The organism is Aerococcus sanguinicola (genome assembly GCF_008726925.1).
Taxonomy (GTDB): Bacteria; Bacillota; Bacilli; order Lactobacillales; family Aerococcaceae; genus Aerococcus.
Genome location: NZ_VYWO01000002.1, coordinates 57,672 through 258,438, shown reverse-complemented (window position 1 = coordinate 258,438; position 200,767 = coordinate 57,672). Strand labels below are relative to the sequence as shown.

170 protein-coding genes, 1 pseudogene and 1 riboswitch are annotated in these 200,767 nt (G+C 48.0%); of the genes and pseudogenes, 40 read left to right on the top strand and 131 right to left on the bottom strand.

Features of this window, described 5'->3' with window-relative positions:
* The first annotated feature begins 483 nt into the window (after positions 1-483).
* Positions 484-840, top strand: coding sequence for a thioesterase family protein (locus F6I03_RS05445; protein WP_070430475.1), 357 nt, complete (start codon positions 484-486; stop codon positions 838-840).
* Between the two features lie 116 nt (positions 841-956).
* On the opposite strand, the gene F6I03_RS05440 is transcribed toward F6I03_RS05445, so the two are convergent.
* The 3 genes from F6I03_RS05440 to F6I03_RS05430 form a co-directional block, all read right to left on the bottom strand.
* Positions 957-1,661, bottom strand: a complete 705-nt coding sequence (locus tag F6I03_RS05440; protein ID WP_070430474.1) for an O-methyltransferase — start codon at positions 1,659-1,661, stop codon at positions 957-959.
* A gap of 87 nt (positions 1,662-1,748) precedes the next feature.
* On the bottom strand, positions 1,749-3,092 hold the full coding sequence (locus tag F6I03_RS05435; RefSeq protein ID WP_070430473.1) for a hemolysin family protein: 1,344 nt from the start codon (positions 3,090-3,092) through the stop codon (positions 1,749-1,751).
* Between the two features lie 191 nt (positions 3,093-3,283).
* Complete coding sequence (locus F6I03_RS05430) at positions 3,284-5,104, bottom strand: glycoside hydrolase family 3 protein (RefSeq protein WP_070626110.1); 1,821 nt, start codon at positions 5,102-5,104, stop codon at positions 3,284-3,286.
* Between the two features lie 309 nt (positions 5,105-5,413).
* Here F6I03_RS05430 and cbpA point away from each other — a divergent pair, with 309 nt between their 5' ends.
* On the top strand, positions 5,414-6,079 hold the full coding sequence (cbpA, locus tag F6I03_RS05425; RefSeq protein WP_070430472.1) for a cyclic di-AMP binding protein CbpA: 666 nt from the start codon (positions 5,414-5,416) through the stop codon (positions 6,077-6,079).
* 87 nt (positions 6,080-6,166) lie between these two features.
* Here the strand turns inward: cbpA and F6I03_RS05420 are convergent, their stop codons facing one another.
* From F6I03_RS05420 to F6I03_RS05310, 24 genes are all read right to left on the bottom strand, one after another.
* Entirely contained in the window at positions 6,167-7,075 is a 909-nt protein-coding gene (locus F6I03_RS05420; RefSeq protein ID WP_070430471.1) for a cysteine ABC transporter substrate-binding protein, read from the bottom strand.
* A 13-nt stretch (positions 7,076-7,088) separates the two neighbouring features.
* The gene (locus F6I03_RS05415; RefSeq protein WP_070430470.1) at positions 7,089-7,838 is read right to left on the bottom strand and encodes an amino acid ABC transporter ATP-binding protein; all 750 of its coding nucleotides are present in this window, start codon (positions 7,836-7,838) and stop codon (positions 7,089-7,091) included.
* Entirely contained in the window at positions 7,838-8,524 is a 687-nt protein-coding gene (locus tag F6I03_RS05410; protein WP_070430469.1) for an amino acid ABC transporter permease, read from the bottom strand. The genes F6I03_RS05415 and F6I03_RS05410 overlap by 1 nt, the downstream gene beginning before the upstream one ends.
* Positions 8,493-9,164 carry an amino acid ABC transporter permease gene (locus F6I03_RS05405; RefSeq protein WP_070430468.1) on the bottom strand — a complete coding sequence of 224 codons (672 nt, stop codon included), beginning with the start codon at positions 9,162-9,164 and terminating at the stop codon, positions 8,493-8,495. Before F6I03_RS05405 ends, F6I03_RS05410 begins: the two co-directional genes overlap by 32 nt.
* A gap of 467 nt (positions 9,165-9,631) precedes the next feature.
* Positions 9,632-10,678, bottom strand: coding sequence for an ABC transporter ATP-binding protein (locus tag F6I03_RS05400; protein ID WP_070430467.1), 1,047 nt, complete (start codon positions 10,676-10,678; stop codon positions 9,632-9,634).
* Positions 10,671-11,537 carry an acyltransferase domain-containing protein gene (locus F6I03_RS05395; RefSeq protein WP_070430466.1) on the bottom strand — a complete coding sequence of 289 codons (867 nt, stop codon included), beginning with the start codon at positions 11,535-11,537 and terminating at the stop codon, positions 10,671-10,673. Before F6I03_RS05395 ends, F6I03_RS05400 begins: the two co-directional genes overlap by 8 nt.
* A gap of 5 nt (positions 11,538-11,542) precedes the next feature.
* Complete coding sequence (locus F6I03_RS05390; protein ID WP_070430465.1) at positions 11,543-12,388, bottom strand: carbohydrate ABC transporter permease; 846 nt, start codon at positions 12,386-12,388, stop codon at positions 11,543-11,545.
* 10 nt (positions 12,389-12,398) lie between these two features.
* Positions 12,399-13,259 carry a carbohydrate ABC transporter permease gene (locus F6I03_RS05385; RefSeq protein ID WP_070430464.1) on the bottom strand — a complete coding sequence of 287 codons (861 nt, stop codon included), beginning with the start codon at positions 13,257-13,259 and terminating at the stop codon, positions 12,399-12,401.
* 75 nt (positions 13,260-13,334) lie between these two features.
* Complete coding sequence (locus F6I03_RS05380) at positions 13,335-14,654, bottom strand: ABC transporter substrate-binding protein (protein ID WP_070430463.1); 1,320 nt, start codon at positions 14,652-14,654, stop codon at positions 13,335-13,337.
* A 69-nt stretch (positions 14,655-14,723) separates the two neighbouring features.
* Positions 14,724-16,415, bottom strand: coding sequence for a DUF4091 domain-containing protein (locus tag F6I03_RS05375; protein WP_070430462.1), 1,692 nt, complete (start codon positions 16,413-16,415; stop codon positions 14,724-14,726).
* Positions 16,416-16,430: 15 nt separating this feature from the next.
* Positions 16,431-17,084: an HAD family hydrolase gene (locus F6I03_RS05370; protein ID WP_070430461.1), complete on the bottom strand. Its 654-nt coding sequence runs from the start codon at positions 17,082-17,084 to the stop codon at positions 16,431-16,433.
* Positions 17,085-17,097: 13 nt separating this feature from the next.
* Positions 17,098-17,988 carry an ROK family protein gene (locus F6I03_RS05365; protein WP_070430460.1) on the bottom strand — a complete coding sequence of 297 codons (891 nt, stop codon included), beginning with the start codon at positions 17,986-17,988 and terminating at the stop codon, positions 17,098-17,100.
* 21 nt (positions 17,989-18,009) lie between these two features.
* Positions 18,010-19,053 carry a uroporphyrinogen decarboxylase family protein gene (locus tag F6I03_RS05360; RefSeq protein WP_070430459.1) on the bottom strand — a complete coding sequence of 348 codons (1,044 nt, stop codon included), beginning with the start codon at positions 19,051-19,053 and terminating at the stop codon, positions 18,010-18,012.
* A 277-nt stretch (positions 19,054-19,330) separates the two neighbouring features.
* On the bottom strand, positions 19,331-20,209 hold the full coding sequence (locus F6I03_RS05355; RefSeq protein ID WP_070430458.1) for a sulfurtransferase: 879 nt from the start codon (positions 20,207-20,209) through the stop codon (positions 19,331-19,333).
* A gap of 10 nt (positions 20,210-20,219) precedes the next feature.
* Positions 20,220-21,182, bottom strand: coding sequence for an arsenosugar biosynthesis radical SAM (seleno)protein ArsS (arsS, locus tag F6I03_RS05350; RefSeq protein WP_070430457.1), 963 nt, complete (start codon positions 21,180-21,182; stop codon positions 20,220-20,222).
* A gap of 19 nt (positions 21,183-21,201) precedes the next feature.
* Positions 21,202-22,098, bottom strand: coding sequence for a nucleoside hydrolase (locus F6I03_RS05345; protein WP_070430456.1), 897 nt, complete (start codon positions 22,096-22,098; stop codon positions 21,202-21,204).
* Between the two features lie 395 nt (positions 22,099-22,493).
* The gene (locus tag F6I03_RS05340) at positions 22,494-23,540 is read right to left on the bottom strand and encodes a sulfurtransferase (protein WP_070430454.1); all 1,047 of its coding nucleotides are present in this window, start codon (positions 23,538-23,540) and stop codon (positions 22,494-22,496) included.
* Between the two features lie 114 nt (positions 23,541-23,654).
* Positions 23,655-24,332: a TIGR04283 family arsenosugar biosynthesis glycosyltransferase gene (locus F6I03_RS05335; RefSeq protein ID WP_070430453.1), complete on the bottom strand. Its 678-nt coding sequence runs from the start codon at positions 24,330-24,332 to the stop codon at positions 23,655-23,657.
* A gap of 3 nt (positions 24,333-24,335) precedes the next feature.
* On the bottom strand, positions 24,336-25,049 hold the full coding sequence (locus F6I03_RS05330) for a TVP38/TMEM64 family protein (protein ID WP_070430452.1): 714 nt from the start codon (positions 25,047-25,049) through the stop codon (positions 24,336-24,338).
* 78 nt (positions 25,050-25,127) lie between these two features.
* The gene (locus tag F6I03_RS05325) at positions 25,128-25,889 is read right to left on the bottom strand and encodes a rhodanese-like domain-containing protein (protein WP_070430451.1); all 762 of its coding nucleotides are present in this window, start codon (positions 25,887-25,889) and stop codon (positions 25,128-25,130) included.
* A gap of 20 nt (positions 25,890-25,909) precedes the next feature.
* A complete protein-coding gene (locus F6I03_RS09775; RefSeq protein WP_168160461.1) occupies positions 25,910-26,050 on the bottom strand; it encodes a hypothetical protein in 141 nt (46 codons plus the stop codon).
* Positions 26,051-26,164: 114 nt separating this feature from the next.
* The gene (locus F6I03_RS05320; protein WP_070430450.1) at positions 26,165-26,584 is read right to left on the bottom strand and encodes a glycine/sarcosine/betaine reductase selenoprotein B family protein; all 420 of its coding nucleotides are present in this window, start codon (positions 26,582-26,584) and stop codon (positions 26,165-26,167) included.
* Positions 26,585-26,660: 76 nt separating this feature from the next.
* Positions 26,661-28,169 carry a TIGR04282 family arsenosugar biosynthesis glycosyltransferase gene (locus F6I03_RS05315; RefSeq protein WP_070430449.1) on the bottom strand — a complete coding sequence of 503 codons (1,509 nt, stop codon included), beginning with the start codon at positions 28,167-28,169 and terminating at the stop codon, positions 26,661-26,663.
* 614 nt (positions 28,170-28,783) lie between these two features.
* The gene (locus F6I03_RS05310) at positions 28,784-29,101 is read right to left on the bottom strand and encodes a metal-sulfur cluster assembly factor (protein WP_070430476.1); all 318 of its coding nucleotides are present in this window, start codon (positions 29,099-29,101) and stop codon (positions 28,784-28,786) included.
* A 586-nt stretch (positions 29,102-29,687) separates the two neighbouring features.
* Here F6I03_RS05310 and F6I03_RS05305 point away from each other — a divergent pair.
* Positions 29,688-30,470, top strand: coding sequence for an alpha/beta hydrolase (locus F6I03_RS05305; RefSeq protein WP_070430447.1), 783 nt, complete (start codon positions 29,688-29,690; stop codon positions 30,468-30,470).
* Between the two features lie 73 nt (positions 30,471-30,543).
* On the opposite strand, the gene F6I03_RS05300 is transcribed toward F6I03_RS05305, so the two are convergent.
* Positions 30,544-31,308 carry a DeoR/GlpR family DNA-binding transcription regulator gene (locus tag F6I03_RS05300; protein WP_070626106.1) on the bottom strand — a complete coding sequence of 255 codons (765 nt, stop codon included), beginning with the start codon at positions 31,306-31,308 and terminating at the stop codon, positions 30,544-30,546.
* A gap of 107 nt (positions 31,309-31,415) precedes the next feature.
* Between F6I03_RS05300 and manA the strand changes: the two genes are divergently transcribed.
* On the top strand, positions 31,416-32,363 hold the full coding sequence (gene manA, locus F6I03_RS05295; protein WP_070430445.1) for a mannose-6-phosphate isomerase, class I: 948 nt from the start codon (positions 31,416-31,418) through the stop codon (positions 32,361-32,363).
* An 11-nt stretch (positions 32,364-32,374) separates the two neighbouring features.
* Here the strand turns inward: manA and F6I03_RS05290 are convergent, their stop codons facing one another.
* The 14 genes from F6I03_RS05290 to F6I03_RS05225 form a co-directional block, all read right to left on the bottom strand.
* Positions 32,375-32,749, bottom strand: a complete 375-nt coding sequence (locus F6I03_RS05290; protein WP_070430444.1) for a DUF956 family protein — start codon at positions 32,747-32,749, stop codon at positions 32,375-32,377.
* A gap of 233 nt (positions 32,750-32,982) precedes the next feature.
* The gene (locus F6I03_RS05285) at positions 32,983-33,894 is read right to left on the bottom strand and encodes a PTS system mannose/fructose/sorbose family transporter subunit IID (protein ID WP_070430443.1); all 912 of its coding nucleotides are present in this window, start codon (positions 33,892-33,894) and stop codon (positions 32,983-32,985) included.
* Positions 33,895-33,911: 17 nt separating this feature from the next.
* On the bottom strand, positions 33,912-34,724 hold the full coding sequence (locus F6I03_RS05280) for a PTS mannose/fructose/sorbose transporter subunit IIC (protein WP_070430442.1): 813 nt from the start codon (positions 34,722-34,724) through the stop codon (positions 33,912-33,914).
* Positions 34,725-34,752: 28 nt separating this feature from the next.
* Positions 34,753-35,745 (bottom strand): PTS sugar transporter subunit IIB, encoded by a 993-nt coding sequence (locus F6I03_RS05275; RefSeq protein ID WP_070430441.1) that lies wholly within the window; start codon positions 35,743-35,745, stop codon positions 34,753-34,755.
* A gap of 608 nt (positions 35,746-36,353) precedes the next feature.
* A complete protein-coding gene (gene tkt / locus F6I03_RS05270) occupies positions 36,354-38,360 on the bottom strand; it encodes a transketolase (protein ID WP_070431350.1) in 2,007 nt (668 codons plus the stop codon).
* A gap of 205 nt (positions 38,361-38,565) precedes the next feature.
* Entirely contained in the window at positions 38,566-39,267 is a 702-nt protein-coding gene (locus F6I03_RS05265; protein WP_070431349.1) for a hypothetical protein, read from the bottom strand.
* Positions 39,268-39,278: 11 nt separating this feature from the next.
* Positions 39,279-40,004, bottom strand: a complete 726-nt coding sequence (locus F6I03_RS05260; RefSeq protein WP_070431348.1) for a DUF5058 family protein — start codon at positions 40,002-40,004, stop codon at positions 39,279-39,281.
* Positions 40,005-40,078: 74 nt separating this feature from the next.
* On the bottom strand, positions 40,079-41,227 hold the full coding sequence (locus F6I03_RS05255) for an ArgE/DapE family deacylase (protein WP_070431347.1): 1,149 nt from the start codon (positions 41,225-41,227) through the stop codon (positions 40,079-40,081).
* Positions 41,228-41,478: 251 nt separating this feature from the next.
* Complete coding sequence (locus tag F6I03_RS05250; RefSeq protein WP_070431346.1) at positions 41,479-42,438, bottom strand: nucleoside hydrolase; 960 nt, start codon at positions 42,436-42,438, stop codon at positions 41,479-41,481.
* 69 nt (positions 42,439-42,507) lie between these two features.
* Positions 42,508-43,254, bottom strand: coding sequence for a PepSY domain-containing protein (locus tag F6I03_RS05245; RefSeq protein ID WP_070431345.1), 747 nt, complete (start codon positions 43,252-43,254; stop codon positions 42,508-42,510).
* Positions 43,255-43,384: 130 nt separating this feature from the next.
* Entirely contained in the window at positions 43,385-44,125 is a 741-nt protein-coding gene (locus F6I03_RS05240) for an alpha/beta hydrolase (RefSeq protein WP_070431344.1), read from the bottom strand.
* On the bottom strand, positions 44,115-45,791 hold the full coding sequence (locus tag F6I03_RS05235; RefSeq protein ID WP_070431343.1) for a 2-oxo acid dehydrogenase subunit E2: 1,677 nt from the start codon (positions 45,789-45,791) through the stop codon (positions 44,115-44,117). The genes F6I03_RS05240 and F6I03_RS05235 overlap by 11 nt, the downstream gene beginning before the upstream one ends.
* 16 nt (positions 45,792-45,807) lie before the next feature.
* On the bottom strand, positions 45,808-46,809 hold the full coding sequence (locus F6I03_RS05230) for an alpha-ketoacid dehydrogenase subunit beta (RefSeq protein ID WP_070431342.1): 1,002 nt from the start codon (positions 46,807-46,809) through the stop codon (positions 45,808-45,810).
* A 29-nt stretch (positions 46,810-46,838) separates the two neighbouring features.
* Positions 46,839-47,882: a thiamine pyrophosphate-dependent enzyme gene (locus F6I03_RS05225; RefSeq protein ID WP_070698344.1), complete on the bottom strand. Its 1,044-nt coding sequence runs from the start codon at positions 47,880-47,882 to the stop codon at positions 46,839-46,841.
* A gap of 201 nt (positions 47,883-48,083) precedes the next feature.
* Here F6I03_RS05225 and F6I03_RS05220 point away from each other — a divergent pair, with 201 nt between their 5' ends.
* Both F6I03_RS05220 and F6I03_RS05215 read left to right on the top strand, forming a co-directional pair.
* The gene (locus F6I03_RS05220) at positions 48,084-48,590 is read left to right on the top strand and encodes a glycine/sarcosine/betaine reductase selenoprotein B family protein (RefSeq protein WP_083290603.1); all 507 of its coding nucleotides are present in this window, start codon (positions 48,084-48,086) and stop codon (positions 48,588-48,590) included.
* Positions 48,591-48,593: 3 nt separating this feature from the next.
* Positions 48,594-48,926, top strand: coding sequence for a hypothetical protein (locus F6I03_RS05215; RefSeq protein ID WP_141737871.1), 333 nt, complete (start codon positions 48,594-48,596; stop codon positions 48,924-48,926).
* Positions 48,927-49,013: 87 nt separating this feature from the next.
* Here the strand turns inward: F6I03_RS05215 and F6I03_RS05210 are convergent, their stop codons facing one another.
* The 6 genes from F6I03_RS05210 to F6I03_RS05185 form a co-directional block, all read right to left on the bottom strand.
* Entirely contained in the window at positions 49,014-49,925 is a 912-nt protein-coding gene (locus F6I03_RS05210) for a TDT family transporter (RefSeq protein WP_070431339.1), read from the bottom strand.
* Between the two features lie 172 nt (positions 49,926-50,097).
* Positions 50,098-50,295, bottom strand: a complete 198-nt coding sequence (locus F6I03_RS05205) for a heavy-metal-associated domain-containing protein (protein WP_070431338.1) — start codon at positions 50,293-50,295, stop codon at positions 50,098-50,100.
* Positions 50,292-52,757 (bottom strand): heavy metal translocating P-type ATPase, encoded by a 2,466-nt coding sequence (locus tag F6I03_RS05200; RefSeq protein ID WP_070431337.1) that lies wholly within the window; start codon positions 52,755-52,757, stop codon positions 50,292-50,294. Before F6I03_RS05200 ends, F6I03_RS05205 begins: the two co-directional genes overlap by 4 nt.
* Before the next feature lie 108 nt (positions 52,758-52,865).
* Complete coding sequence (locus F6I03_RS05195; RefSeq protein ID WP_070431336.1) at positions 52,866-53,630, bottom strand: 3-oxoacyl-ACP reductase; 765 nt, start codon at positions 53,628-53,630, stop codon at positions 52,866-52,868.
* 1 nt (position 53,631) lies between these two features.
* Positions 53,632-53,853, bottom strand: a complete 222-nt coding sequence (locus F6I03_RS05190) for a DUF2829 domain-containing protein (protein ID WP_070431335.1) — start codon at positions 53,851-53,853, stop codon at positions 53,632-53,634.
* Positions 53,854-53,863: 10 nt separating this feature from the next.
* Positions 53,864-54,562 carry a hypothetical protein gene (locus tag F6I03_RS05185; protein ID WP_070431334.1) on the bottom strand — a complete coding sequence of 233 codons (699 nt, stop codon included), beginning with the start codon at positions 54,560-54,562 and terminating at the stop codon, positions 53,864-53,866.
* Between the two features lie 216 nt (positions 54,563-54,778).
* Here F6I03_RS05185 and F6I03_RS05180 point away from each other — a divergent pair, with 216 nt between their 5' ends.
* Positions 54,779-55,642 carry a Cof-type HAD-IIB family hydrolase gene (locus tag F6I03_RS05180; protein ID WP_070431333.1) on the top strand — a complete coding sequence of 288 codons (864 nt, stop codon included), beginning with the start codon at positions 54,779-54,781 and terminating at the stop codon, positions 55,640-55,642.
* Here the strand turns inward: F6I03_RS05180 and F6I03_RS05175 are convergent.
* The 8 genes from F6I03_RS05175 to F6I03_RS05140 form a co-directional block, all read right to left on the bottom strand.
* Positions 55,639-56,970 (bottom strand): M18 family aminopeptidase, encoded by a 1,332-nt coding sequence (locus tag F6I03_RS05175; RefSeq protein WP_070431332.1) that lies wholly within the window; start codon positions 56,968-56,970, stop codon positions 55,639-55,641. The genes F6I03_RS05180 and F6I03_RS05175 overlap by 4 nt on opposite strands.
* Positions 56,971-57,084: 114 nt before the next feature.
* Positions 57,085-58,125 carry an ABC transporter ATP-binding protein gene (locus tag F6I03_RS05170; protein ID WP_070431331.1) on the bottom strand — a complete coding sequence of 347 codons (1,041 nt, stop codon included), beginning with the start codon at positions 58,123-58,125 and terminating at the stop codon, positions 57,085-57,087.
* A gap of 12 nt (positions 58,126-58,137) precedes the next feature.
* Positions 58,138-58,959: a carbohydrate ABC transporter permease gene (locus F6I03_RS05165; RefSeq protein WP_070431330.1), complete on the bottom strand. Its 822-nt coding sequence runs from the start codon at positions 58,957-58,959 to the stop codon at positions 58,138-58,140.
* Positions 58,952-59,818 (bottom strand): carbohydrate ABC transporter permease, encoded by an 867-nt coding sequence (locus tag F6I03_RS05160; RefSeq protein ID WP_070431329.1) that lies wholly within the window; start codon positions 59,816-59,818, stop codon positions 58,952-58,954. Before F6I03_RS05160 ends, F6I03_RS05165 begins: the two co-directional genes overlap by 8 nt.
* On the bottom strand, positions 59,818-61,074 hold the full coding sequence (locus F6I03_RS05155; RefSeq protein ID WP_070431328.1) for an ABC transporter substrate-binding protein: 1,257 nt from the start codon (positions 61,072-61,074) through the stop codon (positions 59,818-59,820). The genes F6I03_RS05160 and F6I03_RS05155 overlap by 1 nt, the downstream gene beginning before the upstream one ends.
* 378 nt (positions 61,075-61,452) lie before the next feature.
* Entirely contained in the window at positions 61,453-63,354 is a 1,902-nt protein-coding gene (locus F6I03_RS05150) for a purple acid phosphatase family protein (RefSeq protein WP_070431327.1), read from the bottom strand.
* 940 nt (positions 63,355-64,294) lie between these two features.
* On the bottom strand, positions 64,295-65,281 hold the full coding sequence (locus F6I03_RS05145; protein WP_070431326.1) for a LacI family DNA-binding transcriptional regulator: 987 nt from the start codon (positions 65,279-65,281) through the stop codon (positions 64,295-64,297).
* A 34-nt stretch (positions 65,282-65,315) separates the two neighbouring features.
* Positions 65,316-66,815 (bottom strand): sucrose-6-phosphate hydrolase, encoded by a 1,500-nt coding sequence (locus F6I03_RS05140; protein ID WP_224788493.1) that lies wholly within the window; start codon positions 66,813-66,815, stop codon positions 65,316-65,318.
* Between the two features lie 198 nt (positions 66,816-67,013).
* Here F6I03_RS05140 and F6I03_RS05135 point away from each other — a divergent pair, with 198 nt between their 5' ends.
* Complete coding sequence (locus F6I03_RS05135; RefSeq protein WP_070431325.1) at positions 67,014-68,996, top strand: sucrose-specific PTS transporter subunit IIBC; 1,983 nt, start codon at positions 67,014-67,016, stop codon at positions 68,994-68,996.
* 170 nt (positions 68,997-69,166) lie between these two features.
* Entirely contained in the window at positions 69,167-70,033 is an 867-nt protein-coding gene (locus F6I03_RS05130) for an ROK family protein (RefSeq protein WP_070431324.1), read from the top strand.
* 59 nt (positions 70,034-70,092) lie between these two features.
* Here the strand turns inward: F6I03_RS05130 and F6I03_RS05125 are convergent, their stop codons facing one another.
* The 7 genes from F6I03_RS05125 to F6I03_RS05095 all read right to left on the bottom strand — a co-directional run bounded on the left by F6I03_RS05125 (position 70,093) and on the right by F6I03_RS05095 (position 77,438).
* Positions 70,093-70,845: a hypothetical protein gene (locus F6I03_RS05125; RefSeq protein ID WP_070431323.1), complete on the bottom strand. Its 753-nt coding sequence runs from the start codon at positions 70,843-70,845 to the stop codon at positions 70,093-70,095.
* Entirely contained in the window at positions 70,833-71,729 is an 897-nt protein-coding gene (locus F6I03_RS05120) for an ABC transporter ATP-binding protein (RefSeq protein ID WP_070431322.1), read from the bottom strand. The genes F6I03_RS05125 and F6I03_RS05120 overlap by 13 nt, the downstream gene beginning before the upstream one ends.
* Positions 71,730-71,863: 134 nt before the next feature.
* Complete coding sequence (locus tag F6I03_RS05115) at positions 71,864-72,727, bottom strand: MetQ/NlpA family ABC transporter substrate-binding protein (RefSeq protein ID WP_168160479.1); 864 nt, start codon at positions 72,725-72,727, stop codon at positions 71,864-71,866.
* A gap of 132 nt (positions 72,728-72,859) precedes the next feature.
* A complete protein-coding gene (locus F6I03_RS05110; protein ID WP_070431320.1) occupies positions 72,860-74,236 on the bottom strand; it encodes a GntP family permease in 1,377 nt (458 codons plus the stop codon).
* Positions 74,226-75,554 carry a four-carbon acid sugar kinase family protein gene (locus F6I03_RS05105; protein WP_070431319.1) on the bottom strand — a complete coding sequence of 443 codons (1,329 nt, stop codon included), beginning with the start codon at positions 75,552-75,554 and terminating at the stop codon, positions 74,226-74,228. Before F6I03_RS05105 ends, F6I03_RS05110 begins: the two co-directional genes overlap by 11 nt.
* Before the next feature lie 92 nt (positions 75,555-75,646).
* Entirely contained in the window at positions 75,647-76,660 is a 1,014-nt protein-coding gene (gene pdxA, locus F6I03_RS05100; protein ID WP_141737870.1) for a 4-hydroxythreonine-4-phosphate dehydrogenase PdxA, read from the bottom strand.
* A gap of 13 nt (positions 76,661-76,673) precedes the next feature.
* A complete protein-coding gene (locus tag F6I03_RS05095) occupies positions 76,674-77,438 on the bottom strand; it encodes a DeoR/GlpR family DNA-binding transcription regulator (RefSeq protein ID WP_070431317.1) in 765 nt (254 codons plus the stop codon).
* A 266-nt stretch (positions 77,439-77,704) separates the two neighbouring features.
* Between F6I03_RS05095 and F6I03_RS05090 the strand changes: the two genes are divergently transcribed.
* Complete coding sequence (locus tag F6I03_RS05090; protein ID WP_070431316.1) at positions 77,705-78,988, top strand: HlyC/CorC family transporter; 1,284 nt, start codon at positions 77,705-77,707, stop codon at positions 78,986-78,988.
* Positions 78,989-79,082: 94 nt separating this feature from the next.
* Here the strand turns inward: F6I03_RS05090 and F6I03_RS05085 are convergent, their stop codons facing one another.
* On the bottom strand, positions 79,083-79,520 hold the full coding sequence (locus tag F6I03_RS05085) for an HIT family protein (RefSeq protein ID WP_070431315.1): 438 nt from the start codon (positions 79,518-79,520) through the stop codon (positions 79,083-79,085).
* Between the two features lie 350 nt (positions 79,521-79,870).
* On the opposite strand from F6I03_RS05085, the gene F6I03_RS05080 reads away from it, so the two are divergent.
* The 3 genes from F6I03_RS05080 to F6I03_RS05070 are packed head-to-tail and all read left to right on the top strand — an operon-like array spanning position 79,871 to position 83,849.
* The gene (locus tag F6I03_RS05080) at positions 79,871-80,332 is read left to right on the top strand and encodes a MarR family winged helix-turn-helix transcriptional regulator (protein WP_070431314.1); all 462 of its coding nucleotides are present in this window, start codon (positions 79,871-79,873) and stop codon (positions 80,330-80,332) included.
* Positions 80,317-82,044: an ABC transporter ATP-binding protein gene (locus F6I03_RS05075; RefSeq protein ID WP_070626126.1), complete on the top strand. Its 1,728-nt coding sequence runs from the start codon at positions 80,317-80,319 to the stop codon at positions 82,042-82,044. Before F6I03_RS05080 ends, F6I03_RS05075 begins: the two co-directional genes overlap by 16 nt.
* Positions 82,044-83,849 (top strand): ABC transporter ATP-binding protein, encoded by a 1,806-nt coding sequence (locus F6I03_RS05070; RefSeq protein WP_070431312.1) that lies wholly within the window; start codon positions 82,044-82,046, stop codon positions 83,847-83,849. Before F6I03_RS05075 ends, F6I03_RS05070 begins: the two co-directional genes overlap by 1 nt.
* 370 nt (positions 83,850-84,219) lie before the next feature.
* Here F6I03_RS05070 and F6I03_RS05065 read toward each other — a convergent pair whose 3' ends face one another.
* The 4 genes from F6I03_RS05065 to F6I03_RS05050 form a co-directional block, all read right to left on the bottom strand.
* Positions 84,220-85,425 carry a dicarboxylate/amino acid:cation symporter gene (locus F6I03_RS05065; protein WP_070431311.1) on the bottom strand — a complete coding sequence of 402 codons (1,206 nt, stop codon included), beginning with the start codon at positions 85,423-85,425 and terminating at the stop codon, positions 84,220-84,222.
* Between the two features lie 360 nt (positions 85,426-85,785).
* Positions 85,786-86,802 carry a PEP/pyruvate-binding domain-containing protein gene (locus F6I03_RS05060; protein ID WP_070431310.1) on the bottom strand — a complete coding sequence of 339 codons (1,017 nt, stop codon included), beginning with the start codon at positions 86,800-86,802 and terminating at the stop codon, positions 85,786-85,788.
* 78 nt (positions 86,803-86,880) lie between these two features.
* Complete coding sequence (locus F6I03_RS05055; protein ID WP_070431309.1) at positions 86,881-88,092, bottom strand: glycosyltransferase family 4 protein; 1,212 nt, start codon at positions 88,090-88,092, stop codon at positions 86,881-86,883.
* Positions 88,093-88,199: 107 nt separating this feature from the next.
* Positions 88,200-88,937, bottom strand: coding sequence for a pseudouridine synthase (locus F6I03_RS05050; protein ID WP_070431308.1), 738 nt, complete (start codon positions 88,935-88,937; stop codon positions 88,200-88,202).
* A 75-nt stretch (positions 88,938-89,012) separates the two neighbouring features.
* On the opposite strand from F6I03_RS05050, the gene F6I03_RS05045 reads away from it, so the two are divergent.
* Positions 89,013-89,864, top strand: a complete 852-nt coding sequence (locus tag F6I03_RS05045) for an alpha/beta fold hydrolase (RefSeq protein WP_070431307.1) — start codon at positions 89,013-89,015, stop codon at positions 89,862-89,864.
* Positions 89,865-90,857: 993 nt separating this feature from the next.
* Here the strand turns inward: F6I03_RS05045 and gltX are convergent.
* The 4 genes from gltX to F6I03_RS05025 all read right to left on the bottom strand — a co-directional run bounded on the left by gltX (position 90,858) and on the right by F6I03_RS05025 (position 96,375).
* Entirely contained in the window at positions 90,858-92,327 is a 1,470-nt protein-coding gene (gene gltX, locus F6I03_RS05040; protein WP_070430192.1) for a glutamate--tRNA ligase, read from the bottom strand.
* A gap of 794 nt (positions 92,328-93,121) precedes the next feature.
* Positions 93,122-94,279, bottom strand: coding sequence for a PIN/TRAM domain-containing protein (locus tag F6I03_RS05035; protein WP_070430193.1), 1,158 nt, complete (start codon positions 94,277-94,279; stop codon positions 93,122-93,124).
* Between the two features lie 146 nt (positions 94,280-94,425).
* On the bottom strand, positions 94,426-95,808 hold the full coding sequence (gene radA / locus F6I03_RS05030) for a DNA repair protein RadA (protein ID WP_070430194.1): 1,383 nt from the start codon (positions 95,806-95,808) through the stop codon (positions 94,426-94,428).
* A gap of 30 nt (positions 95,809-95,838) precedes the next feature.
* Complete coding sequence (locus F6I03_RS05025) at positions 95,839-96,375, bottom strand: dUTP diphosphatase (protein ID WP_070430195.1); 537 nt, start codon at positions 96,373-96,375, stop codon at positions 95,839-95,841.
* Positions 96,376-96,592: 217 nt separating this feature from the next.
* On the opposite strand from F6I03_RS05025, the gene F6I03_RS05020 reads away from it, so the two are divergent.
* The 4 genes from F6I03_RS05020 (at position 96,593) to nadC (ending at position 103,224) form a co-directional block, all read left to right on the top strand.
* A complete protein-coding gene (locus F6I03_RS05020) occupies positions 96,593-100,558 on the top strand; it encodes a choice-of-anchor I family protein (protein WP_070430196.1) in 3,966 nt (1,321 codons plus the stop codon).
* Positions 100,559-100,770: 212 nt separating this feature from the next.
* Complete coding sequence (locus F6I03_RS05015) at positions 100,771-101,517, top strand: hypothetical protein (protein WP_070430197.1); 747 nt, start codon at positions 100,771-100,773, stop codon at positions 101,515-101,517.
* On the top strand, positions 101,510-101,701 hold the full coding sequence (locus F6I03_RS05010) for a hypothetical protein (protein ID WP_070430198.1): 192 nt from the start codon (positions 101,510-101,512) through the stop codon (positions 101,699-101,701). The genes F6I03_RS05015 and F6I03_RS05010 overlap by 8 nt, the downstream gene beginning before the upstream one ends.
* Before the next feature lie 677 nt (positions 101,702-102,378).
* The gene (nadC, locus tag F6I03_RS05005; protein ID WP_070430199.1) at positions 102,379-103,224 is read left to right on the top strand and encodes a carboxylating nicotinate-nucleotide diphosphorylase; all 846 of its coding nucleotides are present in this window, start codon (positions 102,379-102,381) and stop codon (positions 103,222-103,224) included.
* Between the two features lie 175 nt (positions 103,225-103,399).
* Here nadC and F6I03_RS09925 read toward each other — a convergent pair whose 3' ends face one another.
* The 4 genes from F6I03_RS09925 to F6I03_RS04985 form a co-directional block, all read right to left on the bottom strand.
* The gene (locus F6I03_RS09925) at positions 103,400-110,059 is read right to left on the bottom strand and encodes an LPXTG cell wall anchor domain-containing protein (RefSeq protein ID WP_150983078.1); all 6,660 of its coding nucleotides are present in this window, start codon (positions 110,057-110,059) and stop codon (positions 103,400-103,402) included.
* The gene (locus tag F6I03_RS04995) at positions 110,056-114,645 is read right to left on the bottom strand and encodes a YSIRK-type signal peptide-containing protein (RefSeq protein WP_191622024.1); all 4,590 of its coding nucleotides are present in this window, start codon (positions 114,643-114,645) and stop codon (positions 110,056-110,058) included. The genes F6I03_RS09925 and F6I03_RS04995 overlap by 4 nt, the downstream gene beginning before the upstream one ends.
* Before the next feature lie 488 nt (positions 114,646-115,133).
* Complete coding sequence (locus F6I03_RS04990; protein ID WP_070430227.1) at positions 115,134-118,061, bottom strand: insulinase family protein; 2,928 nt, start codon at positions 118,059-118,061, stop codon at positions 115,134-115,136.
* 21 nt (positions 118,062-118,082) lie between these two features.
* Positions 118,083-118,658 carry an AI-2E family transporter gene (locus F6I03_RS04985; protein WP_083290485.1) on the bottom strand — a complete coding sequence of 192 codons (576 nt, stop codon included), beginning with the start codon at positions 118,656-118,658 and terminating at the stop codon, positions 118,083-118,085.
* A 76-nt stretch (positions 118,659-118,734) separates the two neighbouring features.
* Between F6I03_RS04985 and pgeF the strand changes: the two genes are divergently transcribed.
* Complete coding sequence (pgeF, locus tag F6I03_RS04980; RefSeq protein WP_070430228.1) at positions 118,735-119,496, top strand: peptidoglycan editing factor PgeF; 762 nt, start codon at positions 118,735-118,737, stop codon at positions 119,494-119,496.
* Positions 119,497-120,317: 821 nt separating this feature from the next.
* Here pgeF and F6I03_RS04975 read toward each other — a convergent pair.
* A complete protein-coding gene (locus tag F6I03_RS04975; RefSeq protein WP_070430229.1) occupies positions 120,318-120,692 on the bottom strand; it encodes a MerR family transcriptional regulator in 375 nt (124 codons plus the stop codon).
* Positions 120,693-121,045: 353 nt separating this feature from the next.
* On the opposite strand from F6I03_RS04975, the gene F6I03_RS04970 reads away from it, so the two are divergent.
* From F6I03_RS04970 to F6I03_RS04960, 3 genes are all read left to right on the top strand, one after another.
* Entirely contained in the window at positions 121,046-121,918 is an 873-nt protein-coding gene (locus tag F6I03_RS04970; RefSeq protein ID WP_070430230.1) for a cation diffusion facilitator family transporter, read from the top strand.
* A 90-nt stretch (positions 121,919-122,008) separates the two neighbouring features.
* The gene (locus F6I03_RS04965; RefSeq protein WP_070430231.1) at positions 122,009-123,202 is read left to right on the top strand and encodes a MalY/PatB family protein; all 1,194 of its coding nucleotides are present in this window, start codon (positions 122,009-122,011) and stop codon (positions 123,200-123,202) included.
* 138 nt (positions 123,203-123,340) lie between these two features.
* Positions 123,341-124,786 carry an alpha-amylase gene (locus tag F6I03_RS04960; RefSeq protein WP_070430232.1) on the top strand — a complete coding sequence of 482 codons (1,446 nt, stop codon included), beginning with the start codon at positions 123,341-123,343 and terminating at the stop codon, positions 124,784-124,786.
* 592 nt (positions 124,787-125,378) lie between these two features.
* Here the strand turns inward: F6I03_RS04960 and F6I03_RS04955 are convergent.
* Entirely contained in the window at positions 125,379-126,566 is a 1,188-nt protein-coding gene (locus tag F6I03_RS04955) for a glycosyltransferase (protein ID WP_070430233.1), read from the bottom strand.
* Between the two features lie 282 nt (positions 126,567-126,848).
* Between F6I03_RS04955 and ilvD the strand changes: the two genes are divergently transcribed.
* Together ilvD and F6I03_RS04945 are read left to right on the top strand one after the other, a co-directional pair.
* Positions 126,849-128,552, top strand: a complete 1,704-nt coding sequence (ilvD, locus tag F6I03_RS04950) for a dihydroxy-acid dehydratase (RefSeq protein ID WP_070430234.1) — start codon at positions 126,849-126,851, stop codon at positions 128,550-128,552.
* 481 nt (positions 128,553-129,033) lie between these two features.
* On the top strand, positions 129,034-129,342 hold the full coding sequence (locus F6I03_RS04945) for an antibiotic biosynthesis monooxygenase family protein (RefSeq protein WP_070430235.1): 309 nt from the start codon (positions 129,034-129,036) through the stop codon (positions 129,340-129,342).
* A gap of 514 nt (positions 129,343-129,856) precedes the next feature.
* On the opposite strand, the gene treC is transcribed toward F6I03_RS04945, so the two are convergent.
* The 6 genes from treC to F6I03_RS04915 all read right to left on the bottom strand — a co-directional run bounded on the left by treC (position 129,857) and on the right by F6I03_RS04915 (position 137,709).
* Positions 129,857-131,521, bottom strand: coding sequence for an alpha,alpha-phosphotrehalase (gene treC, locus F6I03_RS04940; RefSeq protein ID WP_191622023.1), 1,665 nt, complete (start codon positions 131,519-131,521; stop codon positions 129,857-129,859).
* Positions 131,522-131,539: 18 nt separating this feature from the next.
* Positions 131,540-133,510, bottom strand: coding sequence for a PTS system trehalose-specific EIIBC component (treP, locus tag F6I03_RS04935; RefSeq protein WP_070430237.1), 1,971 nt, complete (start codon positions 133,508-133,510; stop codon positions 131,540-131,542).
* 503 nt (positions 133,511-134,013) lie between these two features.
* Positions 134,014-135,357, bottom strand: a complete 1,344-nt coding sequence (locus tag F6I03_RS04930) for an MATE family efflux transporter (protein WP_070430238.1) — start codon at positions 135,355-135,357, stop codon at positions 134,014-134,016.
* A 191-nt stretch (positions 135,358-135,548) separates the two neighbouring features.
* A complete protein-coding gene (locus F6I03_RS04925) occupies positions 135,549-135,839 on the bottom strand; it encodes a bacteriocin immunity protein (protein WP_070430239.1) in 291 nt (96 codons plus the stop codon).
* Between the two features lie 280 nt (positions 135,840-136,119).
* Positions 136,120-136,674, bottom strand: coding sequence for a hypothetical protein (locus tag F6I03_RS04920; protein WP_070430240.1), 555 nt, complete (start codon positions 136,672-136,674; stop codon positions 136,120-136,122).
* Positions 136,675-137,289: 615 nt separating this feature from the next.
* Positions 137,290-137,709, bottom strand: a complete 420-nt coding sequence (locus F6I03_RS04915; RefSeq protein WP_070430201.1) for a DUF4430 domain-containing protein — start codon at positions 137,707-137,709, stop codon at positions 137,290-137,292.
* Positions 137,710-137,860: 151 nt separating this feature from the next.
* Between F6I03_RS04915 and F6I03_RS04910 the strand changes: the two genes are divergently transcribed.
* Both F6I03_RS04910 and F6I03_RS04905 read left to right on the top strand, forming a co-directional pair.
* Positions 137,861-138,748, top strand: a complete 888-nt coding sequence (locus tag F6I03_RS04910) for a formylglycine-generating enzyme family protein (RefSeq protein ID WP_210386134.1) — start codon at positions 137,861-137,863, stop codon at positions 138,746-138,748.
* Positions 138,749-138,761: 13 nt separating this feature from the next.
* Positions 138,762-139,544 carry a sulfite exporter TauE/SafE family protein gene (locus F6I03_RS04905; RefSeq protein WP_070430202.1) on the top strand — a complete coding sequence of 261 codons (783 nt, stop codon included), beginning with the start codon at positions 138,762-138,764 and terminating at the stop codon, positions 139,542-139,544.
* A gap of 232 nt (positions 139,545-139,776) precedes the next feature.
* Here F6I03_RS04905 and F6I03_RS04900 read toward each other — a convergent pair whose 3' ends face one another.
* The 13 genes and pseudogenes from F6I03_RS04900 to F6I03_RS04850 all read right to left on the bottom strand — a co-directional run bounded on the left by F6I03_RS04900 (position 139,777) and on the right by F6I03_RS04850 (position 147,099).
* A complete protein-coding gene (locus tag F6I03_RS04900; protein WP_070430203.1) occupies positions 139,777-140,466 on the bottom strand; it encodes a DUF3800 domain-containing protein in 690 nt (229 codons plus the stop codon).
* A 10-nt stretch (positions 140,467-140,476) separates the two neighbouring features.
* On the bottom strand, positions 140,477-141,391 hold the full coding sequence (locus F6I03_RS04895; RefSeq protein WP_070430204.1) for a class I SAM-dependent methyltransferase: 915 nt from the start codon (positions 141,389-141,391) through the stop codon (positions 140,477-140,479).
* Positions 141,392-141,555: 164 nt separating this feature from the next.
* Complete coding sequence (locus F6I03_RS09770) at positions 141,556-141,720, bottom strand: hypothetical protein (protein WP_168160450.1); 165 nt, start codon at positions 141,718-141,720, stop codon at positions 141,556-141,558.
* Positions 141,721-141,743: 23 nt separating this feature from the next.
* Positions 141,744-141,905, bottom strand: a complete 162-nt coding sequence (locus F6I03_RS09765) for a hypothetical protein (RefSeq protein ID WP_168160451.1) — start codon at positions 141,903-141,905, stop codon at positions 141,744-141,746.
* 24 nt (positions 141,906-141,929) lie between these two features.
* Positions 141,930-142,133: a hypothetical protein gene (locus F6I03_RS04890; protein ID WP_070430205.1), complete on the bottom strand. Its 204-nt coding sequence runs from the start codon at positions 142,131-142,133 to the stop codon at positions 141,930-141,932.
* Positions 142,134-142,179: 46 nt separating this feature from the next.
* Positions 142,180-142,464, bottom strand: a complete 285-nt coding sequence (locus F6I03_RS04885) for a hypothetical protein (RefSeq protein WP_070430206.1) — start codon at positions 142,462-142,464, stop codon at positions 142,180-142,182.
* 61 nt (positions 142,465-142,525) lie between these two features.
* A complete protein-coding gene (locus tag F6I03_RS04880; RefSeq protein WP_070430207.1) occupies positions 142,526-143,887 on the bottom strand; it encodes an oligosaccharide flippase family protein in 1,362 nt (453 codons plus the stop codon).
* A 160-nt stretch (positions 143,888-144,047) separates the two neighbouring features.
* Positions 144,048-144,188, bottom strand: coding sequence for a bacteriocin (locus F6I03_RS04875; protein ID WP_141737823.1), 141 nt, complete (start codon positions 144,186-144,188; stop codon positions 144,048-144,050).
* A 53-nt stretch (positions 144,189-144,241) separates the two neighbouring features.
* On the bottom strand, positions 144,242-144,454 hold the full coding sequence (locus F6I03_RS04870) for a hypothetical protein (RefSeq protein WP_070430208.1): 213 nt from the start codon (positions 144,452-144,454) through the stop codon (positions 144,242-144,244).
* A 19-nt stretch (positions 144,455-144,473) separates the two neighbouring features.
* Complete coding sequence (locus tag F6I03_RS04865) at positions 144,474-144,632, bottom strand: bacteriocin (protein WP_141737824.1); 159 nt, start codon at positions 144,630-144,632, stop codon at positions 144,474-144,476.
* 18 nt (positions 144,633-144,650) lie between these two features.
* Complete coding sequence (locus tag F6I03_RS04860; protein ID WP_070430209.1) at positions 144,651-144,842, bottom strand: hypothetical protein; 192 nt, start codon at positions 144,840-144,842, stop codon at positions 144,651-144,653.
* Positions 144,843-145,029: 187 nt separating this feature from the next.
* Positions 145,030-145,569, bottom strand: a pseudogene (locus tag F6I03_RS04855) (ATP-binding cassette domain-containing protein); the annotation flags it as partial.
* Between the two features lie 15 nt (positions 145,570-145,584).
* The gene (locus tag F6I03_RS04850) at positions 145,585-147,099 is read right to left on the bottom strand and encodes an ABC transporter transmembrane domain-containing protein (RefSeq protein ID WP_070430211.1); all 1,515 of its coding nucleotides are present in this window, start codon (positions 147,097-147,099) and stop codon (positions 145,585-145,587) included.
* A 907-nt stretch (positions 147,100-148,006) separates the two neighbouring features.
* Between F6I03_RS04850 and F6I03_RS04845 the strand changes: the two genes are divergently transcribed.
* Together F6I03_RS04845 and F6I03_RS04840 are read left to right on the top strand one after the other, a co-directional pair.
* Positions 148,007-148,750 (top strand): GHKL domain-containing protein, encoded by a 744-nt coding sequence (locus F6I03_RS04845; protein ID WP_070430212.1) that lies wholly within the window; start codon positions 148,007-148,009, stop codon positions 148,748-148,750.
* Between the two features lie 14 nt (positions 148,751-148,764).
* Positions 148,765-149,520: a LytR/AlgR family response regulator transcription factor gene (locus F6I03_RS04840; protein WP_070430213.1), complete on the top strand. Its 756-nt coding sequence runs from the start codon at positions 148,765-148,767 to the stop codon at positions 149,518-149,520.
* A 45-nt stretch (positions 149,521-149,565) separates the two neighbouring features.
* On the opposite strand, the gene F6I03_RS04835 is transcribed toward F6I03_RS04840, so the two are convergent.
* A complete protein-coding gene (locus tag F6I03_RS04835) occupies positions 149,566-150,255 on the bottom strand; it encodes an ABC transporter permease (RefSeq protein ID WP_070430214.1) in 690 nt (229 codons plus the stop codon).
* Positions 150,248-151,075 carry an ABC transporter ATP-binding protein gene (locus F6I03_RS04830; RefSeq protein WP_070430241.1) on the bottom strand — a complete coding sequence of 276 codons (828 nt, stop codon included), beginning with the start codon at positions 151,073-151,075 and terminating at the stop codon, positions 150,248-150,250. The genes F6I03_RS04835 and F6I03_RS04830 overlap by 8 nt, the downstream gene beginning before the upstream one ends.
* Before the next feature lie 358 nt (positions 151,076-151,433).
* On the opposite strand from F6I03_RS04830, the gene F6I03_RS04825 reads away from it, so the two are divergent.
* A complete protein-coding gene (locus F6I03_RS04825) occupies positions 151,434-151,712 on the top strand; it encodes a DUF2089 family protein (protein ID WP_070430215.1) in 279 nt (92 codons plus the stop codon).
* A gap of 137 nt (positions 151,713-151,849) precedes the next feature.
* On the opposite strand, the gene F6I03_RS09920 is transcribed toward F6I03_RS04825, so the two are convergent.
* The 5 genes from F6I03_RS09920 to F6I03_RS04815 all read right to left on the bottom strand — a co-directional run bounded on the left by F6I03_RS09920 (position 151,850) and on the right by F6I03_RS04815 (position 154,741).
* Positions 151,850-151,981 (bottom strand): hypothetical protein, encoded by a 132-nt coding sequence (locus F6I03_RS09920; protein ID WP_256365957.1) that lies wholly within the window; start codon positions 151,979-151,981, stop codon positions 151,850-151,852.
* 196 nt (positions 151,982-152,177) lie between these two features.
* A complete protein-coding gene (locus F6I03_RS09760) occupies positions 152,178-152,354 on the bottom strand; it encodes a hypothetical protein (protein WP_168160452.1) in 177 nt (58 codons plus the stop codon).
* 15 nt (positions 152,355-152,369) lie between these two features.
* Positions 152,370-152,540, bottom strand: a complete 171-nt coding sequence (locus tag F6I03_RS09755) for a hypothetical protein (protein ID WP_168160453.1) — start codon at positions 152,538-152,540, stop codon at positions 152,370-152,372.
* 119 nt (positions 152,541-152,659) lie between these two features.
* A complete protein-coding gene (locus tag F6I03_RS04820; protein ID WP_168160454.1) occupies positions 152,660-153,367 on the bottom strand; it encodes an ABC transporter ATP-binding protein in 708 nt (235 codons plus the stop codon).
* Positions 153,368-153,406: 39 nt separating this feature from the next.
* Positions 153,407-154,741 carry an ABC transporter transmembrane domain-containing protein gene (locus tag F6I03_RS04815; protein ID WP_083290482.1) on the bottom strand — a complete coding sequence of 445 codons (1,335 nt, stop codon included), beginning with the start codon at positions 154,739-154,741 and terminating at the stop codon, positions 153,407-153,409.
* Between the two features lie 817 nt (positions 154,742-155,558).
* Here F6I03_RS04815 and F6I03_RS09750 point away from each other — a divergent pair.
* Positions 155,559-156,410, top strand: coding sequence for a GHKL domain-containing protein (locus F6I03_RS09750; protein ID WP_070430216.1), 852 nt, complete (start codon positions 155,559-155,561; stop codon positions 156,408-156,410).
* Positions 156,411-156,426: 16 nt separating this feature from the next.
* Positions 156,427-157,182 (top strand): LytR/AlgR family response regulator transcription factor, encoded by a 756-nt coding sequence (locus F6I03_RS04805; RefSeq protein ID WP_070430217.1) that lies wholly within the window; start codon positions 156,427-156,429, stop codon positions 157,180-157,182.
* 191 nt (positions 157,183-157,373) lie between these two features.
* Here F6I03_RS04805 and F6I03_RS04800 read toward each other — a convergent pair whose 3' ends face one another.
* Entirely contained in the window at positions 157,374-158,315 is a 942-nt protein-coding gene (locus tag F6I03_RS04800) for a 2-keto-3-deoxygluconate permease (RefSeq protein ID WP_070430218.1), read from the bottom strand.
* A gap of 277 nt (positions 158,316-158,592) precedes the next feature.
* Between F6I03_RS04800 and metE the strand changes: the two genes are divergently transcribed.
* Complete coding sequence (gene metE / locus F6I03_RS04795; RefSeq protein WP_070430219.1) at positions 158,593-160,872, top strand: 5-methyltetrahydropteroyltriglutamate--homocysteine S-methyltransferase; 2,280 nt, start codon at positions 158,593-158,595, stop codon at positions 160,870-160,872.
* Positions 160,850-161,704 (top strand): methylenetetrahydrofolate reductase [NAD(P)H], encoded by an 855-nt coding sequence (gene metF / locus F6I03_RS04790; RefSeq protein ID WP_070430220.1) that lies wholly within the window; start codon positions 160,850-160,852, stop codon positions 161,702-161,704. Before metE ends, metF begins: the two co-directional genes overlap by 23 nt.
* Positions 161,705-162,215: 511 nt before the next feature.
* Here metF and purB (F6I03_RS04785) read toward each other — a convergent pair.
* From purB (F6I03_RS04785) to purE, 12 genes are read right to left on the bottom strand one after another with little or no spacing between them, the layout of a single operon-like run.
* Complete coding sequence (gene purB, locus F6I03_RS04785; RefSeq protein ID WP_150983076.1) at positions 162,216-163,508, bottom strand: adenylosuccinate lyase; 1,293 nt, start codon at positions 163,506-163,508, stop codon at positions 162,216-162,218.
* Positions 163,505-164,791: a phosphoribosylamine--glycine ligase gene (gene purD / locus F6I03_RS04780; protein ID WP_070431524.1), complete on the bottom strand. Its 1,287-nt coding sequence runs from the start codon at positions 164,789-164,791 to the stop codon at positions 163,505-163,507. Before purD ends, purB (F6I03_RS04785) begins: the two co-directional genes overlap by 4 nt.
* A gap of 9 nt (positions 164,792-164,800) precedes the next feature.
* A complete protein-coding gene (purH, locus tag F6I03_RS04775; protein ID WP_070431525.1) occupies positions 164,801-166,354 on the bottom strand; it encodes a bifunctional phosphoribosylaminoimidazolecarboxamide formyltransferase/IMP cyclohydrolase in 1,554 nt (517 codons plus the stop codon).
* Entirely contained in the window at positions 166,335-166,919 is a 585-nt protein-coding gene (purN, locus tag F6I03_RS04770; protein WP_070431526.1) for a phosphoribosylglycinamide formyltransferase, read from the bottom strand. Before purN ends, purH begins: the two co-directional genes overlap by 20 nt.
* A gap of 10 nt (positions 166,920-166,929) precedes the next feature.
* Positions 166,930-167,967, bottom strand: coding sequence for a phosphoribosylformylglycinamidine cyclo-ligase (purM, locus tag F6I03_RS04765; RefSeq protein WP_070431527.1), 1,038 nt, complete (start codon positions 167,965-167,967; stop codon positions 166,930-166,932).
* A complete protein-coding gene (gene purF, locus F6I03_RS04760) occupies positions 167,960-169,423 on the bottom strand; it encodes an amidophosphoribosyltransferase (RefSeq protein WP_224788495.1) in 1,464 nt (487 codons plus the stop codon). The genes purM and purF overlap by 8 nt, the downstream gene beginning before the upstream one ends.
* Positions 169,424-169,440: 17 nt before the next feature.
* On the bottom strand, positions 169,441-171,669 hold the full coding sequence (gene purL, locus F6I03_RS04755; RefSeq protein ID WP_070431528.1) for a phosphoribosylformylglycinamidine synthase subunit PurL: 2,229 nt from the start codon (positions 171,667-171,669) through the stop codon (positions 169,441-169,443).
* Positions 171,669-172,352, bottom strand: coding sequence for a phosphoribosylformylglycinamidine synthase subunit PurQ (purQ, locus tag F6I03_RS04750; protein ID WP_070431529.1), 684 nt, complete (start codon positions 172,350-172,352; stop codon positions 171,669-171,671). The genes purL and purQ overlap by 1 nt, the downstream gene beginning before the upstream one ends.
* A gap of 2 nt (positions 172,353-172,354) precedes the next feature.
* Positions 172,355-172,600 (bottom strand): phosphoribosylformylglycinamidine synthase subunit PurS, encoded by a 246-nt coding sequence (purS, locus tag F6I03_RS04745; protein WP_070431530.1) that lies wholly within the window; start codon positions 172,598-172,600, stop codon positions 172,355-172,357.
* 18 nt (positions 172,601-172,618) lie between these two features.
* Positions 172,619-173,338 (bottom strand): phosphoribosylaminoimidazolesuccinocarboxamide synthase, encoded by a 720-nt coding sequence (gene purC, locus F6I03_RS04740; RefSeq protein ID WP_070431531.1) that lies wholly within the window; start codon positions 173,336-173,338, stop codon positions 172,619-172,621.
* A gap of 3 nt (positions 173,339-173,341) precedes the next feature.
* Entirely contained in the window at positions 173,342-174,478 is a 1,137-nt protein-coding gene (gene purK, locus F6I03_RS04735) for a 5-(carboxyamino)imidazole ribonucleotide synthase (RefSeq protein ID WP_070431532.1), read from the bottom strand.
* On the bottom strand, positions 174,462-174,947 hold the full coding sequence (purE, locus tag F6I03_RS04730) for a 5-(carboxyamino)imidazole ribonucleotide mutase (protein ID WP_070431535.1): 486 nt from the start codon (positions 174,945-174,947) through the stop codon (positions 174,462-174,464). Before purE ends, purK begins: the two co-directional genes overlap by 17 nt.
* A 259-nt stretch (positions 174,948-175,206) precedes the next feature.
* On the opposite strand from purE, the gene F6I03_RS04725 reads away from it, so the two are divergent.
* The gene (locus F6I03_RS04725) at positions 175,207-175,542 is read left to right on the top strand and encodes a hypothetical protein (protein WP_070431533.1); all 336 of its coding nucleotides are present in this window, start codon (positions 175,207-175,209) and stop codon (positions 175,540-175,542) included.
* A 268-nt stretch (positions 175,543-175,810) separates the two neighbouring features.
* On the opposite strand, the gene purB (F6I03_RS04720) is transcribed toward F6I03_RS04725, so the two are convergent.
* Positions 175,811-177,103, bottom strand: a complete 1,293-nt coding sequence (purB, locus tag F6I03_RS04720; protein WP_070698338.1) for an adenylosuccinate lyase — start codon at positions 177,101-177,103, stop codon at positions 175,811-175,813.
* Positions 177,104-177,265: 162 nt separating this feature from the next.
* Positions 177,266-177,430: riboswitch (M-box (ykoK) riboswitch) on the top strand.
* A gap of 123 nt (positions 177,431-177,553) precedes the next feature.
* On the opposite strand from purB (F6I03_RS04720), the gene mgtE reads away from it, so the two are divergent.
* A complete protein-coding gene (gene mgtE, locus F6I03_RS04715; RefSeq protein ID WP_070430222.1) occupies positions 177,554-178,924 on the top strand; it encodes a magnesium transporter in 1,371 nt (456 codons plus the stop codon).
* 217 nt (positions 178,925-179,141) lie between these two features.
* On the opposite strand, the gene F6I03_RS04710 is transcribed toward mgtE, so the two are convergent.
* Complete coding sequence (locus F6I03_RS04710) at positions 179,142-180,170, bottom strand: branched-chain amino acid aminotransferase (RefSeq protein WP_070430223.1); 1,029 nt, start codon at positions 180,168-180,170, stop codon at positions 179,142-179,144.
* Between the two features lie 24 nt (positions 180,171-180,194).
* Positions 180,195-180,572, bottom strand: a complete 378-nt coding sequence (locus F6I03_RS04705; RefSeq protein ID WP_070430224.1) for an arsenic metallochaperone ArsD family protein — start codon at positions 180,570-180,572, stop codon at positions 180,195-180,197.
* Between the two features lie 170 nt (positions 180,573-180,742).
* On the opposite strand from F6I03_RS04705, the gene F6I03_RS04700 reads away from it, so the two are divergent.
* Both F6I03_RS04700 and F6I03_RS04695 read left to right on the top strand, forming a co-directional pair.
* A complete protein-coding gene (locus F6I03_RS04700; protein WP_070430225.1) occupies positions 180,743-182,221 on the top strand; it encodes an amidase in 1,479 nt (492 codons plus the stop codon).
* A 9-nt stretch (positions 182,222-182,230) separates the two neighbouring features.
* Positions 182,231-182,455: a hypothetical protein gene (locus F6I03_RS04695; protein ID WP_070430226.1), complete on the top strand. Its 225-nt coding sequence runs from the start codon at positions 182,231-182,233 to the stop codon at positions 182,453-182,455.
* A 670-nt stretch (positions 182,456-183,125) separates the two neighbouring features.
* Here F6I03_RS04695 and F6I03_RS04690 read toward each other — a convergent pair.
* Positions 183,126-183,977, bottom strand: coding sequence for a DUF2185 domain-containing protein (locus F6I03_RS04690; RefSeq protein ID WP_070430835.1), 852 nt, complete (start codon positions 183,975-183,977; stop codon positions 183,126-183,128).
* A 150-nt stretch (positions 183,978-184,127) separates the two neighbouring features.
* On the opposite strand from F6I03_RS04690, the gene F6I03_RS04685 reads away from it, so the two are divergent.
* Positions 184,128-185,330 (top strand): amidohydrolase, encoded by a 1,203-nt coding sequence (locus F6I03_RS04685; protein ID WP_070430834.1) that lies wholly within the window; start codon positions 184,128-184,130, stop codon positions 185,328-185,330.
* Between the two features lie 331 nt (positions 185,331-185,661).
* On the opposite strand, the gene F6I03_RS04680 is transcribed toward F6I03_RS04685, so the two are convergent.
* Positions 185,662-186,129 (bottom strand): threonine/serine exporter family protein, encoded by a 468-nt coding sequence (locus F6I03_RS04680; RefSeq protein WP_070430833.1) that lies wholly within the window; start codon positions 186,127-186,129, stop codon positions 185,662-185,664.
* On the bottom strand, positions 186,126-186,920 hold the full coding sequence (locus F6I03_RS04675) for a threonine/serine ThrE exporter family protein (RefSeq protein ID WP_070430832.1): 795 nt from the start codon (positions 186,918-186,920) through the stop codon (positions 186,126-186,128). The genes F6I03_RS04680 and F6I03_RS04675 overlap by 4 nt, the downstream gene beginning before the upstream one ends.
* A gap of 246 nt (positions 186,921-187,166) precedes the next feature.
* Between F6I03_RS04675 and glyA the strand changes: the two genes are divergently transcribed.
* Positions 187,167-188,387, top strand: a complete 1,221-nt coding sequence (gene glyA / locus F6I03_RS04670; protein WP_070430831.1) for a serine hydroxymethyltransferase — start codon at positions 187,167-187,169, stop codon at positions 188,385-188,387.
* A 117-nt stretch (positions 188,388-188,504) separates the two neighbouring features.
* On the opposite strand, the gene F6I03_RS04665 is transcribed toward glyA, so the two are convergent.
* From F6I03_RS04665 to F6I03_RS04650, 4 genes are all read right to left on the bottom strand, one after another.
* The gene (locus tag F6I03_RS04665; protein WP_070430830.1) at positions 188,505-189,521 is read right to left on the bottom strand and encodes a PTS sugar transporter subunit IIC; all 1,017 of its coding nucleotides are present in this window, start codon (positions 189,519-189,521) and stop codon (positions 188,505-188,507) included.
* 225 nt (positions 189,522-189,746) lie between these two features.
* Positions 189,747-190,094 (bottom strand): hypothetical protein, encoded by a 348-nt coding sequence (locus tag F6I03_RS04660; RefSeq protein ID WP_070430829.1) that lies wholly within the window; start codon positions 190,092-190,094, stop codon positions 189,747-189,749.
* Positions 190,063-191,376, bottom strand: coding sequence for a DUF1576 domain-containing protein (locus F6I03_RS04655; RefSeq protein ID WP_141737848.1), 1,314 nt, complete (start codon positions 191,374-191,376; stop codon positions 190,063-190,065). Before F6I03_RS04655 ends, F6I03_RS04660 begins: the two co-directional genes overlap by 32 nt.
* Before the next feature lie 24 nt (positions 191,377-191,400).
* On the bottom strand, positions 191,401-191,910 hold the full coding sequence (locus F6I03_RS04650; RefSeq protein ID WP_168160469.1) for an FUSC family protein: 510 nt from the start codon (positions 191,908-191,910) through the stop codon (positions 191,401-191,403).
* 131 nt (positions 191,911-192,041) lie between these two features.
* Between F6I03_RS04650 and F6I03_RS04645 the strand changes: the two genes are divergently transcribed.
* Positions 192,042-192,647, top strand: coding sequence for a GNAT family N-acetyltransferase (locus F6I03_RS04645; RefSeq protein ID WP_070430826.1), 606 nt, complete (start codon positions 192,042-192,044; stop codon positions 192,645-192,647).
* Between the two features lie 114 nt (positions 192,648-192,761).
* Here the strand turns inward: F6I03_RS04645 and F6I03_RS04640 are convergent, their stop codons facing one another.
* The 4 genes from F6I03_RS04640 to F6I03_RS04625 all read right to left on the bottom strand — a co-directional run bounded on the left by F6I03_RS04640 (position 192,762) and on the right by F6I03_RS04625 (position 198,114).
* Positions 192,762-194,054, bottom strand: a complete 1,293-nt coding sequence (locus F6I03_RS04640) for an adenylosuccinate synthase (RefSeq protein ID WP_070431007.1) — start codon at positions 194,052-194,054, stop codon at positions 192,762-192,764.
* A gap of 74 nt (positions 194,055-194,128) precedes the next feature.
* Positions 194,129-195,505: a replicative DNA helicase gene (gene dnaB, locus F6I03_RS04635; RefSeq protein WP_070430825.1), complete on the bottom strand. Its 1,377-nt coding sequence runs from the start codon at positions 195,503-195,505 to the stop codon at positions 194,129-194,131.
* A gap of 132 nt (positions 195,506-195,637) precedes the next feature.
* Positions 195,638-196,090, bottom strand: a complete 453-nt coding sequence (gene rplI / locus F6I03_RS04630) for a 50S ribosomal protein L9 (protein ID WP_070430824.1) — start codon at positions 196,088-196,090, stop codon at positions 195,638-195,640.
* Between the two features lie 2 nt (positions 196,091-196,092).
* A complete protein-coding gene (locus F6I03_RS04625) occupies positions 196,093-198,114 on the bottom strand; it encodes a DHH family phosphoesterase (protein ID WP_070430823.1) in 2,022 nt (673 codons plus the stop codon).
* Positions 198,115-200,767: the final 2,653 nt, after the last annotated feature.

Genomic DNA, 200,767 nt, shown 5'->3' with positions numbered 1-200,767 from the left:
ACTTTTTATAGTTGTTTGCTCAACTATTTATTGTTTGAATTGTTGGTTCATCAACTCGAAGTTGATGCCCTACACAATTGGTTCGTCTTCTTTGTTCAGTTTTCAAAGGTCTATCTCGTCGCCTCATCGAAGCGACTCAATTAGTATATCATCTTTATCGAAAGCTTGTCAAGAACTTTTTTTGAAATTCTTTTTTAGAAATTTTCGATAGATGCTGTGTCTCATCAGCGCTATGTAAGCGCTAACTTAACGACTCATTTAGTATATCGAAGTCTCGAAGACTTGTCAACATCTTTTTTGAAAAAAGTTTTTGAACTTTTTCTCACCGCTCTCTCAAGCGGAATTCTATTATATCTCATTTCAGTTTAATGGTCAAGCCTTTTTCTGAAATAATTTTTATTGCCTTTAGACTGTGAGTCAGCAAGCAACTTTGGTATAATAACAAGAGATACGTTATATTGTCAAGACTATTGGGAGGATTTTATGAAAAAAGATTTTACCGTGCGTCCAGAGGAAACAGCTCAAGCAGTTGGTTCAGGTGAATTAGAAGTCCTTGCCAGCCCTGTCCTCTTAGCTTATATGGAAAGGGTAGCTTCTGAGATTTGTTTGAGCCATTGCCAAAGTAGTGAAACCACTGTTGGCATTGAAGCAGACTTCAAACATTTGGCCCCTTCTGCTGTTGGTAGTCAAATTACTATTGATGCTGAAATTAAAAAAATCAACAAAAGTATTATTAGTTTGGCGATTGAAGCCATTGACCAAGACGGGCAAACTGTAGCTGAAGCCAAACATAAGCGCGCTATTGTGAACGCCCAGAAATTTATGGACAAATTAAAATAACATTGTGTGCTTCTATGAGAAAAGAGTGCCGCTGCTTAGTTAAAAGCTCCGGCACTCTTTTTCTCTACTCGGCTCCATCTTCCGACAGAAGTCTTCTTATCTACTCGAGCTTGTTCTTAGCCTTCCTTCATGTAATCAAAATGTTGCGTATCCTGAAGTTTCTGCACCATAAGCACACCATCGCCCAAAGGCAATAAAGAAGTTTTGAGTTCAGGACGTCCCAAGCAAGCTTCCAGGAGCCGGTTCAGTTTGGCATTCATCCCCCGATTACGGCGGGGCACTTCTTTAGGGGCTTTAAAGATAGTCCCCCCTTGGAAAATATCATCTATCATGAGAACTCCGCCGACTTTAAGGCGGTCTAAGCAATAAGGGAAGAATTGATAATACTTGGATTTAGCGGAATCCATGAAGATAAAGTCATACTGTTTCGTTAATTGGGGCAAAAGCTCTGCCGCCTCCCCCCGCAAAATATGTATTTGATCTTCTAAGTTGAGTTTTTGAATATTCTGTTCTGCTTCTTGGATCATCAAATCATAGCGGTCAATGGTATCTACATGGCGGTCTGGATAGCCGTAAGTCATGAGTGAAGCAGAGAAGGCAATGGCTGTGCCAACTTCGAGGATTTCCTTGGCCTGGCTCACACTGAGAAAGAAATCGAGAAAAACTGCTGTTTCATGGGGAATAATGGGCACCCGGCGTTCATGGGCATCGTCTTCAATTGCCTTGAGGGCTGGTGGAAATTCTGTCTGCCCCTGCCGCATAAAGTTGAGCACTTCTTCTTTAACAATTGCTCGGTCCATCATTTCATTTAACTTGTGCATGCTATCTTCCTTCCTCAAAAAAAGAGAGTGGCCAAGGCATCGGCAATTCACTTGCCTGCTTGTCCACCTTCTTCAATTATTTGTCTCTTAGTTTGACCCCGTCTCATCGGACGGGTCCACTTCTTCTGCTAGGCGGGTGACTTGGATACCACGGATCCTGCCTTCCTCCACACAGGTTGTTAACAATTCATAATTTTCAATCTGTAAGTATTCGGCGGCTCCATCTTCGGGGAAATGGCCTAATTGCTCAATCATGTAGCCAGCAATCGTATCAGACTCATCTGACTGAATATCTGTTTGAAAAATTTGGTTAAACTTGTAGATTGGCAACATGCCATCAATCGCATAGTTATTCTCGTCCAGCTGGCGGTATTCACTATTGGCTTCATCATATTCGTCTTCGATTTCGCCAACGATTTCCTCAAGCAAGTCTTCCAAGGTGACAATTCCTACAACACCGCCATATTCATCCTTCAAGATGGCCATGTGTTGGTGGTCCTTCTTGAATTGCAACATCAGGTCATCGATAAAAATTGTCTCTGGGGCAAAATAGGCTGGCTTGATGACATCTTGGATATGGACCTGGTCGAAGCCTTTTTTATGGGCTTGGCGCAGGATATCTTTGACATGGACAACCCCTAAAATATCATCCTTGTCATCGGCAAAAACGGGGACGCGTGAGTATTGGGAATTCAGGGTTTCCTGCACATTAAAAGCGTCGGGATCATCGATATCCAGCATAAAGGTATCCGTCCTAGGCACCATCACCTCACGCGCAAGCTTACTGTCCAAGGACAGGACCCCTTGCATCATGCGGAATTCGGTCATATCGATTGCTCCGTCTGTTTGACTGCTTTCAATCAAGGCCCGCATCTCTTCCCGGGTTAAATGCTCATCCTTCTTAGTGAAATCAATGGGCACTATGCGCTTCAACAAATTCGTTGACGCCGTAAGTAACCAGACAAATGGCGTGAACAAGCGCTTCAAGAATATAATTATACCAGAAGCCATCATACTGTACTTCTCAGGAAATTGGATGGCTACTTGTTTAGGGAAGAGTTCACCAAAAACAAGGGAAATATAGGAAAGGACCAAGGTCACCAAGGCTGAAGCCAGGATGTCTGCTCCTGGAATCTGTCCCAAATAGGGTCGGACATAGCCAACAAAAGTCGTGGCAGCTTGGGCAGAGGAGAAGAAACCGGCAAAAGTTATCCCCACTTGGATTGTTGATAGAAAAGCATCCGACTGGTCCAGCAAGGCTTGGACTCTCTGAGCCGCCTTGTTTCCTGATTCAGCTAATCGATCAATCTTTTGATGGTTAACTGATACGAAAGCCATTTCAGCACCTGCTAAAAAAGCATTGATCAGCGTCAACACTAAGATAATCAACAGTTGACTAACAATTGCCGTCTCGGCACCGGGATCTTCCATTTATGACATTACTCCTTCGTTCAATCACTCAATAGTTGTTAATGAGAAAGTATTCATTATTACTTTCAAGTATAGCTTTAGCCACCTTAAATTGCAAGCACTAGGGATGAAAATCGGCGGGCTAAAAAACAATAAAAAAAAGAGGAAGCGACTAAGCTTCCCCTCTTCATGCATCGATCGTTGCGCAGAATCTATGCTTTTGTTTTAGCTGGGTTGATACGGTTTTCGTAAACCTCTTTAACATTATAGTAAGTGTCTTCCTTACCACAGAATGAATCCACTGGGTCAACACCCTTGAAGGCTTCAGGGCCTTCTTGTAATTTGTCCATCAAGATTTCAAGGTTGAATGGCTTATCATCATAAGCATTGATGTAAGTTTGAACTTGAGGAACGTCAACTAAGTGGAATGGGTGGTTAACAGATACCATAATAGTTGGAATTTCATTCACATAGAATGGGCTATCTGGTGTCCCCTTAGAAGCTGGCCAAGATACACGTTGAACGGTACCTGCCGCAATCTTAGCTAAGTTGATCACTAAGTCATACTTATCGGTAAGATTGGCGATTGGTTGTTTTTGTGCGTACACGTTAGCAACAGCAGCTGAACGTTCTTCCTTAGGTAACTTCATAATCTTCTCTTCAGTTGATTCCCAAACTTCAACATTGAAGCCACGTTTTTCCATGATATCTTTCATGATATCGGCTGGGGATTCTTTAGAAGCGATCAATTGACCGAAGCCACCCTTAACCCCTTCGTTCATTACAAGAAGAACATTCTTGTAACGTTCAGGTGTTACAGGGAAGACGTCTTCTTGGTTATTTTTGACTAAGGTAATGGCTTTATCTGCTACTTCACGGGCCATTGCTTGGTTCTCTTCGGTATTGATATGAGCCAAGGCTTCTTCCTTAGGTGCTAATAAGCTCTTAGGATCTTTTTCATGAAGACCAATAGAAGCTTTCAAGCCAAGAGTACGACGAAGAGCATCTTCTAAACGTTCATCAGTGATTGTGCCGTTTTCATAGCCTTCCTTCATCCATTGGAAGTCTTCATCTGGATCGTTGAAGAAGAGGAAGAGGTCACAACCAGAAGCGATAGCTGTAGGTAAGATGTCGCGACGTGATAAAGCACCAGTCATGGCTACCATGTGGGAAGCATCAGTAATAACTGCCCCATTGAAGCCCATCTTGTCTTTCAGTAAGCCAAGGAGGATTTCACGAGATAAGGTAGCTGGCAACATAGCTTCTGAATCAGAGATGTCAGGGTTAATGGCTTTAGCATAAGATGGTAAGCCAATGTGTCCTGCCATGATAGCTGGTAGGCCTGCATCAAAGAGTGCAGAATAAATCTTGCCGTATGAATTATCCCATTCTTCGATAGAAGCATGGTTTGTCGCAAATGACAAGTGGTGGTCACGTTCATCGTTCCCGTCACCTGGGAAGTGCTTAGCGGTCGCAATGATGCCTTTTTCAGAGATTCCCTTGAGATAGTTTAGAGAGAAATCAATGACTTTTTGAACATCACTTGACCAAGTCCGAACAGAGATAATTGGGTTACGCCAGTTCGATTGTAAGTCAACGATTGGGGCAAAAGACATGTTACAGCCGATAGCTGCAGCTTCGTCCCCTGCGATACGTCCCATTTCATAACCGTATTTAGGATCGTTAGTAGCGGCTAATTTAACTTCGTGACCAACATAGGTCCCGTCAGTACAAGCACCGTCCCCACCTGCTTCTGTATTCGCTGCGATTAAAACAGGAATCTTAGAATTTTCTTGGAGAATCTTATTTTGGTTGTAGACGGTATCCGCATCAGATTTATTGTAACGAACCCCTGCGATATGATAAGTATCGAGGACGCTCTTTAAGTAATCTTCTTCTGCGCTAGCCCCCATATTAAAGAATAATTGGCCAATCTTTTCATCAATTGACATGTTTTTGATGGTGTCTTCAACCCATTGAACACCTTTTTTATCTAAATTATAGGGTGCTTTGGTTAAATCGACTTTCTGCATTTTTACTTCTGCCATCGATTGCATCTCTCCTTTCATTAAGTCCACGAATATTATAAAGGCCTATGACCTTTATTCTATTATAGCAAAATTCTTAGAAAATGTAAGGGTTTAACGCTCGAAGAAGGGATCTCAACTAAGAAAGCCTTTATTCGCTCAATTTAGGGTACAAATTTGGTTTTTCACTAAGAAAAAGTAGGGGCTAGATTAAATTTCTCTATTTTTATTTCCAATAAAACTTAAATCCTTCTCATTATCCGAGGGGCTATGTTATACTTGTATACGGTCAACAGAAAGGATGGTATCCTCGCAATGAATATCTCATCTTTTACCATTCAAAAGAAAGATGTGGTTTATGTCACCGCATCGACATCGATGCGTGATGCCCTAACGATTTTAGAAGATCATCAATTCCGCTGCATCCCCATCCTGGATGACAATGAGAAGATTTTTAGAGGAAATATCTACCGCTCACATCTCTACCAGAGACTGGCAGAGGGCCAATCACTCGACGAACCGGTCACCCTCCTGCTCAAGAATGCGACCAAATATGTGAGCCTAGACAGTTCCTTCTACCGTGTGCTCTTCAATATTCGTGACCTGCCCTATATCGCGGTTCTCGACCAGGACAACCGCTTCTTCGGCTTGCTCACCCACCATCAATTTGAGCGCATGCTCAGTCATTCTTGGAAGTTAAATGACAGCAGCTATATCTTAACCGTTACGGTTCCCCAAGAATCAAGGGGAACCATGTCCAAGGTGACAAAGATTATTAGCCGGGTGTGTTCGATCAACAGTATGATTACGCTGACTGACCTTGAAGACCCCAGCCTCTGCCACCTGACCTTCTTCCTATCCAATACTTGTTCTTATCCTGACCTTCAAAAAATTGTGGCCCGACTCAAGCGCCGCGGCCTAAGAAATATTGGCCTTGAAGAACCAGATAAACTCTTCGAGTATAAAATGGGAAGCCTATAAATGCTCCGGCCTGCCCTTCTCTTGGGCTAAGCCCAGCTAAAAAAATCCCGCTAGCAAGTAAAGCTGGCGGGATTTTTCATTGGCTCATTATTTTTTCGCATAATTAAAGGCCTCATAGTAAGCCTTCAGGTCATCGCCTTCAAGGACAATCTGCTTGGGATCAACGTCTTTGCCGTAAACAGGCAAGCAAGTTTTGTCGTAGGCTTTGGTAAAGAACTGGTCTTGGCCCAAGCGAACGATAAGATCATCCAGATAGTCTTTTAACTCTTGGTTGCCCTTTTGGACAGCAGGAGCAATGGTATCCTCTTCACCTAGGGATTCAATTCCCACTTTGAAGCCCGGATTTTCGTTGGCCCAGGCCAGAACTTCCGTATTGTCCGTGGAGAAAGCATCTCCCCGCCCATCTCTAAGGGCATCATAGGCCTCCTGATAGGCGTCATACTTATCGATATTTTTAATTTCGGGGTGGTCTTTTTGGAAGTAGTTCTCAGCGGTCGTTCCCTTAACCAAGATCAATTTTTTGTCTTTAAGCTGGTTGAGGTCTGTGATTAGGGCTTTCTCTGGCGACACTAGGCCAATCGCCACCTTCATATAAGGAAGGGCAAAGTCTACCTGTTCACGACGCTCGTCGGTCACTGTAAAGTTAGCTAAGGTAATATCCACCTTGCCTGATTTGAGAAATTCAGCCCGGCTAGCGGCATCCATGGGGACAAATTCAACCTTATCGGCACTGCCTAAGAGGTCCTCACCAATCTTCTTGGCTAATTCGATATCATAACCTTGGGGCTGACCCTTATCATCGACATAGCCAAAGGGCATCTTATCGGCGAAGACCCCAATGCGGATCTTACCGGAATCTTTGATTTCTGCTAGAGTGCGGGCTGGAGCTTGCTTGCCAGCACTTGCCGCAGCCTCTTTATCACTGGACTGGCCAGATTGGCAAGCTGTTAGAAATAGGGCTACAAGGGCTAGCAGGGTAAATAATTTTTTCTTCATAATTTTCTCCTTCTTATCGGTCAAATGTTAAACGGTCTAAAAACTTTTGGGCACGCAGGGTCATGGGAGCTCGGAAGAAGGCTTGGGGGTCCCGGCTGCTCTCGACAATCTGTCCAGCGTCAAAGAAGACGATTTGATCAGCCACAGCTTCTGCAAAGGACATCTCATGGGTCACCATCACCATTGTGAGCCCTTCTTCTGCCAAGTTTAGGACCACATCTAGGACTTCACGAACCAGTTCGGGGTCCAGAGCAGCGGTGATTTCATCTAGCAAGAGGACTTCCGGGTGCATCATCAGGGCTCGGACTATCGCTACCCGCTGCTTCTGCCCTCCAGATAACTGGCTGGGGAAAGCTGCCGCTTTGTCTGCCAGACCAACCTTAGCCAGGAGCTTTCGCGCCTCAGTTTCAGCTTCCTGACGGTCTCTAGCCTGGACCTTGCAAGGGGCCAGGGTGAGATTATCCATCACAGACAGATGGGGGAAGAGTTCATAGGATTGAAAGACCATTCCGACTTGCTCTCTTAAGGCCCGAATCTCCCTGTCACTTTGACCCAAAGCCTGGCCTTTAAAATAAATTTCGCCCCTATCAATAGGCTCCAAAGCATTGAGGCAACGGAGGAAAGTTGACTTGCCACAGCCGGAAGGGCCGATGATCACCGTCAGCTCGCCACGCTCAATACTCAGCGAAATTCCCTGGAGGACCTCCGTCTCTCCGTCGTAACTTTTATGTAAATGATCGACTTCAATCAATAAATTTGCCATTAGCGACCTCCTTCTTGGAACTTATTTTCCAAATACTGGCTAAGCTTTGAGAAAGGATAGCAAGCCATAAAGTATAAAAAGAAAATGCTGCCATAAATCCAGATGGCACCGTCTGGATAGTCGAAGCGGTTCATATCAATAATCTGCTTACCAACTGCGACCACTTCAACCACCCCAATGAGGACGACGATGGCTGTTGTTTTGATCATACGGGTCATCAAACTCGTCATGGCAGGGAGGAGTCGGCGGACCGTCTGCGGGATAATGACATAGCGGTAGAGCTGCCAAGGGGTCAGAGCCAGGGCCAAGCCACTCTCTATTTGTTGCCGAGGCAGGGCCTGGATGGCTGACCGAACAAGTTCCGCTAATTCAGCCGTCCCCCAGAAAGTAAAGGCAAGCACCGCGGCCCCTTCGGCAGAGAAATTTAGGCCAAACTGCTTGGCTGCACCAAAGTAGACCAAGAAGACAAGGACCAATTGCGGCATCACGCGAACAAACTCAACATAAAGGCGCAAAACTAAGTGAATCAAGCGAAAGCGGCTAGTCATCAACACCCCCAGAAAGAAACCTAAGACTATGGAAAAAGCCATTGAAAGTAGAGCGATCCTTAGGGTTACCCAGAGTCCTTCTAATAAGCGTAGAAAATTACTGCCCTCAAAGAGGATGCCGATGCCCGAATTGACCATGGTGGAGCCTCCTTTCTAAGACATGTCCCAGGAGCGAAAGTGGTAAAAGCAAGGCAGTGTAGGCAAGTACCAAGAGGAAGAGCGCCTCATCTGTCTTATAGTAGAGCCCGATATGTTCCTTGGCCACATACATCAGGTCGGCCAAAGCCACAATACTGAACATAGAGGTCTCTTTAATCAAGAAGATCACATTGGTCATCAGTGCCGGAATAGAACTTGCCAAAGCTTGGGGCAAGACCACATAGCGGAAGCATTGCCGGCGCGATAAGGCGAGACTGTAGGCCCCTTCCAACTGACTCTTCGGCACGGCTTCCAGGCCCGAACGAAAGGCTTCAGCCATGTAAGATGAGCCCAAGAAGGTCAAGCCGACAAGGGCGCAGACCGTCGATGGCCAGGTAATACCGAGTTTCGGTAAGGCATAGTACAAAAAGAAGAGCTGGATAAGCAAGGGAGTGTTCCGCGACAGCTCAATATAGATACCAACAACTTGACTGAGAAGCGGTAGCTGCCAATAGCGCACCAAGGCGCAGACAAGGCCACAAATAAGGGACAAGACAACCTCCAGTCCCCCGAGTCCAAAGGTCAGTCCAGCTGCCCTCAGGTATTCCGGTAAGACCGATCCTATGAATTCCCAATCCATTCCCCCACTCCTTTCGGGTTATTTTTTACGAGCTAAATCATAGCCGCTTGGCCCACAGCTGTCAATTTGCCCTTAGCGCCTTTCCTGGCAATGAAAGCCCTGGGAAAAAGGCTAAAGTCTATTCTGACGCCCTTAGTTGAACAGGTGATCGAAGGAGGCGATAAGTTCTGATATGAAAAGTATGAAATTTAAATATAAAATATAAACAAAAAAGAACAATAAGTGATGCAAAAAAAGAAGCTGGGACAAAAGTTCCGGCTTCTATATAGAATACGAACTATTCTTTAAAAACGTGCTCCAAAAATCAGCCCTGACATCCACTTCACGAATTATAGAAGATCCTTTGACAAGGTTCTTCCATAATTCGCGGACAGTTGCTATAGCTGTTCGAAGCGAAGCGAGTTACAGATATAGTATGCGTTAGCAGATTCAGGGCTAACCGACTTTTGTCACACTCTCTAATTAAATTAAAGCAAGGATTCTTTACTTTGGGGATCAAAATAAGATAAGCGGCTTGGGTCTTTGACACGCACAGAATAATTTTTGCCAAGTTCCAACCGGCTCTGGTCAGTGGTCTTAACTCGAACATGGCCTTCTGCTGCTTCCAGGTAGAGATAGTATTCGCTCCCCAAATTCTCAATCAAAGTCAAGCGATGGGTCGTGCCAGGAATAAGTTCCAAGTTCTCGGGGCGGATTCCTAGAAGGCAAGGGCCTTTGCCCAGTTGGGAACTTAGCCTATAGGTCTGCCCCCACAATGTCATCGACTGCTCATCCAGGTCACATGGGATGATATTAATTTGTGGCGAACCTAGAAATTCCGCAACAAAACAATTGGCTGGATGCTGATACAGTTCTTCTGGACTTCCAATCTGTTGGATTTTGCCTTCGCGCATAACCACAATCCGGTCGCCCATCGTCATCGCTTCTGTCTGGTCATGGGTCACATAGAGCATCGTGGCCCCCAATTCCTTTTGAAGATGGGAAATTTCATAGCGCATCTGAACCCTTAATTTGGCATCCAGGTTGGATAAGGGCTCATCCAGTAAGAAGATGTTTGGTTTCCGGACAATGGCACGCCCTAAGGCTACCCGTTGCCTTTGCCCGCCTGACAGTTGGGCTGGTTTTCGATTTAAATAATCGCTTAGGGCTAATTTTTCAGCCACTGCCTCAACCCGCTCTGCGATGATTTCTTTCGGCAGCTTTCTCAAGGTCAAAGAGAAGGCCAAATTATCCCTCACATTGAGGTGGGGATAGAGGGCATAATTCTGGAATACCATGGCGACATTGCGGTCTTTAGGATCCACTTCATTGACCACTTGACCATCAATTCGAATCTCCCCTTCTGTCACTTCTTCCAAACCCGCTAGCATCCGCATTAAGGTGGACTTCCCGCAGCCTGACGGACCGACCAAAACCACAAATTCACCGTCCGCTATCTTCAAATTAAAGTCTGAAACGGCCCGGCTGCCGCCATCATAAAGCTTAGTCAGCCCTCGGAATTCAACATTAGCCATAGTTTTCCTCCTTTGCAGCAAAGGGGCGATAGCCCAAAGCTGCCCCTAAAATACTCTGATTGTCTCGGGCCAAGACTTGAAGTCGTGACCCCTGCTTATGACTGGGTGCTTGGTCCAATAGGCGCGACTTGGCCATATCTGGCCAGGAGGTCGCCCCTAGCAGATCAAAAAATTGAGAAAACTGATAAATCCGGCTTTCGGGGCCTAAGTGCGCTAAAAGCCCTGGGTAAAGGAGCCAGGAAAAACAGGTATAGGCTTGATAAGCCTCTGGCCCATCATAAGTGGCGAAGAAAGTCGCTGCCTGGTCAAAAGAGGCCTGGCAAGCTGCATGGGAGAGGTCAGTGCCAGCCATGATATGAACCGCCAGCAAGGGCGTTCCCGTTGGCCAATGGTTAAGAACTTCTAGCGGCATATGATAATAGCTAGGATCCGGTTGCCATCTAATCCGCTCAAATTGTAGGGCCCCCAATTTGAAAATTTGTAGGTCAAAAAGCCGCAAGAGCCATTGCCCGTCATCTGCAGTCAAGCCCAGGCCCTGGTAGTGGGCATCGTACAAGTTGGCCCTTAAATAGAAGTCTGCAAGACTATCTTGGAGAATTTGTTTAGGAATGCTTTGCCTTTCATAACGCTGAATGGCCTGGGGAAGGAGAAAGAGCAAACTAGCTAAGCGCTCTTCTGCTGTCAATTTTTGGATAAGGCGGGGCGTCTGGTCCCCTGGGCCTGGCCAGCCATCTGCTAAGACTTGCTGGGCAAGGACCAGGTCTCGCTCCGAAAGCCCTTCGACTAGGTCCTGCCACTGAGCAAATAAGAGCTGCTTGGAGTCTAGCAAATTGATAATTTGTTCTTTGATTGCTTGCAAGCTTCTCATCCTTTCACCGCCCCACTCATTAATCCTGAAATTAAATACCGTCTAAAGAGAAGGGCCAAGAGAGCTGGTGGTATCACCGCAAAGAGACCAGCTGTCGCCACCAAGCCATAATTAATGGAATCCCGGGTCATAAATTCCGACATGACCAGGGTAACAACCTTGGTTTCTTGGGAAGTTGTCAAAATCATGGGAATCTGATACTGGCTCCAACTCATCAAAAAGAGCATTAAGGTACAGGCCAGGAGGATGGGATAAGAATTGGGCAAGATGACCTTGCTAAAGACCTGCCATTCTGTACAACCATCCGTACGGGCTGCCTCCCAGAGTTCCACTGGAATGGCTTCTAAGAATGACTTCACCATCCAAGTTGTAATGGGCAGGAAGGCCGACACATAAATCACACACACCCAGAACTGTTGGTCGAGCCAACCGCGTTCAGCGAATAAGGCATAAATAGGAATAATCGTTGTAAACACGGGGATAACAATCGTTAACAAGAGGAGGTAAAGGACTAGCTTGCGTCCTTTAAAGCGATAACGCACAAAACTATAAGCACTCATCACAGCTACTGGTAAGCCAATCAAAACGGTAACTAGAGACATCTTAAATGAATTCCAAAGCCCATTCATTACCGTCTCATGCGCTTGGCTGCCTGGGCTCAGGATTTCCCTATAATTGCTCCAATCCAGATGGCTAGGCAGTAAGTGGGGGTTGGCTGTTAACACTTCCTTCTCTGGTGTGAGGGTTAAGATGAGCGTCCAGATCAAGGGTCCTAGACTAAAGAGCAAGAATATCCCAACCATTAGCCAGTACAGGATGCGAGTGGATCGTCTTTCTTTCATGCTATCCCTCCTATACATCGCGTGCCATTCTACGGATATAGGCAAAGCCCAAGAGCCCTGATAGAATGGTCACCACATAAGTAATTGCCGAACCAAAGCCAAAATTCAAGAAAGAAAACGTATTCATATAATTATAAACTAAGAGCGTTTGGCTCTCAAAACGGTAACCCGATAGGGCCACTATCTCGTCAAAGACATTAATCGCTGCCATAGTCATTTGAATTAATACGATAACGAGAGAGGGCAAAAGCATCGGCAAGGTGATCAGGCGAAAATCCTGCCAAGCACTCGCCCCATCAATTCGCGAAGCCTCATAGAGCTCCCCGGGGATCGTCTGTAAGTTGGCTAGGAGGAGGATAGCGCAGAAAGGGACCACCCGCCAAGCCACCACCAAGGCCGCAATAAACATGAGCATCCAACGGTTAGCCGTCCAAGCAATTGGTGCCTCGATCAACTGCAAGTTAAGCAATAACTTATTCAAAAAGCCATAGCCTGGATAAAATATAAACTTCCAAATAATACCATTGACAATCGGAGGCAGGGCCCAGGGCACAATAGCAATCGCGGTTAAGACTGGCGTTAAGAGATGGCGTCGATTCAGCATCAGAGCAATCGCCAAGCTCATAATAAGGCCCAGCAGAACCGTAAAAACGAGCACCAGGCCAGAATTAACGAGTGCCTGGTAAAAATCCGAAGATGTCAGCACCGCACGGTAATTAGCTAAGCCTATCCAGGCCACATTGTCCGGTTCCGTCAACTTCAAGCGGTAGAAACTATAGAATAGGGTGCGGATAATCGGATAAACAACAAACACTAGCATAATAACTAACATAGGGCTCAACAAGAGCCAAGCCTTCCACCCTTTACGCATCAAATCCCTCCTTTATAAAAGTTAAAAGGACTGGGGCAAGAGCTCCAACCCCTTTTTAATTCACAAGCTTATCTTTTATTTATTGGCTTCAACTATCGCATTGACTTTCTCAGTCATTTGATCTGCAGCCTGTTCAGGACTTAACTTACCATTGGCCATTTCGCTAATGGTGTTGAAGATTTCCGTACTCATTTCAGTATAGTACTTAGGAACCCCATTAGGGAAAGGAGACCCTACCATATCTGCAAGTTGGAGCATCTCTTCTGATTCACGAATCTGTCCGTCTGACACTACCGCTTGGAGGGCTGATTGGCGGGTTGGTAAGATTTCAACTTCTTTGAAAAGTTCTTTTTGCGTTTCTTCAGAAGTGTACCATTCCACAAATTTTTTCGCTGCTTCTGGGTGTTCACTGAAAGGCGATACCCCAACAGCTTCGACAAAGGAAACGGTACGGTCAGAAGGGCCGTCCTTACCCGGAAGAGGAACAACTTCGACTTGACCTTGCACAGCAGAATCCTTCTCAGAGTCTACCCGAATAGCGTAGAAGGATGGGGCCACCGCATAAGAAGCTTCTCCCTTCTTAATCAGGTCATACTTGCCTTCATTAGTTGTCCGATAGGCTGGATCAACTAACTCTTTCTGATTGAGCTCATCCATGACTTCCAAAGTAGCCAGGGCATTGTCACGGTTTAAGGTATTATCCTTGTTAAAAACTTCGCCAGTCAGCGCATAGTTAATGGTCAAGAAAGAGGTGGTCGTATTCTCATCTGCTGCCATCGGCAAAGCCACAGGGTGTTTGACCACTTTTTGGTCCTTGATCCGTTCCGCATTTTGGATCACTTCTTGCCAAGTTCCTGGAGCCTGGCTCAGACCCGCTTCTTCATACTGCTTGCTGTTATAGTAAGCCATCCGGTATTCATTGGAGTAAGGCACCGCATAGTAGTCCTTTCCTACTTTAAACGTCTGTAAGGAAGGTATATCTTTGATCGTGGCTTCATCCAATTCCAGGGGCTCTAACCAGCCTGCACTTTTGAATTCGCCCACCCAGGACCAATCGACTTCAAAGACATCAGCCGCTGCCTTTTTACCTACCGCAGCCGTTGAAATCTTATCTCGAATATCATCCCAGCTGGTTGGCATGACATTCACCTTAATCCCCGTCTCATCTTCAAATTGCTTGAGCATCTCTTCACTCGGTTGCCCATATTCTGGGATCATGAATGAGATTTCTTGTTTTTCTTTCTTGCCATCCTCGGTTGCTGTTTGTTCCGTTTGTTCGGCTGTATCGGTCTCCGATTCGCTAGACTCACTCGTCCCCATTCCCGCATTCGAACAACCCGCCAAAAAGCCGAGAATTAGGGTCGATGACAATAAAGTTTTTACTGATTTTTTCATGGGATATCCTCCATTCTAGTCTGTGCAACAAGTAACAAATGGCTTAGGAAGAAACTTCTGTGAGCCTTTTTATTTCATCTCCAAGAGGGCCAAGCAATCCCGCTTAATCGTCTGTAGGAGGTTGAAATCATCAATATACTGGGCATCAATACGATCGCTCGCCGCATCATAGGTCATCTGACGGATGTCCCCTGTCAGACGTTGGACCTGGGCTTGGACCTTATCCTCACCCACTTCTCTGGCGATCGCCTTAAAGAAACGATAATCCTGTAAACCAAAGACAAGCTGCTTCCAGCGCAAGCTATACTCAGGGCGGCCATTTGCCCCAGGATAGACGAAGAACATGTCTCCTGCCGCCCACTTGTAGGTCTTATAAGTAATATCTTTATCAGGATCTTCCGTCCACAGACAATAATTCCAGCGGAGGAAGCCCTTGGTTCCGAAAGCATAAGTCAAGTAGCCCACTAAGCGCGATTCCATGAGCGGACTGCGTACAAAGACATTGAGGTTTTGTGGGAAGCAGCAAGAATACCAGGTCATCTGATGGCGTCGGGACCAAACTTTAGAATGGCTGTCATCCATCTTATCAATCAAAATAGACGAGATAACCGAATTGCTCTCGAAGTCCCCCTCATAGGCCTCCAAGAATTCACTGTGGAGGCAGGCATGCTTGAAATCAATGGCTTCTTTCGAACAGCTCGATAAGAAGTCCTCAAAGCCCCTGAAGCGTTCCGGATCATTCGGCTCATCAGAAATCACCTTCACCCGGTCCCAGAGACCACGCTCCTGCAAGTGGTCAAAGACCAGGCTTAAGTAAGTCGCTAAGTCTGCCTTCGTTCGCAGATAGCTCGATAGGCCTGTCTCTTCATCATATACCCGGACGCGGATCGGATCCTCATAGTCTTCCAGAGGGCTGCCAAAGGAATAGGCGTCCCAATTGCCAAGAATCCCAAAGAGGTTAATTTCATCAGCCATCCCATAGTCTAAGCAAAGGTCGAGATAACGGTCCATAGCTGTAAAATCAGCCTTCAACTCGCCAGCTTGCCGGCTCAGCCCCACAATATTATATTCAAAGAGGCTGCTCGGATTATCCGGCACTTGATAGCAAGCTTGTCCCGCCCAAGCATAGTCAGAAATCACCAAGTCGCAGACTTTTTGACCTGCTTCAGCCAGGGGCTTCATATAGTTAGCAATTAAATTAAAGTGATCATCTGACCATAAGGGAACTGCATAGTAACGCGCCAAGGCACTCAAATGCTGCCACAAGTCTAGAAAGAAAGCTTCTTCTTTAGGATAGGCAAAGTCAGACACCTCAACCGGAAGCTGGGCCGATAGCAAGACCCGCTCATCCTCAAAACCCTGGCGCAAGGAAAGCGTCACACCCAAGTGGTAAGTCCCTGCAGCCAAACCTTTGAGGTCGACCCAGAAACAATGGGTGCCCCGCTCTAAGAAGCGGCCTTCTTCATGGAGAATCCGATCTTTCTTATACTGGCCATCATCATCCAGCACGGCCTCTTCAAAACTCAGGCGACCTTCCAGTCCTTCCGGCAAGTCTAAGCTGAGGCGGTAGAGCTGGTCGAGCCCCTTCCAGGGCAAGGCCATATTTTGGTTAAGGGTAAGCCAGGTCTTCTGGTCAAGCGTCAGGGCGACTTGCACGGCCCCGGGCTCTTCTTTGAGCAAAAAGAGATCCTCCAAAGGCTCTTCAGCGAGCGCCTGGTTGCCAAACTGACGAATAGTCGGTGCAAAAAATTGTAAGGTCATAACAAGTTCCTTTCTTTAGTTTTTTAGATAAGGGATGAGGTCATCCAGACGGTCCAGACTGAGGACGGCTTGGTCTTGCATGTCTTGGCTGGGTCTCACCAAGTCGGGAACAAGGACCGTATCAAGCCCCGCCCCCACCGCTGAAGTCAAACCGGACGGCGAATCTTCTAAAACAAGGACACGGTCAGCTTCCACTCCGGACCGGCGGAGCGCTTCCAGATAGAGGTCGGGGTAAGGTTTAGAGCGTTCAATATCCTCTCCACACAAATAGGCGGTGAAATAGGAGCGAATCCCGGTTTGCTCTGTCATGGTAAGAACATTATAGCGGGTAGAGGCGGACGTCACATAGCTAGACAAACCAACTGCCTGAGCAAAGTCCAAGACTTGACGCACACCCGGCTTCAGTTGGAGCTTTCCGGCTAAGACAGCTGTCCTAAAACGCTCCAAAGCCTGGTCAAACATAACTTGCCCTTGGTCTGGGCCAGCCCAATCCTGGAGTCTAGCTAAGGTATAGCGCCAACCCCGTCCAGCAAAGGCCATATGGTCAGCTTGCGTATAAGCATAACCAAATTCCGAAAGGGTCTCCCGACGTGTCTCATAGTAGAGGCGTTCTGTATCAATTAATAAGCCATCCATATCAAAGAATAGGTGTGTCTTTTGATTCAGCATATCCAATCCCCTCCTAATCGACCAAGGCAGCTGCCCCTAAAAGGCCATTATCCTTGCCTAAATGGCTAGCCCGGATATGGTCTAAAACATGCTCTTGGTCGCTAAAGAGCATGGCTTTCAAAGCGGTTTTTGTGGCTTGTAGATAATAGGGCTGCTCGATAATAACTGACCCTCCCAAGACAATTTCATCCGGGTCAAAGAAGCAAATGAGCTGGTAAAGCGACCAGGCAAGAACCTGGGCGCCCTCCTCAATCAAACGCTGTGCTTCAGCCTGGCCAGACTTGGCACGGTCAAAGATATCCTGGGTCGTCAGCTGAGGGTTAGCCAATAGGTCTTGTCCCCGCTCCTGGATAGCTGTCCCTGAAGCAAAATGTTGGACCAGCTGATCGGGCTTGCGGTAATCCACTGGAACAAGTGCTAGCTCGCCTGCAAAACCTTGCCCGCGAACTAAGTGCCCCTGAACAAAATTCTGGGAAGAAATGCCCGTTGAAACGGTCACATAGGAGAAGACCGCTTCCTCTCGCACGCTTCGCTCCTGGTATTCCGCCAAGGCAGCAACGGCAACGTCATTATCGATTACAATGGGGCAAGAGAAATAGGCTTGCAAGCGGTCTACAATAGGAAAGTTGGGCCAAGGAATCATCATCTGATAGCGCGCAATGCCCGCTTCCCGGTCCACCTTACCTGGAATGCCTAGCCCAATCCCACGCACACCTAGGGGTTGGGCCACAGCCATCAAGTCTGTAATTAGTTCTTTGACCACATGAAACAAGGCTTCACCATCCTCTTGCGGGGTCGCTGTACTCCGCTTCTCCACAATCTCTAGTTGGTCGGTCACAAGGGCAGCTGAGACCTTGCTGCCACCGACATCAACGCCAATCCGATAACTAGTCTCTTTAGCCACAAAGCATCACTTCCTTTACTTCTAGTTCACAACACTAAAACGTCTAGCAGCGGCCATATAAGCGTCCACATTCTCAAGGGGAGTCTCGAGCGGCAGGTCACAGCCTGGGGCTAGGATGAATTCTTTAGGATCACAGCCCATCAGCTCGTAAGCGGCTTGGACCGCATGACTGATTGATTCTGGACTTCCATGCCAGAATTCATCCACGGGGGCAATATTGCCTTGGAGAAGCAGGCGACCTCCAACACTATCCTTAGCTTGCTGCAGATCAACTACCTGGTCCAAACTGAAGGCATCCACGCCAATTTCGGCGATATCCTCTAGAATTTTTTGTGTCTGCCCGCAAATATGGAGGGCAACATGCAAGTTATGGGCATGAATATCAGCCACCAAGTCCTTGGTCGCTTCTTTAGCGAATTCCCGGTAGATTCTAGGGCTGATTAGGCTGCCAGATGCTACCGGATCCGAGAGGGAAATATAGATATGGTCAAGTTTTGAGAAGTCAGCAACAATCTCTTTGAGCAGGCCTGTCACACGGTCTAAAAGCTCATGGACTGCCGCCTTCTCCTTACGGGTTGCGCGCAAGAGCTGCTCAGGCGCCAGGAGTCCAGCCGCCGCTGTAAAAGGAGCAGGCATATGAATTCGGCAGAAGACCTGCCCCTCTGTCTCTTCTTGGATCATTTGAACTGCCTCATACACCTTCTGCCGACCCTTATCCGTCTCTCGATTGACCGCTTGAAAGTCCAACTGGTCCATATCAGACACTTGCGTCAAGGCATAGCGGCTGACTGAAGCCGGCGCATTCTCTGCCAGCTTAACTTCTGTCCCTAGGAGCCGGGTGAAATTCTTCGTCGAGTAGATCAAAGAAACCGCATCATGACCAAATCGTTGGTAAGAAGCCAGCATCTTTTTGGCTAAAGCTTCTGCCGAAGCCTCTGATTCCTGGTAAGTCATACCGACTAATTTAGCCGCAATGAGATTGTCATAGAGAATGACTGGGGCCCGATCAATTGGCTGACCCGCCTGGATGGCTTTATATCTTTCAACTGCTGTCATTTGGTCCATTTTGAAAACGCCTACCTTCTTGTACTGATACCTTATCATAGCATATTTTCACAAAGGCTAACATCAAAAAAGCTGTCTTTAATCAAGCGATATCGCACTTGGTGAATAAATGCGCAAGGGAAGCCTTGTCCCCTTGATCATTCTTTCACGATAGGAAACAGCTGGTATAAATTACACCTTAAAAAATACTGAATCTCACTAAGCGCACGCTAGCCTCTCCGAAATAAGTTGAAGAATCTAATCAATCCGGAGCAGATAAACTCCAGATTGGTCCAAGTTATACTTCTAATTCATTATCTGTTTGGGTTGCCCATTCCATCAAAGAGCCATCATACATAGCTAGCTGGTCTTGGCCTAAATACTTTAGGACAGCAGCTAGCCAGCAAGCTGCGATCCCAAAGCCGCAATAGGTAATGACGCGCTTATTGGGATCGAGCACGCCCAAGTCTGCAAAGATCTGACGCAAGTCTTTTTCAGGTAGAAGGGCCCCTGTCTCAGGATCAGATAAAGATCCGAAGAAGACATTGATTGCGGATGGAATGTGTCCCACTCTGTCGTCACCGAAGCCCGCAAAGTCCCCATCATATTGGGCCTTGGGCAGGCTATCTAAAAGGACAACACTCGGATCATCAACGGCTGCCTCCACTTCCGCAAGATCAGCGAGCAGCTCTTCTCGACGGCTAAAGTTTAACTGGCCTCGACTAGGCTCAGGAATTTCTGCCGTTAGGGGACGGCCTTCGCTCGCCCATTTATCCAAGCCCCCCTCAAGGATAGCAATTTGATCCTCAGGAAAGCCCTCATAAGCTAACTGCCAGGCTAAGCGCGCCGCCCACATATTCGCCGTAAAATCTGCGCCGACTTGGGCGCCCGAATCATAGATGACGACCTGACTATCCGCATTAATCCCTAAGTCTTCCATATTGCTCAAGAAACGCTCATGGCCAGTGGGCTGAAAGGGGATCGGTTCATGACTCGCTGCCTCTGCCAATTGGTCATAGAAGACCGCGCCTGGCAGGTGTTTGGTCGCATATTGGTCCTTACCCGAACGCAAAAACTCCCCCTCAGGATCATTAAAGAAAACCGTGGCGTCCACCAAAACGAGCTTTGGATCGCCGAGTTGACTGGCTAATTCTTCAGTTGATACGATATTTTTCATCAATAACCTCCTAAGCTTCAGCTAAGGCCACTTGGGCCGGACATTCCGTTGTTAATTCGCCCCCACAAGAGGATCCGAAGCCAGCGGTACAGCCATAACAGTAGTCGCGGAAGAGAATCTCCCGTCCAAGGTCATCCTTATCAATCACATCCGTAATGGTGTCTCCCGTGCTGATAGGCAGGTTGGCCATTTGGTGGAAGTCACAATCATAGAGCTGACCGTCATAACCCACCGACAACTGCGACCGGCACATCAAATTGGGCACCGTCACGGGGTTGAAGGCATTACGAAGGATATCCATATACTCATCATAATAGTCCATATCATTAAGAAAATCTTCGAAGTAGCCCATGGGAAGGTTGGTGATCGTATAGAGATTGGTAAATTCAATGCCATACTGGCCCAGATGGTTGCGGTAGTCGACGGCTAGAGCGTTTTGTCCGGGTGGCAAGGTCGCGCCAAGTGGGTTATGGACTAAGTTCAAAGGGCGGTCCTTGTCAATGCCATAACCATAGGAGTTCAGCTCTTGGAGAACCTTAGTCAACTTCTTGAAGACCCCGCTCCCACGGACGATATCCACATTGTCTTCCGTATAGCAAGGCATCGAAATAAAAATCGTCACAGGGTATTTTTGGTAAAAGGCGCGCATTCTTTTATTTAAAAAGGTGCCATTGGTTCGAACGATGACCTCGTCAACATAGGGGGCCCCTTTTTCTGCCAGATAGGTAAAACCTGGGTGCATGGTAGGCTCCCCACCTGTAATATCCAAGGTCTTTATTTCATCATGGGCCTTGAGGAATTCGATACAAGCGTCCATAATTTCTGGTGACATCATTTCATTCTTCGAATCGCGCATCACGTGACAGTGGCGGCAGCGCAGGTTACACACCTTACCAATATTTACTTGCAAGGTGGTAATCTCTGAGGTCCGCCGGTATTCTGGTTCAATACGGTCAATAAAATCAGTTGTCATGACTTGCTCCTTTCATTCTTTACTTATTATCTAATGATAGCCAGGTCTGATAGAGGTGGTCTTTCAGCTCTTCTGGCCGACTAATTCTCGGTGTTGTGATCAAGCGACGTTGATAGGGCTTAGTTGCCACATACTGGGTGGGATCTTGACTGGGGCAATGGAGACGGCCCCGGGATAAGCCCTCAACACTTAGCCAATATTCCGCTTGGTCTAAGCTAAAGTATTCTGGATGGACCAGGCAGGCGGCAGCCAGGCTATCCCAGTTATAAAAGCCCTTAATGCCATACTCCAAGTCATTATCCCGGAACCAGGGTTCTGAATATTTCTTAATCAGTTGAACAAGCGGGCCCTCAGCTTGGGCAAAAGCCGCTTCATACTGATCCTGGGTGAAAAGCAGGTCCAAGCAATGATTGCCTGTCATGACGCGGACATTCTGCCCTTTAGTTAAGACTTGGTAAGCCGCCTGGGGATCACAAGAGAAATTCAATTCGAGCATCTCCTGCTTAGCAAAGTTCAAAGGTGCAGTCGTTCCGCCCATCAAGGCAATTCCCTTCAACTGGTCAAAGAAATGCGGGTTCACTAGTGAAGCCCCCATGAGATTGGTCAGAGACCCTGTCGCTAGGAGGTACAAGTCACCGGCATGTTGGTCGGCCAAATCAGCTAACAGCTGACTCGCCGGATTCAGATAATCCCCACAAGCCTGGCCGCCCTTAGCATAGGGCAGGTCAAGCTGGAGGGTCTCTAAGAGCCGCTGGGTATCGCGGTCAACCAGTTCAATCCCCTTATTACCGAAAGTCGATGTCACAGCTAAGAGCTCCACTTCCGGGCAAGCTAGCAAGTAGAGCAAGGCCATGCCATCATCTACATCGCGATTAGCCGTAAAAAAAGTATTATCAAAGTCAATGGCTACCTTCATTGGGCAACTCCTTTCCATGCCTAGCTTTTATCCCCGCAATAAGCACTTGAAGGAGGCTGAGAGCAAGGAAAAGTAGATAGTAAAGATAATAGGTGTCCAGGCGGTCAAACCCCCAAAACAAGCTATAGAAGCTAAAGGCTAAAGTCAGTACCAGTGCCCCGTAGGCTGACCGCTCTTTGTAGCGAAGCAAGAGCATAACGACAGCTATAAGGCACAGGCTAGGGAGCACCCAAGTCCAAAAGCCATGGTAAGCTTCGGCTTGCTTTGAGCGGTAGAGTACCGATCGCATGAAATTCAAGTGATTAGCATAGAAGGGACGGACCTGGGTCATCAAAAAGATAGCGAGAACTTGTAGGCAGCGTAAGCTTACGATGATGAGCTGGATAGGCCTTGACTTAATCAAGAATTTCCACATCATTTCCACGTGGATCGCCCAACTGCACAGGATACTTGCTGGCATCTTTTTGGTGGTTCAGGTTCCATTCATACCAGCCCCCATCTTGGACAGAAATGTCATCCCAACCGGCTTGCTTGGCCACAAAGAAAGCCGTAGTATTGCGCCAACCTGTACCGCAATAGAAAGTAACTGGCTTGTCCTTACTGATGCCCCATTCTTCCCAATCCGCAAATACCGCTTGCGGATCGCGGATCGTACCGTCTTCATTGGTCAGATAGTTGACGTCAGCTGCTGTTTCACTAGCCTTGGCCCAGACTGCTCCCTTGATTTCACCTGCCTTGTCAATATAGTCATAACCGGATGTTTCCCCAATAAACTCGGGCCAGGAACGCACGGAAGCAACCACTAAGTCTGGTTGGGACGCCTGAGCTGCTAGCAAGTCATCTGACGTCTTCAGGTAAACTTCTGGCCGGCCCGGATAGTTCCCGCCAAAATCTTCCGCTGCAGCGACTTGGGGTGTCTCCTCAGTCAATTCAAAGCCGGCCTTCTCCCAGGCTGCTTTGCCCCCATCAATAATGTGCACATCCTCCACACCGAGATAATAAGCGGCAAAGGCTACACGGGAAGCCGCGTTAACATCCTCACCATAAACAAAGAGCGGCGTATCCTTGGTCACACCCTTAGCAAGAAAAGCTTTTACCAAGTCATCATCTGCTAGAAGATTCCAATCGCTTTCTTCTGTCTCAATCGCCATCGTGTCCATGAGCTGAGCGCCAGGCAGGTGGCCCTTTTTATAGGCTGCATCCCCATAGCCCGCTTCTAAAACCTTCACGGTCTGGTCCTGATCTATCTGGTCTTTGGCCCAAGCTGCATCCACAAAGATATCATCTGGCTTGGTCTGCCCTGCTTGGACCAGGTGGGTCTCTTCACTTGAAGGTGGAGCTGGTTGGTCTGAGTCCTTTGCCGTCGAATTTTGCCCTTGGCAGGCCCCCAAAAGAAAGCTTGCCAGTCCAGCTACTAGTAGAATCTTTTTCGTCCAATGCATCCGTATCTCCTCTTTCCTCTTCAAATAATAATTAATTCGATTCATCACTATATCCCTAGCTAATGCCTTAATTTAGGCTCTAAAGTCTCGCACCGGCCGAGGCAGGATCATAAGCTATTGTTGCCGATAAAATCTTTGGATGTCTTCAATTGATACTCCCTTCCGGAATAAAGCCTGGGCTCTCTGCATCTTAACTAAAGTCTTCAGATAACCGTTGGCCTCAAAGCGCCGAGCGGAGGTATAAATCTTCTGCCCTGCCACCCGGCAGTGGGCGCCAGCTACCTTAGCCCGAATAGACAAATCATAATCTTCCATTAAAGGATAAGGCCGGAAACCTCCTAGGTCCTGGTAGAAATCGCGGCGCATGTGCATGCCTTGGTCCCCGAAGGCAATATGACGGTAGCGCAACCGCCAATTGGACCCCGCTGCAATCAAACGCATCCGCCAGTCCTTTGTCGTAAAGCTCAAGGGGAAGGCGGCAAAAGGGGCTGCTTGGCAGTTAGTTTGGACCTCCTTTAGAGGACAAGCTTTAAAGAAAGAATCTGCATGTAGGAAGAATAAAATCTCTCCCTGACTAGCCAGAGCTCCGGCATGGAGTTGCTGGCCCCGACCGGGCTTGGACATGAGGACCGGATAACCTGCTGCCCGAATCAGATTGGGCGTTCCATCCTGGCTCCCACCATCGACGAAGAGAAAGTCATGGGGAATGTCCTGGCTAAAAACGCCCAAATGATCAAAAAGCTGAGCAAGTTGGTCACGCTCATTAAAGACAGGGATAATAATACTAATCATGAGCTAATTAAGAGCCTTTTTTTTATTCTTGCGGTCGGTATAAATACGGCGGAAAAGCCCAATTAAAACACTCAAGGCAAAAAGAATAAGAAGGCCCGTAACGAGTTTCTGAGCGCCACCCGTCAGCATGCCGCCGACATAGGAATAAATTAGAGTAGCCGGCAATTGGCCAATCCCTGTTGCAATAAAATATCCCCAAAAGCCCATAGAAGTAAGCCCTGCAGCATAAGAGACAATGTCAAAAGACATAAAGGGCAAGAGTCGAGCGACAAGGATTGTCTGCATCCCATAGCGGTCGAAGAAATTCTCAATACTCTCTAAGCCGCGCTTGGTCGTAAAGCGAATCACAACATCCCGACCCAAGATGCGGGCAATATAGAAGCAAAGGGCTGCCCCTACCATGGCACTAGACCAAGAAAGGATAGCTCCTTGCCACCAGCCGAATAAATTCGCATTGGTTACCGTAATTAAGAAGGCTGGCAGCGGTGCAATCACTGCTGTCAATACCATTAAAAAGAAGGAAATGGCTGCTGCATAGCCTCCATATGAATCAATGAATTTTCTTACTTCCTCAAAATTCCCTGTGCCAAACATCTTAAAGACTTGGTTGATCCAGTCTCGGACACTAGGAACTAAGAGGTAGATGGCCAAACAAACGACAAGAATCCCTAATAGAAGCCAGCGTTTCTTTGAGGCTTCAGATTGTACTTTCGTCATAAGACGCCTCCCTTGACTAAAAACGAGGGAGCCCAAAATATTTTGGGTCTCCCTCCTACCCAACATTAAACTTAGGCTCTATTTCTCTGAGAGGTCGAAGCCATCCCATTCTTTAGTGCCTTCTGTGGCATTAATGGTATTGTAGCCTTCATCTGTCAATGCTTGGGCGATCGTATTGGACTTGTTGCCTGAATAGCAATAAGTCAAGATTGTTTTATCTTTTGGAATATCATCTTTTTTAGCCTCTAAGTCGTCGACTTCAATATTGACTGCCCCTTTGACATGGCCTTTATCATAGTCTTTAGCTTTACGGGCATCAATGACATAATACTCTCCATCATTGTTATCGACCATCTCTTGGAATTTATCGCCTAAGACATAGCCGACTTGGGTCATCGTCGAATAATCATGGTCTTTGACCCCATCTGCGTTATAAACTTCTTGGAAGCCATTCTTAGCCAAAATTTCTGCGCCTTCTTGGCTCTTTTGACCGGTGTTACAGATCGTTACAACATTTTCTTTCTTATAGTTGGCGAGGCGGTCGAGATTATTTTCGAGTTCATCGACTGGAATATTGATGGCCCACTTCACATGGCCTTCCTTATATTCATCTTCTGGGCGGACATCAATGACCAGATAATCTTCCTTCTTCTTGTCATCTGCCAAGGCCTTATCTAGGTCTTCACCTGAAATACTTTGAATTTCTGCCGCTTGGTCAGCGCTGGCTTCTGTTTGCGCATCATTTGACCCGCCAGCAGAAGAATTCGCATTATCGGCACAAGCAGCGAGTGACAGTGAAGTAAGAGCGGTTAAACTTAATAATAATAATTTCTTTGACATCAGTTATTCTCCTTTATTTCTTATATTTTCCATTGTTTTAATTCTTCAGCGCCGCCATTAACGGCAAAATCTAAGAGTTCCTGAACACCCAAGCGCTCTGTCTCGAGGTCAAAAGCTTGACCGGCGAAGCTGTGGCCCAAAGCAAAAGGCGTTTCTAGCATACGCGGTGGACGAGCCTTCTCAGCGACATTGGGCAGGTGCATCATAGAAGCCGTGCGTATGCCCCGGCTTTCAATTTCTCTTTGTATCAGCCCCACGGACTGGTGGCAAATATATCAGCCTGGAGACAGCAGGGCAATGTCCACCTGGTCGGCCACTAATTGGTCGGCAATAGCCGGAGCGGTTTTATTCATTAATTTTTTAACCTGGGGAATATAGCCCATTAGACCAAAATGACGAGGCGCCACTTGGCCAATTCTGCCTTCATTTGCGAATTGCCGCAGAATATCCAAAGGGAAAACCAAGTTAATATCTTCTAAGGCATCCTTGGTATCGTAATGGTCATGGTTGACGGTCAAATCTGCATAATCCACATCTCCCGGGATCAGACGGAAGCTCGGGTCTCCCTTCTTTGTTTCAAAAGCTGGGTCTGACTTCAGGCGAATCCCCGCTGTCGTAATGAAGGCTACCCTGGCCTCGGTCAGGTCCTTATCCATGTGCGCAATTGGAGGAGCCGAATTAATCGTAACCACCATATGCTGGGCCACCCGACTAATGACAACTTCTTTTAGGCTTCGACGATTTTTTTTAACGATAAGAATCCTCCTCTCTTTAGCTTGCTAGCCGCTTTGCAATATAAGCTTCGATCATCTGGATAAAGTCGGGGCTTAGGAAGCGTGAGATCACACGATAAGTATCCTCATCACGGGCCAATTTCCCTGCTTCATTATATTGAACATAGGCCATGGCACACCAAGTCAAGCCCCTCAAGCAAGTAAAGACTAAATATTGGTCCAATTTCGCCCGGTCAACCCCTATATCGGAATGGGCATCATAAGCCTGGATAAAGTCTTCTAGGGCTTGGTCATCGTAGAGATAATCCGTCTTCCATAGCGTTGTCGTAGGAGCCAAGAAATGGCCTAGGTCCTGCTCACGCTCACCGATCAAGGGCTTCTCCCAATCAATCACATAAGATTGTCCTTGAGGATTAATCAAGAAGTTCGATGCATTCAATTCCGTATTAATGATACAAGGATTGGCCAAGGGGGCCGTATGGTCATAGGCTTTCAACTGGTCTAACAGCTTCTGGATCCGACTGACTACATCCTCTGAGCGCCCCGACCAAGCCCGGTAATGAGCGAACATGCTTTCAAATTCTTCAAACATTACCGCAAAAGGCTGGCCAGCATAAATTAAATGGCTGGCCGGCTTGGGATCCTGTTTGTGAATCTGAGCCAATAAGGCGGCCGCTAGGAGACTATCCTGGCTGTAATCTAATTGACGGCCAGGTAGGAACTCTTCAACTAAATAACCCGCTCCAAGTAAGGGATGGTAGTCACAGAGGCTGAGTGCCTTAGGCGTGACACCACTGTTTTCGAGTGCCTTCAATGCCCCGTACTCATATTGAATCTGTTGGTCGAGGTGGAGCTGAGAACCCAAGGCAATCCGCAAGAGTTTGGTCTCCTGGTCGAAAATAAAATTCGCATTATATTCCCCTTGGGCAAGGAATTTCGCCTCCGAATCACCTGTCAGCACCACTGCAATATCTTCCTTGTCATCAATATCTCTGATGGGATCCAACAACTTATAATCTAGGTCCTGTTTTTCTGCTTGGGACAGGGTAGCTGCTAAGACAGATGGCTGGCCATAAGCCGCCAAATCAAACAAATCTGGATAGAAATCAGACATCGCAATCAAGCCATAGCCTCCGTCCTGGCTCGGCGCTAAGACTAAGTCACAAGAGTCTAGGTAAGTAAAAGCCTGGTTAATCGCTTCAGTGGTCAAATCATACAGGTCACTTCCCATAAGCCCGACTTGGTCATAGCCCTGGTCGAAAGCTGCCTGGATAGCCTGAGACATACGCAAGCCCAAATCCCCGCCTTCCTGCCAGAAAACGGGCTCCTGGTCAAGGTCTAAAAAGTCATCGAGTTGATAGCCCGCTTGCTTGGCTGTTACCCAGAAACAAAGGTCTGCTTGACTAGCCTTGGCCCGGCGATAATTCTCTTCTAAAAGAAAGAGACTGAGCCTTTGAATATGTTCAGGATCCAAAAAATCAGCCAAACGACTCTTCGTCTCGCCTTTTAGCGGTAAACGGGTCATAATAATGAGTAGTTTTTTCATAACTTTTGTATATAAAGCAATCCATATAAGCAAAAAAGTTGCTGACAATAAATGCCAACAACTCTTTGAATAATGGATACCCCGCCGGTAATTTGTTGAATGATGCGGCGACGAAGCCTCTTCGCATAGCAAATAAAACACTAAGCCTAGCCGCTATGCCCCACAAGCAAGCTCACAATATCCCCATTAGAAAGAATGCAGCATTTATCGTATACTTTCTCAGTATTCCTATTATGGATTCACCTTAGATACATGATAAATGCCCCCTCTCTAATGTATTCATTCAAACGTTACCATAATCACATGAAAAACTCAACTCATCTGACCCTTTATTTTTAACTTTTTTATTCATCAGCAAGAAATAAGAAAAGCCCTCATATGGATCGGTAATGGGGGGGATCCATCATGAGGGCCCTGGCGCAGTCGCCAACTCTTTCAGTAAAGAACAGACTAGCACGTAGGAAGCGCAAGGAAATCGACTATCAAAGTTGGAGAAAAACTTTTTATCTTCCTAAAACGGTCTATTTATTTGTGATGGTAGTAATCAAATACCTGCTAGGCGAGTTCTTTACTGAATGGAACTGGCGACTAGAGTTCTCAGCTTAAAGCCTTAGTTATCTTAGACCTAAAGCAATCCGGGCATAGCGGGTCAAACGTTCGGGACTCCAAACCGGCTGCCAAACTAATTCAACTTTCACATCTTGAATCACCGGAAGCTCTCTTAGGGCATCCATCAGCGTCTGGAAGATCACGTCAGCTAAGGGACAACCTGGCATGGTGAGGGTCATCCGTACCCACAGATGCCCCTGACCATCATACAAGAGGTCATAAATTAAACCTAAATTATAGATATCGATGCCTAATTCGGGATCAATCACTTCCTGACAGGCTGCAATCACCTCTTCATAAAGTTCTGGATCCCGCAAGCTCAGTTCGGTAAATTGATGAGGATCCGAGAAACTTTGGGAATTTGTGGCGGCCGCATAATTCTCATTCCAGTCCTGGTTCTGGGCCAATTGCTCTTCAATCTCTTCCTTAATTGAGAGGGGGAGGGCCTCTTTATTCCCCATTTCTAGTTTGTCTTTATCGATGGTCAAAGGAATCGCCTCCAATTCTGCTTTCACTAAGTAGATAGTCTACGCGTGTCCGGCGATTTTTTCAAGCTAAAAGAGCAAAAAAGCGCCGCAAACAAATGCGAGCGCTTAATTGATAGGAGTCCTCTCTTCTAGGCAAGCACTGACCAGGTTAAAAATAGGCATAAAAAACCCCGTCCGCTTAAATCCTAGCACTAAAACTCATTAAATAGGCGCATTTACAAATGTTTGCTAAACTAGCGTCATTTAACTGTACTCATAGCTTAACCATGTAAATACCCCCACTCATTTATTTAGTGATACTATTAACAATATACAATAATTTAATTCATTTAGCAAGCTGAAAATGATAGAAAACAGCTGGCCAGACTGGCCTGGCGACTTTTGTTATAATAAACTTAGAACAAAGCAAGGAGGAAATGATATGACTCGATTACACGCAACTTTCTATTCCGATACCCTACGGATGGATATGCATCTCAATATCCTCGTCCCCCAGAACTGTGAGCGTACTCCCGACGCAATCCGTCAGAAACGCCGACCCCCTTACCGTGTCCTCTACCTCTTACATGGCCTGTCCAGTAACGAAGATGGCTGGTTACGCTTCACTTCACTCGAACGCTATGCCCGCGACTTGGACCTGGTTATTGTAATGCCTACCACCCACCGCGGCTTCTATATGAATACGGCCAAGGCCTATGCCTACAGTGATTTTATCAGTTTGGAGCTGCCGGCTTATATCCAAAACTTGCTCCCTGTGTCCAGCAAGCGGGAAGATACCTTTATTGCCGGAGCTTCCATGGGCGGCTATGGAGCGCTCAAGGCAGCCTTCACTTATCCCGAACAATATGGCTATGTAGCTTCCTTATCGGGTGTTACAGATATTTCTGCCCGCTACCAAGACGGTCCTGATCCAAAATCTCCTTTTGAATTTGATCTGCTCTTTGGCGGACAAGACCCTAAAGATACCGACAAAGACATTTACCACTTGGTGGACCAAGCCCTCCAAGCAGACATTGACCTGCCCCAAGTCTTCCTCACTTGCGGCAAGGAAGATGCGCTCATTGAACAGAACCATGACTTTAAGACCCGCTACCAAGACCAGCTCCAGCTCACTTTCCAAGAAGGGGAAGGAGGTCACGGTTGGGACTACTGGGACGAACATATCCAAGACGTCCTCGACTGGCTCCCGGGCTTATCTAAGTAAGCGCTCAGCCTAAAATAAAATCAAGAACCACTAAAAAAGAGCGCCTCCTTCCTTCGAACGAGGCGCTCTTCGCTTAAGCTTCATCTGCTTCAGCAGCTACCTGGACAACTTCCAATCCTGCTTGGTCGAGAGCCTGGGCGATGTTTGCCGGAATCCCGCTGTCCGTATAGACCCGGTCAACTTCAGCCAAGCGAAATTGCAGGATGCCTTGGGGGTTGGTAAATTTAGACGAATCCATCAAGACATTGATTTCTTGGGCCGATTCTGCCAGAGTTCGGGCAGCATCGATCCGAGCCACATCCACCCCCGTAAAGCCCTTCTTGGGGTCAAAGCCATCCATCCCCATAAAGAAGTGGTGGACCTGAAAATAAGAGGCGATTTCACGCAGGAAGGGCCCGACACAAACCTGGGAGTCCTTCTGGTATTCCCCACCTAAGAGAATCAACTTAACGCTGGAGGATTTGTGCACAAAGGAAGCAATAAAGGTTGAATTGGTAATAATGGTGATATCCCGCTTTTCAAAGGCAAGGATTTCCGCTAGAAGAGCACAGGTCCCCCCCGATTCAATCATCACAGTATCCCCATCCTGGATGGTCTCCGCCGCCCTTTTGGCAATCCGGTGCTTCACGTCATAGTTGACAGCCAAGCGGTAATTCATATCCGCACTGCTGCTGACTACCGCATAGCCGTGCTGGCGGCTCAGGATTCCCCGCTCTTCTAAACGATCCAAGTCTTTACGAATGGTGACCTTAGAAACCTGGAAGTGGTCGGCCAGTTCATTAACAGAGACCTTACGCTTCTGACTCACCCACTCCACAATCGCATCTTGTCTCTTCACTCTTCTTCCCCCTTCTTTAATCTTTTTCCAAGCAAGCTAGACTCACTTTCAATCCTTCCTTAAAGCACGTATAATAGGAGACACAAGCCTATGAAAGGAGTCTTCGCATGGACCTCATATTTCTCGAAGCCTACCTCCAGGAAAAAATCTGGGGCGGGCATAAATTAAAAGATATCTACCAGTTTCCGCTCAAGTCTGACCACACGGGAGAAGCCTGGATCATCTCTGGACACCCCCACGGCCCTTCGCGGGTCACTTCTCCTCAAGCCTATGCTGGGATGACCCTAGCTGAACTCTACCAAGACCAACCGGAGCTCTTTGGCCAGCCAGACGACAGTCAATTCCCCCTCTTGGTGAAGATTCTCGACGCCAAAGAGGACCTCTCTGTCCAAGTCCATCCAGACGACAACTACGCTTGGACCCATGAAGGCGAAGCCGGCAAGACGGAATGTTGGTATGTCATTGCGGCTGAGGAGGGCACAGAGATTGTTTATGGCCACCGGGCACAGAGCCGAGAAGAATTCCTGCAGCTGGCTGACCAAGGCCAGTGGGACCACTTGCTCAAGCGTCGTCCCATCCAAGCAGGCGACTTCTTCCCCGTCCCGGCTGGAACCATCCATGCCATTGGAGGCGGGGCGCTCATCCTCGAAACCCAGCAGAGTTCCGACACCACCTACCGGGTCTACGACTACGACCGCAAGGATAAAGACGGCAAGAAGCGGCAACTCCACCTAGACCAAGCCGCCGCTGTGACCCAGTTTCCAAGCCGGGAGACCCAAGCCCAGACCCAGACAGATAAGCAGGCAGGCGGCCAAATTACTGAGCTTTGGGCTAACCCGCATTTTACCGTCTACCTCTGGCAGGTCGATGGCGAGCTCCAGGTAGACACCCAGACCCATCCCTACAGCCTAGTCAGCCTCATCCAGGGCCAAGCCCAAATTGAGGCAGCAGGGAAATCTTATGCCCTCACAGCCGGCCAGTCCTTTATCATCCCCCATGCCATCCAGAGCGTCAAGCTCCAGGGCCAAGCCCAGCTCATCTGTTCCCATCCTTAGCCTTAGGAGAACTAAGGCTTCTTCCGCCAAGACAGCAGGGCCCGCTTGACCACTTCAAAGAAAGAAAGCGAGCGGACAATGCGGTCAGCTGGCACATAGTGACGGACCTGACGCAACAAAGCCTTGGTATCTTTAGCTGCGAAGCTGAAGCTACCGGCTTTTTGTGTTTGGATGGCGAAACGCGGAATCCAACGGCCTGAGAAGAGGATGGAGACCACTACATAGTCAATTTCCTCCCAGGGAATCTGGATAAAGTTAGCCGGATTGCGGTCATCATAGAATTCAAAGGCCGCATTCCCTAAGAGAATTTTACCATAATCCGCCATCCCTAAAAATGATGTTGCCTTGGTCACGTAAACGACCTCTTGGTTTAAAGACTGTACCATAGCGACTCCTTTCCTATCAATCAAACGAAGAAAGCCCTGGGACACTCGAACAAAGCAGGAAGTCTTCAAAAGTCAGCCCTGATAGTCAGTCCACGAATAATAGAAGAGCCTTTAGCAAGCTTCTTCCATTGTTCGCAGACAGTTACTATAACTGATTCAAGGTTAAGTGACTTTTATTATACTCTCCAGTTGCTCAAGTGGATGCCAGGGCTAACTTTCAAACTATTTATTCACTACATAAGACCGATCACATGGAGGATAACCCCCGCTACGAAGAGGCCCAGAATAATCACAATAGGTGAGACCTTCTTGTTCAATAACCACATACAGAAGAGGGTCAATAAGAGACCAGCCAGCCCAGGAATCAGGCTATCCAAGTTATCTTGGAGGGTCGTTACTTTAGTCGGTTCTAAAGATAAGCCCTGGGCCTGTTGTTGGAGGGCGACCTTAATTCCTTCTGCACCGGCAGGGAGTTTATCCCATTCAATATAAGCCCCTTGGTCGAGAGGAACCTCTGATACCACCGGGGTAAAGGAGATTGCCACCCAACGGTTAACTAAGGAGCCAAGGATAAACATCCCCAGAATAGAAGCCCCCTTGGTAATATCTTGGAGCAGACCACCCGACAAGTCTTCGGTAATCCGCGACCCGGCCTTATAGCCAAATTCTTGGGTATACCACATGAAGCCCAAACGGATAACATTCCATGCCACAAAATAAATAATTGGGCCGAGAATATTGCCCCCCATCGCTAGAGAAGCGGCTAGGGCCCCTACAATTGGTTTCACGGTGAACCAAAAAACAGGGTCGCCGATTCCTGCTAGAGGACCCATCATCCCCACTTTAACCCCTTGGATGGCCACATCATCTACGGGTGCCCCATTCGCACGTTCCTCTTCCAGAGCTAGGGTAACACCTAGAATAGGTGAAGCCACATAGGGGTGGGTATTAAAGAATTCCAAATGCCGCTGCAAAGCCTTGGCCTGGTCATCCTTCGTCTTATAGAGTTTGCGAATAGCTGGAATCATTGAGAAGACCCAGCCACCATTCTGCATCCGTTCATAGTTCCAAGAACCTTGGAGATAGGTGGACCGTAGCCAGACGGAGATACGGTCACGTTTCGATAGTTTAACGCCTTCTGCCATTACGAATTCTCCTTTCTTTAATAGTCATCAATCAAGTCGCCAACAGGGTCCCCGGTATGTTTAGGACCAGACTGTCCATTGCCTGACCCGCCCATCTTGGAGAGTTGGAGATAGAGTAAAGCCAAGGCGATACCAATTGCCCCGAGGCCGATCAAGGTGAGCTCTTGGATGGTCGCAAGGACGAAGCCAATGGCAAAGAAAGGCCAAACTTCGCGAGTCGCCATCATGTTGATAACCATAGCATAGCCTACAGCAACCACCATGCCCCCACCGATGGAAAGCCCTTCTGTCAACCAGTCAGGCATGGCTAAGAGGAGTTCGCGTACGGGACCCGCCCCAATCGCTAGGATCAAAGCGGCAGGAATCGCAATCCGAACCCCCTGCATGATAATCGCAATCACATGCCAGAGCTCAACCTTGCGAATATTCCCTTCAGCTGCCGCCCCATCCATAATATGGACGATCCCTGTTGCTAGGGTCCGGCAAATGATGGTAAGGAGCAGACCCGCTACGGCTAGCGGAACAGCCAAGGCAATGGCTGAACCGATTCCCGCCTGGCCTTGCCCCCCTAAAACTAAAATAATAGCTGAAGCAACGGCGGCTAAGGCAGCATCCGGAGCAACGGCCGCCCCAATATTCGCCCAACCTAAAGCAATCATCTGTAAAGATCCGCCCAGCATCAGGCAGGGTCCTAGCTGGCCACTAACGAGTCCAATCAAGGTACAGGCAATCACCGGTTGGTGAAAGTGCCAGGCATCCAAGATCCCCTCGGTTCCAGCTAAGAAGGCAATAAAGATAATCAAAATAATTTGGATAATATTCAAATCCATGAGAATGTTCCCTCCTTAAGCATTTATTTTATGCATTCTGTTTGTCAATTTCCTTCTGTGCTTGTTGCAAGATACTGTCCATGTTATCAGCTTGGTCAGCAGGTACCTTGCGCACATCGAAGCGCAGGCCTTTATCTTTCAAAGCTTTGAAGGTGTCAATATCTTCCTGGCTGAAGGCCAAGACCTTATTAGGTTGGACCTTGCCCTTGGTGTGGGCCATGGAGCCCACATTAACCTCTTCCAGTGGGACACCACCTTCTACAACCCGCAAGACATCTTGAGGATTTTCAAAGAGTAAGAGGGCCCGTTCCTTACCGAAGTGTTCTTGGTCCTTGCCGATCTTGATCATCTGGTCAATCGGAATCACATGGGCCTTAACACCCGACGGCGCCGCTTGCTTAATCAATTGGGTCCGCAAGTCATCTTGGGCCACAGCATCCGATACCACAATAATTCGCGTGGGATGTGTCGCCCGGGTCCAGCCCGTTGCAACCTGGCCGTGCAAGAGGCGGGAGTCGATCCGCGCCAGGACAATATCCATCTGGCCGGGGCTTCCTACTTGACCATTGCTTGCCGGAGCTGCTTCTTCACCTGCTTCCTCTGCCTCTGAGCCTTCCTTAGCCAGGCCCTCGGGTAGGGGCTTAACCCCGTCCTTGGCTGTATCTAGGATATGACCCGCAATCTCTTGGGCAGTCGTCATAGAGAAGCGTGACGCATAGGCCTCAATCACCATGGGCAGGTTCATACCCGACACAATGGCCCAGCTATCTTCATGTCCTTCGAATAAATTACTTGCCTGGTTGAAGGGCGTCCCACCCCACAAGTCAACCAAAAACAATACCTGGTCAGGATCTGAAAAAGATGCAATGGCTTCTTCCATCTTGGCCCGCACATCGTCCGGCCCTTCCGAAGGGAGCAGGGTGACTGCTGCCACATCTTCCTGGTCGCCAAAAATCATAGCCCCCGATTGCAAAATGCCATTCGCAAACTCACCATGACTAGCGAGGATAATTCCAACCATTCCAATACCTCCTTGTTCATTCTGTATAAATTTAATCTATCAATGAAAACGATTACCAATTTATTATAACCTTTTTAAACTTTCCTTTCAAGGTTAAATCGCTTTCGTTTTCTATCGTTTCGTAAATCGATTCCAGGTCAAAAGAAAGAAACTCCACCAGACCGGGGAGAGACAAAACTTCCGTCAAAAAATACCATTTAAAAAGAAGCTGGGACAAAAGTCCCGGCTTCTATATAGAATACGAACTATTCTTTAAAAACGTGTTCCAAAAGTCAGCCCTGACATCCACTTCGTACAGGGTGTGAGCAAAGGCGTCCAAAAAGGGATGACTGGAGGCAAAGAGGATAAGAGCGGCTTTAGCCGATCGTTCCACTTTGCTGAAGTCACTCCCTTTTTGCCTTTGTGAACCCAACTACGAATTATGGAAGATCCTTTGACAAGGTTCTTCCATAATTCGCGGACAGTTGCTATAGCTGTTCGAAGCGAAGCGAGTTACAGATATAGTATGCGTTAGCAGATTCAGGGCTAACCGACTTTTGTCACACTCTCCTAAAAAATTTCAAAGCTTATTCTTATTGTAAGTTCCGCCCTCGAGCAGGCAGAATCATTTATTTTTGATTGTCAATAACCTGGCGCATCTTAGCTGCCACATTGTCAGCAGTGAAGCCTAATTGCTCTTGGATCAGGTCACCAGGTGCAGAGAAACCAAATTGGTCAATGGTTAGGCTATCGCCTTGGCTGCCAACATAGCGTTCCCAACCGAAAGAAGCACTCATTTCGACAGCCAGTCGGGCGGTCACTTGGCTTGGGAGGATACTTTCTTTATAAGCTTCATCTTGGGCTTCAAAGCAATCCCAGCTTGGCATAGAAACTACAGCAACGTCTAAGTCAGCTTCTGCTAGCTTAGCTTGGGCTTCAATCGCCAAGGCCACTTCTGACCCAGTCGCTAGGATCAGGCCATCCGCTTCTGCATGGTCAGCTTGGGCAGGGGAAACGATATAGGCCCCCTTATCGATTGGCGCTTGGACTGTATTTTCCAGGCTTGGGAGGCCTTGGCGGCTGAGGACGAGCACGGTTGGCTTGTCCTGGGTTTCAACAGCTTGCTTCCAAGCAGCGACGGTTTCATTGGCATCAGCTGGGCGGATAACTTGAACATTCGGAATGGACCGGATGCTGGCTAATTGTTCGATTGGCTCATGGGTTGGCCCATCTTCCCCGACCGCTACGGAATCGTGGGTCATCACGAAGACAGGGGCTGTGCCTTGGATGGCTGCCAAGCGGAGAGCTGGGCGCAAGTAGTCAACGAAGGAGAAGAAGGTCCCGCCATAAACCTTGGACCCGCCGTGGAGTTGAATCCCATTCATAGCCGCTGCCATAGCAAATTCACGAACGCCAAACCAGATATTACGTCCGGCGTAGTTATCCGGGGTAAAGTCTTCTTCTGCACTGACCATGGTCTTATTGGAAGAAGCCAGGTCAGCTGCCCCACCCCAGAGATAAGGTAATTTCTCTGAAAGCACCTGGAGGACTTCATGGCTCGATTGACGGGAGGCTAACTTGCTGTCGCTAGCATAGACCGGCAAGTCTTCTGCCCAGTCACTTGGCAAGTCCTGGCTGAAGCCGAGCTTGAAGTCTCGGGCTAAGTCGGGATAGGCTTGGCGGTAAGCTTCGAAGGCTTCTTCCCAAGCAGCTTCAGCCTGGGCACCAGCTTCCACCATTTCGCTTTGGAAACGCGCTTTAACTTCTTCTGGAACGAAGAAATCATCATTCTCCCATTGGTAGATGGCCTTAGCTGCCAAGATGCCTTCCTTACCCAGTGGAGCCCCGTGGACTGCTGAACTACCGGCATTAGGTGCGCCATAACCAATCACGGTCTTCACTTCAATCAGACTTGGTTGGTCGGTGTGGGCCTTGGCCTCTTTAATGGCTTGGTCAATTGCTTCCAGGTCATTGCCATCTTCTACCCGGAGATAATGCCAATTGTTCGCTTTAAAGCGTTGTTGGACATTTTCTGTGAAGGCCTTAGAGGTCGGGCCGTCCAAGGAAATATCGTTCGAATCATAGAGCACCACTAACTTGCCGAGGCCCAGGTGACCAGCTAAGGAAGCAGCTTCTTGGGAGATGCCCTCCATAAGGTCCCCGTCCCCACAAAGGGCATAGGTATAATGGTCCACAACCTGATGGTCTTCCTGGTTATAGCGGGCTGCTAAGTGGGCTTCGGCCATAGCCATACCCACTGCCATCCCAATCCCTTGACCGAGCGGGCCAGTGGTTGCTTCAACCCCATCGGTATGGTTCACTTCAGGGTGACCAGGCGTCCGACTCTCCCATTGGCGGAAAGCCTTAAGGTCATCAACCGTCACATCATAACCTGCCAAGTGCAAGAGCGAATAAAGCATAGCTGACCCGTGACCTGCCGAAAGAATGAAACGGTCGCGGTCAACCCAGTTTGTTGACGTTTTTGGATTCACTTTTAAGTGTTTGGTCCAGAGCACGTAAGCCATTGGCGCTGCCCCCATCGGCAAACCAGGGTGGCCAGAATTAGCCTTCTCAATCATGTCCATGCTGAGGGTACGAATCGTATTCACTCCGAGCTCATCAACTTTATCGAACAATTACTTCACCTCTAAATTATTATTTCTAGGTCCTTGGACCCGGTTGCAATCTGTCACTCCTATTATCCTAGAAGCGCCCGGGATATGCAATGTTTAAATTAAAATTTCATTGACTTCACAGAAATATGCAAAAAAGCTCCTCTCCCAAAAGGAGAAGAGCCTCTAAATTTATCAAGTCTTGATCAAAATAGCCTGTTAACTAGGCCTAGTATTCACTTAAGTGACCCTTCTTGTACATAAAGTAAGCGGTAGCTACCGAAACCAACATACAAGAAATCAAAATATAGGACTGGTATTGGGCAAAGCCCTGGGGCCCTAAGATTAAGAAGAGACCGACTGCAAATAAGATTGGAGCGACCGATAACTTCTTATGGTTGAGGATCTGTGGCACTGTAATCGCACCATAAAGCGCTGGGATGATTTGGTCAAAGCCTGGCTTCAGGAAGGGATGGTTGAGGATGGGAACGAGCCAGGACCCGATTAGGAAGGCCCCTAAGACCAAGATAATAATAGTCACAATGGAAGAAATCCCCACACAGATAATGGCAATCACATTACCCTTATCCGTCCCCGGTTCCACACCGGCAATCTTTTGGCCAGCAACCGTAACTGGAATCTTCAAATTCGTAATGTTCCCAGTAATGGAGCTGAGATACATGGCCCCAGCTCCCAAGATAGGATAGAAGGAGATATTCTCAACCACCGCTGTTGGAAGGAAGATGGCAATCAGACCAGAAGCTGCAGCCAAGGCCTTGCCAAAGTCAAGCCCTACCCCTAGCCAGTAAGCTGTTCCCAGGGGGACCATGAACATCCCCATGAGGGCAATGATACTTGTTATCCGGCCCAAACGATTAATCTCCCGGCTATATTGGGCATCAGATTCTATTTTTCTCTTATTTTCTGCCATATGAGCACCTCCTAGAAGACATTAGCATAGACGATGACAGCTAGCATTCCTACGATCAGAGAAATCGGCATGGAAAAATCACGCAAGAGTCGCTGGTCGTAACGCTTAGATAAAGCATTGAGAACCAGGGTACACAGCCCCGCTGCTGCAAAAGCGATAATCGACGAAATGTTAGCCACGTTAGCGACATAAGGGGTAGACAAGGTAATCAGCATGGCGGTAAAGAGAGCGGCTGAGAAGATCCCCACGAAAGCCTTACTCTTCGGATTCTCCCGCATCTTCTGAGACATCTTATCCAGCTGACCCATGAAGAGGATGTTAAAGAGAATCCCCCAGATAATCCCAATCGTCATAACAAACATGATAATGACATAAATCTTGGGCGTTAAACCAGGATCGGAAATATCCGTCAGGCCCTGGCTCTGAGCTGCAATATTAGCCGCCGACCCCTCATAGACAGCTGACCCAACAATGGATAGGCGGAGCCAAGGGAAGTATTTCCCCAAGGGCACCGAGAGAGCCAGCATCATCACGATGATGGGGAGAGAAGGCACGATCGATAAGAGGGCACTATTGGTCATGGCCCGCTTCAATACCTCTTTCTCCATGTCAAGTTCCAGTCCTCGCTTCCAAGCTTTACGGATAAAGAGCAAAGATTGGATGACAACAATTAGAATAACCAAGGCACAGAGGGCAAAGACCACCGGACTATTGGCTACCTTTAAATAGTCACTCATTATTTTCATCTCCTTTGATAAAAAAGGAGGCTAGGAGCCAGTCCTAGTCCCCTCTAGTTTTTTGATAGCTTGGCTTAGGCCAAGTAAGTTTTGGCTGTTTCGATATAAAGGTCAATAAACTTCAGATAGTCAGCCACTTCAACATACTCATCGAGTTTATGGGCACGAGCGGTTTCACCTGGGCCAAAGACAGCCAGGTCATAATCATCACTAATCCGACCAAAGTTAGAGGCATCTGTTGCCCCAGCTAGGGTTTGGGTGCCCACTTCCCAATCGGCCGAAGCTTGGATGGCCTTAACCAAGTCATTGTCAGGCCGAGATTCGGCAGCAGGATTGTTTTGTAAGAGATTCAATTCCAAGCGGCCGTCACTCTTCTCATTCAATTCATCCATGGTATCTTGCATCATTTTAACCACTAAGTCATTACCGGCTTCTGGCACTACCCGGGTATTGGCCTTCATCTTGGCCTTGCTTGCCACACTATTGATCTGGGTTCCGGCTTCAATCACCGTGTTCACGTTGAGCGACCGGCCCAATTGGTCATTGTAAGCTTCATCTGTATTGAAGGCCTGGTCAAATTTCTCATTCATGATATTAATGTAGTCCACCAAGAGTTGGATGGCGTCGATCCCCTCTTCAGGCATGGAACTATGGGCACTCTCACCATGAGCGATCACTTCATACTGGATGGAGCCTTTATGAGCATTGATAATAGCTTCATTGCCACTAGGTTCAGCAATCAAGAAGGCGTCCGCATCATCGAGGTAACCTTCATCCACTAATTGTTCAGAACCTAACATGCCGATTTCTTCCCCTACTGTTAAGGCTAAGCGCAAGGTTCCCTTGAGGTCAGCTTGGGCTTCCTTCAATTCAATTAAAGCAATAACAATCGCCGCTAAGCCGGACTTCATATCAGTTGTTCCACGGCCATACATCTTGCCGTCGACAATCTCAGCGCCAAAGGGATCATGGCTCCATTCCTCATGGTCGCCTGCAGACACCACATCTAAGTGCCCGCTATAAACGAGGACCTTGCCATCTTCCTGACCCTTAATTTCAGCCACTAAGCTGCTTCGGCCTGGTGCATATTCAACCAATTGGCTATCAATGCCATAGTCATTCAAGAGCTCGGCAATATACTGAGCCACTTCTCCTTCATGGTCATTTTCACTTGGGATCTGAATAATGTCTTGTAAGACTTTAATGCGTTCGTCTTTATTCATAAAATCTACCTCTTTCAGTAAATGTCATATATTGTATCAAAAAAAGATTAAAAGCTACTTATATTTTATCTGATTTTGGTGCTTTTTGCAATTATTAGTTCTTTTTACGTTAACTTATCTGACATTCCATGGAAGAAAAGAAGAGGCTGGGACAAAAGCCCCGGCCTCTTTATAAAATACGAATTATTCTTTAAAAAAGTGCTCCAAAAGTCAGGACTGACTTTTGGAGCACACTCATATAATCTTGTCTTTTAGGCTTGTTCGGCTAACATAGCGGTGATCCGAGTCATAAATTCATCTAAGAAGCGGTCCGTATCTACCTGGATAGCAGCTGACATGGTGGGCTCCGGATCATTCAAACGTTCATTGTCCCCAATGGTACGTCCACGACTAGCTCCTTCCGTCTCAACCTTCATATTGAGGGGCAGGTAGTCCACCAAGTCTTCTTGGACAGCTACGGCGACAGCCAAGGGATCATGGAGGGCACAGCCCTTAAGATGGGGCGAGGTAATTTCATAGGCCTTGATATAGTAATCCACAATATCTGCCAAGGCACGGCCTGCCTCGGTGCCCAAGTTGCGCCACTTAGCCGTATCCTCGTAAGTCAAGAGGGTGCGGAGGGTCACATCTAAACCTACCATGGTCACATGGACCCCGCTTCTAAACAAGCGGTCAGCAGCGGCTGGGTCTTGGTTAATATTAGCCTCTGTATAAGGGGTCACATTACCACAAACCGTCAAAGCTCCCCCCATAATAACAATCTTGCCCGCCTTCTTGAGGGCCGCTTCATCCCGGGACAGCGCAGCATCCAGATTGGTCATAGGGCCTGTCGCCACAATGATTAAGTCTTCCCCATATTTCTCACAGGCTGATAAGATAAAATCAACCGCTGATTCTTGGCTAGGCTGGCGGGACGAATTCGCTAAAGCCACATTACCGATGCCATCCTCTCCATGGATCAAGGCTGAAACCTCTAAGACTTCAAAATCGGTCTTATCGCTCGCGTGACTGAGACCAGGGAAGACGGGGACCTGGTCCTGGCCAAATAGATCCAAGAGCTTTAAGGCATTGCGGAGGCCATCCGCCATCAAGACATTACCGTAAGTTCCTGTAATGCCAATCAGTTCAACTTCTTTGGAGGCTACGGCATAGGCAATAGCCAGGGCGTCATCGATGCCTGTATCCAAATCGAGAATAATTTTTTTCGTCATGATTCTTGCTCCTTGTTTATAGCTTAGGCTAAGAGGCCTGTTCAGCGACTCAATATTAGGAAGCTCGTCCTAGTCGTAGGCGACTACTTCTCCAGATTCTGCATCAATCTTCACTTCACCCTTGTTTTGGCGACCATCGCGCAATTCTACCTTCCAGTAGAGCTTGCCATCGCTATCGCGTTCTAATTCCCACTGCTTAGCTGTCTTAGCATCAGCTTCTTTGAGGGCAATCTCCGTAGCTTCTTCCAGACTAATCACTTGGTCTAATTGGAAGCCGTCTTCAGGATTATTGGCACTCCCTAGTTCTTCTTTTTTCTCAACCATAGCCAGGTCTTCACCCAGGCTTAGGCTATATTCTTTCTCATCATCTTCCCCTTCAATCTCAAAGCGAGTTTGGCCTTCGCTCTCCACTTCAATACTGGTCAACTCAGCCCCAGGGAATTGGTCTTCGAAGTTGGCCACTGCTTCTTCTAAGTCTTTAGAAATGGCAGCCACATCAACCTTGGCCCCGCGGCGGTCAGACCGAGAGCGACTGGAAGAAGATCGGCGACTGCTTGCTGCTTGATCATCTTGGTCGTCTTGATCATCTTGGTTGTCTTGGTCAGCCTTAGCACTTTCCTTATGGCTAGATTGATCCGCGCCCTCCGAATTGGAAGTTGCGTCAGACTTTGTTTCTTGCCCTTGGCTCTCTGCTTGGGATTCTTCCTGACTTAGAGGATCTACCCGCTTCGCTTCTTCACTCGGTTGGGCCTGGCAAGCCACGAGTAAAGTTGAAGCGATCAGAGCTGTTGACGTCAGTTTTATCCATTTTTTCATTCGATATTCCTCCTTAAAAGCATCTCACATGTCATACCCCTAGCTTAGCACATCCGTCCTTAAGAAGCATGTAAAAGGCCTTCATAGCAAGGTCAAGACAAGAGAAACAAGCTAGTCAAGAGAGCAGAGCTTACAAGGCATCTAGAAAAGCAAGAATATCTTCAGACAGGCGCTCTTGTACGAGCTCACCACTTAAATAATGGTCAGCCTGGGGATAGAGATGCAAGTGGGGATTTCCTTCAGCTGCTAATAAGCGGGATAAACGCTCTGCTAGCTGGACAGGCACCACTTCATCCGCTTGGCCATGCCCAATAAAAACGGCTTGCTTGATCGCTGCTAGGGCTTCAAAGTTATCCTCCATCCACTGATTCATCCCACTCAAGACCTCATCAAATTGAGCAAAAAGCTTTTCCGCTTGATTACGGTCAGAGGCTGTTGGCTCACGGTCAAGTGACCGATAATAGCTTTGACGCATAAAATAGGGGATTTTAGTCTGTCTGAGATCCGTCAAAATGGGGCAAGACAGGCTAATGACAGCTGCTACTTGATCGCATTCACAAGCTAAAGCAAGCGCTAGGAAGGCTCCAATAGATAGGCCGCCGACGATAATCTTCTGATGCCCCTTAGCTTGTAAGGTCTTCATTGCAGCACGAGCATCCTCTAAATAGGTCGACAAGGGAGCCGTTAAAATCGCACTTAAATCCCCCTGTTGGTGACTTCGATACGATAGGAGGAAAATAGGATAGCCCTCTGCATGTAAGTTTTCAGCTAGGGGCTCTACTTTCTCAGGGCTATCTCCTAGAGAGTGCATAAGCAAAAGAGCTGGTTTATTAGCTTGACCTGGCCAGTAGGATGACCCCTTATGCGTCATTTGAATGATCTCCCTCTAATAACTCTTCCTCCATCTGGAAAAGAAGACTCGGTTGCTCAATCATATCTTTAATAAAATTAGAAATGCGGACAATCTTATCGCGGGTTACAATCCGAGCATCCACAACCAAGGTCATCGGCTTCATGGGGCGGATAAGCATTTCTCCCTCCTTAACGACAACCTCCTCCTGGCTGGCTCCCAAGCCCAAAATAGCAGCCTCAGGATAGTGAACGATTGGGACAAAACTATCTACTGGCCCATATTCCGAAAGATCCGTTAAAGTAATCGTCGCTTCAGAGTTCGTTTCATAGTTGAAGATCCGTTCTTTTTTGACTTCATCTTCCAATTCAGCTAAGCGCTTTTCGATTTGGTAGAGAGTCATAGCCTGAGCATCCTTCACCACAGGAGTGAACAGGCCCTGGACGGTATTCATTTCAATCCCAACATTAACATAAGACTTAAAGCGGAAGACAGACACAACGTCATCAATACTCGCATTCAGTTCGGGATAGCGGTGGGCCGCAATACATAAAGCTTTAATAAAATAGGGAAGATAGTCTTGCTTGCCTAAGCGTTCACCTTTCTGAATTTTAAGATAACTTCCTAATTCGGTCATATCGACTTTGACTTGAACGGAGAAAGGTGGGACCTTGTGGTGGGTCATCTCAAAGCGCGACGCATTATACTTGCGGATATAGGTTTCTTCACGGCCCTGCTCTTCTTCTGGACGGTGGGTCCAATAACCCGGATCTAATTCATTGATCCAGCGGTAATTCCACTCCCGTTCACCTACCGCATGGCTAAGTGCCATATCTACCATTTCCTTAGTCACAATCCCCTGGTCATTGGCTGGGATCAGCGACAAATCTAAATGGTTATCCACTGCATATTGACGAACAGCAGGAGCCGCCTTAACCTTTTCGGCCCTGCTTTCTAATTCTTCTTTAGGCAATTCATTAGCGATATGGACAGGTATAGGCTGGCTGCCATCTTCCGAATGCATAAAATTACTCTGTAAAGGATCTAAATAGCGGTGTTTGCGTTGACTAGCAGCTTTCGGTTCCCCTTGTTGGGCCTGCCCCTGTTCTGCCATAAAGTTCATATCGGCTTTGGGGGCTTGCACTTTTTCTTGTGGTTGTTGACCGTATAAGCGCTGGAAAATCTCCGCGGCAGAACCGGTTTTTTCCACAATTAAGTAGTCGCCATCATCAGCCGTCTCTACCGGCTTAGGGTCTTCTGAAGGAGCGCTTTCATCCTCCTGCACCACTTGCTTATTATCTTCTTTTCCTGCTTCTGGTTGGACTGGAGCTTCAGCGCTAGCATTGGACGGATCTTGGGCTAACTTCTCATCACTTGGAGCAGCAACGATTTTCCCATCCTCACTTACACGTCCAGCATCTCCACCGGCCCCTGTTCTCAATTCAGCATGCCCATCATCAATTAAGAGAACTTTTTCGTTACGGAAAATATAGTCACCTAATTCGATGTAATACTCTTTAATCACGCCCTCAACCGGAGAAGCCAAAGCACCCGTTGCCTTATCGGTCTCCATTTCAGCAATCACGTCACCTTCTTTGATATGATCGCCCACCTGTTTATGGACGGCAACCATTTGTGCTTCAAAAATACCCTCACCTAGGGGCGGAAGTTTCACTAAAAATGCCATAAATTATTCCTCTCTTTTATCCGTTTAATGTTGTTTTGATTGCTTCTACAATATCGTCACAATCTGGCAGCCAGTCGCTTTCAATTTGCTTATAAGGGAAAGACGTATTGGGAGCGGATAAAAACCCAATTGGGCTTAATAAGTCATAGAAAGCTCGTCGAGCCATCTCTGAAACAATCCGGTTCCCCACACCAGCAATTCCTTGGGCTTCTTGAACGACTAGCAAGTGCTGGGTCTTTTTGACAGACTGGAGTATGGTGTCATAATCAATTGGATGGACACTTCTTAAATCAATAAGTTCGACCCTAATCCCTTCAGCAGCTGCTCGTTCAACAGCTTCCTTAGCCATCCGGACCATAGCACCATAAGTCACCAAGGTTAAATCTTCGCCTTCACATAAGCAATTAGCTTGGTCAAGAGCCAAACTATAACTTTCCTCAGGTACTTTCTCCCGGAAGGACCGGTATAAGAGCATGTGTTCTAAGAAGATAACGGGACCATCATCTCGAATTGCTGCTGTGAGTAAGCCTTTCGCATCGATAGCAGAAGACGGAATGACTACTTTCAACCCTGGAAATTGGGCAAGCAAGCCTTCAAAGTTATCTGGATGGAATTCCGGGGTGCCGACACCTCCGCCAAAGGGGGCGCGAAGGACCACTGGCATTTTGAGGTGGCCAGCTGTTCGATAAGAAGCTCTGGCCATTTGATTGATACTATCCATCGTTTCAAAAATAAAGCCTAAAAATTGAATTTCGATGACTGGACGAAAGCCTTGGTAAGCTAGTCCAATCGCCATACCTGATATCCCAGATTCTGCTAAGGGCGTGTCTAATACCCGTTGCTTACCAAATTTCTCTTGCAGACCTTCCGTTGCTCGGAATACGCCACCATTCTTACCTACATCTTGGCCAAACAGAATAACCCGGTCATCCTGGGCCATCTCAAGTTCCAGGGCCTGGTTGATTGCTTTAACCATGGTTAAATTATTTCCTGCTTCAGGATTCTTTCGATTATACATAAGTCGCTCCTCTCTCTTCAGGTTAACAGCTAATTAGATTGTGGATATTGCCAAGCAAAGCTATCCTCTAAGCGCATCGGCTCTGTTGCTTCACTCTCTGCCATTCCTTGCTTGATCGTTTCCAATGCGTCTTCATAGAATTTTTCTTCTGTTTCTTTGGAATATAGGCCCTTCTGCGATAAATACTGGCCGTAACGAGAGAGAGGGTCTCTCGCTTGCCAATAGTCAAGCGAGGCCTGGTCACGGTAGCGCATTGGGTCATCCCCCATGGTCGAATGCGGCTCCATGCGGTTGGTTACTAATTCTACGACCACTGGCCCATTACCTGATGCCGCATAGTTACGGGCTTCTTTGGCAACACAATAAGTCGCTAAAGCATCATTGCCATCTACACGGACGCCTGGTATCCCAGCAGCTACCGCCTTTTGGGCAAGGGTCTGGGCCTGGGTCTGTTGATCCAGAGGCGTTGAGATGGCGTAGCCATTATTTTGAATAAAGATAATTAAAGGACTTTGGTAAACTCCAGCAAAATTCATCGCTTCATAGCTATCGCCTTGCGACGTGCCACCATCTCCAATATAGGTAAAGGTGACTTGGGGAGAAGCATTTAATTTTTGCCCTAAAGCATTGCCCTGGGCTTGAACCAATTGAGCTCCAATAATGATTTGCGGCAGGGCAGCCTGGATCCCTTTATCATAGATAAAAGTTGACCCGTTGACGTGCCCCTTGGACCAATTATAAATATCTGCAACGGAAGCCCCATGCATTAATAATTGGGGCATATCGCGGTAAGAGCCAAAGAGAAAATCTTCTTTAGCAAAAGCAAAGTGGCTTGCGATCATAGCAGCTTCCTGCCCCTTTGAGGGAGCGTAAAAGCCCATGCGTCCTTGTTGGGAATAAGAATTAGTTTGTTCATCGAAAGCGCGGGCAAAGACCATGCGCCGCATCAATTCAAGCAGCTGGTCATCTGTTAAATCAGATAATAATTCCGCATTAACGACTTCGCCATCTTTATCAATTGCCTGTAAAAGAGGAAATTGCTCAGCGATAACTTGTAACTGATCTAGATTCAAAATCGATTTTTTTCCTATTTCAAGCTGATTCATATTACTGCCACCCTTTTCTATATCAAAGCAACACTTGTGTAAGTCATTCACATTATAGCAAATATTCATTTTTTTGCCTAATAAACAAAAAAGCTTTAATTGACTCTTATCCCCCGTTCGTCTATACTAACCCTAGTATGTGAAATATTGTTTATAGGAGGTGATCGTATGAAACATATTGATTCAACCATGCCTACCAACCATGACCGGCAGACCATTGAGGCACAGACTAAAAAGTCTCATAATTTAGAAGCCATGACTCTTACCTGGAAAGAGCCCCCACAGATTGCACCCGTGATCGACAAACCTCTTTCTGATCTTCGTGTAGCCATTGCAGCTTCAACGGGGGTTCATTTGAGAACGGATAAGCCCTTTATTCTTACAGGTGATTCGTCATACCGTATCATCCCAGGAGATGTGGACTACAGTGATTTAACGATTACCCACGTGCGCTATCCTAACCAAGCAGCCCACCGTGACCTCGATGTGGTCTATCCTCTGAAGACCCTTCGTAAGATGGCTGAGAAAAATATTATCGGTGAGGTTTCTCCAGTCAATATTTCTTGGATGGGACATGTTCCCCGCGTTGATGTGCTGATTGAAGTGACCGCCAAGCAGATTGCAGAAACACTCGAGGAGAACCAAGTAGACCTCGTCCTACTCTCGCCTGGCTGATTTATGTGTCACCAGTCCGTGGGATTGGTCGCTCGAGAAATCGAAAGCCGTGGCATCCGAACAGTTCTAGTTGGGCACTTCCCTCATATTGCTGAACGGATTCGTCCACCACGCATGTACATTGTCGACGCCCCACTCGGAGAAACCTTCTCTAGTGCTTACGACTATCACATGCATGAAGTGATTGCTCATGAAGCTCTTGAATTTGCTAGAACCGGTGGCGGGGAATTGATCTACTATCCACCCTATGTCTGGAAAGACCATACAGGTTTAGTCCTTCCTGACCAGGTTGAGGATCCCCAACCAATTATTATTAAAAATCCGAGAGCCTTATAAAAAAAATCCATAAAGAAAAGGCACTGGCTGCCCTCTCCACCAGAGGGCTTAGCCAGTGCCTTTTTGACTTGATATTTTAATTAGTAACTAGGATTTAAAGATCAGTTTGGCATAACCATAAAGGACATAAGCAACAATCCCTATTGCTAAGACTGTTTCCACAAGAAGCAAAAGATTCGTCCCTGCTAGTTGCCAACCTAAAACTGGGAGCGCCAATTTCAAAGATAGGGCTGAAACGACCAAGGGAAAGGTTAGACCCGCAGAAGTCGGGAAGAAACCCAAGCGCAGTAGCCGAGGGAGTTGGGCCAGAACAGTAAAATAGAGCAATTGGGCAAGAATAAGTAAGAAAGCTAACAAGGCTTGCGAGGGCGTTTTAAAACTATTAACATATCCTGCTACTAGCAGAGAGAATGGGGCACATAGAATAGCCGTTGTCATTTGTGCTGGCTTCGGCAAATCGCGCATGATATAAACCCGGTAAAGCATAAAGGGCATTACAGCAACGCCTCCTAAGAGGCCTAACCAAAATAAAATTTGTCCCAAAAGAAAATTACCATAGACCGGCGCAGTGACACTAGCCACCACAAAGCCCACAAAGATAACCCCCCAAGAGGGGAAAACCACTGTCATCTTGCGCTGGGGAAGGTAGCGAATTATATAAAGTCCTGCTAATAATAAATTAAAAATCAGAGCAAAATACCAAATGCCTTCAGCCAAGCCAAGAGGCAGCTTCAATAACGGGTTTAAATAAGTTGACAGTATCATCAAAGCCATTGGATAAGTAGGAAAGACAGAAGCTGGTAGTGGGGCTTGCATTTCTTCTTTTAAGCTAGAAAAACTAAGAAATAAATTCACCGTATAGAGAATAAATAGAATCCAAGCAAAGGCTCCTAAAACAAGACGTAAGCCCGTTCCATAAGACTGCAGTAAATTACCCAAGGTGGCCAAAGCCAGAATCAACCCCGACATTGCAAAGGGTTGTCTTTTTAAATAGGTCATAATAGCTCCTCCTAAAAATATCTTTGTTTATCGAATTATAGCAATAAACGAAGCGAATCACAAACCGGTATTTTCTATCATTTATATGCACATTGTATCCAATCTTTTGAAAAGTTTCCATAAAAAAAGCCAAGCGAAGAAAACATCTCGCTTGGCTTGTCATTAAATTCACTTATACTTCCAACTGGTAATTCGTTCCAGCTAGGGCCTCTTTCAGATCTGCTAGTTCATAGTCCCCGCTAACGGTGACTTGCTTTTGGTCGAGGTCGACTTCGGCGCTTTCCACACCGAAAACTTGGCTGAGTGCTTGTTCGACATTCTCCTTACAGCCTTGGCACTTGAGGCCGGATACTTGATAAGTCTTGGTCATGCTTTCACCTCCTGACTGGATGGTTTAAAGCCTTTCAAACGAAGGGCATTCAAGAGGACAGAAATCGAGCTAAAGCTCATCGCTGCCCCAGCGATCATAGGGTTGAGGAGGGGCCCACCGAAGATATGGAGGAGGCCCATAGCAACTGGAATCCCTAAGACATTATAGGCAAAGGCCCAGAAGAGGTTCTCCTTAATATTCTTAATGGTTGCCCGACTCAATTCTATACTGGTTGGAACATCCAACAGACTAGACTGCATGAGGACAATATCTGCGGATTCAATTGCGACATCAGTCCCTGAGCCAATAGCAATCCCGACATCCGCTTGGGCTAAGGCAGGGGCATCATTGATCCCATCCCCTACCATGGCGACTTTGTGGTCCTGGTCTTGGAGTTTAGCTACTTGGCGGGCCTTGTCTTCGGGTAGGACCTCACTAATCACTTGGTCAATACCCACCTGGCGGCCAATGGCTTCAGCTGTCCGACGGTTATCCCCCGTTAGCATCACGACTTTCAGCCCCATCTCATGAAGGGCTTGGATGGCCGCTTGACTATCTTCCTTGACAGTATCGGCCACCGCCACTAGGCCCAAGAGCTCGCGGTCCCGTCCCAGCAGCATAGGGGTCTTGCCTTCAGCAGCCAAACGATCCATTTGTTCTTCCGCTACTTTAATATCAATCCCTTGGTCTGCCATCAGTTGGGCATTGCCCAAGTACAGGCTCTGACCTGACAGACGAACGCGGATACCACGGCCGCTCAAGGCCTCGAAGTCATCGCTCTCTTCCAAGTCTAAGTTAGCATCTTGCGCTCCCTCAATAATCGCTTGGGCAAGCGGGTGTTCAGAACCTTGCTCAGCTGAAGCGCTCAAGCGGAGGACTTCCTCTGAGCTCAGTTCACTATAAGTCTCTAAGTCAGTCAAGACCGGCTTACCTTCTGTAATCGTCCCTGTCTTATCGAAGACAATCGTCGTCACTTCTTGGGCTGTTTCAAGGGCATCCCCACTCTTGAAGAGGACACCATTCTCTGCCCCCTTACCGGTACCCACCATGATAGCCGTTGGCGTGGCGAGACCGAGCGCACAGGGACAAGCAATAATTAGGACAGATACGAGGATGGTGATGGCGAAGTTCCAGGACTCCCCACCAATTAACCACCAGGCTAAGGCTGAAACAACAGCTAGGACAATCACAACCGGTACAAAGACACCGGATACCTTGTCTGCTAGCCGCGCAATGGGTGCCTTAGACCCTTGAGCTTCTTCTACTAGGCGGACAATCTGGGCCAAGCTCGTATCTTCGCCCACCTTGCTGGCCTTCATTTGGAAGCTCCCATTGCTATTGATCGAAGCCCCAACGACGGAATCGCCGACCTTTTTATCAACAGGCATGGATTCACCCGTAATCATCGATTCGTCCACAGCAGATTGGCCCTTGATAATCTCACCATCAACTGGGATCTTATCCCCTGGACGAACTTGTAAGATATCGCCAGGCTGAAGCTGGTCAACGCCTACTTCAACCACTTGGCCATCGCGGACCAAGCGAGCGGTTTCCGGCGCTAGATCCATTAATTTCTGGATAGCTTCAGAGGTCTTGCCCTTGGATACATTCTCAAAATACCGGCCCAGGGTAATCAGGGTAAGGATCACCCCAGCAGATTCATAGTAGAGACGCATGGCATAGGACGCATCCCCCTGGCTAATCTTCCAGGTGCTAAAGAGACTGTAGAGTACGGCTGCACTAGTCCCCAAGGCAACCAAGGAATCCATATTCGGGTGGCCCTTAAAGAGAGCCTTGTAGCCCGTTGTAAAGAATTCACGGTTCAAGATAAGAACGGGAAGGACGAGGGCCAGCTGGGTAAAAGCGAAGGCCAAGGGATGGGCCATAGGATCTAAGGCGCTGGGTATAGGTAAGCCAACCATATCCCCCATGGCTAAGTAAAGCAGGGGAACTGCAAAGATCGCTGACCAAACAAAACGCCGCCAGAGCCCTTGGATTTGGGCATCCTTCTGTTCTTTCTTGTCTGCGCGTTTAACCGTTGACTTGGTCTGGGCTTGGTAGCCTGATTCCTCAACGGCCTGAACAATATCTTGAGAAGCAACTTGGTCCCTATCATAGGCCACTTGCATCTCTTCCGTCGCCAAGTTCACATTGGCGGCTTCCACACCATCTAAAGCTGAAACCGCCTTTTCAATGGTTTGGGCACAAGAGGCACAAGACATCCCAGTAATAGCGAAAGTTTCCTTCTCCTCCGCTAATTCTAAGTGGTAGCCTGCCTCCTCAACTTCTTCGGCAATGTCTTGGGGACTCAAGCGACCTTCATCATAGGTCACCGTCAACTTCTCTGTTGCTAAGTTAACATTGGCTTCATCAACGGCATCCATCCCGCTGACTGCGCGTTCAATGGTTTGGGCACAGGAAGCACAGGACATACCTGTGATGGGGTAACTTGCTTTTGTCATCTCATCCTGCTCCTTTCTTTTCCGTCTACATTTGTAAACCTTACACTTAAAGTATAAGGGGTTGAGCTACACTTGTCAACCCCTTGGACTTATTCCTCTAAAACTAGGTTAGCGAATCAGCCAACCGCCATCGACTGGAATCACAGCGCCCTGGATATAATCCGCCCCATCGCTGGCTAGAAAGAGGGTCAAGGCCGCAATTTCTTCCGGATTAGCCCAGCGTTTCGTCGGCGTTTGGTCTGCTACCCAGCGGGCGAGCTCTGCTTCGCCTTGGAAATCCTTAGCATTCATCGGCGTAGCCACCGCTCCCGGAGCGATCGCATTGGCTCGGAGCCCCTGGCTGGCGTAGTCATAGGCCAGCTGCTTGGTAAAGCCGACGATGGCATGCTTGGCTGCGGTATAGGCAATACCCCCACCTCCAGCGGTCAAACCCGCAATGGAGGCCATATTAATCACTCGTGAACTCGGTGCCGCCAGCAGATAAGGCAAGGCCGCCTGGGTCACATAGAAGAGGCTATCCACATTCGTCTGAAAGACCTCCTGCCAGCAGTCCAAGCTCGTTTCAGCTAGGGGCAGGTAGTCGTCCAAGATCCCTGCTGTATTGCAGAGGACATCTAAACCGCCCCCTTCTGCTAGAAGCTGACTGATGCTTTCCTGGGCTTCAGGCTGGCTCAAGTCAACTTGGCAAGTCCTCACCTGGGAGGAAGGAGCCAGCCAATCCATGGGGGCCCGGTCCACCGCTAGTATCTGGTGCCCTGCCTCAAGAAAAGCCTGGGCTTGGGCCTGGCCAATGCCTGATGCCGCTCCCGTTACCAGGACCTTGAGCGGCTGACGAAGTGGCTTGGCTTGGGTAAAGCTCTGAAAAGATACCATCTTAGTCAACCAGGCGCCAATCTTCAGCTAAGAGGTCGCAAACAGTAGGTTGGAAGACACTAAAGCCTTCACCAGCGACAGCAATCAAGAAATAAGGAGTCACGGGACGGCCCTCATATTCCTGGCCTGACACATAGCAGACATACTCTTCGGCGCCAGACCAACCCTCCCGGATAATACGGGCGCCAGCTTTTAATTGGGGTAAAATTTCTTCAAAAGTCATTCAAGTTCTCCTAATTCAAATATTCTTGCATGGTATTAGCTTGGTCGGCTGTGGTATTCCCAGCAAAGTTAGGGGCTGCTAGGGAAATGCCACCTTGTTCATTATAATAGAGGTACCATTCTTTAGGGAAGTCCGCTTGGTCATTATCGACTTCGACAACGGTATTGACCTTAATGTCACGGATTTGACCAGGTAATTGGGCCGAGAAGACTTGGATGGTCTTGGTTGGTACCTGCTTAATCTGCATGGCAAAGTTCCCTTGGCCCGGGATATTCACATAGCCTTCGTTATTATCTAAGTTAATATTTTGTGGCGCATTAGCAACCGTATGAGGAATCACGAAACGGATTGCACCAACATTCTCAGCAGATACACCGTAAGGGTAGTCATCGCCCTGGGCAGAGCCCTGAACTGTGACGCCTTCCCCATCTTTAGCTTCATCAGCGGAAGCATCAGCAGCCTGGTCGCTTGAGGCGTCCTCAGCACCACTTGCATCACTTGCATCCTCTGAAGAGGCTTCGTCTTGGCCATCTTGACTTTGCTTGGAGTCGGCTTGGCTATCCGCTACTGCCTCCCCAGCTTGACTGGTGGTATCGGCCTGGCTAACGGTTCCCGCTTCATTATTCTGTGCAGAATCCTGGCTACAAGCCGCCAAGAGGAAGACACTGGAAGCTAAGAGTAACTTACTAGCAAATTTTGACATTTTCATCCGAATCTCTCCTTTTCTAACAAATGCGATAGCGCTTACTTATATTATCATTATAACAAGTTCAAAGACAAAATTAAAACAAAGCCCCTTATGACTCTCGGTAGAAGCTGGAGCTAGCCCCTGGCAAAGCCTTCTCAAGACGGGCTATGGGGCTGACAAATGAGGGCGAGTATTTTAAGATAGGCATAAGAAACCATTAAAGAAAGGATCCATCACATGATTAAAATTATTGCTTCTGATATCGACGGCACCCTCCTCACACCCCAAGGCATTATTAGCCCGCAGACCTACCGGGCTATCCACCAAGCCATTGAACACGGCATCGAATTTCTCCCGGTCACAGGACGGGGCTATGCCGCTGCCCGAAACATCATCGGCATGCAGGGGCTCCAAGTGCCTATGATCAACCTCAACGGGGCCTTGGTCTCCTCTGCCCAGGGCCAAGCTCTTAAGCAACACCCCCTGCCCCAAGACCAGGTCCGTGCCATGCGTGACTTCCTTGACCAAGCCCAGCTCCCTTATTCGCTAATCAGTCAGGAGGCCTATTACACCTCCGATCCTGCCCGCTACCAGCAAGGCATTGACCGTTTCCTCAAAGAACAAGCCGCCAGCCACCGCCAAGCAGGGATCCAGCTAGCAAGTCCCGACCCTGGCCAAGCCAAAGCTTTCATCCGAGACTTCGGCACGCTCAGGGACCTGCCCCAGCAAGACTTCCTTAAACTGATCTTCTTCACTGACCAGGAAGACTTGCGTCAAGCCTTCTTCGATCAATTCAGAGGCGAGGGCCAACTGACCATCTCCTCTTCGGGGCCCAACAATGTTGAAATCACCCAAGCCAAGGCCAGTAAGGGCCAGGCTCTGACCCAGTACCTCGAAGCAGCAGGCTATGACAAAAACGAAGCCCTAAGCATCGGCGACTCCTACAATGACTTGTCCATGTTTGCGGTGACTGGCCACAGCTATGCCATGGGGAATGCTGACCCTGCCGTCCAAAGGCAGGCGCGCGGCCTTGCCCCTAGCAACCGCGAAGATGGCGTGGCCTGGATGATCCAACAAATCCTTGCTGGAAAAATTGGCTAAACCCTCCCTGCCTGCAGCTGGAAGCGAGCTGGGCCATCAGGACGAAAGCGGTATTGGTAGAAAGTAGCGATTAAGTCGCGCATATAGGCTGGATCTTCAACCCCAGCAGTCTCATAGCTTGAATGCATGGCGAGCTGGGCTAGGCCAATATCTACGGCATTAACCGATACCTGCTGCATCGCGAGATTGCCCAGGGTCGACCCGCCTGCCTGGTCCGAGCGATTAGCAAAGAACTGGAGGGGGACGCCTGCTGTTTTCGCGAGCATCTTAACCACTGCCCGGCTGACCCCATCTGATGTATACTTCTGACCGGCATGGGTCTTGACCACCACTCCGCCATTCAGCTCGGGATAATTGGTGTCATCCATCACTTCCGGGTGGTTGGGATGGATGGCATGGGCATTGTCCGCACTGATTAAGAAACTCGAAGCCAAACGTTGATAGTAGCTAACTTCATCGCCCCCTAGCTCGAAATGGATGCGCCGGAGGACATCGCTCAAGAAAGTAGACAAAGCCCCTTGCTTGGTCCCGCTCCCAACTTCTTCATTATCAAAGCAGGCATAGACAGTCGTTGTTTGAGGATGGCGGGCATCTTCGCCTAAGAAGCCTGCCAGTGTGGTATAGGCACAGGCGAGGTTATCCAATTGCGGAGCAGAGAAGAATTCCCGGTGTGCTCCCCAAATCCGACCCGGCATGCGGTGGTAGAGACTCAATTCCATATCCACAATTGCTGAAGCAGCTAGGCCCAATTCTTCAGCAACTAGGGCTTTCAGATCACCTTTTTGGGCCTTTTTACCAGCGAGTAGGGGGATCATATCGACCTGGGGATTCAAAGCCACACCCTGGTTCATCTTCCGGTTCATATGAATGGCGAGGTTAGGAATGACGACCAGGTCACGGTCAAAGGCCAGAAGCCGGCTAGTCAGTCGATCATCTTCTTGGACCAAGATCCGCCCGGCCAAGGACAAAGGACGGTCCAGCCAGGATTGGGCAATCATGCCCCCATACGGCTCCGTATTCAAGCGCAAGTACTTGTCGTCCTGCAATTCAGCCCGCTCCTTCAAGCGGTAGTGGGGCGAATCAGAATGTGAAGCAACCAGGTTAAAGCTATAATCCGCCAAGTCTTCAGCGACCTTGAAGGCAATCAGACTGGATTGATTGCGCGTGGTAAAATAAGTTCTGCCAGCTTCTAACGACCAAGGCTCAGCTTCTATTAACTCCTGAAAACCCGCTTCCAAGAGTAACTGGCGCATCGCCTCCACTGCATGGAAGGCCGTGGGAGACTGCTCAATAAATTTCATTAAATCTTCTGTTAGGACTAGTGACATGGTTAACGCTCCTTTATAAGAAAATCTTGTTTACTACCAGGATACCCTATCCCTACTGACAAAGAAAGCAAAAAAGGACGCCTCGCGCATTGCGTGCGTCCTTTTCTGCTGGCATTAATTGACTGCCTGTCCCGTTTCCTGGCTAAAAGTTCTGACCTTCTGCCAGTCATCAACGGTCAAATCATAAAGCTTCCCTTCTTGAACCTTTTCCTTGCTAGGAATTTCGATAATCAGGTTCTGTTGGGCGAAATTCTGATGTTCCAAGTAAACATACTGGGTCCCACCCAAGTTCTCAATCAAAACCACTCGGTAGTGGTCGCCTGCTTTGAGACTCAAATTCTCGGGCCGGATACCAAAATCAACCCCTGTCTTAGCGGCTAAGTGAGCCGGTATCGCCGCAAAGCTTTGGGTCAGTTCCTGGGCAGGGACAAAATTCATCTTAGGCGTCCCAAGGAACTCGGCCACAAAGCGATTAGCGGGTTCCTCGTAGATTTCCTTAGGCGAGCCAATTTGTTGGACCTCGCCCCGGTCCATCACTACGATCCGGTCGCCCATGGTCATGGCCTCGGTCTGGTCATGGGTCACATAGACCATAGTGGTTTGCAGGCGACGATGTAATTTAGAAATTTCATAGCGCATCTGCGAGCGGAGCTTGGCATCTAAGTTGGACAAAGGTTCATCCATCAAGAAGGCCTGGGGCTCCCTAACAATGGCACGTCCCAAGGCTACCCGCTGCTTCTGACCGCCCGATAAGGCTTTAGGCCGACGATCCAAATAAGCTTCCAGTCCCAGTAATTGGGCAGCTTTTTGAATTTTTTCATCGATTTCATCCTTAGGAAGCTTCTCCATCTTCAAAGGATAAGCCATATTCTTGTAGACCGTCATATGGGGATAGAGGGCATAATCCTGGAAGACCATGGCTAAATTTCGATCTTTAGGTGCCTTGTCATTGACTTTTTCTCCAGCAATCAGGAGATCGCCTGAAGTGATGGCTTCCAAGCCAGCTATCATCCGTAGAGTTGTCGACTTACCACAACCTGAAGGGCCTACAAGAACCACAAACTCGCCTTCTTGAATCTTTAGATTTAAATCTTTAACGGAATAAGTCTTCCCATCATAGGATTTACTTATATTTCTTAGTTCAATTTCACTCATCTTTGTTCTCCTTTAACTCTTTAGTCCCTGTTGACTCATCCCACGAACCAAGTGTTTCTGGATGACTAGAAAAATCAAGAAAGGTGGCAGGGTGGTCACTACAGAAGCTGCCATCTGCGTCTCCCAGCTCGTCTTATAAAGGTCACGGAAGTCCGTCAAAGCGAGGGGAAGGGTCCGCAGTTCAGGCGCAACAACTAGGGTCTTGGCATAGACTAGGTCTCCCCAAGCGGTAATAAAGGCAAAGAGGGCAGCGGTCACAATGCCCGGCAAGCACATCGGCAAAAGGATATGGCAAATGGCCTGCCAACGACTACTTCCATCCATCCAAGCCGCTTCTTCATAGGTAAGCGGCACCTGAGAAAAGTAGGAAAACAAGAGAAAGACCGTCAGAGGTAAAGCTGTTGCTGTATTGGCAACGACTAGGGCAAAGAGGCTATCTAGAAGCCCTAAACGCCTAAAGATGACATACATGGCGTTCACCAAAATCACCGATGAAAACATCTGCGTTGCGACCACCATCAAGAGGAAGCCCCCCTTGCCAACAAAACGATAGCGCGTCAAGGCATAGGCCGCTAAAACCCCCACCAGAAGGCAGATCAGCATGGTGCAAAAGGCGACGATGAGACTATTGATAAAAGCCGGTATGATTGACTTCTCGCCGCCTAGGACCTGGGCATAATTGCCAAATTGCAAGTTCTCAAACCAGGAAGGCGGCCAGGCAATAATTTGCTCATAAGTCTGTAAAGAGGTATTAAGCAAGTCCAGAACCGGGAAAAGCGACAAGCAAACAAAGATCAAAAGTAAAAAGCTTCGAAAAATCTTTCCTTTAGTCACGTGCTCGCCCTCCCATCAAATACAAGGCCGTTAAAAAGGTTAGGATAATCACGGCAATCACCGTTAAGGCTGAACTGGCTCCCAAGTCAAAACGACTAAAGGCCTCTTGGTAGATGCGGATAATTAATGTTTCGGTCGACCGCATCGGCCCTCCCTGGGTCAAGACATAAATGACATTAAAGGAGTTAAAGGTCCAAATCGTTACTAAGACTAAGGTCGTCAGCAGAACGCCTCGGATACCCGGTAAGGTCACATCAAAAAACTGTCGAACCTTACCTGCTCCGTCCATGGCAGCCGCTTCATAGAGATTACGTGGCACCGCTTCAAGAGCAGCCAAAAAAATCATCGCTAACATCGGGATCCCCATCCAAGTGTCTACCACACTGGCACTGTAGAAGGCCGTTGTCGGACGGGATAGGAAGGGAATCGGCTCTGATAGAATCTGCCACTCCATCAAATAATAGTTGATATAACCATATTGATGGTCAAGCAACCACTGCCAGATTGTTCCGGCTGCTACTTGAGGAATAGCCCACGGAATCAAGACCAAAAAGGTAAATATTTTTTTGAAGTAAATCTCCGAATGTAGGAGATAACCGACACCAAAGCCAAAGACCATCTTCAAAAAGACCGTCACTACCGTGTACTTAAAGGTAATCGCCATCGTATCGCTAAAATTTGAGTCCGTCATGACTTCTTTAAAGTTCCCGAGGCCAACAAATTCCGATACATTGGTGAAAACATTAACCTCATTAAAAGATTGCCATACGGTTAAGGCAATGGGATAACCGTATAGCAATACTAAAAGTAAAGCACAAGGCAGAATCAGCAAGTAAGGCGTCATCCGCGCTTGTCTCATTACTTGCTAGCCTCCTCTTGCGCCTGGTCTAAGGCTTCTTGAGGGGTCTTTTGACCGGTTAAGATTTCTTGGAAAGCAATGGTAAAGGCCTTATTGAAGGTATCCCAGTTAGACACTTGAGGTTCAGGAACCCCTGCGTCTAAGATGCTAAGGAAGGGTTGCATAAAGTCTGTCTTAAAGCGGTCATCATCCAACTCTTGCTTAAGCACAGGTAACCAGTTATAAGCTTCACTAATTGGACGTTGTTGGTCTTCGTGGCCCAAGAATTCAATAAACTTATAAGCTTCATCCTTATGTTCAGAAATTGAAGACATGGCATAAGAATCGGTCACTAAAGTCACTGCCCGTTCGGGTCCTTCTGGAATTTCAGCGACAGCATAAGGGGTCTTGTCTTGTCCCTTATCCATTTCTTCTTTCTCCCAGCCACCAGAAATAAACATCGCCAGGTCACCATTCTTGAACATTTCAACTTGGTCATTCCGAGCAGTAGACACGGCATCTGGAATCACATCCGCAAATTGTTTCAAGTAATCCCCAGTTTTAACATTCTCTTCACTGTTAATCACGAATTGACCTTGATCATCAATGATGCGGCCGCCACCTTGGTAGATGAAGTTTAAGATTTCATCGGTCCCATGGGTCACATCCGTTGGAATCGCGAAACCATACATATCATGTTCATCGTGAACTTGTTTGGCCGTTGCCAGTAATTCTTCCCAGTTTTCAGGTGCCTTGTCAATTAAGTCTGACCGGTAGAAGAGGGCACGTGAGCTCAAGGCCAATGGAATCCCGTATTGCTTGCCGTCAACTTTTGCGGTATCCATCACGTTCTCAATCCGCGTCGCTTTAAAATCGTCTGTCATATAAGGTGTCAGATCTTCTAAGACCCCTTCTTCTACGAATTGACGGATGGAACGTGAGCCCATCATCAAGATATCAGGAGAATCCCCGGCTTGGTAAAGTTGAACAATTTTTGAATTTAATTCATCCCAACCAGCTGGTACAACTTGAATCTTAATTTTAGGATTTTGTTCTTCATACTTGGCAATCGCTGAGTCCAATTCATCCTTCAGATAGCCGGAATCATAGCCTGGTACCAACATCTTCAGGGTTGTTTGACCCTCTGCTTCCTGGCTTGTTTCGGCTTCATTCGTCGAATTGTCTGAATTATCTTGGCCTGATTCTTGGTTTCCACAGCCTGTCAAGACAAGCAGCAGAGCGGCTAAACCCATCAGCCATTTAACTACTTTTTTCATTATTTTCCTCCAATTCCTAATACTTATTGACATATACAAAAGGGCCAGCCTATCTGGGGATCCTCACTCAAGCAACCAGCTAAGTATATCCGGTTATCCCACTGAGTCCCTGGTTTAAGCAGAAGGCCAAAAATCCCTGCTTTAACAGCAAGGAAGAGACGAAAGGTAAATTGTCGTCCCTATACTTAATGCTTACATCCAACGTAGCAATGGCTCATCCTAAATTAAACAAGGGATGATTGCTTCAAATTTCCTTAGCCTCCTTTCGCCCTCATGTGATAATTGTATCATAACAAAAAGCCGCCTTTAAAACAATTTAGAGGGGCTATTAAAAGCATAAAAAAAGGAGTTCACATGGAACCCCTCTTAAGTCATTCATTATTGGTCTTTCTTAATTCCATATGAATCGACTAATTCAACCGTCCGTTCTTCCCCTTCATGGAGGTTACCGTCCATTTGGTAGAATTCAATCAGGAATTCATCTTCAGTTACCGTGTAGACAGCGAAGTTTTGATTTTGAGATTGACGGTAGTTTTCGTGTTTGTGGTCGAATTTAGGCGAATCATCAGGTTGTTCAGCCACATCGAAGAGGCCATTCCAGAGCTCAACATCCTCTTGGGTCATCCAGTCTAATTTAGGACGTACCTTGTGAACGTGGTCAGCCCCCTTCATATAGATGGCATCATAGGCCTTAGTTCCTGAGGTGTTAGGGATAATGTAGGTTACGCCTTCAGGATTAACATGGTATTCCACCCCATCTTTTTCTGTCTTCTCAGTGTCTTCTACTTCCCCGTAAGAGAAGTTGTCACTGGTGTAGACTAAAGACTTGGTCCGGGTTAAGTTGTGGTCATGGCCTTGGAGCACCACATCCACGTCCAACTCGTCCGCTAATTTAGCGAATTCTTCCCGGGTAACTTGCACGTCTTCATCTTGGAGGGCATGGTAGGAAGCAGAGTAGATAGGCTTGTGGTAGGCAAGAATAATCCAGTTGGCCCCCGCATCACGAGCTGCTTGGATGTCTTGTTTAGCCCATTCCATCTGTTCTTTACCGATCGCCCCTTGTTCAGGGTTATCTTCCGATTCCTTGTTGTCGTTGGTGTTCAAGACAACGAAGTGTGCCCCGTTGTAGTCATAAGAATAGTAAGAGCCACCTGTCACTGCATCATTGGTTACTGGGACATTGGTATGTTCATTGAAGGCCGTTAAGTCCTTCTCATCCCCTAAGACAGTATATTCATCGTGGTTTCCTGGGGTATAAGCATGGGGCAGGTGGAGGTTTTGGTCTTGGGACATATCCAAGTTATCCACCCATTCATCTTCCACTTCAGCCACCTCAACGAAGTCACCGGTATGGAGGGCAAAGTCAGCATCTGGTGCCACCTCTAGGGCATGGGCCAAGGTGTCCGCCCCATAAGCCGCCTCATTATTGACATTGGCATTCCAGTAAGCATTCTGTGTATCAGTATAGTGGATGAATTGGAAGGCCTCCCCTTTATCACCTGACGTTCTAAAAGACCCTACCTTGGAATAGCCCCCCTCGTCAGAACCGACTTGGTAGTAGTATTGGGTATCTGGCTCTAAGTCATCAGCTTCAGCCTTATAAGAGTACTCAGTCACATCTTGGAGTTCCAGGTAACCTAAGGAGCTGCCTTCAGAGGTCCATTGGGTATTATCTGGGGTAATCTGTTCATCGGTAAAATACCCCTTCACTTCTTCGGGTTCGCCGTTCTCATCCACGATGAAGTTGCCATCCTCATCTTGGCTGGCCGCTGCATAAATATAGTAGCCATCCTTATCGCGTTCCGCATATTCAGAGGTTACTTCAGTCGCTTCGGCTGCGAATTCGATCGGATTGGACATGTCTTCTGAGGTCGATACCTTGACCTTGGCATCTGGCATTTTCTCTGTTGTATACCAGTTGAAGCCCATAGCATCTGTGGTTTCTTCTAAAAGATTGGTCGCAATCCGGTTGGGTTCGTTATTGACAGGAACAGGCGCCACTTCTGGCTTCTCGTCCTGGAGTTCAATCAGGTCTAAGCCATTCTCTTCCCCATAGACCGGATCAACTTCCTCTTCCCCTTCTTCTTGAGATTCCGCTGATTCTGCCGAGCTCTCAGAAGCTTGGTCTGATGAAGCAGACTCGCTAGAGGCTACACTTTCTTCCACAGCATCCTTAGCAGGCGCTTCTTCCGCAATATTGCCTGAATCCGCACAAGCACCTAATACAAAAACCGATGTCAGCAAGAGGCCAACTTTCTTAATCTTATTATCCCAATTCACCTGGTCTGATTCCTCCTTCAGATTAATCGGCCTTTTATTTATAGAAAAGGCCTAACTAGGACTAACTATAACAGAAACATGTAAATAGTCTGTAAACATTAAGTAAGTTTTAAGTAAATATCTAAGGGTGTGAGGGATGGCGCTTAGCTTTCCTTCACTGGAGCAAGTCACCAAAGCAGTCTAACAGACTGCGGCGGAGACTTGTGAAGTGACAGGAAAGCTGCCAGACCGAACCCGACTATAGGGTGTGAGACTTGGCGCTTAGGCTTGGATGATTGGAGCAAGTCAGGATAAGAGCGAAGCATTCGCTCGTTTCGGACTTGTGAAATCACTCCAAGCCTGCCAAGTCGAACCCGACTAGAAAAGGGTGTGAGGGATGGCGGGAGAAATAGACCTCTGGAGCCAAAATCCAGAGAAGACCGCAAGTCTTCGGCGGATTTTGGTGAAGAGGAGCTATTTCTGCCAGACCTAACCCGACTAAGGGTGTGAGGGCGCGCGTCTAGAAGTGGACCTCTGGAGCAAAGAGCCAGAGAAGACTGAAAGTCTTCGGCGGATCTTTGTGAAGAGGAGCTATTTCTGCCAGACCGAACCCGACTAGAAAGGGTGTGAGCAGTTGCGTTTAGACTTGAATGACTGGAGCCCAAACGGAAAAGGGCGGCTTTAGCCGACCGTTCCGATTGGGTGAAGTCACTTCAAGTCTGCAACTGCGAGCCCGACTACAGGGTGTGAGCAGTTGCGTTTAGACTTGAATGACTGGAGGCAAAGAGGATAAGAACGGCTTTAGCCGAGCCTTCCCCTTCAAACTAACCCTCAATCAGAACTTGTGAGTGTGGATTGACAGCGACCGGCACCCAAGCAAGGCGCTTTGTAAGAAGCATTCCCTTTATAAAAAAAGACTGGAACTTTTGTCCCAGTCGCTTCAATAATTTGAATTTTTTTTCTAAACCGTGGACCCCGTCCAAAGCGAAACGGGATACTTATAATTGGGGGCCGGGGCTTGGGCCCGTTTCCCCTGGCCGATCTGGTCTAAAACCAGGTGGACCAATTGTTCTGCGCAGGCTGCCAGGGGTTGGACAACCGTCGTCAGATAGGGGAAATAGCCCTGCATGAATTGGCTACCATCGTAACCCACCAACTTCAAATCCTTGGGCAGGGTCAAGCCCAGGGCCTGGGCCTCCTGGTAGACCAAGAGCGCGGTCAGGTCATCGGTACAGAAGACCCCCTCCCAGTTTTCTGTGCTGAGCAGGCGCTTGATTTCGGACCGCTTGACCAGGGGGGACTGGTTAGGCAGGAAGGAATAGACGTGTTGGTCTAAACCCGCTTCGACCATGACATCTTCATAGGCTGCCAGACGGTCATTCGTAGGGGAGTCCGAAGCCAGAGAGCCAGTCAGGCAGGCAATCTTTTGGCAACCCTTGTCCACCAGTAAACGGCTAGCGAGCTCGCCCCCCTGGTAGTTGTCGCTCCCAACAATTGGAATGCGGTCGGACAAGAAACGGTCGAAAGAAACCACCGGGGCCTGGATGGTCTGGTATTCCTCAATGCCTAGGTTATGGGCCCCCGCAATGATCCCGTCCACCTGGTTGGCTACGAGCATGCGCAGGTAGGCTTTCTCCTTAGCGGGATCGTCAGCACTGTCGCAGAGGATCATCCGGTAGTTCTGCTCGGACAGGCGCCCCTCAATCTGGTCGACAAGCTCACCGTAGAAGGGGTGGGCCACACTGGGCATGATCACGCCGATCACTTGGGTCCCCTTACCTTGCAGGGACCGGGCCAATTGGTTGGGCTGGTAGTTTAAATCAGCCATGGCTTGGTGGACCTTGTCGATGGTCTTCTGGCTAAGATAGCCGTAGTTATTGATGACCCGGGATACGGTGGTGGCAGACACCCCCGCCCGCTTGGCCACATCTGTTAATTTCACCGCCATCTTGTCACTTCTTTCTATAAATATTCTCTTGGACCTAGGACTTCATTGCGCGTAAGGCCCAGACCTGGCCGGAAGCTCGGCCGCTTCCTTGAACATAGACTTGTTTGGCTTCTTTGTTCCGTGGATAGACGGGACTGGTCAGGGTCTCCGCCCCCTCATTGACAAAGATTTCGACCAAGGAATGGTCCAGATAGATCCTGAGGTCGAGAGCCTGACCCGGCGCGAGATCCAGGGTCCGCTGATAACCATAGTCAGAGGGGGCACGGTAGCCTGCTGCCGTTTGTTCCAAAATCAGCTGCCCGCTCTCAAGATCAAAATTGACCACTAGGGCCCCTTCCGCTTCCGGACTGGCAAAGAGCTCTAAACGTCCCCGACTGCCTGCTTCAAGCTGGACTTGGATCTCTTCTTGGCCAGGCGCTTGGGAAGGGAGGAGCTGACGGTCCGCTTCCAGAGCCATCTCAAAGCTTGTTGAGCCCTGACGGAGATCTGCAAGCTCTGCGACAGGGCGCTGGTAGAGGCGACCATCTTCTAGGGTCAATTCTTTAACTAGGCTCAAGGAATGGGCCCAACCTTCTTCGGCCGTCACCGTTGGCATATCGGGAAGGCCTAGCCAGGATACCGCTAGAGCCCGACCATCTGGCGCTTGGATAGCCTGGCTAGCATAGAGGTCAAAGCCGTGGTCGACCAAGTGCATGGGGCTTGGATCGACAAAGGCTAACTGTTCCCAGTCGAAGGCTTGGCCGATAATATACATATTGGGATAAATATTAGAGTAGGCGGCAGTCTCCTGCTTGAGGCCTTGGGGGCAGAAGAACAAGACAGGCTGGCCTTCAATAAAGACCAGGTTGGGGCACTCTACCATATAGCCCAAGTCATCATGGCCTAGGTCCACTTCCCTAGCCAAGTCCCAGGTCAGGAGGTCCTCGCTGTGATACATTAGGACTCGGCCTTCCTTGTTGACAGTCTGAGCACCAATGCAGATCCAATATTGACCATTATGGCGAAAGATCTGAGGATCGCGGAAGTCAGCGGTATAACCCTGGGGCTGGTGGATAAGGACCTGGTCAATTTTTTCAATCTGGCCATTCGGATCCATCCAAGCACCCATCTGATAGGTCTCACGGCCTCCTCCCTCATCCCGGACATTGCCCGTATACATCAAGAAGAGCTTGTCGCCAACGGGCAGGGCTGATCCCGAGTAGACCCCATGGGAATCATATGGCGTGTCCGGCTGGAGGGCCAGACCCTGGTCTTCCCAATCCACCAAGTTATCAGAAGTCATATGGTACCAGGACTTGAGCCCGTGGACAGGGCCATAGGGATAGTATTGGTAGAAGAGCTGCCATTTGCCATTGAAGTAGGAGAAACCATTGGGGTCATTTAAGAGGCCTCCCGCTGGTTGAATATGGTAGGTGGCTCGCCAATCCGATCCTGCTTGGGACTGGCGCAGAGAGTCTTGGTAACCCTCAGGCCAGTCAGCGTAGGGTGTGTAGCGCAGTTCCCGTGTCCAGTCTGTGATCCATTCCATTCCCATCACTCACTTTCTTTTTTAGATAAGCATAGCCGAAACCGCTTACTCTGTCAATCGTTTAACAGAAACAAAGTGAACATATTCGGAGTTTTTTTGTTCTTATAAAATAATTTATCTTTTTTATGATAAACGTTTGACATTTTATAAATTCCGCGTATCATATAAGGCGAGTAAAACGTTTTCAAGGAAGGAGACATATTGATGGACCATAGAAAAGTTGCTGAAGATGTTGTGAAAGCACTGGGGGCGGATAATATCCAAGCGGCCGCCCACTGTGCGACCCGTCTGCGCTTGGTGCTAAAAGATGAAGACAAGATTGACCAGGAGGCCCTGGATAATAACCCTGGTGTCAAGGGAACCTTCTCGGTGAATGGCCAGTATCAGATTATCATTGGCGCGGGGGATGTCGATAAAGTTTATGCCGAACTCTCCCAATTAACCCATGCCAAGGAAACCTCGACGGAAGAACTCAAGGCAGTAGCCCAAGACAAGGGGAATTCCAATCCCCTGATGGACTTCGTCAAGGTCCTCTCCGATATCTTTGTACCGGTTCTGCCTGCCCTGGTTGGTGGCGCCCTCCTCATGGCTCTCAACAATGTGCTGACGGCAGAAGGGCTCTTCGGGGACCAGTCTGTCATCGGCATGTACCCTGCCCTGGCTGACTTGGTGGATATGGTCAACCTGATTGCCTCAGCCCCCTTCGCCTTCCTTCCTGTCCTCATCGGCTTCTCTGCCACCAAACGCTTCGGTGGTAACGGCTATCTCGGAGCGGCTATGGGGATGGCCATGGTCATGCCGCAATTGGTCAATGGCTATGACGTCGCCAATGTTGCCGCAGCGGGTGAGATGCCCTTCTGGAATATCTTTGGCTTGAATGTGGCCCAGGCTGGCTACCAGGGATCGGTTATCCCCGTCCTCGCGGTATCCTGGATCCTCGCCCAGCTAGAGAAATTCTTCCACAAGAAGATCCCAGCTGCCTTCGACTTCACCTTCACCCCCATGCTTACCCTGATCATTACAGGCTTCCTCACCTTCGTTCTAGTCGGCCCTATCATGCGGACTGTTTCGGACGGCTTAACTAATGGCCTGGTCTGGCTCTATCAGACCACCGGCGCGATTGGCCTAGGGATCTTCGGGACCTTCTATTCCCCTATCGTGATCACCGGTCTCCACCAGAGCTTCCCAGCTATTGAGACAACCTTAATCGCTAATATCGCGCGGACAGGCGGGTCCTTCATCTTCCCTGTCGCTTGTATGGCTAACCTGGCCCAAGGGGGTGCCTGCTTGGCAGTTATGCTCATGACCAAAGACGAGAAAGTGAAGAACCTTGCCTCTGCCTCCAGTGTCTCCGCCATGCTGGGGATCACTGAACCAGCTATCTTCGGGGTTAACCTCAAGCTCCGCTTCCCCTTCGTCTGTGCCATGATTGCTTCCGGGATTGCTAGTGCTTTCATCGGCTACTTCCAAGTCTTGGCCAGTGCCATGGGCTCAGCTGGTTTAATCGGCTTTATCTCCATCCGTTCCGACTCCTGGGGCCCCTTCCTCATCGGCGTCGTGATCAGCTTGGTGCTCTCCTTCGTCTTCACCTATGGCTATGGCCGCAAGAAATTAGCCCAGCCTGAAGCTGAAACAGCTGCCGTTGCCAGCAGCTCTGCCCAAGAAGAAGCAGCCGTTGCGACCGAAGCTGAACGTCAGAGTCAAGAAGAGGCTGAAGAAGAAACCGCCGCTGGCACCATCAGCATTGGCCCAGCAGCTAGTGGTCACTACATTGCCCTAGAGAATGTCAACGACCCCGTCTTCTCCCAAAAAATGATGGGCGACGGCCTAGCTATCGACGCTGACCAAGGCATCGTCTACGCCCCAGCTGACGGTGAAATTACAGTTGCCTATGACAGCCAACATGCTTACGGAATCAAGAGCCAAGAAGGTGTCGAAATCCTCATACATATCGGTATCGATACCGTCAATTTAGAAGGTCAAGGCTTCGAGAGTCTGGTCGAACAAGGCGACCAAGTGACTAAGGGTCAAGAAATCGGCAAGTTCGACATCGAAGCTATCAAGGCCGCTGGCTATGACCCCACCGTAATGGAAATCATCACCAACACCGCCGACTACCAAGACATCCAAGTTGTCAACGAAGGCCAAGTCAGCCTCGACCAAGAGGTATTAAGCATTAAAAAATAAAGAAGCTTAGACCAAGGCCAACTAGAAGAGGCGATAAGACTCGACACTGAGAACCAAGAGAGGTTTTTTAAGACTTAATCATGGTGCATGAAGGGAAATGTTAATTCTGTCTTTCAGAAAATTAAATCATGTTAGAATAAAGTTACTCCAAAAAAGAAAGGTGCGATAAAATGACCTATGCAGCAATCGAAGCCGGCGGCACCAAGTTTGTCTGCTCAGTCGGCGATGACCAAGGGACGATCCTCGACCAAGTGAGCTTCCCCACCACCGAACCTGAAGAAACCCTAGCCCAAGTCTCAGACTTCTTCCGAAAACATGCCCAAGACCTCCAAGCGATCGGCATTGGGTCATTCGGTCCCATCGATATCCATCCGGAATCCCCGACCTACGGCTATATCACCTCAACCCCTAAACTTGCCTGGCAAAACTATAACTTCGTTGGCCGCATTAAGCAAGACTTTGACCTCCCCATCGCATGGACCACGGATGTCAATGCGGCGGCCTACGGGGAGTTCAAAGCCGGCGCTGGCCAGGCTAGCCAAAGCCTGGTCTACTACACCATCGGCACCGGCATCGGCGGGGGTGCCATCCAGGATGGTCAGTTCGTCCAGGGCTTCAGCCACCCCGAAATGGGCCACATGCTGGTCCGGTCCCACGCGGATGACCCCTATTCCGGCAATTGCCCCTTCCACCAATACTGCCTAGAAGGCATGGCAGCTGGCCCCGCCATCGAAGACCGGGTCGGCCTAGCAGGGTCGGAAATTCCTGAAACAGACCCCTACTGGGAAATCGAAGCCTATTACCTGGCCCAATGCGCCTACAATACCAGTCTGATCTTAAGGCCTGAGAAGATCATCCTGGGCGGTGGCGTGATGAAGCAAGCCCACCTCCTCGACCGCATCCAGCGCCAGTTCCAGGAATTAGTCAATGACTACATCGACACCCCAGACCCTAGCCGCTACATCCAAACCCCTGGCCTCGAAGACAACGCTGCTACCATCGGCTGCTTTGAGCTGGCTAAGGATCTGCTTAAATAAAAAGAAATCGCTAAAGCTAATCAAATCAAGACTAGCTTTAGCGATTTTTATCGTAACATTTAATATTCCGCCCGCTTATAAGCACGCTGGGCGAGGAAGTTTAGAATCCCCACCCAAACGAAGAAGCAAAGGAACATTAAGAGTATGATAGTTCCCGCATTTTGCTCGTTATAGAAAGCGACAAAACCTGTTGGAAAGAGATAACGGGTAAAATCGATTCCAGAGGCAACTAAAGAGAATAAGTAGAAGAGTACAGCCAAAGTCGTCGTTAAACCATTGCTAAAATGAATGGAAAGGGCACTGGCGAGATAGATGATGATAATACTCATCAAGATAATCCCCAGAGCAGCCAAAGCATCAGAAGTCCAGGTAAGAGCCCCGATGAATTCTCCCGTGGTAAAATCTTCTTGCCTCAAACTCGTATAGTAAGTAAATAGACTGGCTAAGAAAGTCAAGAGCACATAAAAACCATAAGTACCGATTAAAGTCAGATGCTTGGCTGAAAGGAGCTTAGCTTTAGGAATATCTTTATAAAGATAGAGGATCTTATTTCTAATCTCTTCTCCGACATTAACCGATACCAAGTAAATCAAAGCAATGGTAGGCAAAGCAAAATTATATTGCACATAGATAACCGCTTCAAAAAAAGTCATAAAATCCATGCTTCCTGACTCAGCTGATAGCTGCATGAAATTCGTATTGAATAGGCGAACAATAATCAATAATAATGGAAAAGCCGCAAAAGCAACAAATAAACGACTCTCCTTCTCCTTGGCAATTAAACCTGCCTGTCCTTTAACTAAATGTCCCATCTAGCCTTCCCCCCCCTAAAGTAAGAATCTAAACCTGCACCCTGCTGTATGTCTTGGATCAATTGTTCTTGGGCCAAATGTCCCAAAATCGCATTGCGCTGCTCACCGCTAGCCTGGGAACTGATAGTAAGCGTGCGTTCATCCCCCAAGAGCTCCACAACTGCTAGTAAGTCTGAACTTAAATAATCTTCCAAGTTAATTTTCCGGCTTAAAATAATATTCATGCGGTCACTTTCTTGGCCAAAGCTTTTCGTCAGCTGACCCTCATCAATATAGACATAACGATTGCAGATGGCCTTCAATTCATTGAGCTGGTGGCTAGAGATAATCATACTGGTTTCCTTTTGAATCGCCGCTTTTTGTAGAACTTCGATAAGCTTCTCAACCCCTAGAGGATCTAAGCCCACGAAGGGTTCGTCCAGGATAATAAAGTCTGGCTCATTCACTAGTGCCATAACCAAGGCTAGACGCTGTTTCATTCCGAAAGAAAAACTTGAAGGCTTATCCTTACGGCGTTCCCACAAATCGACTAATTCCAACAGAGGGCGAATATTCTTTCGATAGGCCTCATCATGGTGGAGTTTAATCAAGAAATCTAAATTTTCTTCCACTGTTAATTGAGGATAAAAAACTGTCTCAATCAATAGGCCACAGCGGTCCAGACGTCCAGGACGAGAGAATAGATCTTCCCCATCCAATATAACCTGGCCCTCAGTCGGTCTCAGGGCTTTGGCTATAATCTTAAGAAGGGTTGACTTACCAGACCCATTTTTACCGATAAGGCCTAGAATATCCCCCTCATGTATCGACAGGCTCACGTCCTTGAGGGAATAAAAATTATTCCCTCGGTAGCGCTTACTTAAGTGACTAATTTCGACTTCCATAAGCTCTCCTTTCTATATCATCCAGTCTAAAGCAGGACCAATCCTGCTTTACATAAGTTACATTTCCCTCATCATAACATATATATATATATAGGCCTAGCCAAAGCGGCTAGGCCTTATTAACTCGTTGCTTTTTAAGCCTCCTCTTGGACGAAAGCATCATAGTCCCTGGTCGCATCTTCGCCTGGTCCCCAGCCAGGATAGAAGGTCCCCGAGCCCGTCTCTTGGGCATAACGCACCGTATCTTCACTTTGGTAGTAATCGAGAATTTTTCTTAGGATGGGGTCATCTAGGTCCTCCCGGCGCACGACGAAATTCAAGCGGAAGAGCTTGGACGTATTGGACGTGTCTTCAAAGTAAATCGCCGATTCCTTAGCCAAGCCGGCTTCACTGGCAATGGTTACCCCAGTCAGGATGAGTTCGGTATCGCCCAAGGCACGGGGCACTTGGCCACCATCCATTGCAATAAATTCCAGTCGCTTGGGATTGCTGGCGATATCATCCTGGGTCGGTAACGCTCCCGCTGAGTCCTTCAAGGTCAGGAGCCCTGCCTTCTCCAGCTGGATCAGGGCATTGCCGGTATTAATCGGGTCATTGGTCACCGCAATCCGCGCGCCCTCAGGCACCTGGTCCAGGCTCTCGATACCCGCACTGGCCCAAATTCCCATAGGTTCAACAGACAAGTAACCCAAGGGCACCAAGTCCGTCTGGTGGGACTGGTTAAAATCAGCCAAGAAGGGCGCATACTGGTAGGCATTGGCCGCAATATCCCCCTCAGCCAGGGCGACATTGGGTTGGACAAAGTCGCTGAAGACAATTGGCTCAATCTGAATGCCCTCTTCCTTCTCCAAGCGCTCGCCCACATGGCGGAAAATCTCCGCCGCCCGATCCGTAGCAACGCCAATCTTATAGACTTTGCTTTGGTCTTGCTTGGCCTGGCAGCCCCCGAGGACTAGTAGGCCAAGTATAGCGAAGACCATTAAATATCTCTTTCGCATCTTATCACCTCGGGGACTATTATAATGGAGACAAAGAAAGCTGGAAAGCAAATCATCCTTTCTAGTAAACTCAATGAAAATATAATTAAAAAGAAAAACCACCTGATTTTTCATATTCAGGTGGTTGAATTTTTAACCAAAGAAAGCGTTTAGGACGAGGATCATCACCGCTCCGATAGCCCAGCAAATCGTGGTTGGAATGGACCAGGTCCGGATCTGATCTTTGACCTTCTCGTTACCGATTAGTTCATTGATGGTCCAGAAGTAGGAATCGTTAAAGTAGGAGAAGAACATGGAACCGACACAAGCTGCCAGGGCAGCGAAGACAGGGCTCACTCCTAGGGTTGCCATAATAGGAGCTGTGATGGAAGCAGCGGTCATGGCAGCAACATTCCCCGACCCCTGGATGAAACGCACCAAGGTAGAAATAATTAGTGGCAGGAGAATTGGCGGGATAGCTGTTCCCGCAATATAATTGGCAATCACGTCACCAGCGCCAGAAGCATTGACAATGGTTCCTAAGGCGCCACCAGCACCGACAATTAAGAGGATCTTAGCCCCACCTGCAATGCCTTCGTCCATGAAGGCCAAGGCCTGGTCTCGGGTCATCGACCGACTGAGGAAGATAATGGCTATGAGCAAGCTAATCCCCAGAGCACAGACCGGCTGGCCTAGGAAAGCAATCGTTTGGATGAAGAAGGAGCTAGACTCTGCCTGGCTTGCGAAAGTCCCTGCCAGAATCAGGAGGATTGGCACAATAATCGGGGCAAAGGACACCAAGGTTCCAGGTAATTCTTGCTGGTCAGTCTGTTCTTCGGCAATTTCTTGGCTCGTCAATGCCCGTGCTTGGTCGCCTTCTAACCAGCCTTCTCCACTCTCATCAGGCAGGCGGTAAATCTGCTTGCCCATATAGCGGGCATAGATCACCAGGGCGATAGCCATAGGAATAGTAATGACAATGCCCCAGAACATCATCTGTGCGAGATCCGCCCCAAAGATTCCTGCTGTTCCAATCGGCCCCGTTGCTGGGACAACGATAGAGTGGGTGAGGACCAGGCCACCAGCTGTCGCAATAGCTAGAGAGACAATAGACTTGCGCTTGGCACGTGAAATTACTTTAAGTAGAGGGAAGAGGATGACAAAACCTGGCACACAGAAGATGGACATGGAGGTGATGTAGCCCGTCACATTGACTGCCATTTCTTCCTTCCCATTACCGAAGGCCTTCAAGAAGCTACGAGCAATCTTTTCGGCAGCCCCGGATTTTTCGAGTAATTTACCCATCATAACCCCGAAACTAATGAGGATCCCTAAGTTGCCAAGAGTGCTTCCGAAACCTTCTTTAATCGTATTAACAGTTTCTATCGGGTCCATTCCGCCCAGGATACCAGTGAGTAGACTGGTGATAATCAGAGCTAGGAAGACATGGATCTTAGTCTTCGTCAACATGAAGATCAAGAGAACCATAGCAAAGATCAAGGCAAGGATAATCTGTGTACTAGCTGACATGGTGAACACCTTCTTCTACATAGTAATTGCTGGCAATCTTGGTTGCTAGGAAGTCTGCGCATTCATAGAGGGTATATTCGTCACCAATTAGACCACCCTTAGTAATGATACTCTTGTGGTCGAGGGCTCCACCCATGATGGTCCCATAAACTGCCAGAGGAATGACTTCATCTTTGATCTGAATACCGGTCGTCCCAGTCTTCTCTAGGAAGGCCTTGGTAATGTCGCCCCCAGAGGTGTAAACGCCACCTAGTTGGTCGCCCATGGCTAAGGCGATTTGTGAGCCAATTTCTGCGACCTTGTCACTGATGCGCTCAGAAGCTTGGCGAACACTTAGGCCTGCTTTTTGAGCCGCTTCTTTTAGATCTAACTTATCTTCCTTCTGCATCATGGTAGCTACAAGGAACATTTGATTATCGTCTAGGTGTTGGAGAACCTTGGTCTTGACCCGGTCAATTTCCTCTTGGCAAGGTCCGTCATAGAGTAAGTCCTCTGCCTGGATCTTAACGACATAAGGCGCGAATTCAGCACGGAAGCGGGCAATCTGGGCAATGGCGATGGTAGAGACCGAACCAATCGTGAAGAGCATCTTCTGTTTAGTCTTCACGCCCGTGTCCTGACTTGAATTCTTGACCAGATAATAAGTGAAGGGGCCTGGGTCTACGGCAACAAAGGGCTGGTCCATGGCCAAGGTTGCTTGGGCAATCGTCTCAATATCTTCATTCGTAAAGGCATCGACCACAATGATCTGAGCCCCATTAGCCTTGAGCGCTAACATGGTGTCTGTTATGGCTTCCTTGCCCTGCATAATGGTTTCAACTGTAATGACGCCGATTTCACGTTTGGTCTGCTCCCTAAAGATGGTCGAAATCTTGGATGAATCAACGGGAGCTGTTGGGTCGTTGCGGACATCGGTTAATTCTAAGGGCACCCCATCCACCAACATATAGTTTCCAATCACAATTTTCCCTGAATCGGGATAAGAGGCTACCACAATCGCCAGGGTTTCTTCACCGACTTGGTCTAAGATGGCATCCAGTTCCGCCCCACAATTGCCACGCATGGTGGAGTCGATCCGTTTGTTATAGAAGTCTACCTTCAAGTCTTGGACAGACTGCATCTTATCGGCCACCGCTTGGTAGGCGGCTTCTGCCTCCATTCCCCGTGAATCCGTATGCACACCTAGGGCATCATAATTTTCATAATCTCCTATGCAATCCGTATTGTTAATAGTTCCAACTTTATAGCCGTTTTTGGCGAGCGATGAATTGGACACATTGGCCCCTGTCATATCGTCCGCAATAATTAAAGTACGCATAAATATCCCCCTTGTATTAAAGCGTTTTCATTTTTAGCTAATAGAAAAGGATGGTCCCTGGCAAAAGACCTCGGCCCATCCTTTATAATCATTTAAGCTTGGTCATGCGCCGCTTTGAAGCGACCAGAATAGTGGCAAGCTAGGCGAATGGCTTCATCTAAGCTGATTTCATCCGCTACGCCTGTTCCTGCAATATCAAAGGCTGTCCCGTGGTCAACCGAAGTTCTTAGGAAAGGCAGGCCATGGGTAATGGAAATGGTCCGATCGAAGTCGACCATCTTCGTAGCAATGTGACCTTGGTCATGGTAGAGCGAGAGCACGCCGTCATACTTACCCATTAAGGCTTGGTGGAAGACGGAATCGGCACCAATTGGCCCATAAACCTTCACCCCTTCAGCTTGCATTTCTTCCACAGCTGGGATAATGGAATCAATCTCTTCACGGCCGAAGAGCCCGCCGTCACCGCAGTGTGGATTGAGTCCAGCAATAGCTACAGAAGGATCTTCAACCCCTAGAGTTTTGAGGGCTTCCATGGTCCGTTTGGTGTAATGCTTGATCCCTTCTTTAGAAATTAAGTCGCAGGCTTCTTTCAAGGAAACGTGTTTAGAATAGAAGGTCACGCGCAGACCCTTGACCTCAAACATGGTGAGTGGTTCATCAACGCCGGTCAAGTCTTGGAGGATATCGGTGTGCCCCAACTGTTTGATTCCAGCTTCTGACAAGGACTCTTTATTGATGGTTGTCGTAACCATGGCTGCAGCTTGGCCATCCTTGGCTAATTCATAGCCTTTCTTAATGTAATCATAAGAAGCTTGACCGCATTCAGCCGATACTTTCCCCCATTCGAAGGTCTCCATATTGACATTGTCTAGGTCAAAGACATCCAAGGTACCAGCTTCATACTTGCCTTCTTCAAAGGAAGTAATCGGATGGATAGTCAGTCCGGTCTGGCAAATATCGTTGGCTAATTTTAGGATATCCGCGTCTCCTACAACCGCCACATTAGCTTCGGCGAAGACTTCTTCTTTGGCAAAGGATTTACAAACGATTTCGGGGCCGATACCCGCTGGATCGCCCATGGTCAATACAACATATTCTTTAGTCATTGTCATACACTCCTTAACAGATTTTTATTTCTAAGTGACTGATAGTATGCAAGCCGTCCAAGTCAGCATCTTGACTGGTATACAAGTGATCAAAGCTCGCCATCTCTGCATAACGCAAGAGACTGCGACGGCGGCTCTTCTCACCCGTTGCCAGCAAGATACGGTGGTTAGCGATGCCTAGAGCCGAGGACTTGAGTGCGGCCTTCTCATTGGAGGTCGTATAGACCCCTTCCTTGGAGAAGGAATCACAGCCCATAATGGCTGTATCAACACGGTAAGCGCGCAAACGATCAACTTCAGCAAAGTCCCGGCTCGTCTGCGATAGATTGGATAACTCACCCGCTAAGAGGATGACCCGGTAGTTGGGTGCCTGGGTCGCTTCAAGGGCAATGTTTAAATCACAAGTAATGATGGTTAAAACCTCATAATATTGCCGGCACTTGGCCACTAACAAGCGATTGGTTGTCCCATTATCCAAGAATAGACTATCTCCTAATGAAATATTCTCGAGGACAGCTTCCACCAAGCGCGCCTTATCTTCTTGACGGGTATCTGCTTTCACATCAGGTTTAATTTCTGATCGGATCAACTGTTCTGGACCCAGCCAGATCGCTCCGCCGAAAACTTTCTCAATGAGCCCTTTGCTTTCGAGTTCATTTAAGTCCTTTCGAATGGTTACTTCTGATACCCCAAATTCCTGGGCTAATTCCTTAACAGTGGCAGACTGGCCAAGCTTTAGATAATCAGCCATCCGGTCTAAACGCTCCTGTGCTAACATTTCTTGTCCTCCTAAATCATATTGTACGCTAAACTTCATTTGCTTTCAAGTTATTTCTTTTACTTTCTTTTAATTATTTTTTTGTGAGTTTTATATTGACTCCTACTGATCTTTAAATATTTTTACTTTCCTATAAATAGGCTTTCCCATAATTTCATGATACAATAATTTTAGAATATTTTATACGAAATCGAACACTATCTCAGCTCCTTTTCCTTAGGGGCTCAGATAGTGTTTATCTTAGAATTTATAGGAGGAATTATAGAATGGATGAGAGTTACGTCGGGAGTATCGCCATATTTATCTTATGTGTGATCTTATCGGCTTATTTTTCTGCTTCAGAGACTGCCTTTACGTCTTTGAACCGGATTCGCTTGCAGAATGAGGCGGACAATGGGGATAAGCGCGCCCAACAGGCCCTCAATTTACAGGAAGACTTTGAATCCTTACTGTCAACGATCTTGATCGGGAATAATATTGTAAACATCGGGGCATCTGCCATCGCAACGGTGGTTCTCTTGGTCTGGTTCCCGCGCTATGGGGCCACGATTTCAACTGTTGCAACGACGGTCATCCTCTTGCTCTGTTCAGAAATCACCCCCAAGTTGATCGCCAAGCTCATGCCAGAAGAATTTGCCAAGTTCTCGACCCCTATCCTACGTGTCATTATGTGGGTCATGAAACCCCTGGTCTGGTTGATCAATCTCTGGCAGAAGATGGTCCAACGTGTGGTTCCCATTGAAAGCCAGGAAGGGATCAGCGAGGAAGAACTCTTATCTTTGGTGGACGAAGCCCGAGTTGGGGGCTCAATCGAATACGATGAGCAACGTTTGGTCAAGGCGGCAATTAACTTCGACGACCGAACCGTTTCATCAATTCTTACCCCGCGGATTGACCTGGTTGCAGCAGATATCCACGACAGCGACCAGGAGATTGACCAAGCCTTTATGGACCACCCTTATTCACGTCTGGTGATCTATGATGAGACCATTGACAATGTCTTGGGGGCCCTACACGAACGGGACTTCAACCGCTACCTCCGCGCCAAGCATGAGCGTGGCCAGAACGTTGTCCTCCAGAGCATTCTTTCAGATGTGCTCTTCATTCCCCCATCGATTAAATTAGCCAACCTCCTGCGCAAGATGCAGAAGCAGAAGGTTCATATGGCCGTTGTCCGTGACGAACACGGTGGGGTCATGGGGATTGCCACCATGGAAGATGTTCTCGAAGAATTAGTCGGCGAGATTTGGGATGAAGATGACGTGGTCTTCAATGACATCGATGTCTTGATTCCCCAAGAACACTATCAATTTAGCGGAGGCTGTGCCATTGACAAGGCCATGCCTATTCTCAACTTGCCCTTAGAAGAACCCGAGCTCTTCCATACAGTCAACGGTTTCGTCGTCCACCACATCGGGAAGTTACCCGAAAAAGGTGACCGTTTCAGTGTCGGCGATTGGCAGTTCAAGGTCCTCGAAGAAGACCGACAACGTGTGTCCATCTTGGATGCCACCCACCGAGCCGCTCCTGATACAGAAGCCGAAGACTAGGACTTAATAGTCGATGAACAGTTAGGTAACAAAAGGCAGTGAATGACCGTTCAACCGCTCATTCACTGCCTTTTTGTCTTTCAATCAGACCTTCTTATAGCTTTAAGGCTTGGCGCAATTCCTTCGCCATGGCTTCATATTCGTCATCTGTTAGATATTTTTGGTCCAGGTTCATCGCAAAGGGTGTGCCCCATTCCACTTCGCCTTCATACTTAGGGACCAAGTGGAAGTGGAGGTGAGACCCGCCATCCCCGTAAGCGCCGTAGTTGATCTTATCTGGCTGGTAAAGTTCATGCATCACTTGGGCGACTTGGGCAATTTCAGCGAAGTAAGCATCACGTTCTTCATCTGAAATATCCACTAATTCACTCACATGTTCCTTATAAGCCACAATCAAACGACCTGGGTGGGACTGTTCCTTAAAGATAATCACCAGGCTATGGGGCAATTCGCCCACTAAGTAGCCAAATTGAGCAAGCGGTTCGCCTTGAACACAGTAGCCACAATTCGGATCTTTGACACTTTCTGCCATTTCAATCATCCTCCTTTAATTTAATTCTATTTTATCATTAAAGGACAAAAAAAGAGCCCTTATATATTTTTTAAATGGGGACTAGGAAAAATAATATTCACTCTATCAGCTAATTTCGAGCAAAAGCGGAACGCATGCTCACAGCATCATTTTACAAAAAGAGCAACATTCGATTTTTCAGAATGCCGCCCTTTAACTTATTGTAGCGAATAATTGTAAACTTTTAGCCTGTTTTAGGTAAGTATTGTGTAAATTTTATCATTTAAATCAAATCACTTGTATTTACAAGTATAATTCGTTATGATAGATTAGTAGCACATATCATTATCATGTTAGAAGGAGATGGACGAGTGACTGACCAAGTAGTATCCATTTCCCATTTAATCTTTCAATTGGCAAATTTACAGAAGAAGTATCTCTTCGAACGCTTAAAAGAAGTTGACCTCAACCCTGTTCAGGCCCAAACTCTCCACTACATCTACAGAGAGTCCGGGCCTATCCAGCGTTCACTTGCCTCTTATCTCGGTAAACACGAGGCCACGATCAGCAACATTCTCAATGTGTTAGAAGATCGTGGCTATCTTTATCGGCAAACGGCTTCCGCCAATAGTCGGCAAAAACAAATCTTTTTGACCGATGCGGGTCTTAAGCAGGTGGAGAAGATTAATGGGATCTTTAAGGATTTAGAAGAGGAAGTCTGCGCTGGCTTATCCAACCAAGAGCGCGAGGCCAGCTTAGACCAATTAACCGACATTCGCGATCAATTTATTATCTATGGAAAGAAAGGTGATCATCCATGCTTAAACTCTTGAAACGCGTGCCCAAATCGCTGATTCTACTCAGTGTCTTCTTTGCTTTCATGCAGGGCGTGACGGAATTACTCCTGCCGACACTGACAGCGCGCTTGATTAATGAGGGGGTTGCCCGTGGTGACTTCGATGCCATCTGGGCCGTCGCTGGGCAAATGTTCATCATGACCCTCCTCATCGTCGGCTCTGCCCTAGCTAATATCTGGTTTGCTTCTAAAGCCTCCCAGGGCCTGGGTCGCGACTTGCGGAATGCCCTCTATGCCAAAGTACAACGACTATCCAAGGACACTTACGACGAATTCGGTAATGCCTCGCTGATTACCCGGTCGTCTTCTGACATTGTGCAGATTGAACTGACTACGATGATGGTCCTTAGAATGTTCCTCTTGTCTCCCGCTATGTTAATTGCTTCGATCACGATGGCTTACCAGGCCAGCCCACAGATGAGCCAGACCTACCTAGCCACCATCCCCATTATCGCCATTGCGATCGGGATCGTGATCTATACAGCCTCCCCCCTCTTCCGTTCCATGCAAAAAAAGGTAGACCGGATGAACCTGGTCTTCCGCGAAGGCCTGACAGGGGTCCGAGTGATCCGCGCCTTCAATAAGAACAGCTATGAATCTGACCGTTTCCGGGCAGCCAATGATGACTACCGGCAAACCGCCATCGGTGCTCAGATTCGCCTGGCCTTCTTGATTCCTGTCATGATGACCACCCTCAACCTGACCACGGTCTTTCTGGTTTGGTATGGGGGCCGCTTGGTTTCTAACCAGGCCTTGGACTTAGGGGTCATCCTATCCTTTATCTCTTATACCGCTATCATGGGGGTTTCCTTCATGTTTATCGGCTTGATGTTCGTCCTGATTCCCCGGGCCCAAGTTTCGGCTGAACGGGTGAACCAAGTCTTGGAAGCACCTGAGAAGATCCATTCGCCAGAGAATGGCGGCCAGGTCCTCTCTTTAGACGAGGCCGGACAAGTGGACTTCAACCATGTACACTTTGCCTACGATGGAGCAGAATCTAATGTTCTTGAGGATATCGACTTCCACCTGACACCAGGAATGACCCTGGGAATTATCGGCGGAACGGGCTCTGGGAAGTCAACCATCGCTAACCTGCTCCTGCGTTTCTATGACCGGACTTCCGGTGAAATCCGTGTCAACGGCCACTTGCTAGAGGACATCAACCTCAAGAGCCTGCGCCGCTACATCGCCTATGTCCCACAGAAAGCCAACCTCTTCCGGGGCACTATCCGGTCAAATATGTTGGCCGGCAAGAGCGATGCGACAGATGAAGAGATCTGGCAGGCCCTTGAGACCGCCCAGGCAGCGGGCTTTGTTTCTAGCTTCGCTGACCAATTAGACCGGCGGGTTGAACAAGGCGGCTCCAACTTCTCGGGGGGACAGAAGCAGCGTCTCTGTATTGCCCGGGCCTTGATCAAGCAATCGCCCATTAATGTCTTTGACGATTCCTTCTCCGCCCTCGATGCCCAAACGGACGCCAACTTGCGCCAGGCCCTCAAGAACTTGGATGACGAGACCATCAACCTGATCATCGCCCAACGTGTCAGCACCATCTCGGATGCTGACCTGATCATCGCCCTCAATGACAACGGCAGTATCGCCGGTATCGGTACCCATGAGAGCCTACAAGAAGATACACCGATCTATCGTTCCATTGTCCAATCCCAATTAAAGGAGGTAACTGACTAATGAGTAAAGAAGTGAAACCAAGGTCAACCTTTAGTGCCTTGCGCAAACTGATCCGCTTTCTCGGCAAACACAAGTATACCTTCTTTGCCGTTATTTTCTTCTCTGTCTTCGCCTCAGTGACGGAGATCTTTGCGCCGCGAATCCTAGGGGGAGCGACGACTCTGATTGCTGATGGGGTTAGCCAGGGTTTACAAGAAGTCAACGGTCAGATGCGCTATCCTATTGATTTCGATGGCATTATCAGCATCCTGATCAAAGTCGCCATCCTCTACCTATTAACCGGGCTGGGGCGTTACCTGCAGAACTTCCTGCTCAGCAAGGCCGTCCAAGGCACGATTTCCGAATTGCGCCAGGCCATGCGCGATAAGCTCAACCGCCTTCCCATCTCGACCTTAGACCAAACGCCCAATGGTGAGATCCTCAGCCGGGCCATTAATGATATCGAAAATATTGCCGCCACCCTGCAACAAAATATTTCCCAGGCCATCATGTCGACCACCCTCTTCATCGGGGTAGCCATCATGATTGTCTCCATCAGTCCGCGGATTGGTGGGATGATGCTTGGGGCCGTCGCTCTCACCATTGTCATGGTCAGCTTCATCACCCCTATCTCCCAGCGACTCTTCGCTAACCAGCAACGCCTGCAAGGCTCCATCAACGGACTGATTGAAGAAGACTACAACGGCCAGATTGAAATCAAGGCCTTCAACCAACAAAGACATAAATTGGAAAAATTCGAAGATGAAACAGAAGCCTACTATGATACTTCACAGAAGGCCCAATTCATCGCTGGGATTATGTTCCCTTCCGTTAACTTTATCCGGAATGTGGGCTATGTCCTAATCGCCCTCGTTGGAGGGGTATCTGTCGTCAACGGCCGCATGTCCCTAGGGAATGTCCAAGCCCTGATGCAGTATAACCCACAGCTCTTCCAACCCGTCTCCCAACTATCCTCTATCGTCAACCAAATTCAATCCACCCTCGCCTCAGCTGAACGGATCTTTGAATTCTTGGAATTAGACGATATGGAGATCATCGAATCTGGCCTAGCCCCTCAAGAGACAGACTACAAGGTCAGCTTCCAAGATGTCCAATTCGGTTATGATGCCGACCAGATGATCCTCAAAGACTTCAGCTTAGATGTTGAAGCCGGCCAAATGATTGCGATTGTCGGCCCAACAGGAGCTGGAAAAACCACCCTGATCAACCTTTTGGAACGCTTCTATGAAGTCAATGAAGGCAGCATTCGAATCAACGGCGTGGATATCCGGGACTACAGTCGGGGTGAGGTCCGCCAACAAATGGGCATGGTCCTCCAAGACACCTGGCTCTTCCGCGGCACTATCTATGATAATATCGCTTATGGGGCCCAGGGGCGGGTGCCTGAACCTGAAGAAGTCTATTCCGCCGCCCAAACCGCCCATGTGGATGACTTCGTCAAGAAGCTGCCCGATGGTTACGACACCATTATCAACGAGGATGCCTCCAACATCTCCCAAGGCCAACGCCAGCTCATCACGATTGCCCGGGCCTTGGTAGCCACCCCTGAGATCCTCATCCTGGATGAAGCTACATCCAATATCGATACTCGAACCGAAAAACTCATCCAGCAAGCCACAGACAAGCTGCTCAAAGGACGGACCAGTTTCGTCATTGCCCACCGCCTCTCCACCATCCAAGATGCCGACCAGATCATCGTCCTCGACGCTGGCCGCATCATTGAGAAGGGCAACCACGACCAGCTTATGGCCAAGCAGGGCTTCTACTACGCCCTCTACAATGCGCAATTTAACCAAGCTTCATAAATTCAAAAAACTCGCCTCATGCCAATCCCATTAGAAGGGGCGGCATGAGGCTTTTTTTGTATAGGCAAAAGCGCCAGCCCTTTTTCAAATCTGAAGGCTGGCGCTATTTTTTATTAGTTAATTTTATAGTTTTTAGTATAGGTGACTAGTGATCAAAAAATTATGCAGATTACTTTTGAGCAGTAGTGAAGCGTTGAAGTTGGTCCTTAGCCATGAACAAGCAAGCAAAGCGAATTACGGATCGTTGGCGTAAGCCTTACGAACCGTTTGAGACTTGCTAGGCGAGAGACTTTGACTCGAGCCGGTGCCATGGCTCTTCAAGGACCAAATTCAAAAGCGTAACGCATGCTCACCAATAGAATATTTTTACCTATTTATTCTTAATATGATCTTTGTAGAATTTATCCACGAAGACAGCAATGGCATTATCGCCGGACACATTGGCGGCGGTACCGAAACTGTCCTGAGTGATGTAGAGCGAAATCATTAATTGGTTCATGGTCTCACTCGTGATATTGATCATCGGCAGGAAAGGCAGGGCCGACATGATGGCACCGCCTGGGGCTCCTGGCGCTGCCACCATGGCAACCCCTAACATCATGATGAAGCCGATCATGAGTGTGAAATCATGGGGCAAGTCATACATAAGGAGCAGGGTGGTCGCACAAGAGGTAATCGTAATCATCGATCCCGCAATGTGAATCGTTGACCCCAGGGGCACAACGAAATTCGCAATATCCTCTGAAATCCCATTATTCTCAGCACACTTCAGGTTAACCGGTAGGGTAGCCGCTGAAGATTGGGTGCCTAGGGCCGTCATGTAGCCTGGAATCTGGTTGCGGATCAACATGACGGGACTTTTGCCGGCGTAAGTTCCTGCAATTAAGAAGAGCAAGCCCACATAGAAGAAGTGGAGGACGAGAACAACAAGGAAAACCTTCCAAAAAACATTAAGAATCGAGAAGACCGAGCCGCTATAACTCAAATTCACAAAGTTGCCAAAAATATAAAAGGGCAAGAGGGGAATAATGATGGTATTGAGCACCTTAACGATGATGTCGCCAAAGTCTGTAAAAATCTCATACAAGGCCTGGCCTTGGTCATGGCCACGTAACCAAGAAATCCCCAAGCCCATGATGAAGGCAAAGATGATTGCCCCCGTAACACCAAAGAAAGGCTCCAAGGGAATGGTAAAAATGGGTTCTAGACCGGGCCCAGCTTCTGTTACGTTAGCAACCAATTCCTCGCTAATAAAGAGTGGGAAGAGGTTGACAGAAACGAAATAGGCTAGGAGGCCACCGATCACTGTCGAAATATAGGCTGTGATGACTGTGATCCCCAATAACTTCCCTGCCCCGTGTGCCAGGTCAGCAATCCCTCGAACCACGAAGCCTAGAATCATGAAGGGAATAATGAAATTTAGAAAAGAACTAAAAATAGATGACAAGGTAATAAAGACACGAAAGACAATTTCTGGAATAAAGCTCAATTGTCCCACAATAATCCCTAAAATAATGGCAATGACAAGACGGGGCACGAGACCAATCTTCCGCTTGCCACCAATTCGATTTGACATATTTTCTGCCCCCCAAACACATGCATTCAATTAAACACACTTTCGATTACTATTTAATAATCCTAGCAAATCTTCTTCTTAATTGGAATGCTTTTGCTTGATTATTTGAAAGATTTTACTTTGTAAGCGTTATATTGACGCGGATTCCCAACAATTATTGTATACGTTCTAAAATAAACAACAAACGCGAGCAAAAGCCGACCAGTGCTAGGATAGAGAGATCCCGTTCTGCAAAAAAATAAAACATGGCCAGGCCCAATGAAAGGGACTTCCATGTTTCATTCATTTAAGCTGGCTTCCTATGAATAAGGCAAAGAAAAAAAGAGACCGAGAACCATGTCCCAGTCTCCATCATTAAACTTAGCGACCATGGGCTTCTAGAATAAAGCTCTGCCCATCTTCAATGGTAAATTCCAAGTTCTCCAACTTCTTGTAGAAGGTCTTCATCGTAGCGACAGCTTCTACCAGGTAGTCATAATTTTCTGGGAAGTAGTCTTTCATCTGGCTTAGGGACATGGGTTCGCCACTCCCAATCACCACATCTTCTCCCTGACCTCGGAGCAAGAATTCGCCTTCGAGTTCCTTCTCGTCTTGGTCTTGGTGGACCACAATAATCCCTGTTCCTGACTCTTCACCCGCATTGCCAAAGACCATCTCTTGGATGATGACGGCAGTGCCCAAGTCTTCAGGCAGGTTAAGCTGACTTCTTTGTTCACGCATGTAGTCTGAATCCCAATTCTTATAGATTGCCTTGATCGCATCAGCAATCTGGGTCGTCACCACTTGTGGGAAGGAAATTCCTAGCTCGTCTGTGTAGACCTCTTTAAATTGGTTGACCAAGAGACGCAAACGGTTATAAGACAGGTCTTGGGTCCGTTCGACCCCTTCTTCTGCCTTGGCCGCATCCAATTTACTTTGGAAGCACTCCCGGTCAATCCCATAGATCGATTGCCCGTACATCTGCAAGAGGCGGCGGTAACAGTCATAAGCGAAGCGCCGATTCTTGGTACTGCGGGCCAGATGCTCCACATTCTTGTCATTCAAACCAACATTTAAGATACTTTCTCGGTTCTCCGGCAGGTGGTAGGCCGCCCCCGAGCGGATGGAAACCAGGAGCAAGTGGTTCGGATCATTGAAGGACTTACCCGTCCGCTTCTCTAATCCCTTAATATATTTCTCCAATTCTGCATCAATGGCTGGGCTCAAGCCCTGCTGGTTACCGGCTAAGTAGTTCTGACAGGCTTCTGTCGAAATAATGAAGCCCTTAGGAACATTCAAGCCTTCCTTGGTCATTTCCGCCAAGCTGGCTCCCTTAGCCCCGAGACTCTCGACCATCTTCCCATTAGCTTCTTTAAAATTATAGATGTATTTTTGCAAAATATCCCTCCTCAGAAAGCGTTTCCTCACAATGATTATACCGTTTTCAGGTAAACAAAACAATTCTTTTTCACAAATTTAAGCGCGGTGAATCGAGCTAAGCAGCTGGTCCACTAGTCCTGGCCAGGAATTTTGCTGGATTTCCTCTTGGTAACTTTCCGCTTGTTTGGGCTTTTGACGATAACGATCGGCTTGGCGCAGAATCGCTTGGGCCAGACGGTCACAATAAGCTGGCAAGTCTTCTGCTAACGGCTGGTCTTGATTAACCAAGCGCGGAAGCTGGATATAGTCAATCAATTCACTTTGCTTTAAGCGGTCATCGAGCTGGTCACTAAGAGCTGGAAAATCAGCCACAATCGTGTAACAGCCACAAGCCATCGCCTCGACAACCACTAGAGGCAGGCCTTCATAATAAGAAGGAAGGACAAAGATAGCCGCTCGTCTAAAAAGCTCAGCCAACTGTTCTTGGGGAACACCCTCTTGGTAGCTAATCCGTGGGTCGTTGGCAATAGCAGCATGCATCTTGGCCAAAGATTCCGGATTGCCATTCCCGACTAAGCGCAGGCTTAAGTCTTGGCGCCCCTTCAAACGCTCTGTAAAAGCCTCAATCAAAGCAAAGACTCCCTTAGCTTCTGCAATCTTACCTGCATAGATGACCTCTACAGGTTCAGTCGCTTCCTGGTCCTCATAATAAAAAATCTGGTCATCATAACCGCCACCTAAAACACTCACCCGGTCGCTATCTAGCCCATAAAGCGAGCTAATTTGACCAACTTGTTGACTGGATAAGGCAAAAACTTGGTCTAAGTCTTTGATATGGCGGGTATATTGGGCAGCAAGCTGGGGATGGTGTTGAGCTTGGCGCAGGTCGGTATTATGACAAATCGCAAAGATCTGGGCCTCTGGGAACCATTGGCGAACCATATCGGTCAAGAACCAGAGATGGTGGCATAAGATCAGGTCCGGTTGGAAGTCTTCATAGGCCCGAAGAAGAACTTCTAAGAAGGCATACTTCCAGCGTCGGATCATCGCCTCTGTCATTTCCCCATAAACCGTGCTCTCATAAGGCATGACATCGCTCATGCCAGGCAAGGGAAAGTCACAATAGCGATTGGGAAAAGTTAAGACATACTGCCGGTCTTTGGGCAGGGTCTCCCATTCATAGCCTGGATAGGCGCCGTAAACGCAGGCCTGGTCCATCTTCCCTTCTAGGCCCTTAATTAAATTGGTGAAATAAACCCCACTCCCAGTCTTTGAAGGCAGTTGGGCTTGGATATGTAGGATGCGCATGATTCTCTCCTTTATCTTCATCATCACTAGCCATTATAGTATACTTCTGCCCACTTGAACAGCATTTTGTGAACGCTAACAATCTTTCTCTTCTGCTTGGCCCAGCGTCAACGTTGGACGCGCTTGACTAGGGCTTTGAGGTCAGCAATTTCATCCGCCTCTAGTGGGCGACAGCTCCCTTCTTGAAGCGGGTGGCGGTCCAGAGAGAGTGGTCCGATAGCCAGACGCTCCAAATAGATGACCTTAAGCCCCCGTGCCAGGAACATTTTCTTAATTTGGTGCCGCTTACCTTCATAAATGGTCAGCCTGGCCTGGGAGACCTGGTCGCCAACTTCCTCCAACTGCAGCTGAGCGGCCTGGCAAAGATAGCCGTCCGACCAAAGAATCCCTGCTTCAAAAGCCGCCACATCCTGGTTATCCAAGGCCCCATTCACCCGCACCCGGTAAGTCTTAGGAATCTGGAAGCGTGGATTCTCCAGAAGATAATGGAGCTGGCCATTGTTGGTCAAGAGGATTAAGCCTTGGGCATCCCGGTCCAAACGTCCCACAATGGATAAGCCAAGATCATGCAAGTCTTTTGGCAGGTCATCAAAAACCGTAGCATACTGGCGGTCACGGCGGGCACTGACCAGGCCAGGCCGCTTATAGAGGAGATAATTCTGGTGACCCAAATGGGAAGGCAGGGGCTGACCCTCTAAGCAAATCGCATGCCAGGCCGGGTCCACTAAATAATTCCCGTTGCCTATATATTCCCCGTCTACCGTCACTCGGCCTTGGTTAATTTTTTGCCGGGCTCGTCGAGAAGAGAGCTGGCAAGTCTGCTGGATAAATTCTTGTAAGCGCATGGTAAACTCCTTAACTGTCGCAATTTAGTTCAATTTAGCGTACACTAAGTCTAAGACATGAAGGAGGTCTTTTCCATGTACACCATTCGTAAATTAATGATTGCATCCATTCCCTGCTATGAGTATAGCCCCCAAGGTCAAGAAAATAAAGCCCTGCCCTTAGTGATCTTCTACCACGGTTGGACCAATTCCAAGGAACAAGGAGCGACCCTGGCCTTGGAGCTCGTCCAGCGCGGTTTCCGGGTCCTTCTCCCCGATGCTTATGGCCACGGTGAGCGGGTAGACTTCGACCAACGCCTCGAACCCGCGGATTTCTTCCAAGACCTCTTGCGCAATGTCCAAGAATTCCCACAGCTTCGGTCCTACTACCAAGACCAGGGGCTCTTAGATGACGTCAGCCTCAGTGTCTCAGGACTCTCTATGGGAGGCATCACGACTTGCATGTTAGTCCGGACTTACCCCGAGATTGACCAAGCCGGCGTACTCATGGGCACCCCCCAGCTGGAGAACTATGCCCGGGCCCTCTGCCGCAACTACTTCCCCGAAGCCATCGAACTCACAGCAGAAGAGAAGGCAGAAGTCCAAGCCATCCTGGAACAAATGGCCCAGGTCGACTTAAGCCAAGCCACCGAAAGAATCGGCGACCGGCCCCTCTTCTTCTGGCATGCGGTCAACGACGATGTTGTCCCCTATAACCTCACCCAAGAATTCTTCGACCGCTACCAAGAAGACTTCCCCCTCTACATGATCAGCGACAGCAAGGCCGGCCACCGGGTCCCCTATTACGCCTTCTACCTCCTAGCCGCCTATTTCGACGCCTGCCAAAACAACACCCCCGACCACATCCAAGCCAGCTTCCTCGAAGACTTCGCCCACCGCTTCGGCAAAGACGCCAACAACCACTACCCCTATCACATTGAAAAATAAGGGTGTGAGGGCTGGCGGTTAGCTTTCCTTCACTGGAGCAAGTCACCAGAGCAGTCTGGAAGACTGCGGCGGGGACTTGTGAAGTGACAGGAAAGCTGCCAGACCGAACCCGACTATAAGGGTGTGAGCAAGAGCGGTTAGAAAGGGATGACTGGAGGCAAAGAGGAAAAGAGCGGCTGTAAGCCGATCGTTCCACTTTGCTGAAGTCACTCCCTTTCTGCTCTTGCGAACCCGACTGAAGGGTGTGAGCAGAGGCGGGTAGAAGCTTACCACTGGAGCACGAACGAAAAAGGGCAAGCTGTGCTTGCACGTTTCGATCGCGCGAAGTGGAGAAGCTTCTGCCTCTGCGAACCCAACTAAAAGGGTGTGAGAGGATGCGGGAGAAAGGGACCTCTGGAGTAAAAGACCAGAGAAGGCTGAAGGCCTTCGATGGGCATTTGCGAAGAGTAGCCCTTTCTGCATCCTCGAATCCGACTATAGGGTGTGAGGGCGCGCGGTCAGCTTCCTTTCACTGGAACAAGTCACCAGAGCAATCTCATAGACTGCGGCGGAGACTTGTGAAGTGACAAGGAAGCTGCGCGACCGAACCCGACTAAAGGGTGTGAGCAGAGGCAGGACTTGCAGCTTGCCGATTTGCTTTTGACGGCCCTCTCCGCAAATAGGAGGCAGCTTTTTATGGACAGGGGCTCTGCGCGCAAATCGAAGCTGGCTATCTGCTTGCAGAAACTCCGAGCGCAAATATAAGGAGACAATTTGCGTGCAGGAGCGCTGCGCACAAAATCAAAAACAGAAACTTGCCAAAATCATCCCACAGCTGACAAAAACAGCCCTAAGTTAAGTCGCGCTAGCTGAGGGATTCTGGCCGAACCGGTCCCATGGCTTTTCAAAGGCAAGATTCAGCAGCTAAAGGAATGCTCAGACTAGGATGCAAACTTAACACAAAAGCGGCTCCCTTCAAGTGTAGAGGGAGCCGCTTTTGTACTTATCTTTATTTTAGAATTGGGCCAAAACTTGGTCCAGGTGGTGTTTTACCTTATCCTTGCCTAATACTTCGATGGTTAACCCAATCGAAGGACCGTGTTGTTCGCCAGAAGTGGCCACACGGAGGGGCATGTAGAGGTTTTTCCCTTTAATGCCGGTTTCTTTTTGTACGGCTTTAATGGCTGCCATGATGTTTTCTTCAGTGAAAGGTTCAATGCTATCCACTTTGTCGCGGAAGGCTTGAACGACAACAGGCGCTGTTTCTGATTTGAGAACATCCTTGGCTTCATCCGCAATCTCTAAGTCTTCGTGGAAGAACATATCTGAGAGGGGAACGATTTCAGCTGCATAGGACATTTCATCCTGGTAGAGGGAAATCAACTTCTTGGTCCATTCCATCTCTTCCTGGCTTGGATTATCAGAGATTCGACCCGCCTTTTGAAGGTGAGGGATGGCCAAGTCTGCGATAGCTTCGGCATCTTTTTCCTTCATGTAGCGGTTATTGATCCATTCCAATTTCTTATTGTCGAAGGCAGCTGGTGACTTGCTTAAGCGGTCTGGATCGAACATTTCGATGAATTCTTCCTTGGAGAAGATTTCGTCTTCCCCGACTGGCGACCAACCGAGCAGGGTGATGAAGTTAAACATGGCTTCAGGCAAGTAGCCTAAATCGCGGTACTGTTCGATAAACTGAAGGATGGATTCATCCCGTTTGGACAATTTTTTCCCTGTTTCCGCATTAGTGATCAGACTCATATGGCCATACTCAGGTGCTTGCCAGCCCAGGGCATCATAGATCATCAATTGTTTAGGCGTATTGGCCACATGGTCGTCCCCACGCAGGACATGGGTGATACCCATCAGGTGGTCATCCACAACCACGGCGAAATTATATGTTGGTGAGCCATCATTCTTCAGAATGACAAAGTCCCCGCTGATATCCTTGGATTCGAACTTGACTTCTCCCTTGACCATATCATCGAAACGGTAGGTTTGGCCTTCAGGAATGCGGAAACGGATGGTTTCGGGACGGCCTTCTGCCCGGGCTTGGTCAATCTCTTCCTGGCTGCGGTCGCGCCAAGTCCCTGTATAGTGAGGCATCTCCCCGTTAGCACGTTGGGCTTCACGTTCTGCTTCTAACTCTTCCGCCGTATCGAAGGCATAGTAAGCATCGCCTTGTTCGAGTAGCTGGTCCAGGTATTTATGGTAGATCTCATCCCGTTCAGATTGGCGGTAAGGCCCATACTCACCGGGTTTATCTGGACCTTCATCCCAATCAATGCCTAACCAAGTCAGGTTTTCCAACTGGCTGCTTTCCCCATCTTCAATATTCCGCTTCTTATCAGTATCTTCAATCCGAATAATGAAGTCGCCACCTTCGTGACGTGCGTATAGGTAGTTGAACAATGCGGTACGCGCATTCCCGATGTGTAAGTGCCCGGTTGGACTCGGTGCATAGCGTACTCTAACTTTATCTGCCATTCAAACTTCTCTCCTCATCAAAATATTTTTCTTAATCCAATGCCCTCCCTGTCGAAGGAACATTTTTCCTTATCCATTATAACGCAATCCCCAGCTTAGAACAATTTCTTGAGCAGATTCCTCTAAGAAAATGCAGCTTGGTTCAAAAGCATAGGAAAAATATAGCTAGCTTGGGTCTTCCCGACTTGCTAACAAAGCTTCCATTGGCAAGTAGGATAACGGTAACTTGCGATTAGACCTTCTGTTAGCAAGTAGAACGGTAGCAATTTGCTAACAAAGCCCCCATTAGCAAGTAGGACAACAGCAATTTGCTAACAAAGCCTCCATTAGCAAGTAGCACAACAGCAATTTGCTAACAAGGCCTCCATTAGCAAATTGGCTCGCTGCTAGACAAGCTGCCCCCACTCGCCATAATGAAAACAAGCTAGCCAAGACCTTGCTAGCTTGTTAATTCTTATTAAAAAATAGGTTTTTCTGTATTCTAATGGAATTACGCTGGCAAGCCACACTGTCGGAAGCTATTTGTGGTTTGATCGTGCGCCCTCACACCCTTAGTTGGGTTCGACTTGGCAGACTCGGAGTGATTTCACAAGTCAGAAACGAGCGACTACTTCGCTCTTATTCTGACTTGCTCCAATCATCCGAGCCTAACCGCCAAGTCTCTCACCCTGTTTAGTCGGGTTCGGTCTGGCAGCTTTCCTGTCACTTCACAAGTCCCCGCCGCAGTCTTGCAGACTGCTCTGGTGACTTGTTCCAGTGAAGGAAAGCTAAACGCCAGCCCTCACACCCTATCTTTACTCAGCGATTTTGGCAAAGATCATTTTGCCGGCATTGGTTTGGATGGCGCTGGTGACTTCGACGTCCAGGTGTTCATCCATGTGATGCTTGCCTTCTTCGACAACAATCATGGTGCCGTCGTTGAGGTAACCGACTCCTTGCTGGCGTTCGGTTCCCGGTTTGAGGATGCGAACGGACAAGTGGTCACCAGGGACCACCACTGTTTTCATGGCATTGGCTAATTCATTGATGTTCAGGACCTTAATTTGGTGGAACTGGCTAACCTTATTCAGATTATAGTCATTGGTTACCAGGACCCCGTCTAGCTTCTTGGTCAGCAGAATCAATTTGAGGTCCACTTCTTCTTCCTCTTCGAAGTCTCCGGTATAGAATTCCACGGTAATTTGATCCAAGTCTTGCATGGCGTTTAGGACATCTAAGCCGCGACGCCCGCGCACTCTTTTCTCGCTTGCTGCTGAATCCGCAATATACTGGAGTTCTTTGAGGACGAAGTTAGGAACCACGACAACCCCCTCGATAAAGCCTGTCTTCAGGATATCTAAGATCCGACCGTCGATAATCACACTGGTATCTAGGATCTTGTAAGGCTTAAAGGAAATCGTGAAATCCTTGGGCTCTAAGAGGGCTAATTCTTCTGGCTTATCGTCTTGAACGGCCTGCTGGGTCTCCTCCTCCTGGCTGGCGCTTTCAACCACTTCACGCCGGGTCAGGGTCATATTGGAGAAGAAGGTCTTAATATCCCCACCCTTCAGGCGAATGGTCATAAAACCGATGTAGGCGAAGAGAATCGAGAGCAGGATGGGGAGAATGTTAGAGATTACCGGCCAGTTCAAGGCCGAAATCGGCAAGCTCACCAACCAAGCGACAATCAGTCCAGCGACTATCCCTAGCGTATAGAGAAGGATATTGGACAAAGAGACCTTCTCAATCTCAATGCGCAAACGCTCCAAAAAGCGATCGTAAACCGGACGTAATAAGACAATGACAAGGAAGAAAATAAGGGCCCCTAAAAGCATGTTGACGATGGGATGGTTCAATAATGTCGATTGAAAATTAAATAATTGCCAAACTTTAGGTAAGGAATAATAGCCTGTTCCTGCCCCTAAAATTAAAAATAAAGCTGTCACCGCCGTATTCCATTTATTCTGTTCCATGTCGTCACCTCCTTTAATTTAATGCATTGGATCTAGCAAGTCAGTCCTTCCCAGCTTAAAGAAAAAATCAGTCATTAAGATAAGAAGGACTTATCATCTCACTAAATACCTTTTAGTATTTTATCACTAATTCTTAGTTAGGGCCACTATCCACGTGGAAAAACCAAATTAAGAACATTTCGCAGGGTTTTGGAGGGGATGACCTCAATCTTGCCCTGGTGGAGCTTGGCGTCATCATTGCCATGCGGGATAAAGACGCGCTTAAAGCCCATATTCTCGGCTTCGGCAATGCGGTCAGCCACCCGACTCACCCGGCGGATCTCACCTGTTAAGCCAATTTCACCGATAAAGCAATCGGTCGGTTGGGTCTCTTTCTCCCAATAGGAAGAGGCGATAGCGACAGCGATGGCCAGGTCAATGGCCGGCTCATCCAAGCGGACCCCGCCTGTTGACTTCAGATAGGCATCCTGGTTCTGCAGCATGAGGCCTGCCCGCTTCTCGAGAACAGCCATAATCAGGGTCACCCGTGAATAGTCCAAGCCACTGGCTGTTCGCCGGGCATTCCCGAAGGCTGTCGGGGTGAGCAGGGCCTGGATCTCTGTCAGCAAGGTTCGAGTCCCTTCCAGGGAAGCCACAACAGCCGAGCCATTTGCCCCCATCAGACGCTCTTCAAGGAACATTTGGCTAGGGTTGGCCACCTCGTGTAGGCCATTTTCTTGCATGTCAAAGACGCCAATTTCATTGGTAGACCCAAAACGGTTCTTGACGGCCCGCAAGATACGGAAGGAGTTGTATTTCTCCCCTTCCAGGTAGAGGACCGTATCCACCATATGTTCGAGGATGCGAGGGCCCGCAATATTCCCCTGCTTGGTCACATGTCCCACAATGAAGATAGCGGTCTGGCTCGACTTAGCCAAGGCCATCAAGCGCTGGGTCGTCTCCCGCACCTGGGACACACTCCCCGCCATCCCGGTCGAATCCGGCTGGAGCATGGTTTGGATGGAGTCAATAATGACAAAGGCTGGTTTGATATCCACAATTGCCGCTTCCACCATAGACATGTCCGTCTCAGCGAAGACATAGAAGTCCGCTGCTTCAAAGCCCAAGCGGTCAGCCCGCATCTTGATCTGTTGGACACTCTCTTCCCCGGAAACATAGAGAACTGGCCCGGCCTTCTTGTCCAATTGGGTCGCCACTTGGAGTAAGAGGGTAGACTTCCCGATCCCCGGGTCGCCCCCGATCAGCACGAGAGACCCTGCCACGACGCCCCCGCCTAGGACCCGGTTGAGCTCCACCAGGTCCGTCTGGGTTCGTGCTTCCTCCTCCCCTTTGACCTCATTGATACGCTGGGCCTTGTGGTCGGCACTGCGGTAGGCGCGACGGTCTTCCGGATGGCGGATCGCTTCACCACCAATCCGCTCTTCTTCCATCTGGTTCCAAGCCCCACACTGGGGGCAGCGGCCGTACCATTGAGGGGACTCATACCCACAAGCCTGGCAGGTATACAAGACCCTTTCCTTCTTCGCCATGCATTCGTCTCCTTTCCTTAATTACAGCTCCTACTGGCCAGAACTGCCGAAGCCCCCTTGGCGGTCAGAGGCCTGGTCGCCCTGGTCTTGGTCGGTCTTCAAGAAGGGCAGGAAGATCCCTTGGGCAATCCGTTCCCCCTTCTTGACTGTCACATCAGTCAGACCAAAGTTCAATAATTGGACATAGATGTGGCCTTCATTACCAGCATTATTATAATAATCGCTATCGATAATACCAATCCCATTCGGTAGGGTCAGATAGCGCTTGAGGGGGTTACTGGACCGGCAAGTCAGCTGCAGATATTCATCCGCCCCCATATAAGCCTTGAGCCCTGTTGGCACCAGGGTTGGCTTCATAATCTCTTCCTTAACTTCTCCCCAGTCCTTGCCCTTAAATTCCGGCCATTGACTGAAGACATAAGCGATGGCTCCCCGCCAAAAAGAGGGAATCGTTACGGTCTCCCCGGCCTCAATATCATAGCCCGCCGCTTGCTTGGTGGCACGCTGGGGCAAATGAATGCCAGCTTGGGCATAGTCCTGAATCACTTCAAATCCACGTTGACGCATGGTCTTCCTCCTTAAAAAATAAGTCTTATGTCTATTTTCATATAATTGAAGGATTTAAGCAAGCGCTTTTCCCAAGCTTAAATAATTCCTAGACTCTTTCTAAAGCTTGCCAGCAGAAGCCCTTAATAGGAGGATTTACCTAAGATTTACATAAAGGATACGAACTTTTTACAATCCTTTGATAGGATGAACTTAGCATGATATTAAGGAGGATTCTATGAAACGTCCAGCCATCTACCGAGCACCCCGCGTGCTATTGACCACTCTCTTTGCCTTAACTAGCTTTAGCTTAGCCAGCCAGGAAGTTGAGGCGCAAGAAAACCAGACGAGCCCTGATAACTCAACGGGGGAAGTCAGCCCATCCGGTGAAAGTACGCCCTCCCCTTCGTCGGCTTCAGGAGAAACTGCTGGCAGTGCAGGGAAAGCCAGTTCAGATTCTACAACTAGCGACCAAACAGCGCCAAGCAAGAATGAAGCTCAGGCCAAGCAACCGACGACCAATACCCAATTGATCACCATCGCCCATACCAATGACATGCACGGCCGCCTGGAAGCAGAAGGCTCGGCCGACAATCAAAAAGTCACAGGCATGGCCCAAGCCTCTGCTTACTTCGACCAGATCGAAGCGGACGCTGTTTTTGACGCTGGCGATGCCTTCCAAGGTCTCCCTCTCTCCAACCATGACAAGGGCTACACTATGGCCCAGGCCATGAAGGAAGCAGGCTATGATGCCATGACAGTGGGTAACCATGAGTTTGACTTTGGCGAAGAGACTGCCCGGTCCTACGAGAATGTCCTCGAATTTCCTGTCCTCTCAGCCAATGTTGAAAAAGATGGGCAGCCCGTCTTCAACCCTTCCGTCAATGTCCATACTAATAACTTCAACTTGGGGGTTGTCGGTGTTACCACGCCTGAAACAGCTTATAAGACCCATCCCAAGAATGTTGAAGGGATGACCTTTGCCCCTCCAATCGAAGCAACCATTAAGGAGCTCAACCGGCTCTTAGATGACGAAAGTGTCCAGGAAGATGCCTATGTGGTCCTCGCCCACCTCGGTATCGACCCAGCCACGCGTCCAGAATGGCGGGGAGACCGGTTAGCTGAAGCCCTCGACGCCTTAGAGCGCTTTGACCCTTATCAAATTATCCTGATCGATGGCCATTCCCATACAGCCGTTCCAGGGGGCAAAACTTATGGGAACGTCTTCTATGCTCAAACAGGGACTGCCCTCAATAATATCGGGGTCATCCAATTCGATCCTAAGCAACCGGGTTCAGCCAAGGGACGCCTAGTCTCAGCTGAAGAAGTCCGCCAGAGCTTAGATGGCAAGACGGACCCTCAAATTGAAGCCATCATCAATGAAGCCCGGTCTAATTATGAAAGTGAAACTTCCCGCGAACTTGTGGCTAATAACCCGGTCTTCCTAAACGGCCGCCGCAATTATGTCCGCTCACATGAAACCAACCTAGGCAACCTCATCACGGATGCCATGGTCGCTTATGGCCGTGAGGGTGGTTTCAACAATCCAACCGACTTCGCCATGATTAATGGGGGCGGGATCCGTGAAGAGATTGCTAAGGACGAGCCGATTACAGAAGGTGATGTCATCGCTGTTCTTCCTTTCGGTAATATCCAATCCCAAATCGAAGTCACTGGTCAACAAATCTATGATATGTTCAACTTGGCCTACTCCGCCCCAACGACAGAAGGTTTTGGGAGCCAGGCAGAAGGTAACCGGGTCGACCCGATCGATGAAGATTCTGGCCTACCTGCCCTCAATGCCCTCGGTGGCTTCTTACAAGTCTCATCCGATATCAAGGTCTACTTTGACCCTACAGCTGAAGACCGTCACCATCGCGTGCTAGGGGTTTACCTCCGTGACCCTCAGACAGGCGATTACGAGCTTATCCCTAACGATGGCAGCCGAACCTATTATATGGCGACCAATGACTTCCTCGCTCAAGGTGGGGACGGCTATGATATGTTAAGTGGGGCTCGAGAAGAAGGGCCATCGCTCGACCAAGTGGTTATGGCTCATATTGAAGCGGGCGGCCAAGAACTTCTCAAGCAATACGCCGACCCACTCCCTCAAGAGCGGATTATCCCTATCACCCAGGCTGACTTCGCCGACTTAGTCCAAGCTGATGCGCCTGAACGCACCATCCATAGTCTGGAGAACGACGCCTTCAAGGTCGAAGAAGTTGGACGCTATGAGAGCGGGGCACCTTTCGACGAAGGCGGCACTGAGATTGTGGTCTACAACCCAAGCCAAGAGACCATCTATTCCATTAACGGCCATGAGAAAGCCATCGACATTATCGATGCCAGCCAGTCTGGTGTCATGCCGCTAAAACGCCGGCTCTTGCTTAAAGACCTTGGCCTGACCGCAAGCGACCTGACCAGTATCGCCCTCCATCCAAGCGGGCAAATCTTCGCAGTCAGCGCCCCTGCCCTCGATAAGACAGACCCAGGCAATGTGGCCTTCTTCACCGCTGATGGCGACTATATTAGCCATGTTCAAGTCGGCGCCCTCCCTGATAACCTGCAATTTACCCACAAGGGCGACCTAGTCCTAGTGGCTAACGAAGGGGAACCGAACGATGATTACACGGTTAATCCAGCCGGGAGCATCTCCGTCATCGAAATCCCAGCTGACTTCAGCCCTATTAGCCAGGACCAAGTCACAACCATTGAACTGACCGAAGCAGATATGCCAGAAGACCTCCGTCAATTAGGGCCAGATGCCAGTCATTTTGCTCGCAATATGGAGCCTGAATACCTGGTCATTGACCAAAACGACCAGTACGCCTATGTTAGCCTGCAGGAAGTCAACGCTATCGCCAAGTTCAATATCCCTGAACGGCGCTTCGACCTGGTGAAGTCCCTAGGCTACAAAGACCACTCGCTGGAAAACGACTACATTGATCCTTCCGACCGTGATGACAAGCATGAATCGCGGAAAGTTCCGGTCCTAGCCCTCCACCAACCCGATGCCATCGCTCTCTTTGAAGTAGATGGTGAAAGCTACCTCGTCCTTCCAAATGAAGGGGATGCCCAAGATTACAGTGGTTACTCTGAAGAAGTTCGGGTAAAAGACTTAGCCAAAGCCGGCTTAATTGACTTGGATGCCAAGTACTACCAAGGCTATAGCCAAGAAGAACTTGACCAAGCGGTTGCCCAAGGCCTCTTCGATGATGACCAATTAGGCCGTCTCCGTGTCACCACAGCCCACCCATTCAAGACCGGAGATACCCACAATGCCCTGGTGGCCTTTGGTGGTCGGTCCTTCTCCATCCTCCGTGCCTCTGACCTGGAAATGATCTATGACAGTGGCAATGACTTCGAACGCCTCATCCAGTCCATCAACCCGGATCTCTTTAACAGTGAAATTGAATTAGAAAAGGGACAAAGAGTCGCCAATCCAGATTCTCGGAGTGATAACAAAGGAGCTGAACCTGAGACAGCGGTTGTCGGTTATCTAAACGGCAAGCCTTATGCCTTCATCGCCTTAGAACGCTCAGGTGGGATGATGGTCTACGATGTGAGCGATCCTTACCAACCACACTTCGTTGATTACATCTACGACCCAAGCTTCCAAGATGTGTCTCCTGAAGGCCTCTACTTCGTCCCAGCTGACCAATCCCCAGATGGCCAGGCCCACTTACTTGCTGCCTACGAGGTTTCTGGAACCATTGCGGACTACCGCTTAGAAACGCCAAAAGTGGCGCCAGACCAAACACGCCCAGGCGGTGGCAACACCAACACTAACACTGGCACTGGGACCAGCACTGAAGATGACAGCCAGGGCGATCCAGCTACTCCAACAAGCCCAAGCTCAACCACCCCAGCAGAGGGCAGCGTAGAAGCGCCAGGCTCAGAAAGTCGACCTGGTCGCCCAGTGACGCCACAAGCTGATAAGCCTCAAGCAGGTGCACAAGAACAAAGTAGCGAAGCCCAAGTTGCCAGTCGATCTGATCAAAAAGTAACGGCAATTAAAGTTGACCCTGCGACCGGTGGACAAAGCAAGCAAACCACCGCTGATAAGACCAAGGCAGATCCTGCCAAGCAAGAGAAGCTCCCACAACTCTCTAGCCAGAGTCCAAGCCTAGGTCTTGGCCTTGCCCTCGCAGGCATCGGCTTCCTATTCACCCTCACTAAAAAACCAAGCCGGTCCAAAAAATAACAGCTCTTCATTCTAAAAACTAAGAATGAACTCGCCTGCCCCAAGTTATCTTTAGAAGAGATAGCTTGGGGATTTTTATTGTAGGGCAGTGAGGGCATCCCTTCGACCTTGAATAAATTAAAGAACTAATCCAAATATCGACAAAACTTTCTTTGTTGGACACTTTCCTATAAAATAAGGGCAGTACACTTAAGCCAAAAAGGAAGATGACTTTGAAAAAATTCATGCACTACCTAGGTCTTGCCGTCCTCAGCCTCTGCTTGGCGGCCTGCCAATCCCAGTCGAGCGATGAGCTCTTAGCTAAAATCGACCAAGCGGCAGAAAAAATGACCACATATCAAACCAGTACAGACTTCGACCAGAAGTTGGCTGACCAAGAAATTTTTAACCAAATCACCATGGCTAGCTACAGTCAAGAGCGCGGAATCGAAGGGAAACTACTCAATAAAGCCGACGATGAAGAACGGATCCTACAGATCATTAGTAACCCCAAGCAAACCGTTTACCAAGAACGTCAGCTGGACGAAGCATCCGATTGGCAACTGAGCCCCTCTTCCCAGGCCTTGGAGGAACGGGTCCACCGCTTCCCCTACCAGAAGATGCTGGAAATCCTCCACAAAATTAAGGGGAGCACCAGCCTGCGCCGACTCGGTCCCAGCCAGATTATCCGCTATGAGGGGGAGAACCCCCAACTCACTGAAATGATCAACCAGCGCGGGGCCAGTAGCTATCAGAATGACGCCATCCACAGCTTGGAATTTCTTATCGATAGCCAAAGCGCCGGCATCCGCCAAGTCAGCTGGCGGGTCCACGGCCAGGACAAGGCCTCCAAGAAGCCCCTGCTGACCTCCATCACCATCAAGTACCAGCCCATCCCCGACCAACAATTAGACGAAGACTTCGCCTCGGCTGAGGATAAGGCCTATATCCCCTCAAGAAAGGAAAACACTAATGAATAAAAACCTCGTGGGCACTCTCTTTTCCCTCCTCTGCATCGGCATCAATATCTATATCATGGTCAAGGGCCGGTCCAAAGAAGGCATGACCGCCATGGAACAAGCCCGACTCAAAACCGTATCCGGCATCATGCTCCTCCTCGCCTTCATCGCCCTCACCTTCGGCCAATATTTAGGGTTAGAATAAGGGTGTGAGCAAAGGCGTTTAGAAAGGGATGACTGGAGGCAAAGAGGAAAAGAGCGGCTGCAAGCCGATCGTTCCACTTTGCTGAAGTCACTCCCTTTCTGCCTTTGTGAACCCGACTAGAGGGTGTGATCAGAGGGGGTCAATCCACAAACAAGGCTATTGCGTGTGGGTTGGCAATGCCCAACCCACACTGACAAGGTCTAAATGTGGCTTTCTAAGCTGACTCAAGTAAAATATGGTCAGAATCAATACTAAAAATATAAAATAAGGATCAACAAGCTAGCGTCTGCTAGCTTGTTTTCATTCTAATGACCTGAGCTAGCTTGCCTAGAAGGACTCAACTTGCTAAGGGGGGACTCGTTTGAAAGTTGGCGGTATTCTACTTGCTAACCGGAGCCTCATTCGAAAGTTGCCGCTTCCCTACTTGCTAATCGGAGCCCCATTCGAAAGTTGCCGCTTCCCTACTTGCTAACCGGAGCCTCTTTCGAAAGTTACCGCTTCCCTACTTGCTAACCGGAGCCCCTTTCGAAAGTTGCCGCTTCCCTACTCGCAAATGAATCTCCCATTTGAAAGTTAGCGCCCATAGTCAAGCGAGCTGCTAAGGAGGTCTGTACTCTTAGAGAAGCGTCCCTAGCCAGCCTATGCTATAATGAAGAAAAAGTCTTAGGAGGTTGCCTATGTTAGCCCTAAAAGAAAGCGAAATGCGAGACCTGATCGAAAGAGCCCTTGCCGAGGATGCCCCTTATTATGACCTTGCTTCGGAAGCGATTTTCCAAGGCCAGACAGGATCCGTGGACCTGATTGCCAAGCAAGATGGGATTCTCTGCGGCCTGCCCATCTTCCAAGCGGTTTTCTCCTATCTCCAGGAAGACAGTCAATTCGATGTGTTCATCCAAGAAGGCGAGCGAATTGAAAGAGGCCAGGTCATCCTAAGCATCACGGCCAAGGCCACCACGCTTTTGACTGGTGAGCGGGTTGCCTTGAACTATCTGCAGCGCTTATCAGGAATTGCGACAGCTACGCGGCGTTTTGTTGATGCCTTGGAAGGGTCTGGGATTAAGCTCATGGACACCCGGAAGACGACGCCAGGCTTCCGTAATCTAGAGAAGTATGCCGTCCGGGTCGGTGGGGGCTATAACCACCGCCATGGCTTGTCCGACCTCATCATGCTCAAGGACAACCATATCGGAGCAGCCGGTTCAATCACGGCTGCCGTCCAAGCTGTCCGGGCGATTGACCCCTTCATCCATAAGATTGAAGTAGAGACGGAGAGCCTTGACATGGTCAAGGAAGCAGTCGCTTGCGGTGTGGACATCATCATGCTGGACAATATGGACCATGACCAGATGGCAGAGTCCATCGCCTATATTGATGGCCGGGCGATTATCGAAGGTTCTGGCAATATGACAGCTGATAATGTTTCTCGGATAAAAGATCTGGCCCTCGATTATATTTCCTCTGGCGCTATCACCCATTCAGCCGGTATTTTAGACCTGAGCATGAAGAACTTCCGCGTGCATTAAAAAATAATTACGATTCAAAAGAAGCCCCCAAACTTGGCCTGAGTGGTCAAATTTGGGGACTCTTTTTGTTTTTAATAATCAAAAAACCCATCTTCATTGATTCGAAGATGGGCTTTATTGACAAGCTTTCCAGCTCGCTAAGTGTTACTTTACCCTTGACTAAAGTCGGAGGAGACTAGTCTTTTTTCTTCATTGGGAAGACAAGTAGTCCAACCCCTGCGAGGAGGGAAACAGCGATTGCTGTTGTAGACACTTGGTTGGTTGAAGAAGTTTGTGGTAGGGTCTTAGCTTTGGCTTGTTTTGGTGTTGCCTTGCCCTTGTTTTCTTGACGAATTTGGGTAGTCACAGGGTAGGTCACACGTTCTACTTGCACCTTAGCGGGTTGTTCTGGTTGGCTTGGTACTTCTGGGGTTGGTTCGCCTGGTACGCTTGGTACTTCTGGTGTTGGTTCACCTGGTACGCTTGGTACTTCCGGTGTTGGATTACCTGGTACGGTTGGTTCGTCCGGTGTTGGATTACCTGGTACGTTCGGTACTTCCGGTGTTGGATTACCTGGTTCGTTCGGTACTTCCGGTGTTGGTTCGCCTGGTACGTTCGGTTCACCTGGTACTTCCGGCGTTGGCTCACCTGGTTCACCTGGTACTTCCGGTGTTGGATTACCTGGTTCGTTCGGTTCACCTGGTGTAGGTTCACCCGGTACGCTTGGTACTTCCGGTGTTGGCTTGCCAGGTTCGTTTGGTACGTCCGGCGTTGGCTTGCCTGGTTCTTCAGGTTTACCGGGTTTTGGTGTTTCAGGTTTAATCGGAACATTTGGTGTTGGGTCGTCTGGTTTTGGTGTTCTAGGACTCTCTGGGCATGGTTTGCAGCATGGAATTTCAATTTCCTCAGTTGTATGGTCTGAGAAGATGATGATCAACTTACCTTGACGGTTGTAGATCTTCTGTACGCTGCGGCCATCCTTACCGTCCTTGCCGTCTTTACCATCGCGGACGAAGTGACGGCTGGATTCCTTACCTTCGCCATCTTTAACGATTACCCAAAGGCCGGATTCACCCTTCTCATTCTTACCTGGAACGGTTTCGAGAGTCGATGAGGCCCCGTCTTTACCGTCACGGACAAATTCACGGGAGACTTCATTGCCGTCACCATCGAAGACAATGATCCATTGGCCAGATTCACCGCGGCTGTTCTTGCCTTCTTCCACCTTGACAGATGGGGTCTTGCCGTCGCGGATAAATTCACGGCTTAATTCATTGCCCTTGTCGTCGGTAATGATGACCCAAACGCCGTCGTGGCCTTGGCTATCCTTGCCTTTTTCCGTCCGGATGCGTTGTGACTGACCATCCTTACCGTCACGGCCGTCCTTACCATCTTTACCGTCTTTGACAGTAGTGGTGGTCGTCGTACCATCTGGATTCTTAATGGTAATGGTATGGCTGCCGTCACCGTTGTCTTTGACGCTAACTTCTGGGGACTTGCCATCCTTACCATCTTTGACCGTGGTGTTGGTCGTCGTACCGTCTGGATTCTTGATGGTAATGGTGTGGCTGCCGTCGCCATTGTCTTTAGTGGTGACTTCTGGGGACTGGCCGTCCTTACCGTTCTTGACCGTAGTCGTCGATGTTGTACCATCTGGATTCTTAACAGTAATGGTGTGGCTGCCATCGCCATTATCCTTCAAGGAAACTTCTGGTGACTTGCCGTCTTTACCATCCTTCACAGAACCTTCAGCAACAGGTGCTTGCTTGGTATCTGGCTTGCCTGTCTTAGGATCTACTGGGTAGAACTTGATGGTAGTTGTGCCATCTGCGCCCTTCTCTACAACAGGAGCAAAGCTCTTGCCATCGATGCCGTCCTTACCATCGCGGCCATCTTTACCCTTTTGACCGTCTTTGATAGTGGTCGTTGTGGTCGTGCCATCTGGGTTCTTGATGGTAATGGTGTGGCTGCCGTCGCCATTGTCCTTCGTGCTGACTTCTGGAGACTTGCCGTCCTTACCATCTTTGACAGTGGTCGTTGTGGTCGTACCGTCTGGGTTCTTAATGGTGATGGTATGCGTTCCGTCGCCGTTATCCTTAGTGGTAACTTCTGGCGACTTGCCGTCTTTACCATCTTTCACAGAACCTTCGGCAACAGGCGCTTGTTTGGTATCTGGCTTGCCTGTCTTAGGATCGACTGGGTAGAACTTAATCGTGGTTGTGCCGTCTTTACCTTTTTCAAGGACTGGGGCAAAGGTCTTGCCGTCGATACCGTCCTTGCCATCTTGACCATCCTTACCATCTTTGACCGTTGTGGTCGTAACTGTACCATTCGGATCCTTGATGGTAATGGTGTGGCTGCCGTCGCCATTATCTTTAGTGGTGATTTCTGGAGACTTGCCGTCTTGGCCATCCTTCACATAGCTTTCATGAACAACTGCACCGGTTTCTGGGTCTTTGACGATAATCTTGGTACCAGCTTGCTTACCAGGAGTGTTTGGATCAACATCTTCCACCCGGTCGGCTTCAACCAATGGCGCCTTACCGTCTTTACCATCTTTCACAGAACCTTCTGCAACAGCTGGCTGGGTCGTATCTGGCTTGCCAGTCTTAGGATCTACTGGGTAGAACTTGATGGTGGTTGTCCCATCTGCGCCCTTCTCTACAACAGGAGCAAAAGTCTTACCGTCCAGGCCGTCCTTACCGTCTTTACCAGGAGCTCCGGTTTCACCCTTCTCACCTTGGTCACCCTTGGCACCTTTTTCACCATCTTTAACGAAAGTTTCTCTGATGACTTTGCCTGTCTCTGGGTCAGTCACTGTAATCTTGGTACCTGGTTGATTACCTGGAGTATTTGGATCAGCATCTTCAACTCGTTCCGTATTGACTTGTGGTGTCTTACCATCCTTACCGTTCTTAACGGTGGTGGTAGAGTTTACTGTGCCGTCTGGGTTCTTCGTGGTGATGGTGTGGCTGCCGTCGCCGTTATCCTTCACTTCAACAGTTGGGGATTGACCATCCTTACCATCGCGGACAAATTGGGCCGAAACGACTTCATCATCGGTAAACTTACCGTCGCCGTTCTTGTCGAAGTAGTTGATGATCCAGCGGCCAGGTTCTTTAGCTGCATTTTCTCCTTCAACCACTGTGGTGTAGGCTGACTTACCGTTTACACCGTCTTTGACCGTACCTTCTGCAACAGCAGGTTGGCTTGTGTCTGGCTTACCAGTTTCTTTGTTGACTGGGTAGAACTTGATGGTGGTTGTGCCATCTTTACCCTTCTCAACAACTGGGGCATAGGTCTTGCCGTCTGCGCCGTCTTTAACCTTACCTTCTGCAACAGCAGGTTGGGTCGTATCTGGCTTACCGCTTTCTTTGTTCACTGGGTAGAACTTGATGATGGTTTCACCATTTTCGCCTCGTTCAACTACTGGGGCGTAGGTCTTGCCATCTTGGCCGTCCTTACCATTCTTACCGTCTTTGCCATCCTTGACAAAGGTTTCATTGATGACCTTGCCAGTTTCTGGATCTTTAACGGTAATCTTGGTACCAGGCTGCTTGCCAGGGGTGTTTGGCTCAAGGTCTTCCACTCGTTCGGTTTCAACAACTGGATCTTTGCCATCTTTACCATCTTTGACCGTTGTGGTGGTGGTTGTACCGTCTGGGTTCTTGATAGTGATGGTGTGTGTTCCGTTGCCGTTGTCCTTGGTGGTCACTTCTGGGGACTTGCCGTCCTTACCGTCACGGACAAATTTAGCGGAAACAACTTCATCTTCGGTAAACTTGCCGTCACCGTTCTTATCGAAGTAGTTGATGATCCATTGACCTTGTTCGCCGGCTTCGTTTGGTCCAGTGACTACCGTTGTGTAGGCCGACTTACCGTTTTGACCGTCTGCACCCTTAGCGCCGTCTTTGACTTCACCAGTGGCAACAGGTTCTTGGGTCTTATCAACTTTACCAGTTGTCGGATCGACTGGGTAGAACTTGATAGTTGTCGTGCCGTCTTGACCCTTCTCAACAACTGGGGCAAAGGTCTTGCCGTCGACACCATTTGTGCCGTCTTGACCCTTGTCACCTTTCTCACCCTTAGCCCCATCTTTAACGGTGGTTGTGGTGGTTGTACCATCTGGGTTCTTGATGGTGATAGTATGCGTCCCGTTGCCGTTGTCCTTAGTAGTTACTTCTGGAGACTTGCCATCTTGGCCGTCTTTCACGAAAGTTTCGTTAATGACTTCGCCAGATTCTGGATCTGTGACGGTGATCTTGGTTCCTGATTGGTTACCAGGGGTGTTTGGCTCAAGGTCTTCCACCCGTTCGGTTTTAACAACTGGAGCCTTAGCATCCTTACCATCTTTCACCGTGCCTTCTGCTACGGCTGGTTGCGTGGTATCTGGCTTGCCGGTTTCTGGATTAATTGGGTAGAATTTGATGTTTGTTTCGCCATCTTTACCCTTAGTGACAACAGGAGCATAGGTCTTGCCATCCTTACCATCGCGGACAAATTGAGCCGAAACAACTTCATCGTCGGTGAACTTGCCATCAGCGTTCTTGTCGAAGTAGTTGATGATCCAGCGGCCAGGTTCGCCGGCTGCATTTGGTCCTTCAACCACTGTGGTGTAGGCTGACTTGCCGTCTTTGACAGAGCCTTCTGCTACGGCTGGTTGAGTCGTATCTGGCTTGCCGGTTTCTGGGTTCACAGGGTAGAACTTGATGGTGGTTGTGCCATCTGCGCCCTTCTCAACAACTGGGGCAAAGGTCTTACCATTTTCACCATTCTTACCGTCTTGACCTTTTTCACCCTTGTCGCCCTTAGCGCCGTCTTTGACTTCGCCACTAGCAACAGGAGCTTGCTCGGTATCTGGCTTGCCTGTCTTAGGATCTACTGGGTAGAATTTGATCGTGCTGACGCCATCTTGGCCCTTAGTTACAACAGGAGCGTAGGTCTTGCCATCCTTACCATCGCGAACAAATTGAGTCGAAACAACTTCATCATCAGTGAACTTGCCGTCGCCGTTCTTGTCAAAGTAGTTGATGATCCAGCGGCCAGGTTCACCGGCTGCATTTGGTCCTTCAACGACTGTGGTGTAAGCGGACTTACCGTTTGCACCGTCCTTGACTGCACCTTCTGCAACAGCTGGTTGCTTGGTATCTGGTTCACCCGTCTTAGGATCGACTGGGTAGAACTTGATGGTGGTTGTGCCATCTGCACCCTTCTCAACAACTGGAGCAAAGGTCTTACCGTCAGTGCCATCTTTCACCGTACCTTCAGCGACAGCTGGTTGTTCGGTGTCAGCCTTGCCGGTTTCTGGATTCACTGGGTAGAACTTGATAGAAGTGGTGCCGTCTTGGCCCTTAGTTACTACAGGAGCAAAGGTCTTACCGTTCTTACCGTCTTTAACTTCGGTTTCAGTCGGGGTGCCATCAACAACATTACCCTCTGCGTCGCGAACTTGTGGGGTCACCTTGATGATGACACCATCGTTAGCGTCGTTGCGGCGGGTTTCAACCTTAGGACTTAGGCCATCTTTACCGTCCTTGCCGTCCTTCACCTTACCTTCTGCAACAGCAGGTTGGGTCGTATCTGGCTTGCCGCTTTCTTTGTTCACTGGGTAGAACTTGATGGTGGTTTCGCCGTCTTTACCTTTTTCGAGGACTGGGGCGAAGGTCTTGCCGTCTGCACCGTCTTTAACTTCACCAGAAGCGACTGGATCTTTGGTCTTATCAGCTTGACCATCTTGACCGGCTGGGTAGAACTTGATTGTAGTCGTGCCATCTTGGCCTTTTTCGACAACAGGAACAAAAGTCTTGCCGTCTTGGCCTGGATCGCCTTTTTCACCCTTGGCGCCGTCTTGACCTTTTTCGCCATCTTTGACAAAGCTTTCACTGATGACCTTACCGGTTTCTGGGTCTGTAACCGTTACTTTGGTACCTGGTTGGTTGCCTTCAGTCGTTGGGTCAGCGTCTTCTACGCGTTCGGTTTTAACATCTGGGGTCTTGCCATCTTTGACTTCACCTTCTGCTACCGCTGGCTGAGTCGTATCTGGTTGCTTAGTTTCAGGGTTGACTGGGTAGAACTTAATGGTTGTTACACCGTCTTTACCCTTTTCAAGGACTGGAGCAAAGGTCTTGCCGTCTGCACCGTTCTTACCATCTAGACCTTTCTCACCTTGGGCTCCGGTAGCACCTGGATCGCCCTTGTCACCTTTAGCACCGTCTTTGACTTCGCCGGTGGCTACTGGGTCTTTTGTGGTATCAGGCTGGCCGGTCTTAGGATCGACTGGATAGAACTTGATGGTTGAAACGCCATCTTGACCCTTAGTAATGACTGGAGCGTAAGTCTTACCATTTTGGCCATCCTTAACTTCACTTTCAGTTGGAGTGCCATCTACCACGTTGCCTTGAGCATCACGAACTTGTGGGGTCACCTTGATGATGACGCCGTCGTTGGTAGCGTTGCGGCGAGTTTCAACTTTAGGTGTTAAGCCATCTTTACCGTCCTTAACCTCGCCTGTCGCAACAGGGTTTTGGGTCTTGTCGGCTTGGCCGGTCTTAGGATCTACAGGGTAGAATTTAATGCTTGTGACGCCATCTTGGCCTTTTTCTACAACTGGGGCAAAAGTTTTGCCATCGATACCGTCTGTAACGAAGCTTTCACTGATAACAGCCTTCGTTTCTGGATCTTTGACAACAATCTTGGTCCCTGGTTGCTTGCCGTCAACACTTGGATCAGCGTCTTCTACGCGGCTGGTTTCAACGATTGGGGTCTTACCATCTTTGACTTCGCCGGTAGCAACTGGCTCTTTAGTCTTGTTGGCTTGGCCATCTGCACCTGCTGGGTAGAACTTGATGTGGGTCACACCATCTTTACCCTTCTCAACGACTGGAACAAAGGTCTTACCATTTTCACCGTTCTTACCGTCTTGGCCTTTCTCACCTTGGGCACCAGTACACCTGGGTCACCCTTATCACCTTTAGCGCCGTCTTTGACTTCGCCGGTGGCTACAGGTTCTTGGCTTTCATCGGCCTTGCCAGTCTTAGGATCGACTGGGTAGAACTTGATAGAGGTTGTCCCATCTGCACCCTTCTTAACCACTGGCGCATAGGTCTTGCCATCTGCACCATTCTGGCCGTCCTTAACTTCCGTTTCAGTTGGCGTACCGTCTACGACATTGCCTTGGTCATCACGAACTTGTGGAGTCACCTTGATGATGACGCCGTCGTTGGTATCGTTGCGGCGAGTTTCAACTTTAGGCGTTAAGCCGTCCTTACCGTCTTTCCCATCTTTAACTTCGCCAGTTGCGACTGGTCCTTGGGTCTTGTCCGGTTGACCTTGGGCATCTGCTGGATAGAACTTAATGTGTGTAATACCGTCTTGGCCCTTTTCAACGACTGGGACATAGGTCTTACCGTTTTCACCTGGATCGCCCTTGTCACCCTTAGCACCGTCTTTGACTTCGCCTTTAGCGATTGGACCCTTTGTCTTATCCGGTTGACCTTGAGCGTCTGCTGGGTAGAACTTGATATGAGTCACACCATCTTGGCCCTTTTCAACGACTGGGACGAAGGTCTTACCGTCATTACCCTTATCGCCTTTTTCGCCATCTTTAACAAAGCTTTCGCTGATAACGTTTTTACCTTCAGGATCTTTAACGGTTACTTTGGTACCTGGTTGGTCGCCGTCTGTGTTTGGATCTGCATCCGGTACACGGCTAGTTTCAATGCGTGGGCTCTTGCCGTCTTTACCAGGATCACCCTTGGCACCATCCTTGACTTCGCTAGTTACAGGGGTTCCGGTAACTACTTCACCTTGTTCATTGTAAGAACGTGGGGTCAGGGTAATGATCACGCCATCATTAGCTGGGTTACGCTTAACGTCAACTAATGGCGTTAACCCATCGCGACCATTTTGACCTGGGTCACCTTTTTCACCCTTTTCGCCCTTCACGCCATCTTTAACAAAGCTTTCGCTGAGGACTTCTTTAGTAATTGGGTCCTTGAAGGTAACCTTGGTCCCTGGTTGGTTGCCGTTTTCTTTAGGATCCGCATCATCCACACGGGTGGTTTCGATAAGTGGAGTTTTACCGTCCTTACCGTCCTTGACCTTACCAGTTGCAACTGGATTCTGAGTCTTGTCGGCTTCGCCAGTTGGAGTAGCTGGGTAGAACTTGATATGGGTAACCCCATCTTTGCCCTTCTCTACCACTGGGACAAAAGTCTTGCCGTTGGCGCCGTCTTGGCCTTTTTCACCTTGAGCGCCTTGAGCACCAGTGTCACCTTTAAGGCCTTGTTCACCCTTTTCGCCATCTTTTACGACACCTTCAGCAACAGGTTTTTGATCCTTGTCAGCTGTGCCGTCTGGCTTGGCTGGGTAGAATTTGATGGTAGTTTGTTTGTTAGGCTCATCGCGCTCAACAACAGGAACGTAGGACTTGCCATCCGCACCCTTTTCACCTTGAGCACCGGCTGCTCCCGTTTCGCCTTTTTCACCGTCTTTGACGATGCCTTCAGCAACAGGTTTTTGTTCTTTATCGGCGGTACCATCTGACTTAGCTGGGTAGAACTTAATGGTGGTTTGTTTGTTGGCAGCATCACGTTCGACTACGGGAACGTAGGACTTACCATCTGCACCGTCCTTACCCTTCTCACCTTGGGCACCGGTAGCACCAGTTTCACCTTTTTCACCACGGTCGCCTTGAGGCCCTTGAAGACCACGTTCACCTTGGTCACCTTTTTCACCCTTTTCGCCGTCTTTAACTTGACCGGTAGCAATCGGTTGTTGATCTTTATCAGGCGTACCATCTTTTTTGGCTGGGTAGAACTTGATATGGGTAATGCCATCTGCACCCTTTTCAACGACTGGGACATAGGTCTTGCCGTCGGTACCAGGAGCGCCGTCTTTGACTTCGCTAGTGGTTGGGGTCCCGTTTTCAACTTGACCTTGGGCATTGTAGTGGCGTGGGGTTACTGTGATCAAGACACCATTATCAGCTTCGTTGCGGCGGACGTCGACTAATGGTGTTAGGCCGTCGCGACCGTCCTTACCTGGGGCACCTTGAGCGCCTTGCTCACCTTTTTCGCCCTTAGCACCTTGAGGACCAGCTACACCTTGTTCGCCCTTTTCTCCCTTAGGACCTTGAGGACCAGCTACGCCTTGCTCACCTTTTTCGCCCTTAGGACCCTGAGGACCAGCTACACCTTGTTCCCCTTTTTCGCCTTTAGGGCCTTGAGGACCGGCTACGCCTTGTTCGCCCTTTTCTCCCTTAGGACCTTGAGGACCAGCTACACCTTGTTCCCCTTTTTCGCCCTTAGGACCTTGGGGGCCAGCTACGCCTTGCTCACCTTTTTCGCCCTTAGGACCTTGGGGGCCAGCTACGCCTTGCTCACCTTTTTCGCCCTTAGGACCTTGAGGACCGGCTACACCTTGTTCACCTTTTTCGCCCTTAGCACCTTGATCTCCCTTAAGTCCATCGTAGACAAAGGTCTCATTCAAGGTTTTTCCAGTTACTGGATCGATTACGGTTACCTTAGTTCCTGGACGACCGTCTTTTTCACCACGTTCGGTTGTAATCTTAGGAGTACGCCCGTCACGCGGAACAATGGTCTTACCTGGGCGACTGGTACGATCACCATCATGAACGACAGCTGAGATGGTATCGCCTTCGTTTAAAGGAGTCACATCGGAAATTTGGAATTCCCCATCTGGATTGGTTCGTGTTTGATAGGTTTTATTCCCAACTGTTACAGTAATAGGTTTGTTTGGTTCAGCTGTCCCACTAATTGTAGTATCGCCAGATAAACGAGGATTCACTACCGGGGGTTCAATTGGTTGTTTTTGACCTTCTGGTAAGCCTACACCAAGTAAGATTTCCGCATCTACTGGCGGCTTTTCAATTTCATCACGGGTACCAATTTCACCTAAGTCAACGCCCTTGTAGGTACGGACCGTCTTGATGTGTTTAGTAACCCCTTCTTCCCCACGCTTAACTTCTTTAGCTGACCCAATAGGAAGTTCAGTTGTTGTTTTATACTTGGTTTGGAATTTAATTGGTGTTCTTTCAACTTTTTCACGGGTACCGAAGTTGACCTCAGGATTAAAGTCACCTTGTTGAACAGCCTTGTTAACAAAATAATTTTCTCGAGATTCCGCATCCATAGTAGAGGAATTCGCACCAAAAGCACGGTTAAACATCCCAATGGTAGCTTTATAGTCTAACTTACCATTCCAATTTTTTACAGGAACAGAAAATTTCAATACTAATGGACGATTACGTTGAGCATCGTAATTAGAAAGTGGACGTGCAACAGTCGATAATCCAGGATAACCGAGTGCACCCACACGTGTAAATTTAAAATCTGCTGGTTTAGGATAAGCTTTACTGTTTGGAACAGAAACTTTCCCTGAAATGCCAGAGGCTGGTACATCGAAACCCTCCCCTAATTCAAGGCCAATACGAGGATCGTGATCTACAGTACCTAATCCAGCAAGACCATTTGGTCCAACATGATAGATCAATTCAAAATCTACTTTGTTTCCTGCACGATCAGGAGTTGCCTTGAAAGTGTAGTTAGCTGGTTGATTTGCTCCTTGAACTATTCCATCCCCCTTATGAGTAAGAGGTGTATTAGCATCTCCCAAAGCAACTGGAACGCCACCAACGCGTACTTCACTTGGTGTTTCAGGCGCTGCATAGAAGGCAAAGCCTGGGCGGCGTTTGTCGTCGGCATATTGAAGACCTGCCTTGCTGATGGCATCCATCAGGTGACGGCCGTTGCTCACCTTGTCTAAGTTGACATAGTTGAGGATGCCGGCAATTTCTTCGTCTGTGTAGATACCCTTGAGTTCAGACTTGAGAACTTCTTGAGGATTAGATGACCCTGAAACTTTCTTGGCTAAGCGATCAAGTTGGGCTTCGCGGGCTGCTTCAAAGCTGGCGCCTGGAATTTCCGCACCTTCGACAGCCGCATAGTTTCCAGCTTGGCTCTGAGGGACTTCCTTTTTGTCATTGTCTGACAATTCACCCACTTCAGGTTTTACTTTCTTGTCTGCTGATTCTTTATTTTCTTTAGCTGGTTCTGCTTCAGCTGGAGCTTGAGCCTCGTCTTCAGCTTGTGGGGCTTCCGCCTTGGCTGCTTCTGGCTCGGCTGGCGCTTCAGCTGTTAGTGCAGGCTCTTCTGCTGGCTTGGTTTCAGCTTCTGGAGCTGCTTCAAGCACGGGCGCTGCTTCTGGCTGGCTGCTGGCTGCATCAGCTGGGGCTTCTACCCGGTCCACGGCACTGGCTGCTGTGATTTCATCCGCTTGCACGCTCACGGCTTGGTTGGTGAACAATAAGCCTGCGGCAACTGCTACAGAGGCGACACCTATATTAAGGCGTTTGATGGAGTAACGGTAGAACTTGTTACTCATCTTCTCTCTTTTTAATTTTATATTATTTTTCCCTAGCATAAAAAACCTCCCGGTAAAAACATTTGTGTACGTCATCGTTATCATACGGTATCAAAATAAAAATTTAAAAGAGAAATTTATTTTGTACTTTTCTCTTTTTCGTCAAAATTTAAAGACAAAGCTTAATTTCTAAGGGTTTTCGCTTGCTTTTCCTGGAGAAATTTAAAATAAATAATGTTTTTTATTTTGCACATTATTTTTGTTCATTTTTTTACATTTTGCACTAATTCAATCTATTGTATTGATAGCTCAAAGTGATATCGTGGATTTTTTGACCCCTTTCTTCCTATTATATGAAATTCGGATTTTTGGCTAATTTTTACCTTTTAAAGTACAAGACATAAAAATACAAATTTCGTTTAACAATAATCGGATATTATTTATATTATAATAGAATAAATACCTTATACCCTCTCTACTTTTTCTCCAGACAAGAAAAAGTCCCTGCCAAGAAACAAAATCTTGGCAGGGACAATAGTTTATACTTATTACTTACTTCGATAAGTTTTGAGGTCGCGGCGATCTGTGAAGTGGTCGGCAGCGGCATCAATCTTGTCTTGGTTGCCGATCACCACCCAGGCATCTTCTTGGAAGGCTTGGTCAATAAGATCAGCATAGGCCTGGAAATCGTCCAGACTGGTCGCCAGGGCTTCTTGGAGGCGCTGGTTGATCCGGTCTTCCGTCTCGCCCTTGAAGTGGCGGCGGAGGGCCAGGCCATTGACAGCTTGGGGCACAATAGGGAAGTGGAAGGCTGTCATCGCGCCTATAATGAACTGGTCGATGCTTGCTTGGTCGAGGTCCAGCTGGCGGATGAAGTCTCCAATCTGGCGGTAGACCCCTAGCGTCCGATTGAGATGGGGGTCGCGGTAGGAGTAAGCGGCAAGGTCACCAGCAGGGTTCAGGATGAAGCCAGCCCCGTAAGCCCCGCCTTGTTCACGGATTTGTTCGTGGAGGAAGCTACTGCTCAAGAGATGGGCCAGGACAACAACAGACCCCGAATAATGAAAGTCCTCAGAGTCGATGTGACCTCCTTGGACCACATATTGGACATTGCCGTTGGTTCGAATGCCTTCGCGCCGGCTGCCAGTTAGTGGCACAGCGAGTTCTTGGCTGGAGGGTTTTTGGCCGGGTAGCTTGGCCAGGAAGGCTTGGGTCTCTTCGATGAGGGCTTCTTGGTCACTGGCTTCCGCGGTCAGGCTGACGGTGACGCCTTGGCTGGACCAGAGCTTGGCTTGGAGGGCCGTCAGGGCTTGGCTGTAGTCTTCGAAGACGGTATCAAAGTTGGCGAGAAGGGCGCAGATATGGTCATAATAGGCGATCCCTTCCAGCTCTTCGGCAATCCGGGCCGTCTCGGTCGTCATGGCTTGGAGCCGGGTTAAGGCTGAACTGTGGCCGCTGGTCTCCAGGCTATCCTCCAAGTCCGCCTTGACCCGTTGGAGGATGTTCAAGAGTCGGGCCTTCTCGTCGAAGCGGCTGGTCGTTAGGATCTCTTCCACTAGGTCGAAGGCCGGGCTACTATCTTGGCCCAGGGCAGCGAAGGAGACCAGGAGCTTGGCCTGGTAAACATCTGGTCGGTCCACGTCCCGGTAGAGCTTGGTCTGGAAGTTCAAGCCATTGGCATAGGTCAGGATCGCCGTATCCAAGTCCGCATAGCTGTGGGATTGGGTGGAGACGCTACCGAGGAAGGTCAAGAGGTCCGAGAGGGTCGCTAGGTCATCGAAGGCCACTTGGTCGAGCGGGAAGGCCAGGTGGACATAGCGGATCCCCGCTGCGGGCTGGTCATGGTAGAGGCAGGTCTGACCCCCGGCGAGTGTGAGTTGGTCTTCAGGAATGGCAGCCACTTCCCGGTCCACATCGGCCAAGTCGAGTTGGGGAAGACTGGCCTGGGCTTCGGGACTGTCTGGCGTCTGCTGGTAGGCCCTGAGCGAGGCATTGTCTTCTTTAACCTGGTTCAGATCGTCAGCTGTCATGGCCTGGGCCCGGTCTGCGAGCTGGTCAGCCACTTCTTGGTCCATGGCCTGGTGGCGGCCCAATTCGGGTTCGTGGACAAGGATCTGCCGGCCTTTTGCCCCTAACAAGCGGTCCTTGATGATCGCCTCATAATAACCTGTCCCCAGGCGCTCTCTGAAGGCTTGGAAGCTCTCGCTATAGTTCAAGGACTCGTCAAAGGAGATGCCATAGCGCCAAGCACTCATGCACTGGATGAACTTGGTCACCCCGCGATTGGCGCCCCCTGCCTCACGCAAGGCGAACTCGGTCCGCTTGATAATTGCTTCCAGGAGTTCGGTATCGATGCCTTCTTCAACTACTTGGTGGAGGACCTGTTGGATGAGGTCGACGGCTTCATCTACCCGGTCAGCGTTGAAGCGCTCCAGGATAATGGTGAAGTCCAGGTAGTAGCCGCTACCGCCATAAACAGAGACATCCTCTGCCAGGCCGGCCTCCAAGATAGCTTGGCGGATAGGACTCGATTCGGCGTTGACCAAGCTGTCAGCGAGTAGGCCCATCAGGTATTGGTCCTGGCGGGAAGTCGCTTGGCCAAAAGGCAGGCTATAGCTCAGATAAGACTCGGTCGACCGATCGTCCCCCTTGCCCCCGTCATAACTCAGGGTGTAGCGGCGGTCTTCCAAGCCAGGCGCAGGGGTTTGAAGAGGAGCCAGCCCTTGTCCCGACTGGAAGTGACTGAAGTAGTCCCCATCGATTTGCGTCAGGGCCCGCTCAATATCCAGGTCCCCATAGAGGAAGGCCAGGGCATTGTCCGGCCGGTAGTGGGCCTGGTGGAAGGCACAGAAGTCTTCATAGGTCAGCTGGGGAATGTCATAGGGATAACCGCCAGAATCATGGGCATAGGTGGAGCCGGGATGGAGGGTGCGGTCGATATCCTGGATGACAGTCCGGTCGGGCGAGGAGTAGACCCCGCGCATCTCGTTATAGACCACCCCATTGTAGGTTAGCTTGCCGGTCGTTTCATCCCATTCCAAGTGCCAGCCTTCCTGGTTAAAGACCCGGCGCTCCTCTAACATCCTAGGGAAGAAGACCGCATCCAGGTAAACATCCATGAGATGGTGGAAGTCCTCCTCATTCATCGAAGCCACCGGATAGAGGGTCATATCGGAGAAGGTCATGGCATTGAGGAAGGTGTTCATCGAGGTCTTGAGCATGGACATGAAGGGGTCTTTCACCGGATACTTGTGCGAACCAGCGAGTACCGCATGTTCCACGATATGGGCAGCCCCCCTGGAATCTTCTGGTGGGGTAATAAAGCCAATCCCAAAGGCCCGGTTGGGGTCATCGTTTTTGAGCCAGAGGACCCGGCCTCCGGATTGGGCATGTTCATAGACATAGGCCAGGCTATTGGCGTCGGGCGCTTGAAATTCTTCAACAAGGTGAAAACCTGCAATTTTTTCTTTTGGCATGGAAGCACATCCTTACTTAACTTAGTCATTCATTTCCGTAAATTCAGCTTCAATTTCTTTATTTTGGTCTCTTCTCTGGTCTTGGGTCTGACGCCGGACTTGGCGGTAGGCACTGAGGAAGGGGATGACCAAGGCGGACACCACAATCCCCATCACATTAAAGACCAGGGTACAGATAATCGTCACCAGGAGGGGCAGCCAGAAGGGCAGGGCCAAGTCCCGCCCCAGAAAGAAGGGTTCTAAAGCCTGCTTCATGAGGGCCACCAATAAGTAGAGGCCCAGTAGCCAGAAGCCCAGACTCGTGTCCCCCAAGAGCCACTGGTAGAGGATCCAGGGGACAAAGACAATGCCCGATCCAATCACAGGCAGGGCATCGAGGAGGGCAATGACTACGGCCAAGAGCCAGGCCCAGGGAATCCCTAAATAATGGAGGCCCAAGCCTAGGACAAAGAAGACTAGGACCAAGAGCTTGAGCTGGGCCCAGGCGAAGACCCAAATATTCTTAAAGGTCTGCTTTAAGACCTGGCCCCAGAAGTTAGTGGTCTGGGCTTCCTGGTCTGGCTCGCGGTGTAAGTTATGGTTGAAGTAAATGTTCATAATTTCTCCTTTATGGGTAAACTTGTTTTTTTAAGGATTAGAGGCTAAGATTAAGCTAAAAAAAGGAGCTGAAACGATGACAACTTTTCGCTATTCTAGCCCAAGTGATATCATTGCCTTGACTAGCCTGCGCCAAGAAGATTGGCCCGAAGCAGGCAACTTCGGCCTCCGCCAGGCTGAAGACAAGGCCGGTGTGGTCGCCAACCGCCAGCGGATCTTGGAGGCATTTGATCTGGACTTAGACCAGGTCATCATGCCCCAGCAGACCCACAGCGCCCATTGTTACCAGGTCCATGCAGAAGACGCCGGCCGGGGTGCGCGGGAAGCTGAGACCGGCATCGAAGACTGCGATGGCCTTTATACTTTTGACAGGGGCCTAGTTCTGGGGGTTTTGACGGCGGATTGCGTGCCGGTCCTCTTCTATGAAGAAGGGTCGGGTTTAATTGGCGCCATCCATTCCGGCTGGCGGGGCACGGTCCAAGAAATCAGCCGCAAAGCTTTTGACCAAATCAAGAAGGCCCACCCCCAAGTCGCCATGGACCAGGTCAAGGTGCATATCGGGCCCGCTCTCTCCCAGGAGAAGTTCGAAGTCCAAGCCGACGCCTACCAAGCCTTCCATGCGCTCGGTTACGCCGAAGACGCCATCCGCTACCGGGAAAGCACCCAACGCTGGCACATCGACAACCAAGCCGTCGTCGCCAAACAATGCCAACTCAGCGGCATCCCGAAAGAAAACATCCAAATCCACCGCCACTGCACCTACCAAAACCCCGACGGCTTCTCCTACCGCCAAGACGGGACAAAGTATCGACACGGACATTTGATTGTCAGGGTGTGAGGGCTAGCGAGAGAAATAGACCTCTGGAGCAAAGAGCCAGAGAAGACTGCAAGTCTTCGGAGGATCTTTGTGAAGAGGAGCCCTTTCTGCACCCTCGAACCCGACTATAGGGTGTGAGCAGTTGCGGTTAGGCTTGAATGACTGGAGCCCAAACGGAAAAGAGCGGCTGAAAGCCGATCGTTCCGATTGGGTGAAGTCACTTCAAGCCTGCAACTGCGAACCCGACTAAACAGGGTGTGAGACTTGGTGGTTAGACTCAGATGATTGGAGCAAGTCAGAATAAGAGCGAAGCATTCGCTCGTTTCTGAACTTGTGAAATCACTCCGAGTCTGCCAAGTCGAACCCGACTAAAGAGTGTGAGAGGATGCGCCCCCTCAAATATACCCTGGAAGTGTGGGTTACTCAGCCGACTCCCACTTTGATACAAGCAGTATCAATGTTAAAAAACCTAAAATAAGGATCAGCAAGCTAGCAAGACCCTTGCTAGCTTGTTTACATTATAACGAGGCCAGGCAGCTTGCCTAGTAGGAGGCCAACTTGCTAATGGCAGGATTATTTGCAACTTGCTACTGTCCTAATTTCAAATCCGAGCTCCGTTTGAAACTTGGTGCGGTCCTACTTGCGAACAGAGACCCCATTTGCGAGTTCACGGCTAGCAACTTGCGAACAACAGCCGCGTTTGAAAGTTCGGGACGCCCTACTTGCGAACAGAGCTCTCATTTGCGAGTTCAGGGCTAGCAACTTGCGAACAGCAGCCGCGTTTGAAAGTTCGGGACGTCCTACTTACTAACAGAGCTCTCATTTGAAAGTTCGCGCTCCCTCTACATCTTCCCTTGCCGCGGGTCGCCTTGGCGGAAGCCGCCAGCCTTGATGAATTCGTTATAGAGAATCTCCCGCACGTCCTCGTCGGTCAATTGCTTGGCTGGTTTTTCTTCTTTTTTCGGTGCTGTTTTTTGCTTGTGGAAGATTTGGTAGATGGCGTTGACACTCCGCCCCTCCGCAATATAATCCTTGATTTCGAGCAAGCGGTCCACATCATTAAGAGAATACATCCGCCGGTTGGTTTCCGACCGTTGAGGTGTAATCAGGTGCTTCTCCTCATAATAACGAATCTGCCGCGCTGTGAGGTCGGTCAGTTTCATCACGGTTCCAATTGGAAAGACCGCCATCGACCGCCGCAACTCTTTTTCTGACATGATAAATCCCCCTATCTTTTCTATTATCTAATCTGACATCATGTTATATTATTTTACATCTTTCTGCAAGCTAAAATCGAAGAGAAAAGATGCTTTCTTGCTTCTATATACCTTTTTTGTATTTAAAATCTTGGTCCCCTGGCTAAAGGCCCCTCAGCACCTCCCAAATCGCCCGTCTAAGAAAACGACTTCATCACTTATTTAACTCTTTTTCTACTGGCTTTAGTGGCCTTAAAGGGCCTTAACAGGTGGGTGTAAAGATGAAGTTTAGGGGGTCCAAATCCCGTCCTTTCAAGGATCCAGGCTTAAAAATTTGTTATACTAGGTCTATTAAGCTAAGAGGAGTTGACACCATGCCCGAACAATCCTATGAACAAGTCAAACATGCTGAGCGGGCCACCTGGCTCAGTATCGCCAGTTATCTGATCATTGCCACGGCCAAGTTACTGGGGGGCCATGTCTTCCATTCCAGCGCCCTGACAGCAGATGGGATGAACAACCTATCAGACACCATCAATGCGGTCTTCATGTATATCGGCCTGCGCTTCTCCCGCAAGCCAGCGGATAGCGACCACCGCTACGGCCACTGGAAGGCGGAATCGATCGCTACCCTGGCTATGAGCTTCCTTATCCTCTATATCGGCCTGGAAGTGACCCTGAACAGCCTGCAGAACTTCTTTAGCACGGAGGCAGTTACCCCTGATCCGCTGACGATTGGGGTGGCTCTCATCTCAGGCCTGGTCATGCTGGGGGTCTACCTCTACAACAAACGTCTGGCCAAGAAGCTCAAGAGCCAGGCCCTGCTTGCCTCCTCCAAGGATAATCTTACGGATGCTCTCACCTCCTTCATGACCGCCTTCACCGCCCTTAGTTCCCAGTTCGGTCTCCCCTGGTTGGACGGGGTCATGGCGCTCATCATCGGCCTCATTATCCTGAAGACAGGTTTTGATATCTTCGTCGATTCCACCTTCCAACTAACGGACGGCTTCCCAGTCGACCTGATCGAGACCTATGAAGAAGAGATCGCCGCCATCCCCGATGTCCACAGGGTCCGCCATATCGCCGCCCGCCGTTACGGGGCTAATGTCTACATTGACGTAACCATCCTGGTCGACCCCGACCTCTCCGTTAAGGAAGGTCACGACATCACGGAAAAGGTAGAGCATGTCCTCGCCGACGCCTTCGCGATCCAACAAGTTGATGTCCACGTGGAGCCCGATTTATAGGCGTCAAGCTTCCAATCTATGGTAGAATAGCTAATAAGTGACGTCCCTGTGCCTGCTAGCAGGTCGCTCTCGACCAGAAAGGATGATACCATGGATAAAGAAACTTTTATCAAAAATTATGCCGTTGAACGAAAGAACACCCAGTCGCTCAAGTGGGACCTCTTAGAAGAGCGTTTCGGTAATGCCGACCTGCTCCCACTCTGGGTAGCCGACGCCGAGTTCAAGACCCCAGACAGCGTCCGCCAAGCCCTCCACGACAAGATCGACCACGGTGTCTTTGGCTATACCTTCGTCAGTGACGACTATTATGAGGCCTTCTTCAATTGGATGGCTGACCACTTCGACCTCCATTTAGAGAAGGATTGGATCCGTTTTACTACGGGTGTGGTCCAAGCCCTCTACTATTTCGTCTACGCCTATACCGAACCTGGTGACAGCATCCTCATCCAGACTCCGGTCTACTATCCCTTCCACAATGCGGCTCGGGATACTGGCCGTCGTTTAATTACCTGTGACCTCAAAGCGGTCGACCAACATTTTGAGATCAACTATGCCGCCTTCGAGCAGGCGATTATCGATGCCCAAGTTAAGCTCTATATCCACTGCTCCCCCCACAACCCAGCTGGCCGGGTCTGGACGGAAGAAGAGATGGACAAGCTCTTCGCTATCTGCGCGAAGCACGATGTCTTGATCGTATCTGACGAAATCCACCAAGACTTCAACTTCAGCGACCGTCCGCAAATTCCAGCCCTCAACGTAGCTGGCGGCAAATACCGCGACCGGCTGGTGGCTGTCAACGCGGCCTCTAAGACCTTCAACATGGCCACCCTCCTCCAATCCCATGTCATGATTCCGGATGATAAGCTCCGCGCTCAATATGACCAAGTGGTGGACCGGCTCAATCTCACTGAGAACAGCATGATGGGGCTCATCGCGACCGAGGCCGCCTACCGAGATGGGGCCGACTGGTTGGAAGGCTTCAAGGCCACCATCTTCAGTAATTACACTTATCTCAAGGACCGCTTAGCCCAAGAACTACCGGAAGCCAAGGTCACCGACCTCGAAGGGTCCTATCTCATGTTCATTGAGCTCCCCTTTGTCCAAGACCAGCTGTCCATGGAAGCCTTCATCCAAGACCGCTGTGGCCTGGCTGTCGACTACGGCAACTGGTTCGGGGCTAGCTTCGGCGACTACATCCGCCTCAACCTGGCCACCATTCCTGAAAATATCGAAACAGCCGCCGACCATCTTATCAAAGAAAGCCGCCGCTTACTCGATCAATAACTATTCAAAAAAAGGAATCCCTCCAAAACGAGAGATTCCTTTTTGTGCTAGTAGCTAGGCGCCTTTTGAGTAATTTCTAAGGGGATTGGGTATAATGAAGGAGCAGATGATGACGGCTTATGTAAAGGAGTAAAGACCATGAATGGAACGATGATTCAATATTTTGAATGGGAGCTTGCGGATGATGGCAAGCACTGGCAGCGGGCAAGTCAAGATGCCAAACACCTGGCCAACAAGGGCTTTTCCCATATTTGGCTCCCCCCAGCAACTAAGGGGACCGGGACCAATGATGTGGGCTATGGTATTTATGACCTCTATGACCTCGGTGAATTCGACCAAAAAGGCGCCAAGCGTACCAAATATGGAACTAAGGACGACTACCTTCAGGCTATCCAGTCCCTGCAGGAAGCCGGCCTCTCTGTGCTCGGTGATGTCGTCCTCAACCACAAGGCCGGGGCGGATGAGAGCGAGCGCTTTGAAGCCTATGAGGTGAACCCCGACAACCGCCAGGAAATTATTTCTGATGCCCATGAAATTGAAGGCTGGACCAAGTTTACCTTCCCTGGGCGCGGTGACACTTACAGTGACTTTAAGTGGAATTGGACCCATTTCTCCGGTGTCGACTATGACCAAGCCACCGACAGTAATGGTATCTTCATGATCAAGGGGCTCAACAAGGGCTGGGCGGATAATGATGATGTAGATAACGAGAACGGCAACTTCGACTACCTGATGTTCGCGGATATCGACTACCGCCATCCCGACGTGGTCAAAGAAGTGGAAAATTGGGCCCAATGGTATGTCCAAGAGACCGGCCTGAATGGCTTCCGCCTCGACGCCCTCAAGCACATCAACGCCGACTTCATTGAAGAATTAGCGGACAAACTCCTGGAAGCTGACCCCGACTTCTACCTGATTGGCGAATACTGGAAGGGGGACTACGCTAGCTTAGAGAATTATATGAACGAAACCAGCTTCGACATCGACCTCTTCGACGTCAAGCTCCACCAAAACTTCAAGGAAGCCTCCGAATTGGTAGACGGCTTCGATATGTCTACCCTCTTGGACGATACCCTGCTCCAGAAGAACCCTACCCTGGCCATCCCCTTCGTGGACAACCATGATTCCCAACCGGGCCAATCCCTCGAATCCTGGGTCCAAGACTGGTTCAAACCTCTCGCCTATGCCCTTATCCTCCTCCACCAAGACGGCCTCCCCTGCGTCTTCTATGGGGACTACTACGGCATCAGCGGCGATAATCCCATCCCCGGCAAACAAGAGCTCCTCGACCAACTCCTGGACCTCCGCCAGAAACAAGCTTATGGCAAGCAAAACAACTACTTCGACCACCCCAACTGCGTCGGCTTCTCCCGCGAAGGCGACGACGACCACCCCGATGGCCTCGCCCTCCTCATGTCCAACGGCGAAGCCGGCTACAAAGACATGTACGTTGGCCAAGCCCACGCCGGCCAAGAATGGCAAGACGCCCTCGGCAACAGCCCAGACACCGTCACCATCAACGACGACGGCTACGGCCACTTCACCTGCCCCGCAGGAAACCTATCTGTGTGGGTAAGGGTGTGAAACTTGGCGTTTAGGCTTGGATAATTGGAGCAAGTCAGAATAAGAGCGAAGCATTCGCTCGTTTCGGACTTGTGAAATCACGCCAAGCCTGCCAAGTCGAACCCGACTATAAAGGGTGTGAGCAAGACCGGTTAGACTTGAATGATTGGAGGCTCATCGAATAAGGCTGACGCCAGTCAGACGTTTCGATGAGCTGAAATCACTTCAAGTCTGCTCTTGCGAACCCAACTAGGGTGTGAGGGCGCGCGGTTAGAAATAGACCTCTGGAGCAAAGAGGCAGAGAAGACTGAAAGTCTTCGACGGATCTTTGCGAAGAGGAGCTATTTCTGCGCGACCGAATCCAACTAAGGGTGTGAGGCTTGACGCTTAGAAAGGGATGACTGGAGGAAAAGCGGATAAGAGCGGCTTTAGCCGATCGTTCCGCTTTTCTGAAGTCATTCCCTTTCTGCCAAGTCGAACCCAACTAAGGGTGTGAGACTTGGCACTTAGGCTCGGATGAGTGTGGCTCGGCAAGCCCCCATCCAATAAAATACCAAAAAGGCCCTCCCAAGCAGTTCCTAAATGTTGCTTGGGAGGGCCTTTCTTAATGATGTCATGATTTATCTACCGGCATGGATTGTTTTTTGGCGAGCTGGCGCTTATTAAGAACTTGTTGGTAGACCGATTCCACCAAGAGACCGAAGACCTTGGAGGAGAAATTCTGTTGGACATAGTTGGCTGCCCGGCTACCCAAGCGCTTGCGGGTACTCTCATCCTGCAGACAATCGAGATAGGCCGCGAATTCATCGAAATCGTGGTATTGGTAGCCATTGTAGCCATCGATTAGGACAGCCTCCAAGCAGTCATCTGCGCGGCAGAGGGCGGGACGGCCTGAAGCTAGGGCCTCGATATAGGTGAGCCCCTGGGTTTCACTGGTCGACCCGCTGACAAAGATATCGCCGAGCTGGTAGTAGCGGGCCACGTCTTCCTGGGCAACCTTACCCGTGAAGATGACCTGGTCTTCCAGCTGGTAACGGCTGACCGCCGCCTCTAAGTCACTGCGGTAGGGCCCATCCCCTACCACTAATAGGCGGAGGTCCGGCCGGTCTAAACGGCCTAAGTAGGCAATGATTTCTTGGAGGTTCTTCTCTTTAGCCAGACGGCCAATAGAGACCAAGACAAGTTGGTCATCACGCAGACCTAGGGCGGCCTTTGTTTCTTTCAAGTCAGCTTCTGGGAAGCTCTGTTGGAAGCGAGCCAATTTGATCCCGGTCGGAATAATTTCAATGGCTTGGTCAACCCCGTAGTCGCGCAGGAGGCGTTCCACTTTTTTACTTGGGGCAATCACCGCATCCGTGGCGCGCAGGGTCAGGTAGGAGACAACAGAGACAATCTTCTTGCCTGTCGCCTTGCTGGGGGAGAAATAATGGGTATAGTCCTCGTAGACGGTGTGATAAGTATGGACAATCGGGATGTCCAAGGCCTTGGCAATCGTCCGAGCCGCGTGAAAGGTCGAAAATTCACATTGGGTATGGATAATATCGGGGGCCCAGTCAATGATTTCTCGAATGATGCTGCGGTTGATCGGTAGGCTGATCCGAGCACCAGGGTAAATCTTGCCCACGCGAATGGAGTTAAGATAATACACCCCTGCGCTCTTAGCGATCGCCTGCTTGTCACCCAGGGTCAAGATCCGGACATCGTGCCCCCGCCCCATCAATTCTTCGCGCAAAGTCATCAAAGAAGACACCACGCCATTTACAGCAGGCTGATATAAATCGGTTGTGATTAAAATCTTCATCTTAACTGGACGCTCCTTAACTTCGACTGCTTTCCGTACAGACTTATTATAGCAAACCCCTTCAAAGCAGCGCAATCTCCCCCGGCAATCTTAGGGGAAGCTTAAGTATAGGAAGTTCCCTGGTCTCAAGCTTGGCTAGATTAGAATTATTTTTAATGAGTCAATGAATATAAGATGAGATAATCATTAGATTGTTTTGCTTTTAGTTTAACTTTGTGCTATTATTTTTAATAACTTATAATGATTCATAATATTCACATTACTAAGATAGGAAGTGTCATGATGGCAGATCAAGAAAAAGATTATCGGATCCAAAGTCAAGTCTACGATCCGGATGTACGAATGCCGAACCGTGCCATGATGCGTGCGGTGGGTTTAACAGATGAAACCTTCAAGAAACCTAAGATTGGGGTAGCTAATACCGAGAGCGATATCACCCCTTGTAACATGCATATGGGGGACCTGGCGGATGAAACCATCCAAGCCATCAAAGACTATGGCTACCACCCCTTCGAATTCCACACCATTACAGTCTCTGACGGGATCTCTATGGGGACCCAGGGGATGCGGTTTTCCCTGCCTTCCCGGGACCTCATCGCTGACTCAATCGAAACCGTGGTCAATGGCGAAAATATGGACGGCGTCGTAGCCTTCGGGGGTTGCGATAAGAATATCCCTGGCTGTTTGATTGGGATCGCTAATGCCGGCCTACCTGCTGTCTTCGTTTATGGCGGGACTATTTTGCCGGGCCAAGACCGTGAAGGCAAGGATATTGACATTGTGTCTGCCTTCGAAGCTGTGGGTCAATATGCCGCGGGAACGATCGAATACGACCGCTTCCGTGACGTGGAATTAAACGCCTGCCCTGGCGCCGGGTCCTGCGGGGGGATGTATACCGCTAACACCATGGCCTCAGCCGCCGAAGCCCTCGGGATGTCCCTACCTGGCAGCTCCAGCCACCCCGCCGTCAGCCAAGAAAAGCATGACGACTCCCGGGCAGCTGGTGAAGCCGTTTGCAAGCTCATCGAAAAACGGATCTATCCTAAAGATATCATGACCAAGGAAGCCTTCGAGAATGCGATCACACTGGTTATGGCCCTGGGTGGGTCAACCAATGCCATCCTCCACTTACTGGCCATTGCCCATGCAGTGGAAGTGGACGTGACCCTGGAAGACTTCGAACGGATCCAGAAGAAGGTGCCTCACTTAGCTGACCTCAAACCTTCTGGCCGTTACGTCTTCAATGACCTCTATAAAGTTGGCGGCGTACCAGCCGTGATGAAATACTTGTTAGAAGAAGGCTACCTCCACGGTGACTGCCTGACAGTTACCGGTAAGACCCTAGCGGAAAACCTTGCCGAAATGCCAGGATTGAGCGAAGGCCAAGACGTGATCATGCCCCTCTCTGCACCTAAGCGTGAAGACGGTCCGCTGATCATCTTGCGCGGGAACTTAGCCGAAAAGGGCTGCGTATCCAAGCTCTCTGGGCTCAAGGTCATGCACCACTCCGGTCCAGCCCGGGTCTTCGACAATGAAGACGATGCCGTTGCTGCAGCTACCCGACAAGAAATTGTCCCAGGCGACGTGGTCATTGTCCGCTATGTCGGTCCTAAAGGTGGCCCTGGTATGCCGGAAATGCTCTCCCTGTCCTCTATTCTAGTAGGTGAAGGTCTGGGTGAATCTGTTGCCCTCCTGACCGACGGCCGCTTCTCAGGCGGTTCCCATGGTCTGGTTATCGGCCACATCGCCCCTGAAGCCATTGTTGGCGGCACCATCGCCCTGGTTGAAGAAGGCGACACGGTCACCATCGATGTCCCCAGCCGGTCCATTGTCCTCGAAGTCAGTGAGGAAGAATTGGCCAAACGTCGAGAAAAACTGGTCCTTCCAGAATTGCTCAAGAAGGGCGCCCTCGGTAAGTATGCCCATAACGTTACCTCTGCTGACCGCGGAGCCGTTACCGACTACGTCAACCGGGATGAAGACTAAGTGCATGTGATTTTTATGGTGCTGATGAGTATCCATTCCGCACTAGAAATCAAAAAATAATGGTTCTCCAATTTTTACTATTGGTAACTAGTAACCCAAAAATTCAACACTAGTTATTGTTGAGCAGTAGTGGAGCGTTGAAGTTGACCCTTAGCCATGAACAAGCAAGTGAAGCGAATTACGGCTCGTAGGCGGATAGCCGTACGAGCCGTTTAAGTCTCACTAGGTGAGGGACCTTGGCCCGAACCGGTGCCATGGCTCTTTAAGGGACAAATTCAAAAGCGCAACGGATGCTCACTATCACAATTTATTAAGAACCAAATAATGAAGACCCAGCCTTGTTAAGCGTTTGGGTCTTTTTATTATGCAATCAGTCATTTAGCGCTGAATTGACAGAAAACAAGCCAACTTGAGCGTAACTTTTGTTATCGAGCCTGTTTCTTGTTATCCTTGAAGTAGATTAAATAGAGGAGGATGCTAAATGTTTGTTATTTTACAAAAAATTACTACTGAAGCAGAACACACTGAAGATGTGATCAAGAAATTAGGCGACCGTGAAATCATTACCGAACAAGATGGTTTCGTCGATATGTCTGTTCTCAAAGGCGAAGAACAAGAAGACGGCAAGGATGTCATCTTCGTCATCGGCCGCTGGGAAAACAAAGACGCCTGGGCAGCCTGGGAAGCATCCGACAAACGTGACCAACCCAACGATCCAGGCAAGTCAGAAATTGTCTCCATGACTGCAGGCAAATTTGATAGCCAAGTCATCTTAGAAGGCAAGAAATAAGCTTTAAATTTCAAAATAAAAAGACGAGCTCCTTTGTTGGGGCTCGTCTTTTTGCTTCCTTAATGATTAATCCAGACCGCTAATGATATCGGATAGGCTTCTCACTTGGCTTTGGATTGCAAAACAAGACCGTCTATTTGCACACAGTCTCTGATGGCAAATAAAAAAATCGCGCGCCCTCACACCCTGTAGTCGGGTTCGAGGATGCAGAAAGGGCTCCTCTTCATAAAAGACCGTCGAAGCTCTCTGAGCTTCTCCGTTCTTTTATTCCAGAGGTCCCTTTCTCCCGCATCCCCTCACACCCTTTAACATCAAAAAAAGCGATGCAAGTTGGCTCTGGGCGTTCTTGCTCGCTTAATTTCCCGTAGTGCTAGCGCATAATCGCTAGCTGTGCCAGTTGGAACAACTGACATGCTCCGCTTGGTCGGTGCCAAGCCATTTGTTTAACTTAACTATAGTATATCAGCTTATGAGGAGGCCGTCAACACTTTTTTAGGTTTTTCTAAAAAAATATTTAGCTCTCCTTCTTTTGGCGGAAAGCGACGGTTTCGTAAGGGGCGAGGTCTAACTGGTCTGAGAGTTCCGTCAAGGGGCCATTGCCTATGACCTTCTTGGCCCCCTCCTGCCAGCCTAGCTCGCTGAGATCCAGGATCACAGGGTCTCCATAGAAATTAGACAGCACCAAGAGCTCCTGGTCCCCATAGCTGCGGCGGTAGGCCATGACTTGGGGGTGGTCGAGGAAGAGGCCCTCGTAGTCGCCCTGGCTAATTAGCGGCTCTGCCTTCCGAAGCTGGATTAAGTCTTGGTAATAGGCAAAAATACGCTGGCTTAACTCCGACTGGGCATTCACCTGGTCATGGTTGGCATTAACGGCTAGCCAGGGCGTCCCTGTCGTGAATCCTGCCTGGTCACCAGCATCCCATTGCATAGGCGTCCGGCCATTATCCCGCGACTTGTCTTGGACAATGGCCAGGGCTTCGCCTGCTGTCTTCCCTGATTCGATCAAAGTCTGATAGGCATTGTGGGTCTCTACATCCTGGTAGCTTTCAATCGACTGGAAGTTGGCATTGGTCATCCCAAGTTCCTCCCCTTGGTAAATATAGGGCGTCCCCCGCATCAGCTGAATGGTCTGAGCGAGCATGGTCGCCGATTCATAAGGGTAGGCCTCAGGGTCACCGAAACGACTGAGCTGGCGAGGTTGATCGTGGTTACTCAAGAAGAGGGCATTCCACCCGCCTCCATCCGCCATGCCTTCCTGCCAGTCATTGAGGATCCGCTTCAATTCTAAGAAGTCAAAGTCAGCCTGGGCCCATTTCTCACCCTCAGGATAGTCCACCTTGAGATGGTGGAAGTTGAAGATCATATCCAACTCATCACGGTCAGGATTGGTATACTTGACCCCTTCTGCAATGGAGGTCGAAGACATTTCCCCCACCGTCACCGTGTCGTTCCTTTGCCCAAAGCTGGCCTGGTTCAATTCACGGACCCAGTCGTGGACACGGGGCGTATCGGTATAGAGGGCCTTCTCCTGGCTGCCCCCATCCCCCGGTCCATCCACTAGAACCGGATCCTTGCCGATCACATTGAGGACATCGAAGCGGAAGCCTCGGACCCCCTTGGCCAACCAGAAATTACAAACCGCCTGGCAGGCTTGGCGGACGGCAGGATTATGCCAATTCAAGTCGGCTTGACTCACATCATAGAGATGGAGGTAGTACAGGCCCGTCTCGCCAAAAGCTTCCCAGGCTGGTCCACCAAACTTAGACTGCCAGTTGGTCGGTAGGCTCCCATCGGCCTTGGGCTCGCGGAGGATATAGTAGTCTTGGTAGGTCGGATCACCCGCCAAGGCCCGCTGGAAGTAGTCGTGGTCAGTCGAGGTATGGTTGAAGACCATGTCCATCATAATCCCCATACCGCGCCGGTCCGCTTCCTGAACCAGGTCCTCAAAATCTCCCATCGTCCCAAAACGGGGATCGATGGCCCGGTAGTCACTCACATCATAGCCATTATCATTCTGGGGTGAAGGGTAGATGGGACTCAGCCAAAGCATATCCACCCCCAATTCGGCCAAATAATCTAAGCGTCGGATAATCCCACGCAAGTCCCCGAAGCCGTCCCCATCACTATCCTGGAAAGACTTGGGATAGATCTGGTAAACCGTCATCTCACGAAAATTCATCAGAAGAACTCCTTTCGCTTACTTAATTAGATAACCTACACGCTGGCCGGCTTGGTCCACCTGGTCAAAGTCAAAGTCCAGGGACTCATATTGGTCAGCTTCTGTGAAAACAACTACGATATCCGTCCCCTTGCCTGCTTCCCGAATAGCTTCCAGGTCCATTTCGGCCAATTCCGTTCCAATATCAACCGCCTGTCCGGTCGGAACCTTAATCGTAAAGGGTCCCCCCTCCAAGTCCACCGTATCCAGACCCATATGGATGAGGATTTCAACACCTGCATCGCTTTCTAGACCAATCGCATGCTTGGTGGGAAAGACGCTGGTTACTTTGCCGGCGACGGGAGAAACGACCCGACCATCCGCAGGTTCCACCGCAAAACCATCCCCCATCATCTTCTGGGAGAAAACCTCGTCATCGACTGCCGTAATGGCTTTGACCTTGCCATTGGCTACACTCGCTAGCGTCTCTTTGGACGTTTCTGCTTGGGCAGAGGCAGGTGCAGTTCGTGGCTCAGCCTCTTGGTCCGTTGCTTCCTGGTGTTCGGTCGTCTCTTTTTGCCCCTGGCCATCCTTAACCAAGAAGCCGGTCTTCCTAAAGAGAATGGTCAGAAGGAAAGGCACGACTAAGGCAACCAGCATGGCTAGGAAGAACCAAGGCATGGAAGGCACCTGGATAACTAAGAAACCTGGCAGGCCACCAATCCCAATTGAATTGGCCGTTACCTTGGTCGCTGTGGATAGGAGCCCCGCCAAGGCAGACCCGATCATCCCCGCTACTAAGGGGTACATGTATTTAAGGTTAATCCCGAAGAGGGCCGGTTCCGTCACCCCCAGATAAGCCGAGATAGCGGCCGGAATGGTAACCTGGGACTCCTCTTCATCATGACGGGTCATCCACCATACGGCTAGGACCGCCGAACCCTGGGCAATATTCGAGAGGGCGATCATCGGCCAGAGCCCTGTTCCTTGATAGTCTGCAATCAACTGGGCATCCACCGCATTGGACATATGGTGGAGGCCCGTCACAACCAGCGGCGCATAGAGGGCACCAAAAACTGCGCCAAAGAGCCAGCTCAGACTAGAGGTCAACCCGGCATAGACAATGGACCCAATCCAGGTCCCTATCCGCCAGCCTACTGGTCCGAGAACCGTATGGGCCAAAATAATACTAGGGAAAAGCGCCAAGAAAGGCACCAGAATCATCGACAGGTATTCCGGCACATGCTTCCTAAAGAAGCGCTCCAAGTAACCCAGGGTCAAGCCTGCAAACAGAGCCGGCAAGACCTGGCCCTGGTAGCCAATCTTATCCAAAGTAAAGAAACCGAAGTCCCAAATGGGCACCTCGCCATTGAGAATAGCTGCCGGCGCGTCATAGGCATTGAGCAACTGGCCAGAAACCAGGGTAATCCCTAAGATGATCCCCAGAATCTGGGTACCCCCCATCTTCTTCACCACTGACCAGGTAATTCCTACTGGCAAGAAGTGGAAGATTGCTTCAGAAGGCAGCCAGAGAAAGTCATTCAGCCCCGCCCAAAACGTCGAAGCTTCCACTAGGGTCTGCCCACCCAGCATGTCTAAGGGAATCCCACTCAATAAGTTCCTAAAGCCTAAGATCAAACCTCCGACAATGAAGGCTGGAATAATCGGTGCAAAAACCTCCGCCATAAAGGCTAGGCCCCGCTGGAAGGCTGACTGGTTGCCCTTGGCCTGGGCTTTCACCTGGTCCTTACTCGTTCCTTCCAAACCCGATACCGCTTCAAATTCCTGGTAGAAATCCGACACCTTGTTGCCAATAATCACCTGGAATTGCCCCGCCTGGGTAAAGGTCCCCTTCACCGAAGGCAAGCTTTCGATCCGGTCAACATCCGCCTTACCCGGGTCCTCCAAGGCAAAGCGCATCCGTGTCGCGCAGTGAGTCACCGCCGCCACATTCTCCTGACCACCAATTGCCTCCAGCAAGGCGGCCGCATCTTCTTTAAAATCTGCCATCATGTCTCCTCCATTTCTCTCGTGTGTTTCACACCCATTATACCCAAAGAAAACCCTTCCACCAAGAAAAGAAACCCATAATAAAAGAAGCTGAGACAAAAGTCCCGGCTTCTTTACAAAATACAAGCTATTCTTTAAAAACCTGCTCCAAAAGTCAGCCCGGACTTTTGGAGCACTCTCTGGGTGAATGTTGGATAAGAGCAGCTGAAGCCGCCTGGGCAGCCTAGACTGAGAGCCCCTGAGTGAAAATTGACTGCATCCTCTCACACCCTTTAGTCAGGTTCAGGCTGGCAGAAAGGGCTCCTCTTCGCAAAGATCCGCCGAAGACCTTCAGTCTTCTCTGGCTCTTTGCTCCAGAGGTCTATTTCTCCCGCCAGCCTTCACACCCTTTTTAGTCGGGTTCGACTTGGCAGAAGCTTCTCCACTTCACACGAACGAAACGTGCAAGCATGGCTTGCCCTTTTTCGTTCGTGCTCCAGTGGTAAGCTTCTAAACGCCAAGTCTCACACCCTTCTTCTTAACCGGCGGAAGATTTTGATGCTCTGTTCACCGGTTAGGCGGCGGTAGTAATAGATGATCAGGGCAATGGAGATGAGGGCTGTGCTGGCTTCTACTGCGGTCATGGTCAGCCAAACGCCAGTTAGGTCCCAAATTCGGCTCATCACTAAGAGATACGGCACGATCAAGACCAGACCCCGTAAGAGGGAGACGACCATGGACGAGCGCGGTGCGTTGACGGCTACTGCGTAATAGATGACAAAGAAATTCACAGCGGTCAGCGGATAAGATAAGAAATAGAGTCGCAGTCCAGAACTTGCCATAGCGGCTAGGGCTGGATCTGCCTGGCTGTTAAAGATGCTGACGAGAGGATCCGCTCCCACTTGGCCAATAACTAAGCAGAGCCCACCGAATACCAGGTAGGTCACTAGGGCCAGACGGAAGACAGCCTGAACACTGCAATCATCACGCGCGCCATAGAACTGGCTGACCAAGGGTTGGAAGCCCTGACCAATCCCAGTTAGGATGGCGATAATGATGATGTTCAAGTTCGCGATAATAGCATAGGCCGTTACCCCCAGGTCGCCTGCTAGGCTCAATAAGACCTGGTTGAAGGCAAACATGACCACAGCCGAGGAGAATTCATTCATAAAGGAAGATAAGCCGTTCGCTACAACAGACACCAGGTCGCGCCATTGGAAGTGGAAGCGACGAAACTTCAACTGGCTCTCTTCCCGGCGCAGGTGGCCGACTGCTAAGACCAAAGAGAGAATCGGCGAGAAGCAAGTCGCCAGAGCGGCCCCTGCCAAGCCCCATTGGAGAGGGAAGATAAAGATATAATCGAGCACAATATTAGCTAATCCCCCTGCCAAGAAGGCGATGCTGGCTAAGCGAGGCGCGCCATCATTACGCAGGAAGGACACCATGACAAAGTTCAAGATAAAGGCCGGGGTAAAGAGGGTATAGACCGCAAAATAATCTCTGGCCCAATGGTAAAGCTCTCCCGAGGCCCCCAAAGCTTGAAGCACAGGATCGCGGAAGAAGAAACAGACAGCTACAATGAAGAGACTCACTAAAGCGGCCACCAGAGCGGTCAAAGAAAAGAGCTCCTGGGCCCGTCGCACCTGGCCGCGTGACCGCTGAATGGTAAAGAGGGTCGCTCCCCCTACCCCAAACATCCAACCCAAGCCTGAAATCACATGGACTACAGGCAAGACCAGGTTCAAGGCTGCAATACCATGCCCCCCAATTCCCTGAGCAATGAAGAAGGTATCCGCCAAGACAAAGAGCGAATACCCAACCATACTCAAAGTAGCGAAACTCACATAACGCACAAAATTCTTTAGCATTTGATCCGTCTCCTTTCTCCGTATAAAAAGCACCCCATTTTTATGTCGCTTAGCTAGACATAAAAATAAAGTGCTTCAGCAAGCAAAGTGCGCTGCTATCTAAGTCTTCCCTAGACCCAACCTATATTAAAGAAGATTCCCCCATAAATCAAGGCTTAAAGGAGATTTTCTTCATTTTTTACACAATGCCATCAATAACCATAACGAATCTGAGACAGGGCAGATAATTCCTTCAAGAGGGCTTCCTGGTCCTCCGCTATGACCTGCCCGTCTGCCCGCAAAGCCTTGGACAAGTCCAGATTCAACCGGGTCAGGATATAAGGGGTCGAGGTTCCACTCTCCTGAAATTCTACTAGATAATCGGCGAGCACCTGCTTGAGGGCAGCTTGTGCCGGCGTTAATTTGGGTTCAATCGCTTGGATCAATTCAATGGCTCGTTTGCGGCGGTCCTTGCCTCCTGCATACCATTTCAAGGCTACCATAAGCGCCACCTCCTCAATTAATTACAGTGATTATACACCTGACTTACTGGAAAAACAAAAAAGCTGGAAGCATATTGGCCTCCAGCTTTATTGAGACTTATGTCATTCAAATTGGCTTTGCAGTGACAGAAGTTTCTGCTCACCCTATAGTCGGGCTCACACCCTGTAGTCGGGTTCGAGGATGCAGAAAGGACTCCTCTTCGCAAAAGTCCGTCGAAGGCTTTCAGCCTTCTCTGGCCTTTTACTCCAGAGGTCCCTTTCTCCCGCATCCTCTCACACCCTATTCATCTTTTTCGCTATCTCCGCTGGCTTCCTTGTCTGATTCTGCTTGGCCTTCTGAACTTTGGTCTTGTTCTTGGCTTTCAGGAGCGGACAAGCCTTCAAAGAAGGGACGACCTAGGTCTAAGAAGTTCCCCCGACGGAAGCTTGGGAAGAAGTTATTGAATTCTTGGTTGAAGCGTTGGTGCATTTGGTTGAAGCGGTCCATCATCGCATCGTATTGGGCTTGGTTTTCTTCGGTCACATCAACCCAACCGGTATCTTGACCATTCACATTCACCCGCATCTTCCGACTCACTTGGGGTTGACTCGTTGAAGCTTGACGAGGTGAGCTTCCTTCACTCGCCTTGACGCTGTAATTGGCAACATCCTTGTCTTCTAAGTCCTTCACATCAACTTGGAAGCGGGCACCCTTATCTTTCAGGAAGTCTAATTTTTCTTGGTCCGAAAGGTTGGCATAGCGGATAAAATCATCTTCATTCAATTCAGCAACCAAGGTCCCTTGACCAAATTTTTCACTATTCACATCAGCAGTTACTGTATAACGTTTCATCATTAATCACCTTTCTTCATCATCTCGAGGGATCCTTTCCCTCTTCACTTACTATTATATCAAATTGGTCAGAAAAGGTCAATGATTATTGGTCAAAAAAAGTCAGATTTTTAAATCCAGCGGGTGAAGACACAAACAAAGGCTTATCTGTGGCTTGACGAGAGCCAATCCTCAAACAGAGTCCGAGCTTGTGGCTTGCTGGCCTAGCCCTTACTTCCTCCCATAATAAAAAGGAATTTCCTCACGACAGAGGGAATTCCTTTTTTATGTGTATTATATATTATTCTTTCTCTATTTTTAAATATTGATAACTAGTAATTATAGAATAGCTTTTGCATCAGCTATTTTTGAGCAGTAGTGGAGCTTTGAAGTTGGTCCTTAGCCATGAACAAGTAAGCGATGTGAATTAGGGATAGTAGGCGGCAGCCGTACTATCCCTTTGAAGCTCGCTAGGTGAGGGACCCTGGCCCGAACCGGTGCTGCTTTAGCCGTAGGAGCAAAGCGACGTACGGATAAAGTACGAGACGGCACTAGCCGTCCTCGAACTACTAACCATTCAAGGACCAAATTCAAAAGCGGAACGAATGCTCGCCAACACAATCTGTAATAAGCATTTCCCTAAGCAGCTTCCGATTCAGATCCGGTCTCTATTTTTTCGAGCTTAAACTCAACGTTGTCGCCTGCTTGAAGATCTGTCTGGTCTGCTCCCTTAGGTGCCATTTCACCATTCACATAGTACATCCAGAACACTTTGTTTCCTTCGTCCTGGCTGACATCATTGATAGATGTCACAAAGCCCTTGTCCTCTTCCACATCGAAGTTAGCCTTCAAGACATCCATCACCTTGTCACCCTCTTGGAAGCTTACCTGCTTAGTTTCCGCTTCACCTTCTAAGGGTTGAACCGTAATGGTCGCTTCTTGTTTGGCTTGTTCCTCGGTCTGGGCCGTGCTTTGGTCAGCTGCCTTGTCGTCGGCCGGTTGTTGGCAGGCACCGAGCAGGGCCACCGATGTCAGTAATAAGAGCCATTGTTTCTTCATGATAAATCCTCCTTGAATTCTAATACTATTACTTTAAGCGATTTCAGCACTGAGGTCAATCTTTTCTCGTCTTTTAAGCCTTAGAAAAAGCTTAGCCCTTAAAATATGTTATAGTTAGATTAGATACTTATCATGATAAAGGAGGACCTCCATGTCTTATGAACTGATTTCAATTAAGGGTGGCACTTTCCGCATGGGGAGTGACCAGAAGAGCTGTGGTTTCGACCGCGACCAGGAAGGCCCGAGTATAGAAGTCGACGTCGAAGATTTCGCTATCGGCGCCCAAACGGTAACCAACCAGGACTTCCAAGCCTTCTTCCTGGACACAGCCTATGTCACGGATGCTGAACGTTACGGCTCGTCCAATGTCTTCTTCCTGCTCATCGATGAAAACAAGCGCGCCCAATACCCGCTGACTGCTGGAACGGACTGGTGGCATGAGGTGCCGGGAGCTTCCTGGCGGCAACCAGAAGGCCCAGGCTCGACTCTAGAAGGGCGGATGGACCACCCTGTCGTCCATGTCTCCCATAACGATGCCCTGGCCTACTGCCAGTGGGCCGGCCTCCGCTTGCCGACTGAAGCCGAGTGGGAATACGCTGCCCAAGCTGGCCACCGGGATGGACGAACCTATCCCTGGGGCAATGACTTAGAGGCTGAGGGCAAGCACTGGGCTAATGTCTGGCAGGGCGACTTCCCCAATGAGAACACAGCAGCGGACGGCTATGTCGGCACAGCCCCGGCTAAGGCTTACGCCCCCAACGATTACGGTCTCTACCAGATGATTGGCAATGTCTGGGAGTGGTGCAGCAATCCGGGACGTATTCCGCTGACCCAGTTCCAGGACAAGACCGCTGAAGACTGGTCCCGGGCCTATTCAGGCTATGACCAGACCACCGACTTTGCCCTGAGAGGCGGGTCCTTCCTCTGCCACCATTCCTATTGCCAACGCTACCGGATTGCTGGCCGTAATGCCAACAATGCCCTCTCCAGCACCTCTAACACAGGTTTCCGCTGTGCCCAATCCCGCACATCCATTTAGAAAGAAGGTTGTTATGCTTTATCTGCTTTATTTCTTAGTTATCCTCTTCGCCAATACCGTCGGAGCTGTTTCCGGCATGGGGGGCGGCGTCATTATCAAGCCTGCCCTAGATGCGATTGGCGCCCATCCCCTGAATGTGATTGGCTTCTTCTCTAGCGCCGCAGTCTTCACCATGTCCATCGTGTCCATTATCAAACAAGTGCGCGGTGGCTTCCAAATCTCCTGGCAGCGCCTCTTCGCCATCGCCTTGGGGTCCATTATCGGGGGACGCTTAGGGGACACCATCTTCAATATCCTCATGTCCCTCTACAACAACCCCGACAAGGTCCAACTCATTCAAATTATTATCACCGTGATCACCCTGGGCCTCTCCATCTGGTACACCTATGACCCTGAGCGCAAGCAGCTCCGGTTGGGCGGACTCTTCAGCTTCTTCCTTGCCTCCCTCGGGCTAGGTATCCTCTCGACCCTGCTCGGAATTGGTGGCGGGCCGATGAACGTAGCCCTCTTCATTGCCCTCTTCGGCGCTTCCACCAAGCAGGCCACCGTCTACTCCATCATCACCATCTTCTTCTCCCAGCTCTCCAAACTCACCAGCATCATCCTGGCCGGCAGTGTCGCTGCAGAATCCACCAGCTTCCTCCTCGTCATCCTCCCCGCTGCCGTAATCGGGGGCTATGTCGGTTCTGCCCTCAACCAGCGCATGACTAACAAAGCCGTCAACCGGACCTATCTCATCATCACGGCCTCTGTCATCCTCCTCAATATCGTCAACGGCGTCTTACTCTTCCTATAAAAGCAAAATCTCCCAAAAGCCAGCGCATTCTACTGGTTTTGGGAGATTTTTGTTTATTTTTTCAAGTTTTCTACCAGTCAGTCAAGCCTGAACGCAACTGCTCACACCCTGGTCTAGTCGGGTTCGGTCGCGCAGAAGTGGCTCCTCTTCACAAAATCCCTACGAAGTCTTTCAGACTTCTTCGGTTTTTTGCTCCAGAGGTCCACTTCTACCCGCGCTCTCTCACACCCTGTTATTTAAATAAACTCAATTCACTCTTGCCTTGGGGGAAGAAGCGCTTCTTGCCGATCCGGCAGAGGGCGAGGAGGTCCTCGTTATCAGGATTGGACTTGCCATGGGCCTCGCTACGACAGACCCGGAAGACGGTATTGGCGAAGATATCGGCCACTTGAATCATGTTCTCATCCTGGGAATCCTTGTACTCCACATGGACATCGTGGAGCCAGCGCTTCTCGATGGTCATAATGATCTGCAGGTATTCCTCCAGTGAATTCAAGGAACGCAGGGCCTGGTTGCGGTTATCGATCATCATCTGCAAGTTTTCCTTCTCGTTTTGGCGGTGGCCCGCAATCTCCTTGATCGCCAGCCCGACAAAATAATTGAAGGTCAAAGACGGCTTGCGTAGGAGATTGGGGTAGACCTGGAAGTTATCGATCACCAAGTAGTGAAATACCGCATCCGTCTCCTCACGCAAGGCCTTGAAAATCTGAGCCTTCATCCCATCTGGCATATTAGACCCCTTAATCTCTTCATCCGCTGTCTTCTTGGACTGGGACTTATCCAGGTAGGACTGCTTGTTGCGGCGGAAGATCTCTGCCACGTGGTCAGGCCGGTCCGTCTGTACGAAGGCCATCACGAAGTAGCGGCCGTCGGGGTTCTTCTTGCGGTTAATCGAACCGGATTCGTCGACAAATAATTGCATCTCCTGCCTCCTAGTCCACGTCATTCTTCAGGTCAATCTGGATCGCATAAAGGTCGCCATGGAGGACAGCCTGTTGGTGGATGCCCTCGAGGAGGCGGAAGACTTCCTCCGCATTCCCGCGCAGGGTCACACAATCCTGAGCTTCTGACAAGTCATAGGGAATCCCAGACGCCTTAATCCGGTCCAGGAAGTAGGCCCGCTGCTGGGTCAGGTCCTGGTCTCCTGCCGCTTGGAGGGTCATCTTGGCTTGGACCCGGTCAGCCTTCTCGAAGAGGGCGCAGGCGAAGCTAGCGGGATAGTCCTCTTGCCCTAGCTCCATCTCTAAGTCTCGGCTAAGACTCGCTTCTTCCGTTGTTGGTGGGACAAAGAGCCCTTCTGCGGTATCGACAAGGTTGCTGGCATCCAAGCTAGTTAATTCAGCTAGGTCACGGAAATGCGCCCGACTGTAGATGGCCCCGCCCTTCATCGCATAGGCCTGGCCCCAGGCACCAGACTTGGTAATCGAGCCGAGTAAGATCTGACCACCTGGTTTGACCACCCGGCGGAATTCCTGGTAGAGGGCATCCAGGTCTTCCACGAATTCAATAGCCGTCATGGAGAGCACCGCATCGAATGAATGATCCTCAAAGGCCAAGTCCGCCATATCCATCCGCTGGAAATCAACCTCCAAATTCTCAGCTTGGACATTGGCTTCTGCCTGGTCCAACATGGCCTGGGAAACATCAATGCCAACCACCTCAGCCCCGTGCTTGGCCAACTTGATACTATAATTGCCCGTCCCACAGCCCGCGTCCAAGACCCGCATGCCTGGACGAACCGTCAATAAAGAAAAAGCCAGATCCGTCTCGACCTTATCGACAAATTCCCCCATCGGACTCTCGTACCAGCGATCATAGTCCTTCGCCTGATCATCAAAGATTGCCATCAAAACGCCTTCTTTCTTCCTATTATATATCGAATTAACTAAATCTATCATAGCGGAACCCCTACTAAGAATTCAAGCCAGACCATACAAGTTTAAAAGGAAAAATAAAAACCACAAGAAGCTCCCGGCTAGAGGAACTTCTTGTTTCTACTGTCTAAAGACACTTATTCAAAAGGACTGTATTGTTCATAGGCGTCATAACCCGCCTGATAAGCAGCTTGGTAGTCGTCAAAATTATTGTAGACATCTACACCAAAGGACAAGAGCTTTATAGCAACATAGACAAGCAATAGTTTTATGAGAAGTGACTTTCTTTCTTCGGCTTTCATCGAATCCCTCCTTCCCTTATCCTTTAGTCAAAAGGATTAGGCAGGTCATAAGCGGCATAACCCGCCTTATAAGCCGCTGAATAGTCTTCAAAATTCTGATAGAGGTCGACTGCCACACAGATGAAGGCCAAGACCGCTAAAACCACCATAAATTTAGCTAAGGGGGTCATTTTTCTCTCTTCCATGGCATCACTCCTAAATATTATCTTCTAACTGGCACGCCAACGTCTGTAACGAAGGCTAATCTCCAAAGTCAGGGCCACAAGCAAGATGAAATCCAAGACGGACTTGAGATCTTCCCAGTCAAGTAGGGGGTCGCTCTTGGAAAGATAGGACAATACAAGCTGAACCGTTAGAGCGGCTAGCCCTGCATCTATGATAATTCTTACTTGCTTCTTACGATCTTCAAGCATCTTAGCCACCAGCTCCTTAGCGATCACTCGTCTTGAGGTCAATCGCTTATAATGAGAGCCCCCATAAGTTGTTGCCTAATTGCTTGTGGTCTAGGACCTTGCGCCAAAGTTCCTTCTCCTCTACGGAAAAGTCCAGCTTTTCTGAGCTCTTGACAATCGGCGCCTTCTCTAAGAATTGTTGGATTTGACCGGTTAAGGCCACACCTTCTGCTTCTTTAACTTCAGCTAAACTTTCCCGAACAAAGCGTGTTGTCCGTGCCTCAGGATGGTTAGCTTCCAAACTTTCGACTAGGTGTTCTAAACTTTCAGTGAATGATTGTTTTAAATCCATAATTGATCGCCTCTTTCTACATTAAAATACCAATCTCTTATATATATTTCATTTATGTGGACTACTTCTTATCAAATAAAAATTTTAACAGTTTCTTTAGTTCCTCTTTCTTTATTATAAAAATCATTGAAATAAAGATTAAATATATTAATAATCCTTCTAAGGGAGAAAATTTGCTAGATAGAAAGAAAACAATAGCATGTGAACATAGTATCAACAAATCTGAAAGTGAAGTTCTTAAATATGTAAATTTAATAGTAGTCGTATATAAAAACCAAGCCATGTAGCAAATAGTTGTTGCACAAGCTATTGTTTGTAAGCTAGGCCAAATAAAATGAGAGGTTACGATAAATAGAAAAGCTATAATCGCATACAAAAGGCTGTCTCGAAGATAAATCTTTTCACTAGTTTTTGTTTTATATAAATTAGCAATTAACATCTTTGAGATCATAATATATGGGATAGCTATAAAAGTAATTGATAATAAATTTAAAGCGGAAATATATTTAGGCATTAAAAAGCGTACCATTATTTCCATGATAAAAAAGCTAATGCCGGATAGTATCCCTAGTAATAAACTAATTTTTTTTATCATATTCAATAAATATAAGTCGTCTTTTTTTGCTATGGTATTATAAAACACTATGCCAACCGCATTCGTTAATAATAAAATTAAATTTAACAAAGAATTTTGAAATCCATATTGGGCAAAAGTCTCGCTCGAATAGATATGACTCGCAATCAAACGACCTGCATTCCCAACAAAGGTTAATGATGCATTTGACACTAAAATGATACTACCTATTTTTAATAGCGATATTTGAGACTTTAAATTTATCCTTATTGCAATTGATCTCTTCCTGTAATAGTAGAATTCAAAGAATAAAGTTAAAAAAAAGAAAGAACACATATTTAACAAAATATAAATATAATATTTTTCAAATCTAAACAAGAAAATTGATAAAGACAATAATATGATATATAAAACACTTTTCAAGATATATCCCGTTGAATATATATTAAACTGTCCTGTCGCTTTTAAAAAATTTGCATGGTAATTATTGATAGCATCAAAAAAACTAGTCATACAAAAGAAAAGTAATAATATATCCTTTTTATAAATTGCAACAAGAGATGAAAATAGGAATACAGCGATTTGCATTATAATAACAAAGCTATGTTCTTCTTCTATTTCATTACTATTTAATTCAGCAATATTTTCTCCACCATATTTTATATAAATCCCATCATTATAGCCTAAATTCAACAAATAAGTGAAGCTCAAATACGTGACATATTCTTGATATAATCCGTACTCTTGTAGAGACAAAATAATTGGCAGCATAATGTTAATCAAAAAACTGGTGCCTAATCCTACAACTGTTGACAATGAAACATTGAAAATATCTTTTAAGACTTTCATTTTGCATCCCTTTTTTATTTATACAGCAGTAATTCGACTGAAGAAATAAAATATAGTTTGCGAGTCATAAAAATTGTTGGCAAAATGATTTAAATTTTGCCAACAAAACTTTCTTTAACCTATTTTAATTTTTTATATTGGATTTATTGTATAGCACAAATTACTTGCACTTTTTAGCCCAGTACATTTGGTCCTGAAAGCTTAGCTTTCCTGAAAGCAAAGCAAGGTTAAAAACAGCACAGTCAAGTTTCTTTCCGCCACCATTAACTTTCTTCAATTCTTCATTAGATAATTTTTTCATTTATGTAACCTCCTATACTATTACTATTAACATGAGATAAATTTACAGATTTTTTAGCTATTAGAACGTGATCTTCTGCGTCTAAATTGAAGATTAATTTCAAGCATAAAAGCTACTAGTACTATAAAAGTTAAGATGCTTTTATAATCTTCCCACACAAGAAGCGGATCACTTCCCGAAAGATAAGAAGTGACTATTTGAATAGTCAAAGCTACTAGTCCTGATTCAAAGATCAATTTTAGTTGTTTTTTTCGATCTTCAGGCATTATAGTAATCCTCCATTAATCATTTATTTCGTGTTTGTCTATATCCATCAATGATTTGATCACTATGTTCCCAGGCCTGTTGTCCCAAGTAAGCTAAACCTGATAAAATCAGTGATCCAACTCCCCCAGCTTGAATTTTTTTCAATTGCGTATTATTAATAATTTTTATATTTTTCATTCTTAAAACCCTTTCTATCTAATAATTACCTTTTGCAATTTCTCCTGTGCAATATCCTAGGTTTATCATTTCATTACTATCATTTATGGGATTGTCCATGCAATTTATATATCTCCCTCCTAACTTTCCGATACCTGTCCAAATATAGTCACTTGAACCTGCTTTTACATACTTTATTTCCTCTTCACTTAGGATATTAATATGTTTCATAAGAACCTCCTAAACTAACGAAAACAGAGCCAACTACTAAATTCACTCCACACATCCCCCCTTTTGTTACTTCTTCAATAACGTACTGGTAAATATAATAACTATAGATTTCCTATAATTTCAATTTCTACTCAACACAGTTAGTCAAATAAAATAAATTTAAAAAACGATCATCCTATTTGTCTTCTTAAACTGTATTATTTGACAATACAATACGCTGATCACATTGATTAATATTTGGCAGATGATGACCAATGAAGATAAAGGTTTCTTCTCTAGTCATTAAATCATTAATTATTTCTTTTTCCATTTCTGGATTTAGAGCACTTGTTGCTTCATCTAAGATATAGATATCACTTTGCCGTAATAAGGCTCGCGCCAAGGCCAGTCGCTGCTTCTGCCCACCGGATAGATTAGTTCCATTCTCTTCAATAAATGTGTGAAGACCTTGTGGTGCATCCTTTATACTTTCCCATAATTGAACAGTACGAAGAACATAATAAATTTCTTCTTTAGTAACTTTTTTGTCTAAACCAAAGACTAGATTATCATAGACGCTACCTGTTAATATAAAGGCATTTTGAGGAACGTAACTTATCCGATGACGTAATTGTTTTAGACTGAGATCATCAATAGAATAGTCTCCAAAATAAATCTCTCCTTCTGATCGATCATAGAAGGCTAACAACAGCTTAACCAGCGTCGATTTACCCGAACCACTTTTCCCAAGTAGTGCTACTTTCTACCCATAGGGGATACTAAAGCTAATATCCTCTAATACCATCTCCTCTGGACTATAAGAGAAGCCAAGCTGATCTACAATTATTCCTTCTCTGAGTTGAAGCGAAATTTCTTCATTACTTTGGTCTTCTTCATCAAGCAATTGGACTTCATCCAAACGTTCGTTAGCAACTTGTGCTGATTGAAGTTTCAGCTGCAGATTGATGATATTTTTTAAAGGTTCTGTGAAATAAACAATTAAAGCATGAAAACTAATAAACTGACCTAGACTGAGCCGACCTTGCAGGACGAAATAAGCACCGATTCCTAGCGTTCCTACCTGGTTACAGACATCTATAATATTCTTTAAAGCACTTTGATTATTCTCTAAACTTTGAGCCTTCTTGGATTTCTTCATGTAATCATTAAATCGGATCTTAAGTTCTTTGAGAGAGCTCTCTTCACTGGCTAATGCTTTAATCGTTTCAATTCCTGAGAGATTTTGAATAATTTCTGAATTCAAATGGGAGGCAGAGGCCATTTCCTCTTCTTTTGCTTGATCAAAGCGTCGATAATACTTATAGACAACCCATGCATAGAAGGGAAGAATCATTAAATTAATGCTAAACAATAAGGGGTGGTAGATAAAGAGAACCACACTGAGGCTGACTACAGTTAAAATATCTAAAATTAAGGTCAAACTTATACTTGCTAAAGCATCAATAATCCGATTAGCATCCAAGAAGCGAGACATAATATCCCCTACCTGACGCGTTTCAAAGAATTTAAGTGGGAGTTTCATTACATGATCTAAATAGTCTAACAGTAAGCCCTTGCTTAAATTCTGACCAAAGCGAATCAGTAATTTCTGTCTCAACCATGAAAAAGCTGCCCGCGCTAAAAATATCACAGCTAAAGCTAGCGTCACTAAAGCTAAAAGACGGTAATTATGACGAGGAATCAAATCATCAATTAAAACTTGGAAATAAAGAGAGGTTAGTACGCTAAACAGGATAATTCCAGCAGAATACAGGGTTATCGATATAATTGATCGTTTAGATTTCCATAGCAAAGGAATAAATTTTCGAAGACTGGAACCTTCTTCCTTAACCTCCTGATAATCCGCTCTTGGTTTGGGCACTAATAAGACGTTTGTCCACTTCTCAGCAAAGCTATCTATGCTTTCTTTATATGTGCCATGGGCTGGATCAGCAATAAGCAATTCAGAAGAGTCGAAGCCATAGACAACAACATAGTGTAGGGTCTGGCTCTCTGTAACCACATGAGCAATCGCTGGATAAGTCATTTCTGAATCTGTCCATACCTCATCGGTTGCCTCAATTGCTAGGCAATCGAAGCCCAAAGACTCTAAACAAGTTTTTAACCCATAAGCCGAAGTTCCATCTCTTTGGCTATTTGACATTTCTCTTAAGCGATAGAAAGGAAGCTGGCTGCCATAATGGTGGAGAATCATTGCTAAGCAAGCAATACCACAGTCTTTTTGTTCATGCTGCTTAATCCATTTAAATTTCTTCAATGCATCACCTCCAAGCTAACTTCATTTCAATCTTAGCATGAATCCGCTTTATTTTTTGGGCCTCATCATATCTGGTCGTTTTTTCATCATATCTGGTTTTTATACTCTCATTCTATGTTTTATATCAGTTTCACTAAGAAATCTACTTGACTAAACTTTATTTTTTGATTATTATAAATTAGATTTAAGTAAATGGAGGATTCACTATGATTTACAAAATTTTACAATCAGAGGATTTAAAAAATGTTCGAGGAGGAAAGTCTCATGACCAAAATAATCAATCTAGCCTTCTTTCTTGTTTCTTAAGTGCTTTTAAGAATTGTTAAAATGATTTGACTAGCATATGAATGTTTCAACAAGACTATTAACCATAAACCTAGTTATTTACTCAATTCTCTATTATCTAGTGCCTTGCTTCGTCATTAAGAGGAGCAGAGCAAGAATTAAGCTACTTCTCTTTATTTATATAGATATCGTAATCAGTGCATGGTCACTCGATACCTTCCGCTCACCCTTCCTTGCTCCTATAGTTAGCATCCCTTTGATGTACTTTCTATTTAAAGAACGAGGAAAGAAAAACCTAAATATCCTTAATTTTCTCCTAATCAATGATATTCTAGGTCGGGCAAGTAATTTGATTGGTCTCATTATCTCAATGAGAATCTTTCAGCTCGATGACTTACCGCTCTGTCTAATGCTTTGGTCTATAGAAGTTGTCATAGCTTGCTTAGTTATTGTAGTATCTAGGAAGTACGTAGAGCGTTTAAGGGATAAGCAATCAATCTTTTCTTCCCGCTTCACTAGCTATCTCTTACTCGGCTTAATCATTCTTTTCGAGTTCTCAGCATATTTATTTAGTAATCATATTTTTGATTATTCAATAATATTATTTGTCTTCCTCGTCTTCATGGTTCTTCAATGTCTAGTCGCCCTCCTCCTCACCTACCTCTACTACCGCCGGAAGATGGCGGACCAGGCAGCCCAGGCCCAGACCCTGCGCACGGAGGACCTGGCCCTCTACCTGGACCGGCTGGAGGACAACCGCAACAGTATTCGGAAGATCCGCCATGACCTCAACGATTTATTGACCCTCTCTCAATTGATGGTCCGCGACCAGGACTTCGACCACTTGACCGATTATCTGGATAAGTTATCCAGCTATGTCAAAGAAGAGATGCCCCAGGAGAGCCCATCCAACCTGGCCGACCTCCAGCAGATCGAAGACCAGGACTTGCGTTACCTTCTCATGTCCAAGCTCTTGGAGTGGGAGAAGGCGGGCATTCCCTATCATTTCGAGTGCCTCTACCCCCTCCATAACCTGCCGATTAACAGCTTCGACCTCCTGCGCTGCCTAGCTATCCTGCTCAACAATGCCAATGAAGGCCGGCAAGCAGCTGATCCAAGCACTGAGGAGACCATCGATATCCTCATGCTGGCAGATGATCAGGGCCTGGAGATCCAAGTGTCTAACCCGAGTCCATCCATTGATATCCAAGCAGCCAAGCAAGCCGGCTTTTCGACTAAGGAGGGCCACCGGGGACTGGGGCTGACCAACTTAGAAGAGATCCTCAGCGCCTATCCCAATGCCCTCCTCAACTTGAGCTACCAGGAGGGGCACTTCATGGCCCAGCTCTACCTGACCTATCTTTAGAAAGGAGGGGCACCATGCACCCTGTCTACCTCTTAGAGGATAATCCCAGCCAGCTTCAAGCCATCAAAGCTATTATGGAAGACTATCTCCTCTTCCACGACCAGCACTTCTACCTGGCTAAGGCCAGTTCCGCCCCCAAGGACATTGCAGCTTGCTTTCATGACCAGGCCAAGCAGCCGGGCCTCTACTTCCTCGATATTGAAATCGATGGTCAAGCAGAAGGCCTGACGCTGGCCCAAGAGATCAAGCGCTTAGATCCCTATGGCCGGATTGTCTTCATCACGGCCCATCCTAACTATGCCCCCCTCACTCTCAAAAACCATCTGGAACCCCTCGGCTATATCCACAAAGATAGCCTGGACAAGCTACGTTCAGAGATCTTCACCTGCTTCAAGCTCTTCTACCAGCGCCTCTATCCCGACCAGGAAACTAACCAGCCCCATCTTCAGCTTAAGTCGGGCTCGAAGACCTATCTGATCGAGCTCAAGGACCTCTTGAGCATCCAAACCACCCAGAAGCCCCATATCCTAGAGTTCACCACCCGGTCCAGCACCCTGCAGAGCTATGGGGCGCTCAAAGATTTCGACCAGCTCCCAGGCTTCTTCCGGCTCTCCCAATCCGCCTTGGTCAACCTGGACTGGATCGACCAAGTCTCCCCCCTCAAGCGCCGGGTAACCCTAAGCAACGGCCAGGTCTTCCCCTTCTCCCGTAAGTACAAGGCGGCCCTCAACCAGGCCTTGACTGAGCGGGAGACAGCTTCTAATAGCTAGATACATAAAAACTCCGTCACATGAATGATAGTGACGGAGTTTTTCTTAGGCCTTAACCACACGTTGATACAGGAAGTGACTAATTCCTAGAAAAGCAAGCAGCCAGGCCAGGGAGATCCAGAATGAACTGGTCTGCCAGATTGACTCAAAGTCTTCTAGGAAGTAGCTAATAAATAAAGATAAGAAACTAAAATGGGCGACATCGGCCACGGTCTCATTAATAAAAGCTAGCAGGGGCAGGGCCATAATCACGAGGATGAGAAGGACAGCGACAGCCTGGGCTTCATTCACCGACCGACAAGCCAAATTAATGATGAGATAGAGTAAGGAGAGGATAATTCCTGTTAGAATGGTCACAACAAAATAAGCTAGCGAATAGTCTGCCCCCAGGAAGAAGGGAATCAAGACTAAGCCAAGCAGGGTCAGAGTGACCGGGAAGAAGAGGAAACTGAATAGGTAGGCAGGCCCCGAAACATTGGATAACTTCAATTCTTTAAGGTTATGCTTCTCTTTCTCTTCGCTAATGACAGGGATAATCAATTGACCGAGGCTGATACTATAGAGCAAGGGCAGGATCATAAAGAGCTTGTAGTCTGAGCTGATTTGGTCGCTGTCAAATATCATTTGGTAAAAGAGCACAAAAAGATAGGGTGCGACCACGGCGATTAAATACTGAAAATTCGTTTGGTAAATCTTTAGTCGCAATTTTAAGAGTATCTGACTTTGTCTAAGCATTGAGCGCCTCCCCCGTTAACATCATAAAAATATCTTCTAAGTTCGGTTCCTGTGAATGGATGGTCTGGACCTGGGCCCAGTCCTTGAATTGGGCCAAAGCCTCAAATTCAAGGCGCTCCTCATGCCCATCTTCAAAGTTAAGGATTACCCAGCGGTCCTTATGGTATTTATGGATCAGTTCCTTGGGAGCTCCTGATTCAATCATCCGCCCCTCATGGATAATCACTACTTGGTCAGCTAACTTACTAGCTTCAGCCATATCATGGGTGGTTAAGAAGATAGTTACCCCCTTGGCCTTCAATTGACCGAGGATGCGATGGATGGCCTGGGTAGTCCTAGGATCCAAGCCACTTGTCGGTTCGTCTAAGAACAGAATCTCCGGCGTCTTCACCAAGGCCCGGGCCAAGAACATCCGTTGCCGCATCCCTGTGGAGAGATTCTTAGCCTTGGTTGACCGGTCATCGTACAAGCCAATCTCTCGCAGTAAGTCATCTAGGCCAGCTTGAGGGAAGTCATAGAGCTTGGCATAGAGTAGGAGGTTATCATAAAGCGAAAGCTGCTCATAATACCCATTGTTATCCGAGACAATCCCCATCTTGGCTTGGTCCTGGGCCTGAAGTTCAGTCCCTTTCGTATTCATGATTTCAAACTTCCCAGCACTCGCTTCTTCCTGGCCAGTTAGCAAGCGAATGGTAGTCGTCTTCCCGGAACCCGATGGCCCCAAAAAAGCAAAAATTTGCCCCCGGCCCACTTCAAAGCTTAACTGGTCAACAGCTGTTTTATCCTGGTAAACTTTGCTTAAATTCTCTGTTTTAATCATAGTTTGCACAAATTCTAGTCCTCCTACTTGATCATTCTTTAATAAGTGTTAACAGCACTAGGTCACCTATAATAAGAGTTAAGTCCCTATTGCCCCCTCTCCATCCTAGTCGTCCTTTTTTCTTCCTTCATGATAGGCAACAGCACATAATAATAGAACCGCAATTAATAAATAGAGCTCCACAACTTCACACCTCCCTTATGGTTGAACTTACTTAACTTAACATAGGCTAGCAAGCGCCCACAAGCTTCCACTTAAAAAAGTCATAATATAACTTTTTTTGCCATTTTATGACTTTTTCTGGCAAGTAAATCTAAATTATGATAGCATATGTTTATATTTAAACAAGGGGGGTACTATGTATTGGTTCCATTATCTAACGATCGAGGAGAGAAAATTTCTCAAAATATTTATTCTGAGCGCTGGTTCGATTAAGAAAACTTCTAAGGCATACTATCAATCCTATAAGAAGACGCGCAAGATGCTGGATCAAATCATTCAGAAGATTCACTATTTCGAAACGGAAGACTATGACTACCTGGTGATGGAATTGAAAGACCTCCATCAGGCAGAGGATATCTCAGATACTGTTCTCCGTCGACTCTTAGATGTTCATCAAAAATATAATTGTTCATAAAAGAACGCCGTCACTTGCCATTCTCGAATGCTGTGATGGCGTTTTTAAAATAAAAAAGTCCCTAGCTAGGAGGGACTTTCGGAAAATATTTTTCTAATTCGCCATTCACCTTTATGATCCATATGAGTGGATAGGCTCTAGAGTGAATTAAATCCTGCTTCTAAACCTGCCACAATTGCATCCAAGTTGGAGAAGATGGCAAAGGCAAAAATTAAAAATATTACAGCAAGTACGGCACTTAGTAAGAAATCTTTTTCTTTAACTGTCATGTTTTGCTCCTTTCATTAGAGTCTTACTAGAGGGATTAGTTTGTTCATAGAATTCATAGGCTAACAAATAACTTAGAGGGACTAATCATTCATTCTTTTATCCTAATACATCTCTAAATACACCTCTAAGCTATAAACTATACCTCAATAAAATAGATAGTTTGATATCTTTTATAATTTAATTATTTTTTATAAATTAAGGATATACAGGTTGAATAGGGCAGAATTTTCGACCACTTTTATAACAATTATTTGTCGTCTGTAAGTTATTATATCTTAACTTTTCTCCTTTTATTAAGAACTTACTTCCTCGGTAATAAAGATTGCCACCCTTAGTTTCTTTTAAAACATTTTTTTCTAGTTTCTTAATCATAATCATTATTCCTTTCTAAATACTATTCCATCCGTCTTTTAATCCTCTTTTTATATGATGTCTATTGTCATAAACATTCTTTCCGATGCGATATAAATATCCACCAAATTCTAAGTAATTTTTCCCGCCTTTAATATTCTTTAGCTTTTCTTTTCCTAAAATTCTCTTAGTATAATTTTGATCCATCATTAATCTTCCTTTCTAATCTATACCTTTTTAAGGTTTTTTATTACGTACATATGCAACAAACTAATTCGCATCACTCCTTTCAATGTTATCAATCTCTTAATAAATCGTTCTTGTTATCAATGATTAACCACAATTTTTCCCTTAGACATTTCAATAAGTTGGTCGCATTGATCTACGATAGGTAGATGGTGCCCAATAAAGAGGTAAGTCTCTTCATGTTTTAATAGATGATTTAAGATAGTTATTTCTGATTTTGGGTCTAGGGCACTTGTCGCTTCATCTAAAATATAAATATCACTTCTTCGCAATAAAGCTCGGGCTAGCGCCAAACGTTGCTTCTGACCACCAGATAAATTAGCTCCAGCTTCTTCAATGAATGTCTGCAATCCCTGGGGAGATGTATTGATATAATCAATAAGACAAACTTCCTCAAGTACATCCATGAGCTCTTGATTACTTACCTCACGATCTATACCATAAATTAGATTGTCGTAAATCGTTCCACTGATAACGAAGGCATCTTGAGGGACATAGCTTATGTGATGACGCAAGTGACTGAGTCCCAATGTTGTAATTGGTTTGTCGCCAAAATAAATATTTCCTTCATCAGTGTTATAGAAACCTACTAGAATTTTAGCTAGTGTAGATTTGCCTGATCCGCTTTCACCTAAAAGTGCTACTTTTTGTCCATAAGGTATTTCGAGATTAATTTCTTTTAAACAACGTACATTTAAATCATAAGAGAAGTTAAGATCCCTTACCTTTATGTTATCTTTCAAATGCTTTACTTCATTGGCATCTTGCTGAATTTCTTCCTCAAGCAATTGCACCTCGCTTAGGCGTTCATTGGCAACTTGAGCCGCTTATACTTTAACTTGAAGATTAATAATATTCTTTAATGGTTCTGTGAAATAAATAACTAAGGCATGGAAACTTACCAATTGACCTAAGCTAATCTTTCCTTCTAATACTAAGTAAGAACCAAGCCATAGACTTACTACCTGATTAACAAAATTAATCAAATCTTTCAAAACATCTTGATCATTCTCCAATCTTTGAGCTTTCACAGATTTATTCATATAATTCTTGAAACTTTCCCTGACATTAGCTATCGCATTTTCTTCGTTCACAAGAGCTTTGATAGTTTCAATGCCAGTTAGAGACTGGATAATTTCTGCATTTAATTTCGAAGCAGCTGCCATTTCCTCTTCCTTTGCTTGATCAAATTTTAGATAATATTTATAAATAACCCAAGCATAGAAAGGTAAAGTAAGAAAAGTAAGTGCAAAAAGAGTTGGATGGAATATGAAAAGTACTACGCTAATACAAAACACTGTTAATATATCGAGAATTAAGGTCAAGCTAAGACTTGCTAGAGCATCAATAATTCGATTAGCATCTAAGAAACGAGACATAATATCTCCCACTTGACGAGTTTCAAAGAATTTTAGAGGTAGCTTAAATACATGGTCTAAGTAATCTAAGAGTAAGTCACTACTTAAATTTTGCCCAAAGCGAATAAGCAAATTTTGCCTCAGCCAAGTAAAAGCAACATTGGCGACGAATACCGCTAACAAACTTAGCGAGACAATCATTAGTAAACCATAGTTATCTCGGGGAATGAGATCATCAATCAGCACTTGGAAGTAAAATGAAGCCAAAATACTCAACAAAGTAATTAAAGCTGAATATAAAGTAATTGCTAAAATGATTGTCCAACGCTGCTTTAAAAGTGGCAAAAAACGATGTAAAGAGGATGGTTCCTCATAGACTTTCTGATAGGAAGAATTAGGTTCAGGTAATAGTAGAATCCGAGTCCATATCCTTCCAAAAGTCTCAATGGATTCTTTTCGTTTACCACTTGCTGGATCTGCAATTAATAATTGACCATCTTCTACACCGTAAACCACCACATAATGTAGAACGCTATTCTCTAACATGACATGGGCAATGGCAGGATAAACTATCTCACTATCTGTCCATACTTCATCTATTGCTTCTACTGCCAAGCAATCAAATCCTAAATTTTCTAAACAGCATTTTAATCCGTAAGCTGTCGTGCCATCTCTTTGACTACCTGACATGTGCCTTAGACGGAAAAAGGATAAACGACTGCCATAGTGCTTAAGAATCATGGCTAAACAGGCTATGCCACAATCTTTTTGTTCATGTTGCTTGATCCATTTAAACTGACTCAATATATCACCTCCTAGTCGTTAATATCACTCTATCATCAAAATAAAAAAATGGTTAAATTCATCCTGTTCTGTCATTTTTTCGTCACGTTTGGTAACTATGCCTCTCAAATGATGAAATACACATGTATGATTTATAATAATTTTTAAATTTTATTTGACTAAAATATAAAAATAAAATATTATATTAAAAAAATTAATTGAATAGGAGCGATTTTTATGCGTTATATTACTTTATCTAATAAGGATTTATTAAAGATTATTGGTGGTCGAGATTATATAAAAAATACTAAAACTCCCTTTCTTTCTTGCTTATTCAGCAAACTGAGAGACTGCTAGTAATAGTATTATGGAAGTTTCAACACGGATACTCACCATAGACTTAATTATTTATTCGTTTTTCTATATCTTAATACCTAGCTTAATACTCGGTAAGAACCAGTCAGTAATAAAGTTAATTTTGACTTCTCCTCTATTGATATTGGTTGACCTATTTATCAGCGCTTGGTCTCTCGATAGCTTTCACTCTCCCTTCTTCGCTTCCGTGGTTAGTATCACTTTACTTTACGGAAGTTTTAAGCGAACAGTTTCCTATCGCCTAAACCTCTTTAATTTCCTCTTAATTAATGATATTCTGGCTCGTCTAATCAGCTTATTAGCTCTCATTATTCCATTAAAACTCTTTCATTTAGATGCCCTACACACTTATCTTATTTCTTGGAGCTTAGAAACAATCCTCGTTATATTATTTTATTTATTATTGAGGAAAACTAGAAAGCAGCTTCTAGAGGTCAAAGATTCATGCTTTGCTTCTAGAACCATGTCGACTCTATTGATTTCCTTGATTATCCTCTTCAGCTTTATTTCTTATCTCTTCAGTAATGAATCGATTAATTATTCTCTCCTCCTTTTAGTCTTATTGCTTTTCATGAGCTTTCAATTCTTTTCTGGCGCTTCAATTACTTACATCTATTCCCAAAAAAAAATTATTGAACAAGAAAAGCAGGCAAAGGCTGTACGGGCAGAAGATCTAGCTATCTACTTAGATCGCCTAGACAAGAACTATCTGACGATTCGCAAAATTCGACATGACCTCAATGATCTTTTGGCCCTCTCTCAACTCATGGTGAAGGATGGGAACTTGGAGCATGTGTCAACCTACTTAGATAATTTAGCTGCATATATTCAAGAAGAAATGCCTCAAGACTCACATTTCAACTTTGTTAACCTCAAACAAATTGAAGTCATGGACTTGCGCTATCTCTTGATGGCTAAGTTAATGGAATGGGAGAAGGAAGGGATTTCTTACCAATTTGAGTGCCTACGTCCTATCCAGGACCTCCCCATAGCTACACTTGATTTCTTGCGTTGCCTCTCTATTCTAATCAATAATGCGAATGAAGCCGTTACAATTGACAAGTCGTTAAAAACTAAGCCCATTACCCTACTCCTCGTCAAAAGTGATTGGGGACTCTGCCTAAAAGTTACAAATCCCAGCTCAGCAGTCAATATTGAAGAAGCTAAACAGATAGGACATTCAACTAAAGCGGGACATAATGGACTCGGCTTAGCTAACCTAAAGGATATTGTCGACAAGTACCCAAATGCCTGGCTAAACCTCAGCTATATCGACCAACAGTTCTGTGCTGAACTTTATATCAGGAATCCATAGAAAGAAGGCCTGTCTCATGCATCCTGTCTATCTGCTCGAAGATAATCCAAACCATCGTAAAGACATCCAAGCTATCTTAGAGGACTATATCCTCTTCCATGATGACCAGTTCTACTTGGCTAATACGAGTTCAGTCCCCAAAAATATCTTAGCTTTAATTCAAGACAAGCCTCGCCAAACTGGACTCTATTTCTTAGATATCGAAATTAAGGGAGAGGCTTCTGGATTGGAACTAGCCGATCAAATTAAGCATTTCGACCCTTCTGGACGAATTGTCTTCATCACTTCGCATCCTAGTTATGCCCCGCTGACACTAGCTCACTACCTCGAGCCCTTGGCCTATATCCCTAAGCAAGATAGCGAGAGGCTCAGACAAGAGATTTTTACCTGCTTTAATCTTTTCTATCAACGACTTTATCCCGACCACACTAGTTCTAACCAATCAAACCTCTATATTAAATCTGGTCCCAAAACTTACCAGCTAGCTCTTGCTGATATTTGCTCCATCCAAACCACCAGAACGCCCCATATTATTGAGTTTTCTACCCTCACCCAGAGCATCCAAAGTTATGCCGCTCTCAAAGATTTCGAGGACTTAGAGGATTTCTTCAAACTCTCTCGGTCTATTTTAGTCAATCTCAACCAAATTGACCAAGTTGATTCTCGGAAACGCCAGGTCAAACTATTCAATGGTCAATCACTTTCTTTCGCACGAAACCGCCGCGTAGATCTTCAAACTTCCTGGACGAGCCACAAGGAAACTAAGAAGTGAAAAAATAGGATCTTATTTTTCTAAAATTAAAACCAGCAAATTTATCCCTAAAAGAAAGAGATAGCTTTACTGGTTTTTTACTTGATTGTCTATACCATAATAAACTTCTCCTAATAGGCAACAGAAATTTCCTAGATTGGTCAAGTAAAATCCGTCACAAGCCATTTCGAATGGTGTGACGGATTTTCTTCTTACTTATTATCTTTTTGCTGGAGGTGCTTGTACCAACGTTCGGTGAGGATAGGACTGATAAAGCTGAGGATAACCACCGATGCGAGAATCTGGGAGACGGCGGCAGTTTGATAGTCTAAGAGTTGGGGATAGCTACTCGCCAGGACTACAGGAACGGAGGTCGACAAGCCCGCCACATTGAGCATGGCCAAGCCAGCTGTCCCATCGTTATCTAGGACGAGGTAGTCAACGATGGAGAGAGGTAACATGAAGATGACTACAACTAAGGTTAAGAGAATACCAGTCGGTCCCGCCTTAATCGCTTCTAGGACATTGGTTCCCTGGCCAATCGACCAGCCCAACCAAGGGATCAGGACATTGAGGCCCGGGCCAAAGAGGTCAGCAAATTGCTTATCGATATTGCCCAGGATGATGCCTAAGAGCATGGGCAGGAGGGTCGACAGGACCGGCATCCAGTCGAAGCCCCCACTGGAGTAGACCATCCCGAAGATAATCATGGGAAAGAGAGGGATACAGAAGAGGCTGGTTAGGCCAAAAGCGTAGGGGTCATCCGCATTGCCATATTCCTCGCTGATGGAGAGATAGATTGCTGGATTAATACTCAAAAGAGCTGTCGTTACAGCAACAGCCGGCATCCCCCAGATGCCGCCTTCCCCAAAGAAGCGTAAATAGGCAAGGGTCACCAGGAAGGCAATTCCTAATTTGACTAAGAAGAGGACACCCTGGCGCTTAAGGACCCGGGTTAGACGCTTGAGGTCGATCCCTACCCCTGAACAGAAGCAGAGCAAACCAATGATAAAGCCCTGACCTTCACCAGCTAGGAGGGATTGACTAATTCCCCCAATCTTAAAGAGATTGGGCCACAGGGTATATAGAACCATAGAGATAAACATCGGGACGAGGAAAGTTCCTGCCGGTATTTTTTTGATTTTTTCTAACATAGGCGCTCCTTTTAGCGATTGATGAGAAGGACTCGAGCTCCCCCTCGGCTCGTACATTGTCAGCTCTATTTTATCAAAAAATGGCTTTCTTCTGAAATGATAAGACCAATCGATTTTCATTTATTTTGGATCCAGACTCTCAATCTTTATCCATAGCGATTGCCTATTCTTCTTGATTCAAAGTGCGTATTACCGCCCCTAAGCCCTCCTCTGCTATACTTAAGCCATTCAAAAATGTACTTCCTTAAAAATTAAGAACAGCAAAGGAGCGCGTCTTATGCAAACTTCCATTATCGGCTACCCGCGTATCGGGGCCTCACGCGAACTCAAATTCCAAACTGAAAAATACTTCCGCCATGAAATCACGGAGGCCGACCTCCAAGAGACGGCCCGTCAACTCCGCCAAGCTCACTGGCTCAAGCAGCAGGCAAGCGGGCTAGACTTCATCCCTTCCAATGACTTCTCCTTCTATGACCACTTCCTAGATACGGCGGTCCTCTTCAACATCGTGCCCAAGCGCTACCGGGACCTCCAGCTCACTGAACTGGATACTTATTTCGCCCAGGCCCGGGGCTACCAGGGCGAAGCGGGGGATGTCAAGGCCCTGGCCATGAAGAAGTGGTTCAATACCAACTACCACTACATGGTTGCTGAAATTGAAGATGATACAGCCATCGAACTCGCTAGCAGCCGGATTCTCGACCATTACCGGGAAGCTAGGGCCCTAGGAATTGAGACCCAACCTAGCCTCATCGGTCCCTTCACCCTGCTCAAGAAGCTCCGCTACCTCGGTCAGAAGACCGCCCAAGACTTCAAGGAAGCCCTCAGCCAAGCCTATAGTGACCTCCTCCAAGCCTTGGCAGCAGAGGGTGTCGCCTGGGTCCAGCTCGATGAGCCTGACTTGGTCTACGACCTCAGCGCGGAAGACGTCCAACTCTTCCTTGACCTCTACCAAGCTATCCTGCCGCACAAAGCTTCTGTCAAGGTCCTCCTCCAGACTTACTTTGGGGATGTCCGCGATATCTACCAAGAGCTCGTGGCCCTCGACTTTGACGGGATTGGCCTGGACTTCCTGGAAGGCCGGAAGAGCCTGGACCTGGTGGAAGCATATGGTTTCCCAACAGACAAGCTTCTCTTCGCCGGCCTGGTCAACGGCAAGAACATTTGGCGCAACCACTATGCCAAGACCCTATCCTTAATTGAGCGCTTAGAAGCTCAGGGCATCGCCTTAGTTTTAAATACATCCTGCTCCCTCCTCCATGTGCCTTATCGTTTGGCCCCAGAGGAAAAATTAAAGGCTGACTACAAGGCCCACTTCGCCTTCGCCGAGGAGAAATTAGAAGAACTCCAAGAACTCAAACACCTAGCTGGTGGCGAAGGGGCGGATGCGCCAAGCTACCAAGCCAACCAGGCCCTCTTTGCCCACCGACCCGATGCCAATGATCCGAGAGTCCAGAAACGGGTCCAAGCAATCACGGAGGAGCTTTTTACCCGACGGCCGGCTTTTGCAGAGCGGGAGGCCTTACAGAAGGAAAGCTTCCAACTCCCCCTACTGCCGACAACAACGATTGGCTCCTTCCCCCAAACCAAAGAAGTGAAGAAGAATCGGTCCGACTTCAAGAAGGGCTTGATTGACCAAGCTAGATACGAGGCCTTCAACCGTCAAGCCATCAAAGACTGCCTCGACCGCCAAGAAGCAATTGGTCTCGATGTCCTGGTCCATGGCGAATTCGAGCGTAATGATATGGTGGAATACTTCGGAGAAAGACTCCAAGGCTATCTCTTCACCCAATACGCCTGGGTCCAGTCATATGGGACCCGCTGTGTGAAACCTCCGATTATCTGGGGAGATGTCTCCCGACCCCAAGCCATGACGGTTCCTTGGTCGACTTATGCCCAGGATCAAACAGACCACCTGGTTAAGGGCATGTTAACGGGGCCGGTGACTATCCTTAACTGGTCCTTCCCGCGTGAAGACATCTCCATTAAGACCTCCACCTACCAGATTGCCCTGGCCATCCGTGATGAAGTTCTCGACCTAGAAGCTAATGGTATCCGCATCATCCAGATTGATGAGGCTGCCTTGCGCGAGAAGCTTCCCCTCCGCCAGTCCGACTGGTACAGCCAATACCTCGACTGGGCTATTCCAGCCTTCCGCCTGGTCCACAGCGGGGTTCAGCCGACCACCCAGATCCACACCCACATGTGCTACAGCGAGTTTACCGACATTATTCCCGCCATCGACCAGATGGATGCCGACGTGATCAGTTTTGAAGCCTCCCGGTCCGACCTGGAGATTCTCGATAGCCTAAACGCCCAGCACTTCCAAACCGAGGTTGGTCCCGGCGTTTATGACATCCATTCACCCCGCGTCCCTTCCATCGATGAAATCACAAGCACCATTAGAAAGATCTTGGACAAGGTCGCCATTGAGAAAGTCTGGATCAACCCCGATTGCGGGCTAAAGACTCGCGCTTGGGAAGAAACCACGGCCTCCCTCAAGCACCTGGTCCAAGCTACAGAGGAAATCCGCCATGAAAACGAAAGAACTTTTTAAAGAAAAAACGGTCTTCTCCTACGAAGTCTTCCCACCTAAGAAGAGCTCAGGCCCACAAACTATCTATAAGACCCTAGAAGAACTCAAAAGCCTCTCCCCTGACTGTATCAGCGTCACATATGGCGCTGGGGGTGGGGCCAACAAGGAAGAAAGCTTCAAGATTGCCCAAACGATTAAGAGCTATGGTATTGAAAGCATTGCCCACCTGCCCTGTATTGGGATGACCAAGGCCGAGCTGGAAGAGAAATTAGACGAACTCAAGGCCCTCCAAGTCGAGAACATCCTAGCCCTGCGCGGAGACCTGCCCAGTGAGGACTACCAGCCAGGTGACTTCAGCTATGCCTCCGACATGGTCCGCTTCATCAAGGACAAGGGCGACTTCAATGTCGTTGCTGCCTGCTATCCCGAAGGCCATGTCGACTGCAAGGACAAGGTCCAAGATATCAAACACCTCAAAACCAAGGTGGATGCCGGGGTTGACCAGCTCATCACCCAGCTCTTCCTCGATAACCAGGACTTCTACGCCTTCCGTGAGCGCTGTGAACTCGCTGATATCAACGTCCCCATTGAAGCTGGCATCATGCCTGTCGTTAATAAGCGGCAGATTGAACGGATGACCAGCCTCTGCGGGGTCAAACTCCCCGACAAGTTCGTCAAGATGATGGACCGCTACCAAGACAAGCCCGTCGCCATGCGCGACGCCGGCATTGCCTATGCCGTCAACCAGATCGTCGACCTGATCAGCCAAGGCGTCGACGGCATCCACCTCTATACCATGAACAACCCCTATATTGCCAAGAAGATCCACGAAGCTGTTCATAACCTCCTGTAAAAAGTCCCATATCAACGCTCCAGTCCTGCCAAACAATAACTGTCATAGAAATTGCTAGTCACCTCTATTTAAAAGTATAATACCAAGAAGCAAAGCGCCAGTTCCTCTGACCCCTTCAGGTCGTGAGGGACTAGCGCTTTTGCTTTAAATATCTTTGCCGAATTTTTTGAAAATAAATTTCAAGACAAAGGAGAAACAGCAGTAAATCATAAAGAAGCTTAAAAACTTCTCCCAGTGACTCGTCAGCTGGAAATAATCCACGACGAGACCATTAGCCATAAGCGTACAAAAGATTACGATAAAAAAGAAGACAAAGTACATAAGCTAACTCCCCTCTCCAGATACAATCTAAGGCTATCTCTAGCTTAGCAAAATAATACGCTTACAAGCAAGTAAGTCTGACTTTAACTGCTGCCTCGTCAGTCAAGGCCTATGAAGTGAGGTATAAGAAAATAACCTAGCAGGCCGACCTGCTAGGCTTTTTTGCATAGATATTTTCCAGTTCCTTCTATTATATAGCTAAACGATCGAAAATCTCATCGACCCGTTGGAGGTGGTAGTGGTAGTCGAAGGCGTCGTCGATTTCTTCTGGGCTGAGTAAATCAGTAATTTGTTCGTTGCCCTCAACCAGCTCGCGGAAGTCGCGTTGGTCGTCCCAGGACTGAGCAGTCAGAGGTTGGACCAAATCATAGGCCGCTTCCCGCGACAAACCTTGGTCGACCAGCTTCAAAAGCAGGCGTTGGCTATAAATTAGACCATGGGTAGCCTGCATGTTCCGCAACATGTTGTCGGGGAAGACAGTCAGGTCTTCAATGATCTTGCCGAAACGGCGGATCATATAGTTAACCAAAATCGTCGTATCTGGCAAAATAATCTGCTCCGCGCTGGAATGGGAGATATCCCGTTCGTGCCAGAGGGACACATTCTCATAAGCGGTCACCACGTGGCCCCGGCAGACCCGGGCTAGACCCGTCACATTCTCACTGGAAATCGGATTGCGCTTGTGGGGCATGGCGCTAGAGCCTTTTTGGCCCTTGGCGAAGTATTCCTCCACTTCCCGGGTTTCCGACTTCTGCAAATGGCGGATTTCGGTGGCCATGTTTTCAATCGAGGTCGCAATCAGTGCCAAACAAGCAATATATTCCGCGTGGAGGTCGCGAGGGAGCACCTGGGTGGAGATTTCCTGGGCTCGGATGCCGAGGTGGTCGCAGACATAGGCTTCCACAGCCGTTGGAACATTGGCGAAGGTGCCGACTGCACCCGAAATCTTCCCAGCTTCTACGCCTTTCGCGGCATGGTCGAAGCGGTCAATTTGGCGTTTGATTTCCGAATAGTAGCGGGCTAGCTTCAGCCCAAATGTTGTGGGTTCAGCGTGAACGCCATGAGTCCGGCCCATGCAGACGGTATGCTTATATTTCTGGGCCTTCTTCTTCAAGATCTCTAAGAACCAGTTTAAATCTTCCCGGATAATGTCATTGGCTTGTTTGAGCTGGTAGCCTTGGGCCGTATCCACCACATCCGTTGATGTCAGCCCATAGTGGACCCACTTGCGCTCTTGGCCGAGGGATTCAGACACACAGCGGGTGAAGGCGACCACATCGTGGCGGGTTTGGGCTTCAATTTCTAAGATGCGGTCCACATCGAAGTGGGCCTTTTCACGAATCTTTTGGGCATCTTCTTTAGGGATTTCGCCCAGTTCAGCCCAGGCTTCGGCTGCTAGGATTTCAACTTCTAGCCAGCACTGGTAGCGGTTCTCATCGGACCAGACTTGGGCCATTTCGGGACGGGTATAGCGTGGAATCATGAAATCTTTTCCTCCTTAGGGCGAGTGATTGCTTGGCTGCCAATGTCGTGGCGGTAGAAGGTCTGAGGGATAGCTTCTTGGTCGAGATAGGCATAGACGCGCTGAGCTGCTTGGGCCAGGTCATCCCCCTGGGCCACTGCCATAAGGATACGACCGCCCTGGGCAGTCAAGTGACCTGACAGCTCACCCACGCCTGCATAGACCAAGGAGATGTCAGCCGGACATCTTTGAACCAGAGGGCTTAGGTCCATCCCCTTAACATAGGGATTAGGATAGCCTTCTGCAGCTAGAACAACCCCGAGGCTGGGGCGGTCCTCTTTCAAGGTCACTTGGGCAGGCTGGCCATCCAGGAGCTGGCTAATGGTATCCGCGAAGTCATCCGCCAATAGTGGCATGAGGATTTGGGTCTCGGGATCGCCGAAGCGGGTGTTAAATTCAATCACCTTGGGACCAGCCGCTGTCAACATGAGACCGGTATAGAGTACCCCACTATAGGGATGGCCAGCCGCTTCCATGGCGCGGAGCGTGGGCTCGACAATGGTCGTTACCACTTCCTGATAAAGCGCCTCATCAACAAAGGAAACCGGGGCATAAGCTCCCATGCCCCCTGTATTTGGGCCACGGTCCTGGTCATAGGCCCGCTTATGGTCTTGGGCTGTAGGGAGGTGGAGGACTTGACCGTCATGGACCAAGCTAAAGAAAGAAAATTCGGGACCGGTTAAATACTCTTCAACCACCACCTGGGACTGGGCGCCATAACGCTTGTCCGCCAACATATCAGCTAGGGCAGCTTCAGCCTCGTCTAGGTTTTGGGCAATCACGACGCCCTTACCGGCTGCTGGACCGTCCGCTTTGACTACTAGCGGGAAGCTTGCCGTCCGGACATAGGCCTGGGCCGCCGCCAAGTCTTCGAAAGACCGGTAGTCAGCTGTAGGAATGCCATGCTTCAATAAGATTTCCTTGGCAAATTTTTTGGAGGATTCCAAACGAGCAGCGGCCTGAGTCGGGCCGAAGATCTTCTGACCAGCAGCTCGGAAGCGGTCAACAATCCCTAAAAAGAGCGGCTGTTCAGGCCCTACAAAAGTCCAATCAATCCCTCTGGCTTGGGCCCAGTCGAGAAGCTCATCCAGCTGGTCAACGGCTAGGGGCACCTGGTCAATTCCATCCGCTTTCATGCCAGGATTGCCTGGCGCACAATACACTTGACTAACATTAGGGCTCTGCTTAAATTTACGGGCTAGGGCGTGCTCACGGCCGCCCCCACCAATCACTAATACTTTCATGCCAACCTCCTAGTGTCTAAAATGCCGGCGTCCGGTCTTAAGCATGGGAATCCCAGCCGCATCGGTCACTGCAATGGAATCGTCATCGTGAATGGACCCCGAGGGCTGAACAATCGCTTGGATGCCATGGGCCACCGCATATTCTGCCGTATCAGCCATGGGCAGATAGGCATCACTGGCTAGGACCATATGCGACTGGTCCACATCATGGGAATTGGCTAGGGCTTGTTGGATGGCCAACTCGCAGGCCCCCACCCGGTTCATCTGGCCAGCACCAATTCCTAGGCTCTGAACGGCATTCGCTACCACAATAGCATTGGACTTAACATGCTTGACCAACTTCCAAGCCAGTTCCAGGGCAGGGTCTTGGCGGTTATCGGCAGGCACTTGCCCCATAGCCGGCCAGTCGCTTGCTCGGACTGCCTGGGGAATGTCTTGGTCTTGGACCAGGAGTCCTCCCATCACGGACACATACTCCTTGGCTGGAGCCGGTGCTTGGTCGAAGTGGTCGAGGGCTAAGAGACGGAGCTTCTTCTTAGCTGACAATATCTCTAAGGCTTCCGCGTCAAAAGAAGGAGCGATCACAATTTCTAAGAAAATCGGCCTGAGCGCTTCAGCTAGCTCCTGGGTCACCGGCCGGTTGACGGCCACAATGCCCCCATAGATGGACTGGGAATCCGCTTCATAACAGCGTTGGAAAGCCAATTCGATGGTCTCAGCCTGGCCTAAGCCACAAGGATTCATGTGCTTGACCGCAAGAGCAGTCGGTTCTTGGAATTCAGCAAGGATTCTTAAGGCCGCGTCCGCATCTTTAATATTATTGTAGGAAAGTTCTTTTCCTTGGAGCTGTTGGGCTTGGACCAGGCTATAGGCTGGGGCTAGGGGGTCTTGGTAGAAGGCAGCTGCCTGGTGGCTATTCTCCCCATAGCGAAGCTCTTGTTTGAGGTCATAAGTCAGGGTCAATTTTTCAACTTCTTCCTCTCCAACATAGGCTGTCAGATACTGGGCAATCAAGGCATCGTACTGGGCGGTCTGACGGAAGACCTTGGCTGCGAGTTGGGCCCTTAAGTCTAGGCTCGTTTGACCGTTAGTTTCTAGTTCAGCCCGGACCCGACCATAGTCAGCAGGATCTGTGAGGACCGTTACAGACTGGTAGTTCTTGGCTGCACTCCGCAACATAGAAGGCCCGCCGATATCAATATTTTCAATCAGGTCCGCATGGCTCGGATGGGCTTGGACCAATGTCTCCTTGAAGGGGTAGAGGTTGACGACCACATAGTCAATCGCTTCAATCCCATAGTCGGCCAAGGCTTGGCGATGGCTGGCCTGGTCGCGTCGGGCTAGTAGTCCCCCATGAATCTTAGGATGGAGGGTCTTGACCCGGCCATCCAGAATTTCGGGAAAACCTGTGACTTCTTCGACAGCAATTGCAGGCACGCCCGCCTCGGCGAGGACTTGGAGGGTCCCCCCGGTCGACATGATCTCAATCCCCTGGTCCGCTAAAAACTTAGCAAAGTCAACAATTCCAGTCTTATTGGACACACTAATTAAGGCTCTTGGCATCTTCTCTTCCTTTCAATTGACGAATAACAGCGGGGTAGACTTGGTGTTCTAATTGATGGATTCGCTCTTCCAGCTGGGCCAGGCTTTCCCCTGCTTCAATGGGCAAATGGACTTGTGCAATGATCTCTCCACTATCGATTCCAGCATCCACATAATGGACGGTTACCCCCGTCTCCTCCACTCCTGCTTGGTAGGCATCACGAATGCCATGACGCCCGGGAAAAGCAGGAAGGAGGGAAGGATGAATATTAATAATAGCTTGGGGGTAGGCTTGGACTAAGGGGGCATGGAGAACCCGCATATAGCCTGCTAGAATGATCCAATCGATGGCCTCTTCCTGGCAGAGCTTAAGGAGGGCCTCCTCATAGCCCTGGCGGTTGGCAAAGTCTTCGGGACTAAAGTGATAGGTCTTAATTCCAAATGGCTCGGCTCGGTCGAGTACATGGGCTCCGGCTTGGTCCGAGAAGAGAAAGACTAGGTCAATCCCCTCCTGGCCATCTGAGAAGGCTTGGGCCAGGGCTTGAAAGTTCGACCCATTACCGGATGCAAATACAGCACAGCGCATGGTATCCTCCTTAACGAATTTGAATCTTATGGTCTGAGTCTTCAACCACCCGGCCAATAACATAAGCAGCTTCTCCCGCTGCCTCTAAGTCAGCGAGGACAAGTTCGAGATCGTCAGCCGCAACAGCAGCGACCATCCCAATTCCCATATTGAAGATTTCATACAGGTCCTCTTCAGGAATTTGACCATAATGGGCCAAGGCCTTGAAGATAGCTAAGACAGGCCAGGTCCCGCGATCAATCTGGGCACAGAGGCCCTCAGGCAACATGCGGGGAATGTTCTCAATGAAGCCGCCCCCTGTAATATGGGCTAGCCCATGGATCTTACCCGCTTGAAGGAGGGGAAGGAGGGAAGCCACATAGATCCGCGTGGGCTTCAGCAATTCTTCCCCTAGACTGGCTGCTTCCGGCACTAAATCAAGGGGTTCATCGAGGGCAAAGTCATGGTCTTTGAAGAAGACCTTGCGCACCAAGGAATAGCCATTGGAATGGAGCCCCGAAGAGGCTAAACCAACTAGGATATCCCCAGCTTTGACTGCTTTCTTCTGGATAAGGGCTTGTCGGTCGGCAATCCCCACCGCAAAGCCTGCCAGGTCGAAGTCATTGCCCGTGTACATGTCCGGCATCTCTGCTGTTTCACCCCCGATTAGGGCAGCGCCAGCTTCTTGGCAACCTGTACAGACGCCTTTGACGATGGCTTCAATTATAGCCGGGTCATTCTTGGCCACCGCCAGATAGTCTAAGAAATACAAGGGTTCTGCCCCCTGAGCGAGGATGTCATTGACACACATGGCCACACAATCGATCCCAATTTGGTCGTAAACTTGGCTTTGGATGGCTAAGAGAAGCTTGGTTCCCACCCCATCTGTTCCTGAAACAAGGACCGGATCTTGGTAGTCAAATGCCTTCAATGAGAAGGCAGCGCCAAAGCCCCCTAAGTCACTGAGTACTTCTGGACGACGGGTTTTTTCAACGTGTTTGCTCATGCGACGGACGGCTTCATAGCCTGCGGTCACATCGACACCAGCTTGGCTGTAGGCATTATCCATGCTTTTCCTCCTCTTCTGCTAAAGCTTGATGGTATTCTTCGGCATAGTCGTAGAGACCTGTTGGATAGTCCCCATTAAAGTAGGCCATGCAGAGGCCTCCGTACGGCGCATCAGTCGCTAAGCCGATCCCTTCCATGAGTCCTTCTTCACTGAGAAAGGCCAGGGAATCTGCTCCAATCAAGTCACACATCTCATCAATCGTATGGTTGGCGGCGATTAGCTCTCGGGTCGTTGAAATATCAATCCCATAAAAGCAGGGATACTTGAGGGGCGGGCAGGCGATCCGCACATGGACTTCCCTAGCCCCAGCTTCCCGCAAGAGGCTGACAATCCGCTTAGAGGTCGTGCCTCGGACAATCGAATCATCCACCATAACCACCCGCTTGCCCTCTAGAAGCTTGCGGACAGCGGATAACTTCATGCGGACCCCTCGCTCCCGCTCTTCCTGGCTGGGCTGGATGAAGGTACGCCCCACATATTGGTTCTTAACCAAGGCCATTTCATTGGGCAAGTGGGCCGCTTCCGCATAACCGCTAGCCGCTGACAAGGAAGAATTCGGAACCCCGACCACGAAGTCTGCCTCAGGAGCAGGGGCTTCCTGGGCTAGGCAGGCGCCACATTGTTTGCGGGCGGTATGGACGTTAATATCATGGATGGTGGAATCAGGCCGGGCAAAGTAAATATATTCCATGGAACAAATGGCTTGTTGGCGGTCTTCCGTATAATACTGCCGGTGGATACCCTGGCTGTTAATAACCACCAGTTCACCCGCCTGCACATCGAAGAGAGCCTTGGCGCCAATCTGGTCGAGGGCACAGGACTCACTAGCCATGGCATAGGAGCCATCAGCCAATTGCCCGACTACAAGCGGGCGGAAACCATTAGGATCGCAGGCGCCAACCAGACCTTGGCTGGTTAACAAGATATAGGTAAAGCCCCCCTTGATCTGCTTCAAGGCTGCCTTCACCCGGTCGATAAAGTTTGCTTCTTGGCTGTGGCGGATCAAGTGCATGAGGACCTCACTATCCGAAGTCGACCGGAAGATGGCCCCCTTATTCTCCAAGTCACGGCGGAGAGACCGGCCATTGACTAGGTTGCCATTGTGGGCCAAGGCCATATCCCCTTCTTCAAAATGAAAGAGGAAGGGCTGGATATTGTGGAGGGAGTGCTCCCCCGAAGTCGCATAGCGGACATGACCCAAGGCAGCCTGACCTTGGAGGTAGTCAAACTGGTCCATGGACTTGAAGATTTCACTCACCAAACCCAGGCCACGGATATCCTTCATCCGACCATTGCCTTCAAGGGCTGTAATGCCTGCCCCCTCCTGGCCCCGGTGTTGGAGGGCCATCAGCCCATAGAAGACTAAGCGGGCAGCTAGCTGATGGTTCCAAATTCCGATCAAGCCACACTCTTCATGGGGGAGGTCATAAGTCGCTTCATCAATATAGGTTGACAGGTAGTCCCCTTCAGAAATTATTTGCTCTTGGCATTCAGTTGACACGTTAAGGCCCCTTCCCATAATGCTTGTAAATCTGCCACATCAGCTTGGATCTCGCCATCCTCTGCCCGCAAGCGGTAGCTGGCATCAGCAGTGACTTGACCAATCAAATGAAAATGATGGCCGAAGTCTGCCTCGAAGGCGGCTTGCTGGTCTGGATGGACAGAAACAATAAAGCGCGACTGGTTCTCACTAAAGACTTGACGGATTGGCCCCGCAAAAGTAGCCTCAAGGCCTAGGCCCGTCTTAAAGGCGGACTCAGCGAGTGCTACCGCCAGCCCCCCTTCACTTAAATCATGAGCTGAAGCCAGGTAGCCTGCTTGGATAGCTTGGAGGACGGCTGCTTGGTTGGCCGCTTCTTGGTCCAGGTCAAAGTCAAAGAGTTGACCAGAGATTTGGCCGGTTTCTAAGTATTGGAGTTCTGAACCATTGAAGGCATCATCCGTTTCACCAATGCTATAGATCAAGTCGCCTGCTGCCTTGAAGGCTTGGGTGGTCACTTCAGACAGGTCGCGGATCAAGCCCACCATCCCAATCATAGGGGTGGGGTAGATGGCCTGGCCATTGCTCTCGTTGTTCAAGGAAACATTGCCTGAAATGACCGGCGTATTGAGCTGGCGGCAGGCTTTGGCAATGCCTGCTGCTGACTGGGCCAATTCGTAGAAGATTTCTGGATCTTCTGGGTTCCCATAGTTCAAGCAGTCGGTGATAGCAAGGGGTTGGCCCCCACTAGCGACAATATTCCGGGCGGCTTCGCTAACTGCGATCTGGCCCCCACGTTCAGGGTCCAAGTAGATATAGCGGGCATTGCAGTCAGTGGTTATAGCCAGGGCTTTTTGCGTGCCGCGAATACGGAGGACCGCCGCATCCGTTCCTGGCCCTTCTACGGTAGACGTCCGGACCATGGTGTCATAAGTTTCGTAGACAGACCGCTTAGAAGCAATACTTCCCTGCTGGAGGAGGGCTTCCAAGGTCGCCTTAGCATCGGTAAATTGGGGCTGGTATTGCTTGGTCTCAGCTTGGGCTAAGCGCTGGGGCAAGCGTTGTTCTCTCTGATATTCAGGAGCCGCTTCCGCCAGGGCATCTACTGGGACATTAGCCACTTCTTGCCCCTGGTGGAAGAGCCGGTAGCGGCCATCATCCGTTACCTCGCCAATCTTCACGGCATGGAGCTTGTACTTATTGAAGATGGCTTGGATCTTAGCCTCCTTCCCCTTCTTCACGCAGAGGAGCATCCGTTCTTGGGATTCAGACAGCATCATTTCATAAGGCGTCATGCCGGTTTCACGCTGGGGCACTTGGTCTAAGTTAAGACGTAAGCCTGTCCCTGCCTTGGAGGCCATCTCAGAACTGGAGGAGACAAGACCAGCCGCTCCCATGTCTTGGATACCAACTAATTCTTCCTGGCAGGTCTGGATAACTTCTAAGCAGGCTTCTAATAGGAGCTTCTCCATAAAGGGATCGCCCACTTGGACAGCTGACCGCTGACTGTCATGGTCATCGCTGAATTCTGCACTGGCGAAAGTCGCCCCATGGATCCCATCCCGGCCGGTCTTAGCGCCGACATAGAGAATGGTATTGCCGACACCCGCTGCCCGGCCCTTTTGGATATCTTTTTGGTCCATGAGCCCCACACACATGACATTGACGAGGGGATTGCCGCGGTAGCAATTATCGAAGGCAATCTCGCCCCCCACTGTAGGAATGCCGATACAGTTGCCGTAACCCGCAATCCCATTGATGACTTCCTGGTAGATATACTTGGTACGGGCATCATCCAATTCGCCAAAACGAAGGGAGTCCAAGACTGCAATGGGCCGTGCCCCCATGCTGAAGATGTCGCGGATAATCCCACCCACTCCAGTCGCAGCCCCTTCATAGGGTTCCACCGCTGAGGGATGGTTGTGGCTTTCTGCCTTAAAGACCACGGCTTGACCATCCCCAATATCCACAATCCCCGCGCCTTCGCCCGGGCCCTGGAGAACTTGGGTCCCTTCTGAAGGAAAGCTTCGTAAGATAGGCTTGGTATTCTTATAGGAACAGTGCTCACTCCACATCACGGAGAAGAGGCCGGTTTCCGTATAATTGGGCAGGCGCCCGAGGATATCATCGCGAATATGGGCATACTCTTCGTCGGTCAGGCCCCATTCCTGGTAGATCTTTTCTTCTTGGATTGCTTCTGCTGTTAATTCTTGATTAGCCATTAAGCTTGCCCTCCTAAGTTCTTATGGTAGTCGCGCATGGATTCAAAGACCCGCAAACCATCGATACCGCCAATGAGTGCTTCCACTGCCCGTTCGGGGTGGGGCATAAGGCCGATCACATTGCCCGCCTCATTACAAATCCCTGCAATATTAGCCGTTGAACCATTGGGATTTTCCCCCGCATAAGTGAAAACAATTTGTTGCTTAGCCTTCAAGTCAGCTAGGGTCGCTTCATCGCAATAATAATTCCCTTCACCATGGGCGATAGGCAGCTGGATAGTCTCACCAGCCTGGTAGCGGCTTGTAAAAGCCGTGTGATGATTTTCAACCTTGAGCGCTTGTTGCTTGCAGACAAAGTGCAGATCGCGGTTGCGCAAGAAGGCACCGGGTAAGAGACCCGCCTCACAGAGGATCTGGAAACCATTGCAGGTCCCTAAGACGAGCTTACCTGAAGCCGCAAAGTCTTTGAGAGCCGTCATAATAGGAGCAAAACCTGCAATCGCTCCTGAGCGGAGGTAGTCCCCAAAGGAGAAGCCTCCCGGTAGCATCACAGCATCATAGCCGCTAAGGTCATCAGCGTCTGAGGAAACAAATTCTACCGATTCCCCTAGGCTATCACGAATAGCATGGAACATGTCCTCATCACAATTCGACCCAGGAAATTGAATCACAGCAAAGTTCATGCCTAACCCTCCTTAATGGTGTAGCGGTAAGCTTCCATGGTGACATTGGCCAAGAGTTTGTCGCAGATTGCTTCAACTGTGGCTTGGACATCTGCGACATCCTTGGCGATTTCAAGCTCAAAGTATTTGCCCTGGCGGACACTTTCGACTTCTGGATAGCCCATCTGGTGGACGGCTTGCTGGATGGCTTTACCTTGAGGGTCTAAGATCGATTCCTTATAACTTACAAAAATTTCAACTTGATACATCATGGTCCTCCTTGTGGTCTAGGCTTGGGTAAGGGCTTCGAGTCGGCTGAGCACCGCTTCATAGAAGGGAATGATATCCCCTTCATCGTTGCGGAAAATATCTTTATCGAAAGAGGCTTTGGTCTCGACGTCCCAGAGGCGGGCATTGTCGGGAGAGAATTCATCTGCCAAAACAATCTCGCCTGCTGCTGTGCGACCAAATTCCAATTTAAAATCAACGAGGATCAGTCCGGCTTGCTTGAACAAGTCAACTAAGAGCGTATTGATCCGACGGGTTAGCGCCTTGATCTCCTGGAGTTCTGCTTCCGTTGCCGCTTGAAGGAAGCGGATATCGTCGTCATTGATGAAGGGGTCATTCAAGGCATCTGCCTTATAGAAGAATTCCAAGACCCCATCTTCAATGGGCGTCCCCTTCTCCACGCCGAGGCGCTTGACGAAGCTCCCTGCCGCATAGTTGCGGAAGACAACTTCTAGGGGAAACATCTGAGCTTCCTTAACCAATTCTTCACGTGCATTCAAGACTTCGACGAGATGGGTAGGGATCCCTGCCTCGGCTAAATAAGTAAAAATGAGCTGGTTGATGGCTTGGTTGAGGACGCCCTTACCTGGAATTTCTTCCTTCTTGGCTCCATTGCCTGCTGTGGCTTGGTTCTTGTAAACCATCTTGAGAATGCCTGGTTGGTCCGTCCGGTAGAGGTCCTTGGCCTTGCCTGTATAAATTAAGTTCTGATCCGTCATGCTTTAGCCTCGCTTCCAAATTTGCGTCTTTTTTATTTCTTTTAAGCTTTGGTCCATATTATCGGTTAAGAGGGTCACATGGCCCATCTTGCGATTCACTTTGGCTTCCGCCTTGCCATAGAGGTGGGGGTGCCAGTGACTAGATGGGACCAAATTTTCCTTGAAGGCAGCTAGGTCCTGTCCGAGCACATTGACCATTAAAGCAGGCTGGAGTAGCCGGGGATGGGGCAGCCTCCAATTACAAATAGCCCGGATATGGAGGTCGAACTGGGAGAAATCACAGGCTTCCATCGTATAATGGCCGCTATTGTGTGGCCGGGGAGCCAGTTCATTGATCACAAGGTCACCATCAGCCCCCAAGAACATCTCAATCCCTAGCGTCCCCACCAAGTGTCCAGCTTGGGCAATCTGCCGGGCGACCTGGTCCGCCTTAGCTTGGAGGTCCGATCTAATTCGAGCGGGTACGATGGATTCAAAGAGGATATTGTCGCAGTGAATATTCTCCGCGACAGGGAAGGTCACAATCTCCCCTTCTGGATTACCCACTGCCATCACCGACAATTCCTTAGCGAAGGCCAGCCATTGTTCCAAGACACAGACCTGGTCATTTAACAGGTCAGCGGCCTGAGCCTGGTCTTCCGCACTATGGAGAACGACTTGTCCCTTGCCGTCATAGCCAAAGCGGGTCGTTTTCAAAACGGCTGGATAGCCCAATTGATCGAGCCCTGCTTGTAAGTCCGCTAGACTTTCCACCCGCCGGTAAGGGGCGACTTTAACCCCTGCCCGCTCGAGAAAAGCCTTCTCAGTTAAACGGTTCTGGGTCTGCGCTAATAGGGTAGTTCCCTGGGGCAGGTAGACCCGATCAGCTAGGGCGTCCAAAGCTTGGGTATCAATATTTTCGAATTCAAAGGTCAAGACATCGCAGGCATCCGCAAAGGCAGCTAGCGCTTCTCGGTCATCATAGGCCTTCTGGTAGTGAAAGTCCGACACCTGGGCAGCTGAACAATTAGCCCCTGGATCGAGAATCCCTACCCGAAAGCCCATGGCCTTAGCTGACTGGGCCAGCATCTGACCCAGCTGGCCGCCGCCGATAATCCCAATGGTCTGTCCTGGCAGAATGGTCTTAATCAAGCTGGTCACCACTTTCTTCGGCCGCTTGGCGCATGGCCTGACGGTAGCTCGCTAGACCATCTACGAGGTCAGGATCCTGGAGACTGAGGATCTGAACGGCTAAGAGCCCCGCATTCTTAGCCCCCGATGTCCCAATGGCAGTGGTTGCCACAGGGACGCCTCCCGGCATTTGTACGATGGATAAGAGGGAATCTAATCCACTCAAAGCCCGGGACTGGACGGGAACACCGATTACTGGCAGGGTCGTCTTAGCAGCAAGCATCCCTGGTAGGTGGGCTGCTCCGCCTGCGCCTGCAATTATCACTTGGATGCCCCGCCCCCGGGCAGATTCGCTAAAGACGAACATTTCATCCGGCATCCGGTGGGCCGAAATCACCCGTTTCTCATACGAAATATTAAATGTGTCCAAAAGCTGACAGGCTTCCCGCATGGTCTCCCAATCTGACTTTGAACCCATAATCACTGCAACATCAGCCATTTCCATAACCCCTTTCCTTTTTCCCTAATACTATAACACAAGAAAAGGTCAAATAACATATATTATTTTAATTATTTTTTATAATTGTTCGTGTTTTTGAATATAAACGAATGTTTTAAGCTTTTATATTTTTATATATCAGTTAAATCCGAATAATCCTCCGAGGGCCCTGGAAGGGCTAATTTTGAGACGAGTTGACTTCTGTTTGGTATTTATTAATAAGAAGAATATAATATAATGCAGAAAGAAGATGGCGAAAATGAAAAATAAATCCTTCGACCCCGCAGAGGACAGCGAAGCATGTTTTAAATTAATTTCTGAGCTTTATAATGCTCCAGACATTATTTTTCCTGCGCAGACAAGAGAGAAGCTCTTGGAAGCCGCAAGGTTGATCGAGGAAGACCAAGACATAGACCAGGCCCTTGCCTTAAGCTACCAGGCTCTCAAAAAATTTTCTGCCAAGGAGCGACTGACGATTCCTGAGCTTAAGGCGCTGACCGATTTTGTCCAATCTGCCTTTTATAAGCACCAGGGAAAAGAATTGTGGAATTTCTATACCGTTTACGGCGCTATGACAGGTCCCTTTATTTTCTAAGTTCCTTGGGCAAACCACACTCCCAAGCCTGAATTGTGGGTTCACACAGCCCAAGTCACAGTTAAAGCCTCCGTGTGTGGCTTCGAAGTCACCAAGCCACACACCAATCCCTTAAGTGTGGCTTCCGTCCTAGATAAAAGAGAACACCCCAGTAAGATCAAAGCAATCTTACTGGGGTGTTCTCTTTCTAATCGATATATATTTTACTGTAAAAATGGGCCTAGTGTCCCTATCCTTCTAGGTTTTTGAAGGCTTTTCCTCACATCTTTTAGATACCTAATCGCTCAAAGATTTCATCGACCCGTTGGAGGTGGTAGTGGTAGTCAAAGGCGTCGTCGATTTCTTCTGGACTCAATAGTTCGGTGATTTGGTCATTCGCTTCAACCAGCTCACGGAAGTCGCGCTGGTCATCCCAGGCCTGGGCGGTCAGAGGTTGGACCAAATCATAGGCCGCTTCCCGCGACAAGCCCTGGTCGACCAGCTTCAAAAGCAGGCGTTGGCTATAGATTAAGCCATGGGTAGCCTGCATGTTCCGCAACATGTTGTCGGGGAAGACAGTCAGGTCTTCGATAATCTTGCCGAAGCGGCGGATCATATAGTTAACCAAAATCGTCGTATCTGGTAAAATAATCCGCTCTGCGCTGGAATGGGAGATATCCCGTTCGTGCCAGAGGGCTACATTCTCATAAGCGGTCACCACGTGGCCCCGGCAGACCCGGGCTAGACCCGTCACATTCTCACTGGAAATCGGATTGCGCTTGTGGGGCATGGCACTGGATCCCTTCTGCCCTTTGGCGAAGTACTCTTCCACTTCCCGGGTTTCCGACTTCTGTAAGTGGCGGATCTCGGTGGCCATGTTTTCAATCGAGGTCGCAATCAGAGCTAAGCAGGCGATATATTCCGCATGGAGGTCGCGAGGGAGCACCTGGGTGGAGATTTCCTGGGCCCGGATGCCCAAATGGTCGCAGACATAGGCTTCCACAGCCGTTGGGACATTGGCGAAAGTTCCCACGGCACCCGAAATCTTCCCAGCTTCTACGCCTTTCGCGGCATGGTCGAAGCGGTCAATCTGGCGTTTAATTTCCGAATAATAGCGGGCCATCTTCAGCCCGAATGTCGTAGGCTCAGCGTGAACGCCATGGGTCCGGCCCATGCAGACGGTATGTTTGTATTCTTGGGCTTTCTTCTTCAGGATCTCCAGGAACCAGTTTAAGTCTTGACGGATAATGTCATTGGCTTGTTTGAGCTGGTAGCCCTGGGCTGTATCCACCACATCCGTTGATGTCAGCCCATAGTGGACCCACTTGCGCTCTTGGCCGAGAGATTCTGACACACAGCGGGTGAAGGCGACCACATCGTGGCGGGTTTCTGCTTCAATTTCTAAGATGCGGCCCACATCAAAGCGGGCCTTTTCACGAATCTTTTGAGCATCTTCTTTAGGGATTTCACCCAGTTCAGCCCAGGCTTCGGCTGCTAGGATTTCAACTTCTAGCCAGCACTGGTAGCGGTTCTCATCGGACCAAACTTGGGCCATTTCGGGACGGGTATAGCGTGGAATCATGTGACTACTCCTCTTTTTTTTGGATTTCACTGTTATTATAGCATGATTTATTTTAGCCTTTACAGGGAATTTGCAGGCTAAGCCATTTAGACAGGCCTAAGGTATTGTTTGACAAGGGCTTGAATCTTAGGCTAGAGTCTGCTATCCTAGGGGTGAAATATGAATAAACCTTGTTAGGTGAGGTTACTGTATTAGAGAGACGCCACTGCCCAGAAACATCCAAAGATGCCAACGGGTCAGCAGAAATTCTCGAATTAAGGGATTTTCTAATGTGGCTGGAGCTATTCCTATGCTAATAAGTGCTAAAACTATGCGATGAGGTGTTTGCCGACTACTCCTGGACGATTCACGCTCACGCTCTTGTTGAGCGTTTTTTTATTCTGAAGCAATCTCCAAACCCTTAGCCCTCTGTGCGGTGGCCTTTCCCCAAGGTGAGGAAAGGTGATTATTATGGCCATTAAATTAAACCGACTCAACCGGAAAGACTACTACCAAGCCATCTATAAGAGTATCCAAGACAATCGGCGCGATGACTTCCGCGAGCTCTTCTTGAAACTCCACGAGAAAGATCAAGTCGCTGTCTTCCACAAGCTCTACCCTGAAAAGAAATATAAAATCGTCGACCTCCTCCAAGCTAGCGAATTCGCGGAACTCTTCGAACACTTGGACTATAAGGGGCGGCGCCAAGCGATCGAGGACCTGCCAGCTGACTATATGACAGAGGTCTTCACGTATGTCGCTGACGATGAGGTCACAGCCTTCATCCATGAACTTCCCCAAGAAGACCGGCAACATGTCCTAGAAAGTATGTTGCCAGCTGACCGTCAAGCCATCGAAGCCATCCTAGAGCATGACTTCCAAACAGCGGGAGCCATCATGACAACTGAAGTCCTGACAGTCTATGCCCATGACAGTGCTGACCAAGTGATTACGCAAATCCGCCAAAGCGCTTCGACAGTTGAAACTATCTACTATGTCTATGTCGTGGATGAGGCCCGCCACTTACTGGGTGTCCTCTCCCTGCGTGAACTCCTGCGCTCAGCTGGGGACTGCCCGGTCCAAGATATCATGAACAGCCAATTAGTCCAAGCTGATATTGGCATGGACCAGGAAGAAGTTGCCCGAATCATCAAGGAATATGACTTACTGGCTCTTCCGGTCGTGGATAGCCAGGGCAAATTAGTGGGGATTGTCACAGTCGACGATGTGATGGACGTCATGGATTTAGAAACAACAGAAGACTTCCATCGTTTTGCTGGGATCAGTGGATCGGCTGACAATGAAACCGATAAAGAAGGGATCCTAGAAACGGTCAAAAACCGTCTGCCTTGGATCATTATCCTGATCTTCCTTGGCTTGGTTTCGGCTAATCTCATTAATATGTTTGAATCGACCTTGTCTCGGGTCGTGGTCCTCGCTGTCTTTATGCCCATTATTATGGACTCAGCAGGTAATGTGGGCACCCAATCCCTGGCTGTCTCCGTCCGCCGGCTGACCCTGGGTGATACCAGTGAAAGCTTCTGGTCCCTCATTTGGAAGGAATTGGTTGCTGGGATTATTATTGGACTAGCAGCTGGTCTCACCATCTGTGGCGTGGCCTACTTCCTATTTGGTAACCTCGTCCTCTCCTTCATTATTGGAATTTCCCTAGCCGTTACCCTGTCCGTATCAACCGTCATCGGCTACCTCGTCCCTACCCTCTTCAGCAAGATCCATATCGACCCAGCCGTCGCTTCAGGCCCCTTCATCACCACCCTAACAGACGCCACCGGCCTGCTCATTTACTTCAGCCTAGCCACATATCTCATGCACTTGTTGTAAAAAGGTTTGAGCAAAGGCGGTTAGAAGCTTACCACTGGAGCACATTCATTAGCACAAGGCTTGCTCACTTGCATAATATGATAAAATTTCCAATAACTACACAAATAAAAAAGCACTTCCGCTTCCTCGCAATAGGGAAGTTTGGAAGTGCTTTTTCGCTAGCGTATCGTCTGTGTAGCATATTGATCAATAGAGAATGGCGACCGCTAGGCGAGGCTTAATCAGCTTCAACTGGAACAATCCAACCCTCAGGAGCTTCGATATCTCCGAATTGAATGCCCAATAATTCATGATAAAGTTTTTCCGTGATTGCGCCAACTTCTTGGCCAGTGCCGAAGTTGTGACGGTGGCCTTGATGGGTAATGGAGCCAATTGGTGTAATAATGGCAGCTGTCCCCATAGCACCAGCTTCTTCAAAGCGGTCCAAGTCATCGATGTAGCAATCCCCTTGTTCCACTTCTAAGCCCAAGCGTTCTTCTGCTAAGTGGAGCAGGGAGTACTTGGTAATGGAAGGTAAGATAGAAGGTGATTTTGGTGTGACGAACTTATGCGTGCCACGTTCAATCCCATAGAAGTTAGAAGAGCCAATTTCTTCGATCTTGGTATGGGTCTTAGGATCCAAGTAGATCACATCGGCGTAGTCTTCGTCATGGGCGCTGGCCCCTGGCTGTAGGCTAGACGCATAGTTGCCGCCGACTTTCACGCCGCCGGTCCCCATAGGCGCTGCCCGGTCGTATTCTGAAGTGACGAAATGTTGAGGCGCAAGTCCACCCTTGAAGTAAGGCCCAACTGGCATCACGAAGACAGTGAAGATATATTCCTTGGCAGGATGGACGCCGATATTATCACCTACCCCAATTAGGAGTGGACGAATATAGAGGGTCGCCCCACTTTCATAAGGAGGAACATAGTCAATATTAGCCTTCACTGCTTCCTTGACCGCATGCACGAAGTCTTCGACAGGGATCTTAGGCATCATCATTCGTTCTGCCGACACTTGGAAACGTTTAGCATTTTGGTCTGGACGGAAGAGTTGGACCTTGCCTTCCTTGGTCCGGTAGGCCTTCATCCCTTCAAAGGCTTGCTGGCCATAGTGCAAGGCAGGGGAGCCTTCAGAAATGTGGAGCTGGTTGTCTGTTTCCAAACCTTGCTTATACCATTCCCCATCCTTGTAGTATGCCCGCCAACGATAAGGCAGGTTCATGTAATCGAAACCTAGGTTCTTCCAATCGATATCTACTGTCATTAGTGGTCCTCCTTCATAATCTTACTAACACATATATTCTACAGCTTGGGTGTGAGTGAGTCCAACCATATCCGCTAGGGCTTGGTTGCTCGGAAATTCCGCAACACTGACTACCTGGTCGTCAATCAAAATAATAGGAAGAATTTCCTCTCCATATGCTTTGAGCTTACGCATGACAACCTCTGTATGGGTGAACATAAAACCGTCGCTGGCTGGGTCGTGGATAGTCACAAAATAACCTTCTTCATCCTTGAGTGCATTAAAGAAAGCCTCCACCCGGTTCAGCTCTTTGACATTAGCTTCCGTATTGATGATTGAATTTTCTGTCAATGAACATTCTTCGGAGCCCCCACAGCAGCCCAATGATTCCCCCAATGGTTGGAATAATTGCACTTTTTTCATTTTCACACCTCTTTTTTTGTGTTTTCTAATTATTATACACCAAGGATGAGATGTCTGACAAGTCCTGTCTCATTATTTTATCATCTAAACCTTAAATTCAAGCCCTCAAGTCCGTGCGAACTTTGTTATAATAGGCCTAATCAGATAGCTGCCACAGAAAGGAAGATACCATGGACTATTTCAAAAGCTACCCCGATGACGCGACAGGTCTAGCTGACCAAATTCGACGCGGGCAAACGACCAGTCAAGAGCTCGTCCACCAAGCCATTGACAAAGCCAAGGCCATTAACCCTAAGCTGAATGCAGTGACCCGACTCTTTGAAGACTATGCCCAAGACTTAACCCAAAAAGACCATAGTCAGACCCTCTTCGCCGGTCTCCCCACCCTCATGAAGGACCTGGGCCACAATATTAAGGGCATGCCCGCTACTTCTGGTGCCCGCCTGCTCAAGGATCAAATTGCTCCTGTGACCTCTAACTTCTCCCAATCCGTTATGGCCACTGGACTCATTCCCATTGGCCAATCCAATGTGCCCGAATTTGGCCTCAAATTTATCAGTGACTCCGACTACTATGGTCCCGTCCACAATCCCATCGATCTCAGCTACAATGCGGGTGGGTCGAGCGGTGGAGCAGCTGCCGCAGTCCAAGCTGGCATCGTCCCCCTAGCCACAGCAAGTGATGGTGGGGGGTCAATTCGGATTCCAGCCTCCTTCTCCGGTTTGGTCGGACTCAAACCCACCCGGGTCCGGACAGCGACCGGCCCGCGCAAGTGGCGGAGCTGGGGCGGGGCACCGGTCGGCTTCATGATGACCAAGTCCATCCGCGACACCGCCCAATTGTTGCTTGCCCTCCAGAGTAATCTCAAACCCATGCCTTTTCAAACCCTACCTATTCCTAAGGCCCATATCAAAGAAGCCATCCGCGCCGTCAAAGGCCTGCGTATCGCTTATTCCACCCAATCACCCGTAGGAACTGAGGTCTCTCCTGAAGCCATTGAAGCCATTGAAAACACAGTCCGCTTCCTTCGCGATCAAGGCTTCCAGGTTGAAGCAGCTGATCCTAAAATCGATGGTCAAGAACTCGTCCGCGGCTACTATCAAATGAACGGTGCCGAAATGGCTGCTAGCTTTCTTGGCATCGAGCAACAGATTAAACGTCAAATTAAACGCGAAGATGTAGAAATCCAGACCTGGACCATGGCCCAATATGGGAAGACCATTCCCGCCTACCGTTACAGCCAAATCTTTGACACTTGGGACCAAGCAGCCGAAATCATGGACGACTTCCATCAGACTTATGATATTCTGATTCAGCCAAGTACCGCCCAAGCTGCCCCTCGCGTCGACGATAAGCTCTATAGCTCAGCCGACTACGAGCACATGCTCCGGGCCGAAGAACTTTCGGAGTCAGACTTAGCCGACCTAGTCTTCCAAGTCTTCAAGAAGGGCTTACTTGCCTCTCCCTTCGCCATGATCTATAATTTAACCGGCCAACCCGCCATCAGCCTACCCCTCCATACCTGCCAAAATGGCTTGCCACTAGGGGTTCAGCTGGTTGCTAACAAGGGAGAAGAAGCCCTCTTACTCGGCCTGTCTGCCTACTTAGAAAGAGAAGACCGCTTCCACTACTACCCGGATTTAATTTAGGAGGTAACTATGCACGACCAACAATTTGAAATCTATAAAAAATGGCGCCAACAAATGCTCATCCTAGACGAAGCCTGGGACGACGACAACTTCGGCCAAGCCGATACCTGGTCCGCCACTAACCCCCTGGCCCGGGAAGACTTCAACGAAACCCTAGCCGTCCATAGCCTCGACCACGTCTCCCAAGAAGAAATGCAAGCCTTCGAAGACGACTACGACGCCGCTATGATCTAAAGGGTGTGAAGGCTAGCGGGAGAAATAGACCTCTGGAGGCAAAAGCCAAAGAAGACTGAAAGTCTTCGGCGGATTTTGCTGAAGAGGAGCTATTTCTGCTAGCCTGAACCCGACTAAAGGGTGTGAGCAGAGGCGGTTAGAAGCTTACCACTGGAGCACGAACGAAAAAGGGCAAGCTCTGCTTGCACGTTTCGATCGTGTGAAGTGGAGAAGCTTCTGCCTCTGCGAACCCGACTAGATCAGGGTGTGAAGGCTAGCGGGAGAAATAGACCTCTGGAGCAAAGATCCAGAGAAGACAGAAAGTTTTCGGCGGAGCTTTGTGAAGAGGAGCTATTTCTGCTGGCCTGAACCCGACTAGGGTGTGAGAGCGCAATTCATCTTTGAACGGCTCCCTAACACTTAAATAAGCCCTTCAAGTGTGGGTTGCCAGACCGAATCCAACAAGACACTGATCAGGGATATAAAATAATAACCCACGGACTAACAATCTAGCCAGGCAGTCTCTAGCCTAGCTAGATTGTTTTCATTATTAAGAGCGGAATGGATTTCTAGCGAGCTAACTGCTAGCCGCTTCATTCGTGGATTCACCGCTAGGCAATATAAAAAATTCTTCAAAACAAAAAAGCCAGGTCCTTTCCCATGCTGACTAATCTGAGAAAGGCTGGACTTGTTAGAGGTGTTTTTTCTGTTTTAATTGGGCTTTATAATGGTGGTTGACCAGAGCATTGTATTCCTTGTAGGCATTCTCGAGTTCCTTAGCTTCAAAGTAGTCATAAATGAGGCGTCCGTAGCGGAGGACTTGCCGCTCAGACATGCGGTCCTCCTGGCTCTCTGCTTCTTGGTAGGCGAGCAAATAATCTTTGATTTGTGCCATGGCCAAGTCAAAGCGACGGTAGATCACAGTAGCAATGACATGGTGGATCTTGTCGCCCGGCAGAGGACTGGCAGCTTGCCTTTCCTTGAAATAGCCCAGGAGAATTCCTACTAAAATATAAATTTCTAGGCTCTTGGGCTGGTCTGTCCGCGTCCCCATGAGCACATTAATAAGATGGTCGACTTCGCTCTGCAGGCCAGAGAGTTGGCTGATCTCTTCTTCCGATAGGGCGAATTCCTCACGAATACGCCGCTCATGGGCATGGACGAAGTCAGGAAAATGCTGGCGGAAGTTCGAATCTTTGAAGGGCAGGTCAGCTTGGCTAGTCACCATTTCGACCTTATCCAGTGAATCGCTATAGACAAAGTGCTTGCCATAATAGGGTGAAAACTGAAAATCTGCCCCTTCTGGATAATAGTAGATGCCTGCAATAGCTGGTTCAATCTTGGCCACCTGGTTAATATCGACATAGACCATGCTCTTCTCATCCATCAGACTCACTTGGTTGTCATGCTCAGACAAGAAGCGCCAACCGCTATCTCCATCAAATCGTCCCGGTTCGCGCCAAGCCCAAAGCAAGGCCCCTTGTTTCTTCAAGAGGGTGCGCGATGCGGCACATTGGCCACCATTTGGAATCCATTGCTTCATCTTCAATCTCCTATCACTGAAAGGCTTTTATCCATTCTACCATAAAATTTAAAAGGGCAACAGGCGCGGCAAAAAGGATTCATTTTCCTTTTTGAGATGATTAGCGTATAATAAATTTGTTAGAGAAATATTAATAAGGAGGAATGTATTATGAGTCTCGTTGATGAGCTGTACAAGCGTTTAGATGAGAAAGAAGATCAAATGATTGAAATTCGTCGTCACTTCCATGAGAATCCAGAAGTATCATTTGAAGAGAAGGAGACGGCCCAATACATCGCCGATTTCTACAAGGACCTTGATTGTGAAGTCCGCACCAATGTCGGTAATGGTTATGGGCTGGTTGTTACCATCGATACAGGTAAAGAAGGTAAAACACTTGCCCTCCGTGCCGACTTCGATGCCCTTCCCCTCACGGAAGATACTGGCCTAGACTTCTCATCTAAAAAAGAAGGTGCCATGCACGCTTGTGGCCACGATGCCCATACTGCCTATCTGATGGTCCTTGCTCAAACCTTAATTGAAATGAAAGACCAGCTCAGCGGTAAATTCGTCATCATCCACCAAAATGCAGAAGAAGTCGCACCAGGTGGCGCTAAATCAATGATTGAAGACGGTGCCTTAGACGGGGTAGACAATATCATTGCCCTCCACGTGATGACCAATATGCCAACTGGGGGCGTCTTCTACCATGAAGGCAATGCCCATACCGGCCGGTCCAACTTCAAGGTAACACTACACGGTAAGGGTGGCCATGCCTCATCCCCTCACCAAGCCAACGACACCATCGTTGCCGCTTCCTACTTCGTAACGGAAATTCAAAGTGTGGTTAGCCGCCGCTTGAATCCCTTCGATGTGGGTTCAATTACCATTGGGAACTTCGACGCAGCTGGTGCTAACAACGCCATCCAAGGCGAAGTAACACTGGGTGGGGACGTTCGTGCCATGTCACAAGAAGTTCGTGACATCATCGAACATGAAGTCAAGGCCAAACTCGAAGGTATCAAAAACTCCTTCGCCATCACTTACGACCTCCACTACGAAAACGACTACCCTGTCGCTTATAATGATCCAAAAGTGACCGAATTCGCCGTCAAAGCGATTAAAGACCATCCATTCGACCAACTGACAGAAGGGGTAGATACCCAACAACCCCAACCACCATCGGATGACATCGCCTACTTCCTCCAAAAAGTACCAGGCGTTTATCTCTGGGTCGGCGCCGCACCAAAAGATGGCGAAGCCTACCCCCACCACCATCCAAAATTCGTCATGGACGAAGATGCCATGCTCATCGCAGCCAAATCCGTTGCCGCCTTTATCGGCGAATACGTTGAAAATAACGGCGTAGAGTAAGAAAGGGTGTGGGAGGAGGCGGGAGAAAGGGACCTCTGGAGTAAAAGGCCAGAGAAGGCTGAAGGCCTTCGGAAGCCCTTTGCGAAGAGGAGCCTTTTCTGCATCCTCGAACCCGACTAAAAAGGGTGTGAGGGCGTGCGGTTAACGCCAAATACGCCATTCCCTCAACCATACAAAATAAACTCCGCCTGCGGACTAATGCTTCTAGTCCCCGGCGGAGTTTTTGTATCCGTATCATATGCACTATCAATAGCTATCAGCCACAAATCTAAGCACTAAAACTAATTAAAGGAACACTAGCCGACAACAGTCAGCCTGTGTTCCATACATATCACTTACGCCAATTTCGAATCTTCTTCTCCAGTTCACGCTGCCGGCGCAGAATATCAATCACCGTATCGGCAGTAAAGACTGCTAGGGCAATCGCCAGAGCCGTAAACATAGTAGTTGCCAGCTCACTCAGGCCACGCGAATAGTCGGATTGGATGAGATACAGGGCGGTCCGATACATGCCTCCCCCAGGCACCAGGGTATAGAAGCCTGGAATAAAGAAGACGGTCACAGGTTGGTGGTAGCGACGAGAGAACCACTGGGACATCCCCGCAATCGCCAGACTGGCAATATAGGTGGCACCGCCAACTTCTAAAGTCAGAAAATCCAAGCAGATTAAATAGACCAACCAACCTGAAGCTGCAATCACTGACGCCCGGTAAATTTGACGCGGGGGCGTCTGCACACAGATAGAACAGGTATAGCCAACAAAATACGCGGCAATGATCTGCAAGATAAAATTAATCATCCTCTAAGCCTCCCTATAATGATCAGGGCAACCAAAGAACCTAGCGCAATCATTAAGGCCTGGAAGAAAGCTTCCATGGCCCGCGCACCACCTGCCAGATAGTCTTCATGGAAAATATCGCGCAAGGAGTTGGTAATAGCGGTCCCTGGAACCAAGGGCATCAGCGTCGAGACAATCACAATCCCCAATGACACATTGGGGAAGTACCAAGCCTGCATGGCATAAGCGAAGAGCGTGATCATCATGGTACAGAAAACATTTTCCACTGGACTAGAGATCTCATAATGGGCCGTCATATACATTAATCCCGATAAGAAAACAGCATCAAAAGTGGTCACGATAAACTCATCCACGCCACCCCCAAAGAGGATAGCAAAGCACATTCCTAAGCCAATGACTCCGATAAAGCGCATATGGATGGGATAAGGATTGCTCTCCGAATCGATCTTTAGCAGTTTCAAATAAGCAACAGCTAGCGTAATCTCGCCATTGGTCAACTGCCTTGAGACCGTGTTGACCTTCGAAACCTTATGCAGAACACTCCCCCTTGTTTGGATCCGCTTAATTCCCACGAGGCGATTATTCGCTTCATTCAAATCATCAAGTGAAGCATATAAGCCTGTTGCATAAGATATCGCTACAGTTGAATAGAGATTCGAATAACTTAAGATACGCTCCATGGTATCTTCCACGCGGTAGGTTTCAGAGTTACTCTCCGTCATAATCTTTCCAGCTAATAGGGCCGTCTCTAAGAGTAATTTCTTAGGTACTTGCTTCTCGTCTACGGCCATTCCCGTCACTCCCTCCACCATCACAATATAATTACTCTTTATTTTATCATACTGTTCCTCTAATATTGTAGACAAAATATAAAAAATGAGATTTTTCCTTCATAAAAAAACTTACAATTAAACCTTTCATAAATATTATCAAATAAATATATAAAGGGCTTACATGTTTTACTTGTGAAATCCATATTTTAATGATACTATAATTTTGACATTACAAAGTCAAATAAAATTATGGAGGTATAGCATATGTCAAGAGATGTTGTATTTGATTATATTGATAAGGAATTTGAACGCCAGCAAAACGGGATCGAGTTAATCGCAAGTGAAAACTGGGTATCTCCAGCTGTCCGTGAAGCTCAAGGTTCTGTACTCACTAATAAATATGCTGAAGGCTATCCTGGACGTCGCTATTATGGTGGCTGCGAATTTGTCGATGAAATTGAAACCCTTGCTATCGACCGTTTGAAAGAACTTTTCAATGCAGAATATGCCAACGTTCAACCCCACTCAGGTGCCCAAGCCAACATGGCCGTATATTCTGCCTTATTACAACCAGGTGACAAGGTACTTGGCATGAACTTGACAGATGGCGGTCACTTGACACACGGCTCTAAAGTAAACTCAAGTGGTAAACTCTATGATTTTGCTGATTACGGTGTCGATAAAGAAACCGAACGCATTGACTATGACAAACTTGAAGAAAAAGCTAAAGAAGTTAAACCAAAATTAATCGTAGCAGGAGCTTCTGCTTATGCTCGTGAAATTGACTTCAAACGCATTGGTGAAATTGCTAAGGCAGTTGACGCTTACTTCATGGTTGATATGGCCCACATCGCTGGTTTAGTAGCTGTTGGCCTCCACCAAAATCCAGTACCTTATGCCGATGTTGTCACTTCAACCACCCATAAGACCTTACGCGGACCACGTGGCGGGGTTATCTTATCTAACAACCCAGACCTCTTCAAGAAATTAAACTCTGCCGTCTTCCCAGGCATGCAAGGTGGTCCATTAGAACATGTTATCGCTGCTAAGGCCGTTGCTTTCGGCGAAGCCCTTGACGATTCCTTCAAAGATTACCAAGAACAAATCGTTAAGAATGCCAAAGCAATGGAAAAAGTCTTCAGTGAGAGTGGTCTCCACATGGTATCTGGCGGGACAGACAACCACTTAATCTTACTCAAAGTTATCGACCGCGACCTCACCGGACAAGAAGTTGAAGCGGCTTTAGATGAAGTTGGTATCACAGTGAATAAGAATACCATTCCATTCGAAACCTTGAGCCCAACTAAAGCTAGCGGTATCCGTTTAGGGACACCTGCTATCACCTCTCGTGGCTTCAAGGAAGAAGAAGCGGCCAAAGTCGCTGAATGGATTGTTCGCATCATCGAAAATATCAATGACGAAAAAGTCAAAGAAGAAGTCAAACAAGAAGTTCAAGACTTAGTGAAAGACTTTCCTCTTCAATAAGCCTATCCTTAATTGAAAATAAAAAAGCTGCCCCAAAGCTAACTTATCTAAAAGTTGCTCTGGGGCAGCTTTTTCTATTAAATCGAAAGATTCAAAAATACCTCTCTATGTTTTGTTTTAATCTTCGATAATGTCATTCGTCGTATAAACACGCTGGTTGCGGAAAATGTAACTTGTAAAGAATCCGACAGCCACCCCGACTAACAAGCAAATAGCCCCAGCAATCAGAACTTTGTGCGGGGGATTATCCGCTAGAGGTGCTAGGATCCCAGGAATGATAGAGGCCGTTCCTGGCGTATTATTGACTAAGTCGGTCATCGCAACATACATACCGGAGACAGCTCCAGTGAGCGTACTTGTGACATAAACGGGCAAAGGATTCGCCGTTACTAAGTGAGCCTGAGTTAATGGCTCTAAGGCCACACTTAAGCTCTCCTCACGTGTACCAATCTTCAAACGACTAAAGAGTAAGTAGTTAGCCGTTGCTGAAGAAAAGATTGCCAAACCAGCAATTGCCATCGCTTTACCGGTCAGCCCCATCATAGCTGTTAAGGCCATAGAGCTGAGTGGCGCGGTTGAAACGATTGTAAAGACAGCCCCCAATACGGCCCCCATAAAGAGTGGGCTAGACTGAGAAGCGGCTTCAATAATAGCCCCAATTTGTTCCAAGGCACTATCAATAATCGGTGCGATTAAAGCCGCAATAGCATAGGCAATCGGTAGAGCCGTGGCCGCAACGACAAAGACATCCAAGCCCCCATTAACTTTCTCTTGAATGTAACGAACAAGGAAGGACACTAAATAAGCAGCAATAAAACCAGGCAAGATACCAAATTGCATCATAGCCAAGGCAATCAATAAAGAGTTCACAGGACTTGCCCCTAAACGTAAGAGCACCATTCCTGCAGCAGCTACCCCAGCTAAAGAACCATTTGCTTCAGCAATTCCATTCAAGAAAGGAACGTCTAAAATGGTTCCAAAAAGGGCACCATAGACAGCTTCAACCAAGAAACTGGCCACTGCTGCATCAGCTAAGGCGCTCATCGTTTTTGCTCCATAAGGTGCTTTAAAACTAAATAGAGTAAAGAAGGATAGGATCAAAGCTAAGTAAAATAAACCTAATAGTACATCCATAATTTAACTCCCACGAGCTCTCAGACTAGTGGGAACTCCTTTCTGCAGAAGACCCCTACATAACAATCTGCTGTTTAAACCACTTCCTCATCCCCATAAGGTAGTTAGCTTTTTAGCTCTTACACTTTAATTATAACACAATTGTAAGCGTTTTAAAAAGATTAAAATTTACCCCTTCAAAATAACGATAAAAACAGCGTTCACTTACCCTCTTTTAAGAATGTTTTAAGTTAAATAACGCGTTAATTCTAATTGAAAGCAATTCGTCGCGAAGGAATAAGCAGCCTCATCAATCATAGCCGCAATAATTTCAGCATTTACTTGGTCCTCACGAATGCCTAGGAGGTCTTCGTAATACTCTTCCACCTCGTATTGACGAGGCTTTTGGAGCTGGTCCATCAATTCCTCAATATCAGCGGGCTCTTCAGACATGGCAGCCGTCAAGCGAATAACAACTTCTTTCGCTTCAAAAATAATATCAACCCTAAGGTCTTTGACCCAGTAGTTAAAGAAATAATCCATCATCTCACTTGCAATTAATTTAGCTTTCCGATATTCTTGAGTGTTCGGCACGATCTCGCCTCCATTCTGCAATTGTTTCTAAGACAGGGGCCATCGACGCTGCAACAAAGCCACCTGAAAAACCATTATTATATAAATTTAAGCCAGCGTGGACACCTCCCACATTATTCACCAGAGTCGCATGCAAGGCCCCCGCTAGGAAACCTGCTAAGGGGCCATAATGCCCCGCAATCGGAGCGAGGGTAGTTCCAAAGAGAGCCGCTAGAATGGCTGAGGTCATATCTGGATCATGGGTTAGCATAAAGTGCTGCATCAAGAAGATCCCCAAGACCACAGGTGCCACATTGCTAGGGTGTTTCCCAAAAGCGGCAAAACCCATCACAGTTAAAATGCCCCCTACGACGGGCCCATTCACTACACCACCCAGTAGCCAAACATAGCCCGTCGCCAAAATCCCTAAGATGCCAACATTGACTAAGGTAATCGCTGAACCGTGGAGTAAAACAAAGTCTGTCACGGAAGTCCCAGCTTCACGGTTCAAAGCCCGATACCCCTTCAGAGTAAAATGATTAGCGCTCCAGCCCATCAAGATAAAGAAAAGAGAGAGCAGGATAAGGAAGGCAAGGACTGGCCCATAATTCACCGTCATCTGAATATTCTCCACCTCAACAGCTAATTTGAAGGACCGCATCACGCTAGCTACCACCATAGCTAGGACCCCACTGGTAAAGCCCAGATTGTAGAGGTTAAAACCCAAGTGGAAGCGAAGGAAGGAAGAAGCGATAGGACTCACCACGAAGCCAATAAAGATCCCTAAAGCATAGCCCAAGGGAATGCTCCAGATCAAAGGGAGGCCTTGGCCAAAGCTCACCAAGCTCACGACAGGACTCAAAGCTGTTGAAAAAAGAGCGGTCAGCAAGACTTTCTTCAAAGGAATGGCTAAAAACTTTGTATAAAGCCAAGCCCCCATCATAAAAGGGATGGTATTGAATAGATTTTTGCCAAAAAAAGCAAAACCTGTTACAGTAAAGAGTGCTGCAAATAGTGGCCCAGTCATCCATTTGGCATGGCGGCTCACCATAAAAGCATTGAGTAGCATGAGGAGTCCGGCATTCACAAAAGTCGCCCCATAACCTCCTACAGCGAAATAGTCCGTCAGTAGGTTTGAAGGCGCGATTAAAATCTCCCAGTAACCCTGTAACAATTCAGGCAGAGGCTGGATAAGGAGGCCACAAACAATAAAAAATAGGGCTAAAAGGTACAAAAAATTGCTGGAAATGAGATTCTTCTTTAAAAAATAAGCATCAAGGTGTTCGAGTAAACTGCCTAACAAACGGATCCCCTCCTTAAGCTTTACTTATTTTGTCAACAAATTTTTTACCGCATCCACCCTTTCACGCGATAGGGCCCATTCTACGAAAAGTGCAACAGCCGCCCCTACTAAGGTGTCCACCAAGCGCCAGAAGACATAGAGAATCCGCTCCTGGTCAGGAATCGAATAGAGGACAATCGTATAAATCGCAATTGAACCTACAATCGCCTGTGAAGAATTAAAAGCATTGCCCAAGATAATGGTTAACACTATCCCTAAGGCCGGAAAGAGATAAGAAAGCATCCGCCAATCAGGGAAAAGAGTCATTAAAGACACACAGAGGAGAGCCATCAAGCCCCCAATAAAATTCCCAAAGATCCGGTGACGCCCAAATTTATTGGTTGACTGGAAGTCTGTCCGCTGGCTAAAGCCGGCAGATAAGGCAGCAATTTGGGGGGAATGATTGGAGAAAAGGTCATAAAGCATAGCGATTAAAAAGAAGCTAAGCCCTGTCTTAAAGGTCCGCATTCCCAAGTGAAATCGTGTCTGTCCCATCCCATAGGCTCCTTCCATCCTAACAAAACTTTATAAGTAACATAATAGCTGTCAGGCTACTAATTAACAAGTCCAAATTTAAAGAAAATCTAAATCAAAATAGTTTTACAATAATAACAGGAGGACAAGCATTGGAAAACTCATCCCTAACAGCAAGTGAACGCGAACAAGTTGCCGCTATCATCGTTGACGCCTTCGAAGATAAAATCCACTATGTCTGGATCATGACCAGCGATAGGGCCAAAGCCAAACGCCTCATCGCCAAACATTTCAACGAAGACCAATTGATTGTCTCCCGAAACCAGGGAAAAATTCAGGGCATCCTCTCCTATGAAAGCCAAGACAAGCCTAACTTTCTCCCCATCCCCTGGCACAGCTTCCGCCAAGAATTCAGCTTCTTTCCTTCCTTGATTCGCAGCCTGGGCTACTTTATCTATAAACATAGCCAAAGCCAAGTCCATGCTAAAGACTGGCATATCGACCTTCTCGCTGTTGCTTCAGAAGCCAGGGGCCAAGGGCTAGGCAGGCAACTCCTCCAAAAAGCCAGCCAAGCTGCCAAAGCTAACCATAAGAAACAACTCATCCTAGAAGTCGTCAACAGTAACCAGAGGGGCAAAAAATTCTACGAGGAAAATGGCTTCCAAACCCTCAAGCACCAAGACGTCCCCCTCCTCTTCCGCCCCTTCACCAAAGCCGCCAAATTCACCAGCTACTATGTAATGAAAAAAAGGGTGTGAGACTTGGCGGTTAGGCTTGGATACTGATCTACTAGTAAATAAAATCGAAGCCTAAAACAAAAGGCAGCTAAGCAAGAAAAATGATGATTTCTTGCTTAGCTGCCTTTTTATCGATTAACTATTCCAAATATCATTCAAAATATTGGTTTGTTCACGGTCTGGACCGACAGAGAAGGTGGAGATCTTAACGCCAACTAGTTCACTGACACGTTCCACATAGCGTCGCGCATTATCAGGTAAGTCGTCTAAGCTCTTGCAGCCCGTAATATCTTCTGACCAGCCCGGTAGCGTTTCATAAATTGGCGTACAGTCTGCCAATTCCTGCAAACTAGCAGGATAGTAATCAATCCGGCTGCCGTCTGATTTCTCATAGGCCACACAAATCTTCACTTCTTCCAAGCCGGACAAAACATCCACACAGTTCAAACTGAGGTCCGTCAAACCGGAGATACGTTTGGAATGGCGCATGACAACCGCATCGAACCAACCTACCCGACGTGGCCGACCCGTTGTCGTGCCGTATTCATGGCCAACTTCGCGGATACGGTCGCCCACTTCATCGAAGAGCTCCGTTGGGAAGGCCCCTTCACCCACGCGGGACGTATAGGCCTTGCAGACACCAACGACCTTATCAATCTGGGTCGCACCAATTCCGGTTCCAACAGTTGCTCCCCCAGCTACAGGGTTCGAAGACGTCACGAAAGGATAGGTCCCTTGGTCAATATCCAACATATTGCCCTGAGCGCCTTCGAAAAGAACGCGTTCTCCCTGGTCCATTAATTGACCAATCAAATAAGAAGAATCAGCCACATAATCTTTAACTTCTTGGCCATAAGCATAATAACTTTCAAAAATAGATTCAAAGTCCAAAGGTTGACCATTGTAAATCTTCTCAATAACTTGGTTGTGGTAGGCCAAGTTAGCCTTCAGTTTTTCAGCAAAAGTATCTTTCTCCAAAAGATCACAAAAACGGATCCCAATCCGAGCAGCCTTGTCTGTATAGGCAGGGCCAATCCCCTTAATCGTGGTCCCAATCTTTTGGTCGCCCTTGGCCTCTTCCTGAAGACGGTCCAATTCAATATGGTAGGGGAGGATCACATGGGCACGGTTTGAAATCCGTAAACCGCTAGTATCCACTCCGTTCTCCTTGAGATAGTTCAATTCTTTGACTAAGGCTTGTGGATTCACGACCAGCCCATTACCAATGATGGATAACTTATCTGGCGAGAAGATACCAGAAGGAATGAGATGGAGGGCAAATTTCTTTCCGTCGAATTGAATCGTATGGCCGGCATTATCGCCTCCCTGGTAGCGCACAATAGCGCTAGCCTCCTTAGCTAGGAAGTCTGTAATCTTCCCTTTTCCTTCGTCTCCCCACTGTGTTCCAACAACAACAATTCCAGACATAATTCCAAGTCCTTTCTCGATTGGCTTATCCATAAATTGGATAGTATTTTTGACGCCACAACTGGCTCTTCTCCCTACATTTCGGCTTCATCGCGGAAACTCACCGAGGAGAATTTATTGAATTCCTTAGTAAAGATCAATTTCACTGTTCCGCGGGCCCCGCTCCGGTTCTTCTCAATAATCACTTCAATGATATTATTCTCAGCATCCGGATTATCCTCTTCCTCGCTGCCTTCTCTCTGGTAATAGTCCTCCCGGTAAAGGAAGGCCACAATATCCGCATCTTGCTCAATCGAACCGGATTCCCGGATATCACTGAGGACAGGTCGCTTATCCTGCCGCTGTTCCACACTCCGCGAAAGTTGGGACAGGGCAATTACTGGGACACTCAGCTCCTTGGCCAATTTCTTTAATTGCCGGGAAATTTCTGACACTTCCTGTTGCCGGTTTTCACTGCGCCGACTCCCTTCGATTAACTGCAGGTAGTCGATCACAATCAGGTCCAAGTCCCCCTTCTCCTGCTTGAGCCGGCGCGACTTGGCCCGGATATCTGTAACCCGGATACCAGGCGTGTCATCGATATAGATCTCCGACTCCCCAAGGGCCCCCATGGCAACCACTAAGTCGGACCATTCCTGGGGCTCTAAGCGCCCCGTCCGCAAGCGGTTGGCATCAATACTGCCCTCCGCACAGAGCATCCGGTTGACTAGAGATTCCGCCCCCATTTCCAAACTAAAAATTGCCACCCGGCCATTCTGCTTGGTCGAGATATTCTGGGCAATATTGAGGACAAAGGCTGTCTTCCCTACCCCTGGCCGGGCAGCTAGGATAATCAGCTCGTCTGGATGCAAGCCCGTCGTCATCTTATCGAGATCCGGATAACCGGTCGCAATCCCCGTTACCGCTTCATTCTGCTTGGACAATTCTTCAATATGTCCAATCGATTCTTGAAGGACCTGGGAAATATGGACAAAGCCATTGCGGTTGCGGTTCTCACTCACCGCTAAGATTTGTCGTTCGGCCCCGTCCAGAATAGTCGTCAGATCATGTTCCTCACCATAAGACTCTTTCTGAATCGTATTGGTGGCATGGATCAACTTTCTCAGGATCGATTTCTCTTCGACAATCTTGGCATAGTATTCCGCATTCGCCGCGGTCGGTGTCTTCTCAGCAATTTCAAAAATATAATCGGCCCCACCGACATTCTCTAACATGGCCCGACTCTGCAAGTCCTCTTGGATCGTCAAGGCATCGATAGCCTCATCCCGATCATTGAGCCGCTGCATGGCGCTAAAGATTAAGCGGTGGCTACGTTTATAAAAATCTTCTTCACTAACAAACTCATTAACAGTTGTAAAAATATCCGGCTCAAGTAAAATTGAACCCAATACTGCCTGCTCAGCTTCAATATTCTGAGGAGGAATACGTTCTATTAAGTCACTATCAGCCATGATTTCCCCCTTCGTCATAAATCAAGTCCTTTAGGCGTTAATTATTATACTAAAAACTTCAGCTCATGAAAATAAGCCAGGGCGAAAAAATGCCCTAGCCCATTGAATTCTCAATCTTTTTTAATTAATCTTCTATTCTTCAACAACATGTACCCGGATGGTTGCCTCAACATCAGGATGTAACTTCACAGGCACATTCCGATAACCAAAAGCACGAATTGGATTAGGCAACTCGATCTTGCGTTTATCAATCTTAATCCCATATTGGTCCTTCAAGGCCGTCGCAATTTGCTTGGATGGGACAGAACCGAACAAGCGGCCGTCTTCCCCACCCTTGGCCTTCACTTCAGCAACTGTCTCCTCATCTTCAAGGACAGCCTTCAGTTTTTCAGCATCTGCTTTTTCTTCAGCTGCTTCTTTGGCCTCTGCTTTTTGTTTGCCTTTGAGGGCAGAAATCGCACTATTGGTTGCTTCCTTGGCTAGGCCTTTTTTAATGAGGAAATTTTGTGCGTAGCCTGTAGAGACTTCTTTTATTTCACCTTTTTTACCTTGCTTTTTAACATCTTGTAAGAATATGACTTTCATTCTTATTCCTCCTTATCTTTTGCTAGAACGGCTTTCAATTGGTCGACCGCCTCACTTACAGTCACATCGGAGATCTGTGTGGCCGCATTGGACAAGTGTCCCCCACCACCGAGTTCTTCCATAATGGTTTGGACATTGACATTCCCCATGCTCCGTGCTGAGATGCCCACACGACCATCATTACGTTGGAAGACTACGAAAGAAGCAGCAATTCCATTCATGGACAAGAGGGTGTCAGCTGCCTGGGCCGCAATAACAGTCGAATACACTTGACCATCTTGGCCTTGGGCAATCCCCATATTCGGTTCAATATATTGAACACTCTCAATCAACTGACTCCGGTCAATATAATCATTGAGATCTTCTTTTAGGAACTCTTGAATCAGGATCGAATCCGCCCCATTAGACTTCAGATAAGACGCTGCATCAAAGGTCCGTGAGCCCGTACGCAAGGAAAAGTTCCGCGAGTCGACCGTAATCCCTGCCAACATAATCGTTGCTTCCAAGCGATTGACCGGATTACCTTCTGGATTCTGATATTCAAAGAATTCTGTAATTAATTCGCAAGCCGAAGAAGCATAGGGTTCAATGTATTCTAAGAGAATATTATTGGCCACTTCTTCACCCTTACGGTGGTGGTCAATCACCACAATCCCATTAACAGCTTCAATCAGCTCAGGAGCTACAGTAATTGATGGGCGGTGGACATCGACCAAGAAGACCAGAGAATCTGGCTGAACCATGTCCTGGGCCTGGCTTGGCGAGATAATCGCATCGGCATTATCAGGATCCTGGCGTAGCTCTTCAATCACACGTGCAATATCCTGGTTGATCCGGTCCTCATTCACCACAATATAGCAGTGGCTATCATTCATCTGGGCAATCCGGCGAATCCCCACACAAGCCCCAATCGCATCCATATCTGGATAATCATGGCCCATCACAAAGATCGTCTGGTTCTCCTGCATCATCTTGGCAATGGTATTGGCGATTTGTCGGGAACGCACATGTGTCCGCTTAACCATTGGATTGGTCTTACCCCCATAATAACGGGCCTTCTGATTCTTAACCTTGATGACGACCTGGTCACCGCCCCGACTCAGAGCGAGGTCTACATTGGCTTGAGCCTGGTCACCAATCTCAGAAATACTTAGGGGATCATCCATTTCACGGTAAGAAATCCCAATCGATAGGGTCAGCGGGAAGTTCCACTTAGACGTCGCTTCACGAATGGTATCAATAATCTGGAATTTATCCTCTTCCATCTCTTGTAAGGCACCATAAGTCCCAATGAGCAGGAAGCGGTCATCATCCAATTCCTTGACAAAGCTATTATACTTCCTCCCCCAAGTCGACAACTGTTTGGTCATATAATTATCAATGGTTGACTTCCGTCGATCATTCAGGGCAGACATGATTTCGTCATAATTATCCACCAAAATATGGCCGATAATCATCCGGTTATTGCTGGCAGCTTGACTAATTTCACCATACTTGGTCACATCCATAAAGTACATGGCCCGTTGATCGCGCAAGAGCCCGACGTCAAAGAAACGATCCTGCCACTGAATCCGATCTGTTGATTGACCTTCTTCTTCGTATAAACGATGAAAAACTTCGGCTAAATCAGCATCAATTTCTTCAAGCTCATGGCCAATCAAATCATTTCGATCAAAATACTTCAATAAGTAAGGATTCACCCAGTCAATCAAATTATCATTAGGATTAAACAAGATAATACCAATCGGCATCTGTAGAAGAATTTCATTTTGCACCGATTGCAAACGATTCTCGAGTCGCTCCATTTGTTTAGCAAACTCGTATTCTAGGGCATTCCAAGCATAAAGTAAAACGAGTCCCACTAGAATAATTAATACAAGGGTCAAAGCCCCTAATTTCACACTAGAGATAAAGGCTAGGATGGCACAAGCCAAGAGTAAGAGTGCAGCAATCCCAATCGCAAGTGAAACGCGACCATCTCTTAATTCAGGATGCTGCTTAGACTGCTTGTAATTTTTTTGCATGATCTACTCCTTCATTTCATATAAGGATATTTTAACACACTTAGCTTATTTTTAAATTAATTTCAATCACTCCTATTATACCTTGAAATGACTAAAAAGAAAAGGATAAAAGAACATATGTTCCTAACTAAAATGTTTCACGTGAAACATTTTAAGTCTTATTTTAAGTAAATTAGTTATTTATTTATAATTTAGATGAAAAATTATCTACTTAAAAATTTTATGCAGACAGCCCAAGAATGTTCCACGTGAAACACATTTAAAGTCTTCCCTCCTTTATATAAAGAAAACAAAGTTACTTGATATTGCATGCTAAAAGAAACTTAGAAACATCTTTTTTCTTATTTATATTTTAAATAAATATACAAACTTATTTGGATACGGAATTTGTTAGATTCAGGCATAGCATTTAAAATCAGCTTGAAACTAACTTAAAGAAAGATAAAATTCAAAACTAATTGACTATTTCTCATAGCTAATGCATGCAAGAGAAACACGAATTTATTTCAAAGCAGAAAAGCTAAACACCTCTTTTTCTCACAATTACTATCAAGCTAAATACTACTAGGGAGAAAAATTTTCTCTTTCCACTTAGATATAAATGATAATTCATAATTTTTCTATTTTTCATCAAAATCAAGTGAAGAGGGCTAAATTATTTAAAACAAATCAATGTTACACGTGAAACAAATTTGAATGACGAAAATTTATAGACTTAATTCAAGATAAGATATTAATATTTAATACTATTAATTGTTTCACGTGAAACATAGCATAATCATTGATAGGTTGAGTAAAAAATTTACAAGCCATCTCTAAAAGATGATTTATTTTAAAAAATACCCTCATAGTCTCAGAGGGTGTGAAACCTAGTGGAAAAATTAGCTTCTAAGAAAACAATATTGAAAAGCTAATGAGATTGGGAGCTTGAAGTTAAACGCCTGAAAAAAACTAGCTTAGTTACGAGCTTTGACAGTTAGACTCTGATGAATTAAGTAGAGTAAAATAAGAGTGAAGTCCTTTACTAGACTTTAACTAAAGAAGCTCATCAAAAGCTTGATCCTTTTGATGAGCTTCTTTCATATCAATACTTCGTCGCATATAGTTCCTATAGCTGCTCAAAGCTTGAACGATTTACAGATAAAGAATGTATCTTAGTTGTTTCAGGTAGCAGTGACTTTTATTCTTAGACTATTTAAAGTTTAGCCAGTGAAAATCATATTAATTCATATTACTAAGCAATAAAAATTTTATGGAGCTTCTTCTATGCTCTCAAGGCTACTTAGCTGTTTTAGCCCCTTTTCTAATTAAGTATTCAAATAAATATCGTCTTCAAATCCATCATTAACTTTCAGTACAGTAACTTAATAGTTATAAGGAAGAAATTTTATTGTAGATATCCACTAAGCTTTTGTTTCACGTGAAACACAGCAATAATATCCTATTTCCTTTGAAATTATTTAACTAAATAAATTCATTATAGATAAAGAGATCAATCAACAGTAGAGGAGAGAAGATAAAATAAAATTTAACTATTTACTAGAGATCAATTTTTAAGAAGTTTATACTGACCTTTATTTCACAAAGCCTGGTGTGCTCTCTTCCCAAGTCTCCTTTCTCTATTTCATCATTTTTCCTCTTTCTGATGCTGCAATTCTAGAAACATTTGCAAGCCTAATTAAGACGTCTGCCCAACATTATCATATACCATGAACTCATGAAGTGAATTGATCTAATTATAGTTATTTTCGGATAAAAATCCCTATTTTTAAGTTTGAATAAGTCTATGAGCTGTTTATAGATAAGAATGTTTCACGTGAAACATAGCAGTAAAGATCAATTTATAAAAGATGCTTTCTTTATTGGCTAATTCCAGGAAGGTAATCGATTGATAATGGAGTCCTTTCTGTCCATCACCTTCATTCTTATACGAATAAAAAAGAGTCGGTTAAACTTCCTGCTTATAGCATAGAAGTTAACCGACTCCCTATTTCTTTTTAGAGCCATCCTAGATTTTTTAATACGAGCCAGCTTTATCCCAACTAATCTTTGAAAAATAGTATCTGTGCCTTATTCAAAATTCATTTAATCACTTATCTACTTCTCAAATTTCCTTTTTCTTAGATTTCTAGGTCAATTTAAATCTTATTCTATAAATTATACGAAGACTTAATCATAAAACTTGTTAAAAGGGAGGGCTCGCAGAAATGTTTCACGTGATACAGCAAGAAGCCGTACATTCTCCTTTATATTATTAAGCATACAAAAGATGGGGATAAAGTTAAGCACAGGGCTAAGTCTCTCAATTCCTCAAAAGTTATACACAATTTATTTAGCCGAGCAACAGTTTATACACAAGAAGCTCTAGTCGGAAGCTAAATAAACTTATCCACAACAAAGGATAATAAAAACTGCTTTATCTATCCCAATTTATCTACTAAAGAATGTAAAATGCTATAAATCAGGCAATAATAAGAACATATGTTTTCATTAAAAGAGAGAAACTCCTATTCCCAAAACATCTTATCCACATATCAACAAACTTATCCACTTATAGACAAGCTTGTGGATAGAAGCTGTGGATATGATTAAGGGTGTTCCACGTGGAACAATCCACAAAATCTCAATTCTATCCACACATGTGTATAAAAAG

Coding starts and splice junctions, on each gene's coding strand:
- F6I03_RS05360 (WP_070430459.1), bottom strand. CDS start 19,053: ATGGACCAAATGACAGCAGTTGAAAGATATAAAGCCATCCAGGCGGGT.
- F6I03_RS05020 (WP_070430196.1), top strand. CDS start 96,593: ATGAAACGTCCAGCCATCTACCGAGCACCCCGCGTGCTATTGACCACT.
- F6I03_RS05410 (WP_070430469.1), bottom strand. CDS start 8,524: ATGGTCAATTCGGGCATCGGCATCCTCTTTGAGGGCAGTAATTTTCTA.
- treP (WP_070430237.1), bottom strand. CDS start 133,510: ATGGCAGATTTTAAAGAAGATGCGGCCGCCTTGCTGGAGGCAATTGGT.
- F6I03_RS05305 (WP_070430447.1), top strand. CDS start 29,688: ATGACTCGATTACACGCAACTTTCTATTCCGATACCCTACGGATGGAT.
- F6I03_RS05115 (WP_168160479.1), bottom strand. CDS start 72,727: ATGCGAAAGAGATATTTAATGGTCTTCGCTATACTTGGCCTACTAGTC.
- purD (WP_070431524.1), bottom strand. CDS start 164,791: ATGAAAGTATTAGTGATTGGTGGGGGCGGCCGTGAGCACGCCCTAGCC.
- F6I03_RS05195 (WP_070431336.1), bottom strand. CDS start 53,630: ATGGTATCTTTTCAGAGCTTTACCCAAGCCAAGCCACTTCGTCAGCCG.
- F6I03_RS05420 (WP_070430471.1), bottom strand. CDS start 7,075: ATGAAGAAAAAATTATTTACCCTGCTAGCCCTTGTAGCCCTATTTCTA.
- F6I03_RS04725 (WP_070431533.1), top strand. CDS start 175,207: ATGAAAAATAAATCCTTCGACCCCGCAGAGGACAGCGAAGCATGTTTT.
- F6I03_RS04960 (WP_070430232.1), top strand. CDS start 123,341: ATGAATGGAACGATGATTCAATATTTTGAATGGGAGCTTGCGGATGAT.
- F6I03_RS09755 (WP_168160453.1), bottom strand. CDS start 152,540: ATGGATCAAAATTATACTAAGAGAATTTTAGGAAAAGAAAAGCTAAAG.
- F6I03_RS09760 (WP_168160452.1), bottom strand. CDS start 152,354: ATGATTAAGAAACTAGAAAAAAATGTTTTAAAAGAAACTAAGGGTGGC.
- F6I03_RS05355 (WP_070430458.1), bottom strand. CDS start 20,209: ATGAAAAATATCGTATCAACTGAAGAATTAGCCAGTCAACTCGGCGAT.
- F6I03_RS04845 (WP_070430212.1), top strand. CDS start 148,007: ATGGTTCTTCAATGTCTAGTCGCCCTCCTCCTCACCTACCTCTACTAC.
- F6I03_RS05215 (WP_141737871.1), top strand. CDS start 48,594: ATGTGTCACCAGTCCGTGGGATTGGTCGCTCGAGAAATCGAAAGCCGT.
- F6I03_RS05170 (WP_070431331.1), bottom strand. CDS start 58,125: ATGAGTGAAATTGAACTAAGAAATATAAGTAAATCCTATGATGGGAAG.
- F6I03_RS04690 (WP_070430835.1), bottom strand. CDS start 183,977: ATGAAGCAATGGATTCCAAATGGTGGCCAATGTGCCGCATCGCGCACC.
- F6I03_RS05160 (WP_070431329.1), bottom strand. CDS start 59,818: ATGAGACAAGCGCGGATGACGCCTTACTTGCTGATTCTGCCTTGTGCT.
- F6I03_RS04870 (WP_070430208.1), bottom strand. CDS start 144,454: ATGCCTGAAGATCGAAAAAAACAACTAAAATTGATCTTTGAATCAGGA.
- F6I03_RS05265 (WP_070431349.1), bottom strand. CDS start 39,267: ATGGCAGAAAATAAGAGAAAAATAGAATCTGATGCCCAATATAGCCGG.
- F6I03_RS05375 (WP_070430462.1), bottom strand. CDS start 16,415: ATGACCTTACAATTTTTTGCACCGACTATTCGTCAGTTTGGCAACCAG.
- F6I03_RS05095 (WP_070431317.1), bottom strand. CDS start 77,438: ATGTTAGCACAGGAGCGTTTAGACCGGATGGCTGATTATCTAAAGCTT.
- F6I03_RS05045 (WP_070431307.1), top strand. CDS start 89,013: ATGTACACCATTCGTAAATTAATGATTGCATCCATTCCCTGCTATGAG.
- F6I03_RS09775 (WP_168160461.1), bottom strand. CDS start 26,050: ATGCTAGAAACGCCTTTTGCTTTGGGCCACAGCTTCGCCGGTCAAGCT.
- F6I03_RS05290 (WP_070430444.1), bottom strand. CDS start 32,749: ATGGTACAGTCTTTAAACCAAGAGGTCGTTTACGTGACCAAGGCAACA.
- F6I03_RS09920 (WP_256365957.1), bottom strand. CDS start 151,981: ATGACAGTTAAAGAAAAAGATTTCTTACTAAGTGCCGTACTTGCTGTA.
- F6I03_RS05175 (WP_070431332.1), bottom strand. CDS start 56,970: ATGTCACTAGTCCTAACAGAAGATTTAATGAAATTTATTGAGCAGTCT.
- F6I03_RS04965 (WP_070430231.1), top strand. CDS start 122,009: ATGGATAAAGAAACTTTTATCAAAAATTATGCCGTTGAACGAAAGAAC.
- F6I03_RS05370 (WP_070430461.1), bottom strand. CDS start 17,084: ATGCTGAATCAAAAGACACACCTATTCTTTGATATGGATGGCTTATTA.
- purM (WP_070431527.1), bottom strand. CDS start 167,967: ATGGATAATGCCTACAGCCAAGCTGGTGTCGATGTGACCGCAGGCTAT.
- treC (WP_191622023.1), bottom strand. CDS start 131,521: ATGAATTTTCGTGAGATGACGGTTTACCAGATCTATCCCAAGTCTTTC.
- F6I03_RS04840 (WP_070430213.1), top strand. CDS start 148,765: ATGCACCCTGTCTACCTCTTAGAGGATAATCCCAGCCAGCTTCAAGCC.
- F6I03_RS04895 (WP_070430204.1), bottom strand. CDS start 141,391: ATGGCAATCTTTGATGATCAGGCGAAGGACTATGATCGCTGGTACGAG.
- F6I03_RS04830 (WP_070430241.1), bottom strand. CDS start 151,075: ATGATTAAAACAGAGAATTTAAGCAAAGTTTACCAGGATAAAACAGCT.
- F6I03_RS05110 (WP_070431320.1), bottom strand. CDS start 74,236: ATGTCAGCTAGTACACAGATTATCCTTGCCTTGATCTTTGCTATGGTT.
- F6I03_RS05085 (WP_070431315.1), bottom strand. CDS start 79,520: ATGGCAGAAAGTGTCAAAGATCCGAATTGTGGCTACTGTGTTCAAGGC.
- F6I03_RS05120 (WP_070431322.1), bottom strand. CDS start 71,729: ATGGAAGTCGAAATTAGTCACTTAAGTAAGCGCTACCGAGGGAATAAT.
- F6I03_RS05210 (WP_070431339.1), bottom strand. CDS start 49,925: ATGACCTATTTAAAAAGACAACCCTTTGCAATGTCGGGGTTGATTCTG.
- F6I03_RS04695 (WP_070430226.1), top strand. CDS start 182,231: ATGCACGACCAACAATTTGAAATCTATAAAAAATGGCGCCAACAAATG.
- F6I03_RS05025 (WP_070430195.1), bottom strand. CDS start 96,375: ATGCGTCAACGTGGATTTGAAGTGATTCAGGACTATGCCCAAGCTGGC.
- dnaB (WP_070430825.1), bottom strand. CDS start 195,505: ATGGCTGATAGTGACTTAATAGAACGTATTCCTCCTCAGAATATTGAA.
- F6I03_RS05390 (WP_070430465.1), bottom strand. CDS start 12,388: ATGAAAGAAAGACGATCCACTCGCATCCTGTACTGGCTAATGGTTGGG.
- F6I03_RS04900 (WP_070430203.1), bottom strand. CDS start 140,466: ATGCAATTATTTGTCGACGAATCCGGTTCGATTAACCGCAAGAAGAAC.
- F6I03_RS04970 (WP_070430230.1), top strand. CDS start 121,046: ATGCCCGAACAATCCTATGAACAAGTCAAACATGCTGAGCGGGCCACC.
- F6I03_RS05400 (WP_070430467.1), bottom strand. CDS start 10,678: ATGGCTAATGTTGAATTCCGAGGGCTGACTAAGCTTTATGATGGCGGC.
- F6I03_RS04915 (WP_070430201.1), bottom strand. CDS start 137,709: ATGAAGAAACAATGGCTCTTATTACTGACATCGGTGGCCCTGCTCGGT.
- F6I03_RS04890 (WP_070430205.1), bottom strand. CDS start 142,133: ATGCTTGAAGATCGTAAGAAGCAAGTAAGAATTATCATAGATGCAGGG.
- pdxA (WP_141737870.1), bottom strand. CDS start 76,660: ATGACTAAAGAATATGTTGTATTGACCATGGGCGATCCAGCGGGTATC.
- F6I03_RS05180 (WP_070431333.1), top strand. CDS start 54,779: ATGATTAAAATTATTGCTTCTGATATCGACGGCACCCTCCTCACACCC.
- F6I03_RS05380 (WP_070430463.1), bottom strand. CDS start 14,654: ATGAAAAAATCAGTAAAAACTTTATTGTCATCGACCCTAATTCTCGGC.
- F6I03_RS04680 (WP_070430833.1), bottom strand. CDS start 186,129: ATGATTAATTTTATCTTGCAGATCATTGCCGCGTATTTTGTTGGCTAT.
- F6I03_RS05245 (WP_070431345.1), bottom strand. CDS start 43,254: ATGAAAAAATGGATAAAACTGACGTCAACAGCTCTGATCGCTTCAACT.
- purB (WP_070698338.1), bottom strand. CDS start 177,103: ATGATTCCACGCTATACCCGTCCCGAAATGGCCCAAGTTTGGTCCGAT.
- F6I03_RS04705 (WP_070430224.1), bottom strand. CDS start 180,572: ATGAAAAAAGTGCAATTATTCCAACCATTGGGGGAATCATTGGGCTGC.
- F6I03_RS05440 (WP_070430474.1), bottom strand. CDS start 1,661: ATGCACAAGTTAAATGAAATGATGGACCGAGCAATTGTTAAAGAAGAA.
- F6I03_RS05325 (WP_070430451.1), bottom strand. CDS start 25,889: ATGTCAAAGAAATTATTATTATTAAGTTTAACCGCTCTTACTTCACTG.
- F6I03_RS04985 (WP_083290485.1), bottom strand. CDS start 118,658: ATGAACATTTACTTCAACCATAACTTACACCGCGAGCCAGACCAGGAA.
- glyA (WP_070430831.1), top strand. CDS start 187,167: ATGTCAAGAGATGTTGTATTTGATTATATTGATAAGGAATTTGAACGC.
- F6I03_RS04930 (WP_070430238.1), bottom strand. CDS start 135,357: ATGCTAAAGAATTTTGTGCGTTATGTGAGTTTCGCTACTTTGAGTATG.
- F6I03_RS09770 (WP_168160450.1), bottom strand. CDS start 141,720: ATGAAAGCCGAAGAAAGAAAGTCACTTCTCATAAAACTATTGCTTGTC.
- F6I03_RS05405 (WP_070430468.1), bottom strand. CDS start 9,164: ATGGATTGGGAATTCATAGGATCGGTCTTACCGGAATACCTGAGGGCA.
- F6I03_RS05155 (WP_070431328.1), bottom strand. CDS start 61,074: ATGAAAAAAGTAGTTAAATGGCTGATGGGTTTAGCCGCTCTGCTGCTT.
- F6I03_RS04825 (WP_070430215.1), top strand. CDS start 151,434: ATGTATTGGTTCCATTATCTAACGATCGAGGAGAGAAAATTTCTCAAA.
- F6I03_RS05315 (WP_070430449.1), bottom strand. CDS start 28,169: ATGAAAAAACTACTCATTATTATGACCCGTTTACCGCTAAAAGGCGAG.
- F6I03_RS05105 (WP_070431319.1), bottom strand. CDS start 75,554: ATGCGTACTTTAATTATTGCGGACGATATGACAGGGGCCAATGTGTCC.
- F6I03_RS04955 (WP_070430233.1), bottom strand. CDS start 126,566: ATGAAGATTTTAATCACAACCGATTTATATCAGCCTGCTGTAAATGGC.
- F6I03_RS05010 (WP_070430198.1), top strand. CDS start 101,510: ATGAATAAAAACCTCGTGGGCACTCTCTTTTCCCTCCTCTGCATCGGC.
- F6I03_RS04905 (WP_070430202.1), top strand. CDS start 138,762: ATGCTTTATCTGCTTTATTTCTTAGTTATCCTCTTCGCCAATACCGTC.
- F6I03_RS04640 (WP_070431007.1), bottom strand. CDS start 194,054: ATGTCTGGAATTGTTGTTGTTGGAACACAGTGGGGAGACGAAGGAAAA.
- F6I03_RS05255 (WP_070431347.1), bottom strand. CDS start 41,227: ATGAATAAAGACGAACGCATTAAAGTCTTACAAGACATTATTCAGATC.
- nadC (WP_070430199.1), top strand. CDS start 102,379: ATGTTAGCCCTAAAAGAAAGCGAAATGCGAGACCTGATCGAAAGAGCC.
- F6I03_RS05415 (WP_070430470.1), bottom strand. CDS start 7,838: ATGGCAAATTTATTGATTGAAGTCGATCATTTACATAAAAGTTACGAC.
- purN (WP_070431526.1), bottom strand. CDS start 166,919: ATGCGCTGTGCTGTATTTGCATCCGGTAATGGGTCGAACTTTCAAGCC.
- F6I03_RS04700 (WP_070430225.1), top strand. CDS start 180,743: ATGGACTATTTCAAAAGCTACCCCGATGACGCGACAGGTCTAGCTGAC.
- F6I03_RS05280 (WP_070430442.1), bottom strand. CDS start 34,724: ATGGATTTGAATATTATCCAAATTATTTTGATTATCTTTATTGCCTTC.
- F6I03_RS05125 (WP_070431323.1), bottom strand. CDS start 70,845: ATGGGACATTTAGTTAAAGGACAGGCAGGTTTAATTGCCAAGGAGAAG.
- F6I03_RS04685 (WP_070430834.1), top strand. CDS start 184,128: ATGAGTCTCGTTGATGAGCTGTACAAGCGTTTAGATGAGAAAGAAGAT.
- purE (WP_070431535.1), bottom strand. CDS start 174,947: ATGGCTGATGTTGCAGTGATTATGGGTTCAAAGTCAGATTGGGAGACC.
- F6I03_RS05185 (WP_070431334.1), bottom strand. CDS start 54,562: ATGAAAATGTCAAAATTTGCTAGTAAGTTACTCTTAGCTTCCAGTGTC.
- F6I03_RS05145 (WP_070431326.1), bottom strand. CDS start 65,281: ATGGCGGTGAAATTAACAGATGTGGCCAAGCGGGCGGGGGTGTCTGCC.
- cbpA (WP_070430472.1), top strand. CDS start 5,414: ATGAATATCTCATCTTTTACCATTCAAAAGAAAGATGTGGTTTATGTC.
- ilvD (WP_070430234.1), top strand. CDS start 126,849: ATGGCAGATCAAGAAAAAGATTATCGGATCCAAAGTCAAGTCTACGAT.
- F6I03_RS05230 (WP_070431342.1), bottom strand. CDS start 46,809: ATGTATAATCGAAAGAATCCTGAAGCAGGAAATAATTTAACCATGGTT.
- F6I03_RS04910 (WP_210386134.1), top strand. CDS start 137,861: ATGTCTTATGAACTGATTTCAATTAAGGGTGGCACTTTCCGCATGGGG.
- purB (WP_150983076.1), bottom strand. CDS start 163,508: ATGATTCCACGCTATACCCGTCCCGAAATGGCCCAAGTCTGGTCCGAT.
- F6I03_RS05340 (WP_070430454.1), bottom strand. CDS start 23,540: ATGCATTGGACGAAAAAGATTCTACTAGTAGCTGGACTGGCAAGCTTT.
- F6I03_RS05065 (WP_070431311.1), bottom strand. CDS start 85,425: ATGTCAAATCGAATTGGTGGCAAGCGGAAGATTGGTCTCGTGCCCCGT.
- F6I03_RS04880 (WP_070430207.1), bottom strand. CDS start 143,887: ATGAAAGTCTTAAAAGATATTTTCAATGTTTCATTGTCAACAGTTGTA.
- F6I03_RS05190 (WP_070431335.1), bottom strand. CDS start 53,853: ATGACTTTTGAAGAAATTTTACCCCAATTAAAAGCTGGCGCCCGTATT.
- F6I03_RS04805 (WP_070430217.1), top strand. CDS start 156,427: ATGCATCCTGTCTATCTGCTCGAAGATAATCCAAACCATCGTAAAGAC.
- F6I03_RS05075 (WP_070626126.1), top strand. CDS start 80,317: ATGCTTAAACTCTTGAAACGCGTGCCCAAATCGCTGATTCTACTCAGT.
- F6I03_RS05200 (WP_070431337.1), bottom strand. CDS start 52,757: ATGACAAAAGCAAGTTACCCCATCACAGGTATGTCCTGTGCTTCCTGT.
- purS (WP_070431530.1), bottom strand. CDS start 172,600: ATGTATCAAGTTGAAATTTTTGTAAGTTATAAGGAATCGATCTTAGAC.
- purQ (WP_070431529.1), bottom strand. CDS start 172,352: ATGAACTTTGCTGTGATTCAATTTCCTGGGTCGAATTGTGATGAGGAC.
- F6I03_RS05345 (WP_070430456.1), bottom strand. CDS start 22,098: ATGAAGGTAGCCATTGACTTTGATAATACTTTTTTTACGGCTAATCGC.
- radA (WP_070430194.1), bottom strand. CDS start 95,808: ATGGCGAAGAAGGAAAGGGTCTTGTATACCTGCCAGGCTTGTGGGTAT.
- F6I03_RS04920 (WP_070430240.1), bottom strand. CDS start 136,674: ATGATGAAACGTTATACAGTAACTGCTGATGTGAATAGTGAAAAATTT.
- F6I03_RS04650 (WP_168160469.1), bottom strand. CDS start 191,910: ATGGGACAGACACGATTTCACTTGGGAATGCGGACCTTTAAGACAGGG.
- F6I03_RS05130 (WP_070431324.1), top strand. CDS start 69,167: ATGACCTATGCAGCAATCGAAGCCGGCGGCACCAAGTTTGTCTGCTCA.
- F6I03_RS05435 (WP_070430473.1), bottom strand. CDS start 3,092: ATGGAAGATCCCGGTGCCGAGACGGCAATTGTTAGTCAACTGTTGATT.
- F6I03_RS05385 (WP_070430464.1), bottom strand. CDS start 13,259: ATGCGTAAAGGGTGGAAGGCTTGGCTCTTGTTGAGCCCTATGTTAGTT.
- manA (WP_070430445.1), top strand. CDS start 31,416: ATGGACCTCATATTTCTCGAAGCCTACCTCCAGGAAAAAATCTGGGGC.
- F6I03_RS05240 (WP_070431344.1), bottom strand. CDS start 44,125: ATGACGCATAAGGGGTCATCCTACTGGCCAGGTCAAGCTAATAAACCA.
- F6I03_RS04800 (WP_070430218.1), bottom strand. CDS start 158,315: ATGTTAGAAAAAATCAAAAAAATACCGGCAGGAACTTTCCTCGTCCCG.
- F6I03_RS04885 (WP_070430206.1), bottom strand. CDS start 142,464: ATGGATTTAAAACAATCATTCACTGAAAGTTTAGAACACCTAGTCGAA.
- F6I03_RS04835 (WP_070430214.1), bottom strand. CDS start 150,255: ATGCTTAGACAAAGTCAGATACTCTTAAAATTGCGACTAAAGATTTAC.
- F6I03_RS05135 (WP_070431325.1), top strand. CDS start 67,014: ATGGACCATAGAAAAGTTGCTGAAGATGTTGTGAAAGCACTGGGGGCG.
- F6I03_RS05430 (WP_070626110.1), bottom strand. CDS start 5,104: ATGCAGAAAGTCGATTTAACCAAAGCACCCTATAATTTAGATAAAAAA.
- F6I03_RS05070 (WP_070431312.1), top strand. CDS start 82,044: ATGAGTAAAGAAGTGAAACCAAGGTCAACCTTTAGTGCCTTGCGCAAA.
- rplI (WP_070430824.1), bottom strand. CDS start 196,090: ATGAAAGTCATATTCTTACAAGATGTTAAAAAGCAAGGTAAAAAAGGT.
- pgeF (WP_070430228.1), top strand. CDS start 118,735: ATGACAACTTTTCGCTATTCTAGCCCAAGTGATATCATTGCCTTGACT.
- F6I03_RS04995 (WP_191622024.1), bottom strand. CDS start 114,645: ATGCTAGGGAAAAATAATATAAAATTAAAAAGAGAGAAGATGAGTAAC.
- F6I03_RS04865 (WP_141737824.1), bottom strand. CDS start 144,632: ATGAAAAATATAAAAATTATTAATAATACGCAATTGAAAAAAATTCAA.
- arsS (WP_070430457.1), bottom strand. CDS start 21,182: ATGACAACTGATTTTATTGACCGTATTGAACCAGAATACCGGCGGACC.
- purH (WP_070431525.1), bottom strand. CDS start 166,354: ATGCCAAGAGCCTTAATTAGTGTGTCCAATAAGACTGGAATTGTTGAC.
- F6I03_RS04975 (WP_070430229.1), bottom strand. CDS start 120,692: ATGTCAGAAAAAGAGTTGCGGCGGTCGATGGCGGTCTTTCCAATTGGA.
- F6I03_RS04625 (WP_070430823.1), bottom strand. CDS start 198,114: ATGCAAAAAAATTACAAGCAGTCTAAGCAGCATCCTGAATTAAGAGAT.
- metE (WP_070430219.1), top strand. CDS start 158,593: ATGCAAACTTCCATTATCGGCTACCCGCGTATCGGGGCCTCACGCGAA.
- F6I03_RS04710 (WP_070430223.1), bottom strand. CDS start 180,170: ATGACAGTAGATATCGATTGGAAGAACCTAGGTTTCGATTACATGAAC.
- F6I03_RS05050 (WP_070431308.1), bottom strand. CDS start 88,937: ATGCGCTTACAAGAATTTATCCAGCAGACTTGCCAGCTCTCTTCTCGA.
- F6I03_RS05275 (WP_070430441.1), bottom strand. CDS start 35,745: ATGGTTGGAATTATCCTCGCTAGTCATGGTGAGTTTGCGAATGGCATT.
- F6I03_RS04875 (WP_141737823.1), bottom strand. CDS start 144,188: ATGAAAAAATTATCTAATGAAGAATTGAAGAAAGTTAATGGTGGCGGA.
- F6I03_RS05220 (WP_083290603.1), top strand. CDS start 48,084: ATGAAACATATTGATTCAACCATGCCTACCAACCATGACCGGCAGACC.
- F6I03_RS05335 (WP_070430453.1), bottom strand. CDS start 24,332: ATGATTAGTATTATTATCCCTGTCTTTAATGAGCGTGACCAACTTGCT.
- F6I03_RS05140 (WP_224788493.1), bottom strand. CDS start 66,815: ATGGGAATGGAATGGATCACAGACTGGACACGGGAACTGCGCTACACA.
- F6I03_RS09765 (WP_168160451.1), bottom strand. CDS start 141,905: ATGGAAGAGAGAAAAATGACCCCCTTAGCTAAATTTATGGTGGTTTTA.
- F6I03_RS04860 (WP_070430209.1), bottom strand. CDS start 144,842: ATGAAACATATTAATATCCTAAGTGAAGAGGAAATAAAGTATGTAAAA.
- F6I03_RS05320 (WP_070430450.1), bottom strand. CDS start 26,584: ATGGTGGTTACGATTAATTCGGCTCCTCCAATTGCGCACATGGATAAG.
- F6I03_RS05250 (WP_070431346.1), bottom strand. CDS start 42,438: ATGACGAAAAAAATTATTCTCGATTTGGATACAGGCATCGATGACGCC.
- F6I03_RS04945 (WP_070430235.1), top strand. CDS start 129,034: ATGTTTGTTATTTTACAAAAAATTACTACTGAAGCAGAACACACTGAA.
- F6I03_RS05445 (WP_070430475.1), top strand. CDS start 484: ATGAAAAAAGATTTTACCGTGCGTCCAGAGGAAACAGCTCAAGCAGTT.
- F6I03_RS05235 (WP_070431343.1), bottom strand. CDS start 45,791: ATGGCATTTTTAGTGAAACTTCCGCCCCTAGGTGAGGGTATTTTTGAA.
- F6I03_RS05260 (WP_070431348.1), bottom strand. CDS start 40,004: ATGAGTGACTATTTAAAGGTAGCCAATAGTCCGGTGGTCTTTGCCCTC.
- purL (WP_070431528.1), bottom strand. CDS start 171,669: ATGGCTAATCAAGAATTAACAGCAGAAGCAATCCAAGAAGAAAAGATC.
- gltX (WP_070430192.1), bottom strand. CDS start 92,327: ATGGCAGATAAAGTTAGAGTACGCTATGCACCGAGTCCAACCGGGCAC.
- metF (WP_070430220.1), top strand. CDS start 160,850: ATGAAAACGAAAGAACTTTTTAAAGAAAAAACGGTCTTCTCCTACGAA.
- F6I03_RS09750 (WP_070430216.1), top strand. CDS start 155,559: ATGTCGACTCTATTGATTTCCTTGATTATCCTCTTCAGCTTTATTTCT.
- F6I03_RS04925 (WP_070430239.1), bottom strand. CDS start 135,839: ATGGTAGCCTTGAAATGGTATGCAGGAGGCAAGGACCGCCGCAAACGA.
- mgtE (WP_070430222.1), top strand. CDS start 177,554: ATGGCCATTAAATTAAACCGACTCAACCGGAAAGACTACTACCAAGCC.
- F6I03_RS05035 (WP_070430193.1), bottom strand. CDS start 94,279: ATGGAACAGAATAAATGGAATACGGCGGTGACAGCTTTATTTTTAATT.
- F6I03_RS05205 (WP_070431338.1), bottom strand. CDS start 50,295: ATGACCAAGACTTATCAAGTATCCGGCCTCAAGTGCCAAGGCTGTAAG.
- F6I03_RS05285 (WP_070430443.1), bottom strand. CDS start 33,894: ATGGCAGAAGGCGTTAAACTATCGAAACGTGACCGTATCTCCGTCTGG.
- F6I03_RS04665 (WP_070430830.1), bottom strand. CDS start 189,521: ATGGATGTACTATTAGGTTTATTTTACTTAGCTTTGATCCTATCCTTC.
- F6I03_RS05090 (WP_070431316.1), top strand. CDS start 77,705: ATGGATGAGAGTTACGTCGGGAGTATCGCCATATTTATCTTATGTGTG.
- purC (WP_070431531.1), bottom strand. CDS start 173,338: ATGACGGATCAGAACTTAATTTATACAGGCAAGGCCAAGGACCTCTAC.
- F6I03_RS04990 (WP_070430227.1), bottom strand. CDS start 118,061: ATGCCAAAAGAAAAAATTGCAGGTTTTCACCTTGTTGAAGAATTTCAA.
- F6I03_RS04675 (WP_070430832.1), bottom strand. CDS start 186,920: ATGGCCGTAGACGAGAAGCAAGTACCTAAGAAATTACTCTTAGAGACG.
- F6I03_RS05055 (WP_070431309.1), bottom strand. CDS start 88,092: ATGCGCATCCTACATATCCAAGCCCAACTGCCTTCAAAGACTGGGAGT.
- F6I03_RS05330 (WP_070430452.1), bottom strand. CDS start 25,049: ATGACGAAAGTACAATCTGAAGCCTCAAAGAAACGCTGGCTTCTATTA.